This window comes from Pedobacter sp. SL55 (assembly GCF_026625705.1).
In the GTDB taxonomy this organism is placed as follows: Bacteria; Bacteroidota; Bacteroidia; order Sphingobacteriales; family Sphingobacteriaceae; genus Pedobacter.
In genome coordinates this window covers 1,266,664-1,497,349 of the sequence record NZ_CP113059.1, presented here as the reverse complement: position 1 = coordinate 1,497,349, position 230,686 = coordinate 1,266,664, and the positions used below count along the sequence as shown (strand labels likewise).

Annotated in this window: 207 protein-coding genes, 4 tRNA genes and 3 pseudogenes (2 of these 214 running past the window's edge); 92 read left to right on the top strand and 122 right to left on the bottom strand. The window is 38.3% G+C overall.

Features of this window, described 5'->3' with window-relative positions:
- From OVA16_RS06850 to OVA16_RS06795, 12 genes are all read right to left on the bottom strand, one after another.
- Positions 1-458 carry the 5' portion of a glycosyltransferase family 2 protein gene (locus tag OVA16_RS06850; RefSeq protein WP_267764414.1) on the bottom strand. It extends 457 nt beyond the left edge of the window, so the window shows 458 of its 915 coding nt (coding positions 1-458); its start codon is at positions 456-458; the stop codon falls past the left edge of the window.
- Positions 459-530: 72 nt separating this feature from the next.
- Positions 531-1,724, bottom strand: coding sequence for a glycosyltransferase (locus OVA16_RS06845; RefSeq protein ID WP_267764412.1), 1,194 nt, complete (start codon positions 1,722-1,724; stop codon positions 531-533).
- Positions 1,725-1,727: 3 nt separating this feature from the next.
- Complete coding sequence (locus OVA16_RS06840) at positions 1,728-3,029, bottom strand: glycosyltransferase (RefSeq protein WP_267764411.1); 1,302 nt, start codon at positions 3,027-3,029, stop codon at positions 1,728-1,730.
- Positions 3,013-4,467: an O-antigen ligase family protein gene (locus OVA16_RS06835; protein ID WP_267764409.1), complete on the bottom strand. Its 1,455-nt coding sequence runs from the start codon at positions 4,465-4,467 to the stop codon at positions 3,013-3,015. Before OVA16_RS06835 ends, OVA16_RS06840 begins: the two co-directional genes overlap by 17 nt.
- Positions 4,468-4,474: 7 nt before the next feature.
- Positions 4,475-5,893: a hypothetical protein gene (locus OVA16_RS06830; RefSeq protein WP_267764408.1), complete on the bottom strand. Its 1,419-nt coding sequence runs from the start codon at positions 5,891-5,893 to the stop codon at positions 4,475-4,477.
- On the bottom strand, positions 5,880-6,161 hold the full coding sequence (locus OVA16_RS06825; RefSeq protein WP_267764407.1) for a hypothetical protein: 282 nt from the start codon (positions 6,159-6,161) through the stop codon (positions 5,880-5,882). Before OVA16_RS06825 ends, OVA16_RS06830 begins: the two co-directional genes overlap by 14 nt.
- 5 nt (positions 6,162-6,166) lie before the next feature.
- Positions 6,167-6,634, bottom strand: a complete 468-nt coding sequence (locus tag OVA16_RS06820) for a hypothetical protein (RefSeq protein ID WP_267764406.1) — start codon at positions 6,632-6,634, stop codon at positions 6,167-6,169.
- Positions 6,635-6,640: 6 nt separating this feature from the next.
- Positions 6,641-7,267: a TolC family protein gene (locus OVA16_RS06815; RefSeq protein ID WP_267765354.1), complete on the bottom strand. Its 627-nt coding sequence runs from the start codon at positions 7,265-7,267 to the stop codon at positions 6,641-6,643.
- 140 nt (positions 7,268-7,407) lie between these two features.
- Positions 7,408-7,752, bottom strand: a complete 345-nt coding sequence (locus OVA16_RS06810) for a sugar transferase (RefSeq protein WP_267764405.1) — start codon at positions 7,750-7,752, stop codon at positions 7,408-7,410.
- A complete protein-coding gene (locus OVA16_RS06805) occupies positions 7,697-8,488 on the bottom strand; it encodes a sugar transferase (RefSeq protein WP_267764404.1) in 792 nt (263 codons plus the stop codon). The genes OVA16_RS06810 and OVA16_RS06805 overlap by 56 nt, the downstream gene beginning before the upstream one ends.
- A 2-nt stretch (positions 8,489-8,490) precedes the next feature.
- On the bottom strand, positions 8,491-8,886 hold the full coding sequence (locus OVA16_RS06800) for a response regulator (protein ID WP_267764402.1): 396 nt from the start codon (positions 8,884-8,886) through the stop codon (positions 8,491-8,493).
- Positions 8,887-8,975: 89 nt separating this feature from the next.
- Positions 8,976-9,452 carry an Lrp/AsnC ligand binding domain-containing protein gene (locus OVA16_RS06795; protein WP_138722316.1) on the bottom strand — a complete coding sequence of 159 codons (477 nt, stop codon included), beginning with the start codon at positions 9,450-9,452 and terminating at the stop codon, positions 8,976-8,978.
- 202 nt (positions 9,453-9,654) lie between these two features.
- On the opposite strand from OVA16_RS06795, the gene OVA16_RS06790 reads away from it, so the two are divergent.
- Both OVA16_RS06790 and OVA16_RS06785 read left to right on the top strand, forming a co-directional pair.
- Positions 9,655-9,764 (top strand) — tRNA-Asp (locus tag OVA16_RS06790).
- 75 nt (positions 9,765-9,839) lie between these two features.
- A tRNA-Asp gene (locus OVA16_RS06785) sits at positions 9,840-9,984 on the top strand.
- Between the two features lie 555 nt (positions 9,985-10,539).
- Here the strand turns inward: OVA16_RS06785 and OVA16_RS06780 are convergent.
- The 3 genes from OVA16_RS06780 to OVA16_RS06770 all read right to left on the bottom strand — a co-directional run bounded on the left by OVA16_RS06780 (position 10,540) and on the right by OVA16_RS06770 (position 15,318).
- Positions 10,540-11,844: an amidohydrolase family protein gene (locus OVA16_RS06780; RefSeq protein WP_267764400.1), complete on the bottom strand. Its 1,305-nt coding sequence runs from the start codon at positions 11,842-11,844 to the stop codon at positions 10,540-10,542.
- Positions 11,837-14,869, bottom strand: coding sequence for an amidohydrolase family protein (locus tag OVA16_RS06775; RefSeq protein WP_267764399.1), 3,033 nt, complete (start codon positions 14,867-14,869; stop codon positions 11,837-11,839). The genes OVA16_RS06780 and OVA16_RS06775 overlap by 8 nt, the downstream gene beginning before the upstream one ends.
- 194 nt (positions 14,870-15,063) lie before the next feature.
- Entirely contained in the window at positions 15,064-15,318 is a 255-nt protein-coding gene (locus OVA16_RS06770; protein ID WP_267764397.1) for a hypothetical protein, read from the bottom strand.
- Positions 15,319-15,378: 60 nt separating this feature from the next.
- Between OVA16_RS06770 and OVA16_RS06765 the strand changes: the two genes are divergently transcribed.
- The 5 genes from OVA16_RS06765 to trpC all read left to right on the top strand — a co-directional run bounded on the left by OVA16_RS06765 (position 15,379) and on the right by trpC (position 19,639).
- Positions 15,379-15,729 (top strand): hypothetical protein, encoded by a 351-nt coding sequence (locus OVA16_RS06765; protein ID WP_267764395.1) that lies wholly within the window; start codon positions 15,379-15,381, stop codon positions 15,727-15,729.
- 186 nt (positions 15,730-15,915) lie between these two features.
- A complete protein-coding gene (locus tag OVA16_RS06760) occupies positions 15,916-16,365 on the top strand; it encodes a cytochrome B (protein WP_267764393.1) in 450 nt (149 codons plus the stop codon).
- Between the two features lie 375 nt (positions 16,366-16,740).
- A complete protein-coding gene (locus tag OVA16_RS06755) occupies positions 16,741-18,144 on the top strand; it encodes an anthranilate synthase component I family protein (protein WP_267764392.1) in 1,404 nt (467 codons plus the stop codon).
- A gap of 30 nt (positions 18,145-18,174) precedes the next feature.
- Positions 18,175-18,759, top strand: coding sequence for an anthranilate synthase component II (locus tag OVA16_RS06750; RefSeq protein WP_267764390.1), 585 nt, complete (start codon positions 18,175-18,177; stop codon positions 18,757-18,759).
- Positions 18,760-18,832: 73 nt separating this feature from the next.
- Positions 18,833-19,639 (top strand): indole-3-glycerol phosphate synthase TrpC, encoded by an 807-nt coding sequence (gene trpC / locus OVA16_RS06745; protein WP_267764389.1) that lies wholly within the window; start codon positions 18,833-18,835, stop codon positions 19,637-19,639.
- Positions 19,640-19,712: 73 nt separating this feature from the next.
- Here the strand turns inward: trpC and OVA16_RS06740 are convergent, their stop codons facing one another.
- From OVA16_RS06740 to pyrH, 6 genes are all read right to left on the bottom strand, one after another.
- Positions 19,713-19,910: a hypothetical protein gene (locus OVA16_RS06740; protein ID WP_267764388.1), complete on the bottom strand. Its 198-nt coding sequence runs from the start codon at positions 19,908-19,910 to the stop codon at positions 19,713-19,715.
- A 19-nt stretch (positions 19,911-19,929) separates the two neighbouring features.
- On the bottom strand, positions 19,930-20,622 hold the full coding sequence (locus OVA16_RS06735) for a hypothetical protein (protein ID WP_267764387.1): 693 nt from the start codon (positions 20,620-20,622) through the stop codon (positions 19,930-19,932).
- 420 nt (positions 20,623-21,042) lie between these two features.
- Positions 21,043-21,936, bottom strand: coding sequence for an ABC transporter ATP-binding protein (locus OVA16_RS20025; protein ID WP_324288559.1), 894 nt, complete (start codon positions 21,934-21,936; stop codon positions 21,043-21,045).
- Positions 21,885-22,781 carry an ABC transporter ATP-binding protein gene (locus OVA16_RS20020; protein ID WP_324288558.1) on the bottom strand — a complete coding sequence of 299 codons (897 nt, stop codon included), beginning with the start codon at positions 22,779-22,781 and terminating at the stop codon, positions 21,885-21,887. The genes OVA16_RS20025 and OVA16_RS20020 overlap by 52 nt, the downstream gene beginning before the upstream one ends.
- 100 nt (positions 22,782-22,881) lie before the next feature.
- The gene (frr, locus tag OVA16_RS06725) at positions 22,882-23,445 is read right to left on the bottom strand and encodes a ribosome recycling factor (protein WP_267764385.1); all 564 of its coding nucleotides are present in this window, start codon (positions 23,443-23,445) and stop codon (positions 22,882-22,884) included.
- Between the two features lie 45 nt (positions 23,446-23,490).
- A complete protein-coding gene (pyrH, locus tag OVA16_RS06720; protein ID WP_267764384.1) occupies positions 23,491-24,198 on the bottom strand; it encodes a UMP kinase in 708 nt (235 codons plus the stop codon).
- A 286-nt stretch (positions 24,199-24,484) separates the two neighbouring features.
- Between pyrH and OVA16_RS06715 the strand changes: the two genes are divergently transcribed.
- The gene (locus OVA16_RS06715) at positions 24,485-29,113 is read left to right on the top strand and encodes an immunoglobulin domain-containing protein (protein WP_267764382.1); all 4,629 of its coding nucleotides are present in this window, start codon (positions 24,485-24,487) and stop codon (positions 29,111-29,113) included.
- A gap of 113 nt (positions 29,114-29,226) precedes the next feature.
- Here the strand turns inward: OVA16_RS06715 and nagA are convergent, their stop codons facing one another.
- The 3 genes from nagA to OVA16_RS06700 all read right to left on the bottom strand — a co-directional run bounded on the left by nagA (position 29,227) and on the right by OVA16_RS06700 (position 32,924).
- Positions 29,227-30,327, bottom strand: a complete 1,101-nt coding sequence (gene nagA / locus OVA16_RS06710; protein ID WP_267764380.1) for an N-acetylglucosamine-6-phosphate deacetylase — start codon at positions 30,325-30,327, stop codon at positions 29,227-29,229.
- A 60-nt stretch (positions 30,328-30,387) separates the two neighbouring features.
- Positions 30,388-32,097, bottom strand: a complete 1,710-nt coding sequence (locus OVA16_RS06705) for a M14 family metallopeptidase (RefSeq protein WP_267764379.1) — start codon at positions 32,095-32,097, stop codon at positions 30,388-30,390.
- Positions 32,098-32,213: 116 nt separating this feature from the next.
- A complete protein-coding gene (locus OVA16_RS06700) occupies positions 32,214-32,924 on the bottom strand; it encodes a hypothetical protein (protein ID WP_267764378.1) in 711 nt (236 codons plus the stop codon).
- Positions 32,925-32,998: 74 nt separating this feature from the next.
- On the opposite strand from OVA16_RS06700, the gene pepT reads away from it, so the two are divergent.
- Complete coding sequence (gene pepT, locus OVA16_RS06695; protein WP_267764377.1) at positions 32,999-34,252, top strand: peptidase T; 1,254 nt, start codon at positions 32,999-33,001, stop codon at positions 34,250-34,252.
- Positions 34,253-34,343: 91 nt separating this feature from the next.
- On the opposite strand, the gene OVA16_RS06690 is transcribed toward pepT, so the two are convergent.
- The 5 genes from OVA16_RS06690 to OVA16_RS06670 form a co-directional block, all read right to left on the bottom strand.
- Positions 34,344-35,024, bottom strand: a complete 681-nt coding sequence (locus OVA16_RS06690; RefSeq protein WP_267764376.1) for a class I SAM-dependent methyltransferase — start codon at positions 35,022-35,024, stop codon at positions 34,344-34,346.
- A 176-nt stretch (positions 35,025-35,200) separates the two neighbouring features.
- On the bottom strand, positions 35,201-35,407 hold the full coding sequence (locus OVA16_RS06685) for a YtxH domain-containing protein (protein ID WP_267764374.1): 207 nt from the start codon (positions 35,405-35,407) through the stop codon (positions 35,201-35,203).
- Between the two features lie 494 nt (positions 35,408-35,901).
- Positions 35,902-36,672: a succinate dehydrogenase/fumarate reductase iron-sulfur subunit gene (locus tag OVA16_RS06680; protein WP_267764372.1), complete on the bottom strand. Its 771-nt coding sequence runs from the start codon at positions 36,670-36,672 to the stop codon at positions 35,902-35,904.
- Positions 36,673-36,807: 135 nt separating this feature from the next.
- Positions 36,808-38,787 carry a fumarate reductase/succinate dehydrogenase flavoprotein subunit gene (locus OVA16_RS06675; protein WP_267764370.1) on the bottom strand — a complete coding sequence of 660 codons (1,980 nt, stop codon included), beginning with the start codon at positions 38,785-38,787 and terminating at the stop codon, positions 36,808-36,810.
- A 31-nt stretch (positions 38,788-38,818) separates the two neighbouring features.
- Positions 38,819-39,487: a succinate dehydrogenase cytochrome b subunit gene (locus tag OVA16_RS06670; RefSeq protein ID WP_267764369.1), complete on the bottom strand. Its 669-nt coding sequence runs from the start codon at positions 39,485-39,487 to the stop codon at positions 38,819-38,821.
- Between the two features lie 534 nt (positions 39,488-40,021).
- On the opposite strand from OVA16_RS06670, the gene OVA16_RS06665 reads away from it, so the two are divergent.
- The 6 genes from OVA16_RS06665 to OVA16_RS06640 all read left to right on the top strand — a co-directional run bounded on the left by OVA16_RS06665 (position 40,022) and on the right by OVA16_RS06640 (position 46,062).
- Positions 40,022-41,212, top strand: a complete 1,191-nt coding sequence (locus OVA16_RS06665; protein WP_324288557.1) for a DEAD/DEAH box helicase — start codon at positions 40,022-40,024, stop codon at positions 41,210-41,212.
- Between the two features lie 85 nt (positions 41,213-41,297).
- Positions 41,298-41,669 (top strand): GxxExxY protein, encoded by a 372-nt coding sequence (locus OVA16_RS06660; RefSeq protein ID WP_267764367.1) that lies wholly within the window; start codon positions 41,298-41,300, stop codon positions 41,667-41,669.
- A 74-nt stretch (positions 41,670-41,743) separates the two neighbouring features.
- Entirely contained in the window at positions 41,744-43,024 is a 1,281-nt protein-coding gene (locus OVA16_RS06655; RefSeq protein WP_267764366.1) for a replication-associated recombination protein A, read from the top strand.
- A gap of 1 nt (position 43,025) precedes the next feature.
- Positions 43,026-44,498, top strand: a complete 1,473-nt coding sequence (locus tag OVA16_RS06650) for a DUF5687 family protein (RefSeq protein WP_267764365.1) — start codon at positions 43,026-43,028, stop codon at positions 44,496-44,498.
- Positions 44,499-44,502: 4 nt separating this feature from the next.
- Positions 44,503-45,198 carry an ABC transporter ATP-binding protein gene (locus OVA16_RS06645; RefSeq protein WP_267764362.1) on the top strand — a complete coding sequence of 232 codons (696 nt, stop codon included), beginning with the start codon at positions 44,503-44,505 and terminating at the stop codon, positions 45,196-45,198.
- A gap of 183 nt (positions 45,199-45,381) precedes the next feature.
- Positions 45,382-46,062: an OmpA family protein gene (locus tag OVA16_RS06640; protein ID WP_267764361.1), complete on the top strand. Its 681-nt coding sequence runs from the start codon at positions 45,382-45,384 to the stop codon at positions 46,060-46,062.
- Between the two features lie 57 nt (positions 46,063-46,119).
- Here the strand turns inward: OVA16_RS06640 and OVA16_RS06635 are convergent, their stop codons facing one another.
- Positions 46,120-46,464, bottom strand: coding sequence for a hypothetical protein (locus tag OVA16_RS06635; protein ID WP_138722295.1), 345 nt, complete (start codon positions 46,462-46,464; stop codon positions 46,120-46,122).
- A gap of 48 nt (positions 46,465-46,512) precedes the next feature.
- Positions 46,513-47,817 (bottom strand): hypothetical protein, encoded by a 1,305-nt coding sequence (locus OVA16_RS06630; RefSeq protein WP_267764360.1) that lies wholly within the window; start codon positions 47,815-47,817, stop codon positions 46,513-46,515.
- Between the two features lie 118 nt (positions 47,818-47,935).
- On the opposite strand from OVA16_RS06630, the gene OVA16_RS06625 reads away from it, so the two are divergent.
- Complete coding sequence (locus OVA16_RS06625) at positions 47,936-48,952, top strand: Gfo/Idh/MocA family oxidoreductase (RefSeq protein WP_267764358.1); 1,017 nt, start codon at positions 47,936-47,938, stop codon at positions 48,950-48,952.
- A 78-nt stretch (positions 48,953-49,030) separates the two neighbouring features.
- Here the strand turns inward: OVA16_RS06625 and OVA16_RS06620 are convergent, their stop codons facing one another.
- Together OVA16_RS06620 and OVA16_RS06615 are read right to left on the bottom strand one after the other, a co-directional pair.
- Positions 49,031-49,693 carry a gluconate 2-dehydrogenase subunit 3 family protein gene (locus OVA16_RS06620; RefSeq protein ID WP_267764357.1) on the bottom strand — a complete coding sequence of 221 codons (663 nt, stop codon included), beginning with the start codon at positions 49,691-49,693 and terminating at the stop codon, positions 49,031-49,033.
- 3 nt (positions 49,694-49,696) lie between these two features.
- Complete coding sequence (locus OVA16_RS06615; protein ID WP_267764355.1) at positions 49,697-51,430, bottom strand: GMC oxidoreductase; 1,734 nt, start codon at positions 51,428-51,430, stop codon at positions 49,697-49,699.
- Positions 51,431-51,522: 92 nt separating this feature from the next.
- Here OVA16_RS06615 and OVA16_RS06610 point away from each other — a divergent pair, with 92 nt between their 5' ends.
- The 7 genes and pseudogenes from OVA16_RS06610 (at position 51,523) to OVA16_RS06580 (ending at position 56,070) form a co-directional block, all read left to right on the top strand.
- A complete protein-coding gene (locus OVA16_RS06610; protein ID WP_267764354.1) occupies positions 51,523-51,846 on the top strand; it encodes an ORF6N domain-containing protein in 324 nt (107 codons plus the stop codon).
- Between the two features lie 42 nt (positions 51,847-51,888).
- Positions 51,889-52,062 carry a hypothetical protein gene (locus OVA16_RS06605; RefSeq protein ID WP_267764352.1) on the top strand — a complete coding sequence of 58 codons (174 nt, stop codon included), beginning with the start codon at positions 51,889-51,891 and terminating at the stop codon, positions 52,060-52,062.
- 513 nt (positions 52,063-52,575) lie between these two features.
- Complete coding sequence (gene rplM / locus OVA16_RS06600) at positions 52,576-53,019, top strand: 50S ribosomal protein L13 (protein WP_097133214.1); 444 nt, start codon at positions 52,576-52,578, stop codon at positions 53,017-53,019.
- Between the two features lie 22 nt (positions 53,020-53,041).
- Positions 53,042-53,428, top strand: a complete 387-nt coding sequence (gene rpsI / locus OVA16_RS06595; protein WP_097133215.1) for a 30S ribosomal protein S9 — start codon at positions 53,042-53,044, stop codon at positions 53,426-53,428.
- Positions 53,429-53,449: 21 nt separating this feature from the next.
- Positions 53,450-54,274 (top strand): 30S ribosomal protein S2, encoded by an 825-nt coding sequence (rpsB, locus tag OVA16_RS06590; protein WP_267764349.1) that lies wholly within the window; start codon positions 53,450-53,452, stop codon positions 54,272-54,274.
- Positions 54,275-54,373: 99 nt separating this feature from the next.
- A pseudogene (gene tsf, locus OVA16_RS06585) lies at positions 54,374-55,218 on the top strand (translation elongation factor Ts).
- Between the two features lie 234 nt (positions 55,219-55,452).
- A complete protein-coding gene (locus OVA16_RS06580) occupies positions 55,453-56,070 on the top strand; it encodes a rhomboid family intramembrane serine protease (protein ID WP_420712342.1) in 618 nt (205 codons plus the stop codon).
- Here the strand turns inward: OVA16_RS06580 and OVA16_RS06575 are convergent.
- Positions 56,050-57,012: a hypothetical protein gene (locus OVA16_RS06575; protein ID WP_267764346.1), complete on the bottom strand. Its 963-nt coding sequence runs from the start codon at positions 57,010-57,012 to the stop codon at positions 56,050-56,052. The genes OVA16_RS06580 and OVA16_RS06575 overlap by 21 nt on opposite strands.
- A 274-nt stretch (positions 57,013-57,286) precedes the next feature.
- Positions 57,287-58,417: a hypothetical protein gene (locus OVA16_RS06570; protein ID WP_267764344.1), complete on the bottom strand. Its 1,131-nt coding sequence runs from the start codon at positions 58,415-58,417 to the stop codon at positions 57,287-57,289.
- 73 nt (positions 58,418-58,490) lie between these two features.
- Between OVA16_RS06570 and OVA16_RS06565 the strand changes: the two genes are divergently transcribed.
- The gene (locus OVA16_RS06565) at positions 58,491-59,522 is read left to right on the top strand and encodes a dipeptide epimerase (protein WP_267764343.1); all 1,032 of its coding nucleotides are present in this window, start codon (positions 58,491-58,493) and stop codon (positions 59,520-59,522) included.
- A 368-nt stretch (positions 59,523-59,890) separates the two neighbouring features.
- On the opposite strand, the gene OVA16_RS06560 is transcribed toward OVA16_RS06565, so the two are convergent.
- The 3 genes from OVA16_RS06560 to OVA16_RS06550 all read right to left on the bottom strand — a co-directional run bounded on the left by OVA16_RS06560 (position 59,891) and on the right by OVA16_RS06550 (position 62,728).
- Positions 59,891-61,594 (bottom strand): carboxypeptidase-like regulatory domain-containing protein, encoded by a 1,704-nt coding sequence (locus OVA16_RS06560; RefSeq protein WP_267764342.1) that lies wholly within the window; start codon positions 61,592-61,594, stop codon positions 59,891-59,893.
- 315 nt (positions 61,595-61,909) lie between these two features.
- On the bottom strand, positions 61,910-62,467 hold the full coding sequence (locus OVA16_RS06555) for a CPBP family intramembrane glutamic endopeptidase (RefSeq protein WP_267764341.1): 558 nt from the start codon (positions 62,465-62,467) through the stop codon (positions 61,910-61,912).
- A gap of 75 nt (positions 62,468-62,542) precedes the next feature.
- Entirely contained in the window at positions 62,543-62,728 is a 186-nt protein-coding gene (locus OVA16_RS06550) for a hypothetical protein (RefSeq protein ID WP_267764338.1), read from the bottom strand.
- Positions 62,729-63,128: 400 nt separating this feature from the next.
- Between OVA16_RS06550 and OVA16_RS06545 the strand changes: the two genes are divergently transcribed.
- Positions 63,129-63,443 carry a helix-turn-helix transcriptional regulator gene (locus OVA16_RS06545; RefSeq protein WP_267764336.1) on the top strand — a complete coding sequence of 105 codons (315 nt, stop codon included), beginning with the start codon at positions 63,129-63,131 and terminating at the stop codon, positions 63,441-63,443.
- A 45-nt stretch (positions 63,444-63,488) separates the two neighbouring features.
- Here the strand turns inward: OVA16_RS06545 and OVA16_RS06540 are convergent, their stop codons facing one another.
- Positions 63,489-63,689, bottom strand: coding sequence for a DUF6358 family protein (locus OVA16_RS06540; RefSeq protein WP_267764334.1), 201 nt, complete (start codon positions 63,687-63,689; stop codon positions 63,489-63,491).
- Between the two features lie 81 nt (positions 63,690-63,770).
- The gene (locus tag OVA16_RS06535; RefSeq protein WP_267764331.1) at positions 63,771-64,088 is read right to left on the bottom strand and encodes a rhodanese-like domain-containing protein; all 318 of its coding nucleotides are present in this window, start codon (positions 64,086-64,088) and stop codon (positions 63,771-63,773) included.
- Between the two features lie 337 nt (positions 64,089-64,425).
- On the opposite strand from OVA16_RS06535, the gene OVA16_RS06530 reads away from it, so the two are divergent.
- The 5 genes from OVA16_RS06530 (at position 64,426) to OVA16_RS06510 (ending at position 69,676) form a co-directional block, all read left to right on the top strand.
- Entirely contained in the window at positions 64,426-65,511 is a 1,086-nt protein-coding gene (locus OVA16_RS06530; RefSeq protein ID WP_267764329.1) for a DUF4407 domain-containing protein, read from the top strand.
- An 85-nt stretch (positions 65,512-65,596) separates the two neighbouring features.
- Entirely contained in the window at positions 65,597-66,244 is a 648-nt protein-coding gene (locus OVA16_RS06525; protein WP_267764327.1) for a DUF1579 domain-containing protein, read from the top strand.
- Positions 66,245-66,398: 154 nt separating this feature from the next.
- Positions 66,399-68,228: a M61 family metallopeptidase gene (locus tag OVA16_RS06520; protein WP_267764325.1), complete on the top strand. Its 1,830-nt coding sequence runs from the start codon at positions 66,399-66,401 to the stop codon at positions 68,226-68,228.
- A 136-nt stretch (positions 68,229-68,364) separates the two neighbouring features.
- Entirely contained in the window at positions 68,365-69,198 is an 834-nt protein-coding gene (locus tag OVA16_RS06515; RefSeq protein ID WP_267764324.1) for a M28 family peptidase, read from the top strand.
- Positions 69,185-69,676: a M28 family metallopeptidase gene (locus OVA16_RS06510; RefSeq protein WP_267764323.1), complete on the top strand. Its 492-nt coding sequence runs from the start codon at positions 69,185-69,187 to the stop codon at positions 69,674-69,676. The genes OVA16_RS06515 and OVA16_RS06510 overlap by 14 nt, the downstream gene beginning before the upstream one ends.
- Positions 69,677-69,762: 86 nt before the next feature.
- On the opposite strand, the gene OVA16_RS06505 is transcribed toward OVA16_RS06510, so the two are convergent.
- Together OVA16_RS06505 and OVA16_RS06500 are read right to left on the bottom strand one after the other, a co-directional pair.
- Positions 69,763-70,257, bottom strand: coding sequence for a GNAT family N-acetyltransferase (locus OVA16_RS06505; protein WP_267764322.1), 495 nt, complete (start codon positions 70,255-70,257; stop codon positions 69,763-69,765).
- Between the two features lie 124 nt (positions 70,258-70,381).
- A complete protein-coding gene (locus OVA16_RS06500) occupies positions 70,382-70,951 on the bottom strand; it encodes a thiamine pyrophosphokinase (RefSeq protein ID WP_267764321.1) in 570 nt (189 codons plus the stop codon).
- 153 nt (positions 70,952-71,104) lie between these two features.
- Between OVA16_RS06500 and OVA16_RS06495 the strand changes: the two genes are divergently transcribed.
- Entirely contained in the window at positions 71,105-71,605 is a 501-nt protein-coding gene (locus OVA16_RS06495; protein WP_267764319.1) for a DUF1579 family protein, read from the top strand.
- 63 nt (positions 71,606-71,668) lie between these two features.
- Here the strand turns inward: OVA16_RS06495 and OVA16_RS06490 are convergent, their stop codons facing one another.
- Complete coding sequence (locus OVA16_RS06490) at positions 71,669-72,604, bottom strand: SPFH domain-containing protein (protein ID WP_267764318.1); 936 nt, start codon at positions 72,602-72,604, stop codon at positions 71,669-71,671.
- Between the two features lie 124 nt (positions 72,605-72,728).
- Here OVA16_RS06490 and OVA16_RS06485 point away from each other — a divergent pair, with 124 nt between their 5' ends.
- A complete protein-coding gene (locus OVA16_RS06485) occupies positions 72,729-72,914 on the top strand; it encodes a hypothetical protein (protein ID WP_267764317.1) in 186 nt (61 codons plus the stop codon).
- Positions 72,915-73,204: 290 nt separating this feature from the next.
- Here the strand turns inward: OVA16_RS06485 and OVA16_RS06480 are convergent, their stop codons facing one another.
- Entirely contained in the window at positions 73,205-74,308 is a 1,104-nt protein-coding gene (locus OVA16_RS06480; protein WP_267764315.1) for a CapA family protein, read from the bottom strand.
- Positions 74,309-74,379: 71 nt separating this feature from the next.
- On the bottom strand, positions 74,380-74,931 hold the full coding sequence (locus OVA16_RS06475; protein ID WP_267764313.1) for a C40 family peptidase: 552 nt from the start codon (positions 74,929-74,931) through the stop codon (positions 74,380-74,382).
- 456 nt (positions 74,932-75,387) lie between these two features.
- Between OVA16_RS06475 and pdhA the strand changes: the two genes are divergently transcribed.
- Together pdhA and OVA16_RS06465 are read left to right on the top strand one after the other, a co-directional pair.
- Complete coding sequence (gene pdhA, locus OVA16_RS06470; RefSeq protein ID WP_267764312.1) at positions 75,388-76,383, top strand: pyruvate dehydrogenase (acetyl-transferring) E1 component subunit alpha; 996 nt, start codon at positions 75,388-75,390, stop codon at positions 76,381-76,383.
- A 34-nt stretch (positions 76,384-76,417) separates the two neighbouring features.
- Complete coding sequence (locus tag OVA16_RS06465) at positions 76,418-78,067, top strand: 2-oxo acid dehydrogenase subunit E2 (RefSeq protein WP_267764310.1); 1,650 nt, start codon at positions 76,418-76,420, stop codon at positions 78,065-78,067.
- Positions 78,068-78,466: 399 nt separating this feature from the next.
- Here OVA16_RS06465 and OVA16_RS06460 read toward each other — a convergent pair whose 3' ends face one another.
- The 3 genes from OVA16_RS06460 to OVA16_RS06450 all read right to left on the bottom strand — a co-directional run bounded on the left by OVA16_RS06460 (position 78,467) and on the right by OVA16_RS06450 (position 83,214).
- Positions 78,467-80,194 carry a sodium:solute symporter gene (locus tag OVA16_RS06460; RefSeq protein ID WP_267764308.1) on the bottom strand — a complete coding sequence of 576 codons (1,728 nt, stop codon included), beginning with the start codon at positions 80,192-80,194 and terminating at the stop codon, positions 78,467-78,469.
- Between the two features lie 263 nt (positions 80,195-80,457).
- A complete protein-coding gene (locus tag OVA16_RS06455; RefSeq protein ID WP_267764307.1) occupies positions 80,458-80,775 on the bottom strand; it encodes a GxxExxY protein in 318 nt (105 codons plus the stop codon).
- Between the two features lie 45 nt (positions 80,776-80,820).
- Positions 80,821-83,214 carry a PIG-L family deacetylase gene (locus tag OVA16_RS06450; RefSeq protein WP_267764306.1) on the bottom strand — a complete coding sequence of 798 codons (2,394 nt, stop codon included), beginning with the start codon at positions 83,212-83,214 and terminating at the stop codon, positions 80,821-80,823.
- Between the two features lie 178 nt (positions 83,215-83,392).
- Between OVA16_RS06450 and OVA16_RS06445 the strand changes: the two genes are divergently transcribed.
- Positions 83,393-83,992: a hypothetical protein gene (locus tag OVA16_RS06445; protein ID WP_267764305.1), complete on the top strand. Its 600-nt coding sequence runs from the start codon at positions 83,393-83,395 to the stop codon at positions 83,990-83,992.
- 284 nt (positions 83,993-84,276) lie between these two features.
- Positions 84,277-84,870, top strand: a complete 594-nt coding sequence (locus OVA16_RS06440; protein WP_267764304.1) for a transposase — start codon at positions 84,277-84,279, stop codon at positions 84,868-84,870.
- Between the two features lie 55 nt (positions 84,871-84,925).
- Here OVA16_RS06440 and OVA16_RS06435 read toward each other — a convergent pair whose 3' ends face one another.
- From OVA16_RS06435 to hutU, 3 genes are all read right to left on the bottom strand, one after another.
- A complete protein-coding gene (locus tag OVA16_RS06435) occupies positions 84,926-85,555 on the bottom strand; it encodes a hypothetical protein (protein WP_267764303.1) in 630 nt (209 codons plus the stop codon).
- A 57-nt stretch (positions 85,556-85,612) separates the two neighbouring features.
- Positions 85,613-86,914, bottom strand: a complete 1,302-nt coding sequence (locus OVA16_RS06430) for a voltage-gated chloride channel family protein (RefSeq protein WP_267764302.1) — start codon at positions 86,912-86,914, stop codon at positions 85,613-85,615.
- A 177-nt stretch (positions 86,915-87,091) separates the two neighbouring features.
- Entirely contained in the window at positions 87,092-88,732 is a 1,641-nt protein-coding gene (hutU, locus tag OVA16_RS06425) for a urocanate hydratase (protein ID WP_267764301.1), read from the bottom strand.
- Positions 88,733-88,934: 202 nt separating this feature from the next.
- Here hutU and OVA16_RS06420 point away from each other — a divergent pair, with 202 nt between their 5' ends.
- Both OVA16_RS06420 and OVA16_RS06415 read left to right on the top strand, forming a co-directional pair.
- Positions 88,935-89,264 carry a hypothetical protein gene (locus OVA16_RS06420; protein ID WP_267764300.1) on the top strand — a complete coding sequence of 110 codons (330 nt, stop codon included), beginning with the start codon at positions 88,935-88,937 and terminating at the stop codon, positions 89,262-89,264.
- A gap of 115 nt (positions 89,265-89,379) precedes the next feature.
- Complete coding sequence (locus OVA16_RS06415; protein ID WP_267764298.1) at positions 89,380-91,686, top strand: TonB-dependent receptor; 2,307 nt, start codon at positions 89,380-89,382, stop codon at positions 91,684-91,686.
- A gap of 272 nt (positions 91,687-91,958) precedes the next feature.
- Here OVA16_RS06415 and hutH read toward each other — a convergent pair whose 3' ends face one another.
- The 16 genes from hutH to OVA16_RS06335 form a co-directional block, all read right to left on the bottom strand.
- On the bottom strand, positions 91,959-93,449 hold the full coding sequence (hutH, locus tag OVA16_RS06410; protein WP_267764297.1) for a histidine ammonia-lyase: 1,491 nt from the start codon (positions 93,447-93,449) through the stop codon (positions 91,959-91,961).
- A gap of 153 nt (positions 93,450-93,602) precedes the next feature.
- Positions 93,603-94,463 (bottom strand): glucose-1-phosphate thymidylyltransferase RfbA, encoded by an 861-nt coding sequence (gene rfbA, locus OVA16_RS06405; RefSeq protein WP_267764296.1) that lies wholly within the window; start codon positions 94,461-94,463, stop codon positions 93,603-93,605.
- Positions 94,464-94,491: 28 nt separating this feature from the next.
- Positions 94,492-95,358 carry a dTDP-4-dehydrorhamnose reductase gene (gene rfbD / locus OVA16_RS06400; protein WP_267764295.1) on the bottom strand — a complete coding sequence of 289 codons (867 nt, stop codon included), beginning with the start codon at positions 95,356-95,358 and terminating at the stop codon, positions 94,492-94,494.
- A complete protein-coding gene (gene rfbB / locus OVA16_RS06395; RefSeq protein ID WP_267764294.1) occupies positions 95,359-96,411 on the bottom strand; it encodes a dTDP-glucose 4,6-dehydratase in 1,053 nt (350 codons plus the stop codon). It lies immediately after the preceding gene.
- 67 nt (positions 96,412-96,478) lie between these two features.
- A complete protein-coding gene (locus OVA16_RS06390; RefSeq protein WP_267764293.1) occupies positions 96,479-97,048 on the bottom strand; it encodes a DUF3109 family protein in 570 nt (189 codons plus the stop codon).
- A gap of 148 nt (positions 97,049-97,196) precedes the next feature.
- On the bottom strand, positions 97,197-97,970 hold the full coding sequence (locus OVA16_RS06385; RefSeq protein ID WP_267764292.1) for a DUF3108 domain-containing protein: 774 nt from the start codon (positions 97,968-97,970) through the stop codon (positions 97,197-97,199).
- 117 nt (positions 97,971-98,087) lie between these two features.
- A complete protein-coding gene (locus OVA16_RS06380) occupies positions 98,088-98,603 on the bottom strand; it encodes a DUF2480 family protein (protein WP_267764289.1) in 516 nt (171 codons plus the stop codon).
- A gap of 126 nt (positions 98,604-98,729) precedes the next feature.
- On the bottom strand, positions 98,730-100,829 hold the full coding sequence (locus OVA16_RS06375; protein ID WP_267764287.1) for a peptidylprolyl isomerase: 2,100 nt from the start codon (positions 100,827-100,829) through the stop codon (positions 98,730-98,732).
- A 130-nt stretch (positions 100,830-100,959) separates the two neighbouring features.
- Positions 100,960-101,610 (bottom strand): hypothetical protein, encoded by a 651-nt coding sequence (locus OVA16_RS06370; protein WP_267764285.1) that lies wholly within the window; start codon positions 101,608-101,610, stop codon positions 100,960-100,962.
- Between the two features lie 54 nt (positions 101,611-101,664).
- Positions 101,665-102,972, bottom strand: a complete 1,308-nt coding sequence (locus tag OVA16_RS06365) for a hypothetical protein (protein ID WP_267764282.1) — start codon at positions 102,970-102,972, stop codon at positions 101,665-101,667.
- Position 102,973: 1 nt separating this feature from the next.
- A complete protein-coding gene (locus OVA16_RS06360; RefSeq protein WP_267764281.1) occupies positions 102,974-103,711 on the bottom strand; it encodes a type III pantothenate kinase in 738 nt (245 codons plus the stop codon).
- Positions 103,712-104,124: 413 nt separating this feature from the next.
- Positions 104,125-104,544 carry a DUF6427 family protein gene (locus OVA16_RS06355; RefSeq protein ID WP_267764280.1) on the bottom strand — a complete coding sequence of 140 codons (420 nt, stop codon included), beginning with the start codon at positions 104,542-104,544 and terminating at the stop codon, positions 104,125-104,127.
- Positions 104,545-104,599: 55 nt separating this feature from the next.
- Positions 104,600-104,926 (bottom strand): hypothetical protein, encoded by a 327-nt coding sequence (locus OVA16_RS06350; protein ID WP_267764278.1) that lies wholly within the window; start codon positions 104,924-104,926, stop codon positions 104,600-104,602.
- Positions 104,927-105,013: 87 nt separating this feature from the next.
- Positions 105,014-106,000 carry a glycosyltransferase family protein gene (locus tag OVA16_RS06345; RefSeq protein ID WP_267764276.1) on the bottom strand — a complete coding sequence of 329 codons (987 nt, stop codon included), beginning with the start codon at positions 105,998-106,000 and terminating at the stop codon, positions 105,014-105,016.
- 98 nt (positions 106,001-106,098) lie between these two features.
- Entirely contained in the window at positions 106,099-106,950 is an 852-nt protein-coding gene (locus OVA16_RS06340; RefSeq protein ID WP_267764274.1) for a UDP-2,3-diacylglucosamine diphosphatase, read from the bottom strand.
- A 228-nt stretch (positions 106,951-107,178) separates the two neighbouring features.
- On the bottom strand, positions 107,179-107,319 hold the full coding sequence (locus OVA16_RS06335; protein WP_267764273.1) for a hypothetical protein: 141 nt from the start codon (positions 107,317-107,319) through the stop codon (positions 107,179-107,181).
- Positions 107,320-107,452: 133 nt separating this feature from the next.
- On the opposite strand from OVA16_RS06335, the gene OVA16_RS06330 reads away from it, so the two are divergent.
- Complete coding sequence (locus tag OVA16_RS06330; RefSeq protein ID WP_267764272.1) at positions 107,453-108,520, top strand: acyltransferase family protein; 1,068 nt, start codon at positions 107,453-107,455, stop codon at positions 108,518-108,520.
- Here OVA16_RS06330 and OVA16_RS06325 read toward each other — a convergent pair whose 3' ends face one another.
- From OVA16_RS06325 to OVA16_RS06300, 6 genes are all read right to left on the bottom strand, one after another.
- A complete protein-coding gene (locus tag OVA16_RS06325) occupies positions 108,521-108,769 on the bottom strand; it encodes a DUF4834 family protein (protein ID WP_138729915.1) in 249 nt (82 codons plus the stop codon).
- Between the two features lie 93 nt (positions 108,770-108,862).
- Positions 108,863-109,342 carry a TonB-dependent receptor plug domain-containing protein gene (locus tag OVA16_RS20225; protein WP_420712337.1) on the bottom strand — a complete coding sequence of 160 codons (480 nt, stop codon included), beginning with the start codon at positions 109,340-109,342 and terminating at the stop codon, positions 108,863-108,865.
- Positions 109,343-109,418: 76 nt separating this feature from the next.
- Positions 109,419-109,619: a YwbE family protein gene (locus tag OVA16_RS06315; protein ID WP_267764271.1), complete on the bottom strand. Its 201-nt coding sequence runs from the start codon at positions 109,617-109,619 to the stop codon at positions 109,419-109,421.
- Between the two features lie 83 nt (positions 109,620-109,702).
- On the bottom strand, positions 109,703-111,742 hold the full coding sequence (uvrB, locus tag OVA16_RS06310) for an excinuclease ABC subunit UvrB (protein ID WP_267764269.1): 2,040 nt from the start codon (positions 111,740-111,742) through the stop codon (positions 109,703-109,705).
- Between the two features lie 206 nt (positions 111,743-111,948).
- The gene (locus OVA16_RS06305; protein ID WP_267764268.1) at positions 111,949-114,318 is read right to left on the bottom strand and encodes a M1 family metallopeptidase; all 2,370 of its coding nucleotides are present in this window, start codon (positions 114,316-114,318) and stop codon (positions 111,949-111,951) included.
- A 10-nt stretch (positions 114,319-114,328) separates the two neighbouring features.
- Positions 114,329-114,913: a HupE/UreJ family protein gene (locus OVA16_RS06300; RefSeq protein ID WP_267764267.1), complete on the bottom strand. Its 585-nt coding sequence runs from the start codon at positions 114,911-114,913 to the stop codon at positions 114,329-114,331.
- A 77-nt stretch (positions 114,914-114,990) separates the two neighbouring features.
- Here OVA16_RS06300 and OVA16_RS06295 point away from each other — a divergent pair, with 77 nt between their 5' ends.
- Positions 114,991-115,506 (top strand): DUF6702 family protein, encoded by a 516-nt coding sequence (locus OVA16_RS06295; protein ID WP_267764265.1) that lies wholly within the window; start codon positions 114,991-114,993, stop codon positions 115,504-115,506.
- Between the two features lie 66 nt (positions 115,507-115,572).
- Here OVA16_RS06295 and OVA16_RS06290 read toward each other — a convergent pair whose 3' ends face one another.
- From OVA16_RS06290 to OVA16_RS06260, 7 genes are read right to left on the bottom strand one after another with little or no spacing between them, the layout of a single operon-like run.
- Positions 115,573-116,670, bottom strand: coding sequence for a glycoside hydrolase family 16 protein (locus tag OVA16_RS06290; RefSeq protein WP_267764263.1), 1,098 nt, complete (start codon positions 116,668-116,670; stop codon positions 115,573-115,575).
- A 54-nt stretch (positions 116,671-116,724) separates the two neighbouring features.
- The gene (locus OVA16_RS06285; RefSeq protein ID WP_267764261.1) at positions 116,725-117,732 is read right to left on the bottom strand and encodes a hypothetical protein; all 1,008 of its coding nucleotides are present in this window, start codon (positions 117,730-117,732) and stop codon (positions 116,725-116,727) included.
- Complete coding sequence (locus tag OVA16_RS06280; protein WP_267764259.1) at positions 117,692-118,027, bottom strand: hypothetical protein; 336 nt, start codon at positions 118,025-118,027, stop codon at positions 117,692-117,694. Before OVA16_RS06280 ends, OVA16_RS06285 begins: the two co-directional genes overlap by 41 nt.
- A gap of 56 nt (positions 118,028-118,083) precedes the next feature.
- Entirely contained in the window at positions 118,084-119,790 is a 1,707-nt protein-coding gene (locus OVA16_RS06275) for a RagB/SusD family nutrient uptake outer membrane protein (RefSeq protein ID WP_267764258.1), read from the bottom strand.
- Positions 119,791-119,805: 15 nt separating this feature from the next.
- Positions 119,806-121,671 (bottom strand): SusC/RagA family TonB-linked outer membrane protein, encoded by a 1,866-nt coding sequence (locus tag OVA16_RS06270; RefSeq protein ID WP_267764257.1) that lies wholly within the window; start codon positions 121,669-121,671, stop codon positions 119,806-119,808.
- A gap of 16 nt (positions 121,672-121,687) precedes the next feature.
- Positions 121,688-122,854, bottom strand: a complete 1,167-nt coding sequence (locus OVA16_RS06265; RefSeq protein WP_267764255.1) for a SusC/RagA family TonB-linked outer membrane protein — start codon at positions 122,852-122,854, stop codon at positions 121,688-121,690.
- A gap of 36 nt (positions 122,855-122,890) precedes the next feature.
- Positions 122,891-123,724 (bottom strand): PKD domain-containing protein, encoded by an 834-nt coding sequence (locus OVA16_RS06260; protein WP_267764253.1) that lies wholly within the window; start codon positions 123,722-123,724, stop codon positions 122,891-122,893.
- 174 nt (positions 123,725-123,898) lie between these two features.
- Here OVA16_RS06260 and OVA16_RS06255 point away from each other — a divergent pair, with 174 nt between their 5' ends.
- From OVA16_RS06255 to OVA16_RS06210, 10 genes are all read left to right on the top strand, one after another.
- Positions 123,899-126,775 (top strand): ligand-binding sensor domain-containing protein, encoded by a 2,877-nt coding sequence (locus OVA16_RS06255; protein ID WP_267764252.1) that lies wholly within the window; start codon positions 123,899-123,901, stop codon positions 126,773-126,775.
- Positions 126,776-127,111: 336 nt separating this feature from the next.
- Positions 127,112-128,425 (top strand): polysaccharide deacetylase family protein, encoded by a 1,314-nt coding sequence (locus OVA16_RS06250; RefSeq protein WP_267764250.1) that lies wholly within the window; start codon positions 127,112-127,114, stop codon positions 128,423-128,425.
- An 87-nt stretch (positions 128,426-128,512) separates the two neighbouring features.
- Positions 128,513-129,157: a uracil phosphoribosyltransferase gene (upp, locus tag OVA16_RS06245; RefSeq protein WP_267764248.1), complete on the top strand. Its 645-nt coding sequence runs from the start codon at positions 128,513-128,515 to the stop codon at positions 129,155-129,157.
- 5 nt (positions 129,158-129,162) lie between these two features.
- Positions 129,163-129,480: a low molecular weight protein tyrosine phosphatase family protein gene (locus OVA16_RS06240; RefSeq protein WP_267764246.1), complete on the top strand. Its 318-nt coding sequence runs from the start codon at positions 129,163-129,165 to the stop codon at positions 129,478-129,480.
- 40 nt (positions 129,481-129,520) lie between these two features.
- A complete protein-coding gene (locus tag OVA16_RS06235) occupies positions 129,521-130,210 on the top strand; it encodes a YjjG family noncanonical pyrimidine nucleotidase (protein WP_267764244.1) in 690 nt (229 codons plus the stop codon).
- A gap of 44 nt (positions 130,211-130,254) precedes the next feature.
- Positions 130,255-130,773, top strand: a complete 519-nt coding sequence (locus OVA16_RS06230; RefSeq protein WP_267764243.1) for a DinB family protein — start codon at positions 130,255-130,257, stop codon at positions 130,771-130,773.
- A gap of 36 nt (positions 130,774-130,809) precedes the next feature.
- The gene (locus OVA16_RS06225; protein WP_267764242.1) at positions 130,810-131,109 is read left to right on the top strand and encodes a hypothetical protein; all 300 of its coding nucleotides are present in this window, start codon (positions 130,810-130,812) and stop codon (positions 131,107-131,109) included.
- Positions 131,110-131,228: 119 nt separating this feature from the next.
- Positions 131,229-132,560, top strand: coding sequence for a flippase (locus tag OVA16_RS06220; RefSeq protein WP_267764240.1), 1,332 nt, complete (start codon positions 131,229-131,231; stop codon positions 132,558-132,560).
- A complete protein-coding gene (locus OVA16_RS06215) occupies positions 132,557-133,204 on the top strand; it encodes a class I SAM-dependent methyltransferase (protein WP_267764238.1) in 648 nt (215 codons plus the stop codon). Before OVA16_RS06220 ends, OVA16_RS06215 begins: the two co-directional genes overlap by 4 nt.
- Before the next feature lie 43 nt (positions 133,205-133,247).
- Positions 133,248-134,147: a glycosyltransferase gene (locus OVA16_RS06210; RefSeq protein ID WP_267764236.1), complete on the top strand. Its 900-nt coding sequence runs from the start codon at positions 133,248-133,250 to the stop codon at positions 134,145-134,147.
- Here OVA16_RS06210 and OVA16_RS06205 read toward each other — a convergent pair.
- The gene (locus tag OVA16_RS06205; RefSeq protein ID WP_267764234.1) at positions 134,144-134,893 is read right to left on the bottom strand and encodes a class I SAM-dependent methyltransferase; all 750 of its coding nucleotides are present in this window, start codon (positions 134,891-134,893) and stop codon (positions 134,144-134,146) included. The two genes, OVA16_RS06210 and OVA16_RS06205, sit on opposite strands and share 4 nt — an antisense overlap.
- Positions 134,894-134,997: 104 nt before the next feature.
- Here OVA16_RS06205 and OVA16_RS06200 point away from each other — a divergent pair, with 104 nt between their 5' ends.
- The 4 genes from OVA16_RS06200 to OVA16_RS06185 all read left to right on the top strand — a co-directional run bounded on the left by OVA16_RS06200 (position 134,998) and on the right by OVA16_RS06185 (position 138,216).
- Positions 134,998-136,272, top strand: a complete 1,275-nt coding sequence (locus OVA16_RS06200) for a glycosyltransferase (RefSeq protein ID WP_267764232.1) — start codon at positions 134,998-135,000, stop codon at positions 136,270-136,272.
- Positions 136,273-136,331: 59 nt separating this feature from the next.
- Positions 136,332-136,628, top strand: coding sequence for a GIY-YIG nuclease family protein (locus tag OVA16_RS06195; RefSeq protein ID WP_267764230.1), 297 nt, complete (start codon positions 136,332-136,334; stop codon positions 136,626-136,628).
- Positions 136,629-136,717: 89 nt separating this feature from the next.
- A complete protein-coding gene (locus tag OVA16_RS06190; protein ID WP_267764228.1) occupies positions 136,718-137,467 on the top strand; it encodes a glycosyltransferase family 2 protein in 750 nt (249 codons plus the stop codon).
- 188 nt (positions 137,468-137,655) lie between these two features.
- Positions 137,656-138,216 (top strand): type 1 glutamine amidotransferase domain-containing protein, encoded by a 561-nt coding sequence (locus OVA16_RS06185; RefSeq protein ID WP_267764226.1) that lies wholly within the window; start codon positions 137,656-137,658, stop codon positions 138,214-138,216.
- A 176-nt stretch (positions 138,217-138,392) separates the two neighbouring features.
- Here OVA16_RS06185 and OVA16_RS06180 read toward each other — a convergent pair whose 3' ends face one another.
- Entirely contained in the window at positions 138,393-139,436 is a 1,044-nt protein-coding gene (locus OVA16_RS06180) for a hypothetical protein (protein ID WP_267764224.1), read from the bottom strand.
- Positions 139,437-139,550: 114 nt separating this feature from the next.
- Entirely contained in the window at positions 139,551-141,257 is a 1,707-nt protein-coding gene (locus OVA16_RS06175; protein ID WP_267764222.1) for a glycoside hydrolase family 3 protein, read from the bottom strand.
- A 371-nt stretch (positions 141,258-141,628) separates the two neighbouring features.
- Here OVA16_RS06175 and OVA16_RS06170 point away from each other — a divergent pair, with 371 nt between their 5' ends.
- From OVA16_RS06170 to OVA16_RS06155, 4 genes are all read left to right on the top strand, one after another.
- Positions 141,629-142,252, top strand: a complete 624-nt coding sequence (locus tag OVA16_RS06170; RefSeq protein ID WP_267764220.1) for a porin family protein — start codon at positions 141,629-141,631, stop codon at positions 142,250-142,252.
- 138 nt (positions 142,253-142,390) lie between these two features.
- Positions 142,391-142,564: a hypothetical protein gene (locus tag OVA16_RS06165; RefSeq protein WP_267764219.1), complete on the top strand. Its 174-nt coding sequence runs from the start codon at positions 142,391-142,393 to the stop codon at positions 142,562-142,564.
- Positions 142,565-142,738: 174 nt separating this feature from the next.
- Positions 142,739-143,902 carry a PQQ-dependent sugar dehydrogenase gene (locus OVA16_RS06160; RefSeq protein ID WP_267764218.1) on the top strand — a complete coding sequence of 388 codons (1,164 nt, stop codon included), beginning with the start codon at positions 142,739-142,741 and terminating at the stop codon, positions 143,900-143,902.
- Positions 143,903-143,963: 61 nt separating this feature from the next.
- Positions 143,964-144,368: a c-type cytochrome gene (locus tag OVA16_RS06155; protein WP_267764217.1), complete on the top strand. Its 405-nt coding sequence runs from the start codon at positions 143,964-143,966 to the stop codon at positions 144,366-144,368.
- A gap of 119 nt (positions 144,369-144,487) precedes the next feature.
- Here OVA16_RS06155 and OVA16_RS06150 read toward each other — a convergent pair whose 3' ends face one another.
- From OVA16_RS06150 to OVA16_RS06100, 11 genes are all read right to left on the bottom strand, one after another.
- Positions 144,488-146,794 (bottom strand): S9 family peptidase, encoded by a 2,307-nt coding sequence (locus tag OVA16_RS06150; RefSeq protein WP_267764215.1) that lies wholly within the window; start codon positions 146,792-146,794, stop codon positions 144,488-144,490.
- Between the two features lie 202 nt (positions 146,795-146,996).
- On the bottom strand, positions 146,997-147,341 hold the full coding sequence (locus OVA16_RS06145) for a DUF86 domain-containing protein (protein WP_267764214.1): 345 nt from the start codon (positions 147,339-147,341) through the stop codon (positions 146,997-146,999).
- Positions 147,322-147,633, bottom strand: coding sequence for a nucleotidyltransferase family protein (locus tag OVA16_RS06140; protein ID WP_267764213.1), 312 nt, complete (start codon positions 147,631-147,633; stop codon positions 147,322-147,324). Before OVA16_RS06140 ends, OVA16_RS06145 begins: the two co-directional genes overlap by 20 nt.
- A gap of 206 nt (positions 147,634-147,839) precedes the next feature.
- Positions 147,840-147,926: transfer RNA gene (locus OVA16_RS06135), tRNA-Ser, on the bottom strand.
- A gap of 24 nt (positions 147,927-147,950) precedes the next feature.
- On the bottom strand, positions 147,951-149,645 hold the full coding sequence (locus OVA16_RS06130) for a S41 family peptidase (RefSeq protein ID WP_267764212.1): 1,695 nt from the start codon (positions 149,643-149,645) through the stop codon (positions 147,951-147,953).
- A 171-nt stretch (positions 149,646-149,816) separates the two neighbouring features.
- Entirely contained in the window at positions 149,817-150,032 is a 216-nt protein-coding gene (locus tag OVA16_RS06125; protein ID WP_267764211.1) for a hypothetical protein, read from the bottom strand.
- Positions 150,033-150,065: 33 nt separating this feature from the next.
- Positions 150,066-152,609 (bottom strand): gliding motility-associated C-terminal domain-containing protein, encoded by a 2,544-nt coding sequence (locus tag OVA16_RS06120; RefSeq protein WP_267764209.1) that lies wholly within the window; start codon positions 152,607-152,609, stop codon positions 150,066-150,068.
- A gap of 153 nt (positions 152,610-152,762) precedes the next feature.
- Positions 152,763-153,536 carry a hypothetical protein gene (locus tag OVA16_RS06115; RefSeq protein WP_267764208.1) on the bottom strand — a complete coding sequence of 258 codons (774 nt, stop codon included), beginning with the start codon at positions 153,534-153,536 and terminating at the stop codon, positions 152,763-152,765.
- A gap of 11 nt (positions 153,537-153,547) precedes the next feature.
- Positions 153,548-155,119, bottom strand: a complete 1,572-nt coding sequence (locus OVA16_RS06110) for a RagB/SusD family nutrient uptake outer membrane protein (RefSeq protein ID WP_267764206.1) — start codon at positions 155,117-155,119, stop codon at positions 153,548-153,550.
- A 19-nt stretch (positions 155,120-155,138) separates the two neighbouring features.
- Positions 155,139-157,523 (bottom strand): SusC/RagA family TonB-linked outer membrane protein, encoded by a 2,385-nt coding sequence (locus OVA16_RS06105; protein WP_324288549.1) that lies wholly within the window; start codon positions 157,521-157,523, stop codon positions 155,139-155,141.
- A gap of 91 nt (positions 157,524-157,614) precedes the next feature.
- Complete coding sequence (locus tag OVA16_RS06100) at positions 157,615-158,199, bottom strand: carboxypeptidase-like regulatory domain-containing protein (protein ID WP_267764205.1); 585 nt, start codon at positions 158,197-158,199, stop codon at positions 157,615-157,617.
- Between the two features lie 284 nt (positions 158,200-158,483).
- Here OVA16_RS06100 and OVA16_RS06095 point away from each other — a divergent pair, with 284 nt between their 5' ends.
- Entirely contained in the window at positions 158,484-159,230 is a 747-nt protein-coding gene (locus tag OVA16_RS06095; protein WP_267764204.1) for a DeoR/GlpR family DNA-binding transcription regulator, read from the top strand.
- A 68-nt stretch (positions 159,231-159,298) separates the two neighbouring features.
- Here OVA16_RS06095 and OVA16_RS06090 read toward each other — a convergent pair whose 3' ends face one another.
- On the bottom strand, positions 159,299-160,498 hold the full coding sequence (locus OVA16_RS06090; RefSeq protein ID WP_267764202.1) for an anhydro-N-acetylmuramic acid kinase: 1,200 nt from the start codon (positions 160,496-160,498) through the stop codon (positions 159,299-159,301).
- 252 nt (positions 160,499-160,750) lie between these two features.
- Between OVA16_RS06090 and nagB the strand changes: the two genes are divergently transcribed.
- The 5 genes from nagB (at position 160,751) to OVA16_RS06065 (ending at position 167,046) form a co-directional block, all read left to right on the top strand.
- Entirely contained in the window at positions 160,751-162,670 is a 1,920-nt protein-coding gene (nagB, locus tag OVA16_RS06085) for a glucosamine-6-phosphate deaminase (RefSeq protein ID WP_420712336.1), read from the top strand.
- Positions 162,671-162,840: 170 nt separating this feature from the next.
- Entirely contained in the window at positions 162,841-163,134 is a 294-nt protein-coding gene (locus OVA16_RS06080) for a DUF5009 domain-containing protein (protein ID WP_267764201.1), read from the top strand.
- 149 nt (positions 163,135-163,283) lie between these two features.
- A complete protein-coding gene (locus OVA16_RS06075) occupies positions 163,284-163,997 on the top strand; it encodes an acyltransferase family protein (protein WP_267764200.1) in 714 nt (237 codons plus the stop codon).
- 188 nt (positions 163,998-164,185) lie between these two features.
- Entirely contained in the window at positions 164,186-164,800 is a 615-nt protein-coding gene (locus tag OVA16_RS06070) for a M16 family metallopeptidase (RefSeq protein WP_267764199.1), read from the top strand.
- Positions 164,782-167,046 (top strand): M16 family metallopeptidase, encoded by a 2,265-nt coding sequence (locus OVA16_RS06065; protein ID WP_324288600.1) that lies wholly within the window; start codon positions 164,782-164,784, stop codon positions 167,044-167,046. Before OVA16_RS06070 ends, OVA16_RS06065 begins: the two co-directional genes overlap by 19 nt.
- A 55-nt stretch (positions 167,047-167,101) precedes the next feature.
- On the opposite strand, the pseudogene OVA16_RS20015 reads toward OVA16_RS06065, so the two are convergent.
- The 4 genes and pseudogenes from OVA16_RS20015 to OVA16_RS06040 all read right to left on the bottom strand — a co-directional run bounded on the left by OVA16_RS20015 (position 167,102) and on the right by OVA16_RS06040 (position 172,895).
- Positions 167,102-167,693, bottom strand: a pseudogene (locus OVA16_RS20015) (M28 family metallopeptidase).
- Positions 167,694-168,305: 612 nt separating this feature from the next.
- Entirely contained in the window at positions 168,306-169,496 is a 1,191-nt protein-coding gene (locus tag OVA16_RS06050) for a PepSY-associated TM helix domain-containing protein (protein ID WP_267764196.1), read from the bottom strand.
- Between the two features lie 69 nt (positions 169,497-169,565).
- Positions 169,566-171,971: a TonB-dependent receptor gene (locus tag OVA16_RS06045; RefSeq protein WP_267764193.1), complete on the bottom strand. Its 2,406-nt coding sequence runs from the start codon at positions 171,969-171,971 to the stop codon at positions 169,566-169,568.
- Positions 171,972-172,190: 219 nt separating this feature from the next.
- Positions 172,191-172,895 (bottom strand): DUF4397 domain-containing protein, encoded by a 705-nt coding sequence (locus OVA16_RS06040; RefSeq protein WP_267764192.1) that lies wholly within the window; start codon positions 172,893-172,895, stop codon positions 172,191-172,193.
- A gap of 1,159 nt (positions 172,896-174,054) precedes the next feature.
- Here OVA16_RS06040 and OVA16_RS06035 point away from each other — a divergent pair.
- The 18 genes from OVA16_RS06035 to OVA16_RS05950 all read left to right on the top strand — a co-directional run bounded on the left by OVA16_RS06035 (position 174,055) and on the right by OVA16_RS05950 (position 189,743).
- Positions 174,055-174,750, top strand: a complete 696-nt coding sequence (locus OVA16_RS06035) for a GNAT family N-acetyltransferase (protein ID WP_267764191.1) — start codon at positions 174,055-174,057, stop codon at positions 174,748-174,750.
- A gap of 64 nt (positions 174,751-174,814) precedes the next feature.
- Entirely contained in the window at positions 174,815-176,005 is a 1,191-nt protein-coding gene (argG, locus tag OVA16_RS06030) for an argininosuccinate synthase (protein ID WP_267764189.1), read from the top strand.
- A gap of 86 nt (positions 176,006-176,091) precedes the next feature.
- A complete protein-coding gene (locus OVA16_RS06025) occupies positions 176,092-176,553 on the top strand; it encodes a GNAT family N-acetyltransferase (protein ID WP_267764188.1) in 462 nt (153 codons plus the stop codon).
- 83 nt (positions 176,554-176,636) lie between these two features.
- A complete protein-coding gene (gene argC, locus OVA16_RS06020; RefSeq protein WP_267764187.1) occupies positions 176,637-177,635 on the top strand; it encodes an N-acetyl-gamma-glutamyl-phosphate reductase in 999 nt (332 codons plus the stop codon).
- A 35-nt stretch (positions 177,636-177,670) separates the two neighbouring features.
- On the top strand, positions 177,671-178,048 hold the full coding sequence (locus tag OVA16_RS06015) for a four helix bundle protein (RefSeq protein ID WP_267764186.1): 378 nt from the start codon (positions 177,671-177,673) through the stop codon (positions 178,046-178,048).
- A gap of 24 nt (positions 178,049-178,072) precedes the next feature.
- The gene (locus OVA16_RS06010) at positions 178,073-179,209 is read left to right on the top strand and encodes an aspartate aminotransferase family protein (protein WP_267764185.1); all 1,137 of its coding nucleotides are present in this window, start codon (positions 178,073-178,075) and stop codon (positions 179,207-179,209) included.
- 13 nt (positions 179,210-179,222) lie between these two features.
- Complete coding sequence (locus OVA16_RS06005; RefSeq protein ID WP_267764184.1) at positions 179,223-179,579, top strand: four helix bundle protein; 357 nt, start codon at positions 179,223-179,225, stop codon at positions 179,577-179,579.
- A gap of 43 nt (positions 179,580-179,622) precedes the next feature.
- The gene (locus tag OVA16_RS06000; RefSeq protein ID WP_267764182.1) at positions 179,623-180,672 is read left to right on the top strand and encodes an acetylornithine carbamoyltransferase; all 1,050 of its coding nucleotides are present in this window, start codon (positions 179,623-179,625) and stop codon (positions 180,670-180,672) included.
- A 65-nt stretch (positions 180,673-180,737) separates the two neighbouring features.
- Positions 180,738-181,028: a GIY-YIG nuclease family protein gene (locus tag OVA16_RS05995; protein WP_267764181.1), complete on the top strand. Its 291-nt coding sequence runs from the start codon at positions 180,738-180,740 to the stop codon at positions 181,026-181,028.
- 62 nt (positions 181,029-181,090) lie between these two features.
- Positions 181,091-181,435, top strand: coding sequence for a VOC family protein (locus tag OVA16_RS05990; protein WP_267764178.1), 345 nt, complete (start codon positions 181,091-181,093; stop codon positions 181,433-181,435).
- A gap of 64 nt (positions 181,436-181,499) precedes the next feature.
- Positions 181,500-182,288, top strand: a complete 789-nt coding sequence (gene argB / locus OVA16_RS05985) for an acetylglutamate kinase (RefSeq protein WP_267764177.1) — start codon at positions 181,500-181,502, stop codon at positions 182,286-182,288.
- Between the two features lie 410 nt (positions 182,289-182,698).
- Positions 182,699-183,505 carry a pyrroline-5-carboxylate reductase gene (gene proC / locus OVA16_RS05980; protein ID WP_267764176.1) on the top strand — a complete coding sequence of 269 codons (807 nt, stop codon included), beginning with the start codon at positions 182,699-182,701 and terminating at the stop codon, positions 183,503-183,505.
- A gap of 35 nt (positions 183,506-183,540) precedes the next feature.
- Positions 183,541-183,909 carry a four helix bundle protein gene (locus tag OVA16_RS05975; RefSeq protein WP_267764175.1) on the top strand — a complete coding sequence of 123 codons (369 nt, stop codon included), beginning with the start codon at positions 183,541-183,543 and terminating at the stop codon, positions 183,907-183,909.
- A gap of 19 nt (positions 183,910-183,928) precedes the next feature.
- A complete protein-coding gene (locus tag OVA16_RS05970) occupies positions 183,929-184,993 on the top strand; it encodes a M20 family metallo-hydrolase (RefSeq protein WP_267764174.1) in 1,065 nt (354 codons plus the stop codon).
- 88 nt (positions 184,994-185,081) lie between these two features.
- On the top strand, positions 185,082-185,666 hold the full coding sequence (locus OVA16_RS05965; protein WP_267764172.1) for a GNAT family N-acetyltransferase: 585 nt from the start codon (positions 185,082-185,084) through the stop codon (positions 185,664-185,666).
- A 125-nt stretch (positions 185,667-185,791) separates the two neighbouring features.
- On the top strand, positions 185,792-187,123 hold the full coding sequence (gene argH, locus OVA16_RS05960) for an argininosuccinate lyase (protein WP_267764171.1): 1,332 nt from the start codon (positions 185,792-185,794) through the stop codon (positions 187,121-187,123).
- 58 nt (positions 187,124-187,181) lie between these two features.
- On the top strand, positions 187,182-187,967 hold the full coding sequence (locus OVA16_RS05955; RefSeq protein WP_267764169.1) for an endonuclease/exonuclease/phosphatase family protein: 786 nt from the start codon (positions 187,182-187,184) through the stop codon (positions 187,965-187,967).
- Between the two features lie 387 nt (positions 187,968-188,354).
- Positions 188,355-189,743 carry a Gfo/Idh/MocA family protein gene (locus OVA16_RS05950; RefSeq protein WP_267764167.1) on the top strand — a complete coding sequence of 463 codons (1,389 nt, stop codon included), beginning with the start codon at positions 188,355-188,357 and terminating at the stop codon, positions 189,741-189,743.
- 269 nt (positions 189,744-190,012) lie between these two features.
- On the opposite strand, the gene OVA16_RS05945 is transcribed toward OVA16_RS05950, so the two are convergent.
- Positions 190,013-190,924 (bottom strand): hypothetical protein, encoded by a 912-nt coding sequence (locus OVA16_RS05945; protein ID WP_267764166.1) that lies wholly within the window; start codon positions 190,922-190,924, stop codon positions 190,013-190,015.
- A 148-nt stretch (positions 190,925-191,072) separates the two neighbouring features.
- On the opposite strand from OVA16_RS05945, the gene OVA16_RS05940 reads away from it, so the two are divergent.
- Positions 191,073-192,629: a glycoside hydrolase family 10 protein gene (locus OVA16_RS05940; protein WP_267764165.1), complete on the top strand. Its 1,557-nt coding sequence runs from the start codon at positions 191,073-191,075 to the stop codon at positions 192,627-192,629.
- 146 nt (positions 192,630-192,775) lie between these two features.
- Here the strand turns inward: OVA16_RS05940 and OVA16_RS05935 are convergent, their stop codons facing one another.
- Positions 192,776-193,303: a hypothetical protein gene (locus OVA16_RS05935; RefSeq protein WP_267764164.1), complete on the bottom strand. Its 528-nt coding sequence runs from the start codon at positions 193,301-193,303 to the stop codon at positions 192,776-192,778.
- A gap of 117 nt (positions 193,304-193,420) precedes the next feature.
- Positions 193,421-193,492: transfer RNA gene (locus OVA16_RS05930), tRNA-Arg, on the bottom strand.
- 146 nt (positions 193,493-193,638) lie between these two features.
- Between OVA16_RS05930 and OVA16_RS05925 the strand changes: the two genes are divergently transcribed.
- A complete protein-coding gene (locus OVA16_RS05925; protein WP_267764163.1) occupies positions 193,639-193,917 on the top strand; it encodes a hypothetical protein in 279 nt (92 codons plus the stop codon).
- Here OVA16_RS05925 and OVA16_RS05920 read toward each other — a convergent pair.
- On the bottom strand, positions 193,903-195,192 hold the full coding sequence (locus OVA16_RS05920) for a mechanosensitive ion channel family protein (RefSeq protein ID WP_267764161.1): 1,290 nt from the start codon (positions 195,190-195,192) through the stop codon (positions 193,903-193,905). The genes OVA16_RS05925 and OVA16_RS05920 overlap by 15 nt on opposite strands.
- Positions 195,193-195,396: 204 nt before the next feature.
- On the opposite strand from OVA16_RS05920, the gene OVA16_RS05915 reads away from it, so the two are divergent.
- A complete protein-coding gene (locus OVA16_RS05915) occupies positions 195,397-195,801 on the top strand; it encodes an endonuclease domain-containing protein (RefSeq protein WP_138728204.1) in 405 nt (134 codons plus the stop codon).
- Positions 195,802-195,951: 150 nt separating this feature from the next.
- Here the strand turns inward: OVA16_RS05915 and metG are convergent, their stop codons facing one another.
- Positions 195,952-198,060: a methionine--tRNA ligase gene (metG, locus tag OVA16_RS05910; protein WP_267764159.1), complete on the bottom strand. Its 2,109-nt coding sequence runs from the start codon at positions 198,058-198,060 to the stop codon at positions 195,952-195,954.
- Between the two features lie 43 nt (positions 198,061-198,103).
- Here metG and OVA16_RS20010 point away from each other — a divergent pair, with 43 nt between their 5' ends.
- The 5 genes from OVA16_RS20010 (at position 198,104) to OVA16_RS05890 (ending at position 200,242) form a co-directional block, all read left to right on the top strand.
- Positions 198,104-198,535 carry an LD-carboxypeptidase gene (locus OVA16_RS20010; protein WP_324288545.1) on the top strand — a complete coding sequence of 144 codons (432 nt, stop codon included), beginning with the start codon at positions 198,104-198,106 and terminating at the stop codon, positions 198,533-198,535.
- A gap of 92 nt (positions 198,536-198,627) precedes the next feature.
- Positions 198,628-199,005, top strand: a complete 378-nt coding sequence (locus OVA16_RS20005) for a hypothetical protein (RefSeq protein WP_324288543.1) — start codon at positions 198,628-198,630, stop codon at positions 199,003-199,005.
- A 62-nt stretch (positions 199,006-199,067) separates the two neighbouring features.
- Positions 199,068-199,358 (top strand): nucleotidyltransferase family protein, encoded by a 291-nt coding sequence (locus OVA16_RS05900; protein WP_267764157.1) that lies wholly within the window; start codon positions 199,068-199,070, stop codon positions 199,356-199,358.
- Entirely contained in the window at positions 199,351-199,701 is a 351-nt protein-coding gene (locus OVA16_RS05895; protein WP_267764156.1) for a DUF86 domain-containing protein, read from the top strand. The genes OVA16_RS05900 and OVA16_RS05895 overlap by 8 nt, the downstream gene beginning before the upstream one ends.
- A gap of 133 nt (positions 199,702-199,834) precedes the next feature.
- Positions 199,835-200,242: a DoxX family protein gene (locus OVA16_RS05890; RefSeq protein ID WP_267764155.1), complete on the top strand. Its 408-nt coding sequence runs from the start codon at positions 199,835-199,837 to the stop codon at positions 200,240-200,242.
- 81 nt (positions 200,243-200,323) lie between these two features.
- On the opposite strand, the gene OVA16_RS05885 is transcribed toward OVA16_RS05890, so the two are convergent.
- From OVA16_RS05885 to OVA16_RS05840, 10 genes and pseudogenes are all read right to left on the bottom strand, one after another.
- Positions 200,324-201,007 (bottom strand): hypothetical protein, encoded by a 684-nt coding sequence (locus OVA16_RS05885; protein ID WP_267764153.1) that lies wholly within the window; start codon positions 201,005-201,007, stop codon positions 200,324-200,326.
- Positions 201,008-201,197: 190 nt separating this feature from the next.
- A complete protein-coding gene (locus tag OVA16_RS05880) occupies positions 201,198-201,752 on the bottom strand; it encodes a DUF4843 domain-containing protein (protein WP_267764152.1) in 555 nt (184 codons plus the stop codon).
- A gap of 12 nt (positions 201,753-201,764) precedes the next feature.
- The gene (locus tag OVA16_RS05875) at positions 201,765-203,255 is read right to left on the bottom strand and encodes a RagB/SusD family nutrient uptake outer membrane protein (protein ID WP_267764150.1); all 1,491 of its coding nucleotides are present in this window, start codon (positions 203,253-203,255) and stop codon (positions 201,765-201,767) included.
- 10 nt (positions 203,256-203,265) lie between these two features.
- Entirely contained in the window at positions 203,266-206,295 is a 3,030-nt protein-coding gene (locus OVA16_RS05870; RefSeq protein ID WP_267764149.1) for a SusC/RagA family TonB-linked outer membrane protein, read from the bottom strand.
- 697 nt (positions 206,296-206,992) lie between these two features.
- Positions 206,993-207,893: pseudogene (locus tag OVA16_RS05865) on the bottom strand (IS1595 family transposase).
- A gap of 429 nt (positions 207,894-208,322) precedes the next feature.
- Entirely contained in the window at positions 208,323-209,732 is a 1,410-nt protein-coding gene (locus OVA16_RS05860; protein ID WP_267764148.1) for a RagB/SusD family nutrient uptake outer membrane protein, read from the bottom strand.
- Positions 209,733-209,748: 16 nt separating this feature from the next.
- On the bottom strand, positions 209,749-212,835 hold the full coding sequence (locus OVA16_RS05855; protein WP_267764147.1) for a SusC/RagA family TonB-linked outer membrane protein: 3,087 nt from the start codon (positions 212,833-212,835) through the stop codon (positions 209,749-209,751).
- Between the two features lie 305 nt (positions 212,836-213,140).
- Positions 213,141-214,643, bottom strand: a complete 1,503-nt coding sequence (locus OVA16_RS05850) for a RagB/SusD family nutrient uptake outer membrane protein (protein ID WP_267764145.1) — start codon at positions 214,641-214,643, stop codon at positions 213,141-213,143.
- 29 nt (positions 214,644-214,672) lie between these two features.
- Positions 214,673-217,615 carry a SusC/RagA family TonB-linked outer membrane protein gene (locus OVA16_RS05845; protein WP_267764144.1) on the bottom strand — a complete coding sequence of 981 codons (2,943 nt, stop codon included), beginning with the start codon at positions 217,613-217,615 and terminating at the stop codon, positions 214,673-214,675.
- Positions 217,616-217,769: 154 nt separating this feature from the next.
- The gene (locus OVA16_RS05840; protein WP_267764142.1) at positions 217,770-220,253 is read right to left on the bottom strand and encodes a M14 family metallopeptidase; all 2,484 of its coding nucleotides are present in this window, start codon (positions 220,251-220,253) and stop codon (positions 217,770-217,772) included.
- A gap of 175 nt (positions 220,254-220,428) precedes the next feature.
- Between OVA16_RS05840 and OVA16_RS05835 the strand changes: the two genes are divergently transcribed.
- Positions 220,429-221,730, top strand: coding sequence for a UDP-N-acetylmuramoyl-tripeptide--D-alanyl-D-alanine ligase (locus tag OVA16_RS05835; RefSeq protein WP_267764140.1), 1,302 nt, complete (start codon positions 220,429-220,431; stop codon positions 221,728-221,730).
- Positions 221,731-221,895: 165 nt separating this feature from the next.
- Here the strand turns inward: OVA16_RS05835 and OVA16_RS05830 are convergent, their stop codons facing one another.
- The 8 genes from OVA16_RS05830 to OVA16_RS05795 all read right to left on the bottom strand — a co-directional run bounded on the left by OVA16_RS05830 (position 221,896) and on the right by OVA16_RS05795 (position 229,219).
- A complete protein-coding gene (locus tag OVA16_RS05830; RefSeq protein WP_267764139.1) occupies positions 221,896-223,086 on the bottom strand; it encodes a thioredoxin family protein in 1,191 nt (396 codons plus the stop codon).
- Positions 223,087-223,247: 161 nt separating this feature from the next.
- Complete coding sequence (locus tag OVA16_RS05825) at positions 223,248-223,871, bottom strand: gliding motility lipoprotein GldH (RefSeq protein WP_267764137.1); 624 nt, start codon at positions 223,869-223,871, stop codon at positions 223,248-223,250.
- Positions 223,864-225,429: a PSP1 domain-containing protein gene (locus OVA16_RS05820; RefSeq protein ID WP_267764136.1), complete on the bottom strand. Its 1,566-nt coding sequence runs from the start codon at positions 225,427-225,429 to the stop codon at positions 223,864-223,866. The genes OVA16_RS05825 and OVA16_RS05820 overlap by 8 nt, the downstream gene beginning before the upstream one ends.
- A 2-nt stretch (positions 225,430-225,431) precedes the next feature.
- Entirely contained in the window at positions 225,432-226,577 is a 1,146-nt protein-coding gene (locus OVA16_RS05815) for an ATP-binding protein (RefSeq protein WP_267764134.1), read from the bottom strand.
- Between the two features lie 130 nt (positions 226,578-226,707).
- Entirely contained in the window at positions 226,708-227,403 is a 696-nt protein-coding gene (locus OVA16_RS05810; protein ID WP_267764133.1) for a fibronectin type III domain-containing protein, read from the bottom strand.
- 212 nt (positions 227,404-227,615) lie between these two features.
- Positions 227,616-227,954 carry a hypothetical protein gene (locus tag OVA16_RS05805; RefSeq protein ID WP_267764131.1) on the bottom strand — a complete coding sequence of 113 codons (339 nt, stop codon included), beginning with the start codon at positions 227,952-227,954 and terminating at the stop codon, positions 227,616-227,618.
- 132 nt (positions 227,955-228,086) lie between these two features.
- A complete protein-coding gene (locus OVA16_RS05800) occupies positions 228,087-228,944 on the bottom strand; it encodes a DUF4932 domain-containing protein (protein ID WP_267764129.1) in 858 nt (285 codons plus the stop codon).
- A 41-nt stretch (positions 228,945-228,985) separates the two neighbouring features.
- On the bottom strand, positions 228,986-229,219 hold the full coding sequence (locus OVA16_RS05795; RefSeq protein ID WP_267764127.1) for a hypothetical protein: 234 nt from the start codon (positions 229,217-229,219) through the stop codon (positions 228,986-228,988).
- 397 nt (positions 229,220-229,616) lie between these two features.
- Here OVA16_RS05795 and aspS point away from each other — a divergent pair, with 397 nt between their 5' ends.
- Positions 229,617-230,686: the 5' portion of an aspartate--tRNA ligase gene (aspS, locus tag OVA16_RS05790; RefSeq protein WP_267764126.1), read on the top strand. 682 nt of this gene lie beyond the right edge of the window; only the first 1,070 of its 1,752 coding nucleotides appear in the window; its start codon is at positions 229,617-229,619; its stop codon lies off the right edge, out of view.

Genomic DNA, 230,686 nt, shown 5'->3' with positions numbered 1-230,686 from the left:
CCTGTGTTTTTTTCGAACTGGCCTATATAGGCATTACGTGCTAGCAAATAATTCATCGGCGTAAAACCCGCATATTGCACCACATCTTTTTCATCAAAATACAACAGCAGAGGCGATAAAAGCCCAATTTGATGATTTGCTTCCATTTCTGCAATCATCGTTTCTATACAACCCGCTGGAATTTCTGTATCGTTATTAAGAAGAAAGATGTAATCGCCTTTGGCTTGTTTAATGCCCAAATTATTACCACCTGCAAAACCTAAATTTTCTTTAGATAGGATGTATTTGATATTGCTAAAATACGGCTGGAAAATCAATTCCCTGTTTTTCTCGGCGCCGTTATCAACAATAATGATTTCAACTTCTGTTGGCGAATAAGATTTGGCCACAGATTTTAAAAAATCTATAGTAACCTCTGCCTGATGAAAATTGACGGTAATAATTGAAGTTAAATTCATGGTGTTATAAAATCAGCCACAGATGCACAGATAATTTAGGCAAATAAATATGTGTATCTGTGGCTATTTGAATCATTTCACAGTTTCAATCGCTTTATAAATCTCCTCCACATTCTTTTCCCAAGTATGTGTATGGGCAAAAGCAATACGTTTATTTGCTAAATCTGCGTTATTTTCAGTTAAAGCTTGTTCTGCCAATCTTACGTAATCTTCTTTAGTTTCTGCAATGTACACATAATTTTCAAAAACGCTCATAGCTTCGGTTTTAGTAGCTAAAGTTGGTTTGCCCATTGCCAGATATTCGTCTATTTTGCGAGGATAATTACCAATTGTTAACGGATTTAATGCTTGCGGATTTAAACAAATATCGAAACCTTTAATGTAAGCTGGCAAGGTTTCGGGCTTCTGAGGGCCCAAGAAATAAACATTCTTTAACTGATGAAGTTTGCTTGCTTTAAAATCGTCATCTTCTGGACCGACCAAAACAATACTCCAATTTGGCTTTTGCGCTGCCAAATGGATCAGAATATCCTCATCTAAACGGATGGAGAGCAAAGCACCAACATAACCTAAAATCGGTTTCGGAATTTTGGTTAAACTTTCGGGAACCACCACACCATCATCATTTTTAAAGATGGTTAAATCGCAACCTTGCCCCACATAAAAAGAATTGGGATTGTATTTTCTACAATAATTGGCCAAATACACCGAATTAGCCACACACAAATCGCTTTTTTTAATTAGCTCTGGTTCTAAGCTTTTACCATGTTTGCCCCAATAAGGCGTAGCCAAAAGATTGTCTCTAGAATAATAGATGCTGGTAGTTGGGCTTAGAAGTTCTTTTAAATGATAGCTTCTAAACATATCACTATCATTAAATAGAATGAAATCTTTAAAATCTAAACGTTGTATGGCTTTTTTGATTGATTTTGCAAACCTTTTATTATTGATTTTATTAAAGAAACGAAAGATTGCAGTTGGCATCCAATTGATGGACTCATTAAGCACATCAGGATAAAAGACCCATAAGTTTGGCTTAATTTCTTCTAAACCGTCTTCTTCACCCTTAATTACACGCATTCGCTTTTGTACGCCTTCAGTAGCTGCTTGTTGAAATTTAGTTCTACGATCTAGCGGAGCATTGATATACAGCACCCGATTAAGCTTACTAAACTCTAGAGCAATATCTTTACAGTTACTTCCAATTGGAGTATCCCAAGGCTGTTGACCAACTACAATGATAGCTCTGTTTTCGATAATAGCCATGTTTTACGATTTATCTTGAACCCGTTTATACGCACTTACACCCCTTACAAAACCAAGGATACCGAAAATAATTGCAGGAATGATAAGCATTTCTAAGGGCATAATTAAATATTTTTCTTTTTCTAAAGGTTTACTACTATGAGGCGTGGCCATGAAAGATTTTTTCGCTTTGCCAATACTCGCCAATGCGATTACCATACCCAACATTGCCCTCGGTATTTGAAACAAGGCCACATACAATCTTTTATCGGCGTAAAACCTCCTAGGTATAGCAATAACTAAGGTTAAACAAAGGCTGATGAATAAACTCATCCAAAACTCTTTTGTTGGCCCAAAGGGATTAAGAAACGACTGAACAGCTAATAAAAACAGCAAAGCAAGCAATAGCATTCTTGGTACTAGAAACGTCTGCAAAGTTTTGTTAAAAAATTCTACATTACCTTTAAATAACTGCACAAATCCTTCGAAAGCATATTTCTTTAAAAATTCTACTTGCGATGCAATCCATCTTGTTCTTTGCTTGGTAAAAACTTTGGCGTTTTCGATTTTTTCGTCATATACATAAACATCATCTAAGTAGGCTATGCTTACTTTATCCTTCGCAATCATGAAATCGAGCTGCTTGTCTTCACCTACGGTTTCGCCTATGTTGTTAAGCAAATTACGAAAATAGGCAAACTCAAAAGCCATGCCCGAGCCAATTAACGCTGGCGACAAACCCAACACCGCATGACTTTTACGGAACAAATGATTGTTCACTTCTTCATTACAGGCATCCAAGAAAGCAAACGAGCTATCCATATTTTTTGCCACTCGATGGGCTTGTACAACCCTTTTTCCTTCATCAAAAGAAGCATTAAGATAAGTTAAACAATCATCACTCATGATATTATCTACATCTAGCACTACCGCAATTTCAAAGCCTTCTCCATCCAGTTTATTCATGGCAAATTGCATCGCCTTCCCTTTGGTGCTTTTCTCAAAGTACACTTCAATTACCTTTGCCCCAAGTTCTTTTAACGTTACCAAAGTTCCTGGTTGTAAGCCATCGGCAATTACAACGATTTCGAAAGTGCCGTGGTATTGATGTTTTAATGCTGCTTTTACACTATCTATAATTACTACATTTTCTTGATAGGTTGGAAACAATACAGCTATCTTTCTGTAACGATTTGCTTCCTTTTTTGATTTACGCAATGGCAGTAAACCCACTAAACCGAAAAAAGCTAAGTAAGCAACATTGAGCATTAGGTAAACACCCAAAACCCAAAACAACATATCAATCATACTATAAATCACTTCCATCGGCTTCTAATTTTCTAGGTGTATCTAACCACGGCGCAATAAAAACAAATGACCAAGACATAAACATAATTACGGAAGAGGGTATCGCATTCATTACTTCGTTACCATAGCTACAAATAAAGCAACCCACCGTGCCCGAGGTAAGTGCAATCATTTTCGTCTTCAGTTTGGGATCTTTCAGTTGCCAAACAATACCGCTACACTTGCCAATAATGTAACAGTTAATGGCAAACCAAATGAGCAAGCCCACTATGCCGTACATTACCCATACTTTTACCCAATAACTATCAGGCTGGATGTTAGCGATCGGCTTATCGGCGTTGTAAGTAGTTCCGTTCATGCCGCTCATTCCTAAGCCTGCACCAAAGGGATGATCTTTCAACAAATAAGCTAACTTTTCTTGATTTACAATTCTTACGTTAAATGAGGCATCTTTAGGATCTAAGGCGCTACGTAAACGTCTGATCTGGAAAATTTCATCTCCTACTTTAGTGTATTTCAACATACCTAAACCTCCCAAGGCAAAGGCACCACCAATAATTAAAACCTTGAAATTTTTGCTTAAAAAAAGGGCATAGCCTAAGCCCGCAACTAAGGCGAATAATGCACCTCGTGTACCCGAAATACCCATTCCGTATAAGGTAATTAGTGCAATTACTCCAAAAACAATCCGCTTTGCGAAAGAGAATGGCCCCATAGCTAAAACCATTGCCATAACGGCCATAATTGCTTGCGAAGCACCAAATTGGCCAGCATCTGAATAGATAGAGAACACCCTTAATTTTCCGTCTAAGATGTGTGTAACCTTAGCTCCAGTATCTAGCCAAGCCTGCTCGCCACCAGACAACCCCACATATAATTGCTTTACGCCATACAACACCGCAATACACGAGAAAAAGAAGATAAAACCAATAAACCGATTTACATCTTCCATTCTATTAAAAAGCAAAAATACAATTGGTGCAATGAGCAACCAGCTTAATGCCGTAAAACGTAGTTCGTTGAACCAACCTGTAAAGCTGCCTCCGTAGGGGTTTAACACCTGCAAAACGCTAATACCAAACCAAATTAGCGATAGCATTACGTGCTCATTCTTTAGGGCTTTCCAGTTAAACTTGTTCATATTTACCAAAATACTGGCCCAAGTGAGCAGCAAAATGGCATCCATAGCTAAACCAACCGGAATATTTAAGAAAGTTTTAACTACAAAACCTAGCAAAAAGCAATAGGCAAAATACACGATAAACGCAACACGAGGATTGTTAAAAGCAGCAATTACAAATGCACCGCCACCCGCAGCAGCCAAAACCAACATTGGCCCCAAAAAACCATACTTAATTGTAGAGCCCGCTACCAAAACCGAAAGGCTTAAGGCTATTAAAAAAAACAGCAATGCTTTCTTATGATCGGCAATATTTAGCTGCAGATTCTTAAACATAAGCTATCTATTTGCGCTTAACGCCGTTGATTAGCCAGCCCATAAATTTATGATCGCTGTTTAATGCTCTAATTGCTTCTTTGTCCTTATCGCCTAAAGCATTGCCTGCCATAAAAGTAGCCAAATACTTCTCCGTAAACAAAATCCATTCTTTTACATCAGACACGCCGTTTACGGCATCTAAATACACAATAATTAAGTCAAATTCGTTCTTTAGGCTGTTGAAAATTTGGGTAATTCCTGCGTTATCCTTGTTTTCTAATAGAGAAACTCCTTCTAAATCTTTATTTAAAAAGGTAATGAGGTTATTTTTCTGTAGCGTTAAAGTGTCAAGTACGGTTTTCAGAGATTGGTTAGTGGGTATATTCCACTTTTTGATTTCTTCAGCAATTTCCGAATTTCCAATTAGCAAAATTTGCTTATCTAACCTCGCAAAACTGTACGCCAAGCTTACGGCAGAAAATATAGTGAACTTTTCTGGATGCAGCCTAGTTAGCCCCAATACTTTCTGGTTACCCACGGCCAATGATTTGCTGATTTCGAAACGCACTTCACGAAGTAAGTTCTTATAGGTAAGCATCTCAGGGTTATGCTCGGCATTTTTCCAAATCTCGTCAATATCTCTATGCCAGGGTTTAATATAATTAAGTTCTCCAATTACTTTCCCCTTGGTAGCTATAGCTAGCTGCTTCTTATTATTGATAGAATGATCTAACACGTGGATTATAAAAAGCACACAAAAACAAATGGCAAAACTAGCAATGGCACTCAAGGCCATAAAAATGAGCTTTTTAGACGGCTCGGCTGCAGTAGGCACTCCTTCTTGCTCTAAATGTAAACGCAAACCAATATTCTTATCAAGGTTGGTTTGGTTGTAACGATTTAATAAGTCCAAATATTCTTTGGTGGCCACATCAGCGTCGCGTTCAAATTTTTGCACACCAGCATCAAATGGCACCATGCCCGAAAACTTTGCATTCAGTTTTGCCAGCTCTCTGTCTATATCTTGTATGCTTCCTCTGGTTTTCTCTAGCTCTATACCTATCGATATTCGGTTTTGAACCAACGTTTGCTTGGCCACAATGGGGTCGGCAACGTACTGGTCGTTGGCACGTAACAATTGCGAAGTAAGTAGTTGTTGTAACGAGTCTACTTTTTTCTTGGCCGTAGGTTTAAAACCTCCATCTATGTAATCTTCGTTAGCCGCCTGTACTTTACTTCTAAGCGCTATTACCGCTTGGTTGTCTGCAGCAGTCTCGGCTCCTAAATATTTATCTAAAGCTGGGTTACTTAACTTATTATTTACGTTATTTAAGGCCGATTGTAAAGATTGCAGATCTATTAAAGCTTGAGACTTTTTATTTTCGTAATCTATAATTTGCTGGTAAACAATTTGAGATTGCTTATCTAAATTAAGTACTTTCATTTTTTATCTTATACTCCTTAAGCTGCTGGTTTTTATCGTTCATTACCGCCTCTTTCTTCTGCAAGATCGAATCTAACACCAAGATAGACTGGTTTTTGTTACTAATAAGATCGAAACTGTAGTTATTGATAAAGTCTTTGGAAAGGGTGTTTACCACAAATACAGACATGAAAGTATTGTCGGAGGTAAATTCTACCGTGATAAAATCACTATTATCCTCATGGCTAATGGCTATTCTCTTACTGATGGTAGCTGCATCATAACCCATAGATTTTACCAGATTATAGTACTTTTTACATCATCATAATTATCAAACGGAGTTAGCACTTGTTTCTTAGCAATGCGTTCTTCAAAACCCCTAATGGCAGCTTGTCGTTGCTCGGCAGTTAGGGCTATCAAATCATCACTTTGTCTTTGAAAAGATTTTGCAGGCTCTTTTAAATCATGTAATATCAACCTGTAAGAAAGAATGCTCATGTTTTTGGGCATGGTCATGATATCCATGATATTGGTAAACTGCTGATTGAGCTTAATCAAAATATCTGGCCCAGAGTAAGAAGGTATGTCTGGAGCTACCTGCCTAGAAGGATCTAGCAAACCTGTAGACAATTTTGCCTGCGATTTATACTGCTTAGGAAGATTTTTAACGAACAAAAAAGTAACAAAAAGCGTTATTGCAGGAATTACAATAATGAGCCATTTGTATTTAATGATAAGCCTTAAAAACTCCTTTATATTCATACCCTTTTATTTCACCTCTTCCAACGTTTTTCCAATAAGTGCCTCTAAAGAGCTTTTAGCCTTTAGCATATTCAGCTCGGCCAATAATTTTTCTGAGTTTGCAGTAGAAGTAAGCGCCTTAGCCTTAGTATATACATCTAAAGAAACTTCGGCTTTCTCATATTTGTACCTAAGCCCATCGCTAGCGGTTTTATTATCTATATAAGCCTGGTTTTTAACTTTTAGATCTATAAACCATTGCAAATATTCAAAATACTTTTGTTTTACATCAGTTTCTAGTAAAATATCATATTCTTTCGTTAAAAAAGACGCCGAATTGTATTCTTCTTTTGCCTGTTTAACTAACGAAGGTGTGCGAAAAAACAAGCCTAGATTTAGATAAACACCAAATTGGAAACCATTAATAGAGTACGGATTGCTAGCATCTACAATAGCAGCATTATCTGGCCTGTAGAAATAAGAAACATTAAGCGATTCTAAATATCCAGCCTTAGCTGCACCCATTTTAGCTTTAGCGCTTAGCTCGCTGGCCTTATACATTTTTCTTTTGGGATAATATTCTTTAGCCAAATCAATATATTTTTGCAGCAAAGGCGGATTAATTTGACTTGCAATATCATTTTGTGCATGCACCCGCACACCAACCACTAATAGAAGTAATAAGACAAAAAGGCCTTTTTTTTCATCTGGATATCATTCGTTTTCAATCGAGATGAAGCCATCAAATTTTCTTGCCAAAGCTGTGGTAATGATAGTTTCATAGATTTATGTTATTACACTTTCTCTTTTTGTAGAAGCACAGGTATGGTCATTAAAATAATTTTCAAATCTAACCAAACTGAGAATTTTTTATTGTAAAAGTTATCCAGTTTTTTACGCTCACGGTCAGACATATCACTTTTGCCTCTTTTAATAATTTGCCAAAGACCAGTAATGCCTGCTGGGCCTAAAAATCTCATAGACCATTCGTTGGTAGTAAGCTGCTCTGCTTCGTAAAGCGGCAAAGGTCTGTTTCCAACAATAGACATATCTCCTTTAATTACATTAAATAGTTGAGGAAGTTCATCGATACTTGAATTTCTTAAAAAAATTTCCCAACTTAGTAACTCTGGGGTCATCCTTCATCTTAAAGAAAGCAGAATCGCCATATTGGTTGGCTGTAGTGGCTTTCAATTTCTCTACCTCTTTATCGGCATTAACCCGCATCGATCTAAATTTATAAAAATCGAAGATCTTGTAACCAGTACCTACCCTTTTGCTGGTATAAAAAACCGGTCCCTTAGAATCTAATTTAATAAGTATAGCAATAACAAGCAGTACCGGACTTAAAAAAAAGAGTGCTGTTAAAGAGATAGCCAAATCTAGCAAACGCTTTAAAAAAGGCACTTTATATTGCTGTAATGGCGCTTCTGGCAAGTTTTTTAATTGCTCATTGAGTATTTTATAGGCTGATAAAAACTGAAGTCGCAGCTTTACATCGGCAAATGAAATAGTTGGAGAATAGCAATCTGCCACTCTAGCAGCAAAAGCTGTTTCGGTAACAGATGGGTCTTTCTCGGTAAGTAAAAAAACAACAACCAAGTTTCTACTCAACCAATTTTTCTTCAAGGTTTCTACCAAACCAAATGCCTCGCTTACAGCGCTTGGCTGCACCTCTAACAAAATGCTCACATCTAATTCGTAAACAGATAGTTTACTTACTATTTCATAGAGATTGGCAAAACTGCTGGCTTTTTTTAGACTTCCTCCCCCACTAAACTCGGCAATGATATCGGCATCGTACTGATTGGCATAATAAATAACATTAACCCTAGATTGTGGTATTCCAAATGAGGTATTTTCTTGCACGTTCATTCTTAGCTTAACAGTTTTTTGATCGTATCTTTTAACTTACTGGGGTTAAAAGGCTTGGGCACTAACAAATCAAAGTTATAAGGAAGTTTTTGCACCAAATCATCTAGTGAATATGCCGCCGACAACAGAATGATTGGAATATCACGATAGTAACCGCTGGTTTTTAGGCTTCTTACAAAATCAAGCCCATCTACATAAGGCATTTCTAAATCAGAAATAATCAAATCTGGCATGTGCCCCTCATCCATCCAACTGATGGCCTCTAGACCATTACTATGAATCACTAAGTTGTAATCTTTTTTTAAGATAAACTCTAAAAGCTTGAGCACTGTAATCTCGTCATCAACCAGCAAAATCAACTTCTTATCTCTACTTGTTCTAAAAATTGGAGACGGCATATTTTGGGTAAAACTTCATCAAAAAAACTAATAACAAACTAAGCTATTAATAAAAAATGAATTTTACTCCTTTTTGTGCTATAAATGATTTACATCAGTTCTATTTGCCTTTTAATACTTTCTTCTAAAGAGATTAAAGTCTCTGTACGTTGGATACCTTTTACAGCTTGAATTTCCTCATTTAACACGTGGCGCAAATGATCGGTATCTCTACAAGTAATTTTAGCAAACATACTATAGGCACCAGTAGTATAATGTAACTCTACCACTTCTTTAATTTTACTAAGTTGATCTACCGCATCTTTATATAAAGAACCTTTCTCTAAATAAATCCCTAAAAATGCTGTAATATCATATCCTGCTTTTCTTGGATCGATAATTAAATGCGAGCCTCTAATGATCCCCATGTCTGCCAGTTTTTTCATACGCACGTGCACCGTACCCCCAGAAACTATCAGTTCTTTTGCAATTTCTGTGTATGGCTTTGTAGCGTCGTGCATCAGTTGGGTAAGTATCTGGATGTCGAGGTTATCAATTTCTAAATTTTGAGTTTCTTTTTTCAACATAAATTACATTTTTGTTAACTATTTATAAATATAAATGAAAATATAATAAAAATAAAATTAATTAATTAAAAAATTTGCAATGTGTTTGATAAACACCCTATATTTGTTTCAAGCAAATGCCAGTAGGCAGCTTAAAGTTTTCGGTAAACAGTTTGCATTAGCTAATTACCTATTGGAAACTGAAAATTGAAAAGCTAAAAAATGTAGGGTGGTGAAATTGGCAGACACACCTCCTTGTCTCGGTGGTAGAGAATTTGGGAAATCCGGTAACGGTACAACCACTCTATGAAGGTTCGACTCCTTCCCCTACAGCAATTTGCAGTTAACAGTACAAAGTTCGCAGTCACCAGACTGAAAACTGAAAACTACCGACTGAAAATTAAACAATGTTGGGTGGTGAAATTGGCAGACACACCTCCTTGTCTCGGTGGTGGGGATCATGGGACAAACGCAGTTTATGGGTTGACCACAAATTAATTTTTGAACTGTAGCTAACTACCCCTTGAAGGTTCGACTCCTTCCCCAACAGCCATTTTTATAAATAATAAGTTAGTTAAGAAAGCGGTTCAGGATTGGATCGCTTTTTTTTATTTCTATTAATTTTTCAAAGATCAAACTTTGCGTTCTACTATTGCCGACAATGGGTTAAACATATCGTCATTGCGAGTTACAACCGCGAAGTAGCTACGAAGTAAACCAATCCTAAAGCAATTGTATTTCTTTATTAGAGATTGCTTCGCACCTCGCAATGACGTGAAGTCTAAATTAAACGCAGGTCAAATGTACGAAATAATCATTTATATATTTTTTTGATTAATTAACTATCAATATTTCAAAACATCCTCAACAGAAAAATGAATTTTATAAAAAAAGGCGGGTGTTATAACCCGCCTTTAAACGATGAACACCCCGGTCTTCGACCACCCCTCTGGAAGAGGGGAATTAGCATCCAACATTCCCCTCTTCCAGAGGGGTGCCCAACGGGCGGGGTGTTTATGATTGCTTAGATATAAAAAATCCTCCCGTTAGAATTAACTAAAAGGAGGATTTTGATTTATCTGTTGGCAAGGGCGCCAACATGCAAGAACTATTTAATCGTGTACTTATCGCTAAACTTCTTATCCAATTGCTTGTGTAAGTTATCTAGGTTGATATCTCTGCCCTGAATAAAAGCCTTTTCGATTTTATTGGTTTTCATATCCAAAGCATCACCATTAGAAATAAATAGTGTAGCATCCTTGCCTATTTCTAAACTTCCGGCAGTTTTATCAATACCTAAAATTTTAGCCGTATTTAAGGTAATAGTCTGTAACGCTTTTTCCTTATCTAAACCCCAAGTGGCTACTGTACCTGCCATAAAAGGCAAGTTGCGTTGTTGCCAAAAATCATTGATACTTACTGCCACAGTAACACCTGCATTATATAAAATTGCGGTATTTTTGTAAGGCATGTTTACATCATCATCTATATTACTTGGCAGCGAGTGTGGCTGGTTTACAATTACTGGTACATTGTTTTGCTTTAAGAAATCAGTAATTAGATAAGCCTCGCCGCCGCCAATTATTACCGGTGTGATATTGAACTTTTTAGCAAAATTAACTGCAGCAACGATATCTTTTTGCGTGTTAGCGCTGATGTAAAGCTTTTGTTCGCCTTTAAACAACTTAGCCATTGCTGCCATACGTGTATTGGTTTCGGCGGGCTTGGGGCCTTCGTTGTAGGCTTTTGCTTCAGCAAAGAAACTATTTAATTCGGCAATAGCAGCTTGTGTACGCTCGGCCATAGCTTCTGCAGAAAAACCCGGTCTACCACCAAATCCCCTAAAACGCGGAGCGGTAGGCCAATTCACGTGCATACCGTCATCTGTTTTTAACGCAGCATCTTCCCAGTTCCATGCATCTAATTGCACAACAGAAGAACTACCCGAAATAGCGCCGCCACTTGGTCTAATCTGCGCCATTAAAACGCCATTACTACGCAAAGTTGCCGGCACTTTAGAATCGGTATTGTAGGCCACTATAGAGCGAATATGTGGATTTAAGTTTCCAATTTCCTGAAAATCCAAGGTAGCCTTAATGGATTCATATTCTACCAATCCTAGGGTATTTACCGGAGCAATAAAACCTGGATAAACGTGCTTTCCATTAATATTGATCAAATCGGCATCGTTAGTAGCAAAACGTACAGTAGTGGCATCGCCTACACCGGTAATCTTGCCCTTTTCGAATACCACATATCCGTTTTCAATTACTTGGCCGTTACCAGTATGCACTGTACCGCCCAACAAAATAACTTTCTTAGCCTGTGCTTTGGCTGGAGAAATATTGGCCTGTCCAAATGCCGATGCACTTGCAGCCAGGGCTAAAAATAGGGTAAAAATTTTCTTATTCATGGTGGTGTCCTCCTTCTTCTGAATGAATTGCTTCGAAACCATTGGAGTAATCGCTCGCAGTTTCGCAATTATATAATGTAGAAGTATTACCCATTGGACGTTGAGTTCTTCCTCCCTTATTTTTACTATCTAACATTTTTTGAACTAATCTAGCTCTTTCAGCTTGCTGTTGCTTCAACTTTTGAGCATCTTTTTCAATATCCCAATACATTATGCCATCTACAAAAGTTTTTTCTGCTTTAGCGTAAATAGAAAGTGGGTTGGCTGACCAAACTACTACATCCGCATCTTTACCAGCTTTTAAGCTTCCCACTTTGTTATCGATGTGTAGCATTTTAGCTGGATTTAAGGTTACAAATTTGAACGCATCTTCTTCAGAAACGCCACCGTATAGCACCGCTTTACCAGCTTCCTGATTTAAACGACGAGCCATTTCTGCATCATCTGAGTTAAATGCGGTAGTGACACCTACGTTGTGCATAATTTTTCCGTTGTAAGGAATAGCCTCTGCCACTTCGAATTTATAAGCCCACCAATCTGAGAAAGTAGAAGCTGCAATACCATGCGCTTTCATTTTATCGGCCACTTTATAACCTTCTAAAATATGGGTAAAGGTGTTAATTTTAAAACCTAAACTATCAGCTACGTGGATTAACATATTAATTTCCGACTGTACATAAGAGTGGCAAGTAATGAAACGCTTGTTGTTCAGAATTTCTACCAAAGCATCTAATTCTAAATCTCTACGAACGTTGTTACCTTTTACTTTTAAAGCTGCCTCGTAGTCTTTTGCACGAGTAAAAGCATCAACAAATGTTTGCTCTACACCCATACGAGTTACAGGAAAACGCTGACCAGAACCAAAATTACTTTGTTTTACGTTCTCTCCTAAAGCGAATTTGATAAAACCATCAGCACCTGCAAATTTCAATTCTTCTGGCAATTTACCCCAACGTAATTTAATCAATTGAGATTGGCCACCAATTGGATTTGCTGAACCGTGTAGAATCTGCGAAGTAGTAACACCACCAGCCAACTGGCGATAAATGTTTACATCTTCAGAGTTGATGATATCGCCAATGCGAACTTCAGAAGAAACTGATTGCGCACCCTCGTTAATACCACCAGAACCAGCAATATGCGAGTGCTCATCGATAATACCAGTAGTTACATGTTTTCCTGTTGCATCAATTACTTTTGCAGAACCCGCAGCTAGGTTTTTACCTACGGCTTTGATTTTACCACCTTCTAAAAGCACGTCTGCATTTTGCAGAATACCTTCTTTTTCGTTAGTCCAAACTGTTGCGTTTTTAAGCAACACACTTTCTGCTGTAGGTTGTACTTCGTTACCAAACGATTGGAAAGGATAAATTAACGGGCCATTTGCTGCTAAAGCAGGTTTTGGTTCTTCTCTTTTTGGAGTTTCTTTTGCCGCTTCTTTAAAAGTTGCCGTCCATTTGCCTTCCGAGCCATCGCTTAAAGCAGATTCGCCTTTCATCGCAATTGGCGATTCAGAAGAAATATATCCAGTTAAACGAACATCGCCCTTAGGGTTTTTCTTTAAGTTGAAGCTTAAAGTAACCCAATCGCCATTGCGACCTAAAGTTGCGGTAGTTTTAACACTATCAGCGCCACTTCTTTCAATTGATGCCGCTGTTGGACCAGTAATTTTTAGTGTTAACGAACCAATGCCATCAACATTTAAATTATACACACCTTTTAAATCGCTTACATCCATTTTGTTAACGATGTAGCGTTTACCTTGCACCCAGTTTTCGTGGATGATATTGGTGCTTTTAAATAGATTATCTGAAGTAATCAAGAAATTAGCCAATTTACCTTTCTCTAAAGAACCCACTTTATCGCTAATGCCTAATAATTTCGCAGGAGTTTCTGTTACGGCCAATAAAGCTTGTTTTTCTGTCAAACCGCTTTCTATCGCGGTGCGGATATTTGCCCAGAACTCACGCGTATTATCTAAACCAAAGGCAGTTAAAGCAAAGTTAATTCCTGCTTTTTCTAAAACGCCTGGATTAGTTGCTGCCATTTCCCATGCTTTCATTTGCGCCAAAGTCACATTTCTAGCTTCTGCCGGGTCTTCTACATCGTAAGCTTTCGGATACGCAATAGGCACAATTAAACTAGCGCCGGTTGCTTTAACGGCATCAATGCGTTGATATTCATCGCCACCGGCTTTAATGATGTACTGCTTGCCAAATTCTTTACCAATTTTATCAGCTCGTAAGATATTTGCCCAACCGTCGGCCTCAAAAATTTGAGGTAGGTTTTGTTGCTTATTAAATTCATCCAACGAGATGTTGTACTCTTCTTTTTGGTTTTTGTACCAAGAGGCATCTAAATAGGTTTGGCGTAACAAAGCGATAGAACCCATTAATGAAGTTGGATAATCGTTGGTAGAGCTTCCTTTACTGAACGAATAGTTTGCCGCAGTTTGGTCTTTTAAGATCACTTTGTGCTCAAACTCATCGTTTAAAGTCACTGCTGCAGAGGTACCACGAGCAATACCATCACGATTAATCACATTTACACTGCCAAAGCCTGCTTTACGCAATTCATCGGCTTTTTTAGTGTCGATAGAAAAAATAGTTCTCACTTCTGTTTCTGGACGAATGGCTGCGTTCCAGTTGTAAGCTCCTTTTTTCTGCGAAGTGAAGATAGATTGGCGCTGACCGCCGAAACCACGTTGCGCAGCACTGGCATCAACAGGAGTGCCATAGCTTGTAAAGGCATCAATTAGTGAAGGGTAAATGTACTTTCCTTTCAAGTCGATTACCACATATCCTTTCGGGATTGAAGTACCCGTACCTACAGATTGGATAACCTGATTTTTGATGAGCAACACGCCGTTGCTAATAGTTTGGTTAGCATTTACCACAATAGTTGCATTGGTAAAGGCATATTGCCCACTCCGCACATCAAAAGACCCGTTTACCGGATAAGTTTGTTGCGCAAATGCAAATACAGTAGAAAACACCAACGCAAGCGCTAGTAAAATTTTCTTCATGTGAATTAGTTGTTTAGAATTATTGCTTAAAGCTATTGATAAAAAAAGTGCAATTATGAGATTAACTTATTTTTTACAAAAACCTTGGCGTTCTTTGCGAGACCTCAAAAACCTTTGCGGTTAATTTCAACGCAAAAACGGAAAATATTAAGTTTACTTCTCTCAAGGAACAATATCTAAATATATTTTCAGTATTATGAACTATATTTAATATTTTTATCATGCATGAAAAAGCTCTTAAATATTTTAAAATCAATTATTGGAATATCTTTATGGTTACTTTTGTTATTAGGTCCCATATCAATTGTTATCAATTTACAACCTTGGCTAGAAAATAAAATAGGCTTATTCCTTTCAATTTTGGTTTCCACTATTATTTTTATCCTTCCATATTCAATAATTCCAGCAATTAAATCTTCAGAATCTATCAAATCTGCTAGTTCAGACAAATAGAGATTAAATCCTAATAAATTTTTGCTTAGATTTTAGCATGTTACAACACTAGCTTCATGAAAAAACTACTATTCTACCTTGCAACCTGTATTGGTTTTACCTTAATGATTTTTGGAGCCTATGAAACCTATCTAGAGCTTTTGAAATTGGCAAAATATTCAAAGCTTAAAAGCATGGCTGCTCCAGTAACTACAGAGTATGGCTCAAGTATTAAAGTCTTTGAAAATAATATATGGAAGTCATTTTTACTCTGGGCTATAATATCTATCATCGGCTGGATTATAATTTTCTATAGTGATAAGTTCTTCTCTAGAAAAAGGTGGATTAACGATGAATATGCTCCAATGATCATAATTATATTGTTAGCTATACCAGCATATTATTTTTTCTCAGCTTTCAATAATTGATTATTTACTTCTTGGTTGATGGCATCAACAATCAAAGAACCATAAAATATAGCCGCAAAGAAAAATGATAGAAACGCAAAGAACGCAAAGCAATAAATTAAAACGATTATAAATTACCCCCTAAATTCAAGCTGGGTACAATCGCTCAATTAAATTCCTAAATTTGAAAATTAAATAAACAAAAACATGAATTTATACGATATCTTAAAAAGTGCGCACTCAGGATGGCGCTATTTGGTGTTAATTTTATTAATAATTGCCTTAATCCAAGCTTTAAGTGGTTGGTTTGGTAAAAAAGCTTATACCGAAGGCAACAGAAAGCTAAACGTATTTACTTTAATTAGTGCGCATATCCAATTCTTGCTAGGTATAGGATTGTATGTTTTAAGTCCGCTAACCAAAGGGCCAACTAGCGAAGCTTTATATCGTTACTGGAAAATGGAGCATATCGCAATTATGATCGCTGCGGTTGTTTTGATCACTATTGGTAATGCTAGGTCTAAAAAAGTGGCTGATGCCGCTGCAAAACATAAAGCTATTGCTATTTTCTTCGGTATTGCTTTAATTTTAATTATTGGCTCTATTGCCATGATGGTAAAGAACGACCCATCTAGAACCTTTTTTGGGGTTTCTTAATCATATTTGCCACAGATGCACAAATATTCGTTTATTGATTTCATAAAATTATCTGTGTATCTGTGGCTAAATCAATAAAATTTTACAAAATATTTTGATTATTTAACATTTTGTATAAATTTGCTTTACAATGATTAACAAAACAAACACTTGGCACTGGCGTAGTAATTCGAAAGAAAGTTTCGTCAATGACTTGTGCAAGATATAGTTTATCAATTTAAACCTAAACTTAAACCACATTTTAAACCCGACGGAACCACACGTCGGGTTTTTTGTTTTAGGTCGCTTCGTGATTGCGAGGAACGAAGTAATCTAAACGAATATTTAAAAGATTGCTTCGTCGTCCCTCCTCGCAATGACGACAACGTTAAGAAAATGACTATATACAATATCAATACCTACAGCAAAAAAAGACTGGCAGACACTACTACACCTGTTAGCATTTACCTGCGTTTACGCGATGTTTTTACCAACACTATATTATTAGAAAGTTCCGATTACCACAGCAGAGAAAATGCAACCAGTTATGTTTGTGCCGAGCCAGTTGCCGGAATTATTTTAAAAAATGGCGAACTAACCATTAATTATCCAGATGGGAAAACAGAAACAAAAACGGAATTTAACCTAGCTGAAGAAATTACTGGATTTAAGGAAAAGCTCAAACAAGTTTCTCCTCCAGATTCAAAGCATATTTCTAGCGGATTGTTTGGATACTTCACTTGGAACACGGTTCAGTATTTTGAAGACATTAAATTTTCGGCGGCTACGCCAGAAGAAGATCAAATTCCAGAAATGCAATACCATATTTACAGGTACATCATCGCTATCGATCACTTCAAAAATGAAATCACTTTGTTTAAAAATACTTTTAACGAAGATGAAAGCGATGATTTGAGCAAAATGGAATATATCATCCAGAACAAAAACTTCCCAGAATATGGTTTTAGTACCAATGGCGAAGAAAGCTCAAATTTGACGGATCAAGGTTTTATAGATGTGGTAGAAAAGCTGAAAAAGCACATTTACCGTGGCGATGTTTTCCAGATTGTGCCATCAAGAGCCTTTAAGCAAGGCTTTTTGGGCGATGAGTTTAACGTTTACCGTTGCTTGCGTTCCATCAATCCTTCGCCTTACTTGTTCTATTTTGATTACGGTAGTTTCAAACTTTTTGGTTCATCGCCCGAAGCACAAATTACCATTAAAAACGAAACTGCAAACATCTTTCCTATAGCTGGTACTTTTAAGCGCAGCGGAAACGATGAAGAAGATGCTAAAATTGCCAAAGCATTGGAAAATGACCCTAAAGAAAGTGCCGAACACGTAATGTTGGTGGATTTAGCCAGAAATGATTTAAGCCGCCATTGTAGGCAAGTAGAGGTGAAATCATTTAAAGAAGTGCAATATTATTCGCATTTAATACACTTGGTTTCTAAAGTGAGCGGACAACTGCAAGACCAAGGTAGCTCATTCAAAGTGGTTGCAGATACTTATCCCGCAGGAACTTTAAGCGGTGCACCGAAGTATAGAGCAATGCAACTGATTGACGAAAACGAGAACCTAGGCCGCAATTTTTACGCCGGCGCCATTGGCTATATGGGCTTTAATGATGATTTTAACCACGCCATCATGATTAGGACTTTTATGAGCAAAAACAACCATTTGCACTACAGAGCTGGCGCTGGTATAGTTGCAGATTCGGTTGCCGAAACAGAATTGAACGAAGTAAATAACAAAATTGAGGCTTTGCGCAAAGCGATAGAAATGGCGACTGAAATTTAGATTTTTGATTTACGAATTACGATTTTATAAATGAGCGATAATAAAAATGTAGTGTTAGTCATAGACAACTACGATAGTTTTACCTATAATTTGGTGCATTTAATTAACGAATTAAGCTACGAAACGGAAGTTTGGAGAAACGATAAATTTGAACTGGCAGATGTGGCCAAATACGATAAGATTTTGCTTTCTCCGGGGCCGGGCATACCTGAAGAAGCTGGGCTATTATTGGATGTAATTAAGACCTACGCACCAACCAAAAGTATCATGGGTGTTTGTTTGGGGCAACAAGCCATTGCCGAAGCTTTTGGCGGTAGTTTGCTGAATTTAGGTCGACCAATGCATGGTATTGCCACGCCGGTAACTAAAACTGTAGATGATGAATTACTTTTCAGAAATGTAGCAGCACCATTTGAAGTTGGCAGGTACCACAGTTGGGTGGTAGATCCGGCGAATTTGCCAGAAAGCTTAACGGTTACTTCGGTAGATGCAGACGGACAAATCATGTCGGTAAGGCACAAAGAATTAGATGTTTGTGGTGTACAGTTCCACCCAGAAAGTGTATTAACACCCGAGGGAAAACAGATGATGAAAAACTGGCTTGAAGGAAGTTAGAAGTCAAAATTAAAAAGTTAAAAATACGAAAAGCATAAACCGTAATCATACCGTCATTGCGAGGTACAAAGCAATGACGATCGAAAAAAACATGAGCCAAAATATTTTAGACAAAATCGTTCTACGTAAGAAAGAAGAAGTTGCGCTAGCAAAACAGCAAGTAAGTGTAAAGCAACTAGAAAACAATCCAACTTTTGGCAGAACACCCTATCGTTTTAAGGATTTTCTTTTAGCTGAGAATAGAACTGGAATTATTGCAGAGTTTAAAAAGCAATCGCCCTCTAAAGGTGTAATAAATGGCAATGCCGATGTAAAAGCAATTACGCAAGCCTACAATGCAGCTGGAGCTTCGGCGCTTTCGGTACTTACCGATACCGATTTCTTTGGCGGTAAAAAAGAAGATTTGCTACAAGCCCGCAGCGTAAATGACATTCCAATTTTGAGGAAAGACTTTATGATTGACGAATATCAAATCTTGGAAGCAAAAGCTTGGGGAGCGGATATTATTTTACTAATCGCCGCTATTTTAACACCGCAACAAATTGCTGACTATGGAAAACTAGCGCAAAGCTTAGGTTTAAATGTGCTATTGGAAGTACATGATTTAGCAGAGTTGGAGAGAAGCATTTGCCCGCACTTAGATGCTATTGGCGTAAACAACCGCAACTTGGGAGATTTTACGGTAAACATCCAAACTTCTTTTGATTTAGTAGACAAAATCCCGAATGAATTTTTAAAGATTTCGGAAAGTGCCATTAGCAACCCACAAACAATTAAAGACCTTAAGCAAGTAGGTTTCCAAGGTTTTTTAATTGGCGAAAACTTTATGAAAACTGACAACCCAGGCTTGGCCATGAAGGAGTTTGTGGCACAGCTGTAATTAGTTAGACTTACGAAGTTTTTTAAACTTCGTAAGTCTTTTTAGATGTCTTTTAACGTGTTAAAAATCAAACTTATTTTCTATCTATATTCCGTATTTGATTAATATTTGCCGGGGAGAAAACTAAGCTAAAAATAGATAAAACATATGGACCCAAACTTACACCTAGTAAGATTGTTCCGAACCCTTCATTAAAATGCAAAATTTTAAACGTAGCACCAACAATTCCTAGAATTGTAGCTAAAATCAAAATAAAATATTTTTTCTTCATGCTTTTAGATGTAAATGAATTAACACATTTTTGCTGCACAACTACAAGATGCCAATATAACAGCATGGACTCCCCAATGTATTAATCCTGCACAGCTCAACAAATCACTACAGAACTCATCTACCTCAGCTTTGTAACACGCAGAAATACTTTCACCAGGCTCTCTCTGACAAAACCCAGTTCCTCCGTGATTACCATAACAATCATCAAATTGAACTTGTCTATTGTCACTAGTTTTAACAACTTCTTCAACTTTCTTTATACCATTATCAAAATGTGCTTGAAAAACCTCGTTTTCTCTAGTTTGAATTTTAAAAAACCCTACTTCTTTCGATTCTAGTTTTCTTTCAACAACAAATTCGTTGTCTTCAACGTAATTACTACCTATTATCGAGAACTTTAAAACTAATGCTTTATCTTTTCCCTTAAATGGAATAGTAAAGACAGTTGCATTTTCTGCATTAAAAGTTGTCTTTCTAATATTGTTTAACAAAAGCTCACTTTGAAATTCCTTGTAATAAACGCTTTGCTTCTCTAACGCTTCAATTAAAGACAACCTTTCGTTTTCATTAATTTGTACATCGAAATTTTTCAATTGATACTTCTCGGCAATTTTAGCCTTTAAATTAGGGTTTAGACTTTCTTTCTCTATTTTTTCTTCCTCCCTAGATTTTTTACAAGAATAGATTACAATAGATGCTGACAGGACCAAAAAAAATACTAAGACTAGTTTAGAAATTGTTTTTGAATTGTTTTTGAATTGTTTTCATAATAAAATGCTTTTGTTTGTCGAATTTAAAAACAACATTTTCATCTTCAAAACTTTTTACCCTACATTTTTTATAGGGTATTTTTTTTGAGAGATAGTTAGAAAAAATATACAAAGCATATTGTTAAAAGAGCTAAAAAGCTAGCTTTCCAAGGTTTTTTAATTGGCGAAAACTTTATGAAAACCGAAGACCCCGGATTGGCAATGCAAGGTTTTGTTGGGGAGTTGTAAGACTTTCAATTTAGCAGAAAAAGCAGATTACAAATCTGCAGATAAGAAGTTCGACATTACAAATGTCGAACAGCGATATAATTAGTTAGACTTACGAAGTTTAAAAAACTTCGTAAGTCTTAGTAGAAAAATCTACCTCTCTCCTACTTGTTGCCTCCACATGGCGTAGTACAGGCCTTTTTCTTCTACCAAATCTTCGTGTTTGCCTTCTTCTATAATCTTGCCTTTCTCTAACACATAGATTTTATCTGCGTGGCGTATGGTTGACAAACGATGGGCAATTAAAATGGTAATTTGTTCACTCAATTTTGATACGTCTTTAATTGTAGCCGTAATTTCCTCCTCGGTAATCGAATCTAGCGATGAGGTAGCTTCATCAAACACCAAAATATCTGGATTACGCAACAATGCCCTAGCAATAGATAAACGCTGTTTTTCGCCGCCAGAAACTTTAACACCACCTTCTCCTATTACACTATCCAATCCTTTATCTGCTCTTGCCAACAAGGTATGGCACGCCGCCTGACGAAGCACTTTCAAACATTCTTCGTCGCTAGCATTTGGTTTAACAAACTGCAGATTTTCTCTAATGGTTCCCGAAAACAGTTGCGTATCTTGCGTTACAAATCCAATTTTTTCACGAAGCTGATCTAAATTAATATCCTTGCTCGAAATGTTGTTATAAAGCACATTACCTTCTACAGGTTGGTAAAGTCCCACCAACAACTTAACCAAAGTGGTTTTACCAGAACCAGACGGCCCTACAAAAGCAATAGTTTCGCCTTTACTTACACTAAAGTTGATATGATTTAAAGCATTGCTTTTGCCGGTAAGGTGTTTAAAACTAATATCGCTAAATGTAAGCTGTTCTACTTTAGCTAACGGTTTAGGATGAGCTGGCTTTTTGTCGATAGGTGTACTTAAAATAGATTTAAACCTGCCTAACGAAACCTCGGCTTCTCTCCAAGTTAAAATTACATTACCCAGTTCTTGCAGTGGGCCAAATAAGAAAAACGAATAAAACAAGAAAGAAAATGCTGTCCTGGCGAAATGGTATTTTCAAAAATCAGCATTAGTAAAACCACCACCATGGTGCTCCTTACCAAGTTTACGGTAGTGCCTTGCACAAAGCTCATGCTGCGTACATATTTTACTTTCCTAAGTTCTAAGCCTAAAATTTTATAGGTGGTTTTGTTGAGCCTTTCTATCTCTTGATTGGCCAGGCCCAAGCTTTTTACCAATTCTATATTTCTCAAAGACTCTGTGGTTGAGCCCGCCAAAGCTGTGGTTTCTGCCACAATAGATTTCTGTATGGTTTTGATTTTACGGCTCAAGAACCAGCTTACAAAAGCAATTACCGGAATAGAAGCAATATAGATTAGCGTAACCTTATAACTTACCGACAAAGAGTAAACAATCACGAAAACCATCCCAATTAAGCTCACAAACAAAATACTGATGAAGGAGGTGATAAATTTTTCGCAGTCTACCCTAACTTTTTGCAACACGCCTAAAGTTTCGCCACTGCGCTGGTCTTCAAAAACCTGATATGGTAGTTCTAAAGAATGTTTTAGCCCATCGGCATACATTTTTGCACCAACTTTCTGTACAATAATATTGGTAAAATAATCTTGAAAGTTCTTGGCAATACGAGACACCATTGCGGCACCAATAGCTAAACCTACCAAGCCTAGTACTCCCCAAATATATTCTGAACGGTTAAGTATGTCTTTCTTTTCTATAAAGCGATCTACAATTTGACCAGTAAAATAGGGATCCATTAAAGAGAAGCCAATATTTATAGCCGCCAAAAAAAGTGCAAGCACTACTACCCACTTATGAGCTTTTAGATACTCAATTAATAACTTCATTTTTGTTTTGTGATTTTGGAATGCAAAAATAGAAAAAGGGAATGTAGTAAAACCACATTCCCTTTTATATTACAATTTAACGATATTGCTAAACGCTTTCTTATACCGTCATGATATCTTTTTCTTTCAATTCGGCATGTTTATCTACCTTCAAAATATAAGCATCGGTAACTTTCTGTACTTCTGCCTCGCCTACCTTAATCTCATCATCTGATACGCTTTCGGCTTTCAATTTTTTGATTTTCTCGTTAGCATCTTTACGTATATTTCTAATGGCAATCTTACCTTTCTCAGCTTCTTCTTTTACTTTTTTCACTAGCTCTCTTCTGCGTTCTTCTGTTAAAGGTGGAACTACCAAACGGATAATTGAACCATCATTCTGCGGATTGATACCTATGTTAGCTTCCATAATAGCTCTTTCTATTGGCACTAACATATTCTTTTCCCAAGGTTGGATAATCAAAGTACGAGCATCTGGCGTATTAATTGCACCAACTTGCGCCAACGGAGTTGGGTTGCCATAGTAATCTACCATAATACCATCTAACATTCCTGCAGAAGCTTTTCCTGCTCTAATCTTAGTCAACTCAGATTCGCAATGAACAATAGCCTTATCCATTGTAGCCTGTGCGTCTGTTAACTGTTTCCTTATGAGGTCATTCATTGTGCTGTATGATTTTGTGCAAAAATATAAAATAATGCTTAAAAACTATCCCTGTACCAAAGTTCCAATCTCTTCGCCTTTGGCAATCTTCATGAAATTACCATTTTTATTCATATCAAACACGATGATAGGAAGTTGGTTTTCTTCGCAAAGTGTAAAGGCAGTCATGTCCATTACGTTTAAACCTTTATCGTAAACCTCTTTGAACGAGATGTGGTTGTACTTGGTTGCCGTAGGGTCTTTCTCCGGATCGGCAGTGTAAATGCCATCTACACGTGTGCCTTTTAAAACTACATCAGCATTAATTTCTATTGCCCTTAATGCCGCAGCAGAGTCGGTAGTAAAATATGGATTTCCAGTGCCTGCACCAAAAATTACCACACGTCCTTTTTCTAAGTGGCGTACCGCTCTTCTTCTTACAAAAGGCTCGCAAATTTGCTCCATCTTAATGGCCGAAAGCAATCGGGTTTTTAAACCAACTTTTTCTAGCGCATCTTGTAAAGCCATGCTGTTAATCACGGTGGCCAACATGCCCATATAATCGGCCTGTGCCCTGTCCATTCCAGATTTTTCGGCACTTAAACCTCTAAAAATGTTTCCTCCGCCTATTACAATTGCAATTTCTAGACCTTGGTCATGAACGGCTTTGATGTCTTCGGCATACTGTTTAACTCTTTCATTATCAATACCATATTGCTTTTCGCCCATTAGCGATTCGCCGCTCAACTTGAGGAGGATACGTTTGTACTTCATAAAAGACAAAATTATCAAGTTTTTTTAATTGGTAGTGCTTTAATGTCGTTTAATTTCATTTTAAATAAAAAACCTATCCAATAATGCTTAAACAGATTTAATCAACCCAATTTATTGTTAACTATTTTATAAAGTAAATCCCCAAATTGTAGAGATACATCTACACAAAAAAGCTATAAGTTTTAAAAAAAGAAAGTATCCATAGTATTTAATGGATTTAAATAACTGGCGCTATTTTGGTAATTAAAGCTTGATGTAGAAATATCTTCAAATAAATATTACTTTAATGACACTAATTATAAATTTTGAAAGTTTTCTAAAAAAAACAGTACTATCAGCAATATTGCTAGTATGGATCTTTCCAGTTTTAGCACAAGAGCAAACTATGTACTGGATTGGCGGAGCTGGTAATTGGGACGACCTAACCCATTGGTCTTTTCAATCGGGCACACAAGGCCCAACAAGTCCTTCATCTATACCCACATCTGAAACCAATGTGATTTTTGATGCGGCTTCAGGATTTAGCGGTTCGGCAGCAGCAAGTTCGCCGGGCACGTTGGTAAACTTAACTGCCAATGTTTTCATCAAATCATTAAATTTTGAGAGCAACCTTACGGCAAGCAACTCGCCTCGTATTATGGGGGCATTTGGAATTACTGTAAGCGGTAATGTGACCTTGCGGCCAACAGTTGCACTTGCATTTGGTAGTTCAGCAACCAACGGGCTTACTTTAGACCAACCTACAAGCACAACTGCCACATTACAACTTAATGGCTCAACGTTCGGCCTAGCCGTTACCAAACAAGGGATGGGCACGCTAAATATAGAAGGTAATTATATAAACAGCTATTTTTCTCATTTCAATAACGGCACTACTAATTATAACGGTACCGTTTTTCAAAGTGGCGCTTTTTTAATGCAAAATAGCGCAGTGCTCAACATGCCTAACTTAGTTACATTAAACCTTACCGCATATTTGGGCCAAAGCATTAATGGAACCGCTACATTAAATGTGCCCTTATTGCAAACCGTAAATACCAAAGAGTTTACGTTAAATTCAACAACGCCTTTAAGTTTTCCTAGCTTAGTAACCTTTAATGCCGAGGGAGTTGTAGGTAATGGCAATCCGGCAGCAACATTAACACTCAACAATAGTGCAATACTCACGGCTTTTAATTGGTCGTACATTGGCAATTTAAATGCTGGTAATGCTGAGTTTCACATAACGGGCAACGAGTTTAGAACTAAAGATGGTACCACAGTAAACAAGGTTTTTATTGACAATACCAATCAGAATTCAACTCCAGCGATAGCTGGATGGGGCTCTACAATTAATGAGTTGTATTTCACTGTAAGTGGCGGTTATTTCCTTACTAACACTAATGTAGGCAAATTAACCTTAGCGCCTTCAGCCAATTATTTATTACAATTTAATACAGAGTTAGCTATTACGCAGCAGCTGATTGACCGTACGCCAGACTGTACTGGCTTTTATCAGATGTATTGTTATCAAGCAGGCTACACCGCCAAACTGAATAACCAAACAGGCGCCCCGATTAACTTAACCAATGCTAGGATAAGCTCAATTAATGTACTTACTCAAACCGTAAATGTAACTGGTGTTGATAACGGAGGAAATAGTGGACTAATCAACTTTATTCAACCTGCAGCAAAAGATATCTACTGGGTTGGTACCGCGGGCGACAACCAGTGGAATACGCAATTGAACTGGGCATCGAGCTCGGGAGGTGCGGGAGGTTATTGTATCCCTTCACAATACGACAATGTGTTTTTCGATGCTAACTCGATAGTAACTGGAACTACAGTGAACATTACAGGCGTACCAGCATACTTTCACAATATTACCATTGCCAATAGCTTTCCAAAAGCCAGCTTCACTTTAGGTTCTGCAAACAATCTAGGTATCAACTGCTATGGTTCATGGTATATGAAAAGCGGCGTTACAGTTAACGATGTAGCTTACTTCTACTCGCCAACCTTGGGAGAAACAATCACCTCTAATAATTCCATTTTCAGTAAAAACATTCATTTTAGAGGAGCAGGCGGATGGACACTACAAGACAAATTAACTACTGGCGCCAACTTGTATTTCAATAGCGGAACCTTGAATACCAATAGCAAGGAAGTTTACATCGGAGATAACTTCTTGCCCGACTATTACACCTATCCGGTTTCGCCCAACAATAGACACTTAATTTTTGGAAGCTCGCTTATATATGCATTATATGAGTGGTCTTATCCTTCGGGCGGCACACTCAATGCTGGTACATCTCACATAACTATGAGGAATGCAAACGGATGGTTCAATGCCGGAAACGATTATACTTATTACGATGTAACGATTAATCCGGCTGGTAATGCCCAAGCGATAGGTTATGATTTTACAGGTGTAAACGTAAACTACCACAACATCAATATCTACTCAAGACTTGCACGCTTTGTAAACCCCAACAACACTGTAAATAGGCTATATGCTATGCCAACTATTGGTAGGTTAGACCTCTACTTCTCAGGCAATTTAACCGCTAATGTTATCGAAGTAAAAGCCAACGCAGTAGTTAGAGCCGATAATGGCGTTAGGCTTACGGTTAATCAAAACTTTATTTCAAATACAGCCGATTGCATGGGGCTAATGGAAATGCATGTAAACAATAAAACTGTTGGTCAAAGTTTCATTTTTAAAGCGCTAAACAATATTAGTATTCCGAACGTTTGGATGACTGGCGTAAATGCAGATAATACTACAGGAGTTACATACAATGCCACCGGAGTACAAGGACCAGATGTAACTAATTGGATTTTTACACCAACAGCAACCAAAGAACTTTATTGGATAGGTATAGCTGACAACAACTGGAATAACGGCTTAAACTGGACTACTAATAGCAATGGAACGCCGTCTCCAGGTGGTTGCGTACCCACCCGTTACGATAACGTACATTTCAATAGTTTCTCTACTGGTAATCTACCTATAAACATTATCGACATCCCTGCTAATTTCAACAATTTAATTGCACACGCAGATGCTCCTAACGGAATTACGATCGTCAATGATATCAACACCATGGCCAATGCTTATGGAAACACCATACAATTAGGCAGTAATATGTATATCAATAGGCTAAATCTATTGGGAGATGTAAATGATGGACAATTAACCACCAACCAAATAGCCAAGTTCGACTACCTCACTGTTAACAGTCCGAATGCAAATTGGGTATTTAATGGCAACATGAGATTTCGCGAAAAGTTTATACAAACGGGGGGCACAGTTACCGCCAATGCCACTTTATGGGATGGAGATGGCATTGCACAGGCAGAATACGAATTGAATGGCGTAGCGACTACCTTAAATGTAAACACAATAAATGCAAAAGGAATATGGTTGCGCAAAGGCGACTTTAAGGCAATAAACGTTGTAATGAATTTAACTCAAGACTTTATTTCCAACGACCCTTCTGATTATCGCTCTGTTGATATTCGCAATAGCGTAATTACACTCAGAGATTGGGCACATTATAATTTATCTACCGCAACTTTGCTGGCTACGGGCTCTACCATTAATGTGCTAGGAAATTTTACAGGTAAAACAAATGACGTTTACGGGAAAATCGTAGTTCCTATTGTTGCACATGCAGGTACGTCTAATTTTATACAAGGTGGTATTGTAGCTAATGAACTCAACTTAAGCCAATCCAGAACAATAAACAACAACAACACCTTTAACACTTTAATTTTAAAACCAATCGGCCTTACACTTAACCTGCAAACGGGCTCCACACAAACTATCACCGATGATCTTATTATAAATGGATCGCCTTGCGCCTTTAACTCTTTGCGTGTTGGAGGAGAAACAGGAGTTACGCAAACGACACAGGCAACCATCAATTACGGAAATGCAAGTGGCAATAACAAGTATGATTTTGTGAGGATAGGTGGTATTATTGCATCTAATGCTCCTCTACTTTTATATGCTAACAGCACGCAACTTGGCAACAACCAAAATGTAAGTGCCATTCCTGGGCAAACACCAGGTTTGATTGGATTATCGGATAGTTTTTCTTGCGCCACTATAGATGATAGCGTCCCAAATAGTTACCAATTAACTGCTGACTTTTCTGGTGGACCAACAAGCAGCTACACATGGTATAAGCAAAATAGCTCGGGCATATTTGTGAATTTAAATGTACCATCCAATACGACCACTATTGATGTTAGAAACTTTGGTTACGATGGCACTTACAAAGCCGAGATTATTTACGACCCAACCTTACCCGTTGGCCAGCAGTGCATCCGTGAAGATCAAATTACCGTTTCATACCGACCAAAAAATGTAGTGATTAGCAGTGCTCCAAATGCCTACCGTTACTGCAGTACAGATAACAGAACCGTTGGAAGCTTACCTGTAGATGCAACCACAAATGATGAAATGACTCTACGAGGAGCTACGTTAAGATGGTTTGCCACCGCAACAGGCGGTACACCATTAAATGCTGGAGACTTGGTAGCTACTGGCAATTATTACGCAGAACTGATTGTTGCCACTACTGGTTGTGTGAGCCCAGTAAGAACATTAGCTCAAGTAGTAATCGAACAACCAGTAGTGGCAAATGCAGGTGCTGATCAGCAAAAGTCTGGTAATTATCCAATAAGTTTTACAATGGCGGCAAATTATCCAGCGAGTGCTACTGGAGAATGGATAGTGATATCTGGAGACGTTACTATTACTAACGTTGGTGCGTACAACACCAATATTTTACTCAACTCAGGAAACAAAGCCGAGCTACAATGGAAAATAACAAATACTTGTGGTGTAAGCACCGACAATATTTTATTGAGTAAAATGCAACATGCATTCGTCAATCCTAGTTTAAGATCTAGAGGAGGAAATTAAGCTTAACCAAGGAGAGTTTTGGGTATTTGTTTATCAATAATTTACGTCTCAAACATATCATAAATGGCCGTCATTTATTTTGTGCCTGTAAAGTAAATGGCGACCTATTTATGTTAACTAAGTTTAATTTCTTCGCCTTTGTAAAATACCTGTTCTATTTGCATTTTTTCATTTAGCACTACAAAATTTGCTTGCGTGCCAACACTTAGCTGGCCTAGTTCTTTTTCTTTTTTAATCAGCTTTGCTGGATAATAGGTAGCCATGTTAATTGCATCTGACAAGGAAATATCACAATGCTCCACGCAGTTTTTTACCGATTGCAGCATGGTCATTGCCGAGCCTGATAAGGTTCCATCTGGCATTACAAACTTGCCATCTATAGCAACGTGTTGGTATGGCCCCGAGCTGCATTCGGTTACGGCATCTGTAATGAGAAAAAGTCGGTCTTTCATTACTTTTGCGGCCAAGTTTACCACTTCAAAATCTACGTGCAACCCGTCAGCAATGATACTTGCCATAGCCTTTGGATGGTTAAAAACCGCCGTTGGAATGCCTGGAGCACGATGTTGCAAAGGCGACATGGCATTGAACAAATGCGTGGTGGTTTGGATGCCTTGGTTGTAAGCTTTTGTAGCTTGCTGAAACGTAGCACTACTATGCCCTAATGATACCACCACCTCATTATCTAACAGATACTGAATTACATCATCATCTTGTAGTTCAGGCGCCAAGGTCATCATCTTGATGGTACCATCGCCAAAATCTAACAATGATTTAATTTCATCTAAGCTCGCTTTACGGATATATTCCTTAACGTGTGCTCCTCTTTTTTCGGGGTTGATAAAAGGCCCTTCCAAATGCAGCCCCAAGCAATTTCTGGCGCCCTTTCTATACTCCTTAATTACAGCAATGCATTGATTAAAAACTTCTGGCGTATTGGTGGCCAAACAAATCAAAAAACCAGTTGTGCCTTGTTGTAACAACTGATCTTCAATTATCCGAATGCTATCTAAACTTGGCTCGGCAGAAAACAGCTTCCCTGCGGCGCCGTAAATCTGTAGGTCAATAAATCCAGGAAGAATATAGCCGCTTTGTGGTTTTACATTTGCTGAATTTGATTTAATTTCTTTAATCAACCCATTTTCGAACAAAATATCTTGTTGAAATTTTAATCCCGTTGGGAGATATGGGTTTTGATTTTGTAACAATTGCATTTACAAGTTTAGCAAAAAAAGCACTAGCCAATAACACGTCGGCAATAACACAGCTATTTTTTATTTTAGAGCAAGCTTGGTATCTTTTACCAACCTTCCAATGGGATAGCGCATAAAAGTTGGTTCAAAATATTCAGAATTTTTATAAACAAACTCCAATTGGGCAAAGGCATTTTCGGCTAAGGCCGGATTTTTTGCCTTTTCTTCTTCTAGCTTTTGCTTTAAGGCTGGATTTTTCTTTAGCAAATCTGCCGCGGTGTCTTCAAAAATGTACGAAGAAAAATGCTCCTTTTGCCCTAGAATAGAATCGAAGAAATTCCAATTGAAGAACGAATCAGGCGCTTGCGGCTCTAAGGTTTCTACAATGTACCTGTTTGTTTTTTGATTAACGTAAACCACATAATCGCCCGCATAGCAATTGACGGTTTGCTGCTTAGCTTCTAATTTAACGGCAGAATGTAAATAATGTCCTTCAAAAGGCTTTTGGGCAGTTTGCATACCCGTAATGTAGTACATTTCGAGCGGCAGCTTTACATCTTCTTTTAGCTCGTTTATTTGTACATTATTGAGTTTTAGAAGTTGTACAACTTTTGTCCAGGCTTTCGGAATAAGGTAGGCAATGGGCTTTTCAACCGTTAAAAGAGGCTCAAAACTATTCCATTGTTTAATGGTTTTGGTATAAGGCTCGTTGCGGTCGTAATACAGCCTTTGTAAACCACTTACTTCGCTGGGCTTGTACTTTGCGGCATAACCTTTAAATTCAATTTCGTCAAATTTATCTCTGTTCAGTTTCCAATCTAAGATAAAAGTCTTTTGCTTTGCAATAGCATTATCTGCTTTTTTCTTATTCTCACCTATTATTTTTGCGTCTCTTTCTACAACATCTATATAGGTTTGCAGCAATTTATAGGTAGATTCTACACGTTTATCATAAGGTTTCAACATGTGCGTTTCGGGCATAAAGCCGATGGTGTTGTGCAGCGCCGCATAACCAGTGCTATACCTTGGACTTTCCATAAAACCGCTAATACCGTTGTCAGGAGTTTCTTTTACTGAATTTACGTATGGGATTAATTCAAACCCTTTGGCCTTCATTTCAGCATATAGGTAGGGCAACATGGTTTGGGTAAGGTAGCCTGTCAAAGTTGGGTTCAGCTTATCTTTTTGCGTAGGTATCAAAGTCATCGTGTACTGATAATCTGCTCCATTACTGGTATGGGTATCTACAAAAATTTCGGGCTGCCAAGCGTTAAAAATCTGCTGAAAACTATAAGAGTTTTGTGAGTCGGTTTTAATAAAATCACGATTCAAATCGTAGTTTTTACTGTTTCCCCTAAAGCCATAAGCCAATGGCCCATTTTGGTTCGCTCTAGAAGTAGCCGTACGGTTAAAAGCACCATCAATATTATAAATGGGGATAATACAAATGACCACATTATTGGGCAACTGCTTGTTTTTGAGCAGATCCCTTGCCAACATCATCGAAGCATCAATGCCTTCTGGCTCTCCTGAATGAATGCCATTGTTAATCAAAAGTGTTGCTTTATCGGCTTGTTTAATTTTAGCAGGATCAAAAATACCATCGCTGCTAAGCACCAATAAATGTAGCGGTTTGCCAAAATCCGTTTGTCCGTAGGTCAACAGTTTTGCTTGTTTGGGAAAAGTCTTAGCCAAAAGTTGATAATAAGCGATAGCCTCATTATAGGTAGCTGTAGCCACCTTATCGCTTTTTTCGTAAGGTGTTAGCTGGGCAAAACTGATAGTGCTCATAAAAACAAAAAGTAAAGAAAAGTATATCCTCATTTTTTAAAATGATTGAGATATAAAAATAATCTTTGTTTTTTTAGAAGAGACAATCTGTATCCAAAATTTTGGAAAAGCGATAACTACCTAATTGTTTTGTTAGTTAAACCTTTAGGCCCAAAGTTATATTTAAAGCCAACAGACAAGAAATTATAAATGTCTGCTGCGTTATTTTTAAACGTTGTTTTCGGATCATTATAACCATCTAAGCCTTCGCCAGAAACGATGTTGGTTTGATAATTGATATTTAAGCCATACCTGATATCGCCCCATCCATCTGGAAAGTAGAAATCTATCCCTATATTTACCGGAATTACAATGCCAGAGCTCTTATCATCTCCTGGGAAGCGATACAAACTACCCGATTCGTTTAATTTTTCTCTAACAATAGCGTTCATATTATTTTTAATATACCCCACTCCCATGCCAAGATAAAAGCCTTTGGTATAATTTAAAAAATCACTATAGTAAAAATCGGTAAACTCGCCAGCCCTAAACTTGGCATTTAACATCACAGCTTGATAAGCATTTGTAAACTCTCTTTTATGAGGATCGGTATCTCGGTTGCCCCCTTTTAATAGCCCCATCTGAACCTCTAAACCACCAGTAATAAAAGGAGTAAAATTATAATCGAAGTTAGCATAAGTAGCATAAGCGAAACTACCTTTTTCAACATCTGTGAAGGTGTAAGTACCACCTGTTCCCGCACCTACACTTAGTTTATAAAAGTTTGATTGACCAAATGCTGTAACCGTAAATAATACCAGTAATAAAGCTAAGTAACGTTTTTTCAAGTTGTTATAAATTAAGTGCTTGCTATACAAAAGTATAATCTTTATTCAAAAAAATAAATAATATCTTTGAATTTATGCAAGAAATTAAATTAAACGGTGTTTCTGTATCCGAAAGGTTCATGAAATATGTAAAAATAGATACACAATCTGACGCATCTTCTACCACTACTCCTTCTACATCTAAACAAAAAAATTTAGGAAAAATTTTAGTGGATGAACTTTTAGCAATTGGCATAAGCGATGCTCATTTAGACGAAAATGGCTACGTATATGCAACAATTAATGCAACTACTGACAAAAAAGTGCCTGTAATTTGCTTTTGTTCGCACATGGATACCTCGCCCGACAGCAGTGGAGAAAATGTAAAACCGATTGTTCATAAGAATTACCAAGGGCAAGATTTGGTTTTGCCAGACGATAACAACATTGTGTTAAAACTTTCGGAACACAGGGATTTAAAAAACCAGATAGGCAGTGATATTATCACTGCAAGTGGTACAACTTTATTGGGTGCCGACAATAAAGCAGGTGTTGCCGAAATTATGGAGGCAGCTACTTACCTCATGCAAAACCCGCAAATTAAACATGGTACCATCAAAATTTTATTTACCCCCGACGAAGAGATTGGCCGTGGTGTAGATAAAGTAGACTTGAAAAAGTTAGGAGCCGATTTTGCCTACACCATAGACGGCGAAACTTTGGGCTCTATAGAAGACGAAACTTTCTCGGCAGATGGTGCTAAACTGGTAATTAATGGCGTAAGTGCACACCCAGGTTTTGCTAAAGGCAAAATGGAAAGCGCTATTAAAATTTTGGCAGATGTGATTAGTGCTTTACCGAAAGACAGGTTAAGTGCAGAAAGCACTTCGCAAAAGGAAGGTTTTATTCACCCCGTGGGGATGAGTGGTACCTCCGAACAAGCAGAAGCTAGTTTTATTCTTCGTGATTTTGATAATGATTTACTGAAAGCTCACGGCGAAACTTTAGAAAACATCGTGAAGGAAGTGATGAAAGCCTATCCAAAATCTACCTATACTTTAACGATTAAGGAGCAATACCGTAATATGAAAGAGGTATTAGACAAATACCCTCAAATTATGGCAAACGGTATCGAGGCTTTAAAAAGAACGGGTCTTAACCCCATTACTCGGAGCATTAGAGGCGGTACAGATGGTTCTCGTTTATCATTCATGGGCTTACCTTGTCCAAACATTTTTACCGGCGGACATGCTTTTCATGGTAAGCAAGAATGGGTTGCGGTGCAAGATATGGTAAAAGCGGTAGAGACCATTGTGCATTTAACGCAAGTTTGGGAAGAAAGAAGTTAATTTACGAATGACGATTTTAGATTTACGATTTACCTAGCTTTAATTGTGCACCATGCTTTTCAATCGTACTTCGTAAATCTAAAATCGTAACCTATAAGGTTAGCTGCGCCAAATACTGGTCGTTATCATCCACAAAAACAATCTTACAGTTCCAGCCATGCTTTTTACATAAACGTTGTAGTGTTGCTGGATCTATATAAAGCCAGTTAAACCAACTCCCTTTCTGTTTTTTGTACTCGTAGCAGAAACTGATCTCGCCGAAATATTGGTTAGTTGGCATCGGCATATCCTCATATAAATAAGAAATATCAGAACTATCGAAAAGTAATTGCCCTTTTGGATTGATCATCTGGTTAGCTCGTTCCAAAAAATCTTCGAAACCTTGTAAAGTTCCAGTAAGACCAATTCCGTTCATCATAAACAGTAAAGTATCATACTTGTCTTTTACTTTATAGAAATCTTGTAATTGGGGACTTTTTACGCCACGTTCTTGCATGATTTGAACGGCGATCGGAGAAATATCTATAGCGGTTACGTCAATTTTCTTTTGGTCAAGTAGTAGTGCGTGGCTACCTACACCTGCACCTACATCTAAAACTTTACCTTTGCAAAGGCCAAGCGCTTTCAATTCTATCTCGGGCATATCATCTTCGCCACGAAAGAAAACTTCAATAGGCATTTCTTCGGGTTCATCGTAGGAATTATGCAGCCACAATATATCGGCTTTGCCGGTTTGATGAAAATCTAAAAGGGCGTTTCCGTAAATATCCATGTGTCAAAGATACGGAAACACCCTATTTAAATAGCGTGTCGTCTGTTAAAACTGATGCTGAAATAAATTCAGCATGACGAACTGCATATATCGTTACCCTGAATTTATTTTACAGCGTAGCTTTCTGTTTCGCTACAGGTCAGGATCGGTTTTATTTGTTTGTTAGCATAAAGCGATTACGCCTTAATCCTATCAGCTTGAGCTTTTACAGCATCTGCCACGCCTGCTAATTTATCTTTCGATTTGTCGAAAAGGTCGCAAAACCAATCCCCAACTTTATCTTTTAAATCGCTGTTCTTATCTGATGAAATTACCATCGCTACTACGGCGCCTAAAGCTATCCCTGCTAAAACACCACCCAATATCTTTGTTTGCTTTGTCATAATTAATATGTTTTATTGATTTAAAAACGATATATTAAAAAGATTGTTTTAAGGTTTTTGTTAAAAGTGACTTGCTTGCACTTCCAATCATAGTCCGTCATTGCCAGCTCGACTGGCAATCGTAATGCAATAAGATGTTGAAAAAACTTTATCTCGCTTTAAGATTAGCTTCGCTGAGCACTCTGTGGTTCCAGCCCAATGTCATTAAGTTAGGCAATATATAACCGTACTGTCGTCATTTCGACCGCAGCAAAGCGAGTGGAGAAACCTTTCAGCTTTATCATTTTAAAAGATTTCTCCACAAGGTCGAAATGACGACCGCCTTAACTTAATGACATTGGGTTCCCGCCTACGCGAGAATGACGGATTGCATAGACTAACACTGCAAAAACCAAAATCCCCAAGCCTAATTAAAAACTTGGGGATTTACGTTATAAAACTTTGTCAAACTTAATAGACCAGGCAAATAAGTTTGACAAAGGTATTTCGCATACTTATACTTCCTCTTCGCTAATAAACTTTGCAGAAAGATAATCTCTGTTCATACGAGCTATGTTCTCTAGCGAAATGCCTTTTGGACACTCAGCTTCACAAGCACCAGTATTGGTACAGTTACCGAAACCTTCTTCATCCATTTGGGCTACCATGCTTTGTACCCTGCGGTAACGCTCTGGCTGCCCTTGTGGCAATAAAGCCAACTGCGATACTTTTGCTGAAACGAAAAGCATTGCCGAAGCATTTTTACAAGTAGCTACACAAGCACCACAACCAATACAAGCAGCAGCTTCGAAAGCCGCATCTGCTTTAGCTTTTGGAATAGGCAATGCGTTTGCATCTTGTGCGTTACCTGTGTTTACCGATACGAAACCACCAGAAGCAATAATACGGTCAAAAGCAGAACGGTCTACCGCTAAATCTTTAATTACCGGGAATGCTTTTGCTCTCCAAGGTTCAACCACAATGGTATCGCCATCTTTGAACGAACGCATGTGCAACTGGCAAGTAGTTACCAAATCTTTTGGCCCATGTGGCTGCCCGTTAATAAACATAGAACACATCCCGCAGATACCTTCTCTACAGTCGTGGTCAAAAACCACGGGCTCCTCGCCTTTAGTAATTAATTGTTCGTTTAAAACGTCAAACATCTCTAAGAAAGACATGTCTGGAGAAATATCAGAAAGCTTGTAATCAACTAGTTTACCTGCTGAGTTTTTATTTTTTTGACGCCAAACTTTTAGCGTTAAATTCATGTTTCCTGTACTCATTTTCTTAAGTATTGAGTATTGCGTATTGCGTATTGAGATTTTAATCTTTCTAAACTTTACACTATACTATTAATAACTTTATAACAGTAGTTTGAGTTATCGTATGTCTCAATACGCATATCTCAATACGCTGTACTATTTATAATTCCTTTGTGCAACCTTAATGTTTTCGTAGTTCAATTCTTCTTTATGTAGTTCGAATTGACTTTCGCCTTTATATTCCCAAGCAGCTACGTATGCGAAGTTTTCGTCATCACGTTTTGCTTCGCCTTCTTCAGTTTGGTGTTCCTCTCTAAAGTGTCCGCCACAGCTTTCTTCCCTGTTAAGTGCATCGATACACATCAACTCACCTAATTCAATAAAATCGGCAACGCGGTGTGCTTTTTCTAACTCAGGATTGAACTCATCTGCCGAGCCTGGTACTTTCACATCAGACCAAAACTCTTTACGCAAAGCTTGAATATCCTTAATTGCTTTCTCTAACCCTTCTTTGTTACGAGCCATACCACAATATTCCCACATAATGTGGCCTAATCTTTTGTGGAAATGATCTACAGATTTAGTTCCGTTAATGCTTAAGAACTTATCAATCGTAGCTTTTACATTATTTTCTGCCTCCACAAATGCTGGGTGGTCTGTAGGAATTGGCTTAGTTGCAATCTCTTTGGATAAGTAAGAACCGATAGTGTAAGGCAATACGAAATAGCCATCTGCCAAACCTTGCATCAAAGCAGATGCACCTAAACGGTTAGCACCGTGGTCTGAGAAGTTAGCCTCACCAGTACAGTACAAACCTGGGATAGTGGTCATCAAATCATAATCAACCCAAACACCACCCATGGTATAGTGTACCGCTGGGTAAATACGCATTGGAGTTTCATAAGGATTTTCACCTGTGATTTGCGCATACATGTCGAATAAGTTACCGTATTTCTCTTTGATTACGGCAGTTCCTAAACGCATGCAGGTTTCCTTATCAGGATTATGGTTACCTTGCTTGCTAGCCTCAATTCTGCCGTAACGCTCGGTATTTGCTTTAAAATCTAGATAAACTGCTAATTTAGAAGCGCCTACACCGTAACCAGCATCGCAACGCTCTTTAGCTGCACGAGAAGCCACGTCACGTGGTACCAAGTTACCAAAAGCAGGGTAACGACGCTCTAAATAGTAATCTCTTTCATCTTCTGGGATATCCGAAGGTTTGCGAGGATCATCTTTCTTTTTAGGCACCCAAATACGACCATCGTTACGTAACGACTCCGACATCAAGGTCAATTTCGATTGGTGATCTCCAGAAACTGGGATACACGTAGGGTGGATTTGTGTATAGCAAGGGTTGGCAAAGAAAGCACCTTTTTTGTGCACTTTCCAAGCTGCCGTAACGTTACTTCCCATCGCGTTGGTAGATAAGTAGAATACGTTTCCGTAACCACCAGTACCTAAAACCACTGCATGACCGAAGTGACGCTCTAACTCGCCAGTAATTAAGTTACGGGCAATAATACCACGAGCTTTACCATCAATCACAACCACATCAAGCATTTCGTGACGGGTGTACATTTGTACTTTACCCATACCTACTTGGCGCTCTAAAGCAGAGTAAGCACCTAACAATAACTGCTGGCCAGTTTGTCCGGCGGCATAAAAAGTACGCTGTACTTGTGTACCACCAAAAGAACGGTTGTCTAACAAGCCACCATATTCACGAGCCAAAGGCACACCTTGAGCCACACATTGGTCAATAATGTTTGCACTTACCTCCGCTAAACGGTGTACGTTAGCTTCACGTGCTCTGTAGTCGCCACCTTTAATTGTGTCGTAAAACAAACGATAAGTGCTATCGCCATCATTTTGATAGTTTTTTGCGGCATTAATACCACCTTGAGCAGCAATAGAGTGCGCTCTACGAGGCGAATCTTGGAAGCAAAAACATTTTACTTTGTAGCCCATTTCTGCCAAGGTAGCCGCTGCAGATGCACCCGCTAAGCCAGAACCTACTACAATAATTTCAAGACTTCTCTTGTTCGCTGGGTTAACCAACGGAATAGAAGATTTATATTTTGTCCACTTTTGGGTCAATTCGCCCGCAGGGATATTTGAATTTAATTTCGACATTTACTTAATCCTTTTAATTAAACGTTTCGGTTTAGCTAATCCAACCCAAATAGATGGCGATTGGCATTAATGCAAAAATGATAGGCACAATGATTGAGAACCATACGCCTACTGTTTTTACCACTGGCGTCCATTTTTTATGGTTCCAGCCCATCGTTTGAAAAGACGATTGAAATCCATGCAATAAGTGATAGCCTAAAGAAATTACACCTAGCACATACACTACTACCACCAAAGGATCTTGAAAAATCATCACAATGTTTTGGAAGGTATTATGCTCCTGATGCGTATAAACAGCTACCTTAGTTGGCCACCAGAAGTGATAAAGGTGCATTACTAAAAACATTAAAATTAATGTTCCCAGTAAACCCATGCTACGCGAATACCAAGTGCTGTTAGCCTGAGGCTTATTATAGGCATACTTTTCTGGTCTTGCCGCATTGTTTTGTGCAGTTAACATTACCGCCTGTACAATGTGAAGGATAATGCCAGCAAAAAGACCCACTTCGAGAATGCGAACTACAATGTTATGGCTCATGAAATCTGCTGCCACATTGAAGGTTTTACCTCCGTCATTTAAAAAAATCAGCGCATTTATAGATACGTGAATAACAAGAAACGAAATCAAAAACAGACCCGTTAGTCCCATTACAAACTTTCTACCTATAGACGACGTAAAAGCTTTACTTAAACTACTCATTAGATTGTTTATTTATATTACTAGTATGCAAAGCTATCTAAAATATGAAAACATACCTTTAACAAAACTTACAAAAAAACTACAAATTAACAATTTAGAAACATTCTAAGTAAACTACGCTTTTGGCAACGTTTGCGCTTGTAGGTTAAGTAGTTAAATTTGAAAATGAGAGTGGGTGTTTTATGGCAATGGCTGTCCTGCTGTACGCTTTTATCTTTTTGCACTTTTCGTCATTGCGAGGAACGAAGCAATCTCAAGCAAAAAGTATAATCGCTGCCATCAGGTTTAATTAACACAAAACCGTACAATAAAACTTAGCGTTCTTTGCGGTTCTCTTTTTTTCTTCGCGTTAAAATTAAACGCAAAGCTTTTTGAAGTTTTCGCAAAGTGCCGCAAAGAATAGTTACTGCACAAACTTTGTCAATCTTAACATGAATTTTGCAGATAAAGATTGATAAAGTTCGTCTTAACTACATATCAATTTGTTTTTCCCTCTATTTAACAATACTTTTATCCTATTATTAAAAACAACAATTGGATTTTAAAGAATTTGGATTTAATGCGGAGCTTTTAGAAGGCCTGCTAGCAATGGGCTTCAAGAATGCTACGCCAATACAGCAACAGGCGCTCCCAATTATTACTGCCGGGAAAGATTTAATTGCCTGTGCACAAACCGGTACGGGGAAAACGGGCGCTTTTTTACTGCCCATTATGAATATGCTTACGCAAAAGCACGAGCGTCATAATAATGTGCTAATCTTAACACCAACTCGCGAACTTGCACAGCAGATAGATTTACAGGTAGAGGCACTATCGTACTTTACCAACATCAGCTCGCTAACTGTTTTTGGTGGTGGCGATGGCGTGGCTTACGAACAACAAAAGCGGTCGATGCGTGAAGGCGTAGACATCATCATCGCAACTCCAGGCAGGTTAATTTCTCACCTGGCTTCTGGCGTGTTGAAAATGGATAAACTAGAACATTTGGTTTTAGACGAAGCTGACCGAATGTTGGACATGGGTTTCTACGATGACATTATGAAAATTGTAGGCTATCTGCCAAAGAAACGACAAACGGTAATGTTTTCGGCAACCATGCCACCAAAAATTAGAAAACTAGCGGCTACTTTATTGAACGAACCCGAACAAATTAGCCTTGCTATTTCAAAACCAGCCGAAGGAATTAACCAACAAGTCTACCTCATTCATGATGAGCAAAAAGTTCCTTTGCTTACGGAAATGTTAAAGTCGGCTACTTATAATCGCATCATCGTATTTGCCGGTCGTAAAGAAAAGGTTAAGGAACTAGGAAAAGTATTCAAAAAGTTGGGCTTAAAAGCAGCAGCGTTTCACAGTGATTTAGAGCAAAAAGAACGCGAAGCCATTATGCTCGATTTTAAAAACGACAAGCTGAACGTATTAATTGGCACCGATGTTTTAAGTAGAGGAATTGATGTAACCGGAATTGATTTGGTAATCAACTATGATGCGCCACAAGACCCTGAAGATTACATCCATAGAATTGGGCGTACCGCAAGGGCTGCTACTACTGGCACCGCAATTACTTTAGTTAATGGAAAGGACAAACGTCGTTTAGCCAATATCGAAAAGTTAATTGAACGCCAAATTGAGCGTATGCCTTTACCAGAACATTTAGGCGAAGCTCCAAAGGATGAACCAGTAGGAGAAAAAGAAGCCTTTCAAGAAGAAGAAGAAGTTTTTTAAGAAGAAGCCTAAGGCAGTTTAGCCACAGATGCACAGATAATTTTTTCGATAAGTTATTTGCTTAAAACAAAATAAAGATTTGCCTATGGATTTTATTTTGAAAGAAGAAACTTATGAGATTATTGGACTTTGTATGGAAGTACATAATAATCTTGGTGCAGGTTTTTTAGAGATTGTATACAAAGATGCACTTGAGTATGAATTTCAAATTAGAAATATCCCTTATCAAAGAGAGAAAGAATACGCAGTAAATTATAAGGGAATTATTTTGCCACATAAGTTCTTCGCCGACTTTGTTGTTTTTAATACAGTTGTATTAGAAATTAAATGTGCTAGTTGCATCGTAGATGAACATGCAGCGCAAGCCATTAATTATTTAAAAGTTTCTAAAAATAAGATAGCGCTAGTTGTTAACTTTGGAGAAGCTCGTTTGAATTACAAGAGATTGATATTGTAAACTGCTACAGATAAAATCTTTTGATATGCTGTAATTAAAAAACCTATCTGTGCATCTGTGGCAAAGAAAAAACTATGCAAAACCTTCCACCATTAGCCGAAAGATTACGCCCGCAAAACTTAGACGACTATGTTGGGCAGAAACATTTGGTGGGCGAGGGTGCAGTATTGCGCAAAGCCATCGAAAGCGGTCGCATTCCATCCATGATATTTTGGGGGCCTCCAGGTGTTGGAAAAACAACTTTGGCTACCATCATTTCCCAAAACCTAGACCGACCATTTTTTGCTTTAAGTGCCATTAACTCTGGTGTAAAAGATGTACGTGAAGTCATCGATAAAGCTGCTGCTTTAAAAGGTGGTTTCATGGGGATGCCTGTGCTGTTTATCGATGAGATCCATCGTTTCAGCAAATCTCAGCAAGACAGTTTGCTGGGTGCCGTAGAACGCGGTTTGGTAACTTTAATTGGTGCCACTACAGAAAACCCCAGCTTCGAAGTCATATCAGCTTTGCTTTCTCGTTGCCAAGTTTATATCCTTCAAAACCTAACGGAAGAAGAATTGGTAGGCTTGTTAAATACAGCCATTGCGAAAGACGAAATCCTTTCGAAGAAGAAAATCAAGATTAAAGAGCACGAAGCTTTGATCCGTTTAAGTGGTGGCGATGCTAGAAAATTGCTCAACGTTTTAGAAATTGCCATTAATGGTATTGGTGGCGATAAAATTGAACTGACAAACGAAAATGTTCTAGCTCATGCACAGCAAAATTTAGCACTTTACGACAAAGCCGGCGAACAGCATTACGACATCATTTCGGCATTCATCAAATCTATCCGCGGTAGCGACCCAAACGCCGCCGTTTATTGGTTGGCCAGAATGATTGAAGGAGGAGAAGACCCTTTGTTTATTGCCCGTAGGCTGGTTATATTGGCTTCCGAAGATATTGGCAATGCCAACCCAAACGCACTATTGTTGGCGAACAATTGTTTTCAGGCGGTTAACGTAATTGGTTTCCCCGAAAGTAGGATTATTCTATCCCAATGTGTAACTTACATGGCTTCATCGGTAAAAAGTAACGCTTCGTATATGGCTATTAACCATGCACAGGCATTGGTAAAAGAAACCGGAGATTTACCCGTACCCATGCATTTGCGCAATGCGCCAACAAAGTTGATGAAAAACATAGGCTACGGTGCCGACTACAAATATTCTCACGCTTACGATGGCAATTTCGAGGCGCAAGAATACTTGCCAGAAAAGCTAAGTGGAACTAAATTATACGATCCCGGGAAAAATCCGGCAGAAGAAAAATTAAGAGAGAAACTGAAACAGAATTGGAAAGACAAATACAACTATTAATATGCTGAGTACTTTTTTATCCCATCAATGGAAGTCGTTTTGGCGCAGTAGAAATAAAGCCGGCAGCATTGCCGCTCAAATTGTACTGGGCTTTTTTATGCTTTACTTTTTAGTAGTGGCTATCGGTGTAGGTTTTTGGATGACCACCATTATCGAAAAATTTATGCCAGGCATTAATCCTACTGTGGTGTTTAACGGATTGATTTTATATTATTTCTTGCTCGATTTAGCCATTAGAATACAAATGCAGGATTTGCCAACGCTAAGCATTGTACCTTATCTGCATCTAAACATTTCCCGAAAAACGATAGTGAACTTTTTGAATTTGAAATCGCTGTTCTCGTTTTTCAACTTGCTACCTTTCTTTATTTTCTTCCCATTTATATTTATTAATGTAAGTGCAGCAAGTGGATTGGTAACTGTAATGGCTTATCTCCTTTCCATATTAGGCCTTATTGTTTTCAATAACTTTTTGGTGCTTTATATTAAACGCAGAGCCATTAACAATGTCCTGTTTTTTGCGGTGGGTATCTTGGTAATTTTAGGCTTGGCGGCTTCAGATTATTACGGCTTTATTTCTATTAGAGATTTCTCAAATTTCGTTTTTCAAAACGTAGCTAAGTACCCGCTTTTGGCATTGATATTTCCAGCAGCGGCATTTACGATTTTTTATATCAACGCTAAGTTTTTAACAGCCAATTTATACACCGAAGAACTAAGTACAAAAGACGATAAAAAAGTAAGTACCGATTATCCTTTTTTAAACCGTTTTGGCAGAGTTGGAGAACTAGCTGCATTAGAATTGAAACTGATTTTACGTCACAAACGTTCTCGAAGCTCGGTAATTATGGGTTTCTTGTTTCTTTGCTATGGCTTTTTCTTTTATCGAATGCCATTAATTGATAAAGATCAGTTTGGGCAAATGCTATTTGCGGCCATCTTTATGACGGGCATCAACATTTCTGTTTACGGTCAGTTCATGTTTGCTTGGCAAAGCGCTCATTTCGATGGTTTGTTGGTTAATAAAATCAATTACTCGGATTTCATTAAAGCCAAATTTCTACTTTTTACCATCAGCAGCACATTAATTACCGCACTTTCGGCATTTTACGGTTTCATGAGCTACAAGTTACTGTTGTTGCACTTGGCTGCCTACTTATATAACATTGGCGTGGGCACGGTAGTGGTGCTTTATTTTGCCAACTTTAATTATAAACGACTAGACATTACTGGCAGTGCAAGTTTTAACTGGCAGGGCGTTGGCGCCTCGCAATGGCTATTAGGTTTGCCACTTTTGTTGGTACCTTTAATTATTTACATCCCCTTTGGCATATTTGACAAACCCTATTGGGGATTAGCCATGCTAGCTTTATTGGGCTTAATTGGTTTGCTTTTACGTAATTATTGGGTAGGTGTAATTGTTAGAGAATTTGAAAAACAACGTTATAAAATAGCCGAAGGCTTTAGAGAATAAGACTATGATAGAAGTTAAGAACTTAATAAAAGGTTACGCTGGCCGTACCGTAGTAGATATAGAGCGTTTAACTATTAGAGCTGGCGAAACCGTTGGCCTAGTTGGAAATAACGGTGCCGGAAAAACTACTTTTTTCAGAATGCTGTTGGACTTGATTCGTCCAGATGGCGGAGAGATTTTATCAAAAGACACCAATGTAGCCAATAGCTCGCAATGGAAAGATTACACCGCCTCTTACCTAGATGAAGGTTTTCTAATAGACTATTTAACCCCCGAAGAGTATTTTACCTTTATTGGTAGTTTGCATGGTTTAAGTGTAGCCCACGTAAGCGATTATTTGCGCCAGTACGAGGAGTTTTTTAATGGAGAAATATTAAACAGAGGCAAGTACATTCGCGATTTTTCTAAAGGGAACCAAAACAAAGTGGGTATTGCAGCAGCGCTGATGCAAAAGCCAGAACTGCTGATTTTAGATGAGCCTTTTGCCAACTTAGACCCCACTACACAAATTAGGTTAAAAACATTGGTAAAAACGCTAAGTACCACACAAAGGCTAACTACTTTTATTTCTAGCCACGATTTAAACCATGTTACCGATGTTTGCAATAGAATTATCCTTTTAGAAAAAGGTAAAGTAATTAAGGATTTTTACACCGATGAAAATTCGCTAAAAGAGCTAGAGGCATACTTTTCTGAGTAATTGTATATAATTATGGTCAATTATTTGCTCAAATCGAGGAAATTAAATACTGGGTATACCAAATAGTACTGCCTTTGACCTAATTGTTTTATTCGTATTTAGAATATTTTGTGCAGTTATGTAAAATTGGCATTACCTTTGAATACACATTTATCAATATTATATAATAAACGAAATAAGAAAATGATGACTACAAAATTTAAGACAGCAACTGTCGCTATAGCTTTATCGGTAGGTGCAATGATTTTTCAGAGCTGCGATAGCTTAAACAATACTCAAAAAGGTGCAGGTATTGGTGCTGCTGCAGGCGGTGTAATTGGTGCCTTAATTGGTAAAAAAGCAGGTAATACTGCCGTTGGCGCTGTAATTGGTGCCGCAGTGGGTGGTACTGCTGGTGGTTTCATTGGTAAAAGAATGGATAAGCAAGCGGCTGAGATTAAGCAAGCTATCCCAGGTGCTGAGGTAATTCGCGAAGGCGAAGGTATCATTGTGAGATTTGATAGTGGTATCCTTTTCGATTTTAACAAAACTGAATTGAAAGATGCTGCTAAGACAAATATCCAATCTTTAGCTGCTTCTTTAAATCAATATCCAGGAACTGATGTAAAAGTTATTGGCCATACTGATAACGTAGGTACTGCTGCAGTAAACCAATCTGTTTCTGAAAAAAGAGCTGCTGCTGTTAAAACTTACGCAGTATCTCAAGGTGTACCGGCATCACGTTTAGTTACAGAAGGTAAAGGTTTTAACGAACCAATTGCTGATAACTCTACAGACGCTGGCCGTGCTGCAAACCGTAGAGTAGAGATTGTAATTGTAGCTAACGAGCAATTGAAAAAAGAAGCTGCTGAGAAAGCAGGGTAATCTCAAATTATCATAGAAAATGAAAAAGTCTCCCAATGTAAAATCGGGAGACTTTTTTTATTCGTAGATGTCTGCAAAATAACTGATGGCCAAAGATCTTAAAAGCATTTCTTGCTCGAGGCCTGCATAAGCCGGAATAGGCTTTACCAATTTCCAGTGTGGCCAACCATCTTGGTCTAACGCTTCCAGTTCGTAAAACCCCATTTCGCTTAACAAACGACAAGTAGCAATATGCATTAGCTCTTCCTTTTGTCTTTTGCTGAACTTTCCTGGCCCTTTACCTAACTCTTGTACGCCAATTAAAAACAATACCACTTTTAAATCAGGAGTTTCTGAATCAAAGTCTTTTGCTATTTTTTCTTGCAGCTCTTTCCATTTGATATTGATTTCTGCTGGAGTCATGCTGCAAATATAAGCTTATTGATTTTCACATCACTAAAAACTGGATTTTTACTTTGTTTTAAACTTAATTAGGTATTCTTCATCCTTTAGAGCGTAGCCATCTTTTGATTTAAAGGTTTTGTTAGTAATGATAAACTCATAGGCTTGCTGAGGTTTTAACACAAGCTCTAATACCAAAGTTTTCCCATCGTCTTCAAAACCTTTTACACTTTTAAGCGGGAAAGAAACACCACTATTTTTTGGAAGACTGATGGAATATCTATTTGGCACCATTGGTTTTGAAAAAACAATCTTTAAATCTTTTGCATTAGCATCTACGTTTTGATCTCCGTTACTAAATGGCGCTAAACTAACAATGGTAGGCTGTAGTTTTTCGTAAGCTTCTTTAATTGCTTTTTTGTCTAGCTTATCAGGATAAAAGCCAGATTTTTCTAAGAAAAGTTCCACAGCACTATCGCTACCAAAATCTAATTCAATGATATCCTTAATAGCTTGTTTTTTGTTTTTAGCCTGTTGATAATAAGCCTTGCAAATTTTGTAACCCGCATAGTAACCTAAATCCGCATCTTCTGGCCTTTGCCTTCCATTGTAAAGCCAATTTTCGAAACTATCAGAGAAAAGTTCCTTTTTAAAACGATCTTTGACGATGGCGGCATTAGCCGAACCATAGTTCATGTATTTGGTTTTAATTGGTTTTTGTAAAGCTAATTCGGCAATAAAATCACACGAACCTTCTCTTATAACTTGCCCCAATAAACTAGAGCCATTAGGATTTTGCTGGGTGTGGATATATTCATGGATATTTAAGTAGACAATGTTGTCTAACGATTGCTCTTTAAATACATTTTTAAACCAGTCGTTATCAAATTCAGAAACATCTGTATTGGCGTTTCCTGTTGCAATTTCGGCTCCCACAAGCACCAAATTATCTTTTACCGTTCCGCCAGAGCGTAATCCACCAATGGTAAAGTATATTTCTGCGGGTTTTAAATTAGGGTAAATTGCTTTTAATTTTTTAACTCCATTTTCTAATTCAGCTGTTTTATTTTTTATTGCCAGTGTGTTGGGTCTAATAGAGTTCCAAAATTTAGGAAGCTTGTTGATAAGTTCAACCCAAAGGGTATCGTTATATTGTCTGGCAACCATAAAAGCTTTCAGCCCTTTGCTGCCTTTATTGATGTATTGCGAATTGATGATTTCGATCTTTTTTGATAAATCATTCGTTTTTTGGATTGCATCATAAGCTGTCCAGAAGTTATCGATGTCTTCGGTATGTATCGTTGTTTGTTTTTGAGCGGAGAGGGTTTTGCCAAACACTAATAGAACTAATACGAGTAAAATTCTTTTCTTCATATTACAATAGACAAGAATTAAATAGAGAAAGTTGCATATTGAGTAAAATAAAAGTCATCAATTTATCGGGTGCTTGTTGTGCCTTTGATATCATTGTTAAATTTCTAGTTTTGCAGGTATGAGTTCGAAAATAAATGTGGGCTTAATGGCCTATGGCATGTCAGGAAAGGTGTTTCATGCGCCTTTTGTTCATTTAAACGATGGATTTAATTTTGTAGCAGTTACAGAGCGAAGCAAGAAACAAGCTGCTCAGGATTATCCAGATGTAATTAGTTACGATACCATCGACGAATTAATTGCTGATGAAAATATCGACCTCGTTATCATCAATACACCAAACTATACGCACTACGATTATGCAAAAAAATGTTTGTTGGCAGGCAAACATATCTTGGTAGATAAACCCTTTACAGCCACCGTTGCACAGGCTAAAGAGTTATTTGCCTTAGCAAAAGAAGTAGGTAAAAAAGCTTTGGTTTATCAAAACAGAAGATTTGATAGTGGTTTTAAAATCGCAAAAGAAATTATAGAAAGTGGTAAACTAGGGAAGTTGACCGAAGTTCACTTCCGTTTTGACAGGTATAGAAATGAAATTGGCCCGAAAGGCTTTAAAGAAGATCCAAGCTTCGAAGCAAGTGGATTGTCTTATGATTTAGGACCTCATTTAATTGATCAGGCTGTTGCTTTATTCGGTAAGCCAGATAGGTTTTACAAAGTGCTCGCCAATAACAGAGAAGGCAGCAAGGTAGATGATTATTTCTTTATCCATTTAGCCTATGCAAACCAGTTGAATGTGTACTTAACTGCTACTTTGTTGGCGGCAGATATTCCTCCCGCATTTGTAGTGAACGGCTCCTTAGGTGCTTTCTCTAAAAACCACGGCGATGTACAGGAAAGCCAGTTGTTAAAAGGAATGAAACCATCTGACGAAGGCTATGGAATTGAGGTAGCTGAAGATGCCGGAAAATTAACGTTAGTGAACGCGGATGGTGGAAGAGACATTACAACTCTTAAATCCCCGCAAGGTAACTACGGCGAAATTTTCGAATTGGTCTATCAAGCTATCATCAATGATCAACCTTATCCAATAACAGAAGAAGATATTATTGCTCAACTGGAGATTTTAGAAAGCTAAGGCTTTTCCATTTGATATTTCGTAAACAGTATGGTGGTCGTAAATGCTAAAAATGATTTGCGACCACCATATTTAACGTTAGCTGTCAAAATTTACGCATTCTTTCAGCTGCTTTTCGGTGTAAGCCAATTTATATTGCTTTAATACATCATCTGGCACACCATTCCATTGGTTTGGTGCATTACCAGCATAACCAATATCAGCTACGCCAATTTCTGAAGTGTAAAAACCAGAAGCTACTAAATTGCGCAAGCGATTAAAAAAAGCCACACCTTGGCTCATTTCTTTTGGTGCCTTATTTGGGTAGGCAATTAAATCTACCAACTCAATTTGCTGCTTATCGCTGCATTCTCTAAAAGGTTTGCCAAAGCGATTTAAGCATTGCATATCAACCCAACGCAAACCACCCCGCATTGGAATTTGATGTTGTGGCATATCCTTCACAATAAACTCAATAAAATCTGGAACTTTCGCATCAGAAGCGCTTCCACTAATTTCATCTTTAGGGATGATAATATCCGATAGGATGGTAATGGTAGCCATTTCTTCCTTGCTGAAAAAGTTAGGCTGCGCTAATAGTTCTTTTTCTCTGGCAATTTCTTCTTTGGCACGGTCGTAGGTAAATTCCGGATCGCCAGCGGCCACTTCCTTTTTCTCTTCGCCAGGTTTACAGCCACTGACTAAGGCTGTGGCAGAAATGGCGCCAACGCCTAACATTTTTAAGGTTTCTCTTCTGTTCATGGCTTATAAGTTTTGTTTTTTCATTTCAGAAATGATGTATTCACTCGCTCTCATTGAAAGCGCTAAAATAGTCCACGTAATATTTTTATCTGCTTGCGAAGTGAAGGCTGCACCGTCTACCACAAACAAGTTTTTACAGTCGTGTGCTTGGTTGTATTTATTTAAAGCAGATGTTTTAGGATTGCTACCCATACGAGCGGTGCCTGCCTCATGAATGATTTTTCCTGGAGATTCTAAACCGTAGTTGTTCTCTTTATTGTAATCGCCGCCCCAAGTTACAATAGCGCCCATATTGTGCATCATTTCGTCGAAAGTCTCTTTCATGTGCTTGGCTTGTAAAATTTCATGGTCGCTCCATTTTACATCGAATTTTAAAACAGGAATACCAAATTTATCAACTACGTTAGGATCGATTTCACAGCGGTTATCGTACAATGGAATTGCCTCGCCACGGCCAGCCATGCCCACGCTTGCGCCGTAGAAATAACGATAATCTTCTTTTAAAGATTTACCATAACCACCTGCTTCTTTTTGTTGCCCGCGAACTGCAAATTTACCGTTCATGCCTTCTATGCCACCGCCAAATCCATAAGCAGGTTGGCTCATTCCTCCCCAATATTCAATATGGTAACCACGAGGGAAATCTAGCTTTTTATTGTCTAACCACCATGGCGAGTAAATGTGCATACCACCTACACCATCTTCGTTATAACGCTTTCTATCAAATAACTGAGGAAGTACGCCGCCCATTGCTGCTCCGGTAGAATCGTGCAGGTAACGACCAACCACATCACTGCTATTTGCCAAGCCGTTTGGATGACGTTTAGATTTCGAATTCAATAACAAACGAGAAGATTCGCAAGCACTAGCCGCTAAAATTACTGTACGCCCAGTTACTTGATACTCCATCATATCATCTTTGTTGATATAAGAAACACCTGTAGCTAAACCTTCTGCGTTAGTCAACACTTCTCTCGCCATGGCATTAGGGATTACATCTACGTTGCCCGTTTCTATAGCGGGATAAATCAACACATTGGTGGATGAAAAATCGGCCTTCGCCATGCTACAGTTTCTGTTGCATTGTCCGCAGAAAAAGCAAACACCTCTATCGTCATTCAATTTTTGAGTAAGGATAGATAACCTAGAAGGAATTACCTTTACGCCAGAAACTGCTGCGCCTTTTTGGATGAAAAGCTCGTGCAAACGTGGTTTTGGAGGTTTCAAGAAAAAACCATCGGGATGGTCTTCCAACCCTTCGTTGGTGCCGAAAATACCAATCAGCTTATCTACTCTGTCGTAAAAAGGTTTGATATCGTCATAACCGATTGGCCAGTTCTCGCCTAAACCGTCAATGTCTTTTCGCTTAAAATCTTTAGGGCCGAAACGTAAGGAAATGCGCCCCCAGTGGTTTGTTCTACCGCCCAACATGCGGGCACGCCACCAGTCCCATTCGGTTCCTGGAGCTTTAGTGTAGGGTTCTCCCTCTACATCCCAGCCGTAGTAACAGGCGTCAAAATCGCCAAATGGGCGAAATTTGGTGCTTGCACCTCTACGTGGCGATTCCCAAGGATTTTTTAGCTGTGTAATGTTCTTTTGCGGATCGTACATGGCTCCAGCTTCTAAAAGACATACTTTTAGTCCGGCTTTGGCAAGCGTATAAGCTGCCATACCACCACCAGCTCCCGAACCTACAATTATCGCATCATAATGTTTGCTTTGTTTTTTGATTTGCATCTAGGCTTATAAATTAGTTAGGTATGCACAAGTTATGGATTTTTGTTTGAAGAGCAAACTAGCTTACGGATATTCGTTATATTTGGTTACCTATGAAAGCAAAACAACTATTCACCTCCATATCTGATGATATTGTGGTAAACAAAATTTACGAGATACAAAACCAAAAAGTAATGCTAGATAGTGATTTGGCAGAACTTTATGGTGTGGAAACCAAAGTTTTAAATCAAGCAATCAAGAGAAATATTGAGCGATTTCCTGATGATTTTATGTTTCAACTAACTGAAACGGAATGGCAATCTTTGAGGTCACAATTTGTGACCTCAAAGATTGGTAGAGGAGGAAGAACTTATTTGCCGAATGTTTTCACTGAACACGGCGTGTTAATGCTATCTAGTGTTTTAAACAGCCAATAAGCTATACAAGTTAACATACAGATTGTACGAATTTTTACAAGGTTGAGAAACTTGTTGAGCGAACATACGGAACTCAAGCTAGAAATTGCAGACATTAAAAAGCACCTCCAAAACCACGATAAAAACATAGAGCTTGTTTTTAGTTATTTAGATAAGTTAATTGATAAGGAAAACCAGCCGAGAAAACGAATTGGTTTTAAACCTGATGATTTGTAGATTTAGAACCCCATTCTTCCAGAATATTTAATCCGAACAGCATAAAATAAGTTAGAAAGGATTACAAATTTGGAGTGGCATAGGTGGCATAAATTTGCAATAAGCTGGCAATTTGAGCGGTATTAGCTTTGACAAACCTCTATCCAACTTGCTAGAGGTTTGTCAAAGCTTGTTAATAGCACAAGTTTCGCCTTTCTAAACCCGATTGAAGTGCAAATACTTTTGCTTGAGATTGCTTCGTTCCTTGCAATGACGAGCATGGCAAAAGATTGCAACGGAAAGCGGGACTTTCGGAACCGAAGAACTATTGTTATTGCTTTACCCCTAAATCCCTCAGATATAAAATCGGAGCAAGCCCTGAAGGGGACTTTGCAATACACGCAACAAAAGCCACTTTAAGCGCTGGGGTATTTTTTTCTTCCAACCATTTGGTAATTAAATAAATCTCCGTATCTTTGCAGTCCCTAAAAAACTGGGGAATTATATATTTTTTAACAAATTAAATAAAAGCAAGTGAATACGTTAAGTTACAAAACTGTCTCTGCGAATGCTAAAACCGTTAATAAACAATGGGTTGTAGTTGATGCTGAAGGAGAGATTTTGGGGCGCTTGTCTTCTAAAATCGCGATGATTATTAGAGGTAAAAACAAGCCAGAGTACACCCCACACGTAGACTGCGGTGATAACGTGATTGTTATTAATGCAGACAAAATTAAGTTAACTGGAAACAAGTTAACTGACAAGACTTATGTTCGTTACACTGGATATCCAGGTGGTCAACGTTTCATTTCTCCGAAAGAGTTATTGGAAAAACACCCTAGACGTGTTGTAGAGAAAGCGGTGCGTGGTATGTTACCTAAAACCAAATTAGGCAAAAAATTATACACTAATTTATTTGTTTATGCTGGTGCTGAGCATCCTCACGCTGCGCAATCGCCAAAAACCATTAAACTTTAATTAAAAGTAAAAGAGAAAAGAAATGTCAACAACAAATACTTCTGGTAGAAGAAAAACAGCAGTTGCTCGTATCTATTTAAAAGAGGGTAACGGCACTATTACCGTAAACGGTAAAGATCATAAAGAATATTTCCCAACCCTACCTTTACAATACATTGTTAACCAATCATTCGAAGTTTCTGAATTGACTGGCAGATATGATGTAAACGTAAACGTAGCTGGTGGTGGTGTTAAAGGACAAGCTGAGGCTGTTCGTTTAGCGATTGCGAAAGCTATTGTTGAGTTAGATGCTGATAAGAAATCTGCATTGCGTGCTAAAGGGTTAGTAACCCGCGATATGCGTATGGTTGAGCGTAAGAAACCAGGACGCAAGAAAGCTCGTAAGAAATTCCAATTCAGTAAACGTTAATCTTTTAAGGAGAACAAAACAATGGCAAGAACAACATATCAAGACTTATTGGATGCAGGTGTACACTTTGGCCACCTTACCCGTAAATGGAATCCAAAAATGGCTCCTTACATCTTCATGGAGCGTAATGGTATCCACATTATAGATTTAAATAAAACTTTAGCTAAAACTGAAGAGGCTGCTTCGGCGATTAAACAAATCGTTAAATCTGGTCGTAAGATCTTATTTGTAGCTACTAAGAAACAAGCTAAAGAAATCGTAGCAGAGCAAGCTAAAAAAGTAAACATGCCTTTCGTAACCGAGCGTTGGTTAGGTGGTATGTTAACTAACTTCGCTACTGTACGTAAGTCAATCAAAAAGATGGCTAACATCGATAAGATGACTAAAGACGGTACTTACTCAATTCTTTCTAAGAAAGAGCGTTTGATGATCCAACGTGAGCGTATCAAATTAGAAAGCCTTTTAGGCGGTATCGCTGATTTGAACCGTTTACCTGCGGCTATCTTCTTAATCGACGTGAAGAAAGAGCACATCGCAGTTGCAGAAGCTTTGAAATTAAACATTCCTACTTTTGCAATGGTTGATACCAACTCTGATCCTTCAAACATCGATTTCCCTATTCCAGCGAATGATGATGCTACAAAATCAATTTCATTGATTACTGACATCGTTGTTAAAGCTATCGAAGAAGGTTTAGATGAGCGCAAGCGTGAGAAAGACGAAGAAGCTGAAAAAGAAGCTGTAGCTGTTAAAGCTGCTGCTGATGCTCCTGAGGCTCCGGCTAAAAAAGCTAAAAAAGAAACTGCTGAAGCAGAAGCTTCATCAGAAGATAACACAGAAGCTTAATTGAGTTACGAGTTACGAGTTTTGAGTTATGGGATAAGTCTCGTAACCCATAACTCGTAACTTTTAACATTTATAAAACATTCAAAATATTTAAAAGAGATGTCTACAGTACAAATTTCTGCGGCAGATGTAAATAAATTACGTCAACAAACAGGTGCCGGCATGATGGATTGCAAAAAAGCGTTAATTGAAGCAAACGGCGATTTCGAAGCTGCAGTTGATTTATTGCGTAAAAAAGGTCAAAAGGTATCGGCTGCTCGTTCTGGCAACGCTACTTCTGAAGGTTTGGTATCAATCGCTGTTTCAGCTGATGGTACAAATGGTAAATTAGTTGCTTTAGCTTGCGAAACTGAGCCAGTTTCTAAAGTTGAAGATTTCCGTAACTTAGCTCAAGCTGTTTTAGCTGCTGCTGTTGCTAACAATCCTGCTACTGCAGAAGAATTATCAGCAATCACTTTAGAAGATGGACGTACAGTTGCTGAAACTATTACTGAATTAACTGGTAAAATCGGCGAGAAAATCATCATCCAAGAATATGCAAATATTTCTGGGGAGAAAGTTGTTTCTTACATCCACTCTAATGGTAAAATGGGTGTTTTAGTAGTATTTGAAGGTGCTAATGGCGCTGATATTACTGAAGCGGGTAAAGATGTTGCAATGCAAATTGCTGCAATGAGCCCAATTGCTGTTGATAAAGATGGTGTTGATCCAGCTACTATTGAGCGTGAAATTGAGATCGCTAAAGATGTGATCCGCCAAGAAGGCAAACCAGAAGAAATGGTTGAAAAAATTGCTGCTGGTAAATTGAACAAATTCTACAAAGACAGCATTTATTAAACCAAGAGTTTGTTAAAGATGGTTCTATGGACGTTCGTAAATTTTTAGACAACACTGTTAAAGGTTTAACCGTTACTTCTTTCAAACGTGTACAATTAGGCGCTTAATTTTTAAGCACATTGATATAGGGAAAGTCTCGACATTATGTCGGGACTTTTTGTTTTAAAGCCCTAGATAGAAAGCACAAGAAATTTACATCGATGTTAAAATTTGCCAACTCAAATTGGCAATTATTAAATTATATAACCCTAAGGTTCTGAATAATATTATCTGTAGTTTTGACAACATTGTTGCTAAAGTTTAATATAGCAATAAAAAACATTTTAATTCACAACCAGATGATGTTACTAGAATACTGGAATGCTGCCCCGGTAGCCTCAATTATTTTCATTTTTACGTTAATTACCAGCATTTATGCCTTTAACCATACAGATTTGTTCGGCAAGTTTATGCTGCATCCTTACAGTGTAGCAAAAGGTAATAAACTCTACACATTTATTACAAGTGGGCTAATACATGCCGATTGGATGCACTTATTTTTTAACATGTTTACCTTTTTCTTTTTTGCCTTTAAGTTAGAAACCATGATTGGCCATTGGCAATTTGGACTGCTTTATATTGTATCTCTGATATTGAGCGATATTCCAACCGCAATTAGGCATAAAGACGACTATAGATATAGCAGTTTAGGTGCCTCTGGGGCAATAAGCGCAGTTTTGTTTAGCTACATTTTATTCCAACCATTAAGCATGATTGGCGTGATGTTTATACCAATGCCCGCTATCGTTTTTGGCGTACTTTATCTAGTTTATTGCGTATACATGTCAAGAAACTCTAGAGATAGCATTAACCACGATGCTCATTTTTTCGGCGCAATAACAGGACTGATATTGACCGTGATATTGGTTAAAGGTATTGTACCTCATTTTATCGGCCAACTATCCAGCATCTGGCAATAGAGGCTGCTCAAAAAAGCTTAGCGGCGCTTTAGGATCTTTGATGATTTCGAAAAGCGTTAAGCCATAAGGTTTCCAGAAATTCTCTAACACCTGCCCATAAGTTTTGTGCTGCCACTCATCAAACAATGGCTTGTTCTGTATGCCACGCAAAGGCATTGGGTCTATGTAGGCTACGCCGTTGGCCTCAATTACATTATATTCTGGCAAACGATTAAACAAGTACGCAGAGTAAAAAAAACGGGCTGCCAATTCTTCAAATTGTTGGTCGGTTAGTGGCTTATCCTTAATAAAATCTAACAGCGGTTGATGATATCTTTTGTTCGTTCCGTTGTCTTGTAGGCAGGCTACGATACCAAAATCTTTAAATTTTAGTGAGAAAATGAGTGTGTTAATTTCGTCTCTAAAACTAAAACCTGTTTCCGCATTTTCTAACGGGACAACCACAATAGACCAAGGTTTAAAATCTTCGAACTCGATCTCCCTAAAAATGCCCTGCAACATTAAATGTAGGTTGCCAAACTTATGCATTAAGCCTTGCGACATGTTCATACCATCGCCACTTAATTGATTTAACCGAATGGCACCTTGCATTTCGATGTAAAGGAAACTGTACATCAATTTGCCAATCCATTGAAAAAGCTCAATTTCTGGCAACGCCGAAACACCTTTATAGCCTAGCCCAAAAGCAGCTTCAATTTTTTGCTCTAAGGGCAAAATAGCTCCGGCATAAACCTCGGCACTAGCCGGAACCATTAAGCTTTTGTAATTTCTAATACTTTCGTCTAGTAATTTGATCTGTTCATCGCCAGTTAAACCAGCCATGCTTAACAGCCAATCTGGCAAAACACGCACCTCCAAAGGCGACGTTGCGGTACCGCTCAAAAAACACTTATCGTTCCTAAAATCGAAAGCTTTGAAAGGATTATAAAGACTATGGTTCATGGCTGCAATATTAATGATTATTACAATAGGAGGAATTGTTTTATTGTCATTTGTTGGGGTAAAATATCTTTCGCCCTTACGCTAGCGGCTGCTCAGAGGAATTTTATAATGTCACAAGCGTTGGCAAAATAACGCTAGTTAACGCGGATATGCTTACGTTCGAAAGTGCGGCGACGTGTGAAGCGAAAATATCATAGCAAAAAGCAGGGTTATCGCTATCGTAGCAACAATCCTGCTTTTTCTAATTTGGAATTTGGCGATTGCTTATTTTTTATCAATACCTACTATAAAACGAGTTAATTTGATCTACCAGCTGCGTATAAATTGGCTTAGTAAACTCAACAAATAAGTTTGCAGGAGGCGGTGGCAACATTTCACGCTTTCTGGTAAGCGCATATTGTTGTTTATCCAAAGCACGCTCATCGCCTTTAAAAGAAGCCCAACTATCTACCCAAACATAAGTACCTGCCAATTTTTGGTTGCGTAGCACTTTATTGGTATTTAAATCAACCATGGTATAGTTTAATAAGCCAGAAGAAGATACCTGTTTCTCAAATATGCTATAAGTTGCCGTTACGGTTCCGTAAATTTTGCCCCTGCGGCTCTCTCCTATTTCAACACTATCTCTTTTCAGTTTCTCTACCCGTTCTTTTACATAGGTTTGGCCAACTACAAAATCGTCGAAATGTAGCTCTAGCAATTGGTCGGCCCTAATTTTTTGCTTGTTTGCTTCGGCCTCCGAATAAAAGCGTACAAAAGTATTTCCACGATAGTTAGCCAAATAATTATTAACCTGTTGCTGAAAATAATCGTTGCTTAGTTTGTACATATTACTGTTAATGATAGCAGGTTGCACTACCACTTTTAACACCGCAGCCCAATAAGCATCTTCTATTTTATCTTTAATTCCTTTTAAGGATGGATATAAACTTTCTGCTTTTAAAAAGTGGTTGTAAGCCGTTTTTGCACTCTGGCGGTTGTTTTCTCTCAGGGCTCGCTCGCCTAAAAGATAACGGGCTTCTGCAGCTTGGTATTTCGCATCTTCAGCAGCCTTCACATATTTAGGCGGATTAGGAACTAAATTTAGGCAACTTGGGCAGCTATTTACCTCATCGCTAAGCTGATTTATACGCTGGTAATTGTACAAAATAGTTTCCCATTTTAATGCATCGGCAGATACTTTTGCTTCGTCTATTTTTCTCAAATGGGTTTTAATGGCCAAATCAAAAGCTTGGGGCAAAACATCCATTGCTTCTTTATTTTGTGGCGAACTTCTTAAACGGTCTACCGCTTTGGAAACGGCTGCATCGTAATCTCCTTTTTGCAAAGCATTTTTGCCGGTGGTACATCCAACAAATAATATGGATAAGTAAATAAAATACCGTAATCTTGAAGTCGTTTTCATGGCCGCCGCGTTTTTAAAATTTTCACAAATATAATATAGGCTATGTTGCTTTTTATACATTAGACGAATTAGAATGAAAATTAGTTGCAAGCAATTTGATTTAGAATTAAAACATGCCTTTTCGATTGCCAAATTTACCCGTACCAGCACGCCATTATTGCTTTTAAAAATAGATTATGAAGGCAAAACCGGCTACGGCGAAGCCAGCATGGTGCCTTACATGGGCGAAAGTTACGAGACTGCCCATGCTTTTTTGAAGAAAGTAGATTGGAGCCGTTTTCAATTCCCCTTTGATTTTAGTTCGATTATGGCATATCTGGATAGCTTAGCTGCTGGCAACCCCGCCATTAAAGCTGCTATTGATATTGCCCTGAACGACTTAAACGGACAACTGCAAAACAAACCTTGCTACGAAATTTTTTGCGCCGACCCAGCTAAAATGCCCGTAACCTCTTTTACCGTTGGCATTGATACACCAGCAGTTTTGCGTGAAAAACTAGAAGACGCCAAAGATTTTAAAGTAGTAAAGGTAAAACTGGGGAGAGATAATGATCAAGAGATTATCGAAACCATTCGTAGCATTACCAATGTGCCTTTATACGTAGATGCCAACCAGGGCTGGAACGATAGAATTAAAGCCATTGATTTAATTTATTGGCTACATGAGCAAGGTGTGGTTTTAATTGAGCAACCTATGGATAAAAACGATTTGGATGGCAATGCTTGGTTAACCGAACGCAGTCCTATACCCCTATTGGCAGATGAAGCGATGCAGCGTTTAAAAGATTTAGATGGCTTGAAAGGTGCTTACCACGGCATTAACATTAAATTGATGAAAAGCACAGGCATGTACGAAGGCCACCAAACCATTTTAAAAGCTCGTGAGTTGGGCATGAAAGTTTTAATTGGTTGTATGAGCGAAACTTCTATTGCTACCTTAGCGGGTGCACATTTAGCTCCGCTTTGCGATTGGGCCGATTTAGATGGGCCATTTTTAACCATTAACAATCCTTTTGAGCAACCAACCTTTGTAAACGGCAAATATGTGTTAAATAATTTGCCGGGCTTGGGGCTGAAGGGTGTTAACGAAGGTTTGTTCGGGTAGGACTATCTTCCAGTTGCTGCGTCATTAAAACCGCGTATTACATCATCAATATTGTACGCTAACGATAGTAGAACTAGCACTACCAGGGCAACAAGGCCAATTTTAAAATATCTGTTTTTCATAGGTTTTGCTTTTGCAAGGTAGATTTTGCAAAAAGCCCTCAAATATACGCCGTTGCATATTTGGTTTCCAACAAAACTACCCTATAAAAATGTAGGGTAGTTTTGTGGATATCATCTTTTGATTTGGGAACCTCAATGTTTATAGCATTTTTGCAGCTGGCAGTTATCATTAGGATGGAAAGGATATAGGAAAGGGTGAGCAGAAGTGCAAATCTCTGCATTAGACATCAACCACCACAAAACCACTTATTTTTTAAAAACAATACCCAAACCAAATGCGCTAACTCTTGGGTTTAGCGTTAAAACACTTAAATCTGTAGTTTTTAGCTTTGGAATGCGACTATACGTCAAGAAAAAAGCTTTAGTACGCGAAAGTTCATAAGAGGCACGCATGCCTAAATTAATAGAATGATAGCTCTTCTCCAATTTCTTATAACTCACAAAAATGGCTTGATAGCCAAACTGAGGTGTAAGTACAATTGGTCTTCCGTTCTCGTTTAACGTTACTTCGCGAGATAAGTTAAGGGCAAAACTTCCTGTTCCAATTTCATTTCTACGCAATACACTCGAAGTAATCTCGTACCCTAAAAACCAATTTCCATAAACTCTATAATATGAACTCATTCCTAGGCCATATCCAACTGATGTAGGAACTTGAATTGATGAACTACTGACATTTATAGGCAGCTTATTCAACCCATAAGAAAACCTATTGTTGTCGCCTCTGATGTAATCATACACTTTTCTACCGAACGATTTTTTGTAGTTAACACTAGCAGCAAGATTGTTTTTCTTTATGGTGTCTAACTTTTCAGCAGGAACTCGCTGCAACTTACCCGCTAACTCAGCCCCATCAAATATATCACTGTATTTTGCACATTCTTTCATATTGCCCTTCTCTATCAACAAAACATCATCCATTTTTTGAACTCTATCTTTATAGGCAATTCTCTCTGCGGTATTGGTATCAAGGTCGGTTCTTATAAAGTCAGTAACCGAGTGTGGCTCTTCATTTTTATAGGCTGCTATATTTTTAGAATGCACTTCGGCTAGATACCATTTATTCCCAATTTTTTCGTATGCCACCCGTTGATTTATCTCTTTACGAGCTATAAAAGGGCCAATGCGGGGAATATCGTAATAAGCTAAATTAGCCGCTACAAAAGCATAAGATGCGGTGTCTATGTACAAAGTTACTTCTAACCTCTTGTACTTTTGTGTGGTGTCTTTCAACATGCTATTAATTACAAAAACCTTATGGTTATTATACATTTGCTTGCCCACCAAACGATAATCAAGCTTACGTTTTTTCAACAGTTTTTTAAGCACATCTTTATTATGAGCAATATCTGCAAATTCAATTAAATTATAATTTCCTACGCTTCTTATATATTTTAGCGTTTTATCGTACACCGTATCTAACTGATTAGACAAAACCGTTACCGTAGTTTTTTCTTGGCTAGTATAGGGCGGAATGTAGGCTTTCACAATGGCGTCTGATTTAAAGTATTGGGAGTTGTTTCTCCACTTTTGTATTCTCTGAATACCTTTAATTACGGTGGGCTTATCAGGATAATTTTCGGGGATTTTTTTGATTGCCTTTTTAATGATATCATCGTCGGGTGCAATGAGCACTTCTCTTAACTCAGTGCTTTTTTCTGTGAGTGTTACTTGGTAAATATGGTTGGGTTGATAGATCAAATTGAGGTTCAAATATCCAACATGACTAAAACTTATTCCTCTTTCGGTGGCAGTTTTTAAGGGCACTGCCATCTCAAAATAGCCATTTCTATCGGTACGTGTAGCTTGCTCGCCCACTTTTACAGTTACTCCAGATAGTTTGCTATTATTTTTACTGTCTAACACGTTGCCTTTCACTAAAGTTTGCTGTGCCAAGGCTGCGTTTGCGTAAATGAGCAAGAGGGCAATAACTAGGCAGGTAAATCTCATCGGTAATGTTTTTATAGGTAACCTAAGATAAAAAAGTTATTGTTTTTTTTATCTATTTGTAATGTAGAACCTCCTATCGAAAAATTTTTAATTCCATTTCACTTGACTGGCTCAAGCGTCCGCTTGGGCCAAATTCAATACAAATCTAATTAGAAAAGCACAAGCAAATGCTTGCGCTAGAAAACAAGCTTAGCCTAGATGGGGGAGTTACGAACTACCAAGGGCAGACTGTCGGGTTATTAAGAGCAATATCAAGCTACATTTAGTTCACTTTATCTAATTTCTAATAGCCAAGTTCTTGCTTATTTTTAAAATTTACATAGATGAAAAAATGCAAATTATTTGTGCCAGCACGCACCAGACAGAGCCTTCAAATCCGAAATCGCCGCCATTAAATACATCATTTTGCTTACGACTTTGCAAAATTAAACTAAACACCTCTCTTCCGCTCACGTTGAAACCAAAAACAGTGCCTTGAAAAAAATTCCAACCAAAATGAAAGGCAATGGAAAACCATAAACTTCGAGTAAGAAGGTAAGGCAATCCAAGCAATACGCCCGCTAGAAATAAGTTAACGAAAGACAACCAATTCATATTCGAATTAGCTAGGTGAAATGCCGCAAAAACAATTGAGGATACTGTCAATGCCAGCCATTTGTTTAAAGAAGTTAATAGGTTTCCTAGCAAGTAACCTCTTGTAAAAAGTTCTTCGGTAAGCGACACTAGTATGAATGTAGCAGCACTTAACAATAAATCTCCAATTTCGATTTCTTTGTTTATTTGCCAATTAATTTGTTGAGAAGCAGATAAAGATGAAAAACCAAACAGAAACACTACTAAAGGCATGCAAAGCCCCAATAATACTTCTTTCAAAAAAGAGCTACCAATTTTAAGTCCGATGATATCGAAACTTGTTTGTTCTATATACTTTGTAAAACACCATACTGCTTAAAAACTACCAACCGTTGTAAAAAGCAAGATTACGAAATGTTGAAAGGTGGTAGTTTTAGGTATGCCGCCAGTAATATCAACGCCCAGCAGATAAAACGCAATTGCTTGGGCTATCCCAATAATTATTAGATATGGGGCAATCATGAGTAAAGTAGTTACCCAATTGCCTTTTTTATTTTTCATAGCAGAAAGTATGGTTTTGGTTATAGTATTCTGAACATGCTTAATTTATTACCTTTCTAGTTTAAGTGTTCTGAAACACCACTTCAATCTTTTTTGAAAACCAAGGCCTCCAGACCTAATATAGCTTATCATGATTGCTTTTAGTTCTCTTCTACATTTATTACCAGACGAAGTCTTTAGTTTCTTCTTTAGATTTAAGTGACCGCAAGCGAATACTTCAATAGGTAAGGGTTTTTCATAGGTTATGCTTTTGCAAGGTAGATTTTACCAAAAGCCCTCAAATATATTTAGCTCTATTTCACATTTCCAAAAAAACTACCCTACAAAAAATGTAGGGTAAAAATTTAGAAGTAGATTTTAAGATTTGCTACCTTGCAGGTATCTACCCTATATCTACACTATGAAAATAGCTTCAGGAAAAGTAATTAAGGCCATAAGGCTACATTTAAGCTACACGCAGAAATTTGTGGCTAACCATCTTAACATTACCATAACCACACTGGCAAACATCGAAAACGGGCGGGTTAGCTTAGATATTGAGAAGCTTTACCATTTAAGTTTGCTTTACAGAATGCCAGCAAGAGACATCTTAGAATTGATCATTGAAATTCATGAGAAAGGAAATGAAGAGGGTTTAGTCAGCGCCATTAGGCAACTGAGATACATCACAGAATATGATCTCAAATTTGTTGAAGAGCTACACACTACGCTTTAAAACTATTTTAATAGAAAAGCCATCAAATTTGATGGCTTTTCTATCTTATTTCTTCTGTGGCCCTTGCTTAAAATCGTTTTTCAGTTCTTTTATCAATTTTATCTTAAAGAACAAAAAAGCACCCAAAACGGCTACCAAAAAAACGGAAATCAGCGGACTTTTATTTTCATAAGCCCAAAATGCGCCGATGATACAAAGAATCATTGCCAAATTATAAAAGGCATTTAAGAATATCTTTTTCTTCATGATTGAGATGATTGAGTTTTGAATTAGAGAATGACTGAATGACATCGTTAGCAAGTCACTCATCCAAAATTCAATCCTTTATTAATAAACTGGCATGTTTGGGTCAAAAGCTTCTTGCCAAGCCAATATGCCCCCCTTTAAGTTATATAAGTTATCAAAACCGTGCACTTGCTCTAATTGCATAATGGCAGCAGCACTACGTTTACCGCTACGGCACTGTACAATTACGGGCTTATCTCTATCAATTTGATCAGCCTCAATTAAAATACCACCCAAAGGGATATTTAAACCATCTAGGTTAGAGGTTTCATATTCAAAAGTCTCCCTAACATCAATCAGTTGAAAAGGCTCGTTGTTATCTATTTTCTGTTTTAAGTCTTGTACAGTAACTTCTTTCATTTGTTTTTCTGTTTTTATTTAAAAGGTCATGAAACTATCCTGATAATTTAGATGGTTTCATTGCTTCGTGTTTTTATCAAAGATACGAATTACGGCATTAAATAACTGCGGTCAAATTCTTCACGGTATTTTTACTTTTTAATGTGAGAAATTTGGTTAGTCCAACCATTCATTAAAATTGTCACAGATGTACAAATCCGCTTCATACCAATGTTAACTTCATAATACATCTGTGTATCTATAGCTAAAATGTACAACTCTTCTACTAATTTCTTTTACAACTGTAACATTTGGGTTTGCCAGTCGTTTAACTATAGATATTTTTAATTTGGTTAAAATGAACCGCATTTCTCGCTTCCTCTGGTTTTGTTCTGGTGCCCACCTAGCTACACTAGAAAAACACCCTACAGACCACAACAAATACTTTGGTATTGGTGCTACCATATTTTTTACAGGACTTTTTGCCGCCCTTTCTGGTGGCTATGCCATGTATTTTGTTTTTAAAGGTGGAGATTTTGCTTGGCTGTTCTCTATCTTTTTCGGACTGATTTGGGGCTTGGCCATCTTTAACATGGACCGCTACATTGTGGGCAGCTTAGATAAAAATGCGAGCTCGCGGAAGCAACTGCTCCAGGCAACGCCTCGTATTTTACTTGCCATCATGATTGGCATCGTCATTTCTCGCCCGCTAGAGCTAAGGATTTTTGACAAGGAAATTAAGGAGAAATTAAAAGTAAGCTACCTCAATGGCCAGCGTTCAAAAATTGATACTTTAAATAAAGCATTCGATAAAAAATACACTATTGAACTGGGGAAACTGAAAGATTTAAAAGCCCAAAGAGATTCTTTAGCCGCTGCAATTAAAAGTGATAGACAAAAACTGAACTACGAGATTTTTGGAAATAAAACTACTGAAACATCTGGCGTAATGGGATATGGGCCTTATGCCAAACGGAAAGAAGCAGAGCTGAAACAACGAGAGCAGAACCTGGATACACTTACTACGGATATTAGGCAAATGGAAAAATTTGTAGACGGCCGTAAAGCTTTTGATGGCTTAATGACCGAAAAACTTTACACCTCCAAACAGCTAGATAGTTTAAGCAATGTGGCTGGTTTTGCAGATAGAAATTGGGCTTTAGGGCAGCTAAGTTTTAATGCCGATGGTTCTAAAGATATCAATACTGCCATGGCGGTAACTTTTATTGGCTTGCTGTTTATCTTCTTTGAATGTTTGCCGGTTTTTGTGAAGCTGATGAGCGCCAGGGGATCTTACGATCATGCGGTAGAAAATGAAGAAGCGGTACAAAAACACTTATCAGACAAAGACCGCGATATGGAAATTGCTGTAGCAGACCAAATTCAAGACACTAGGGTTGAGATTAGGGCTAAACAAAGGATTGATGAGTTGAGGAACTTATAAAAAACTATCTTTAATATTTGCTGCCAAAAAAATAAAGATTTTCGTACCTTGTTTATCCACAAAACATTAAACTTACCCAAAAGCAATGAAAAATTTACTTTTAGCCACAGGTGTAACACTCTTATTTGCAACAGCTTGTCAAAGCGAAAAAAAAGGCAGCAGCACAACAGACAGCCTATCGGTAGATACCAATACCATAGTTAAAGATACCACCAAGGCACCTGTAGACTCGGCCGCAATGATGAAAGCTTGGGAAACCTACATGACCCCAGGCAACGAACACCAAATGCTAAGTAAATCGGCAGGTAACTGGGACGTAGACATTACCTTTTATAATGCAGACGGTTCTATCATGTCTAGCAGCCCGGGCATTAAAGCCGAAACCAAAATGATACTTGGCGGGCGCTACCAGCACTCTACTTACAAGGGCAATATGGATGGAATGCCTTTTGAAGGAATGAACACCCTAGCTTATGATAATGCTAGAAAAGTTTATATCAGTACATGGATTGATAACATGGGAACCGGACTAATGTATGCAGAAGGCAACTTTGTAGAAAGCAAAAAACAAATGACCTTTAAAGGTACCTCTACCGAACCTACCTCTGGAAAACAAATTCCATTTAGAGAGGTTTTTACCATGATTGACGATAACAACCAATTAATGGAAATGTATGATACAAAAGAAGGTAAGGAAACAAAAACAATGTCCATTAAATTGACAAGAAAATAATACTGGTTGCTTAAAAAACAGTAAGCCTATCAAATTATTGATGGGCTTTTTTGTGTGTAATACCCTAACTACATCAAATTAAACGGTAATAAAATGCTCACAAATCAGAATATTAATCGCCGAAATCTTAACTTCAAATCCTAAACTTAGGCAAATGAAGAATTATCTATTAATCGTGTTCCTTTTTGGCGCTACTACCATTGCAAAATCTCAGCAGGAAATCAGCTACACGGTAAGTTTCCCCAATGCGGTACACCACGAGGCCGAAGTAAGCATGACCATTCCTAACGTACCTGCAAATGCGCCACTAAAAGTAAGATTTGCTCGTTCTTCGCCGGGCAGATACGCCACACACGAGTTTGGCAAGAACATTTATAACCTAAAGGCTTTTGATACCAACGGCAAACCTTTGAAACTAAAACAGCCCGCCGGCGATGTCTATGAAATCACTAAAGCCAATGGCAAAATAAAAGTTACCTACACCGTTTTTGGTAATTGGATTGATGGCACTTATGCTGGTTTTGATGAGACCCATGCACACATGAACATACCTGCGGTTTTTGCTTTTCCCATAGGTATGGATAAAAAGCCCAGAACAGTAAAATTCAACTTTACAGGCAAAGCAGATTGGAAAGTTGCTACCCAGTTAAAGGCACTGGGCAATGGCGTTTATTACGCAAAAGATTTCCAGTATTTTATGGATAGCCCGATAGAAATATCAAACTACAAGAAGGCAAGTTTTGAGGTTAAAAACACCAATGGAAAAACCCAAACTATTCATTTAATAGCACATTCTGAAGATGATGAAATGACTGTTTTTAATTACGCCAATATGCTTAAAAAAGTAGTTGATGAACAGAAAGCCATTTTCGGAGAGCTGCCAACTTTCGATGATGGTAATTACTACTTCTTACATTGCGTACATCCAAGTTATGCTGGCGATGGTATGGAGCATAGAAATTCTACCGTAATTGTACAGCGAACACCAAAAATTGGGGGTTACGAAAACAATTTATTGGGCACTTTCTCCCACGAGTTTTTCCATGCCTGGAATGTAGAACGTTTACGCCCTAGAACCTTAGAGCCTTTTAACTTTACACAAGCTAACATTAGCGACGAGCTATGGTTGGCAGAGGGCTTTACACAATATTATGGAAACCTAGCGCTAAAAAGAGCAGGATTTAGGAATTTGGAAGACATTTCGAGGGTTTTCGGCGGCTTGGTAAATTCGGTAATTAATTCGCCAGGAGCCAAGAACTTTACACCCGTACAAGCGAGCAGATATGCCGTATTTGCCGATGCTGGTGTAGCCGTAGACCAAACCAACCAAAGAAATATCTTTACCTCATATTACACTTATGGTGCAGCAGTAGGCTTAGCGCTAGATTTACGCTTAAGAACAGATTTTAAGCTTATTTTAGACGATTACATGAAAGCCCTTTGGAAAGCCTATGGCAAAACTGAAATTGCTTACACCATTCCAGATTTAGAAAAAACCTTAGCATCCTTAACTAAAAAACCAGTTTTTGCTAAACAATTTTTTAACAGTTATGTGTATGCAACTAAAAAGGAAGATTATGCATCTTTGTTATTGAAAGCCGGATTGGTTTTACAGAAGAGTAGTGCTGGCAAAGCCTATACGGGCATTGGTCGTTTAGAGGTTAACCAGGGCAAAGTAACGATGCCTGCCACCTTAGTTGGGTCGCCGGCTTACATTGCTGGTTTAGACATTGAAGATGTAATTTTAAAAGCTGATGGTAGTGATATTAAAACCGCTAAAGATTTCGAAGCCGTTACAGAAAAACACCAACCAGGGGAAACAATTGAAGTGGTTTATAGTAGAAAAGGGGTAGAAAAAACAACGAAACTAACCTTCATAGAAAATCCGTCTCTAGAAGTATTGCCAATTGAAAATACTGGCGGAACTTTAACAGCAGAAATGAAAGTTTTTAGAGAAAAATGGTTAGAAAGTGCGGTGAAATAAGTGGTCACGAACCAGTAGACAGGGATCAGTCAAGTTAAAAATGAAAATTCAAAAATAAAAAATATTTGAGGCCATAAATCTCAATACGCAATACTTATATCTAATTACTAACATCTAATTACTAAATACTATAAAGATGAAAAAAACCATATTCGCGATGGGATTAGCGGTTGCCTCGCTAACGGCAAGTGCACAAAACATTGACAAGATCATTACCAAAGATTACGTAGACCATTTAATTAAAACCTTGGCAAGTGACGACATGCAAGGTCGCCGTACATTTACACCAGGAATTGATAAAGCTGCAACCTTTATCGAAAAAGAATTTGCTGCCATTGGTTTAAAGCCTTTAGATGGGCAAACAGGCTTTCGCCAAACGTTTCATAAATATCTGCTAAAGCCATCATCTGCCAAAGTAACTATTGACGGGCAAGAAGTAGCCGCCGAAAACATCTTGGTGTATGGCAACAAAGTAGAAAATCTTTCGTTTGACCAAACCAATAGCGACGGTTGGATTAAACTTGACCCTGAAAAAGACTTTATGAGCCAGTTTAGAACGGTAGCTCGCAGTGGCAAAAAGCAATTAATTTTAGTTGATGTGAAATTTGTAGATGCTTTTAACCGCTTAAAGGGAATGTTGGGCAGAGAAACAACAGTAGACGAAACTGATTTAAAAAGTGACAAAGCAGCTGCAGCAGTTTTTGTTTTAGATAAAGAAAATGTAGCTAATGGCTTTAAAGTAGAGCTCAAAAACAGCATCACTAAAATGCCTTTATTTAATGTGGCTGGTGTAATTCCGGGTAAATCTAAAGCAAAAGAACTGGTAGTTTTTTCTGGACATTATGATCACATGGGCATTGTAAAACCTGTTGAAGGCGACAGTATTATGAATGGTGCCGATGATGATGCTTCGGGAACATCGGCAGTTATTGCCCTAGCCAAAATACTACAAAAAATTGAACAAAAATGAGCGTACATTAATTTTCGTTGCGTTTACCGCAGAAGAAATAGGAGGCTTTGGCTCGCAGTATTTTTCGAAACAGCTAAACCCAGATGATGTAGTTGCCATGTTTAATATCGAAATGATTGGCAAAGACAGTAAGTTTGGTAAAAACACCGCCTTTATTACTGGTTATGATAAATCTGATTTCGGAAGCATTTTACAGAAAAATTTAGCGGGTACTGAATTTACTTTCCACCCAGATCCGTATATAAAAGAAAACCTTTTCTACAGAAGTGACAATGCAACTTTAGCAGCTTTAGGTGTACCGGCGCACACCATTAGTACCGATCAAATTGATATCGATAAACTATACCACACCGTGAAAGATGAATATAGTTCATTGGATGTCGAAAATATTTTATCAACCATTAAAGCTATTGCTAAAAGTGCGGTAAGTATCATTAGCGGTGCTGATACCCCCAGCAGAATACCGAAGTTGAAATAAAGCCTCCCCCAGCCCCTCCAAAGGAGGGGAGTTGCAAAATGCATAAAACTTGCCCGTGTTATTCTCCGTTTAGGGAAATGTGAGGACTATAGTTCCTTCTCCATTACATAATCATTCATAAAGAAACCGTTGCCAATATCAAGGTCAACGGTTTCTTTTATTTTAAAGCTGGCTTTTTGATAAAAATCTAACGCTTTGTTAGCTCGGTTAACGTTTAATTGCAAGAACTTTCCGCCCTGCGCTTTAACGCTATTTACCACCTCATTCATCAATAATTTGCCTACGCCTTTGCCATGCATTTTAGGCAGTACATAAAGCTTGTGCAGTTTAAAAATCTTGTTTTCAGTATCTATTAGCGAAAAGCCAGCGAAGCCAACATCCTCCTTTAGTTCCGAAGCCATTAAAAAAGTGTGCCCCTGCTGTAGTTGGCTCAATAGCTCTCCTCGGTTGTACATTTTTTCCAACATAAAACTAATCTGCGCTGCCGAAATGATATCGCTATATGCCGTTGGCCAAGTTTGTTCGGCCAAACTTCTAATTATAGGTAAATCTTCTTCTTTGGCCTTTCTTAAGTAAATCATTTTTTTTTCAGGGGTCAGGTATTAGGGATTAGGTATCAGTTTAGGTTAAAAGTAGAAAGATAAAAATAAAAAGTTTTGACTAATAGCTTTGTCTAAATACTAACTACTAATAGCTAAATACTTATTACAACAACTCCCCAATAAACAAATAAGGCGCTTGAAAGCGAAAAGCCACCAAACCATCTTCTACTACCAAAAATTTACCTTCTTCTTCTTGCTGCATTAAATTATCAGCCTCAAAATAAGCGATGATATCAATTAAGAAAATACTGCCGGCTGGTTTCCAAATGCTAAAGCCGCTTTTAATGGCAAAATGCTTGCTGGTTTCTGTAAATAAAACAAGGTTGATATCTGGCAAATAGCAAGTTAAATCATCAAAACTACTGATTTTACTAATTACGTTTACTGCCGGATACTTCTCCTTAACCAAAAACTCTATGGCGTCTTCAATTCCGTTTTTTTGTTGCGGAATAATCCGAATGTGCTCTTGTAATTCTGCTCCAGCATCTAAATTTCCTACTATAACATCAACCTTTAAGCCTAAAGAAACAACCTTTTCATACTCATTTGCCAGTACAATTAACGTTGGGCTCCACTCTAACAACTGGCCTAAGTATTCTTCGTTAAAATTTCCCAACTCGTGAATGTACAAAGCGGGTTCTTGTTTTTCTTTTACAATGTGATGTGACGACATGGGTTCTAAGTTAAAGGTAAAAAGCGAAAAGACCAAAGCCGAAAAACTAAAGCGAAAAACCATAGTTAACCGATTAACCAGTTTCAACAATTAACCAAAACATTTCAACCTTCCAACATTTCAACTTTCAAACATAAACAGTATCTTAGAATTATGAGCAAAACTAAATTCGAAATATCTAAGGAAAGCGGCCCACATTTGAGGTTGCTAAGTTTGGTGGGCAATTGGGATGGCCGCACCCGCACTTGGTTCGAGAAAGATGTACTAGCAGATGAATCGCCAACTACCAGCAAAATTATTAGCCTGTTAAATAAAAGGTTTATACGATACGAATACCGTGGCATTATTAATGGAAAAACTCACGAAGGCCTGATGGTTTGGGGCTTCGATTTGGGCAATAGCAAGTGTGTTTGCACTTGGGTTGATAGTTTCCACATGGGCACGGGCATTATGTACTCCGAAGGCGTAGAAACCCGAAATGGCTTTTCTGTAACCGGACAGTACGATAACCTAGAATGGCCAGAACCTTGGGGTTGGCGCACCGAACTCGAAATCTTGAACTCAGACCAGTTTATTTTACGTGCCTACAATATCTCGCCAACTGGCGAAGAAACCAAAGCCGTAGAAACGATAAACTTGAGGATAGACCTGTAGTTAGTTGGCAGTTCTCAGTTCTCAGTTAACCGATTAACCAGTTTAAACAATTAACCAAATCAACTATTTCTTATCTGCTTGCTGTTTTTGCCCCATTTGCATAGCCATCATCTGCTTCATGGTGTTGTTCATGCCTTCGGTGCTGCCATCTAAGAAAATCACATTGCCTTCGCTATACTCTGCAAATTGTTTAATGGCTTCTGTCCACATCGTGAATAAAATTACTGATGTATCTAGGTTGGCTTGTTGCATTTCGTGAGCAGCGTTGGTCATACCTTTTGCTACTTCTTCTCTAAATAAAGCAATACCTTGCCCGCGTAATTGCGCAGCTTCACGCTCTGCTGTCGCGGCAATTTTAATGGCATTACCATCGGCTTCCGCACCTTTAGTTTTGGTAATTAACAAAGCCTGACCTTCGTTTTCTGCAGCAGCTTTTAAGTTATTAGAAGCCACTACCCTGCTCATAGAGCGCATAATTTCTTCATCAAAAGTAATGTCATTCAACTGCAAATCTTGCAAATGATATCCCCAGCTTTCTAAAACCTGATCTATCTGATGTTTTACGTGTTCTACAATTTCATTACGTTGCGCCAATACATTTGCTTGCTTTTGCGTAGCTACATAAGCACGGATAGACCCCTCGATGGTGCGAATTAAAGCTTGCATCAAGTTATTTGAATCCACAAATTTAAAGGCCACATTTTTAATGGTTTCTTCATCGTGATTGAGTACAGAATAGAGCAGCATCGCCTTAAAATATACGTTTGCCTGATCTTGAGTTACCGCTTGAAAAGAAAGCTCTACCGAACGATTTTGAATGGAAATTCTAGAATGGATAACTTCAATTAATGGGATTTTTAAACTTAATCCTGGTCGCAACAATCGTCGGTATTTACCAAAAATAGTAATTACTGCAATTGTACCTTGTTTAACAGTTACGAAAGAACTGAAGAGAATGATGAGCGCAAATACCAATACGCCATAACCTAAATATTCCATATCATTTGAATTTGATACCCAATGATACTAAAAAATAATCACTAAGTGCCATCATTAAACCATTCTTGGTTAAAGAAAAACAAAAAAAGCGAAATCGCTGTTATAGGAGAATTAATCGATAATTATGAACGTAAAACGGACTTTTGGAACCATCTTAACCATACTAGGCATTGTAGGATTAATCTATGCTGGTTGGGGTTTTGTAAATCATAGCGTGGGCAACAGAGAACTCATTGTAGTAGGAATAATTGGATTGATATTTTTCATGTCGGGAATTGGACTGGTAAAGAATACGAAAGATGTAGCTTAATGTTTTTTTCGTTGCTTTCTAATCACTAAATAAAAAATGACTACTAAACCAATGGCCAAGCCAAAGTAAACCCCATCTTTAAATTCTTCGAACTTTATAGTTAATAAGCACAGTATCATTTTTGATTTCTCCTACTTTTAATGATTAAATATTGGCTTAATGCAACAAAACACCCGGCAAAAACAATAATACCTAATGAAATAGTGTTTCCTTTATTTTGGTAGATATAGAAAATCCCTACAAGCGCTAATGCTATGGCACAAATGCCAATGATATAATGTATAGTTAGTTTATTCATTAGTCAACGATATTCTATTGTTCTCAAATTTTAATCCGTGTCCTTTAAAATCCATATCTGTTAGTGATTTAATTTTATGGAATGCAGCCTGAGTTTTATCTACAGTTAAACGGTTCACTTTATCTTGCTTTACCGAAACTACATCAGCATAAAGAAAATCCCCTTTGGAATTTAATTTCAGTTGCAGTAAAGGTGCAATGCCTTTTGGGCCTTTTAAGCTAAACATGCCATAAGTACAAAAGTTGCCCAAACTATAAGCAATAAACTTGTTCTTGTATACTTCAACTGCCCTAGTCACGTGGGGTCCGTGTCCCAAAACTACATCTGCTCCGGCATCTATTACGCCGTGAGCAAAAGCATAAACGTTACCCCGATTTTCTCTGAAAAAGATTTCCGTTTTACGAGTGACGTGTTCGAACCTTGCTCCTTCGCCACCGCCATGAAAAGAAACAATCACAATGTCGGCCTGTTCTTTCAACCTCTTAACCAACATTTTTGCACTGTCAATTTTCCGGATGTCTACCGTATTTTCATTTGGTGCAAAAGCTACAAAAGCATATTTCACGCTATCGATGGTAAACAAATCAAAAGGCTTATCCAACTGACCGGCATAGTTGATTTGCAACGAGTCTAAAATCTTGGCTGTGTTTTTTCTCCCTCTGGTATTAAAATCTCCAACGTGGTTATTGGCCACACTCAACACATTAAAACCAGCTGTTTTAAAAATACCAGCGTAACGATCTGGCATTCTAAAAGCGTAACAGCTGTTAGGGTTAATGCCATTACATTTAGAAGAATTTCCTGAGTTTAGGAAACATCCTTCTAGGTTACCGAAAACTACATCGCCTTTTAAGAAAGTGTCTACTGCCTTAAAACTGTTTATCGCATCGTCTGGCGGCAAATTTAACTTGCTAGGAAAAGCAGAGCCCAACATGATATCGCCCACGGCAACAATGCTAATGGTATCTTTTAATTTCTTTACATTAACGGTATCAGTTTTTACTGCCTGTTTGGTTTCCGCTGGCTTATTCTGGCAGCTCAACATCAAATAAGTAATTGCTACACAAACAAGTAACACAAAAATTTTCTTCATCATATTACAAAAAAAATCCTCCCCAAAATGGGAAGGATAAACCTAATATCGTAAATCTAAAATCGTAATTCAGATTATTCTACAATTGCTCCGTCTCCAGGCTCTAAAATACGGCCGCCCTTATAAAAATAACGACTGTAGTAAGGCTCGTTCAAGTTGCTAATTACTACCCCTCTTGAGCTTGATGCATGAGCGAAACGATTTTCGCCTAAGTAAATACCTACATGAGAAATGCTACGGCTCTTAATTTTAAAGAAAACCAAATCACCTTCTTTCAATTCGTCTTTAGACAAGGGATTTACCATGCTAAAAATATCACGAGAATTACGAAGAATACTGGTATTGAAAACCTTATCATAAATGGCTTTGGTAAAAGCAGAACAATCAATGCCTTTTTTTGTGTTGCCACCAAAGCGGTAAGGAGTGCCAATCCATTCGTAAATAAACTTATATAATTTTAGGTTTGAAGTTGCATCTACGGCAACACCCATTACTTGCGAGAAATATTGCGAAGCTAAATTGTCTGGATCTTCTACTTTAGCAGCTTCTTTGGTTTTAGTTTGGGCAAACGTCGCCGAAAAAGACGCGAGAACAATTAAGGTAGAAAACAAAAACTTTTTAATCATGTTATACTATTAAGTTTGGGTAAAACAACAACTTACACTTAACGTAAACCAACAAGGGCTTATTGTTACGGCGTCAAAATTAAAGCTTCATATTGTTTTATCCAAACATAAAATGTTAAAAAACAAGAGTTATTAACATTTTACGCATCACAGCCAATGTAAACACACATTTTCTTTACGTTTTTTTTTACTTCTGTACCTTTTCTCCCAACAAAATTAAAAATTAGGCTAAACCCCAACTATACCAAATAAAATTTCTGTTTTGAAAGCCTTTGAGTTTTAGCCAATAATCTCAAAACGAATAGTGTAAAATTTACCATTTTAAAGAATGGTATAAAAAGCAGTACTACAATGGATTTAATTAATAACTAATGTTGTTTTTACATTAGTAGATATACAAAAATCCAAGAAAATAAATTAGATTTGCTCTCGTAAATAAAAATTTATCATCAAAACATGAGTGCAGTAGAAATTAATAAAGATACCTATTTGAAGTGGTTTGAGTCGATGTTGCTGATGCGCAAGTTCGAAGAGAAAACTGGTCAACTTTATGGTCAACAAAAAATCAGAGGTTTTTGCCATTTATATATCGGTCAAGAGGCCGTAGTTGCGGGAGCTATCTCTGCAATGCAAAAAGGCGATTCGATGCTTACTTCATATAGAGATCACGCTCATGGTTTAGCTTTAGGTATGAGTGCTAATAGCATCATGGCCGAAATGTACGGTAAAGTAACTGGCTGTTCTAAAGGCAAAGGTGGTTCAATGCACATTTTCAGTAAAGAACACAATTTCTACGGAGGTCACGGTATTGTTGGTGGTCAAATGCCACTAGGTGCTGGTATCGCTTTCGCAGAAAAATATAAAGGTACAAACAACGTAAACATCTGCTACATGGGCGATGGCGCTGTTCGTCAGGGAGCTTTAAACGAGTCGTTTAACATGGCGATGTTGTGGAAGCTTCCAGTAGTTTTTGTTTGTGAGAACAATGGTTATGCCATGGGTACTTCGGTAGAGCGTACTACTAACATGATGGACATCTACAAAATTGGTTTAGGTTTTGATATGCCATGTGCACCAGTTGATGGGATGGATCCGGTAGCAGTTCACAACGCAATGGATGAAGCGATCCAACGTGCTCGTGCTGGCGAAGGCCCAACTTTCTTAGAAATGAGAACTTACCGTTACAGAGGTCACTCAATGTCAGATCCTGCAAAGTATCGTACCAAAGAAGAATTGGAAGAGTACAAAGCAAAAGATCCAATTGAGCAAGTAAGAGAGGTTATCCTTAAAGAAAAATATGCTGATGAGGCTTGGATTACCGAAATCGAAGAAAAAGTAAAAGGTATTGTTGATGAGTCGGTAAAATTTGCGGAGGAATCTCCTTGGCCACAACCAGAAGAGTTGTTCGAAGATATTTACGTAGACAAGAACTATCCTTTCCAAGAAGTTTAATTTTTAAGAAAAGCATTCAAATAAAGATATAGCAATGGCTGAAGTAATTAGCATGCCTAAAATGAGCGACACCATGACCGAAGGGGTTTTGGCAAAGTGGCACAAAAAAGTAGGCGATAAAATTAAAAGTGGCGATGTTTTAGCAGAAGTTGAAACAGATAAAGCAACCATGGACATGGAGTCTTATTGGGATGGCACTTTATTATATATTGGTGTAGAAGAAGGTCAAGCAGTTCCAATTGATGCCCTAATGGCAATTGTTGGAAAAGAAGGCGAAGACTATAAAGAACTATTAGAAGCTGCTAAAGGTGGCGCTGCAAAAGCAGAAGAACCTAAAGTTGAAGAGAAAAAAGAAGAAGCGGCTCCAGCGCAAGGTGGTGGTTTAAGCGAAGCGGAACTTTCTGCAAAAGGAATTACAGTAATTCGTATGCCTTTGTTAAGCGATACCATGACTGAAGGCGTAATTGCTGAATGGCATAAAAAAGTAGGCGATAAAGTAAAAGACGACGATATCTTGGCTGACGTAGAAACTGATAAAGCGACTATGGAAGTAATGGGTTACGCAACTGGAACTTTATTACACGTTGGTATACAAAAAGGCGAAGCTGCTAAAGTAAATGGCATTATCGCTATCGTTGGGCCAGAAGGAACCGACGTAAGTGCTATTTTAGCTGGTGGCGATGCTCCTGCTGCTCCGAAATCGGAAAGCAAAGAAGAGCCTAAAGCAGAAAGCAAAACTGAAGCACCAAAAGAAGAAGAAAAAGCGCAAGTTGCTGCTAGCTCAAACGGTGGTCGTATCATTGCGTCGCCTTTGGCTAAGAAAATTGCAAAAGATAAAGGAATTGATTTAGCACAAGTTGCTGGTAGTGCAGAAGGTGGTCGTATAATTAAAAAAGATATCGAAAACTTTAAACCTTCGGCTGCTGCTGCTAAAGCTGATGCTCCTGCTGCTTCATCTGAAAAAGCTGCGGCGGCTCCAGTAATCCCAACTTATGTTGGCGAAGAAAAATATACCGAGAAACCTGTTTCGCAAATGCGTAAAGTAATTGCCAAACGTTTGGGCGAAAGTTTATTTACAGCTCCACATTTCTACTTAACCATTAGTATTGATATGGACAATGCCATGGCTGCTCGTACGCAAATCAACACTGTTGCGCCTGTAAAAGTATCTTTCAACGATATCGTGATTAAAGCGGTTGCTGTAGCCTTGAAAAAACACCCAGCTGTTAATTCATCATGGGGTGGCGATAAAATCCGTTTCAACGAACACACTAACATTGGTGTAGCTATGGCTGTTGAAGATGGTTTATTGGTTCCTGTAGTGCGTTTTGCTGATGGCAAATCTTTATCTCACATTTCTGCTGAGGTTAAGGAATACGGTGCTAAAGCAAAAGCTAAAAAACTACAACCGTCAGATTGGGAAGGTTCAACATTTACCGTATCTAACTTAGGTATGTTCGGTATCGATGAGTTTACTTCCATCATCAACTCTCCAGACGGAGCAATTTTATCTGTAGGTGCTATCCAAGCGGTTCCTGTAGTTAAAAATGGCGCTGTGGTACCTGGAAATGTAATGAAATTAACTCTAGGTTGCGATCACCGTGTAGTAGACGGCGCAACTGGTGCAGCTTTCTTGCAAACATTAAAGCAATTGTTAGAAGCACCTGTTACGTTACTAGCATAAATAGTTAACAATTCTCAGTCTACAGTTTTAGACTAAAAAATAAAGTCAAAGCTACCTCAAAAGGGTAGCTTTTTTATTAGAAAAGCAAATTATTTCCGTCACTATCGTTAGTCCCGCTTTTTGTTCCAATCTTTTGCCATGGCCGTTACTGCGAGGCACGAAGCAATCTCATGCAAAAGGATTTTCACGACAATCGGGTTTAATGAACGAAAGACTTTGCTACTTATATTAGCGCTACCGTCATTGCGAGGCACGAAGTAATCCCTAAGCTAAGTTATAAAACACCTTATCCTACCAAAATGACGAACAACTTTGCGTTCTTCGCGACATTCTTCTTTTTCTTTGCGTTAAAATAATCGCAAAGATTTTAAGTTTTCGCAAAGTACCGCAAAGACAAAATCAAGAAACAATTATTAAGTTCGTTGTTGGAGCAGGTCTCAAAGTATCTTCTTTAAATAACTTCTGTATCAGATAAGCAATAATCACTACAGCTAAACAGCCAATTACGTTGAGCCATAAATAGGCTACAACTTCCGCAAAACCTAAAGCACAAACAATAGCTTCTGCCAAAATAGCCGCATAAAACACCGCTTTACTACCGACCTTCTTCAAATAAAAAGCTACTAGAAAGACACCTAAAATCGTTCCATAAATAAACGAACCTAAAATGTTTACAGCTTCTATCAAGTTTCCAATTTTACTGGTAAACAACGCCATTATAATGCAAACCACGCCCCATAAAATGGTTGCCCACCTAGATGCATTTACATAAGCACCATCACTCCCAGTTTTGTTAAAAATACGCTTATAAATATCCACCACGGTGGTAGAAGCCAAAGAGTTCAAAGCACTTGCTGTAGAACCCATCGATGCCAAGAAAATAATCGCAATCAATAATCCTATCAAGCCTTTGGGTAGATATTCCGTTACAAAGCTTAAAAAGATGTAATTGGTATCATTTGTAGAAGCATTGGCATCATTCTTTTTCATCAAGGTAGTTAACTCCTCTCTGATTGCTTTGCCATCTTCGTCGTATTGTTTAACTATGGTACGTTGTTGGTTTATTAAAGTTACATCGTCTTTGGCTAAAGCCGCATCCAACTTTTCTACCTCTAGCTTCTTCTTTTCAAAAAGCTGATCGTATTTAGTTTGGATTTGAGCCAGCTCTGCCTTATGTTCGCTTTTTTCGAGTTTGCTCAGCTCGTAACTATTGAAAAAAAGCGGCGCTTTATTGTACTGATAGAAGGTAAAAACCAGTACACCAATCAGCAATATCAAAAACTGCATTGGGATTTTAACTAAACCATTCATCAATAAACCCAATCGGCTTTGTCCTACAGAAGAGCCTGTCAAATACCTTCCCACCTGACTTTGATCGGTACCAAAATACGATAATTGCAAAAAGAAACCACCGATAATACCACTCCAAACATTGTAAGGGTTGGTCCAGCTAAAATCAAAATCTATCGCGTTAGTTCTGCCCATTTTCCCAGCAATGCTGATGGCTTTTCCAAAACCTACGCTTTCTGGCAAGAGATGAACTACCATCACTCCAGCAGCAAATAAGCCACAAAAGATGATGGTCATTTGTAGCAATTGCGTATAAGATACGGCTTTGGTTCCACCGAAAACGGTATAAAAAATTACTAAACCACCCATAAACAAGGTGGTGTAAGTAACGTTGATATTTAAGATAGTAGAAAGGATAATTGCGGGTGCATAAATGGTAATTCCCGTAGATAAACCACGTTGAATTAAGAATAGAAATGCGGTTAGCGCACGAGTTTTAAAATCAAACCTCTGCTCTAAATATTCGTAAGCCGTGTACACCTTCAACCTGTGGAAAATAGGCACAAAGGTAACGCACAACACAATCATCGCCAATGGCAAACCAAAGTAAAACTGCACAAAACTCATCCCTGAAGAATAAGCCAAACCTGGTGCAGAAAGGAAAGTAATGGCACTGGCTTGCGTAGCCATTACCGAAAGGCAAACCGTGTACCAAGGCATACTTTGTCCGCCCAATAAATAGGCATCCATGCTCTTAGTCCCGCGACTTTTATAAACGCCGTAGCCTACAATTCCCAAAAGGGTTGATATTAAAACCGCCCAATCTATATTGCTCATTGGTAGTATTTAGTAAAGGCGTAAAACAAAGCGATTAATACCACCAACCAAAAGATCAGGAGGTAGTAAAACTGTTTCCAGGTTTTTACGAAAGGTGGTAACTCGTTCATTACTATAATTTGTTTGATTTTTATGATTAATTATGAAACTGTATTAACATAAAGAACCGCATTAATTTAGATTTTTTATGATTTTCTATATTTCTCATTATTTAGACGCTTAAAATTCAAGCTTCTTTCGCCAAAGTTGATTAGCAAACCTATCTATAGATTGTAGGCTTCTAAATAATTAATTGCTTGTGCAAAATGTACGTCCTCTATTACTGTTCTTGCCTTAAGCTCGACAGAAATCACGCCTTCAACCAAAAAATCAACTCTACGTGTACCAATATGTTGTTCTCTGTAGAAAATAGGCATTTCAAATTCACGATTAAATTTGAGGTTTTCCAGTCGCATCTCAATTTCTAACGCTCGTTGGTAAATCACTTCTTGAAATCCGTTACCAAGCGTACTGTGCACATTCATTGCAAACCGTATAATTTTTGCAGTTAGCTTTGAATATTTGTACTGTTCATTAATCATAGGAAATCAATTAATCAGAAAAATCAAAGTGGCTTTGCCAACAAATTAGCAAACAAACGATATGCACCTGGCACACCCTGCCGGCAACTGCCTAAAGAACGATAAAGAAGTATAAACAAATTTCCCTCTACCGTAATTTGCAATGAGCAATGAACCATCGTTAGCCACCTCGCCTGTATCATTCATCCTTAAAATAGTTTCATATTTCGAATCTATATCATCTGCAAAGTACAAACCTCGTTCTTGTATCCAGCCGTCAAAATCTTTTTCAGTAATTTGATTTGGCTGATTTAATGCCGCATGATTAGGTTTGATGAAAGTAACTTTTGCATCTTCTTCGGTTACTCTTTTGTTTACTAACCTAAAAGGATAAGGTCCAAAATCAGCTGATTTTAAGCCATTGTTAACATTGTACTGTTCCAACAAAACACCGCCATTTTTAACGTAATCCATCAGTTTTGCATGTACATTTTTTCCTTCTTCGTTTACATTGAAAAAACGTACACCAATCACAATTGCATCGTAGCTTGATAGGTTACTTAACAACACTTGCGATGCATTCAAATGCGTTAATTCGTAACCAACTTGCTGCAATGCACTGCTTACCAAATCTCCCGCACCATCAATGTAAGCTACACGTTTGCCCGCTATTTTCAAATCGGCAACTTCTAGTTTAGCAGTAGCATTTGGAAACAAATTGATATCGGGGATGTGGTCGTAGCGAATAGTTTTAAGTCCTCTGCTTTCTATTTCGTCAGCAATTTTCACTTGCAAATTTAGCACAGCCGATGTTGAGTTTGCAGCTGGTGTAATTGTAAAGACAGCCAATTGTGCATTTCCTTTTTGCGCAAAGTTGAAGCTAATTTTATCTGGACTGCTTTTCCATCCGGCAGGTAAAACAGGGATTAAATCTCCAACTACATTTTTGGTAAAGCTTTTTAAATTTACTTCTATCGTCTTTGGCTGACCGTTTACGAAAAGATAAGCTTGGTCGCTTAAGGTTGCCGTTACTTTTGGCGCAATTACCAAAGGTTGATATTGCTCGCCTTTAATTGGATCGGTGGATTTGAAGAAAATGGGTAAACTTACTTCTATTTTTTCTCCATCAATAGCAAACTGAACTTTAGCAGTTAAGCCATTTGGATTTTCGGGGTAGCCAATTTCCTTTTGTTCATCGATCACGTAATAACCAATAGGATGTTCCTTCTTGAGATAGTATGGCTGAGTGATATCCGATTTTTCTGCTTTTACACTATACTTCATCGATGAAAGACGATTGTCTTGCAAAACCATATTTCTGCCGTTTAACTGACCGCTAATTTTTATCGGAGCCGAAGTTCTGTAGATGGCACTTATGGTTACTGGAATGCTATCGCCCACCGCATAATTCGCATCTGGCACAACTGCTTCTGCCCATAAGCCAGCGCAGGCCAAAATGATTTCATCTAATAGCTGATGATTAAATTGCTGCTCGTTTACAGTTATTTTTTTGAGTTTTAGCAAATCTGATAGCGATGCTGATGGCTGATTAATTTTGTATTGCTGCTGAATTTCCTTTAATAAAGCCAAAATCTGTTTGTTTTCAACGGAGATATTGATGCCATCGAATAAAGAAACTTTTGCTGCCTCACCTGCCGTATGGCTAAAATATTCGAAAGCTTCCCCTCTTTGCAACGCAGAACCGAAACCTTGGCTTTTATGATTGGTGCGACTGATTGCCGCAATCTCTCCGTAGTTTTTACCCAACAAAGGATTAAAGGTTCCTACATCCATTTTCAATTGATCGGGAGCAGTAGTATTATTTCCGCCAAAATTATAGGTGTTCCACAAGATGCGTTTTGCTTTCCAAACCGTTACTCCATTTTTTAATTGTTCAGGGAATTGCTTTGGATCTGCCGCAGCTATAAAAGCTTCTCTTGCAATAATTGCTGATGCAGCATGATGACCATGCCCCGCTCTGGTATCTTCCGGAAAACGAGTAATGATCACATCTGGTCTGAATTTTCGGATAATCCAAACCGCATCCGCTAAAATCTGTTGTTTACCCCAAATTTTAAAAGTTTCTGCCGAAGTTTTAGAAAAACCAAAATCGTTCGCTCTACTGAAAAACTGTTCAGCACCGTCAACTTTTCTAGCCGCTAAAAGTTCTTGCGTTCTAATTTGACCCAGCAGTTCTGCTTGTTCATTTCCAATTAGGTTTTGTCCGCCATCACCTCTGGTTAATGATAAATATGCGGTTCTTACTTTGGCCTCTTTAGCTAAGTAAGCCAATAATCTGGTATTTTCATCATCTGGATGAGCGGCAATATAAAGTACGCTACCTTTTACCGAAAGACTAGCGATACCTTGAGCAATTTCTGCACTATTTAACTGTTGCATTTGCGCTTTTACAAAGCATGGCAGTAACATAGCGGCAAGAAAAAATGTCTTGATGTTCATTGTGTATTGGTTGTATGGCTAAAATAGTTAATTTTTGTAAAAGCATTCGGAAATGGAACGCTGTTTGCATAACTGAAACTATAATTTTACAAGCCACAGATACACAGATAAACATTGATAATAAAACTTTTAAAAATTGAAAAATCTGTGCATCTGTGGCATAAATAACACACACAAAATGAAAAATTTATTTTTAGCATGCTTCATTATCCTAGGGTTAGGATCATGCGGTATCAACAAGCAAGCACAACAAATAAAGGCATTAGGAAAATGCGATTATCGTCTAACAGATGCCACAAATATTACCATTGCAGGTGCCGACGTTAAAAAAATTATTCAAAGTGGAAACGCATCTGCTGTAAATATTCCGGGCTTAGCTCTAGGTTTATTAAGGAAAGATATTCCGCTTAGAGCAAAGCTGAATTTAGAAATTACCAACCCAACAAACGCTTTAGCCGCCATCAATAATTTCGATTACATTGTACTAATTAACCGACAAGAAGTTTTTAATGGTTCGGTTGACCAAAGCGTGAATGTTGGTGCTGGACAGACTACGTTGGTTCCTGTTCAGGTAAATGCCAACATCTATCAATTTTTAACCGATAACAAAATGGTTGATGACATCGGTGCTTTTATCAGCGGTGCTACCAATGGTTCGGAGAAAAAAGGTTTGGTTACCTTAAAAATCCGTCCATCAATTAAAGTTGGTGGCGGCCTAGTAAAATACCCTGGCTACATTACCATAGATAAGGAAGTGAGCAGCAAGATTTTGCTTTAATAACAAATTACCATTGATAGAGTTGGTATCAAAAATGAAGATATGATTTGCTAACGAGATCATATTTTGAAGTTTGTTAAGCCAAGCTTTACTAGGTATCTCAAAGTACCTTTTATCTTAATTTTAACCGTTTCATGTTTCTAGGCTTCCCCAAAAAAGCAGAAACGTGCTGCAGCATTAATACTGGCAAATTTAATCCTTCAAAAATTTATGGACTTCTATTTTTGATTCATTGTCTTTTTGTTTTTGTGTTATCTTTAATACGCATCAAAAACCTATTGACGATGACGGAGAAATTTCAGAATAAATACCGAATTCCATCTGCAAGAGCCTCTTGGTGGGACTATGGAGCTAATGCAGCCTATTTTATTACCATTTGTACCGATCAACGAAAGCATTACTTCGGAAAGATAATTAATGGTGAAATGCATTTATCTGCTCTTGGCAAAATTGCCCAACAATGCTGGAATGAAATACCTCAACATTTTCCTTTCGTGATATTGGATGAATTTGTGGTGATGCCTAATCATATTCATGGGATTATCATTATTGATAAAATGGATATTGATACGCTGGGTGTACAGACGCAAAATTTTGCGTCTCCTGATGACATGGAATCAAAAGAGACACAAGATTTTGTGTCTCTACCAGACGGTGCAAAAAATACATTTGGCCCACAATCTCAAAACTTACCATCAATTATTCGGGGATTTAAAATTGGCGTAACCAAATTGGCCCGTACACAAAATCCTAATTTTGCATGGCAACCTCGTTATCACGACCATATCATCCGCGACCAAAAGGCCTACGAAAACATTTCAAATTATATCAGAAATAATCCGTCTAATTGGGAAAAAGATAAATTCCATCTTTTATAAAAAATTAACCAAACAAAACCCATAAAAAAGCCCCGAACAAAATTCGGGGCTTCCACTATATCTTCTCTCCTTTTTCGAGTTTCTCTTTTCTATGCTCTTGTGATAGATAATGCAACAAGGTATTTAAAACCACCGCATTCCAATCGTTATGCAAACTCACATTGATATTCTTTTTCTTATCGTACATATCTTGCACATGCAAAATGCCTTTGTCTAAGAAATATTTGGTTTGGCTCCAAGGCAAAATGGCTGTTTTGGTCTTACCTAAAAACCATGTTTTGTACGACACTTCAAATCCTTGATAATCGAATTTGGCTGCACCAACTTCCAATTTCTCCTTTTCGTTTAACTTATCGATAAACTCGCTTACCAATTGCTTCTTTACGTACTGCCACAAGCCCGACATGATGTAATAATAAGTATGGTCTTCTTCTAGCAAGTCTCCAACTTTACTACTTTCAAACTGTATTCCCACCGATTTACCATCTTTGCTTTTTACATCTATCGTGTATTTCTTTTTAATAGGCTTTTTTACTGGACCTATTAAAGATACGCCATATTTAACTGCGGCTACGTCACCGCATGCAATACGTGTTTGGTTTACCTCAATAGCTTCGGCCGTAATTTTTACTTTTTGTTTTGATGAAGGAATGACGATATCGACGTCGAAATTGTGGTGTTGCATGGGTTCGAATATACAGATATTTTAGGAATACCAACATACCAATTAACGAGGATTTTTTTAAATTTCATCGATACGTTTACCAGTATAAAACAAGTACCTTCTGTGCTTGGGCTCGCCAATAACCTGTTGGCCGTAAATACCAGTATGTCCAGACAATATGTATGAAACCACACAAGCAATACCGGCGTAGATACCACATTGTGCACCAAACAATTCTATAGCCATGAGTGTACAGGCAATGGGCGTATTGGTGGCACCCGCAAACACAGCCACAAAACCTATTCCAGCGGCTAAGGCTACAGGCAGCGGAAGGAAGAAAGCGAGGGCACTGCCTAATGTAGCACCAATAAAAAATAGTGGCGTTACCTCTCCGCCTTTAAAACCTGCCGACAACGTTAGTATCGTTAGTGCCATTTTTATCGCAAAACTGTACATCGGCATTTCATGCTCAAAGGCTTCGACAATAGTAGGTACGCCCAAACCAATATATTTTGTGGTACCCGATAAATAAATAATTGCAACTAAAATTACACCACCAATTACGGGGCGCAGTGGCGGATACTTTATTCTTTTAAATATGGAGCTACTTAAGTGCATGCCTTTACTAAAAGCAGCTGCGCACAAACCAAAAGCAACACCTGCAATAACGGTATATGCGAGGTTCGCAAATGACATCTCAGGTACAACATCAATATGGTAATGCGTATGCGGCGTGCCCCAAAGTTTAGTAACCACATCGGCGATAACGGCTGCGGCAAAAGCTGGAAAAATAGCGTCGTATTTTAATTTTCCAATCAAGAAAAACTCCATGGCAAATATGGCTCCCGCCAAAGGAGTACCAAAAACCGAACCGAAACCAGCCGCAATGGCCGCAATAATTAATATTCTTCGCTCTTCTTTGGTTAGTTTAAATGGCTTGCTAAATTGATCTGCAATAGCACCCGCCATTTGTAGCGCCGTACCTTCCCTACCAGCCGAGCCACCAAACAAATGTGTAATGATGGTACCCACGTATACAAAGGGCATCATCTTAAACGGAATGGTTTGCTTCGGCTCATGAATGGCATCAATTAACAAATTATTGCCTGCGGCTACTTCTTTACCATAATAATGATAAAGCAAACCAATACCCAAACCTGCTATAGGCAGCAAAGCGATGATCCATAAATTGGCTTCACGATAATTAGTTACCCAATTTAAAGACTGTAAAAACCCAGCCGATGCGGTGCCGATGAGCCCACCAATAACGATTGTTATCAAAATCCATTTGAGCAGATATGGCAGGACACCGTATTTTCTAAAAAAGGCAGAGAAATGAATTTTACTTGTTTTACTGATTGTTTTAAGATGTTTAGGCATAATTTTCCTGATTAAATGTGAATCATTTATTAACCAGGCGCCATCAGCTTTTTAGGGCGGTTCAAATAGGAAGACACCATTTCCTTAATGCAAATTAAGCAATAATTAGCCACAGATGCACAGATAAAATTCAATATTTAATGAAGATAAAAACATTTTTGCATCTGTGGTAAAAAATTACAGCCCCAACCGATGTTTACGTAATGTGTCTTTTGCAATATCATAGCCTGCATCAGCATGGCGAATTACTCCCATCGCAGGGTCGTTGTGCAGCACACGTTTCAACCTTCTAGCGGCATCTTCTGTTCCATCGGCCACAATTACCATTCCAGCGTGGATAGAATAACCAATGCCCACACCACCACCGTGATGTAACGATACCCAACTTGCACCACCAGCGGTGTTAATTAAAGCATTTAAAATTGGCCAGTCAGCCACGGCATCCGAGCCATCTAACATGGCCTCGGTTTCTCTGTTTGGCGAAGCTACAGAACCAGTATCCAGATGATCTCGACCAATTACGATTGGTGCTTTTACCTTACCATCGGCAACTAACTTATTAAATGCCAAGCCTGCTTTCTCTCGTTCGCCCTGCCCTAACCAACAAATTCTAGCAGGCAGGCCTTGAAAAGCAATTCGTTCTTGCGCCATGGTAACCCAGCGTTTCAAGCTTTCGTTTTCTGGGAATAATTCTAAAATTACTTTATCGGTTTCGTAGATGTCTTGAGGGTCGCCACTTAACGCTGCCCAACGGAAAGGCCCTTTACCTTCGCAAAACAACGGACGTACATAAGCGGGCACAAAACCAGGAAAATCAAAAGCATTTTTCACACCAACTTCCAAGGCTCTGCCACGTAAATTATTACCATAATCAAAGGTAATTGCTCCTCGTTTTTGTAGCTCCAACATTTGTTCTACGTGTTTCGCCATCGTGGCATAACTCCGTTCAGTATATTCTTCAGGGTTTTTCTCACGTAAATCCGTAGCTTCAGCCACCGTTAATCCTTCCGGGAAATATCCAATTAAAGGGTCATGCGCTGAGGTTTGGTCGGTTAAAGTATCTGGTGTAATGTTCCTGTCAATCAATCGCTGTAAAAGTTCTACTGCATTACAAACTACACCAATCGACAATGCTTTTTGTTCTTTTGCATATTGTAGTGCTTTATCAATCGCTTCATCAATATCGTAAGCAATTTCATCGATATACCTGGTTTCTAAACGTTTTTGAATGCGCCATTCTTCCACATCTGCCGCTAGGCAAACACCTTCATTCATGGTAATGGCCAAAGGTTGTGCACCGCCCATCCCACCTAAGCCGGCAGTTACGTTTAGCTTTCCTTTCAAATTTCCATCGAAATGTTTTTTAGCCAAAGCGGCATAGGTTTCGTAAGTTCCCTGCACAATTCCTTGCGAACCAATATAAATCCACGAACCAGCAGTCATTTGTCCATACATCATTAAGCCTTTATCTTCCAACTCGTCGAAATGTTGTTGTGTAGCCCATTTTGGCACCAATTGCGAATTGGATATCAACACTCTTGGCGCATCTTTATGCGTGGGCAAAATCCCGACTGGCTTTCCAGATTGTATAAGTAAAGTTTCATCATCCTCCAAGTTTTTCAATGCTTTGATGATGAGTTCCAGCGCCTCTTTATTTCTAGCGGCTTTCCCTCTTCCCCCATATACTATTAAATCTTCGGGTCTTTCGGCAACCGCTGGATCCAGATTGTTCAACAACATTCTCAGCGCTGCTTCTTGCACCCAACCTTTACAATTTAAGGTTGCGCCATGCGGTGTTTGACTTTCTCTCAGGTTCATATATTTTGGTTATGCTTTTTGATTTAAACCACATTAGAACCCTAAGACTTAAATGGACTAAGGTGTCTAAGGTGGTTCATCTAATTAACGAATTAGTCATAGAAATCTAAAATCGTAATTCTAAAATCTAAAATACCTCCATTGTTACAGTTTCAAATCTAAGGAATAATTATTATTTGATTAATTTTGCATTCTAATGCGAGTGAAGAAACGTCATTTCTTAAAACAATTTTCTGCGGTAGTAATCTTAGCGATATTTTCGTTAGCCATTACGCCTTGGGGAGCCTTGCATCATCATGAGAGCGAAACCATCGTTCACGAAAAAAACTGTACGCATACTGTACACGTAAAAACATCTGCCGAAACTTGTTTGATTTGTAAAGCGCATTTTGAGAAGAACTTTACAGCAGATTTTCAAAATTACCTGATTTACTTGAAAAGTAATCCCGTTAAGCCAGTTTACCCATTGGTTGGTAACTCATTTACCGAGGTTATTGCTAGTTGCCTACGTGGGCCGCCGAGCTTTTCATAAACAACCTACCTATTTTTTGCTTACCTGCCACTAATGGCGATGATTAAGCATTTCCAAATTATCCTATTATTTACTCCTCAATGGTTTAAATCCGTTGAGCTATATTTTTTCGTTTATGAAAAGGTTACAAATTTTAGTAACTGTTTTTGGCCTATTGCTATCTTTAAATACGTTTGCTAATTCATTAGTTAGCATTAAAGGAAAAGTAGTTGACGCCAATACACAAGCACCTTTAGCCGGTGCTACCTTATATATTTCTGATTTAAAAGCCAGTACCAGCACCAATGCCAATGGCGAATTTACTTTCAATAACATCCCATCAAAGGGGAAATTTTTATTGGAAGTTCGTTATTTAGGTTACAAAACTTCATCGAAGCTAATTGACTTGGCTGCACAGCAAGACATCAGCTTTGCTTTAGAGCCCTCTGTAATTGAAAGTGCAGAGGTAGTGATTACCGGAACTCCTTTTAGTGCCAACAACAAGACCAACAGTTTGGCAGTAGTATCGGTTAGCCGTGATAAATTGGCACAATCTGCTGCCACCAATCTGGTAGATGCGATTGCCAAAGTGCCCGGAGTTTCGCAAGTAACTACTGGTGGTGCAATATCTAAACCCACCATTAGAGGTTTAGGTTACAACCGTGTACTAACCATGGTTGATGGCGCAAGAGAAGAAGGCCAGCAATGGGGCGACGAACATGGAGTGCAAGTAGATCAATTTTCTGCTGCTCGTATCGAGGTACTGAAAGGCCCAGCGAGTTTACTTTACGGTTCTGATGCTTTGGGTGGTGTCATTAACATTATTGATGATTTAGTACCTGCTGAAGGAACTTACAACGGTAACTTCACGACCAACTACAACACCAACGGCGGCTTAACTGCGTCCTCATTAATGATGCAAGGTAACACCAATGGCTTTGTTTACCGCGGGCGTGTGTCTTACAAAAATGCTTATGGTTTTGGGTATAAAAATCAAATCGTACCAAACGCAGGCTTTAACGAAATCAATACCAGTGCCATGTTGGGCTTAAACAAAACTTGGGGTTATACGCATTTGAGTTTATCTCGCTTTGCCACCAACATTGGCTTGGTAGAAGATGGGCCAAATGAAGATGGAAATTTCTTGGACGAAGACGGAAATGTAATTAGTAAAAGTGAAGCGAAATCACGTTCATTAAATTTGCCTTTCCAAAACATTAACCACTATCGTGCAGCCTTAAATAGTAACGTATTACTTGGCGGCGGACAGTTAAAATCTACCTTTGCTTTTCAGCGTAACATTAGAAAGGAGTTTGAAGAAACTAAAGACGAGCCAGGTTTAAACTTGGGTTTGAACTCTTACACTTACGATGTGAAATATTCTTTTGCCAACAATGGCGTATGGGAGCCAACCATTGGTTTACAGGGTATGTACCAAACCAACAGAAATAGCGGCGAAGAGTTTTTAGTACCAGATTATAACAGCAATAACGTTGGTGCTTTTGCCTATTTGAAACGTAATTTCGAAAACGGAGCAATCAATGCTGGTGTACGTTACGATTACAAAAAAATTGATGGTAAAGATTTGTTCGAAGATCATGGCGATCATCAAGATCAGGTATTTAGTGCTTTCGATAATAGCTTTTCAAATTTCACAGGTTCTTTGGGTTTTGCTTTTGATATTGCTAAAAACTTAAACCTAAAAGGAAATATTGGTTCTGGATTTAGAGCACCAAACATTGCAGAACTAGGCGCCAACGGCAAACACGAAGGTACTTTTAGGTACGAAATTGGTAACAGCAGCCTCAAACAAGAAACGAGTTTACAGTTCGATTTAGGTTTGACTTATCAGGCAGAAAACATCACTTTAGGCTTAAATGCTTACAGCAATAAAATCTATAATTACATTTACCTGAGCAATTTAAATGGCGAGACCATTGTGGCTACAGACCATGATGGCAACACAGAAACCCTGCCTGTTTATCGCTTTTTACAAACAGATGCCAGTTTGATTGGCGGCGAGGCATCGGTAGATTTTCACTTGGTAAAAGCGCTGCATTTTGAAAACACTTTTGCTTACGTAAAAGGTACCAACAACGCAACCAATTCTCCTTTGCCTTTTATCCCTGCAGCAAGCTTAAATAACGAAATTCGTTTTGAGCCAAGCATCAAAGGATTAAATGATAGTTTTATTAAGGTAGGTTTAACTAATGTTTTTAAACAAGATAGAATTGATGCCTTTGAAACAGAAACTGATGGCTACACGCTGTTTGATGCCGGAATTGGAACTTCATTTAAAACCAAAAAAGGAAAATTAAACGTTTGGGTAACCGGACAAAACCTAACTAATAAACTTTACTATAACCATTTAAGTCGTTATAAATTGGCCAAAATTTACAACCCTGGCCGTAATGTAAGTTTTGGAATTAGCGTGCCGTTGTAAAAAAAGCCCCTCCAACCTGTCCAAAGGGGAGGCTTTATACCCAAGACGCAGACTTACGAAGTTTTGAAAACTTCGTAAGTCTCATTTCTATTGCCGTCATTTCGAACGTAGAGCTAAATCTAGCACATCGCAACTATTTGTTAGATTTTACTTCGTAGAGCTATGGTTCTCCTCCTTCGGTCGTCGAAAGCACAAGATTGGGCTTAACTTTTCTAAATCAATAATCTTATGATTTATATTATTCTACTCGTTATTGTTATTTGCCAAGCCTGTTAATTACAAGCTTCGCTACGAATAAATTGAACAGCCGATTGTATATCTTTCGCCAACAACCTATCCGCCTCGTTAAAGCTCACCACCGCTCTAAAATCGCTCAACAGTTTTTCGATTTTTAATGATGATTTGAGTGGCCTTCTCAATTCCAAAGCTTGTGTTGCCGTAATTAACTCGATGGCTAAAATGCGCTCCAAGTTTTCTACCACACGTAAACATTTGGTGGCTGCGTTGGCACCCATACTCACATGATCTTCCTGTCCGTTGCTACTTACAATGCTATCTACTGAAGCTGGTGTACACAATTGCTTATTCTCACTGGCAATAGAAGCCGCAGTATATTGTGTAATCATCAAACCCGAGTTTAAACCTGCGTTTTTTACCAAAAATGGTGGTAAACCTCGTGTTCCCGAAATCAATTGAAAGGTTCTTCGTTCCGAGATAGAACCAATTTCGGCCAATGCCATACACAGAAAGTCCAAGGTTAAGGCCAATGGTTGGCCATGGAAATTACCAGCAGAAATGATCAAATCTTCATCTGGAAATACGTTTGGATTATCGGTTACCGAGTTGATCTCTGTTTCGAAAACCGACTGGATATACCGAACACTATCTTTACTAGCGCCATGCACCTGCGGCACGCAACGGAACGAATAAGGGTCTTGCGTTTGTTTACCTAATTGTGTAATTAACTCACTTCCCTCCAGCCATTGCTTAATATTCTCTGCGGTTGCCAACTGCCCTTGGTGCGGACGGATGACATGGCTAAGATTTAAAAATGGGTCAATCCTGCAATCAAAAGCATCAATGGCGGTAGCGGCAATGGCATCGGCCCATGCCAACAAATGCTGCGCTTTTAACAAGCAGTGTACGCCATAAGCACTCATAAATTGCGTGCCATTAATAAGCGCTAAACCTTCCTTACTTTGTAAAGTTAGTGGCGGCCAACCTAATTGTTCGTATAATTGAGCGGTGCTGATTTTTTGGTCTTTATACCACACTTCTCCCTCCCCAATTAATGGAAGTGCCAAATGCGCTAAAGGAGCCAAATCTCCAGACGCACCTAAGGAACCTTGGGTATAAACTACTGGCAAAATATCGTGATTATAGAAATCTACCAATCGTTGTATGGTAGTTAAAGCAATGGCAGAGTGTCCATAACTTAACGATTGAATTTTTAACAATAGCATCAATTTTACAACTGGCTTTGGCACTTCATTACCTGTTCCACAAGCGTGGGATAACAGCAAATTATGTTGAAGTTGGGTAAGTTGATCTGCTGCTACCTTTACATGTTGCAGGTAACCAAAACCCGTATTAATTCCATAAATCGGTTCTTCGGTTTTGCTCATTTTATCATCTAAATACTTTCTGCATTTAATGATTTTTTCTTTGGCAATAGCCGATAAAGCAATATTTTGCGACGATTGAATAATTTCTTGAATAGCAGAAATCGTTAGCCTATCAACGCCAATTTCGTACACGGTCATATCAGTTTCATTTGGTGGCTCAAATGTATAAATAATGACAAACTTTAAATATGTTAATACAAAATAAAAGCCGCCAGTTTAAAGACAAGGTATCTTCAAACTGGCGGCTTCAAAATTATCTAGTGTAATTAGCAATTGGCCAATGAGGCCATCCTACTTCACAATCTTCAACAGATATTCGCCATAACCACTTTTTACTAATGGCTTAGCAATTTCTCTCAGTTGATCTGCGGTAATGTATCCCATACGATAAGCAATTTCTTCGATACATCCAATTTTTAAACCTTGTCTTTCTTCTATAATTTGAACAAATTGGCCGGCTTGCATTAACGAAGCAAAAGTTCCGGTATCTAACCAAGCTGTACCTCTACTTAAAACACCTACTTTCAATCGGCCGCTTTCTAGGTAAACTTTATTTACGTCGGTAATTTCGTACTCGCCACGGGGCGATGGTTTTATGTTTTTTGCAATTTCTACCACATCGTTATCATAGAAATATAAACCTGGTACTGCATAATCAGATTTAGGCTGTGCAGGCTTTTCTTCAATAGAAATTGCCTTATTGTCTTTATCGAACTCTACCACACCATATCTTTCCGGATCTGATACTTGATAAGCAAACACCACTCCACCATCCGGATTGGCACTGTTTTGCAGCAATTTAGCCATACCATCACCATGAAAGATGTTATCGCCTAAAACTAAGGCCACTTTATCTTTACCAATAAACTCCTCGCCTATTACAAAAGCTTGCGCCAAACCGTTCGGTTCAGGTTGTACTGCATAACTAAATTTACATCCCAATGTACTCCCATCGCCCAACAACTTCTCAAAATTTGGCAAATCATGCGGAGTGGAGATAATTAAGATTTCATTGATCCCTGCCAACATCAAAGTAGACAATGGGTAATAAATCATAGGCTTATCGTAAACAGGCATCATCTGCTTGCTTGTAGCCAAAGTTAATGGATGCAATCTCGTGCCGCTTCCGCCAGCTAATATTATTCCTTTCATGATTGAATTGGATTTTTTTGTTGTTTGGTTATTGGTTGTTTAGTCGAAGTTGCTCTATACATTCCTTCAAGCTGTCCATCCAATAAGGTACGATTATGTTATAATCTCTCTTAATCTTTGTTTTATCCATCACAGAGAAGTGCGGACGTGTCGCTTTTGTTGGATAAGCACTTGTAGGAATTGGGTTTACATTAACCTGCGTACCACTCAAATCAAAAATTGCTTTAGCAAAATCGTACCAAGAGGTTACGCCTTCGTTACTGAAATGGTAAACCCCGTATTTTTTTTCAGGATTTTGTATGATATCGAAAATGGTATTGGCTAAATCGATAGCATAAGTTGGCGTACCTACCTGATCTGCAATGATGTTTAATTCATCACGATCAGCACCCAATTTCAACATGGTTTTCACAAAGTTATTTGCAAACTCAGAATACAACCAACTGGTACGAAGAATGATATGCTGATCTAGTTCTTCGGCGATAGCCAGTTCCCCGTCCAACTTTGTTGCGCCATACACACTAATTGGTTTAGCCACGTCGTCCTCATTCAATAGCTTGATGTCATTGCCTTCGAATACGAAATCGGTAGAGATGTGTACTAGCGTAGCTTGATGTTCCTTACATAGTTCCGCCAAATTCTTAGCACCAGTTTCGTTTACCGCCTTCGCAATGTCAGCTTCGTCTTCTGCCTTATCTACGGCGGTATAAGCTGCGCAGTTAATTACGTAAGCGGGTTTTTCTTGATTAAAAAGCGATGAAAGATCGGCTACATTTAAAATATTTGCAGCGCCCTCATCAGGAAATACCACTTCTGTAATGCTTCGCTGAGCTACAATTTTTTTGATGGACTGACCCAACTGACCGCCAGCACCTATTACCAGTACTTTAGCCATTTATTTATGATTGTATTGCTTTTCGTAATATGATTGATAATTGCCCGAGGTTACATTACTTAACCATTCTTCGTTAGACAAATACCATTCTACGGTTTTTTCTAAGCCTTCTTCGAATTGCAAGCTAGGCACCCAGTCCAGTTTTTCTTGAAGTTTGGTAGAATCGATAGCGTAACGTAAATCGTGACCAGCTCTATCGGTAACAAAGGTAATTAGTTTTGCTGATTCTCCTTCTTCACGACCCAATTTTTGATCCATGATTTTACACAACAAGTGAATCAAATCAATATTCTTCCACTCGTTATGCCCTCCAATATTATAGGTTTCACCAGTTTTAGCTTCGTGAAATATGACATCAATTGCTCTTGCATGATCTTCTACCCAAAGCCAATCTCTCACATTTTCGCCTTTACCATAAACAGGCACAGGCTTATTGTTTTTAATGTTATTGATAGCTAAAGGAATTAACTTTTCTGGAAAATGATGCGATCCGTAATTGTTAGAACAGTTAGAAATCACGCAGTCTAAACCATAAGTATCATGATACGCTCTTACAAAATGATCTGAACTTGCTTTAGAAGCCGAATAAGGACTATGCGGATCGTAAGCCGTAGTTTCGGTAAACATTCCTGTTTCTCCCAAAGCGCCATAAACTTCATCAGCATTTACGTGGTAAAATCTCTTTTTATCGTAATCGCCTTTCCAGTATTCTCTGGCTGCGTTTAAAAGATTTACCGTACCAATTACGTTGGTCATTACAAATGCAGTTGGGTCGGTAATAGAACGGTCTACATGGCTTTCGGCAGCCAAGTGAATTACTGCATCAAAATTGCTTTCTTTAAACAACTCGTTAATTGCTGCTGCATCTGTAATATCGATTTTAACAAAGCTGTAATTTGGCTTGTCTTCGACATCTTTCAAATTAGCCAGATTACCAGCATAAGTTAGTTTATCAAGGTTTACAATTTGATAATTTGGGTAGTTATTTACAAACCTACGTACTACATGCGAACCAATAAAACCCGCACCTCCTGTAATTAATATTTTCTTCAAAGCGATATTTATCTTGTTGGTTGCAAAAATATAAGAAACTATCTATTAAAGAGATGCTTTTGATTATTTATTCAGCATTTGCAGCAATATTATCTTCTAGCTCGGTATACCACTCGGCACCATACTTTCTAATCAAGGGATCTTTTAAGAATTTGTAAACAGGTACTTTCAGTTCTCGACCAAAAGAACAAGCGTCTTTACAGATATGCCATCTATCGTAATTCAACACTTCAAATTCAGGGTATTTTGTAATTCTAATAGGGTATAAGTGACAAGAAATAGGCTTTTTCCAATCTACAATTCCTTCTTCGTAAGCTTTTTCTATAGCACATTTGGTAATGCCGTTTTCGAAGGTTACATAAGCGCATTCTTTATGCCCGTCTACACAAGGCGTAGTTAAATCTCCATCTACATCTAATACAGAAGTTCCATATTCTTCGATGGCTGCAATGCCTTTTGGGGCTAACAAATGTTTAATTTTTGGATAGATTTCTTCCAGAATTGCTTTTTCAGATTGTTCAAGAGGTGCACCCGAATCTCCTTCTACACAACAAATTCCTTTACACTTGCTTAAATTACATACAAAATCTTCGTTAATTAGATCTTCATGCAATAAGGTACTTTGAACTTCTATCATTTTATGGTTAATTGTTTAAACTGCGTACCCCGATAGCTATCGGGAGGTTAACTGTTACTTCATTCAAAATCATCAGCAAAAAGTTCTGCTTAGCCATTTTGCACTACAGCTAAGCGATTAAAACCATTAACCGATTAACCAAAAACAATTAACCCTTTCCTATCGGGTATTTCAAGCCTTCGGCCGATTTGATTTCTAACGTTACCGAACCAACCAAAATTTCCACCTGTGCTTTTACCGGAACTCGGTTACCGTCGTCGGTAATCCAAAGGTACAACTTACTATCCTTTTTAAAAATACGTCCAGGCTTAATAGATGGACTAAATTTTAGACAACTGATATTTCCTAGCTTTGTTTTAATGGTTTCTTTACCTACATATTTTATTTCCAACGCAGAGATTTCATCGCTCAAGAAATAGTTTAGCTTAAAGGTATCGTTAAGCTTAATCTTAGACATATCTAAACTACGGGCAAAATAATAGGCAGAAACCAAATCGAAAGTTTGTGTGGTAGGTGTGGCAAATGTGCCTTTGTTGGCTATTACTTTTTTGCCATCTTGGTAAAACCTTGCTTTATCTTGCCTACGATATTTGGCTTCTCTTACATCTTCTTGATAAAAATAAGGGGTTAGTTCTGTCTTATCGATATACGAATCGTAATGATCTCTAATTTTATAGAACACGTCGAAAGTGCCCGATGTACGTGCATCTACCACCAATTTGTAGGTTGGCTTGCCATCAAATTTCATATCAGAAGCTTCTACTTTTATCGTAGCTTCTGCCGCAGTGATAAAACCGTATTTCAATTTATAGCTTAAAACCTCTCCTTCTTTAAAAGCAGCCTCTTTTTTTACCGGAAGCTCTTGGGCAAACCCAAAATTAGTTATTGCCACCAAGGCTAATATTAACGACAATTTTCTCATACGGTTACTAAAACAAAAAGCAATCCAAACTTTTGTAAACAGGTTTAGTTATTTAGATCACTAGAAGTTAAATATACATACATCTTCATCAATAGTGTCGTTATCTCGTTCTCTTCGTTAATCCTTGCGCTTGTAAATGGGAACTGTAGAACAAGGCTCGCCGTACATGATACTTTTAACCACCGGGGTAAGCAAAGCTGTAATTTCTACATAGGCAGAAACTGGAATTTGAGGATTTGCGCAACCCTTAACCACCACTCTCTGACCGGCATAATCTTCTAAATTTACTTTCGTCAGTGCTTTAGAGAACAATATGGTATCTAACAAATCTAAATTACCAAATACAATATCGTTTGCGTAAGGTTTCATTTTGTTGGCCAGCAACATATAAGCCCAAGTAGGCACAATAGCATCCGCAGAACAAATTATTGCCACGTTCTTGCCTTGATATTGTTGCCAGTTGTGTTCTTTTACAAACTCACGAAAATCTTTCTCTCGCAACATTAATCCGTGAAAAAGATTGTCTTTTATATCATACAGCACACGTTCGCCTTTATCCAGATAGTCTTCTAGGTTAAAGGTAATCAATCCGCTGGCCGCTACTTTATTTACGATGTTTTCTTGAATATCCATTTTACAAAAGTCAAAAGTGTAAAGTCAAAAGTTTAAAGTGGCAAAGGAGCCGAAAACTAATTCCCTTAAAATAAAAAAACCGTCCCGATGGAAAATCGAGACGGTTACAAAATTAAGTAAATAAGCTTAATAGAATTTCACTCTATTGTCTTTTATATCGCTTTTTTCTTGCAATGCTTGGAAAGCACTACCCAATGCACGTTGGCTAATGTTCATTAGCATGCTTTCTTTTTGTTTAAATGTATTTGCCAAAGGAGCAGGGTTTGTAAAACCGTCTACAACGTAAACATATACACCTCTCTCGCCGGTAATAGCTTTAGATAATTTACCAACTTGAGAACCAAACACAGCGCCTACCACTTTATTTTCTTGTGATAAACCTGGAATAATTGGATTTGCAAATACCATATTTTGAACCGGAATGGCTGTTTTGCCAACTTTAGAGGCTACCGCATTGATATTTGAAGCACCTGACAATGCTTTGTCAAATTTCTCGGTTAACATTTTAGCTTTTTTAGCATTTAAAACCTGAGGCTCGATTTGTTTCTTCACATCTTCTAAAGAAAGCTGACCTTTAGGCTTAATGCTAGTTACCTGAGCAACTACATAAGCGTTATCCATGTTGTAAACTTGAGCTAAAACCTCGCCTTTATCTGCCTCGTAAGCATCTCTAATTAACTGGCGTGGATTGTCTAAACCTGGAGCATAACCTTGTGTAGCCGTAATTCTATCAGCTAATCCAACGGTGTAACCTTGCTTTTGAGCTAAAGCACTAAAGTTATCAGATTTAACTTCACTTAAGAAAGCATTTGCTTTTTTGTAAGCTACATCTCTTGTTTTTTGGCTAGGTGCTAAAGTTTTTTCAATGTAAGCTAACTTCACTACTTTAGAAGAACCTACTTGTTTTTCGATTTTGATAACGTGGATGCCGAATTGAGATTTAACCACTTTGATATCGCCAGTTCGGCCATCAAAAGCTGCATTCTCAAACTCAGGAACCATTGCACCACGAGCGAAAGTACCTAAATCGCCACCTTGGTCTTTAGAACCATCAACACTATATTTTTTCGCTAAGTCAGCAAAGCTACTTCCGCCTTGCGCTAATGCTTTTAACGAATCTGCTAACTTAACTGCTTTTGCATCGCCACCAACTTGTGCTGGATTAATTAAGATATGGCTAGCTTTTACCGAGTCTGGAGAGAAACGGCTATCAACCACTTTAACTAATTTATAAGAGTTACCTGAGAATTTAGGTCCGTAGAAACTGCCTACTGGATAATTAAAGATTACTGAATCTACTGCTGGATCTAACTTGCCTTTAGAAAGGTAAGTATAAGGCACTTTCACATCCGAATTGTTAGCTGCAAATAAAGAATCGTTAGGCGTAGTTTTGAAATCTGCCGCCAACTTCTCTACTTGAGTTTTTACAATTGCGCTATCAGCAGCAGTTGGCTGAATGCTGAAAGATACATATTGCAAATCTCTTGTTTCTTGAGGATTATCGAAACGTTTTTTGTTTTCTTCGTAGTAAGCTTTATAGTCTGCATCTTCTAGCTTAACGTTAGCATCTAAGATAGAGCTATAGTCAAGGTTTACATATTTAAAGTTTACCAGTTTGTTACGATTGATATACTCGTCGTTTGCTTCAAGGCTAGAAACGTAAACAGAGTTACTAATCAATTTGGTATATTTTTGTTGTAAAGCCTGTTTTTCGATTTCACTTTCTAACAACAACCATTGCTGAGCCAATTGAGGGTTTTGATTTCTTGATTTTAAAGAAGAAATTACCGCTGCTCTATCGAACTCGCCAGTTTGTGGGTTGCCAAAATATTGGGTAATTAATGGGCTTGGATTTTTACCTTGGATTAAATCGAAAAGCTCATCTGCAGATACGGTTAAACCAACGCGTTCAAATTCTTTACCTAAAACCACGGTAGCAATTTCTGATTGCCAAGCTTGGTCTACCGCCATTGCTTGCATTTGTGCGTTCATTACGCCACCATATTGTTGCTTAAACTGAGCAGAAGTTTGCTCTACTTTAGCATTAAATTGATCGTATTTAATAGCTTCGCCATCAATAGAACCTACCTCGGTTCTTGAACTTGCACCAAATATTGCTGTACCTTGTTGCAATAGTGGTTCTAAAACAAATAACGCCAATACTACTGCGATACCTCCTACCAAGAAATAGCCCATTTTGGTACGCATGAAAGTCATTAAACCCATATTATTCTTTATATTAATTTTATTTTAAGAGGGCGCAAGATACAAATTTGAAACAAATTAGGAAATATTAAATTTCAATTGTTTTTTGAGTTGAAAACTAGCAAGATACAGTAGCCAAATATAGCGCAAACTATGGTAGTTTACCGTTCTCTACATTAGCCTGCCCTGATGGCATGGTAATACTGTAGGTGCTAAAATCTTGCGGAGCCGAAAAACTTGTACCATTAAGAATATTGCCATCTTTTGTGGTTACCGTACCTGCCGGAGAAGTGTACAAGCGCTTATTTTCGTCCCAAGTAAGTTCTTCGGTTGTAAAAGTCATGTTATCGGTAACTACTACCACGTTTTTCCGGAAAATGGTTATTCGCTCGGTTTCATTGTTTATGGCATAATCTGATGTGATGCTACCTTTGGTTTTTAGAAAATCATCTAAAAAATAGATTTTTACCCCTTTTGGCATTTCGCTGTAAATAGCGCCAGTAGATGGCTTAACCTTATCTAAAATTGGGGCATAACCTTTTGCCTTTACTTTAGCAGAATCGCTGTAAATTACCTCCACACCATAAGTACGGTCTTTGCTTAGGGTAACTTTTTTAGCATCAATGGCTGATACTTTTTTTAAATCATCGCCCTCGCAAGAAGAGAGTAAAAAGGCAAAAGTAAAAAGTAAAAAGCAAAAAACAGGCAGCTTAAAACGGTAAGGGCGAGCAAAATTCGAAGTTCGATCAAGACTAACCGTTGACCATCGATTATTGACCTTTAACCATTGAACTTTAATCATCGATTTAAAATACAAAGTACTATTACCTAAATCCTAATCATTGGTAACTAAAACTTAATCGAACTTAAATCTTTGGAACCACTTATCGTTTAACATGAAACCTAAATGGAAAGTAACATAACGCTCTTGAATTAACCCGTTGGTTATTTTACCTCTTCTGCCAACCTCAGCAGAAACGTTCATTTTATAAAACGATGATCTTGCATAAGAAGACAGTGGCAAACCCAAGCCCACAGTAACCGCCATTTGTTTGATATCTTCGTTATTCATTTGGATGTAGGTTTTATCGTAAGTTAAGCCTAAACGGTAATCTACCCTTTTAAAATAACCATTAATAGCGGTTATATCTGGCGTAAATTGCCCGCCAACAGAAACACCATAGGTATTTTGCAGGTTTTGATTTACGTTATCGATAGTCATTTGAGACCATTTGCCCATACGGTAATCTGCGCCTATTAACCACTTGTTTTCTTTTTGTAAAGTAAAACCAAAGTTATGCATTAAAGGAAGCTTAAGGTTTGTTTTTCCGTTTGCTATAAAATCTAAAGTATCTAATGCAGATTGTGCGTTGCCCTGAGAGTCTTTGTTATAAATAGTAGTGTATTGGCTTCTTTCTGAGTTTAACTTAGAACTAGCAGAACCCGAGTAGCCAAGCACTAAAGAAGTTTTGTTGCCTAAACGGAAATCGTACTGCAAGCCATAACTAAAATTCATGCCGTAAATACTGTTCTTTACCTGATCTGCAGAGTTTACTGCACCTACCTCTGCTATTTCGGTTGCTCTATTTTGAATTAAGTTACCAAAAAGGTATTCGGCGTTAGCACCTACCCTAAAATGATCGCCAAACTGAATGCCATAACCAATGTAAGCCTTAGATAAGCCTCCTTCGCCATTGTATAAATAATCTACCGTTTTTGCGCTCGTGCCAGTGCCTATGGTAGTGGTGTTTTTAAAATCGTAACCAAGTTCTGAGTATGGTAAAATACCAATACTTACCGCCGATTTTTGGGTTACCGGAAAGGCCATGGCCACGTGGCTTAACGACGAATTGAAGCTTGTTTCGCTCAAATTACTCGTTCTTAACTCGGTAGAACTGCCAGACATACCAATATCTAAAGTTGTTAAATATATACCCGCATAAGACGCAGGATTTTGCATATTGATATTATTGATACCACTAGATCTAAAAACACCTGCAGCAATACCTCCCATACCTCTTTGTTGCGGCAATACAGAACTTCTTAGGTTACCTAAGCCAAATTTAGAATATGGAGACTGTACTGTTGTTTGTGCATAAGCACCTATAGAAAGCGTTAGCAAAGAAAGCGTTGCAATATATACGCACTTAATTTTATTGTTCATTTTATAATGTAATAACTTCATTCAAGCCTTTTAAAACCAAATATGGTTCGTGAGTAATCTGGGCGGCAAATATGCTATTTTTTAATTGCTTAGTCAAAAAAACCGAGTCGCCCCCGGTTATTACCACCTTTAAATTTTTATTTTTTTTATGCTCTAGTGCAATAAACCCTTCTATTTCGTTAAGCGCTCCTTGCAAAACGCCTCGTTTAATTGCCTTATTTGTATTGGTTCCTTCTTCAATTTCTGTTTGCGTTTTATCCCAGGCTACCAAAGGCAAACGCCCGGTGTAATGGTTTAATGCCTTAAAACGCATATTTAACCCTAAACTTATACTTCCGCCAAAGTATTCGTTGTTTGCCGTAAGCACATCATAAGTGATACAGGTTCCGGCATCAATCATCAAGGTATTTTGACCTTGATATAAACAATGTGCCGCCACTACCTTTGCCCATCTATCTAAGCCCAAAGTTTCAGGACTTTCGTAGTGGTTTTTAATTTTACCCGTTATTTTAGTATTAAAACGAGTATAATTGGTGTGTGCTTTTAGCCATGTTTCTAGGTTTTCTATTGTATTGCTTACACTAGAAACCGTCGAATTTTCTATCTGATATTCGGTAATGAGCTGTAAGAGATTTTGCTCTTCAACCCTTTCTAGTTGCTGGAAATAAATGAGTTTTTTTTGCTCAAAGATTGCTAGTTTACTATAGGTATTGCCGATATCTATGACCAGATTATGCATTAAATATTTACGTTACCCAACAACAAATTACGAATAGGAAGAAACATCTATCAGTTTCATGCCACAAAGCTATTAATCTTTGGCAAGTTTCGAGGTATCAATTTGTTAAAAAAGGTTAAAGAGCCCTAAATAGTCTGAAGTCGGAAAGTCCGAGGTCCGAAGCCATAAGGCTTATCGTAGTATAGGGCAAAAGGATTGTGAAATTTATCTTCGGAAATTGCCCTGTCAGCTTCGAACTTTCTAAACGAACAGAAAATGCTGGATACAGATAACCAAAATGGCGAAGAGCGTTTCGTAAAACCAACGCTTTTTTGCATTAGAGAAATAATATGCCAACAAAACAGCACCCGCAGGCACGCAAAGCAAGAAATGCGCTACTGTAACTCCTCTTTTTGTATAGAAACTAAATATGCTTACCAAAAACATAAAAAACAACATCTGAAAAGCCTTACGATACTGATGAAGCTCCTAAAGAAGTTTTCACGCAGTTGCAAAGCAGCCAATATCATGATGATAACTACTGGGATAAGCACCAGATAATCATTGTAATTGATTTGCAGGTTATGCGGAAATTTGTTGGTTAACGGCTGCCAAATATCAATAAAGCGGTGGATATTATCATTCCAGTAATAAAACACAGCTACAAACATAAAAATGGTTAAAAAACCGATGAAGCCAGCAATCCACTCACGCCAGTTAAAGGCTCGATACATTAACAAACTTAGCCACAACATTAACAACATGAGAATGAAGGGGAAGTAAATTAGTGTACCTATGGCAATGATCATCCCCACATCGAACATGATACTCATTGCGCTATTGGTTTTAGACAACTTTAAGAACTTATCTATGATAATGATGATGAGAAAATTGCAAATTAAAGCAGGACTAAGCTAAAAACTGAAGAAACAAACTAGTTCCGGTAATGTAAAGCAGAGCTGGCAAGTAGCTAGGCTTAGCCAACAAACCATGATTGTTTATAATTCTATTGAAAATAAGGGCCTGCAACAAGGTAATTAACGCGGCAAGAAACACATTTGCTTCAGAAGAAAGGGCATCTTTAGGGATGTTAATGAACAGTTTGGTGTAGGGCTCTAAGATTTCGAAACTTAGCTCTGCGGGCAAATTTAAGAAGATAGCAATCCGCATAAAGATGAGGTATGCCACCAACAGCAATAAATTAAGAGGATGTAAGCTTCTAAACTGATTAACCATTCTAAGTAAAAAGTGAGAAGTAAAAAGTGAAAAGAATTTTTAATCCGCTAAACTTTTTATTTGCTACTAGCCACAAAGTAAAGAAATTTATCTGGCAAAAGTATTTACCGTGTGCGCAATAATTGCAGCTGTTTCATCCGGAAAATTAAACTGATGCTCTTGCGGCTTAGCCACAAAATCTTTTAGAATAGGTACCCAATTGTGGTTGCTGCCCCAAATTACAGGCAACCCAAACTGTTTTAAAGCATAGGCATTACACTGCTGCTCATATTGAAAACGCATGGGCGCCACCAATAACTTTTTGCCCAAATGTAAGGCTTCTGCCGGGCCTTCGAAACCGCCCCCCGTAAAAACACCTTCGCAACTTGCCATGCTTTGGTTAAACTTTTCGTTATGAATTGGCTCTACAAAAACATTCCCATCAGTATATGCTATTTTAGTGTGTTTAGAGAAAACTTCCCAACGTACATGAGAAATTTGTTTCAACACATTTACCAAAGCTTTATCATCAATTGCGGGCAAATAAACCGTGTAATGGCCCAAATTTGTGGGAGTTAATTGCCTAATTTCGCTTCTAATTACGGGCTTGTAAATAAAATCGTCGTATCTATCAAAATGGAAGCCGATGTGATGTGTAGTGGGCGCATACCTGCTTAAAATTAGCTTACCCCAATCGATGGTTTTAGGGCGAGGAACTTTTTTGGATTTAAACGCTGCCTGATGACTAAGCGAAACACTTTCTATTCCTTGTAACCTGCAGGCCCAAGCAGAAATAGGTTCAAAATCGTTTAAAATGAGGTTGTAATCGCTTAGTGGAATGGCTTTCATGTCTTTCCTAAACTGAGGAAGGTTCATGTTTTTCCAGGTTTTGTAATGGTCTACACCACCTTTTTTCCCAAAAACAAAACTAAAACCATGAAAATTATACTTAATTTCTTGACTGAGCTTTACATCTACCTGCGTACCGGAAATCAGCAAATCTACTTCGCCATGTTGTTGTAAAAGCGGAACTATTTCCCTTGCTCTGCTCACGTGTCCATTTCCCGTTCCCTGTATGGCATAAAGTATCTTCATTTGGCTCCTAATATCTATATTTTTCGGCAGTATTTATAGTTTTAATTGATTTGACGCTTTTAGCATTTCATTTTGGCAAAACATGATGATTTTAGTTCTTAGGCAATTTCTAACTTAATTTTCTGCAGCAAAATGTTCACGTCTAGCTTTCCGTGTAAATCTTCGCCATCAGAGAGTTCGCCCTGCTCAACTTCATCTTTCACAAAGTTTTGCGCTTCGTATTTAAAAATTTCCCAATTACCTTGGTTATATTCTAAGGCAGTTAAATTTTCTACCCAATCGCCACTATTCAAATATATTACCTCTCCATTATTTGCAAAAATGTTTCTTTTTTCTGGTTGATGGATGTGCCCACAGACTACGTATTGATAACCATTTTCTATCGCCAATTCTGCAGCGGTTTCCTCGAAACTATTGATAAATTTTACGGCATCCTTAAACTTGGCTTTAATTTTTTTGGAGAAACTCATTTTTTCTCTACCAAGTAACTTTAAGCACCAGTTTACCATACTGTTGAGTAAAATTAAACTGTCGTAACCCACGGCACCCAGCTTGGCCAGCCACTTAGAATGTTGCATGGTTACATCAAAAATATCGCCATGAAAAAACCAGGCTTTCTTGCCATCTAATTCTAAAATAAGCTTGTTTTGCAAGTGAAAAGAACCCAGCTGCATATCAGCAAACTTGCGCAAAAGTTCATCGTGGTTGCCCGTTAGGTAGTAAACATTTACGCCTTCGGCAACAAATTTCATGAGTTTACGCAATATTTTCATGTGCGTTTCTGGCCAATAGCGCTTGCTAAACTGCCAAATATCTATGATATCTCCGTTTAGGATTAATGTTTTTGGTTTGATACTTTTGAGGTATTTCAACAATTCTTTGGCATGGCAGCCATAAGTGCCCAAATGCACATCAGAAATTACTACAATTTCTACATTTCGCTTCTCCATAAGTAAATTTTAGAGATAAAAAAGACAGGCCTTCCTGGCAGAAAGCTCCAATTTTTGCCTTCAGATTTATTAATCCTCCTCTTCGCCAACGGTTAATTCATAAGGACTAAAGAAAAACGCTACAAAAACAAGCAAGCATACAATTACAAACAGTTCAAGCATAGTATGAATAATATCTTTCACAAAAGTCTCCAACACTAATTAACTGATTGTTAAGGCATCGTTATTTTATTTTTTCTTGAAAAGCGGGTGCTGTAGTTCTTTTGAAAGGATAATCCTTCTTTCCGCTACAATCTTTTTTAAAATTTCTGTCATGCTGAGGCACGAAGCATCTGTTTCATCGCCTGCAGATGCTTCGTACCTCAGCATCACAGCATATGTCCGGATGATGCAACAAAAAAGTAAGCTTTCGCTTCAATAAGGTTTATGTAACAACGTACGTACACAAAAGCCTTGCCTAAGCCAGCCAAAATGTTTATTCTTGAAACTTAGCAAAACCCAAATGAGCAATCTTTCTTCTCCTTCAGTACTTAAATCTAAAACACATTTCGAAATTTTAGATGGTTTGCGTGGTATAGCTGCTCTTGGTGTGGTTATATTTCACTTTATCGAAATGTACACCCCACATCCAGACGATTTGATTGCCCACGCTTATTTAGCGGTAGATTTTTTCTTCTGTCTTTCGGGATTTGTGGTTGCCTATGCTTACGATGACAGGTTACCGCAAATGGGCCTAAAGAAATTTTTCAAGCAAAGGTTAATTCGATTACACCCACTGGTTGTTTTAGGTACAGTATTAGGCTTACTTGGATTTATTTTCGATCCTTTTGGCAACCAGTGGGAAGCCTATAGCGGTTGGAAAATCGTGCTGCTTTTTTTAGCCTCAGTTTTGATGATTCCTTATCCAGTTATGGCAGAAAGGGCTTTAAATAACTTCGGATTAAATGCGCCAGCTTGGACACTTTTTTGGGAATACGTAGCCAACATTGTTTATGCATTGGTATTGCACCGCTTGAAACGAATTTGGCTTTTACTATTGGCCATTATAGCAGCTGGTGGCATTTTTTACGTAACCATTACGGCTGGCAACATTAGTGGCGGCTGGGCAGGAAATAATTTTTGGCATGGTGGCGCAAGGGTGGCATTCTCCTTTTTAGCGGGTATGTGTATATTCCGTTATCAGTTTATTATTAAAAATCGTTTGGGTTTCCCATTAATGGCACTATTATTGGCATTAGCCTTCTTTGTGCCTTTTAGAGATAGTTGGAACTGGCTCGTAGAACCGCTAATTATTGTGTGCTATTTCCCTTTATTGGTTTCGTTGGGTGCTGGCACCATTTTAAGCCCTTCGCATCAAAGCATTTGTAGATTTTCAGGACAGATCTCTTACCCACTTTACATTACACATTATTTTGTATTATGGGCTTTTGGCAATTATTACGCACAAGCCCAACCCAGCCACCAAACATTGGCTTGGGTAATTCCTTTATTAATTACCTTACAAATTATAATTGCCTATTTGGCTATGAAATTTTACGATTTACCGATTAGAAAATGGCTTTCGAGATAATTACTTCACTTCTTCGTAATCTACAAATTCGCCTAAATTATCGGCGTTGCCCTTTCTCTTCTCTTTTTTAGGCATGTGATCTATAGAAATTGTACCCTCTGGCCTAACCGGACGTTGCTGCTGGCCCGTGGCCTGTTGTTGCATTTTGCTAAAGGCATTTTTAATTACCATAGGAAATATGATCCTCATTAGTAACCTAATTACCCATAAAACAATAATTGCTATTATTAAAAACTTAATTATACCCATTTTTATACTGTTACTACAAATATAGACTTTGTGCTTAGTCTTTTGTTTCAAATAACGATTTTCATTGCAATTTCATTACAATTCAATCTCTGGTTACTTATTAGGTACGATGTTAAGGTATGGAATATCTATAATTCCACTAGAACGTTGAAGCATGATAATTTCTTTTATCCAACTACTTGCCGACACAAACGTTGTCTTGCTGTTTATCGCGTCCTTGTCTACATACACGGCATAATCTCGATACTGCTTTTTTACTTTAAACTTTTTTATCAATTTACTGTAAGGCAAAAGCTTAACTTTAGGTTTTAGCGTTATCAACACTACACCATTGGCACCTCTAATTCCATAAATAGCAGTACTAGCAGCGTCTTTCAATATATCTATTTTTTCAACATCGTTTGGATTTAACAATGCAAAAAACGCTTTGCCACCTTCAACAACCAAACCGTTAACCACATATAATGGACCAGAGTTATAAACCGTAGCCTTTGAAGGGATCATCCCTCGGTGTGTTTCTTGTGCAAATGCGCAACTGCTAATCAGGGCAAATAAAAGTATCAGTCGTATCATTTTTTAAGTTTCTAGAGAGATGATAATTTTTACCTATTTCCATAGATTCAAAAACGATGCAATTTAAAATCGATTGTTATTCTTCTGTAACAATTTCGCAAACACGACCTATTTGCCCATCATCTAAACGCACCTTAATTCCTCTAGAATGAAAAGCTGAGGAGGTTAATAATTTTTCAACCACACCGTAGGTTACATTTCCATTTCGTTGGTCTTTTTTGAGGATGATGCCCACTTCCAACCCTGGATAAATATCTTTTCTGTTTTGTCCTTGCATAAATTTGTTGTTTAGTTTTTTGGATTTTTTGTTCGTTAGGGTTAATTCCAAATACGTATAACTTACAACCTAAAACTTATTACTTACTTCCCAAACCTTTCTTCAAACACTTTCTCTAAAGCAAACATTTCGTCGCGTAGTCGGGCTGCTAACAAGAAATCCATTTCTTTGGCTGCTTTTTGCATTTCCTTACGAGATTTATCTAATGCTTTTTGCAGTTCTGGTTTGGTCATGTACTGCACTACTGGATCTGCCGCTACACTTACCTCATCCACTTCTACGTAAGCTTTTGCTCTGGCTTTTTGTTTTTCTGAAACTTCCAACACAGAAGTCTGCTCCATAATCTCTTCCTTCGATTTACCTACAGTTTTTGGCGTAATGCCATGCTCCAAGTTGTAGGCGATCTGCTTTTCCCTACGTCGGTTGGTTTCGCTAATGGTACGCTCCATCGATTCGGTAATGTCATCCGCATACATAATTACACGGCCTCTATCGTTACGGGCAGCACGGCCAATGGTTTGGATCAACGCTCTATCCGAACGTAAGAACCCTTCTTTATCAGCATCTAAAATGGCTACAAAACTTACCTCTGGCAAATCCAGACCTTCACGCAGCAAATTAATTCCAATTAATACATCAAACTCGCCCAAACGCAAGCCACGTAAAATCTCTACACGCTCTAAGGTTTTTACCTCAGAGTGGATGTACCGACACTTGATGTTCAATCGATCCATGTATTTAGTCAGCTCTTCGGCCATACGCTTGGTTAGCGTAGTTACCAACACACGGTCGCCTTGTTTAATGGTTTTATCAATCTCGTCCAACAAATCGTCTACTTGGTTTATCGCAGGGCGGATTTCGATTAACGGATCTAACAAACCTGTTGGTCTAATTACCTGCTCAATTACCACGCCCTCAGATTTTTGCAGTTCGTAATCTGCCGGAGTAGCACTCACATAAATAGTTTGCGGCGCTAAACGCTCAAACTCTTCAAAGTTCAGCGGTCGGTTATCTAATGCTGATGGTAAGCGGAAACCATATTCTACCAATGATAACTTTCTAGACCTATCGCCACCGTACATGGCCCTAATTTGCGGAACGGTTACATGGCTTTCGTCAATTACCATGAGGTAATCATCTGGAAAATAATCTAACAAACAGAAAGGGCGCATACCAGGCGTACGGCCATCGAAAAAACGAGAATAATTCTCAATTCCAGAGCAATAGCCCAACTCTTTCATCATTTCGATATCGAAGTTAACCCGTTCTTCTAAACGTTTGGCTTCCAACACTAAACCATCGCCCAAAAGCTGCGTTTTACGAGCTTCCAATTCCTCTTGTATGCCCCAAATAGATTGGTTAAACCTGTCTTTTGGCGTAACAAAAAGGTTGGCGGGGTAAATGGCAATATCCTCTAATTTCTCTAAAGTTTTTCCCGTAATTGGATCAATAGCTGATAGTTCTTCAATGTCATCCCCAAAAAATGAAATACGATAAGCGTAATCCATATAGGCTGGATAAATATCTACGGTATCGCCTTTTACTCGAAAAGTACCACGCTTAAAATCGTTGATGGTACGTGCATATAAAATTTCCACCAGATGGTGTAAAAAAGCATTTCTACTCACTCTTGTTCCAACGCCAAAACGATAAACCGACTTCGAAAAATCTTCGGGATTTCCCATACCATAAATACAGGAAATTGAAGAAACGATAATCACATCTCTACGTCCAGAAATTAGCGATGAAGTAGAACGCAGGCGTAATTTCTCTATCTCTTCGTTAATTTGTAAATCTTTCTCGATGTAGGTATTGGTGGTGGGCATGTAAGCCTCCGGCTGGTAATAATCGTAGTAAGAAACAAAGTAGTTTACCGCATTTTCGGGAAAAAACTGTTTCATCTCGCCATATAGCTGCGCCGCCAAGGTTTTATTGTGACTAAGAATTAGTGTTGGCTTTTGCGTTTGCTCAATTACGTTGGCAATGGTAAAGGTTTTTCCAGAACCAGTAACTCCTAAAAGGGTTTGATAATGTTCGGCAGCATTTACCCCTTCTACCAATTGCTTGATTGCCCCGGGCTGGTCGCCGGTAGGTTTATATTCTGAGATGAGTTTGAACTTCATTACTACAAAGATACGGTTTAGGATTGTACGTTATTATAAATCTCTCGTGATTGCGAGGCACGAAGCAATCTCTTTGAGGAAGATATATAGCTTTAAGGTTGCTTCGTGCCTCGCAATGACGAGTAATAAACAGCTGTCCCGATAAAATGTTATGAAAAAAAGAAAGTCCCGCAAATGCAGGACTTCAGTTATTTATCCGAGAATTATTATTTACTTTTTTTAATTTCCAACTGCATTGGATTTATGCCCTCCGATTGACCTCTGCCCGCAGCAGCTTGAGCCGCCTTAAACAATTGAAATTTAGAAGGAGCAGCTTCTGCCGCTCCCCAAGTATTATTACTTTCGTCAATATCGGCAGTTTCGCAAAGCGGGTCAATTTTTATAGCTGCAACCTCTTTATCCAAAGCATAAAACTTGGATGTTTTAATTTCGTTTAAGCGCCAAATTTGAGCAGGTATTTTATCTACCGTTTTTGTTCCGTCTTTAAACGTGAACTCTACTATAATTGGCATTACCAAGCCTCCCTTGTTACTAAAGTTAAGCTCGTAAAAATGCTTATTGCCGTACTTGGTTTTCTCTTCATTGGTAAACTCTTCAAAAGGCAATCTTATTTCTTTTGTTCTAACTTTACTACTGTCAATTTGTACCAAACCTCTGGCGTATTTCCAATAGAAATCTCTCGCTTCTAAATCTTGATCTGTATAAAATTTGATGTTTTTATCTGCCCTATTTCTTTGCTTGCTAATGTCATCATCAGTTAAAATAGGTTTGTCTACCGTTTGTTTTTGTTTTATGGTTTTTGCAGGCTTAGGAAAATCAGCTTTGGCATGTTTTACCTCGTCTAAAGAAATATCGCAAGCATCGGTACTGTAAAACCAACCTCTCCAAAACCAGTCTAAATCTTCGCCGCTGGCATCTTCCATGGTTCTAAAAAAATCTGCTGGTGTTGGATGCTTAAACGCCCATCTTTTTGAGTATTCTTTAAAAGCATAATCGAAAAGTTCGCGGCCCATAATGGTTTCACGCAAAATATTTAAGCCTGTAGCAGGTTTGGCATAAGCATTAGGCCCAAACTGTACAATATTTTCTGAGTTAGACATGATGGGCTCTAACTGATCTTTTGGCAATTTCATGTAAGGCACAATGGCATAAGCTGGGCCACGTTTGCTCGGGAATTTATCATCCCAAGAAGATTCGGTTAAAAACTGCGTAAAAGTGTTCAAACCTTCGTCCATCCAGCTCCATTGGCGCTCATCACTGTTAATGATCATCGGGAAAAAGTTGTGCCCCACTTCGTGGATCACTACGCCAATCATTCCATTTTTTACGGTTTCGCTATAAGTGCCGTCTTCGTTAGTTCTTCCATAATTGAAACAAATCATGGGGTATTCCATTCCATTGGCAGCTTCGATGCTTTGAGCTACCGGATATGGATAAGGAATGGTAAAATCAGAATAAGTTTTGATACTGTGCGCCACTACCCTTGTAGAATATCTACTATAAAGATTGTAAGCTTCTTTTCCGTAGAAACTCATGCAAAGCACATCTTTGTCGGCCACTTTTTGGTTCATGGCGTCCCAAATATACTTACGTGATGAGGTCCAGGCAAAATCTCTCACATCTTTAGCGTGGAAGATCCAAGTTTTTTTAGCAGTCGATTTTTTGCTTTCCGCAGCTTTGGCCTCAGCCAAGGTTACAATTTCTACGGGAGCTTTAGCTGTTTTTACGCTATTGAAACGAGATAATTGTATTGGCGTAAGCACTTGAGCATAATTTTGGCATTCGCCAGTAGAACCCACCAAGTGATCTGCCGGAACGGTCATTTGCACTTTAAAATCGCCAAAGGTTAAGGCAAACTCGCCACGACCGGTAAATTGGTGGTTTTGCCATCCTTGAAAATCGCTATAAACACATAAACGTGGATACCATTGCGCCATCGTAAATAAATAGTTTCCATCGGCTGGAAAAAATTCGTAACCGCCTCTGCCGCCTTTGGCAATGCGATCTACAATTTTGTAATTCCAATCTATATTGAAAACGAATTTATCGCCAGATTTTAAAACCGGTGTTTCAATTCGCATCATGGTTTTGTTGATGGTGTATTTTAAATTCTTTCCTTGCGCATCGGTAATTTTCAAAATGTTGAACCCAAAGCCGTTATCAGCAGCATTAAGCGTAAAATTTTCTACTTGTTTATCTGTTGCATTAGCAGGCATTTTAGTTGCGCTCTGATAATTCGCATTTTTTAGGTTATTGTGCTGGTTTTCGTCGAGCTGTATCCAAATGTAAGTTAAAGGATCTGGCGAATTATTGTAGTAAGTAATGGTTTCGCTGCCTTTTAAAGTCTGTGTGTTTTCATCTAATTCGCATTTGATATCGTAATCGGCACGTTGTTGCCAATACTTTACTCCAGGCGCACCGCTTGCGGTACGTTGCTCATTTGGCGTAGGTAAAATGGTGCCCAATTGCTCAAACTTATTGCCGTGGTTGCTCCCCGGATTATTTTGGATATTTTGTGCCATTGCCGCCGAAGCAAATAACATAGCACTTAAACAAAAACCGTAAAATCTTTTCATTTGATATTTATTAAAAAGGTATGCGCTGTAACGCCATTTGTAAAGCTAAGGCAAAAACCGCAGAAGATAAAAATATAACCCAATCTCTTTGCCTAACTTTAAAGAAATATAGGATTATACTAGAAATCAACAATGTTAGTGCTACAAAAACAATTTGGCCTATTTCTAGCCCTAGGTTAAAGCCAAACAAACCCCAACCTATATATTGGTCTTTTGCCAACATCATACGGACCGAATTTGCAAAGCCCATACCATGAATTAGACCAAAAAACAGCGCTAGAAAATAATTGACTTGTACGCTTTTGTTCCTTTTGCCGTTCTTAAACAAGTTAACCAAAGCGGTAATAAAAATGGTGCAGGGAATTAAAAACTCTACCCACTTGCTATCAAAGCGGATGATATCTAAAGCACTTAGCGCCAAAGTAGCCGAGTGGCCGATGGTAAAAGCGGTAACCAATATCAGTATTTGCTTAATTTGTTTGGTGGTATAAATGGCTACCAATGCCAATATAAAAAGTTGATGATCTAATGCGTCTAAACTTACAATATGCGACCAACCTAAATCAAAATAAAACAAGAAATCGGAGAACGACATAGTAAAGTTAAATTTTAGCGTGTGAATTATTACCTAAGTTAGGTTCTTTCTCTTACTTTTAAAGTCTATTTCGCAAAATGAACCCGATATCTTCAAAATTGTTACTTTTTTTAATCATTCCTTTAGTTTTTATCTCTAAGGAAACAAAAAAAAGACACCCTTTTCACGTAAGCACCACTGAAATTACACACAATGCAAAAAACAAATCTTTAGAAATTACCTGTAGAATTTTTACTGATGACTTTGAAAATGTTTTGAGCAAACAATTTAAGACCAAAACTGATTTGTACGCAAAAAACAGAGAGAAAGAAATGAGCGCATTGATTAAAAGTTATATCGAAACCAATTTAAAATTTGTAGTTGATGGCAAGGCTGTTAAATACAACTATTTAGGTTTTGAAAATGATCATGAAGCTACCAATGTTTATCTCGAAGTTAGTAAAGTGGCTGTATTTAAAACACTAGCGGCACATAATGGCGTATTATATGATTTGTTTGACGACCAAATGAACATTCTCCATGTTGAAAAAAGCGGCAAAAGAAAAAGCACGAAAGCAAGTTTTCCTGAAAAGAAAATGAGTGTTGCTTTTTAAAAACAAAGCCCCAAGTTACCTCGGGGCTCATTCAAATAATCACTTAACTAAGTGATGATGATAGCTCTATTGAAACACCCTCACATAATCTACAATATATTTTTGCGGAAAAACAGTATTTGCATTAGGTGCACCTGGCCAATTGCCTCCAACGGCTAGGTTTAACAAAAGAAAATATGGACGCCTAAACTCGTCTTTATTAGCACCCGTAGTATCGAAACTATAATATTCTACATTATCTAAATACCACTTAATGGAGTTGGCTGTCCAAACAATGGAAAACACGTGAAATTTATCGTAAAAATCTCCAGTTTGTAACGTAGTAGAACCACCAATATACTTATGTCCGCCATCTTCGTAGTGTACCGTACCGTGTAAAGTATTGTCTTTTCCGGGACCACCGCCTACCATTTCCATGATATCAATTTCTCCAGAAAACGGCCATGGCGTAGTACGGATGTTTGCACCTAAAGCCCAAAATGCTGGCCAAATCCCTTGTCCTTTTGGCAATTTTGCCCTCATTTCGATACGACCATACAAGAAATCTTTTTTCGCTTCGGTTGTTAATCTTGATGATGTATACTCTTTACCACCGAAAGATTCCTTTTTAGCAGTGATGGTTAAGTAGCCATTGTGCACTCTCGTATTTTCTTTGCGATAGTATTGCAATTCCCAATTGCCCCAGCCCTCTGTTCCGTTTCCTTCTTCGAAATTCCAAAATTTAGTATCCAGTTCAGTACCATTAAATTCATCTTGCCAAACTAAGGTAAGGCCCGGGTAAGTTTCTGGCGAGATATAACCGGTATTATCTATTACTTCGTTCTTATCTACAATAATTTGTTGGGTTAACTCAACCGATTTATCACTTGAAGAATAAGCAATAACCTTTACCGTATAGGTGCCACTTTCTGCGTAAATGGTAAAAGCTTTACCGTCGGTAGATCTGATACTTTCGTTGGTACCCTGACCAAAAGAATATAGATAACGACTTGCATTAGTTGCGGTTGCTACAAAATCTACCCTACCTGAGCCATCATTACTTACTGTGGCTACCAACTGTAAATTAGTTGGCTCTACGGCATTCAGTTGCTTTTTACAGCTTAAGTTAAAAATCAGCAAAGTAACCATCAGTAGCCAATTTCTAAAGGAGGTCTGTATTTTCATTTCTTAGGGTTTTAAATTTTTAATCTGTATCGTTAAATCAAGGTTAGCTAATCTTTATTTAACGTAAAACGGGATATTTGCAGTAGCCACTTTATTTTTCCCATCGGCAACATAAACAAATAAACGATAAGCCCCCGAAGTTTTAGGTGCTGCAAAGCTTACTTTTCCTTTACCTGTTTCTTTAAAATTTATTGCTACTGTTTCGGGCTTATCTTCATGATCGCCACCTTCGCCAACTTTCGTAGCTTCTAGTAATAACTCCCAACGGTAGTTTAAGATATCGTTGTTTGGATCAAAAGCATCCACCACTGCGGTGTATGTTGCTCCAGATTTAATATAAACACTTTGATTCGACCGCTTGTTATCTAAGGTAAAACCATAAAGATGAGGTGCTCTATTTTTTGGAAACGCACCGCTCCACAGGTACTGCATCACATCTACTACTTCACTTTCTTCGCCTTTGGCAGTAAAAAGACCGTACCAAGTTGGCGTTCTTTCTTGCTTTTGTCCCCATAAAAAAACGTAAGAACCCAAGCAAACATCTTTATCTTTCTCTACCGCATATTTGTATCTGCTAAGGTAAACAGCTGCTTTTTCGCTACTAGTTTCTTCTACGGGTGCTTTCCAAACAGTTTCCAAGCCTTCCCAATGCCCAGTTGGCCCCCACTCGGTTACCATATAAGGACCAGTCCAACCTGCGCTTTTAACTTTACTCGGAAGTATTGCCAAATCGGCATAAACGTTAATAGACAAAAAATCTAAGGCCTGCGCCGAAGCTTTGATATGATCTACTTCTTTTTTGTTGATACCTGCAAGTACGGTAGTAGCCGGATGGTTAGGATCTATTTCGTGAATCATCTTTGCAATATCGTTAACTGCCTGCCACACTTTTGGGTTAGCGTAAGAAAGGTTCAACTCGTTGCCAATTCCCCAACTCAGCAAAGCTGGATGATCTTTGTACTTCATGACTTCTGCCTTTACACTCTCGAACTGTTTTTTTACCGCAGCGGCATCATCATAATTAAAACCATGGCGTTCTGCTGTAACGGGCAATCCCATCATCACCGTAAGTCCGTTTTTTTGCGCCGAGTTCTAATATGCTCTTTGCATTATTGGTACTCCATGTACGTATAGAGTTGCCTCCATAAGCAGCCAAGCGAGAAAAATATGAAGTGCCTCCTGCTCCCTTAATAAAGTATGGTTTGCCGCCACGTATCAATTCAAAACCCTTTTCTGTCTTTCTTACTTCTACTTTAATGGGATCTATTTTCGAACCAATTATTTTTTTCGACGCGATTGCGGCAGTTGAGAACGTAAAAAAAGCAGCTACTAAGCCATAAATTATCTTTTGCATCATTAATATGTCTTTGTATAAAAATGTCTTCCCACTAATATAGCGGGAAGACAAAAATTTTAAGGATTTGGCGTTAGTTTTCTATTTCTTTCCATTTCTATTTGAGGAATAGGAAATAGGTTGTAACTTTCTTTATAAACTCTGTTCTCTAGCACCACTTTGCTAAAGGTTAAAGATCCATTTGTATTTTTAACGATGTTCATTCTGTAAACTGGTTGGTTAAAATAAGTCATACCTGTTTTCCAGCGGCGAACATCGTAAACACGGTGCTCTTCGAAACAAAGCTCTACCCTACGCTCGTTGCGTATTTTTTCACGCAAAGTTATTTGAGTAAAATTTCTAGTCAATGGTGGCAAGCCCCCTCTACTACGTACCTTATCTAAAGCATCGTAAACAGAAGCATCTGGGCCACTAAATTCATTTTTAGCCTCAGCGTAGTTCAACAATACTTCTGCATAGCGCATAAAAATCCAGTCATTATCGCCACCTTGGTAAACGGCATCGGCAGTCATATTTTTTTCATCAATAAACTTACGTAAACCATAGCCGGTTTTGGTTCTATCTCCATTGGTACGGCCATTGGCATTGCCATCAGGAAAAACACTAAGATCTGCACTTTGAAAGGTTTCTACTGTAATACCTTTAAAAGCCGAACCATTCATCAGCATTGCTTTATCTAAACGGTTATCGCGGTTAGCATAAGGATTTTGCGGATCATAACCAGAACCCGCTTCGTCTGGGCGTAAACCAGTAGTTTTCATCTCGAAAGCATCTACTAGGTTTTGTGTAGCGTGGAAAGCTCCCCAACCGCCCCAACCAGTTGGCGTAAAGCTCATGTGTAGCATCCAAGCACTTTGGTGAGTACGGTTAGGACGACCAAACTTTTTAGCAAAAATCACTTCTTTATTACCTGCCTTTGTCATAAACAATTGGTAGTAATCTGGGAAAAGATCATAAGTAGCAGGGGCAAGCGCCATAACTGCTTGGGCTGCTTTCGCTGCATCGTCCCAACGGCTTGCCGTATTGCTTGGATTATTTAAAGCACTAGCGTGATACAGCAAAACCCTAGCTTTTAACGCCAATGCAGCACCTTTTGTAGCTCTTCCCAACTCTGCATCAGGGTAAGAAGGCAATAATACCGCAGCGGCTTCATCACACTCTTTGATGATAAAGGCTACACATTCATCGTAGGTGTTTCTTGGCACTTCTAAATCGTCATTTACGTTTTGCTCTGTAGTAATTAACGGCACACCCCCAAAAGACTTCACTAATTCTGCATAAGCAAAAGCTCTCAAAAACTTAGTTTCTGCCTTTAACCTGTCTCTTAAAGCCGTATTGGTTGTTGGCACACCGTCTATGCGTGCAATTAACGTGTTGGCTTTTCTAATTAGCGTGTAGTTTGCTGCCCAAAGCTGTGTACCCATCGAAAAGTTAGCATTCAGATCTCCGGCTTGCACCCTGTTCATTGGTAAATCGTTATGGCCTTCAATGTCGTCGGTCATCATATCTAAATTGGCAAAACCGGCCGCCCAACCTTCTGTATAACCAAAATCTCGACGCTCGAAGCCACTTAATAGTGTACCATAGATATCATTCACAAATTGATTGGTAAGCGTGATGTCCTGAAAAACAGCGGCATCAGAAACGAAATCTATTGGTTTAATATCTAACAAATCTTTTTTGCAGGAGAAAGTTGCCAGCGTAATTACCATTACGCCAACCAACCATTTATGTCTTTTAATCATTTCTTTTCTTTTAATATTCATGTCAACGATTGGTTATTAAAACTGTAAGTTAACCCCAAATGTGTAAGTCTTTTGTTGAGGATAATACCTACCGATACCATTGGTGTTTTCTGGATCTAGGTTGATCAAGTCTGTAATGGTAAATAAGTTTTGTCCTTGCGCATAAATCCTTAAGTTGTTGGCTCCAATTTTAGATAACAGCTTAGATTTTAGCGTATAGGCAAACTCCACGTTTTTTAAACGCAAGTAACTTGAGTTTTGTACCCAGAAACTACTTACCAAATAGTTATTACCATTGGTATTTAGGGTTAAGCGAGGTAGTGGCGCATCTGGTCGAGCTGGTGTCCATCTATCTAACCATTCTGCATTTACGCGACCACCATTATGGAAAGCCCATGCTGCATTTTGTGTAAACAATTGCTGCGATTGGGCTGCGCCTTGTAGCAAGAAGTTTAACTCGAAGCCCTTGTAATTAACACCACCATTAATACCATACAAAATTTGAGGTAATGTTCCGTTGCCTAAATAAGTAATATCATCATCGTTAATGATACCGTCTCCGTTGATATCTTGATATTTGATATCGCCTGGACCAGTTGTACTTAAATACGCAGTATGTTTTGGCGATGCTGCATAATCTGCCGCATCTTTAAAAATACCTATAGCTTTGTATCCGTAAATTCCACCATTTGGCCTTCCGGTAATACGTCTATATTCTGGAATATTCGATGCTTCAGCCGCTTCTACGATTTTATTTTTTGCATAGGTAAAGTTACCACTAACAAAGTACGAAAGGTTGTTAGACAATTGTTTATTATGAGTTAATATTACCTCTACACCTTTATTATCTACAATACCAAAGTTCTCGCTAGGTAAAGCTGCACCAAAGCTCAACGGAACAGATAATGCTCTGGTTGCCAAGATGTCTTTTCTTCTTTCTTTAAATACCGTAACATCTATACCTAACTGGTTTTTGAATAGCTTAGCCTCTATACCAGCATCCATTTTAACAGAAGTTTCCCAAGTTAGATTCTCATTTGCGATAGCACCTGGAGTTAATCCGGTAACAAATGCACCTCCAAAAGGATAAACGTTTGGCACTAGGTTATAACGGCTGTAGTATCCGAAACGACTTGGAATACGATCGCTACCCAATGTACCGTAAGATGCCTTTAACTTTAAGAAATCTACAAACTTTACGTTTTGCATAAAGCTTTCTCTTGTGAGCAACCAACCCGCAGAAAAAGCAGGGAAATATCCGGTTCTTTGGCTTGGAGCAAAGTTTTCAGACTCATCTCGTCTTAAACTTGCTTGAAAAAGGTATTTACCGTCGTAATCATAGTTGATACGGAATGCCGCACTTCTTAGCGCAGTTCTGTCTTCGCCATCGCTCAATACCTCATTTAATGCAGGGCCAAAGTTTAAAATCTGTAGTGCCGAACTTTCGTAAGAATTTCTGGCCGCATAAATTCCAGTACCTTGATTTTGTTTTTGTAAAATGAGGGCTAAGGCCGAAATGCCGTGCTTGCCAAATCTTCTATCGTAATTGATATGGCCTTGCAACTCGGTGCTTTGCCCTTCGCCGTATCCTTTAGATAGAGATGATTTCGACTCTGAATTAACGGTATAAGTACCATCGGTATTTCTCACGTAAAGTGGCACCCATTGGTTCCAAGTTTTGTTTTGGTTAAAATTTCTATCGAATGCTAAAACTCCTTTAATGGATAATCCTTCTACCCCCGGAATTTGTTGTACCACCTGAAAATTACTTAAAAAGTAGCTTGCACTGTTTCTGTTGTATCCGCTTTCTTCGCTAATTAGCGCTAAAGGATTTGGATATACGCCTGGTGCGGCTAACAAGCCATTAGAAAACCTTGCCGGTTGTACTGGCGGATTACGCATAGTGTGCTCGAAGATGTTATCTACACTTGCCGCATGGAGATAGTTTATTTTCTAACCTTCCAGATAAATCAACCGAAATTTTGGTAGTAGAAGTAGCCTGAATATCTATGTTGCTTCTTACGTTATACCTGTTGTAATTTAAAGAGCTGTACAAACCGTCTTCGTTTAAATAACCGAAAGAGGTAAAGTATTTGATTTTCTCGCTACCACCAGATAAAGATAGGTTGTGCTGCATTCTAGGTGCAGTACCGCCAAGCACTAAATCCATCCAATCGGTATTAGGGTTGGCGTCTGGATCAGTACCATTTCTAAAAGCTTCTAAACGCTCTAAAGAAAATTCTGGTGTTGCCAACGGGTTATCGTTTAATTTAGCTTCGTTATACAAGGTTGCGTACTCGTAAGAACCTAGCGCATTTGGTAAACGTGTAACTTGCGAAAAACCATAGTTAAACGAATAATTGGCACTTAACTGCCCTGCCTTACCACGTTTTGTGGTTACCAAAACCACGCCGTTTGCACCTTTAACGCCAAAAATTGCGGCAGAAGAAGCATCTTTCAAAATACTTACACTTTCGATCTCGTTAGGATCCATTTGTCCAAAATCACGGGCCGAGCGCACAATACCATCAACTACAAAAAGAGGTTCCATGCTGCCGCCTCCAAAAGTAGAATTACCTCTAATATAGATTTGCGTACCATCGGCTCCAGGCTCTCCAGAAGGTTGCTTGGTAATTACACCTGGGGTACGGCCAGCCAAGGCGTTACTTAAATCGCCAACTGGGGTTTGCACCAACTGCTTGTTGTTTACGGTGGCAACAGAACCTGTTACGTTGCTTCTTTTTTGTGTACCAAAGCCCACCACAACAACATCATTTAGGGTGTTGGCCGCATCGTCCAATACAATGTTTATCGTTTCCGATTTGGTAACGATGATTTCTTGGGTAGTCATCCCGATAAACGAAAACACCACTGTAGTACCTGCTTTAGGTACGGTAATAGCATATTTACCATCTGTTGTGGTAGAAACACCGGTTGTTGTTCCTTTTATGATAACCGAAACGCCAGGTATTTCTTGCCCAGTTTTATCTTTTACTACACCAGAAACTGTGATGCTCTGCGCAAATGCCTCGGGCAATGCTACCGAACAAAACAGCAATACGATTAATAGTCGAATTTTTTTCATATTTATATTTGGCTTTTATTAAGTAATCTAGTTCTTTTATTTTTTCACAAAACGCATGGTATGTACTGGTTCGTTGATTTTTCCAGAACGTAAAACCATCTCGGTATCAGTAATAGAAATAATTCTGTAATTGTTAGAAGCCACATCGGTTACTCCAATAAACCTATTTGGAGGCGTGTTAGGAATAGTGATGGTTGCAATACCCGCACCCTCTACCGCTGTACTAAATGTAAAGGCAGATTCATAAGACCTATCAGTACCACAATTGTAGTTAGGATCTACATTACCTCCATTAAAGGTTGCGCCGTTTGCTCTGTAAGTTAATTTAAAAGCATTGTTGGCGAAAGAGAACGTATAGTCATCATCAATTTGACAATCAGCTAAACTACCTCCCTGAAAATATTCAGAAGGATTGCCCTCGGTACCCACAATGATTGGTGCCGCACCTACAGCATCTAATTTCCAAGAATGCGCAGTAAGTTTTTGATAGGTTGCGTTATTTAAGGTTGGTGTAAAGTCATCCTGATCTACTACAACTGCTTGTGTGGCTATATCATACCCACCTTCGCCATAGGCATATAATTTTACGTTATAGGTTCCCTTAGAAATAAAGTAAGCTTCTATTGATGCCCCTCCAGTTTTTAATCCTTCGTTTAAACCAAAATCCCATTGGTAACGATAGGCATCTTGAGATGTACTTTCTAAAAGATAAGTGTTTACTTTACCCTGTACCTTAGTAACTTTAAAAGAAGCCTTGGCGGCTGTCCCTAATTTACTTGCATAGTCTTCTTCTTTGCAGCCAGAGGCCAAGAGCAAAAAGAAGGCTACCAGCGGAAGACAATATTGCCTTACTAACAACTTGTAGTTCATACGATTTAAAATTTTGGTTAATGATTTTGTTGTAAATTTATTCGCAAAAACACACTGTATCCAAATTTTACACCCCTACAAAACTACATCAAAACCGCTTAAAATAATACAATAAGGCAGTTTACCCCTACAACATTTGATTAAGACAAGTTTTTGCCTATTTTTATTTCAGTAATGAAAAGCCAAATATTTTCCATACTGCTAATATCCCTAAACATTTTGGGTTTTGCCCAAAATCCTATAGGTATGCCCGATATTGTAAACTACGATAACAACGCTTATAGTGCTGGCACACACAATTGGGATATCCAGCAAGATCGCAACGGCGTAATGTACTTTGCTAATGATGAAGGCTTGCTCACTTTTGATGGTAGCCGTTGGAAGATATATCCTTTACCAAACAAAACCATTGTAAGATCTATCAAAATAGGTTTCGATCATAAAATATATGCAGGTGGCCAAGGAGATTTTGGTTTTTTCTCTCCAAACGAAAACGGCAAGCTGATATTTACCAGCTTGAAGGACAAAATACCGAGCCAACATCGTTCATTTGCAGATATATGGAATGTGCAAAGTGTAGGAAAAGCGATTTTTTTTCGTGCAGAAAACAATATTTTTAAGTGGCAAAATGAAAAAATAACAGTCTTAGAAACCAAAACAAAGTGGCTTTACATGGGCATGGCCAGCAACACTATCATTGCTCACGAAAAAGACAGAGGTCTTTTAAAACTTTCTGGAAACAACTGGCTGCCGCTTTTAACTGGAACCATTCCGTACGATTTCATGATAAGTTCCATTTCTCAATTTGGAAAAGATTCTATTTTGGTTAGCTCGTTTGCCCATGGTTTGCATACCATACAAAATGGCCAAATTACACCACTAAAAGTGGCTAACTATATCCGCAACATTAGCAGCGCCATTAAGGTAAATCACAACGCCATTGCTGTTGCTACCCAAAATAACGGCTGCTTTTTAATGGATACAAGTGGAAAACTAATATACCATTTAGCTAAAAACTCTGGACTACAAAATAATGCCGTAATAAGTTCCTTTAAAGACAACAACAATAACATTTGGTTGGGTTTGGCAGATGGAATTAGCTTTATTGCCAACAACAATGCCATCAAGCATATCAATCCAGCAATATTTGACAATGCCGCCGGACACACTTCAATAATTTACAACAATAAACTGGTTGTAGGTTTATCCAATGGTATTTATAGCCTTCCTTTGGCGGGCGAAAAGGATATCAGTGCTACTCAGAATAACTTTACAGCGGTACCTAACACCGACGGGCAAGCCTGGGGAATGAATATCGTTAACGGAAAGCTTTTACTTGGAAGACACGAAGGGGCTTTTGAACTGAGCGAAAAAGGAGTGCAACCCGTATCTACTGCCCAAGGCTATTGGAATTTCTTGGCTTACAATCAGCAAAAAGACAGTTCTCCGTTGGTTTTAGCTGGCAACTACAATGGCGTTTCTGTTTTTAATTACGAAAACAATAAATTTAACGTAGTTGGCAATATTAATAATTTTAATGAATCTGCCAGGTTTTTACTAGCTGATGATAAAAATAACATTTGGGTTTCTCATCCATACAAAGGTGTCTATAAAATTGCATTAGCCGATTTGCAAACCAAAAACATAAAGCTTTATACCGATAAAAAAGGTTTGCCATCTACCTTTAACAACCACATTTATCAAGTAAAAAACAAAATTGTGGTAGGTACCGAAAAAGGCGTTTACGAATATAATGTAGCCAAAGATCGTTTTGAAATTTCGAGTTATTTTGAGCCTGTTTTTGGGAAGAAGTACATCAGATACCTGAAAGAAGATGCAAAGGGCAATATTTGGTTTATCGAAGAAAAGAAGCTTGGTGTGGCACAATACCATGGAAAAACTTACAAATTACTTTACATACCCGAACTAAACGGTAAAACTCTAGGTGGTTTTGAGCATATTCAATGCGTTGACAAAAACAACGTTTTTATTGGTGCACAAAAAGGATTTTACCACCTTAATTACGAAAAATATCTAGCTAACGAAGGCAAACAGCAGGTACGTATCAGTTTGGTTAAGGCTTTCGGAAAATCTGATATTGGATTGTTTAGTGGTTACTTTGGCGAGGTAAATGAAAACATAGCGCAGAAAGAAATCCCTACAATTAAACATGGCTGGAACTCCTTCCACTTCGAATATTCTTCAACCACTAATCAGAACAAAGAGAACACTTTCTATAGTTGTTACCTAAAAGGATTTGATGAGAGGTGGTCGGCATTAGATAAAAAAACAGAAAAAGACTATACTAATTTACCGTCGGGCAATTACACTTTCATGGTAAAAACCCAAGACAACCTAGGCAACGAATCGCCTGTGGCAACTTACCAGTTTACCATTTTGCCCCCATGGTACCAAAGCATTGTAGCTTATTTAGTGTATGGATTAATTTTCTTGGGAATTATCTATTTGGTGTACAAAAGACAACAGCGAAAAATCAGTAACCAACGTATCGCTTTCCAAAAAGAGCAAGAGCATACCAAATATATGCACCAATTGGAGATGGATAAATCTGAGAAAGAAATCATTAAGCTTAAAAACGAAAAATTAGAGCTAGAAATTGAGACCAAAAACGCTGAACTGGCATCTAACACCATGCACTTGGTGCAAAAAGCAGATATGATGTCTAAAATCAAGAATGAGCTCTTCAAACTCAAAAAGGAATTAAAAGACGATACACAAGCTGCCGATTTCAACAAAATTATCAGGCTACTTAGCGCCGAAGAAAAATCTGACGAAAGCTGGGAACAATTTTCGGTTCATTTTGATAAGGTTCACGTAGATTTTATTAAGCATTTGAAAGATAAGTTTCCAACTATTACAAGCAACGAACTTCGCTTATCAGCTTATCTAAAAATGAATTTATCTACCAAAGAAATAGCTACGCTTATGAAAATATCGCCAAGGGGTGTAGAAATTGGAAGGTATAGGCTAAGGAAGAAATTGAATATCCCTAGTCATGTGAACTTATTTGAGTTTTTTAATGCGGTGTAAGCTTTTGTTTGTATCCCACTACTTGTGGCTGGCGATAACATGAACCATACGTGTTTGGGAGATATTCGCATTTCTGTTAAAGTTCTAAAACCGTTGAAAAGGTTTGTATTTAGCTGAACATATAGCCCACGATTTAAATCGTGGGCTATAATGAAATACGCATTGTATAATGGTTTCCACTACCTGTTGTTGGTGATAATACCAACTATAGGAAAACCTTCCGAACACCACTGGTAATAACACCAACCGCGGGGAAAAGATAGAAAACTCTTGAAATCCTCAGAATTTCCTCAAACCTTTTCGCTTTAAAACGCTTTATTCATTAACTTAGTGAATATGCAACTGCTCGTTTATAGTCCTCAGGTTACGCCACGTACCAAATACATCTTCAACTTTATTTTTAGGGAAGTATTGCATTGCGATTTTGATTTTACCAGTGTAGCCAATCAATTTTCGGCATACCAGGGACCGAAGTTTAGCTATGCAGAAAATCCGCTAGGAGGCGAACTCTTTTTTAAAACAGCCGGTTTATTGGCAAAAAACAATATCGAGAAACAGCATATCGCTATTACCGATTTTGGCGACGAGCGTGTTCCTTTTGCTGTTGAAAATAGTGCATTGCCTTTCGATATTTTTGCGGCTTCTTTTTACTTCATTAGTAGGTACGAAGAATATTTACCTTTTACCGCAGATGATCATTTGAGGTTGCCTGCAGAAGCAAGTTTACAATTTGAACTCGGTTTGCTAAAAACTCCAGTAATTGACCAATGGAGCATGATCTTAAAAAATCTGCTGCTCAGCAAACTCACTAATCTGCATTTTGGAAGTAGAAAATTTGAGTTTATTCCTACTATTGACGTAGACAGAGCGTATCATTTTAAATCTAGCGGTATCTTAAAAAACACGGCTCGCTTTATCAGGGCTATAGCCAAAGGCGATACCGAGCGATTGAGTAATATTGTTAACACAGGTTTGCAAAAAAAGAAAGACCCTTTTGATACTTACCAATTTTTACATCAAATACATGAAAAGTATGGCTTAGCGCCCATCTTCTTCTTCCTGCTTTCTCATAAAGGAGATAAAAAACACGATGTGAACATCCACCCAAATGATGAACTATTGCAGCAACTGATTAAAGACACGGCAAAAACTGCAAAAATTGGTATACACCCCTCTTACGCATCCAATTACCACACCACAAAGCTGAAGGAGGAAAAAGAACTACTTGATGCTTTGTTAGAGAAAAACGTAGATATATCCAGACAACATTACCTCAAACTTCATTTGCCTAAAACCTATCTACAACTAATAAAAGCAGGGATTAATCACGATTATACCATGGGTTATGCCTCGCAAGTTGGTTTTAGAGCAGGTACTTGCACACCTTTCTTTTGGTACGATTTACAGCTCGAAAAACAATCACATTTAAAAGTACATCCCTTTGCGGTAATGGATGCTACTTTGTTAAACTACTTAAAATTAACGCCCACCCAAGCCATAAACCTCATTAACGAGCTTATTGAAAGCGTGAAGATGGTTAACGGTAGCTTCTACAGCCTGTGGCATAACGAAAGTTTATCGGAAACCGGAAATTGGAAGGGTTGGAAAGCCGTTTATGAAAAGATGTTAGCCTCCTCAGTTTTCAGTTAACAGTTGGCAGCAACTTTTTCAGTTCTATTTTGCAAGAAAACAATTGTATTCCTATAGCTATCGGAACTAAAATCGTAAATTTAGAACATGATATACGACCTAAGCAAGCACAACTCTATCGCCAGAACTTTCATTGCCGAATTAAGGGACGAGCAAATTCAGAAAGACGCCATGCGCTTTAGAACGAATTTGGAACGTTTGGGCGCTTTCTTCGCTTACGAGATTAGCAAAACGCTAAAATATAAGGAAGTAGAAACTCAAACACCACTAGGCATTGCCACAAGTTCGGTTTTAGAGCAGCAACCTGTGCTGGCTACTATTTTAAGAGCTGGCCTGCCCATGCACCAAGGCTTGATAAGTGTGTTCGACCAAGCTGAATCTGCTTTTATAACCGCTTACCGCAAAACCAAAAAAAATGGGGATTTTGTAATACAAATGGAACATATTTCGGCTCCAGATCTAGAAGGGAAAACGGTTATTTTGGCCGACCCGATGTTGGCAACCGGCTTAAGCATTGTACTTTGCGCAAAGGAACTCATCAACACCTATCAAATCGAAAAGCTACATATTGTTGCTGCCATTGCTAGTACCGAAGGTGTAAAACATGTGCGTGCCAATTTGCCAAAGGCAGATTTATGGTTAGGCGCCATTGATGATGAAATGACAAGCAAAAGTTACATTGTACCGGGCCTAGGCGATGCTGGAGATTTGGCTTATGGCGTAAAACAGTAACTGAAATGAATATACTTTTTGTATGCAGTAGAAATGAATGGCGAAGCCCCACAGCTGAAACTATTTATAAAAATCACGATTTTATAAATGCAAAATCTGCTGGTACATCCCCCTCCGCGAGAATCAAAATTAACCAAAAGCATATTGACTGGGCAGATTTAATTTTTGTGATGGAGAAAAAACATCGTCAACTTATTGAACAAAGATTTGGGGAGAATTTAGAGAGGCAAAAAATTATAGTTCTAAATGTTCCGGATGAATACCAATATATGGATGAAGAATTGATAGAAGAACTTCAAACTAAAGTATCGGCTTATTTATAATTTGTAACTTTACCGTTTTAGAACATTTCAACTTTATAATTTGATCAAACACATTTTCTTCGACCTTGACCATACCATTTGGGATTTTGACCGTAACGCTCAAGAAACCTTAATGGAACTGTACGAAATTTACCAACTTAAAGAATTAGGGCTAACATCTGCGGAGAATTTCATAGCAACTTATACCGTCAACAATCATCAACTTTGGGCACAATATCATTTGGGTAAAATCACTAAAGAAGCTTTAAGAGAAGAGCGTTTCCGCAAAACCTTTATTGATTTAGGCTTACACCCAGCCTTAATTCCGGCTAATTTTGAAACGGACTACGTAGCCATGGGTCCAACCAAAACCAACTTGTTTGAAAGCGCAGAAAAAATGCTGACCTACCTAAAAGACAAATACCAGCTACATATCATCTCCAATGGATTTAAGGAAGCTGTAGTTACCAAGATGAGGGTTTCTAACCTTAATCCTTATTTTAAAAACGTGGTAATTTCTGAAGATGTTGGTGTAAACAAGCCAGACAAAGCCATTTTTGAACACGCCTTAAATTTGGCTCAGGCACAAAAGCAAGAAAGCATTATGATTGGCGACAGCTTAGAAGCGGATGTTTATGGTGCACAAAACTTCGGAATGCGAGCCATTTTCTTCAATCCATTAAAAGCTAACAAGCCAGACGATGTAAGAGAGCAAATCCATCATTTAGAAGAGCTGTTAAATCATTTTTAATAGTATTTTAAACGATTTTGCCAAAATAGACGTTACTTTCGCTTATGGGTATCGATAAAATATATCAATCTATTTTAAAAACCGCAGCAGCTTACCGGCAGAAATTAAATGGTTTTGGCGCCGCCAATTTCCAATTAGAACCGCCAATTGGGGGTTGGAGCTACAGTGAGGTTTATTCACACATTTTCGATTCGAACTTGCTTTCGGTAATGGCCATGAACAATTGCATTAAAGGCGATGGAAAACAAAAGCCAACCCATTTTTTGGTAAAAGTGATTTTGTTTTTCGGTATGCTGCCTCCCGGAAAAAAATACAAAGTACCAACAAAAATAGCAGATAGGGTAAAAAAAATAACCGTTTCGGCTGCACAACAATTCATTACCGACTTTGAATTGCAACTGGCACAAGCTTATCCAAAAATTAAAAGTGCAAACACAAAAATCAAGACCAAACACCCCGTACTGGGCTATCTTAATGCCAAGCAATGGCTACGCTTTATAGAAATACACCTTAACCACCATTACAAACAATTAATCCGTATCGAAAATAGTTTTAAAGCTTAGCGCAAATTATACCGATATTGGCCAAAATATTTGATCATGAAAAGACTTTTCTACGCACTTGCCATTATCAGTTTATCGGCTTGTAACAGCAAAAATAATAATACAACGGCAGCTCAGAACGCTACACCAAATCAATTGCCGGCTACACAAACTGTACCCACAGCAACTACAGAGCAACAAAATAACACCAGTGGTTTGCTAACCAACCCAGCTCACGGACAACCAGGCCATGATTGTGCTTTGCCAGTTGGTGCGCCATTTAAGCAAAATTTAAGCAATGCCGTACCAGCGCAAACAGCAACTGCACCTACACCACAACCTGCTACAGCACAATAGGTGGCTCAACAGCCATCAACCGGCCAAAAACTAAATCCGGCACACGGGCAGCCCGGCCATGATTGCGCTAAACCTGTTGGGGCCCCGTTAACCTAATCACATCTCCACTACCCGCATAAATGAAACTGCCCCACATTAAAGGTTTTGACCAAGATGCCCTGCAAAAGTATTTGAAAAATACAGGCTGGCTAATACTTGCTCGTGTGGGTAGTTTGCTCATTAAAGTGGTAGTAGGTTTTGCTATTGCCAATTATCTCGGCAAAGACCAAAACGGCTTATTAAACTATCCGCAAGCTTTTGTAGCTTTTTTTATTGCCGCTGCGGCATTAGGTTTAGATGGTTTTACCACTAGAGAGCTGCTCAAACATCCCGAAAAACGGGATGAACTTTTAGGCACTTCTTTACGGTTGAAACTGATTGGAGGTTTAGGAGCAATGCCACTCATTTACCTCGGCTATTTAATTAATCAGAGTTTCTTTACGCCTACACAAACTCCATTAAGCTATATTTTAATTATCGGCTTAAGCGGTATAACCCAGGCTTTCTATATTACCGATAGCTATTTTCAATCTACGGTACAGGCTAAGTATGTTACGTTTGTTCAAGTATTTGGCAATCTCGTTTCGGCTTTGGTTAAATTACTCCTGATTTTAAATCATGCCGAACTGATTTGGTTTGTCTGGGCCATATTTTTTGATACGGTTATTTTAGCTTTTGGTTATCTTCATTTTTATCAAAAAAAAGCAGATCGCTTGTTCAAATGGAGATATGATAAGACTGTTGCAAAACATTTACTCTCTAATTCTTGGCCTCTAGCTTTTTCTGCCATACTCGTTTCGTTATATATGAAAATAGACCAACTCATGGTAGACAACTACTTAGGGTCTGGCGAATTAGGCATTTATTCTACCGTTGTGCAATTGAGCGAAAGTTGGTATTTTATTCCTGTGGCTATTGTTACTTCGGTATTTCCAGCCATTATGAATGCCAAACGAGATGACCCACAGCGTTACCAAAAAAGACTACAAAACATGTACGATTTAATGGTTTGGATGAGTTTGAGTATCGCCATAGTTACTACTTTTATATCGCCTTTGGCCTACAGAATAATCTACAAAGAAGAGTTCTGGAGTGGTGCACACGTACTCTCGGTACACGTTTGGGCTGGTATTTTTGTGTTTCTGGGCTCTGCCAGTGGCCAATACCTTATAGCCGAAGGTTATACAAAAATCTCATTAATTAGAACTGCGGTGGGTGCCATTGTAAATATCTCACTAAACATTTACCTCATCCCCAAATATGGCATTATGGGAGCAGCCATTGCTACGCTAGCCGCCTATTTTGTGGCTACTTTCTTGATCCTTATTATCCCAAAAACGCATAAACAAGGATTGATGATGTTAAAATCATTATTTTTGGTCACACTTTTTCAAAAATTCATTAAACGTTGAGCAAACTTAAAGCACTAGCAACCTTACTGGCAAAACCTAAACGTTTGGCTGCGCTATTATCTTATGGTCATAAAGGCTATTTATCTACCATTGGCTGGTTTACCGCATTTGATAACCATCAGGCTGTAGATGCAAACAACCAACCTATTCCTTGGGTAACTTATTCTTTCATCGATTTTATTAAAGATAGGCTACATAAAGACTTAAGTGTTTTTGAGTATGGATCTGGAAACTCTACCCTTTTTTATGCTAAAAACGTGAGAAGAGTAGTTTCTGTAGAACACGATGAAGCTTGGTACAAAAAAATAGTGAACCAAAAAGCACCAAACGCAGAAATGATTTTTACCAAACTAGAAACCAACGGCGAGTACAGCCAAAAGGCGAAGTTGTTAAATGAAAAGTTTGATGTGATTATTGTGGATGGAAGAGACCGCGTAAATTGCTGCAAACATAGTGTTAATGCCCTTTCTGAAAAAGGAGTTTTAGTATTAGACGACTCGGAGCGTGCAAGCTATGAAGAAGCTAGAGTTTTCCTAAAAAACCTAGGCTTTAAAGAGCTTTCGTTTTCGGGGATTTCGCCAGGTTTATTCTACAACAAAGCAACGTCAGTTTTTTACAAGAGCGAAAACTGTTTAGCTATCTAAAAGTTTATCTGTAGGCAAAACTTTAAACCGAACATTACCATTCATGCAAAACCTAGCTCCAATAGCTTTATTTGTTTATAACCGCCCGCAGCACACCGAGCGTACTATTAAATTTTTACAGCAGAATTTGCTTGCCGCAGATAGTAGGCTTTATATATTTTCTGATGGCCCAAAAACGCAGGCAGACGAAGAAAAAGTAAACGAAGTAAGGAGTTTTATCAAAACAGTTGAAGGTTTTAAATCGGTAAAAGTGATAGCAAGCAAAACCAACAAAGGTTTGGCAAATTCGGTTATTGAAGGCGTTACGCAACTGAACCAAAACTATGGGCAGGTTATTGTATTTGAGGATGATTTGGTTTCTTCGCCACACACTTTAACCTATTTTAACGAAGCATTAAACCGCTATCGCGATGAAGAAAAAGTGATGCACATTGGTGCTTATATGTACCATTTAAAAGAAGAAAATTTACCAGAAAGTTTCTTTTACAGAGCCGCCACCAGTTGGGGATGGGCCACTTGGCAAAGGGCTTGGCAACATTTCGAACCCAATATCGATACTTTATTGGCACAATTCGATCGCAAAAAAATAAATGCATTTTCGATAGAAGGCACTATGAATTTTTGGAAGCAGATGCGAGATTTCAAAAATGGCAGGAACAACTCTTGGGCTATTCGTTGGTATGCTTCTATCTTCCTTAAAGGTGGACTAACATTAAATCCTTCGCAGTCTTTGGTCAACAATATTGGGCACGATGGTACGGGTGTGCATTCTGGCATCAACGATATTTACAATGTCATCATCAACCCGAAGCCGATTACAAAATTTCCTAACGAAATAGTAGAAGACAAAAATGCTTATACTGCAATAAAAAGCTTTTTAGCGAACAGAAAAGGTAATTTGTGGGCTAGACTTAAGCGTTATTTAAACCAACGCTTTAATTAAAGCTTCTTAGCCTCAATAACAATGTAAGGCGATAGCTGCTTGCAATCAAACGGGAAGATTTTAGTAAAAACCTTTCCTACCAACCAAGTTGCTTTCTTAAATAACCTTACTGCTACAGACTTCTCTTTTTCGTTTTCTAACCAAATGCTAAACTTACCAAAATAACCAGCTTGTTTAACCTCTAAGCCTGCTTTTTCTACAATGCTCTTCAGCAAAGCTGGATCCATACAATCGATATTGTGCTTATCATAGTTCTCTTTATCAAAACTCTTTTGGAACCAACCATTCAACGCCTTAAAATTGGGTAGCGTGATGAATAAAGTCCCGTCAGGTTTTAGAAATTGGATGTGCCTGTTAATGATATCTGCAGTATCATTAAAATGCTCGATTAAACCGCAGCTTAATACCAAATCATACTGTTTTTCTGGCGTGTAATTAAATAAATCTGTTTCTATGATGTGGATATCATCTTTAGCTAAGCCATTAGTTTGTAGTAACTGATGTGTAATTGGCTCATGTACGAAATAATCTAACAACGTCACATCCAGCTTCAAATACTTTTTTAAAAAAACAGCATAATAGCCCGGAAATCCGCCTAATTCTATTGCCGTTTGCACGCTGTTTTTGGCAATAATATCTGCCAGTTGGCGATGAAATAAATAATTCTCTGGAATTACCACCGAAAGATCGGTTTTACTTTCCCAGTATTTTACCCAGAAATCTCTATCGGTTAGTAAGTTCGCCATTGACTTGGTTTCCATTTGTATTTAAGCGGCTAAATTGCTAATATGCCAACAATAAAACAATTTAACGCTACAACATTTTTATAATAAATGTATTTTTGATTGATTTGAAAGTAGTACACCTAAATACTTATGATGGTAACGGCGGCGCTGGAAGAGCTTGCTTACGTTTAAGCGATGCGCTGAATAGCATTGGCATCGACTCTAAAGTGCTGGTTTATTACCAATTTGGTAAAAATTCGAGCATCCACAACCTAAGCAAAAGCCCAATTGCCAAAGCCAAAGCTGTGTTTAATATCCTATCAGAACGATATTTGGCCAAAGCTTTTTCAAAATCAGACGTTAAAACTCCATTTTCTTTACAATGGTTCGGCAAAAGTTTGCTCAAAAACAAATTGGTTCAAGAAGCAGATTTAATCCACATCCATTGGGTTAACCACGGTTTTTTAAGCCCGAAGTTTTTAGCAGAACTTGATGAACTAGAAAAACCCATTGTATGGACTTTCCACGACAGCAATGCCTTTACCGGCGGTTGCCATGTGCGTTACAGCTGCGAGAACTTTCACAGGCAGTGCGGTAATTGTCCGTTGTTAAAAATGAGCGGCCCAAAAGATATTTCGCACCAAACCTGGAAACGCAAACAAAAAGCATATTCAGAAGTTAATTTTCATGTGGTGGCACCAAGCAATTGGATGGCACAATCGGTAAAAGAAAGTAGTTTATTAGGTTTAAGACATACCTCTGTCATCCCAAACACCATAGAGGTAGATGTTTTTAAGCCCTACGTAAAAGCCGAGGCAAAGAAAATATTGAAGATAGCTCCAGAAAAGTTTGTGCTAATGAGCGGTTTTATGCCATCTAAAAACGACAAACACAAAGGAACACAGTATTTAATTGATGCTTTATTTGAACTATCTCGCCGACCAGAAATTCCGAACGAACAAATAGAATTGGTAATTTTTGGAAATAAGGATGAAGCTAACGTCCCAAAATTTCCTTTTAAAACCACCTTTTTGGGCACCATTAACAAAGACGAACATTTGGCCAAATGCTACGCTGCCGCCGATGCTTTCATCACGCCGTCTTTGGAGGATAACTTACCGAATACCGTAATGGAAAGTTTGGCCTGTGCTACGCCTGTAATTGCATTTACTACGGGCGGCATTCCGGATATGGTAAAGCATTTGCAAAATGGCTATTTAGCTCGCTACCAAGATGCTTCAGATTTAGCTGATGGTATAGAATGGTTGTTTTTGCACGAACAGCGAGAAGAAATACAAAAAGAAGCCAGAAGAACGGTTTTAAGTACCTTCGCCCCATCGGTAATTGCCGAGCAACATGCCGCTTTGTATTTAAAGTTGTTAGATGATATGCCGAAATAACGACTTTCGTCACTGCGAGGCACGAAGCAGTCTCCAACCTAAAAGCACAAAAACGAAAAATGCAAAGAGGCGGATTAGTCTACATTCTAACCAATAAATCTAATAAGGTGCTATATGTTGGTGTAACGTCTGATATTGCACATAGAATTTGGCAACATAAAAACCATATTTATCCAAATAGTTTTACGGCAAAATATAACTGCGAAAAATTAGTTTATTATTGTTTTTATCCAACAATAGAAGAAGCAATTTTTGAAGAAAAAAGAATTAAAGGAGGAAGCAGATTAGCTAAAATAACTTTGATAAAAGGCATTAATCCGCATTGGAAAGATTTGTATGATGAAATCAATTTCTAACTCGGAGATTGCTTCGTGCCTCGCAATGACGACATAATTTTCGCCACTACTAAGCAAAAAATTTCCCTACTAATCCTTAAACTTGCAATATGCTTCCCAAACTATCTGTAATTACCATCGTTTACAACAACGCCGCAGCTATTGAACGCACCATGCTTTCGGTATTGAACCAAAGCTATAAAAACATCGAATATGTGGTAATAGACGGCGCTTCTACAGATGGCACTTTACAAATCATCAAGAAATACGAAAACCGTTTAGCAAAGCTGATTTCTGAAAAAGACAAAGGCATTTACGATGCCATGAACAAAGGTTTGACACAAGCCACTGGCGATTACGTCTTGTTTATGAACTCTGGAGATGAAATTTATGACTTGGATACCGTTGAAAAAGTTTTTGCCACAGCACCAAATGCAGATATTTACTACGGCGAAACCGAAATGTACGATGAAAACTGGAATAGTTTAGGGCAACGCAGACACCAAGCACCAGAAACCTTTACTTGGCGCAGCTTTAAATATGGCATGAGCATCAGCCATCAGGCAATTTACATGAAACGCAGCTTAACAGAGCCTTATGATTTACGTTACAAATACAGCGCAGATATAGATTGGATCATCAAGATTGCCAAAAAAGCATCTAACATTGTAAATACCCACTTGTATGTTGCCAAATATTTGGTTGGTGGCATGAGCAAGCAAAAACATCGCGAAAGCCTAAAAGAACGTTTTAAAATTTTTAGCCATTACTATGGTTTTGTGGCTAACGTGATTAATCACGTGGTAATTGCTTTTAACTTAGGTTTCTATTTTTTAAAGCATAGAAGAACGAATGATTAAAGTCTACCTGTCATTGAGAGGCACAGTATGTACCGATTTATCGGCAAAGCAATCCTAAAACCAAGATCAATAAATTCGCTTTAAGATTATTTCCTCCTCGCAATCACGAGAGCAATTCCAACTTCCCAAAACAAATTCTTGCAAATGCTTGTATTAAATAAGATTGTTTTATTAAATACATAAAGAAAATGGGAAAGTTAAGCAATAAAAACATCGCCATTCTATCAGAAAATGGCTTCGAAGAATCAGAATTATTTGAACCACTTAATAGGTTAAAAGAAGAAGGTGCCAACGTGCAAATCATCTCTTCAAAAAAAGGAAGCATCAAGGGAATGAAAGATCACGAGTGGAGCAAGGAAATATCCGTAGATAACACGTTAGATCAAGTAAGCGCCGATGATTTTCATGGTCTTTTACTTCCTGGAGGAGTAATCAATCCAGATGCTTTAAGAGGAAATGAAAATGCAGTGGCATTTGTTAAAGATTTCTTCCAACAAGGCAAGCCTGTAGCGGCCATTTGCCATGGACCGCAAACACTAATTGATGCCGAAGTGGTATCAGGAAGGACTTTGACATCTTACAGCTCAATTAAGAAAGATTTAATTAACGCGGGTGCCAATTGGGTAGACCAAGAAGTGGTAGTAGACCAAGGTTTAGTAACTAGCCGCAATCCGCAAGATATACCAGCATTTAACGATAAAATGGTAGAAGAGTTTGCCGAAGGTGTGCACGAAGAACAGCACGCTTAATGCTGTCACTAATAAAGGTGTATAAAACTGATGCTGAAATAAATTTACTGCGTAGCTTTCCGCTTCGCTACAGGTCAGCATGACGGAAAATAAGCGGTTCGTCATGCTGAATTCATTTCAGCATCGGCTTAAAAGTCAACAGCTAATAGTCAAACCCAATTCATAAGGTTTCTTAATCACAACTTTACCTGCCTAATGATATTTTTCAAGTTCAGCTCGATGATATCAGTCATATTCTTACATTCTTTATAAGCTGGTTCTTGGTAATACTCTGCCATGCTTCGCTTTAATTTCATGATATTTTCGGGTGTAGTTAACTGCTCTTTACAAGACACATCACGCAAATCTGCCAGTCGGTGGCGTTCGCTACGCACCCGATGAACCAAAGAAGAAAGTTCTTCTTGCTTATACTGCTGTACCGTTTTTTCGGTAAGATGCTCCATACATAACTTTACCAGCGGAAAGTTCTCCTTAAAAAACTGGGGCATGTACACTTTAATATTTCCTTCGTAAAACTGCTGATCAAAATCTATAGCTCGTATACGGAACTGGATATCATCAAAATCGGGCGTAATTTGCACTACAAAATTATACGAACGCATATCGCCAAGCAAAGTAACCAAACAACGTTCGTTAAACTTCACAAATTCTTTGGCAATACGGGTGGGGTTAAAATCGTCTTGGTAAATTTTTCCTTTGTTAAATACATCGCCTGGTATGCCTACAATATGTTCTTCAATCATGGTATCTCCATCAACCAAATAATTCACTTGGTTGGGCGATAAAATTTCTTCCAATTCTAGGCCATAAATTCTGGATGAGTCTGCCTTTTTCACATAGAAATAATCGTAAACATCGTTTAAACGGTTCACAATTCTTATCCTAAAAGGGTGCGTGTTACCAAAAGTGCAATAGTCTATCCTATCAATATACTTATGCTCTACAATACGCAAATTACCCGATGCTTTTAGCTTCGCATAAATCACTTTTAAGCCATTGTGCAGTTCTTCAATTTGGCTTTGCGCATAAATTGGGCTTTCCCAAAGCGTGTCTTTGCCATCCTTATCCATAATAGGAAAACTTTCGGTAAAGGCTTTCAAGTCTTCATACTTGATAGGAAGGCGGGCATCACGTTGGTACGTACGCAAATACTTATGCAAGTTTTCGCTAACTGGAAAAATGGGTTTCTTACGAGAAATTTTTACGTCTTTACGTTCCATGGGCAAACTTTGTATAATGACAATTTAATACAATTGAACGGAAAACTTGTAAACTTTAACAAAAACAAAGCCCCGAAAAATTTTCGAGGCTTTGCATATAGAAATATTCAGCTGTTACAAGCCATCGCCGTACTTAAAGAAACCATTTACCGTAACCGGGAGTTTTCCAGTTGGCATTAATTTTTTAGTAAATACCGCCGCCGCAGCTTTTTGCATAAAATCTTCTTTTTGGTAGGCTACTACAATAGATCTAGCCATTTCTATTCCTGGCAGGTTGGCCAAGTTGTAAGGATTGGCAAAGAAAGCCACCATTGCATTTCTGGCTGATAAAGTTGTGATTAAATCTTTCACATCTTTACCCAAAGGGATGTTATTTCCCGGACGCGTTCTCGTATCCACAATGGCCATCACAATTTGATCATCATCTTGAATTTGTTTCATTATACCTGCAATAGTAGCTGCGTTGGCATTTCTATCTACATTAAATGCAATCGAATTTTTGTAAGTCCCAACTATTTCGTTTTGAAAAGTAGTTGCCTGTGTAGTACCAACATTAATAATTACTGTTCTTTTCTTTGGTGTCAAGCTCGAAATGCCATCACGACTTTTGAGCAAAGTTACACTGGCATCGGCAAGCTGCTGTACCAATGCTTGGCTTTCTGGGCGGTTAATGTCTTCTACCACATTGTTCTCATCAATTTGCGGTTTTACGTTTAAACCTGCCCAATATTTTGCGATAAGCACCTTTTTTACGCTTTCATCAATGCGCTCCATGCTAATGCGCTCATCTTTAATGGCCTGTTTTATTTTCTTTACTGCTTCTTTGGTATTGTGCGCCAACTCTAAAATATCATTACCAGCTATTATACCCATTACTTCCGCTTCGCCATCTTTATAGTATTTGGTTACGCCTTTCATGTCCATTGCATCAGAAATAATCAAACCTTTAAAACCCAGTTCGTTTTTCAACAAATCAGTAACAATAGGTTTCGATAAAGTAGACGGCAAGTTAGGTGTAGCATCTAAAGAGGGGATATTCATGTGCGCAATCATTACTCCTGCTGCCCCCTTTTTAATCAGTTCTTTAAACGGATAAAGTTCTAAGGTATCTAAACGCTCTTTGGTAAATTTAAGCTGTGGCAAATCATAATGCGAATCTACATCGGTATCGCCATGGCCAGGAAAATGTTTAATGCTTACCAGCAAACCACCTTCTTGCATGCCTTTTAAATAAACGGCACTTTTTTCGGCTACGTTATATTTGTTTTCGCCAAAAGAGCGGAAATTAATTACCGGATTTTTTGCATTGTTATTTACATCTACATCTGGCGCCAAATTCATCTGTATGCCTAAGCGTTTAAAGTCTTTAGCTACCTCTAAGCCCATTTTGTACAACAATTCTTTATTTTGTACTGCTCCTAAAGCCATTTGGTAAGGATAAGAAATGGTACTATCTAAGCGCATACCCAAGCCCCATTCGCCATCAATAGAAATGATAAGTGGGATTTTAGATTTGCTTTGGTATTTATTGGTTAAAACGGCTTGCCTAACAGGTCCGCCTTGAAAAAATACTACGCCACCTAATTTTTCTCTCTTTATTACCTTACCTACCGAATCTTGATAGGCTTTACTTAAATTGGTATGTGCCCTCACAAAAAACAGTTGTGCAATTTTATGCTTGGTACTTAGTTTATTAAAAACAGAGTCTACCCAGTGGGGTTGTTGCTTTAGTAAATCTAGATAAGATGCTTGTTGTGCACTAGCCTTTCCTACAGTTAAAAAGGATATTAAGCCAAATGCGTAAAGAATTTTTTTGTTCATTTTTGTGCTAAAAATTTTGATTGTTGATTTTTGCAATTGCTGGTTACTGCGGAAAATCTTTTAAAGATGCGGAATCAATTTGTTGTTGCCAATTATTTAGATTACAATTTTCGAAAGCCGTGTAAAAAATACACATCAGTTAATTTTTGAAGCAACAGTGTATTAAATTTGATACACTAAATTTCAAAAAACCTTAAACGAACAAATGTTATTTTATTTTTCTTAAAACGCTAAAAAACTGCACTTTACACACTCCAAAAAGGCGTAACAGTTAATTTCATCATTCCTGTATTTTTTTAATTGGCACATTTATTTGAGAGAGATTATCCAGATTGAGATAGCTCATTCGATTAACATAAATAATTAAAAAAATGAAAAAAATACTTATCCTAGCATTAGGTTTGTTTGCTACAGGCCTTACCGCAAACGCTCAGTCAACAGATAATTTAATCAAATTTGGTGTTAAAGGTGGTGCCAGTTTTTCTAACATCATTAAAGACGATGGCAACAACGACTTTAAAACAGATTACCTAGTAGGCTTTAACGCTGGTGTAACCTTAGATATTAAGCTATTAGAAAATTTAGCTTTTACTCCAGAGCTTTTGTACTCTACCAAAGGTTATAAAGCAGAAACTTTGGGTGGCTCTTTTAAACAAACCACACACTTTATTGATGTGCCAATTTTAGCAACTATTAAGCTAGCGCCAGGTTTTAATTTAGTAGCTGGCCCGCAAGTATCTTTCTTAATGTCTACTAAAAACAAATTCGAGAATGGTATTATCGCTTCAGAGCAAGAAATTATCGAAGACGAATCTGATCGTTTTAAAAAGAGCATTCTTGCTGGTGTTATTGGTACTAGGATAGATTTAAGTGATAAAGTTGGAATTTTCGGCCGCTATGCACTAGACTTCCAAAAAACAAATGAAAACGGCGAACGTAATACGCCAGAATTTAAAAACCAAGTATTCCAAGTAGGTTTAGGTTTAAAATTCTAACCGCCAGTCGGTTTCAACATAGATCGAAACCCTCGGTAAGTACGTACTTATCGAGGGTTTTTCTTTTTATCAAAAACCAAAATGAGGTTAATTTGGTTATGTTATAAATCCTTTTTTAATCACTTAAATTTTAAAACGATGAAAAATACAGATCTTCCAAAAAATAACGGCTCCATGCATAAAGACACTATTGCCGACAGGGCACATCATGACGTAAGACAAGAAAAAAAGATGAACGGCATTACCAATGCTGGCGGTCAACGATCCGATCAGACATCAAATAAAGACAATGAACGCAAGCGTGGCCAGTAAAAACAAGAAAGCATGAAATTTAATTCATGCTTTTTTTTGTAAAGCTCTTCTTACATCTAACTATAGCCTAATTTAATATCTTTAAGAAAAATTACCATAAGAAATAGCCTACCTAAAATTCAAATGAGAATGATAAGGCTAATGTAACACACTTGAAAAAATATCTTTCAATATATGAAACTTCAATTTAAGCAACCTGTAAAACTACTTTTGATGGTAGCGGTTGTTGCCACATCTGGCCTGTTAATGAGCCACTGCAATATTTCCTCTAGCAATGGGGAGCTTATCGAAAAAAATCTAAAATCAGAAACCGTAGTTACTGGTTTAAATATGCCATGGTCTATGGCTTTTTTGCCAGATGGCCGAGCTTTAGTAACGGAAAGGGCTGGGAAATTACGTATCATCAATGGAGGAGTGTTAGATCCGCAAGAGGTTTCGGGTATTCCAAAAGTATATTACCGGGGCCAAGGCGGTTTGTTAGATGTGGCGCTACATCCAAACTATAAAGAAAATGGATGGATTTACATCAGCTATTCTTCTCCTAAAAAAGAAGGCGAAGCTGGCGATGATAACGGCGCAAACACGGCTTTAATGCGTGCAAAATTGGAGGGACATCAATTAACGAACATTGAGCATTTGTATAAAGCAAGTCCGAATGTAAGAGGCGGCGTTCACTTTGGTGGCAAAATCTTGTTTGATAGTAAAGGTTATGTTTTTCTATCGTTAGGAGAACGCGGACAAAAAGAAAACTCCCAAAATTTGAGCAAAGCGCAAGGCAAAATGGTGCGTTTGCACGAGGATGGGAAAATCCCTACCGACAATCCGTTTGTGAAAACTAAAGATGCTTTACCAGAAATTTGGAGCTACGGACACAGAAACCCGCAAGGTTTGGTAATGCACCCAAGCAATGGCACCATTTGGGCGCATGAGCATGGCCCACAAGGTGGCGATGAGCTAAACATTGTTGAAAAAGGCAAAAACTATGGTTGGCCTTTAATTACTTACGGAATTGATTATGACAACTCTATCATCTCTGATAAAACCGAAGCCCCTGGCATGGAACAACCAGTAATTTATTGGAAACCTTCTATTGCGCCTTGCGGAATGACTTTCATAAACAGCCCTAAGTTTAAAGAATGGAATGGCGACTTGCTGGTAGGCTCGTTGAAGTTCCAAAACTTGGAGCATTTGGTAATAAAGGGCAATAAAGTAGTGAAGAAAGAGATCATCTTCGATAAAATTGGCAGAGTGAGAGATGTAAAACAAGGGCCAGATGGCAATATCTATGTAGTGATAGAAAATGCTGGTTCTATCGTAAAAATTAGCCCTAAAGCATAATCTTATAAGTAAATCGTCATGCTGAATTTATTTCAGCATCAATTTGGTAAGAGTAAATTAAATGAAAATCATTACAATAATAACCTGCGGAGCAATTTACGGTTTAACTTTCTTTTCTAATTCGCAAGAGGAGTTAGCTAAAAGTATGGCCAGAGGCAAAGAACTTTATAAAGAAAGCTGTATTACTTGCCACTTGGCAAATGGGGAAGGTGTAAAGGGCACTTTTCCTCCTTTAGCAAAAGCTGATTTTTTAACCAAGTACCCAGAAAAATCTATTCGTGCCGTTAAGTTTGGGATGAGTGGAGCTATCAAAGTAAATGGTGTTGACTATAACAATGCCATGCCCCCATCTGGCTTTGCCGATGATGAAATTGCAGATGTAATGAACTACATTAGAAATTCGTTTGGCAATAAAAATACACAACTAGTTACCGAAAAAATGGTAGCGGCAGTGAAAGAGAAATGATTTAATTAAAGACTTACGAAGTTTAACTTTTATCTTATATTATTTTCAAGGTAAAGTTGAGGGCTACCGATAATTCGGCACAAGTTGCGCCGTTTTAAAACTTCGTAAGTCTACCATAGTTATTTCTGCACTTGATTTGCCCCTCGCAAATTATATTCTTTCGGCGTTGCTACACCTTGTAAATGTTTCACAAAGTAATCCCAGCGGCGGCGCATCATGTAGGGGTTGTATGCACCAAAACCATGTCCGCTATGCGGAAAAAGCACTAAATCGTAATCTTTGTTAGCTTTGTTTAAAGCATCAATTACCAAGTACACATTATACGGAGGCACATTATTATCCATCATTCCGTGCGCCAGCATTAGTTTTCCTTTTAGGTTTTTAGCATAATTTTGATTGGCCTGCGCCTCATAATCTGAATTTTCTAGCAAACCATTGTAACGCTCGCCCCAATCATCCTCGTAATTTCTATTGTCGTGGTTACCAGCTTGCGATACGCCAACCTTAAAGAAATCTGGATAACGGAACAGCGCAGCAGCCGTAGCAAAACCACCACCCGAGTGCCCCCAAATCCCAACTTTATCTAAATCTATCGGATATTTCTCTGCCAGCTGCTTAATTGCCGTAATTTGATCTGGCAAAGTATTTTCGCCCATGTTGCCATAATTCATATCGTGGTAACTTTTTGATCGCATGGGGTTGCTGGTTCCTTCTATTAAAACCACAATAAAGCCCAGTTCTGCCAATGCTTGGTGGTCGGCCCTAGCTGCCGAGAACGACCAACTGCCCACACTTCCGCCCTGCGGCCCTGGATAAATATAATCTACTACTGGATATTTTTTGCCTGCTTCCATTTTAGTTGGTGTAAAAACCAAGCCATAGATATCCGTTTTACCATCGGCAGCAATTAACTTCACTACATCTGGCGCTTTCCATCCTTTTTCTTGCAACCTAGTAATATCTGTGCGGCCCAATTCTTCAATCTTTTTACCTTTTATATCTCTTAAAACAGTAACGCCGGGAACGTTGGGCTGTGAGTAGGTATCTATGATGTAATTAAAACCAGGAGAGAAAGATACTTGGTGGTTGCCTTGATCTGGAGTTAGTAAAGTGAGGCCTTTACCATCAAAACCAATTTTATACAAATAAGAAAAATATGGATTACCTTGCTCCCTACCGTAGCCAGTAAAATAAAGCAGCCTATTTTTTTCATCTACTTTTAGCAATCGGCCTACCAACCAATTTCCTTTGGTAATTTGATTTTTTACTTTTCCGGTTTTGGCATCGTATAAATACAGATGGCCCCAATTGTCACGCTCGGAGTACCATAAAATTTCGTTAGTTTTAGGCAAGTAACACCAATTAATTGCGTTTACTCCCGATTCGAAATGCGTTTTCACGGTTTCCGTAAAAACCTCTCTAACGGCGCCTGTAGTAGCATTGGCAATTTGTAATTTAGCAATTTTATGATCGCGGGAGGTCGATAAAAATGCAAACTCGCTGCCATCAGCATTCCAATCTACATCTGCCAACTGGGGGCCTTCGGTAATGTCGTCGCTTAACGAACTCCTATGCTCATCCAAAGGTATTTGCAGGCTTACTACTTTCGCATTTTCTACATCAATAACCACCCTGCGCAGTTTGGCAATCTCTTTATCGCCAGGCAACGGATATTTCCAAGCTTTTAACGTTGGCGAACCTACGTTGGTAGTAACCAAATACATATCCTTTAAATGACGTTGATCTTGTTGGTAGGTAACGAGCTTTTTAGAATCTAGCGACCACTTTACAATAGCCCTATCGCTCGTTTTCCAGCCTGCATTATCGGTTGCGTAACCATAATCTTTTACCCCATCAAAAGTGAGTTGGGTTTCTTTTTTAGAGGCGATGTCTTTTACCCATAAGTTCCAATCTTTAATAAAAACGGCTTTTTTGCCATCGGGCGATATGGTCTCTGGCGTAGCAACCATTCTTCCACGCATTTGTGCAGCGCTATTTGCTTTGTTCTCGGTTAAAGCATTGTTATTGATATTGTAAACCCACGATTGTTCTTCTGCGACAAATTTGATTGTGGCTGCATCTGTATCATAAGCTAGGCTTTGAAATGGCAATTTGCTTGCTTGGTAGGTTTTTCCTGTTGCTTTACTTAATGCCACAGCCAATTGCTGATGATCAAAAAGCGGCTTCTTCGTTTTTTTAACCGGATCTACCCACAAAAACTGACTTCCATTATTAGTTTTGCTCAAATACCAAAACTGTTCTCCAACCCAAACTGGCCTACTGGCTCCTTCGGTTACTAAAGGTTCAATGTTATAGCCTAAAAATTGTTCGGCTCTGGCATAATCTTGTTCGGTTAGCGGTTTATTTTGCGCTTTCAAAGTAAAAACAGTTAAAATAGTAGCAATGGTTAATATAGGTTTTTTCATTTTCGAAATAGAAATAATGAACTAAAATAAGATGCTTTTGCAATTTACAAATAATATGACCGTTAATTATTGAAATATTACAGGTTACGGCGATATTGAAAATACATACCGCAAAATCTATAGCACTTTTTTAAACAACTAGAAAAGTTATAAAAATAAGAAGCGCATGGCGGGATTAAATAAAGATGAAAAAACATCAAGCTTATTCTTGCTCTTTAGCTATCAGAAGCGCTATAGATTCCTTCAACACTGGTATATCCGACTTTAACACGTCCCATACAATATCATAATCAATACCAAAGTAATGATGTATAATCCTGTTTCTAAGATCACTCATTTCTCTCCAAGGGATAAATGAATATTTTGATTTTAAATCTGGATGTAGTTTTGAACTTGCCTCTCCAATAATTTCCAAACTTCTGCAAATAGCTTTTGATAATCTTTCATTTTCTATAAAATCATCATAACTATTTCCCTCATATTCTCGGAAGAGATAATTGCATTCATCTAAAATATGAAGGAGGAAATCAATTTGCGATAGATGCATATTCTACCGTTTTTAAAATATGAGGGCCTATATATGGACTTAAAGATTGTGTTGTGATTAATTCTACTTTGCGGTTAAAAATTTCTTCCAAATAGTAATTTAGGGCTAAGAAGTTTCTAAAAGTCTTAAACTCTTTTTTTATTTCAACCAACAAATCAATATCGCTTTCTTGAGTAGCTTCATCCCTAACAAATGAGCCAAAAAGACCAATTTGCTCTACGCCGAATGCAGCAAGCGCACTACTTCTAGCCGTTAGCTCTTGTAAAATTTGTTCTTTTTTAAGTAACTCCATATACAAATTTAATAAAAAACATACGTTCTAAAAATGAGTATTTCTCTATAATATGGAAACGAATTGTAATTTGGGGCTATTAGAAGCAGTACTTAATACCATCGTTACTTAGCCAGACCAACAGAATAATTCATATTTGTAGGTTATCCCGGAAGAATGATATGTTTTTAATGAAAAAACATATCATTCTTCCGAAACTGGTTCTGCGGAGAGGGAGGGATTCGAACCCTCGATACCCTTGCGAGTATACAAACTTTCCAGGCTTGCTCATTCGACCACTCTGACACCTCTCCGTTGGGAGCGCAAAAGTAATATTATTAATGATCAGTTTCGCTAATTTTTAAAGTTGGGCTACCAATAGTTTTATAGGTACCTTCTCCTTTTAAAATAGCTAGCATTTGGCCTTGGTCATTGAACAATAATTTAGCTTTGGCTAATTCTTTATCATATTGAAAAGACTGCTCTATCCTTCCCTTTTCATGAAAATAACGACTGATGATTTGTGTTTCTAAAGCCCGCTTAATTTCGGCTTTATGTGTAGTCAAGTCGTTTTTCTTGGCCAAGGTCATTTTTGCTTTTAAAGCTTCTAGATCTGCCTTAACCGTGGCTGCCTTGTTCTCTTTCTCGGCCTCTTTATTCAGTTCGTTTAACAAGCGCTCTGAACGTGAGGTGTAGCTATAAACTTTATTATTTAACGATGCGATGAACTGCGAATAATCGGCATCGGTTATTTGAAAGTCTTTAGCAGAGGCTAATGTTTTATTGGCTTTTTTAAACGAGTTTGCATAATCAAAAAATAGGTTTTTTGTGAGCAGGGAAATGGTAATTGGGCTATATTTAGTTGGAGCTACCTCCACATCCGGGAAAACACCATTGCCATCATACACAGTTCTTCCTGCTTTGGTTGTATAGGCTTTCAAGGTACTATCTGCAAATTTCTCTGCTGTGCCATCTTGTTTTTTGTGTGCATAATCTAAAGCTTGGATACATCGCCCAGATGGCGTATAATATTTAGCTACCGTTACCTTTACCAAACTGTTGTAAGGCAAATTAAAGGTTTGCTGCACCAAGCCTTTGCCGTAACTACGCTGGCCTACCACCACACCGCGTTCTAAATCTTGTATAGCGCCCGCCACAATCTCTGATGCCGAAGCCGAAGCGCCATTAATGAGCACCACTAAAGGCAAGGTTGGCGCAATGGCATTTACGGTGGTTTTATAGGTAATGCTTTTTTCTGGGTTACGGCCTTTTTGGGTAACCACCAAAACATTTCTATCTACAAAAAGGTTCACAATTTTAACGGCCTCTTGTAAAATACCACCGCCATTGTTTCTTAAATCTAAAACTAATCCTTTGGGCTTTTGCTTATTGATTTGTTCTAAAGCTTCTTTCACTTCTTGTCCAGAATTTTCTAAGAACTTATCTAAACGGATATAACCAATTTGGTCGTTAAGCATACCCGAATAAGATACGTTAGGCTGTTTAATCTCTTCTCTTACAATGGTTTTACTGATCGTATTTCCATCTCTAAGTAAGATTAAATCTACAGGAGTACCTTTTGGCCCACGCAATAACTGGCTAATTTGAGACCTTTCTTTTCCTTCTATCGCAATGCCGTTAATTTTGACAATTTGATCGCCCGGGCGGATGTCATTTTTTTGGGAGGGATGCCCATCACTAACTTCGTCGACGAATAGCTTACCATCAATCGTTAACGTTCCAGCACCGATACCGCCATATTGGGTACTGATGTACTTCATTTTATAATCCTCAATTTCCGACTCGGGAACATACTCTGTATAAGGATCTAAACTGCCCAACATGGCGTCTATACCATGTTTCATTAAGTCAGCAGGGTTGGTTTCTTCTACGTAATTAATGTTGATTTCTTTGTACAGCGAGGCAAATACGTCGAGGTTTTTAGAAACCTGAAACAAATCTTCCTTAAAGGCTAAGGTTAGGGAGGTAACGGCTAAGATTGCGCCTAAAAGCGCTAGTTTTACTTTCTTCATTTTAGCTAAATTTAAAATAGCTACGCATTACAATGGCTCTAAAAGCAACTGTAAAAACTATAGAAAGTAAATTTACTAAAAACCATTTTGATTTTTAAACAACAGTATTTATTCTGTTGTAACTAGAGCTAAAATATTTGGATGTAAAGACGGTTAGGGAGCGTGTAAAAACTACAACCTGTTTCCCTCTGGATCTGCCAAAGCTTTGCGGATAGTAAATTCGATATAGGCATGGTCTCTATTTACCAATTTGGCCAACTGTTGTACCAACTGATCTTCTTGCCCGGGTGTAAAGGAAATTTCTACCGCTGCTAATTCACGGTATTTTCTTAAAAACTTAGTTTTTACTTTTTGCCAGGTTGCTGGAGTTAGGATAAAATTTGCCATTGGATAAAAAGGTTTTGGGCAAAGATAGGAGTTTTATCTAATTATAGTTAAACTGCCTGTTAAAACACCACATTCTGTGTTCAAGTTTATTTTATAATAATACACTCCAACGGGCAATTCTTTTCCGTTAAATGTACCATCAAATGGACGGCTGTAACCTCTACTAGTAAAAATAGTGGCGCCACTCCGATTGAAAATATTGAATTCGGCCTCCGGATAGTTTTCGATTCCTTTGATCTCCCATACATCATTGATAGAATCTCCATTAGGCGTAAATGTATTCGGTATTTTCACAATAGTTTCTTCTAATTGTGTAAAATCGATGATGTTGCTTTGTACTATACACCCGTATCTGTCTGTAACTTTTAGCAAGTATTTTCCTATTTGGATATTTTTGAGATTTAGTGTAGTGGCAACAATATTCTGATTTTGATCTACCCAAGCAAAACTATAAGGTGCACTTTGTCCATCTACTTGAATACCGCTTGTTGATACTAATTTACCATCACAATTAATGTATTGTTTCAAGTTTTGCAGGTTAACCATAGGGCTTCGAATTTCAGCTATGGCATATTCTTTAATCAAATAGCTACATCCAAAATTACTATACCCCATTAATCTATAACGTCCTGCTGCTAGTCCTGAGATAGTTTCAGAATTACCCACTTCTACATTACTTTCGTTAAACCATTTTACATAATCTGGCCTTGCACCTTGAAAAGCATTTATGCTGATACTGCCATTATCTTGAGAACAAGTCGCATCTTTAACATTCTCTGCCGCTACCTTGTAATCAAACTCAAAATTAGCAACTACATAGTTAGGAGAAGAAATATTGCAAGTACCTAATTGAGCTGTAAAATAATATGTTCCAGCGGGCACATTTGTCAAATCATCGCCCCTACCCACCTCTACTCCAGCTTCATTGTACCAGATACGAGGAACATTATTTGGCGTAACTATTCTGGTTATTGCACCATTGGACTGATTACAATATGCCTTTACAATCTCCTTATTGTTTTCCAATATTCCTGTACCAGAAGAAGTAATGGTAAACGCATTAGACGTAGCGTAGCAAGAGTTGTTCTGCTTAGCTGTGAGCCTATAAGTACCTGGCCCAACACCTTCTAAATCTTTTGCTGTGCCAACTATCAAGCCATTTGCATCTCTCCATTCAAATATAGATGCATCATAAGTCATAATCCCTCTTATACTTCCTTTAGGCTGGTTGCAAATTACGTCTGTCTTTATGGCATTTGCCTGATCCATTAAAGGTTTAGAGAAAGGCGCAGTAGCTCCGTCTTGGTTTGTGCCCATACTTGTAATAGACCTTGTAAGATCAATGGCCCCATTGTAACTCCAATTCCCCAATCCATCCGTTAATATAGTAGCAATCCACTCCTTTCCTTCGCAATTTACACAAGCATCGGTGTAAAAAAGCTCAATCTTTGAATTGGGGAGATAAGTGCCGTTAATACTTGTTGAGGTAATATTAGAGATAGCAGAGATTGCCACAAATTTTCCATTTGGTAAATTGACAAATTCGATTGGCCTTGTATTACAATAAAAACTGTTTTTAAGAATAGACACGGGATAGGAACGTTCTATAAAAATACCAACTTCATTGTGAGATATAACATTTCCATCGCTTATACTGCCGACGCCACAATTATACAATTCAATTCCATACTTTCTATTTTTACTTAATAAATCGCCGCCAATAACATTGGCATTCAGGTAATAGTTATTTTTTAAATTATCTAGCTTTACCCCAACATTTTGCGCCACTATATAATTATGTGTCATTATGAAATCAACAAATTCACCATTCGCAAAAAGTCCTACAGCATCAGCTGGAGAGGGAATAACCTCTGATTTAATGATATTGTAACCGATAGTATTATTCGAAAATCTAACCCTATTTCTCATTGAACCAAGCGACACACCATTTTCATTGGAGCTAATTATATTACCTTCCTCTTCTTGTATTCCCCCTATTATAGAATTGCTTAGATAGCTCAAATCAATACCAACATAATTTGGTGTAGCTATCATTCCAGTAGGGTCCAAGCCAATAATGTTTGACGAAATCTTTATGTCCTCTATGGAATTCAAGAACGTAGGAGATATAATCGAAGTATAATTATTGCCAAAGCCATTTCTCTTTCTTGGCCCTCCTATAGTTATTTTTGAGCAATTCTCCAAAAAGATTGCTGCCGTTCTATCATCCGCAGGTATGCCCAGCGGTGAGACAAAATTACTGAAGTAAAACCCAAATATTTTAATGTTATTGACGCCAGAAACTTTCAACCCATTTATATAATCAACTGATATTCTAGTTAATAAAACCTTAATCGAGGAACTTCCGAGGAGATTTGTTGGTTGCGTGGTAGCGTCTATAACAAGATTAGACGAAAGTGAAGGCAACTCCTGAGTTAATGAAATGGTTACGTCTGATGAACTGAGACCAGGGAGATTAAAATAAATATAATCAGTAGTCGATGTTCCATTAATATTAGCATCATGAATTGCTTGCCTTAGCGTTCCAATTCCCGAGTCTTCTTTGCTTGTTACCATGAAAATAGAAGCCTTTACATCTGCCTTAAAGGAAAAAGAAGAACTAAAACAAAAAAGAACCTCATATTCTCTATACTTATTACATTACAAATGGTAATATAACAAAAAAACCGCATCTCTTTAGACGCGGTTTTTTTGTTATATTTTACTATTTTACCTATTCCTTGTAAGATCTAACGCAAGTGTGCTAGTGGTAGTAGTACTACCACGTGCTGCAATAGTATAAACAAGCCCTTTAGAAAAAGAAACTGCTGCACGAGTAATAGTTATATTTGCTGGAGTGTTTACACTAACAGCAGTTAGATTATACACACCATTTGGCACCTTTACAAAAGCAGAACCCGCTTTGTAAGCAGTAGCCGCAGCAATATTGATTACTTCGGCTGTAGTTGTATTGACGGCAACCAAATTAAAGCCATTGGCCGCATTTGAAATTGTATTTACTAACCTAACATAGGAAACCGCGGTATCTATAGAAGGAAAGTTATCTTCAAGAATGAATGATGAAGTTGTTTTCGCTGTTGCATCATATATACCGCTTGTATAAAAGGAATAGTATTTTCCTGCAACAACGTTTGTTGGCAAAACAGTTGTTTCAATGTTTGCGTTTGTAGTAGCTGTCGACGAAACCTTAGCTTTAAATACCACGTCCCCTACCGTTGTCAAGTTTAGATAACTATTTGTAGTAGGAAATACTCCATAAGCAGATATTCCAGCGGCCGCTTCAATACCTGTAGTTGATCCGATAGCTGTCATTTTCTTATCATTTGCATATATATTAACTGTGGGTCCACTAACGGCAAAATTATATGCTCTAATAAATGCTCCAGCAGGAGTATAATCTATTTGCTGTACTGCATTCTTTTCGCAAGAAAGTATAAACAGCGAAACAATAATAGCAGTAATTATATTAAATCTCTTTTTCATTTCAATTAAGTTTAAGGTTGTGTAATCCACAATGGTACGGTGTGATAATCTGTAGCCAACCCGCCTATTTTATCCAGTTCCTCTCTATTCCAAACGTATTCAGAGTTGTATCTAGTTCTAATTCTTTGAACAGGATTCCCATTATTATCACCATAAAGCTCAATTGGAATGCCAAAACCCATAAAAACCTGTTTAGAACTTGCTGGATCAACATCTGTATAGTGATATCTTCTCAAATCCATCCAAGTCTCATAATGCCCCCAACCCCATTGTGCAATATATTTTTGCGACATGATATGCGATAACGTAAGGTTATTTGGATCAGATGGAACAATTGCTGTATTACTTATAAAAGAAGTTTTTTCAGCCGATGTAATCTGGCTTGGTAACTGAGCATTATCACTATTTCGAGCGTTAACAAAATCTATATGGGAAGATATAGCATTTCTGTACGCATTTAAAGCTGTAAATTTATCCCCTTTTTTATATGCTGCTTCAGCTTTTATGAATTGCAACTGCGAATAAGTCATACCAGGAAATCTAGATTTATCATCGAAAATATACATTGTAGGAACGCCCGATGATATATTTGATGGATAATTCCAAATATTATTCGGTCTTTGTGTTGCGGTTAAAGCCCCATAATTAATCACATTTACGTCTAAGCCGCGATATTGACCATCAGGAGATATGGCAAGCATACGTGTCATTCTAGGATCAATTACACCTCCAAACTGTGTGCCATTCATTAATTCAACAATGAATTTTGTTTGTCTGTAATTTTGAAAGTTTTGACGACGCGGCCCCATAAAATTCGAATCATCATTACCTGTATTTGAATAAGTGATTAGCGCATCATCAGCGTTACTTGCAAATGATTTATCAACAGCATCGATAACAGCATCTTCATCATAGTCTGCTTTATTTGAATAGTGATTGAGATTCATTGCTAATAGCCCATACGCAAATTTCAACCATTTTGTGCGGTCTCCATTGTATATTTTATCACCAACTGCCAAAAAAGCACTGCTTACTGCTCCATCTGTTCTTTGGAGATTTGTAATCGCAAGGTTCAACAATCTGCGACTTTCTTCATATGCAAACTGTTGGGTATCATATTTGAATTGCGTCTTATTTGGCAAAAAAGCTTCTTTAATCGTTATCTCTCCATGAATACTCGTCAATGTTTGCCAGCCCCAAGCTTTTAAAATGTAACCAACGCCCAGCAAATCCCAGCGTTGCTCTGCTTCTGCTTTGTTCATCATATCTACAAGGTTTTGTCCTAAAACCCAATATACGTCCCTATATGTCTGTGCTCCATTATCACTTCCAGGATCATATCCCATTCTATCCCAAGTGCTTTTTGACGTCGCTGGTAAATACCAATTTTGAGTATAACGACCAATGAACCTTCCTTCGTAAGGTGCATCTGTTATCATCCAGTGTAACATTGGGGCCAAATAAAGATTTGCCGTTACTTCTTGAGGCGCATTCGGATTTTCGTTAACATCCAGCCATTTTTTACATCCACTACTCATCCATAGTAGACAAGCAGCTAAACATGATATATATATCTTTTTCATTTTAAATATTCCTCCTAAGTTATAATCCTATTCTAACGCCAAAATTAAAACCCATAGGTATAGGAAAATTACCATAATCTATACCTACTCCTCCAGATCCACCAACAGCTGCGCTATTACCATTAACCACAGGATCCATTCCCGAATAATTAGTTATCAAAAATAAATCTGTTCCCGTCAAGAAGACGCTAGCAGACTTTACTAGTTTTTGCTTTTTCAGTAATGTACTTGGCAAACGATAATTTAAGGTAACATCCTTTAGGCGTACCCAATTAATATCTTTCTCAATAAACAGCTCTTCACTGATTCCTGTATAATATCCAGTTTGGTATCTTGGCACTACAACAAGATTGTTTACAGTGGGATTAGCAGAGTTCTCTAGCCCATCTCTAATTACACCATTTATAACCCTAGGCTCATTTCTATCTAAAGTCCTCATTGTTAAACCTCTGGAGGTTAGGAAATGATCAGTAGCATTTAGGATATCTCCACCTTTTCTCACATCTAGTAAAAATGATAATGAAAAGTTTTTATAAGTAAAAGTATTTGTTATACCCATTGACCAGTCTGGTTGCCTATCATAACCCCCGTCTATAAATACAGTTGAACGCAAAGGCAATCCAGTAGTCGGATCAACCAACAATTGTCCTTGATTATTTCTTAGATAAAAGAATCCCGTTAGTGACCTAGTAGATTTGCCCGGAGAATTTCCATTCCTTACGTTTCCATATAACCAGGTATCCGAAACATAAGACTCTGGCAATGAATTTGGCAAAGCAAGTACCGTACCTTTTGCTTTTTCGAAATTTGTTAAAATATCCCAGCTGAAATCTTTGTTCTTTACTGGAGTTCCTCTCAAAGTAATCTCAACTCCTTTATTTTCCGTCGACCCTCCGTTTAAATTGAACAAAATAAATCCAGTTGAATAACTACCTCTAATATCATTAATAATTTGATCAGTCGTTTTCTTATTGTAGTATGTTACATCTACACCCAAACGATCTTTAAGAAAAGCGAGCTCTAGCCCAAATTCATAAGACTTAGCAAACTCAGGTTTCAAGTCTAAATTTGGACCAGTAAAACCATAGCCATAACCACCACCAACAGTAGCTTTATACTCTAATGAAGGCCTATAAGCATAAGGTCTTGCATCTTTTCCCACTTCAGCATAGGCAGCTCTTAATCTTCCAGACGTAAATATATTCTGTAATCCTTTAAAGGCAGGCACATCGGTAAACACAAAACTAGCTGAAACTGAAGGATACCAGAAAGAATACCTATCGATAGGTATAGTTGAAGTTCTATCATTTCGAATAGTTCCTGTTACATAAAGATAATCACGATAGTTTAAAGTAGCCCTACTAAAGAAACTTACTAATCTTCTTCTACTTAAGGTGTTTCTCGCATTTCTGATACTGGTATTGTTAACTGAAACAAAATTAGGATCTAAAAATCCCTCGCCATATAATGCATCTATATTAGACCTTAAGTCTTGAAACGATTGACCTACAGCTCCGTCTATAGAAAGATCTCCTGTAATTTTTTGCTTTTTAACCGTAAAGATATTCTGCATATTAACATTACGAGTAACGTCATTTGCTACATCTAATATTCCTTTATATGAAAAACCAGCTGTACTTTCAGGATGCCTTAATATAAGGTTTTGACTAGTATAATTATCCACACCTATTCTTGTTTCCAAGCTACCCCACTTAACAGGAGTAAAGGTTAAGCCCAAGTTTGTTAAAAGTCTATTAACTTTTGAATTTATTCTATTTTTCTCGACATTAAAATAAGGATTGTCTATTTCGGAACCAAGACCTAAAGAAGTTACTTGTCTTCTTGTACCAGCAGGTGTTAAGTAATTTTTAGCATCATCAGTCTGAGGCCAAACCAACAATCCGATTAGAGGACCTCCAGCTCCCTTTCTAGCCTGGTCATTGTTAGAATATGTGTAGCTAAGTGAAAGATCTGCCTTTAGCCAGTCGTTGATGGTAGCCCTAGTAGCACCAGTAACGTTAATCCTGTCATATAATGAATTGGGGATAACGCCGTTCTGATTCGTATATGATGTTGAAAATCTATAGCTTATTCTATCTGTACCTCCACTCATTGACAGATTATGCTTCTGAGTCAACGCCGTCTGAAAAAAACCATCTACATTATCATAGAATTTAGTACCAGGAAGATATTCATCTCCAAAATATAAAAATGAAGTAGTACCTACAGCACTAGGCTCATATACTTTTTGTATCTCTGGCTTGCCCCTAGGCGCATCTATCCTAAAACTATTGCTATAGTCTATTGCACCAGTCCCAGGCTTGCCTCTTTTTGTCGTAATTACGATTGCTCCATTTGCAGCATCTATACCGTAAAGAGCAGCAGCCTCTGGACCTTTTAACACGACTAAGCTTTCAATATCTTCAGGATTTATATCTGATGACCTATTTGTAAAATCGGCATTTCTATTTGCTTGCGAAGTATTTGAACTAATTTCAGAAAAAAAGCCGAAGTTTACTCAATGTTTTGTTATCAATCGGCAATCCATCTACAATCATTAAAGGCTGGTTACTTCCACTAATAGAACTCACTCCCCTAATTGTTATTGAGGAAGAGGCTCCAGGAACACCAGAAGAGCTTGTTACCTCAACCCCTGCAACTCGTCCTTGTAATGCATTTACAAAATTTTCCCTTTGTGTTTGAGCTATATCTTCGCCTTTAACTTCTTGTTGCGAAGTTCCTAAAGAGCGCTTTACTACCTTTTGCCCTAAAGCCGTAACAACCACCTCATTAAGGGATTTGCTATCCGGGCTTAAGGTAATGTTAATCGTTGTCGAAGTCCCCACAGCTTGCTCCTTGGTCACCATCCCTAAATAAGCGAACTGCAATACGTCTCCCGCATTTGCTTTAATGGTATAAATACCACTATTGTTTGCCTGTGTTGCCACCGAGGTCCCTTTCACTTTAACTGTTGCACCTGGTATTGGCTGCCCATCTTCCGAAGAAGTGACTTTACCCGTAACAGTAACCTGTTGCGCCATTACCTGAACTGCTAAAAGAAAAGCTCCCAAGAACAGCATGAGTAATTTTTTTCATAAACTCTTGTTGGTTAATAGTAATTAATTTGTTTCGTTGATTTTCAGCTTAATAAAAACGCATATTCACGCATTCTCATTAAAACCTAAGTAAATATCACAAATGTTTTTCGTTAAAAAAAGAAATTTTAACAAAATTTTAACAAAAAAGAATTATTTCCAGACCAAACACCGCAAAAATCCGCACACTAAAAACACTTAAAAATCATTCTTTACTCATAAAAAATATTTTTTCACTACCTTAGGTCTCGAACAATATTCTTCATTAAATGCTTAAAAAAGAACGCCACAATATGATTATGCGCCAAATTAACTTGCACAACAGGGTGCTAAGTTCTGATTTGGTAGAATTATTAAATGTATCAGAAGATACCATTAGAAGAGATTTACAAGAATTAGCTGATGACAATTTGCTAAATAAAGTACACGGAGGGGCGCTTTCCAAATCTTACCAATCGTCTTTTGACGATAGCAAAGTATACGCAAAAGATGCCAAGATCAGTATAGCTAAAAAAACTGCTTCCTTAATTAAAGATGGCATGGTAGTGTTAACTGGCGGAGGGACCACAGTAATTGAATTAGCCAAACAACTACCTCAACATTTACATGCTACGTTTATTACCATTAGCCCATTAGTTGCTGTAGAACTAGCTAAATACGAAAAAATTGAAGTTATTCTAATAGGTGGGCTATTCTCTAAAAACTCGCAAATTAGTTATGGTGGCCACGTAATTAGCCAACTGGCAGATATTAGAGCAGATTTATGCTTAATGGGAACTAGCGCATTGCATCCTACTGATGGCGTAACAGACACCGATTGGGAAATTAATCAATTGAAAAAAGCAATGATTGCCTCTTCTAAAAAAACTGCGGTATTATGTATCTCTGAAAAATTAGGCACTACTTTAAGACTAAAAGTAGCGGGATTAGAGAACATCAACTATTTAGTTACCGAACTCAACGACGGCGACGAGGCCTTGGCTGCATACCATACCAATGGCTTGCAGATCATCTAGATCAAATATATTATTAGTAAAAAGCAACGAAAGCGAACCAGTGGTTCGCTTTTTTTCAGTCTTATGATTTAATGAGGCAAACTAACCTTACCCATACAAACAGAGGGCACACCCTCTCTCTCGCCAAAGTAAATTTGGCTTCCACAAATGGTTTCATTAGCTAATAAAGCGAATAAAACAGCTTCCTTCGCATCGGGGTTAATCTCTAAATCTGAAGTAGTTTTAAAGCTTACCTGGGGCAAAGCCGATTTTAAAAGCGACAATAATAAGGGGTTGTGCATACCGCCGCCACTCAAATACAATACCGGTTGAGTTAATTGGTGCAATGCCCGCTGTATCGATTCTACGATGCCCTGTGCCGAGAAATGACACAGCGTGGCCATTACATCCTCTTTGGATAAACCATCCGTACCAGAAACTTTTTGCGCATTTGCTAAGTAATCGAGGCTGAAAAGTTCTGGACCGGTAGTTTTAGGAAAATCCGCAGCAAAAAAATCGTTGGTCAATAACTGCTGTAAAAGTTTTTCATTCACTTTCCCCGATTGACTAATGGCGGCATCTTTATCGTAGTACAAACCTTCAAAATGCTTTTGAACATACTGATCCATCAAAGTATTGCCTGGCCCAACATCGGTTGAAAAAACTTTAGCTGCATCTAAATTGCCGGGCAAATAAGTGTAATTGGCAATGCCGCCAATATTCAACATGATCCTATCTTCGCCCTGCTTAGAAAAAATGAGGTAATCGCCATATACGGCTAAAGGGGCACCTTCGCCACCTGCAGCAATGTGCTTTTGCCTAAAATCACTTAGTGTAATGATACCTGTATTTACCGCAATATGATCGCCATCGCCAATTTGCAAAGTACCATTTGGCAGCTCGTCCCGTTGGTGTAATGATTTTGGTGCATGGTAAATGGTTTGTCCATGGCTGGCAATAAAATCAATATCCTCGTTTCGGTAGCCCCACTCAGCAATGGCTTCATTAATCAGCTTTGCGTGAGTAAGCGCTATTTGCTCGTTCATTAAGCAAACCATTTCTAAGTCAACTTCGCGTTTAGAAAAAATCGATTTTACCTGTTTCCTAAAAGTATCGGTATAATCTGCCGTTTTAAATTTCAACAGCTTTATTTTCGTATCAGCTCCGCTACCGCTAAAAGAACTTAAGGCAATATCCAAGCCGTCCATAGAGGTTCCAGACATCAATCCAATGATCAGCTTTTCTGTCTTCTTAGATTTATGGTATAGGTTTTCGATTTGATTTTTCATTACGAATTTTTTGACTGTGAAAGGTACAAGTTGTTTCGATAAATGCCATTTACTTTTTACATTTTACCGAATACCAAACTAAAACAAGTCGCAAAAAAAGTTTTTTAATTTTTTTAAAAAGTAAAAACGCCCTGAAAGACAATTAAAACCACTTTTTAGGCCAAAATAAGCTTTACGCAAAAATTGTCCTATTTTTTTTCTGTTTAATCTATACTATATTTACTGCTCCGTTCAATAAAAAACCAAAGATTAATGGCAAGATTAAATCTATTAGAAGAAACGAGGTTCGAAAAGCTCCCAGTAAGTATTTTTAAAAATCCGAAAGAAGCTTCTCTGAGTGTAGCGAACCGTATCGCTTCACTAATCAAAGAAAAACAACAACAAGGTAAAAATGCAGTGCTAGGTTTAGCTACAGGAGCTACACCAGTTGCGGTTTACAAAGAGTTGGTAAGGCAACACAAAGAAGAAGGATTAAGCTTCAAAAATGTAATTACCTTCAACTTGGATGAATACTATCCGATGCAGCCCAACTCTGTACAGAGCTATGTTTACTTTATGAACGAAAATCTTTTCGATCATATTGACATAGACAAAAACAATGTGCACATTCCAGATGGCACCTTAAGTCTTGAAGAAATTCCAGCTTTCTGTTTAAATTATGAAAAGAAAATAGAAAGTGTTGGCGGACTGGATATTCAGATTTTAGGTATTGGCCGTACGGGTCACATTGGTTTTAACGAGCCAGGTTCGGCACCAAACTCTGGAACTCGTTTGGTAACCCTAGATGATTTAACCCGTAGAGATGCGGCTCGTGATTTTGGTGGTAAATCTAACGTACCAACCAAAGCCATTACCATGGGTATTGGTACTATTTTTAAAGCTAAAGAGATTATCTTAATGGCTTGGAATAGGAAAAAAGCTTCGATCATTAAAAAAGCGGTTGAGGGCGAAATTTCGAGTGAAGTTCCCGCTACTTATCTACAACTTTCTGAAAATGTAGAGTTTATTCTAGATCAAGACGCAGCCTTAGACTTAACCAGATTTAACACACCTTGGTTAGCAAGAGATTGCGACTGGACGCCAGAACTTACTCGTAAAGCGGTAATTTGGTTGGCACAGCACCTTAAAAAACCTATCCTTAAATTAACCGAAGACGATTATAACAACAACGGCATGGCTCAATTAGCTACAGAGCAAGGCCCGGTTTATGATATTAATATCGATATCTTCAACAAATTACAACATACCATTACCGGATGGCCAGGTGGCAAGCCAAATGCCGATGACAGCCAACGCCCTGAAAGAGCAAACCCAGCGAAGAAAAGAGCAATTGTATTTTCTCCGCACCCAGATGACGATGTAATTTCTATGGGTGGTACTTTCATTCGTCTGGCCGATCAAGGACACGAAGTACACGTTGCCTACCAAACATCTGGCAACACTGCCGTTTGGGACGATGACGTACTCCGTTTCGTAGAGTTTAACATCGATTTCTCAGAAAAAATGGGAATTGACCAAACTAACATGAGAAAAACTTACGAAGAAATGCGTGAGTTTATGGCTAACAAACGCCCTAATCAAATCGACTCAGAAGAAATTAAGTTGGTAAAAGGATTGATTAGAAAAGGCGAAGCTATCGCTGGAGCTCGTTTTTCAGGCTTACCTGATGAAAACATCCACTTTATGGCGCTTCCGTTCTACGAAACTGGCAAAGTGAAGAAAAACCCAGTTTCGGAAGTAGATGTGGAATTAACAATGGAATTACTACAAAAAGTGAAACCACACCAGGTGTTTGCTGCTGGAGATTTTGAAGATCCGCATGGCACGCACATTGTTTGCTTCAACATCATTGTAGAGGCATTAAGACGCCTAAAAGGTACGGAAGCTTGGGTAGAAGATTGCTGGTTATGGATGTACCGTGGCGCTTGGCACGAGTTTGAACCACACGAAATTGAAATGGCAGTTCCACTAAGTCCTAAAGAAGTAGAACGCAAGAAACTGGCTATTTTCAAGCACCAATCGCAAAAAGATATTCCTGTTTTCCCTGGCGATGACCCGAGAGAATTTTGGCAACGAGCAGAAGACAGAAATCGCGAAACGGCCAAAACTTACGATGAGTTAGGTTTAGCTGATTACGAAGCGATGGAAGCTTTTATGAGATACCATTATTAGGCCTTATTAATCGTCATTCCCGCGTAGGCGGGAATCCTAAAGCGATATAATTTACCGCATTACGACCCCAAAATAAATTTGGGATGACGAACTAGGTAAGGAACTAAAATTTATCTTCTATCTTTAGCGTAACAAACTAATAGATAGAAGATATTTTTATTTTACACACCATGCAAACCAAACCAAATCGCTCTCAACGCCTCCTTTCACTAGATTTTTTTAGGGGTTTAACCGTAGCCGCCATGATATTGGTAAACAATCCAGGAAGCTGGGGGCACATTTACCCACCTTTAGCACACGCCGAATGGAATGGCTGTACCCCAACCGACCTTGTTTTTCCTTTCTTTTTGTTTATTGTTGGCGTATCTATTGCCTACGCTATGGGCAGTAAGCGAGAAGATAATGCGGCACACGGAAAAACGATTTTAAAAGCCTCAAAAAGAGCATTTACCCTTTTTTTCTAGGGTTTATTTTAGCCTTTTTTCCAAGGAATTTTAGTGATTTCGATTTTATTGAAGCTCTGAAAACAGTAAGGATACCTGGCGTACTGCAAAGAATTTCGGTAGTATTCTTAATTTCATCTATCCTATTTTTAAAGCTGAGCGATAAAAGGTTGTTCCAAACCATTGTGGTTTTACTTTTTGGCTATTGGGCTTTAATGAATTTTGTTCCTGTACCAGGTTTTGGTCCTGCCAACTTAGAAAAAGGAACCGATTTAGGGGCTTGGTTAGATAGAACCATCTTAACAGAAGCACATTTATGGAAAGCTGCTAAAACTTGGGACCCTGAAGGGATTTTAAGCACCCTGCCAGCTATTGGCACCTGCTTAATTGGTGTGTTGGTTGGCACTTATCTTAAAAAGAAAACCATAGAACCAGCTACTAAAATAGCCTGGCTGTTTTCGGCTGGTACATTAATGTTTATGGGTGGCCTACTTTGGGACCTCCAATTTCCTATTAACAAGGCATTATGGACCAGTTCTTATGTGCTTTACACGGGTGGCTTGGCAACCGTTATTTTAGCTTTATCTTATTGGCTGATAGATGTGAACCAGTACAATCGTTTTACCAAACCTTTTGTAGTTTATGGGGTAAACGCCATTACTGTTTTCTTTTTATCAGGCTTGATGCCGCGTTTGCTAAACATGATTAAGATTGATTTTGAAGGAGAAAAAGTAGGTGCGCTAAGCTACGTGAACAAAGCCTTATTTGCCAATAACTTTGCCAACCCGCTAAATGCTTCTTTGGCTTATGCCGTTGCCTTTGTGCTGTTTTGGTATGTGATACTTTGGGTAATGTACAAAAGGAATATCATTATTAAGGTGTAATTAGGATTAAGGAGCAAAGATTAAAGAGCAAAGATTAAAGAACTAAAGCTGTAGCAAGCACATTTACGCTCCTATACTACCCTAAACCTTGTTCTCAAATCTCAATGCTCAATACTCAAATCTATTTGTAACTTTAAACAAAGAATACAATCTAAAAACAAACATTTACCTCTAACTAAATTTATAAAATGAAGAAAAATTTGCATTTACTTGCTGTTGGAGCTCTTTCTATCGTGTTGGCACAACCAGCAATGGCGCAGAAAAAAGCTCCAGTTAAAGCTACAACGGTTAAAACGACTGCTAAACCTAGCGCAAGCCAAGCATTACCAACAGACCCTAATGTTAAAATTGGTAAACTACCTAACGGCTTGGTGTACTACATCCGCAAAAATGTGGAGCCTAAAAACAGGGCCGAACTTTATTTAGGAAACAAAATTGGTTCTTTAATGGAAAATGAAGAACAATTAGGATTAGCGCACTTTACAGAGCACATGGCTTTTAACGGCACCAAAGACTTTCCTAAAAACGAAATCATTAGTTACTTGCAAAAAGCGGGCGTACGTTTTGGGGCAGACCTAAATGCTTATACCGGCTTTAACCAAACGGTATACCAATTGCCAATTCCTACAGATAGTGCCGAAGTTTTTAAAACAGGCTTCAAGATTTTAGCTAACTGGGCAGGCAAAGTAAGCATGGATGGCGCAGAAATTGACAACGAACGTGGTGTAATTATTGAGGAAGACCGTCAACGTGGTAAAAATGCACAGCAACGAATAAGCAAGCAATTGCTGCCTTTTTACTAGGCGATTCGCGTTATGCTAAACGCATTCCGATTGGGGATGTAGATTTATTACAGAAATTTACACACGATAAAATCCGTAACTTTTACAAAGACTGGTACCGCCCTAACCTACAAACGGTTATTGCCGTTGGCGATTTTGATGTAAACGAAGTAGAGAAACTAATTATCGCTAATTTCTCTGAGTTGAAAAACCCGGCCAATGAAAAACCAAGAACTTATTACAGCATTCCAGACAATGCACAGCCTTTGGTTAAAATTGCTACCGACCCAGAGCAACCTTACAACGTAGCCCAGCTAATTTACAAGCAAAAACAAGGGCCTGTAAAAACCGAAGCCGATTATAAGCTACAAATGGTGCAAAACATGGTAAACAATATGTTGGCAGCCCGTATTGCAGAAATTATGCAGAAAGGCAATGCGCCATTTTTATTTGCCCAAAGTGGTTATGGCCCGTACCAAGGCGGTATGATTTGGGATATGAACGCCCTACAAACCGTAGCAGTAGCCAAAACAGGTGCCGAGCTCGAAAAAGCTTTGGTAGCGGCTGTAGCAGAAAACGAGCGTATGGCTAAATTTGGCTTCACCGCTGGCGAGCTAGAAACCGTAAAGAAAAAAATGGAGGCTAGCAACGAAAAGCAGTTCAAAGAAAAAGACAAAACCAAATCTAGTGCTTATGTACAACAGTATTTAAACAACTTCTTAATTGGCTCGGCAATTCCATCTGAGGAGTACAGCTATGAGCTAAACAAAAAGTTGTTACAAAGCATTTCTTTAGCTGATGTAAATGCCGCTGCTAAAGCCATGGTAACCAAAAACAACCAAATTTTAGTAGTACAAGCACCAGAAAAAGAAAAAGCAAACCTGCCTAGCGAGGCTGCATTCTTAGCTGCGCTAAAAAATGCGGGCAATGGCGTAACTCCGTATGTAGACAATACCGTAAACAAACCGCTGATAGCACAGGCTCCAAAAGCAGGAACCATTGTAAGCGAAACCAAAAACGATAAAGTGGGTATTACCACACTAACCTTGAGCAACGGCGTTAAAGTAGTGTTAAAACCTACCGATTTTAAAAATGACCAAGTGATATTTACTTCATTTGCAAAAGGTGGAGCTTCTTTAGCTAGTAATGATGATTTTATCTCTGCCGAAAATGCGAACTTGATTGCACAAAGTGGTGTTGGAGATTACAATCCAACGCAATTATCTAAATGCTTAGCTGGCAAAAATGCTGCGGTAGGTGCTTATATAGACGATTTGTATCAGGGTTTTTCTGGAAATGCTTCTCCTAAAGACTTAGAAACAGCATTCCAATTGATTTATGCCCGTGCTACAAATCCACGCAAAGACGCTGATATTTTCAACAAAAACGTGAGCGATTTTAAAGTAATTACCGCTAATAAAGGCAGTAACCCAAGCAGCGTTTTTGCAGATACTGTACAAGCGGTAATGGCCAATTACCACAAACGTGGGATGCCAACTACACTAGCTGATATCGACAAAATCAACATCGATAAAGCTTATGCTTTCTATAAAGATCGTTTTGCTGATGCAAGCGGACAAACCTTTGTTTTCGTAGGTAATTTTGATGTAGAAAAAATCAAACCTTTAATTACAACCTATTTGGCAAGCTTGCCTTCGTTAAATAAAAACGAAAATTATGTAGACAATGGAGTTAATCCTCCAAAAGGCAAAGTAAGCAAAACCGTTAAAAAAGGTTTAGAAGACAAAGTTTCTGTACAGTTGGTTTTCCACGACGATTATACGTATAATGCAGAAAACAACGTAATGTTAGATGCATTAAAAGCTGCATTGGATATCAAAATTACCGAGCGTTTGCGTGAGAAAGAAAGTGGTGTTTATAGCCCGGGCGTTTCTTTAAGTGTACAAAAAAATCCAACGGCTCACTATTATTTTACCATTTCTTTTAACTGTGCTAAAGCTAATGCCGAGAAGCTAATTAATGCTGCCTTGGAAGAAGTGAACACCTTTAAAAACAATGGCGTAACTGCAGAAGACCTACAGAAATTCAAATCTGAAGAGTTAAGACAACAAGAACTAAGTCTTCGCGAAAATGGTTACTGGTTAGGTTATTTAACTAACCGCCTAAAATACAACGACAACGTAGAGCAAGTGTTAGACAATACTTCACGCATTAACGGCGTAACTGTTGATGCTACAAAAACCGCAGCTAAAAAATACTTAAACGGCGACAACTACATCCGTTTGGTTTTATTACCAGAAAATTAGTGGTTTAACCTGCTATTAAAAAGGGGATGTTTTGTTAAAACATCCCCTTTTTTTGCTACTTAGTTAGCTCAAAATTAAATGCTACAAAAAGTTTAAATAAATTTTGATATGCTGTTAAAGGGAGTGTGGCCGCCATATCATACACATCATGGTAGGCACTTATTCCACCTTGTGTATATAAGAAAAACGCTGGCACACCTTTTTCTGTAAAATAATAGTGATCGCTATTGGCTGCCTTACCTCTTGAGTTTATTTTAGAAATTAATTTCTGTTGGTTGTTAATTTTATTAAGCAGCGCAAATTCATCTGGATAAACGGTGGCGTTAACTACTGTCGCACCAGCATCGCCATTTCCCAATAAATCTAAATTCCACAAAAAGCGAATGTTTTTAAGTGGAAATAAAGGATGTTCTGTAAAGTATTTTCGAACCTAACAAGCCAATTTCTTCGGCGGCGAAAGCGATAAAGACAACGCTGTACTTTGGTGGGTTTTTAGCGTAATACTTTGCCAAATCAAGCAGCATGGCCACACCACTTGCATTGTCGTTAGCTCCCGGAAAGTAGGTTTTATTTCCCATGCCACCTAAATGATCGTAGTGTGCTGTAAATACAATTACCGAATCTGGTTTGGTAGTTCCTTTAACCATAGCCATAACGTTAGCTGCGGTAAAATTTGTAACAAATTCATTTTCAATATGAACATCAATCTTTTTTAGAATGGGAACATCCGTTCTTTTAGCCACCTCGATAACCGTATAATCTAGCACTTTTTGCGAAGCAGACCACGTTAGCTTAGGTGCCAAGCCTACCACAACACCACCATTTTTATTAGCGTAGGTAACACTATCTTTACGGGTTAAACTATCACTGGTGTTAACGCCTTTGCTAGCTTGGTGTACAATAAAATCTTTTCCCGGCCTTAATTTTTTGCCATTTATTTTCAATTCCATTTTTGAAGGAAAAGTGTTTGCAGAGAAATTGAAATATTGCTTAAAACCAGCTTCGGTTAAAGGAGATAAGCCAAAGCTCTTCATTTTATTCTCAATAAAATTAGCCGCTTTAGCCATGCCGTTTTTAGTGTAGCCCCTACCCCAATATTTTTTAGAGGTTAAGGTTTTGATGGCTTTTTTGGCATCAACCAAATCTTGTGCCGCTACATTAAAACTTGCAGAAATGAAAAATATAAATAAGATAGAAAAACGGTACATACTAAAAATGCTTTGTGCCACAAGATATAAAATTGTGGCCAAAAAGCACTTTTACTGAAATTGTGGTTGTATTGCAGTTGCTGGCGAAATCTTCGCTCTTTTTTTCTTCTTACGTCCTATCCAAATAATTACCCCAGTTACGGGCATACTTGCCGCAATTAAGCTGGCAATAAAAGCAATGATTTTTCCGGGTAAGCCCGCAATTGCACCAACGTGGATATCGTAATTCATCCTGATGATCTTATCGGCTACGGTAGCGTTGGCAAATTTGCCGAATTGATGTTTTACCTCAATTTCTTTCAAGGTATGCTGGTCGAAATAACGGTAATCTGCTTTCCAGTAGGTGTTTGGGTCTGGATTTTTGGCAATTTCTACAGCGCCTTTCTCATCTTCGGGTACGTGTACATCCAAACTTCCTTTAAACTTAGGATCTTCCTTCAAAAACTTAGCCCAAAGTAGATCGGCCGCAGCCGCATTTGTACTTAACTTGGTAAGGGATGTAGTGTCTGAGTAGGTTTCCTCCCATTCGGTCATGGTTTTACCCCCAGAGCTTACCCAGTACACAGACTTAGCAAACCATTGAAAGCCCATTACCATGCCTGTTAGACCAATGAAGATAGCAATAAAGGTAATGTAAAAGCCTAAAACATTATGCAAATCGTAATTTAACCTACGCCATTTAGATTTCAATTTTACGGTAAAACGTTGCTTTCTGGCGGCTTTGCTTTTTGGCCACCATAAAACCAACCCAGAAATGAGTAAAAAAACAAACATCATGGTTGCCGTGGTTAAAATAGGCTGGCCAATTTCTGGCGGTAGCCATAGGTAATAATGCCCCATAATGATGATCCTAAAAAAATCTTCATCCATGTTCTTTACTTTTAGAACTTTGCCCGTGTATTGGTTTACGAAAACAATGTAGTAGTAATCGGCTACCAAATCGTAATAAACCACTTGCGTAGTACGGCCAGGCTGGTAAGTTACGCTATGCGCATGTTTGTTGGGTAGGGCCTTATCTGCAATTGCTTTGAGTTGCGTTGGTGCCAAAAGTGGTTTGTTTTGGGTTTCGGTAAACCGATAAGTTTGTACGGCATCCTCTATCTCCCGTTGGAAAGCTAAAATGCATCCCGTTAGGCCCAAAAACAATACAAATAAGCCTGATATTAGACCTAGCCATAAATGCAGCTGACCTATCCAATATTTGAATGTGCTTTTCTTTTTTATCGGTTTTTTAAACCCCATCTCTATTCTTTTTAACGGCAAAAACCAATTGGCGTTATAGGCCAATTGGTTTAAAAATTAGTTGTTTAATTAAAATTTATAAGCTATGCTTAAACGGTAGTTTCTAGGTGCTTCGGCTTGCCAAGAGTACACGCCTAAATCGTAATTTGGGGCGTTCCAGTAACCGGTATAATAAGCGCCAGTAAATAGATATTTGTCTAACACGTTAAATACATTGGCGTTAATTCTTAAGCTTTTGTTTTCCCAGAACAAGCCACCATCTACTTTAAAATAGTTAGGCAAGTTGCGTTCTTCGTTGGTGCCGCTAAAGGTGCCCATGGCACGGCCCGCTAAATGCGTAAAACCAGCGTTAATACCCGTGCCTTTCAATGCGCCACTTTGTAACGTATAACTTAACCAAGCATTAGAAGTGTGCTTAGAAAAGCCGGGAACTGCGTCGCCAACTACCATCCAAGTTACGCTAGGGTTTACTTCTGTTACTTTTCCGTCGGTGTAGGCGTAGTTGGCAATTAATTTTAAGCCCGATGTAATTTCGCCTCGTAAATCAAATTCAAAACCTTGGGCTCTTTTTTCGCCAATTACAATGCTAAAGTTTTCGTTAGGTGTACTAAAAGGATCTGGACCCAATTCATTTTGCTTCACAATTCGGTAAACAGAAAGGGTGGTGTTCCACCTGCCATCTAGCCAATCTTTTTTGATGCCCGCCTCGTAATTGGTTCCCGTAAGCGGTGGGTTTTCATCTCCATTACGTAAAATACCTGTTTGCGGTAAAAAAGACTGGTCGTACACGGCATAAACTGAAGTATTTTTATCTACAGAATAGCTTAAACCAACTCTAGGAGTTACTTTTTTAGCTGTTTCTGGCTTGCCACTGTAAGCAGATTGGTTAATGTAAGTGTATCTACCAGCTAAAGTTAATCTCAATTTATTTTCAAAGAAACCTAGCTCATCTTGTAGGTAAGCACTCAGGTATTTTTGGTCGATGTTGTTTGCTGCACCTCTAACTTGTAAAGGCTGGCTTCTATCAAAATTAGGATAGCCATTTGCCGGAAAACCGTAATTTGGATTATTTACGTTAAAAGGAGCAGAGGCAAGATCTAAATCGTGAGATTGGCCCCAATCTGCAATATATGCTTTCTTTCCACCATCAAATCCCGCTAAAATTCGGTGCACAATGCCTCCAGTTTTCATTTGCCCGTTGATAAAAAATTGGGCTAATTTCATGGAACTTTCGGCATCCCAAATACCTACATTTCTAATAACAGTGTTATCGGTATTTACAGCCGACGGCCACGAGCTATAGCCAGTTTGCAGGTATTTAGAATAGGCTACTTGTGCAGTTGCTTTCCAAGTATCGCTAAAATTATGTTGTACGTTTACAAAAGCACTATGGTCGTTAATTCTAGTATCTGGTACGCCCGGCTGAGTTAAAGTAAAATCTCTCGGTAAGGTGGCATATCCGTTAGGACTAAATACATAGTATGAACCTACTTCAGTCATTTTTGCGTTTTGCAAAGCATACTCGGCAGTAATTTTTGTGTTGCGGGTTAATTGATAGCTTAACGATGGAGCAAAAGTATAGCGGTCGTTTTTCTCGTAAGGTCTAAAAGAACCCTTAGTTTGTGCGGCGGCATTTAGCCTGAACAAGAGCTTTCCATCACCAGTAATTTTATGATCGAAATCAACAGCTGTTCTATACAAATCGTAGCTGCCAACAGTAAAGGAAACCTCTCCTTTGTTAATACCTGTAGGTTTTTTGGTTACTACATTGTATAGGCCGCTTGGGTCGCCGTTGCTTAGCATAAAGCCAGCCGGACCTTTTACAAACTCAATGTGATCTACAAAGCTCATGTCTTCGGTTAGTGGACCCCAATACGAATTTACAAAGTTGAAGCCATTACGCATGGCTTGCACTTGCGAACCACGCATTTTAATATTGGTGTACAAATCTCCCCAGTGCTCAGACCTTGCAGCACCACTAACGTTTCTAATCAAACCATCGCTCATGCTAATAATTTGCTGATCTTTGATAAGTTGTTCGCTAACCGTTTGTATGTTTTGTGGTGCTTCTAACAATGGTTCGTTTAACCTAAGCGAAGCCGATGGCAAACTTACTTTGTACTTATTTTTCTTACCCGCAATGGTTACTTCTTTCAAAGCTTCATTGTTTTCGGTTAAGCTAAAGTTAACCGTAGCGGTTTCGCCTACCTTAATACTGATGTTTTTTTCCTGCGATTTAATGCCTACCGCACTTACACGTATGGTATAATCGCCTGACTTTACTTTATTCAATGAAAAGTTTCCATTATCATCGGTAAGGGTATTGTGGTTGTTGTTTTTTAAACCAACGCTAATGTATCCGGCAGGCTGGCCGTCGGCGGTGGTAATTTTTCCTTTGATAGTTCCTGTTTGCGCAAAAGCTGATAGGCTAAAAACGCAGAGTAACATTGCTGTAAGTTGTAAACGTAAACTCATTATTATTATTTGGATTAATTCTAAAGACGCAAATTAACAACAGAAATTACTGACATCCAAATTATTTTTAATTATTCTAAATAAGAATTGAGAAAAGTAGTGAAAAAAGAAATCCCAAACAAAAAATTGCTTGGGATTGAGTAATTAGCAAAAAGTTTTGCTAATTGTATAAAGTGATTTAAAAAAGCAACGTTAACAGTGTAGCCTTACGCTATTAATTTATTGATGCTGAATAATTTGCCCATTAAAAGCCCTTTCATTTGTACCTGGAGTGATTTTTCCGCCAGCAATAATGGTGTAAAAAGTTCCGTTTACTAGGGTTCTATCAACCGTAGCTTTAACATTACCAGAAGTGGTTTCTTTAATCTCAAAAGTTTTTGCTCCTGCATCTACCGCTGTAAAACCACTGTTAGTTTTGTAAGCTTTGTTAGAAGTAAGGTTGCTTGTTGCATCTTTAATACGTAAATCTAAAGCCGGGGCATCTGGCGATAGGTTAATGAAACGCACATGAGCTTTATCAGTTGCCGCACCTGCAAATTCATCAGCCACCAAAAGGCCATCGAAACTACCCGTAGTACCAGTTAAGTATAAAGTAGAAAAAGCATTGTTCGCAATATTAATACCTGTTTTAGTATAAATCGAAGCCGTTTCGGAAGCAACGGTAAACTTGGTTTCATAGCTTCCAGCAGTAAGCTGAACATATTTTACACCGCCAGCGTAAGGCAATGCTGCGCTATTTAACTTGGAACTATTAAGGTAAACATCATAGGTTGTAGAACTCGGCGAAGCGTTGTATACACTTAAAGAACCATATTCTGTTACTTGGTTTTCTCCTTTACCACATGCCGAAAGTAAGGTAACGGTTGCTATCGCAACTAATGCATATAATGTTTTAAAAGAAATTTTTGTACGAGTTGTATTCATGTTTTAGCGTAAAATCAGTGTGAATTTAAGTTTCAAATATACAAATATTGGTTTTATAGGCTTTAGTATGATGTTAAACTTTGTTAAATAAGCAGAAGCCTTTTCCCGATACTTATTTCCCTATACGTTGGGTTGCTCCTATTTGCTACAAGTTTTTGAATTTATAACCATAAAACTTAATTGAATTTAGATGTGACGCCTTATTGGAAATGATTGTTGCTGTCTGTTGCTTATCCAGTTTTCTTTCTAATATAATCTTTTGTTTCTTGTGCCGACATTTAGAACGTAGAGAGAAGTTTCAAAGTTAAGAACTCCTATACAACAGATTTCTCCTCGTACCTCGTTCGAAATGATGCTCTAAAAGTATTTTTGCTGTTCGACATTTTGTTATATCGAACAGCAGATTGCAGAATTTTAAACTGTTCTAAATAATTCGGATTTAAGACGCTACGATAACGCTCCGGAATTATAAAGCACATCAGCTTTAAACTTTGTCAATCTTAACTAGCCAACTTTTATATTAAGATTGACAAAGTTACTGCACATCTTTACGTTCTAACAGCCAGTCCCTAGATTTAGGGAACCGAAAAAGGTAAAAACAACGATAATAAAAATAGGCTTATGCAAAGGTTGCAAAGTAGTTTTATTGTATAGAACTTAGTTAATTAAACCCGATAGCAGCGAACACGCAGCCGAGGCACGAGGCAAGTAAAGCGTATAGCGGGGCTAAAGTAAATAGTAGCACTGGCTTAGCTTTTCAAAATAAACTTAGCAGACTTAAAGTCTTTAATCTTTGCTCTTTTGTCCATGCTCCATTATTAGGTTAAGAAATGATAAACAAAATGTAAAAAAATGCGAATTGTATTGCACAACTCAATTTTTATTTAAACCTTTGCGCCACAATCAATTCTACAGAGTTGATTCGATTAAAAAATGAGTAAACAAATTGTACATAAATTATCTGTTTTAGATGCCAAAACCATGGCACCTAACGGCTATTTTATTGAACGTTTACACCCCATATTTCATATCACTACAAGTCGGCAACTCTTTACGCCGCGGATTTAAGTCTTACCCTAGGGAACTTAAACCCATGAGGAATTGATCCTCAATAAAAACCCAATTAACAAGAATACCATATTTTTTCGTTAAAGAATTAATGAATAATAACGATTTTATAGTGCAAGTCGCACTTCCTGAACATCGTGTTTTTGCAGAAGAAATAGTTGAAGAGATGGCCGAGTCTGCGAAAGCTAGAGGTACGGGTATCGCTAAACGTTCGCCAGAATATGTTGCGGGCAAAATGCAAGAGGGCAAATCTGTCATTGCTTTTCATAAGGATGGCTCGTGGGCAGGCTTTTGCTACATCGAAACCTGGAGCCACGGTCAGTTTGTGGCTAACTCGGGTCTAATTGTAAGTCCTAAATACCGTAAAGAAGGATTGGCAAAAGCCATTAAGGAAGAAATTTTCGCCTTGTCACGTAAACTTTATCCTAAAGCAAAAATATTTGGCCTAACTACAGGTTTGGCGGTAATGAAAATCAACTCTGATTTGGGTTACGAACCTGTGACCTACTCGGAACTTACGCAAGATGAAGAATTTTGGAAAGGCTGCCAAAGCTGTGTAAACTTCGATATCTTGAAGATGAAAGAACGCAAGAATTGCATGTGTACGGCAATGTTGTACGATCCGAAAGAGAAAAAACACGAAGCTGCCAAAGAGTTTGCGGAAGAGCTGCAGAAAAAACCGAAGCTTTACGAACGTTTTATGCGGATTAAACAGCGTTTAATTGAGAAAAAAGGTGGCAGCGATTTAAAATCACTGTTGTTGTTTTTGGCGTTCATTAATAAATAGAAAATTATAAATCATCCTATACAACTCCCCTTTAGGGGTTGGGGGTTAATAAAATAAATACAAGATGAAGAAAAAAGTTGTTTTAGCATTTAGCGGAGGTTTAGACACCTCATTCTGCTGCATTCATTTAACTAAAGACAGAGATTTAGAAGTACACTCGGTAGTGGTAAACACTGGTGGTTTTTCTGATGAAGAGCTAAAGGAAATTGAAGCACGGGCTTATGCTTTAGGGGTAACCTCGCACGCTGCCGTAGATGAAACCGAAAACTATTACAACGATAGCATCAAGTATTTGATTTATGGCAACGTGTTGAAAAATGCTACTTATCCATTATCGGTAAGTGCAGAGCGTGTTTGCCAAGCTACAGCTATTGCTAATTACGTAAAAAAAATTGGTGCAGATTACGTAGCTCACGGTAGTACAGGTGCGGGTAACGACCAAGTGCGTTTTGATATGATTTTCAATATCCTAATTCCTAACGTGGAAATCATTACGCCAATTAGAGATTTGAAATTATCACGCGAAGCGGAAATTGAGTATTTAGCCAAACACGGTGTGGTTTACACTGCCGAAAAAGCAAAATATTCGATCAACAAAGGTTTGTGGGGTACTTCGGTAGGTGGTGCAGAAACATTGACATCTAACAAAACTTTACCAGAAAGTGCTTGGCCAACGCAGGTAACTGAAACCGAAGCTAGGCAAGTAGAATTAACTTTCGAAAAAGGAGAATTGGTGGCTGTAGATGGCGAGAAATTAGAGCCTGTAAGAGCCATCCAAAAGTTACAAGCTATTGCAGCTCCTTTTGGTGTAGGTCGTGATGTTCACGTGGGTGATACCATTATTGGCATTAAAGGTCGTGTGGGTTTTGAGGCGGCAGGGCCGATGGTGATCATCAAAGCGCACCACGCTTTAGAGAAACACACCTTAACCAAATGGCAGTTGAGCTGGAAAGAAAACTTATCATCATTTTATGGAAACTGGTTGCACGAAGGTCAATTCCACGATCCAATTATGAGAGACATGGAAGCTTTCTTAACTTCTACACAAAGTACCGTTAACGGTAAAGTATTTGTTGAGTTGTTGCCTTATCGTTTCCACATTGTGGGTATAGAAAGTGCTAACGATTTAATGAGCAACAAATTTGGTAGCTACGGCGAAATGAACAATGCTTGGAGCGGCGAAGATGTAAAAGGTTTCTCTAAAATTTTCGGTAACCAAGTAATGATTTGGCATAAAGTTAATTCAGAAGCGTAGCTTCTGGAGGTGTAAGGCTTGAGGTAAAAGGCGTAAGGTTGATACGCCGCAAACACCTAAGCCTTAGATATTAAAGCCCTAAAAGTATGAGTAAAATAGAAATTAAACGTATTGATGAAAAAGAAGCTAATCTAGTGGTTGGCTTGTTTAATCAGTACAGGATATTTTACGGTAAGTTCTCTGATTTAGGAATGGCGAAAGCATTCATCGACGCTCGTTTGGAGAATAACGAATCGGTAATTTTTGTAGCACTTGATGGGGACAAGCCAGTTGGATTTACACAGCTTTATCCAAAATATTCGTCCGCTAGATTAACCAAAAATTGGATATTGAACGATTTGTTTGTTGATCCAGACTACCGTAAACAGGGAATTGGTGAAGCACTCATCAAAACTGTAATCGATTTTGCCAAAGGGCAAGGTTCTACTTTTGTTCAGCTAGAAACAGCCGTTGATAATTTTACAGCGCAAAGCCTTTACGAACAAATTGGTTTTGTAAAACAAGGACCAGACGAAGAATTTTTACTTTATAAAATTGAAATAAAATAGCGTCATTGCGAGGCACGAAGCAATCTTAAAACGATAAATGAGATTGCTTCGTGCCTCGCAATGACAACAATGAACCTAAAAATATGATAAAAGCAGGAATTATTGGAGGAGCAGGTTACACTGGTGGCGAGATGCTACGTATCTTGGTAAACCACCCACAAGTAGAAATTGCTTTTGTAAATAGCAGCAGTAACGCTGGAAATCTGATTTCGGATGTGCATACTGATTTATTTGGCGATACTGACTTACGTTTTACTGACCAAATTTCGCAAGACATCGACGTTTTGTTTTTATGTGTTGGCCATGGTGATGCGAAGAAGTTTTTGGAAGCTAATCCTATTGATGAGCGCATTAAAATCATTGATTTGTCTCAAGACTTCAGGTTAAATCGTAATTCGTCAATCGAAAATCGTCAATTCGTTTACGGTCTTCCAGAATTAAATAAAGATAAAATCCAATCTGCACGAAATATTGCTAATCCAGGCTGTTTTGCTACTTGCATTCAGTTAGGTTTGTTGCCATTGGCTTCAAAAGGTTTGTTGCAAAGCGAAGTACATATTAACGCAACTACAGGTTCTACTGGTGCCGGACAAAGCTTGAGCAAAACTTCGCACTTCAGCTGGAGAAACAACAATCTTTCCATTTACAAAGCTTTTGAACACCAACACTTGAATGAAATTGGCGAGAGTTTAGTGCAAGCGAATGGAGCTCCCCTCCCTTTGGGAGGGACTGGGGGCGGGCTTCTTACTTTCATCCCACAACGTGGCGATTTTACCAGAGGGATTTTGGCTGCGATGTATATTGAAAGCGATTTGACGGAAGAACAAGCTTACGAGCTTTACGAAAATTATTATGCTGGTCATTCATTTACTCACGTAAGCCGGAAAAACATCGATTTAAAGCAAGTGGTAAACACAAACAAATGCCTTGTACATTTAGAAAAGCACGGCAATAAATTGTTTATCATTAGCATTATAGATAACCTTTTAAAAGGCGCCAGCGGCCAAGCAGTTCAGAATATGAACTTGATGTTTGGTCTGGAAGAAACAGCGGGTTTGAAGTTGAAAGCAGCGAATTTTTAGAAAGGTAAAAGGCGTAGGGTATAAGGCATAAGGTTATGAGGGACTACAAAAAACTCGATGTTTGGAAAAAGGCACATGAGCTAAACATGTTCATCAAAAAGAGTATTGCTACTCAATTTCCAAAAGAAGAACGATTTGAATTGATATCTCAGTTAACTAGAGCTTCATTATCCATACCCTTAAATATTGTAGAAGGATGCGGAAGATTTACAGATAAAGATTTTGCACATTTTCTCAATATTGCTCTGGGTTCTACTAATGAAATAGATTACTGCTGCTTGTGTGCATCAGAGTTAAAGTATATTAGTGAAGAAGATTACCTAAAAGTGAACCAATCAATTAACGAAGTTAGAGCAATGCTAATTTCTTTTTTAAAATTTTTAAGAAGTGGAGGGGAAAACCTTAAACCCTAACACCTTAAACCTTATACCTCAATTATGAACTTATACGACGTATATCCATTAAACGACATAGAAATCACGGAAGCACAAGGCAGCAATGTTTGGGATGCTAACGGGCAAAAATATTTAGACCTTTATGGTGGTCATGCGGTAATTAGCATTGGCCATACCAACCCACATTATGTGCAACGTTTAACCGAGCAATTAAACAAAGTTGGATTTTATTCTAACTCTATCAAAATTCCTTTGCAAGCGCAATTGGCGGAGAAACTAGGGCAGGTTTCTGGTAAAACCGATTACCAATTGTTCTTATTGAACTCTGGTGCCGAAGCGAACGAAAATGCGCTAAAGCTAGCGTCATTCTACAACGGAAGAAAGAAAATCATTGCTTTTAAAGGAGCTTTCCATGGCCGTACTTCTTTAGCCGTCGCCGCTACAGACAATCCAAAAATTGTAGCGCCGGTAAATGAAACAGAGAACATCACATTCTTGCCTTTTAACGATGAGCAAGCATTGGCTGATGAATTTGCAAAACACGGAAACGAAATTGCTGCGGTAATCATCGAAGGCATCCAAGGTGTTGGGGGCATCAAAGAAGCATCAAAAAGTTTCTTGCAGAAAATTCGTTCACTTTGTGACGAGCATAATGCAGTTTACATCGCCGATAGCGTACAATGTGGTTACGGCCGTACAGGTCAGTTTTATTCGCATGATTGGGCTGGCGTAGAAGCGGATATTTATACCATGGCCAAAGGAATGGGCAACGGATTTCCTATCGCAGGGATTTCTATCGCTCCGAAATTTAAACCTTGGCACGGGCAATTGGGTACTACTTTTGGTGGTAATCATTTGGCTTGTGCCGCAGCATTAGCAGTTTTAGAGGTTATCGAGAAAGATAACTTGATGAAAAATGCTGAGGAAGTTGGAACGTACTTGATTGAAGAGCTAAAGAAATTTGAGCAAGTAAAAGAAGTACGTGGCAGAGGCTTAATGATCGGCATCGAATTACCAGAAGAATTAGCTCACGTGAAAAAGGATTTGTTATTCAAGCATTTCATCTTTACTGGAGAAGCTAAGCCTAACGTAATTCGTTTATTGCCAGCTTTGAATTTGACAAAGGCACATGCAGATGAGTTTTTGGAGGCGTTGAAAAAGGTTTTAAGTTCTACGTAATACGTTTTAAGTAATGCAGAACTACAAAGAATTAAAAGTTTGGGAAAAACCACACCAACTTGTTCTGGAAATCTATAGATTAACTGCAAAATTTCCTAAAGAAGAAATATTTGGGGTAACTAGTCAGATAAGAAGGGCCGCGGCTTCAATTCCAGCAAATATTGCTGAAGGTTGTGGTAAGAAATCTCAATTGGATTTTGCCAACTTTCTAAATATTTCATTAGGCTCTGCAAACGAAACGGATTACTTTCTACTTTTATGTAGAGATTTAAATTACATCTCCGAAACTGAGTTTTTAGAATTGGAGAATACAATAAACGCCATTAAGGCGATGCTCATTAATTTGATTACCAAAGTTAGAAGTAAGTAGTGCACAATCACGTATTACATATAACTTAAAACTTATAACTTAAATGAAATTATTCTCTTCCGTACATGATGTGCAAGACATCAAACAATTAGTAGCAAGTGCTTTGGCACTCAAGGCTAGTCCGTACGCACATAGCGATTTGGGCAAAAATAAAACCCTCGGATTGGTATTTATGAACCCGAGTTTGCGTACCCGTTTAAGCACGCAAAAAGCTGCCTTAAATTTAGGGATGAATGTGATGGTAATGAACATGGATAAGGAAGGCTGGGCTTTGGAAACGCAAGACGGTGTGATCATGAACGGCACCACTGTTGAGCATATCCGCGAAGCTGCTGCTGTAATGGGCGAATATTGCGATATTTTAGGTTTGCGTTCTTTCCCAAAACTGCAAAACAGAGAAGAAGATTATAACGAACAGTTTTTCAATAAGTTTGTGAAATTTTGTGGCGTGCCTGTGGTAAGCTTAGAAAGCGCTACCAGACATCCTTTACAAAGTTTGGCAGATTTGGTTACCATTACAGAAACGTGGAAGCCCATCCCCAACCCTTCCCAAAGGGAAGGGAGTAGCAACTCGCTTAAACTTGCTGAAGCGCAAACTCCTCTCTCTTTTGGGGAGGCTGGAAGGGGGCTTCCAAAAGTAGTTTTAGCTTGGGCACCACACATTAAACCTTTGCCACAAGCAGTGCCAAATTCTTTTGCCGAGTGGATGTGCAAAGCGCAAGCAGAAGAAATGTTAGATTTTACCATTGCGCAACCAGAAGGTTTTGAACTGGAAGAAGGTTTTACTCCTGGCGCTAAAATTTCTCATAACTTAGATGAAGCTATCGCCGATGCTGATTATGTTTATGTGAAAAACTGGAGTAGCTACAAAGAGTACGGCAAGTTGTTAGATTTTCCAGAGGGATGGATGATGGATAACGAAAAGCTAAAATTAACCAACAATGCAAAAGTAATGCACTGTTTACCTGTTCGCCGTGATTTAGAATTATCTTCTGAGATATTAGATGGACCAAACTCATTGGTAATCCACGAAGCAGGGAATAGATTATGGTCTGCACAGGCGGTGTTGAAAGCAATGTTGGAAAACTTGTAAATTATCCCCGTCATTGCGAGGAACGAAGCAATCTTACAACTATGGGTCAGTAAATTTATCTTTTTATGCAAAGAGGTGGTTGTGTTTACATTATGACAAACGATTTTAACAATGTGTACTATACCGGAGTAACCTCCAATTTGAGAGATAGAATTTGGCAACATAAAAACAGTGTTTATCCAACAAGTTTTACCTCAAGATATAAGTGTTATAAACTCGTTTACTTCCAATTTTTCCCTAATATTGAGGAAGCTATAGATGAAGAAAAAAGAATAAGAGGAAGTAGAGAACAAAAAATAGAATTAGTGAAAAGTCTAAATCCATATTGGTTAGATTTATTTGAGACATTAGATTAATGTAGGTTGATCTAGCAATCGCTTTAAGATTGCTTCGTGCCTCGCAATGACGTGAAACAACCATGCAAAAACTAAAACACGAACAGATACAATACATCGAATTCTTATCGGCAGATGTCAACCGAGCTAAGGATTTCTACAGCAAATGCTTTGACTGGAAGTTTACAGATTATGGCCCAGACTATACATCATTTGAAGGTGAGTACGTTGATGGCGGATTTACCACAGGCAAACCCGTTAACGGAACTATTTTGGTAGTGCTTTACTCTTCAAACCTTGAAGAAACTAGAGAAAGAGTATTGGCTGCTGGCGGAATTATTGTTCAAGATATATTTAGCTTTCCAGGCGGTAGACGTTTCCAATTTACCGACCCTGATGGCTATGAATTAGCAGTTTGGTCAGAATAAGGTAGATACAGTTGAATTTGCTATTTTCAACAATAATACAATAGAGCAATTTAACAATTGACATATGCAAAAACTAACCATCATCAAAATAGGCGGAAACGTTATTGACAACTCCGAAAACCTACATCATTTCTTGCAAGATTTTACCTCCCTCGATGGACCAAAAATTTTAATTCATGGTGGTGGAAAAATAGCGACAGAAACCAGTGCGGCTATGGGCATTGAAGCGAAAATGATTGACGGAAGGAGGATTACCGATATTGATACTTTGCGTGTGGTTACAATGGTGTATGCAGGGTTAATCAACAAAAATATGGTGGCCCAATTACAGGCTAAAGGCAATAACGCCATTGGTTTAACCGGTGCAGACGGCAACATCATTAAAGCAAAGAAAAGACCTGTTAAGGAAATTGACTATGGTTTTGTCGGCGATTTAGATGAAAATTCTGTGTCTTCAACCATGTTGGATAGCTTGTTAAAAGCAGGTTTAACTCCTGTTTTATGTGCCATCACCCACGATGGAGAAACTCAATTGCTGAATACCAATGCGGATACTATTGCATCAGCAGTGGCGGTGGCTATGTCGAGCGTTTATGAAACACATTTAGTATATTGCTTTGAGAAAAAAGGTGTGCTGAAAGATGTAAACGATGATGCAAGCGTAGTGAGAGAAATTCGCTCTGCTGATTTTGAACCTTTAAAAGCGGATGGTACAATAGCTGGCGGTATGATACCAAAATTGCAAAACGCTTTTGAGGCAATTAACAAAGGCGTAACTTCGGTTTTTATTGGCAAAGCCGATGAGTTGGCGGAGATAGCGAAAGGAAATTTTGGGACGAAATTAAGCCCCTAAATCCTCCCGAATGGTCGGGACAGGCTCTAAAGGGGACTTGCACTAGAGCTTGGGCATTTTGCAAATTCCCCTCTTTTAGAGGGGTGCCCAAAGGGCGGGGTGTTTGATTGTAAAAGACACAAAAGTGAGTTTTCTAAACCTGATAGCAGCGGCAATACTTTTTTTAGCGAAAACCTTCGTTATCTGTCATGCTGAGCCTGTCGAAGCATTGTGAGCGATGAAATGTGCTTCGAAAGGCTCAGCATGACAAGAAGTTTAAAAAAGATTGTAGCGAATAGCCCCGATAAATACGGGACAGGCAGGACGAACGATAAAAAGAACTACTGCCACTGCTTTTCAAATACTTCAACTACGCTCAGTAAGACATTATAAAATATCAATCGGAGTAATCATTAAATCCGTGTAATCAAATGAATAAAAAAATAACCATAATCGGTAGCGGAAATATCGGCCTGTCTTTAGCCAAAGGACTGGTTAACAAAACTTATTGCAAGGCAGAAGACATTACTTTAACCCGTAGAAACATCAAATTGATGACGGAAGAAGTAGCGGCTGGTTTTAAGGTAAGCGATGATAATTTAACCGCAATTGAAGGTGTGGACGTCGTAGTTTTAGCGGTACTTCCACAGCAACTAAAGAAAGTTCTAACGCAATTGGCTCCTGCCGTAAATCCAGAAAAACAGCTGTTCGTTTCAGTAATTTCGGGCGTAAGCTGTGCCGATGTACGCAAAGAACTAGGCGAAAATGTGCAGGTAATTAGGGCTATGCCAAACACGGCAATTTCCATTGGCCAAAGCATGACTTGCGTAGCTACGGATAATGCTTCGGAAGAGAATTTGAATGAAGTGGTAACTTTGTTCGAAACTGTGGGTGCAGTAGTTACCATCCAAGAAGATTTAATGACATCGGCAACTGCTTTATGTGCTTGTGGTATTGCGTTCTTTTTGCGTAGCATTAGGGCTGCATCGCAAGGTGGGGTGGAGATTGGTTTCCATGCACACGATGCTTTGAAAATGGCGGTGCAAACTGCAAAGGGAGCTGCAGATTTATTGTTGCTGAACGAAACGCACCCAGAAACTGAAATAGATAAGGTAACTTCGCCGAAAGGTTGTACCATTGCAGGCTTAAATGAAATGGAACATAACGGTTTCAGTTCATCGCTTATTAAAGGCATTAAACTTTCGGCTAAAAAAGCTGGTGGACTTTATAACGAGTAAGTGGATTTACGAAGTACGATTTTAGATTTACGATTATGAACAGCGAAACGTTAAAACAGCGTACAAAAGCATATTCTATTTCAATTGCTAAGCTAATTTTGCGTTTGTCGTATAACGTGATAAATAAAAACTACTCAAATCAGTTAGTAAGATGTTCTAGTTCAGTTGGAGCAAACTATAGGGCTGCATGTAGAGCAAAATCAACTGCAGATTTCATAAATAAATTAAAGATAGTTGAAGAAGAGTTAGATGAAACGATGTTCTTTCTAGAATTGTTGGAAGAATTCAATCCTAATGAGAAAGAATTTATTCGAAGTAATTGGGAAGAGGGAAATGAATTGTTATCGATAATAGTGGCATCAATAGTTACTATTCGCAGAAACGAACAAAATCGTAAATCGTAATTCTAACATCGTAAATAGAATGATTGATAAACTAATTAAAGAAATTACTGAATTGTTGCGTGATTTGATCCGCATACAGTCTTTTAGTAAGGAAGAAGATAGAACGGCGAACTTGATTGCGCAGTTTTTGGGTGAACACGGTATCAAAACTAACCGTAAACTGAATAACGTTTGGGCTTATAACAAGCATTTTGATGCGGCTAAGCCGACCATTTTATTGAATTCACATCACGATACGGTGAAACCAAATTCGGGCTACACACGTGATCCCTATGATGCTGCTATTGAAGATGGTAAATTGTATGGTTTGGGTAGTAATGATGCAGGCGGCTGTCTGGTATCGTTAATTGCTACTTTCCTATATTTTTACGAGCACGAAAATTTAAAATATAACTTCTGTTTGGCGGCAACTGCCGAAGAAGAAATCTCTGGTAATAATGGTTTAGAACTGGTAATCCCAGATTTGGGCGAACTGGAATTTGCCATTGTTGGCGAACCAACTGAAATGCATTTGGCCATTGCCGAAAAAGGCTTATTGGTAATTGACTGCACCGCTCACGGAAAGGCTGGCCATGCCGCCCGTGAAGAAGGCGAAAACGCGATTTACAAAGCGTTACCAGATATCGAATGGTTCCGCACTTATCAGTTCCCAAAGGTTTCCGAGGTTTTTGGTCCGGTAAAAATGACGGTAACGATTATCAATGCCGGTTCGCAACATAACGTGGTGCCCGCAAATTGTACTTTCACGGTTGATGTTCGCGTAACCGATGCCTATACCAACGAGGAAGTGGTAGAAATCATCAAACAACATGTGAGCTGCGAAGTAAAACCTCGTTCGGTAAGGTTAAAACCATCGTCAATTGATAAAAATCACCCAATTGTGGTTTCTGGCATTGCTTTAGGAAAAACCACTTACGGCTCACCAACTACTTCTGATCAAGCCTTATTATCAATTCCATCGTTAAAATGCGGCCCTGGTTTTTCTGGTCGCTCGCACATGGCCGATGAGTTTTTATATGTTAGGGAAGTTGCCGAAGGCGTAGAAGGTTATATTGCAATGTTAAAACCAGTGGTGGGATTGTAGAATTTAGATTGACGAATTACGATTTGACTTTTCATAAAGCTTTTCTCTCCCTTTGGGAGAGATGCCGACAGGCAAAGGGGGAAATTAAATGACTGAACACAACCTGTCGCCGACTCTACAAAACCAACAAGTAATCCTTCGCCCTTTACAGCAAAGCGATGAAGATTTACTTTGGCCAATTGCGCAAGAAAAGGAACTTTGGGTTTATGGCTTGAAAGATTTAAGCATTAGAGAAAACCTAAATCAATACATCCAATCGGCTATAAAAGATAGAAATGATGGTAATTGTGCGGTTTGGGTAATTATAGATCCCGTTTCTGGAAAAGTAGCTGGATGTACTCGTTTAGCAGAAATCAGTTGGAAGGATGAACGCGGTCAAATTGGATGGACTTGGATTGGCAAAGCATATCAAGGATCTGGTTTAAACAAAGCCATGAAATACGAAATCTTAAAGTATGGTTTTGAAATTTTGGGTTTAAATAGAATTGAGCTCAAAGCTGATGAACGAAATGTACAATCACGCAAAGCGATATTAAAATTGGGTGCAACCGAAGAAGGTACGTTAAGACAGCACATGAAAATAGCAGATGGTTTTATTCGCAATACGGTATTTTATAGCATCCTGAAAAGCGAATGGCCAGAAATAAAACTTAAATTAGCGGCAAATTTATAGAGAGCGCTTATTCTTATCGTCATGCTGAATTTATTTCAGCATCAGCTAAACAGACCCTGAAATAAATTCAGGGTGACGGACAGGAGAGCAAATCGTAAGTCGTAATTCTAAAATCGTAAATTGAAATGAAGATTTGGCAGAAAAATATTGATGTAAACCAATTTGTAGAAAACTTCACGGTAGGTAAAGACCGTGAGCTAGATTTGCAAATGGCAAAGTTTGATGTGTTGGGCTCTTTAGCACACACGCAAATGCTAGAATCCATCAACTTATTAACCGCCGAAGAGCTTAAAGAAGTTCAAGCTGCGCTAAAAGATATCTACAAAGAAATTGAAGAAGGCAACTTTGTGATTGAAGATAGTGTAGAAGATGTACACTCGCAGGTAGAATGGTTGCTAACGCAACGCATTGGCGAAGCTGGCAAGAAAATCCATAGCGGTCGTTCACGTAATGATCAAGTGCTGGTAGATTTAAAACTATATTTCCGCAGTTGTATTGAAGAAATGGTGGGCAACACCGAAGCTTTGTTCAATCAGCTCATCAAACTAAGCGAAGAACATAAAAGCAAGTTGTTGCCAGGCTATACGCACTTACAAATTGCCATGCCATCGTCTTTTGGTTTGTGGTTCGGCGCCTATGCCGAAAGCCTGGCCGATGATATGGAGCTGATGCTTGCCGCTTGGAAAATTACCAATAAAAATCCACTGGGTTCTGCTGCGGGTTATGGCTCGTCATTTCCGCTAAACAGAACATTAACCACACAGCTTTTAGGTTTCGAAAGCTTAAATTATAACGTGGTTTATGCACAAATGGGTCGCGGTAAAACCGAAAGAATTTTGGCGCAGGCCATGTCATCGGTTGCCGCAACTTTAGCCAAAATGGCCATGGATGTTTGCTTGTTCATCAACCAAAACTTCGGGTTCATCAGTTTCCCATCAGAATTAACTACCGGCAGTAGCATTATGCCACACAAAAAAAATCCGGATGTTTTTGAGCTGATCCGTTCTCGTTGTAATAAAATTCAGGCTTTGCCTAATGAAATAGCCATGATGACCACTAATTTGCCATCAGGCTACCATAGAGATTTGCAACTACTTAAAGAAAATCTCTTTCCGGCATTTATTTCATTGAACGAATGTTTGGAAATTACCACTTTCATGTTGCAGCACATCAGCATTAAAGACGATATCTTGAAAGACAAAAAATACGATTACCTATTTAGTGTAGAAGTAGTAAATGAGTTGGCTTTAAACGGAATGCCTTTTAGAGATGCTTACAAAGTAGTTGGCGAGCAAATTGAAACGGGAACTTTTAAGCCCATGTACGAAGTGAAACATACACACGAAGGCACTATTGGTAATTTAATGAATGCTGAAATTACTGCCGCAATGCAACAAACTTTAAGTCAGTTTAGCTTTGAAAAAGTGAATAAGGCAATTGATGATTTAGTTCGCTAATTCGTCATTGCGAGGCACGAAGCAATCTTAAAGCGATAAGTTTTTAACACCAAATGATATGAAAATTTCTGTAGTTACGCTCCTATTCTTAACCTTACTGAACGCCAACTTATTTGCCCAAAAAGCAGATACTTTAACCATTGTATGCTACAATATCCATCACGGTAATCCACCGGCAAAACCCGATGTAATAGACTTAGATGCCATTGCCAATGTAATTGCCCTGCAAAAGCCAGATTTGGTAGCCTTGCAAGAGGTTGATGTAAATATCAATAGGTCTGGCAAAGTAGACCAAGCTGCTTACTTAGCTAAAAAGCTAAATATGTACCATTATTTTGCCAAAGCAATAGATCATGATGGCGGCGATTATGGCGTTGCCGTGTTATCAAAATTCCCCATTTTAGAAACAAATACACTAAAATTTTCGAGAATAGAAGGCCGCAAGGCGGAAGACAGGGTTTTAGCTACGGTAACTGTAAAAATAAACAGCGGTAAAACCATTAAATTCTCCTCAACTCACTTAGACCACGTTAGAAACGAAAAGCTAAGGTTAATTCAAGTTGCGGAAATTATTAAGCAAGCGGAAAAAGAAACATTTCCTTTTATAGTTGCCGGCGATTTTAATGCCAAGCCAGGCTCTGCAACCATTAAACTGTTAGACGAAACTTTCAGCAGAACTTGCTATGATTGCGGTTTTACCATCCCAGTAGTAAAGCCAAAAGAAACCATCGATTTTATTACCTATAAAAAGAACGAAAAAATGGAGGTAATTAAGCATGAGGTAATCCAAGAGCACCAAGCTTCAGATCATTTACCAATTGCTGCGAAAATTTTGGTTAGATAAGGTTTTTTGAGAAGGAGTTTCGGTAATTTATTGGTCGCTGTAGTGCTGCTGTACGTTTCAATCTTTTTGCGTGCTCTTTCCGTTACATTTCGAACGCAGATAGAATTGAAAATCAACGAAGTTAAACTTAAAAACGAATAGTTTTAGCGTTGCTTTCTTTCAGTTCTCCTCGTGCCTCGTCGAAATTGTCGGAACAAAAAATATTTCCACTTCCATCAGGCTTATTTAACAAAACCAGTTCATATCGCCGGGTGGCAACCTTTTAAAATCAACTTAATTTGTTTTCTTTTTGTTAAAAATCGAAACAAAATAAAAGCAATTTAGAATAATTCAAAGCGAATTGAAACGTATATTTGGTTATATAAAGCAATCTATAACCAAAATATCATGAACCGTAGAAATTTACTCAAGACACTTTCTTTTGCAGCGGGCGCCTCGTTAATTAGCACAGAGGTGTTGGCTAAAGTTGGCGAACGTTCGTTTTTATACAACATTCCAGATAACCCAGCACATCAACCACTAGCTAAACCAGTAACCGCAATTACCATTGGCGCTGGCAATAGAGGCATGGTTTACGGAGGTTATGCCGCAAAATTTACTGATCAGATTAAAATTGTTGGCGTTGCCGAACCTATTGAATTTAGAAATGATAGGTATGCGAAAATCCACAATATCTCTAAAGAGAACAGATTTAATAGCTGGGAAGACGTTTTTAAACGCCCAAAGTTTGCCGATGCGGTAATTATTTCTACTCCCGATGCATTGCACTACGAGCCTTGTATGAAAGCGCTGGCCATGGGTTATGATATCCTTTTAGAAAAACCTATTGCGCCAACCGAAAAAGAATGTAGAGATATTTTAAACTTGGCCAAGAAAAACAATCGAATTGTGGCCGTTTGCCATGTGTTGCGTTATGCGCCATATTTTGTAAAAATGAAAGAATTAATTGCTAAAGGTGCCATTGGCGAAGTAATTAGTGTGCAACATTTTGAGCCGATAGAGCATACACACATGGCCCATTCTTATGTGAGGGGAAACTGGCACAATTCTAAAGCAACTACACCTATTATTCTGGCCAAATCTTGCCACGATTTGGATATCATCAAATGGGTAATTAACAAGCAAAGCCAAAAAATATCGGCCATGGGCGATTTGAAATGGTTTAAAGCTACCAATGCACCAGCGGGAAGCACGGCACGCTGTACCGATGGATGTAAAGTAGAGCGAGAATGCCCTTATTCGGCCATTAAAGAATATGTAGATTTGAATAAGCGTACTTCTGTTTTTGATGTTCCGGCAGGTACAAAAGACAAAAAAGCATTTATTGCCGAGAAATTAAAAACTACCAACTACGGCCGCTGTGTATACCGCATGGAAAACGACCAGCCAGATCATTATGTAACTAATATTCAGTTTGCAGATAGCGTAACGGCAAGTTTCTCTATGGAAGCATTTACTTCTTACCATGGCCGTAGAACCAGAGTTATGGGCTCGATGGGCGATTTAGTAGGCGATATGACCGAGTTGGTACACAATGATTTTAGAACCACAAAAGAAACCAAGTTTATACCTAAGGCAGAAGATGTAGAAGAATATAAAAACAGTGGTCACGGTGGTGGCGATTGGCTTTTGGTTCGAGATTTTGTGCAAGCTGTAGCACAGCAAAACCCCGCTTTGCTTACTTCTACCATTGATGATTCGATAGAAAGTCATTTAATGGGCTTTATGGCCGAAGAAAGCCGCAAGAAAAGTAAGGTAATGGATATTAAGATGTAGTGACCGAAGGCTGTATCAAAATAGGAAAAACATAATTTTAAAAGAATTAAACTTAGCTTATCGTCATTCCCGCGAAGGCGGGAATCGTAAAGCGGCTTAAATTAAAATAAATTTTGCTTTACCCTACCCAGTAGAGCTAGGCATGACAATTTTCAAAATATAATTTCGCTAGCAAATTCATATCCTCATTTTTGATAACAGCCTTGTGCCATAAAAAAAATCCAGCTAGGCAGCCTAACTGGATTTTTTTATATTGTAGCTTTTTAACGCTACCTAAGCGCTATTTCCGATTTCCCCATCAAGAATCCATCGGCATACAAGAAAATGCCGTAAGTACCTTTAATGAAAGTCCTAGGGTTAACCCAATCTATTTGATAAGACGTACCATCGTTATTGTAAGAAATCTCTATGGCTCTGCTGTATTGCATTTGCTGGCCGTCTGCTTCAAACATATTATTCTCATCTGCAATTAAATTTCCTGCCGGGTCAATTACCCTCAAAAAGATTTTGTGGTAAGTTTTTTCTGCTAAATCATTAGGTGCAATACTAAAGTTAACGGTAAATTTATTGGTAGCGCTAGCTTTAGTTACCAACGAAATTTTGCCATTATCTTTTACCCTAAATGCACTCACGCTAATATTTGCAGCTTTTAAAGATGAACCTACTTTTACCTTTCTGCTAAGCGCTCTATTCTCTTTAAGCAGATTTTCCTTTTGCGCATTGTAATCGTTAATATTTGTCTTTAGGCTGTCTCGTTCTGTTTTAAGCGACGAATTTTCCTGCTCTAAGATGGCAATTTGATTGTTGTAGCTTTTTACGAAATCTTTAAGCGTATTGATCTGTTTGTGGGCTTCATCTAGCTCTTGTTGGGTAAGTTCGCCTTTTTTGAGTGCTAGTTTAAGTTCTGCAATTTTTTCTCTTGCTAGTTTTTGTTCCTCAATTAGTCTATCATTTAAAGTAACATTTAGCAGATTAACCCTATCAAGTTCTACTTCTATTTTCTCTACTTCTAATTTTAAACGATCTTTTTCTGTGTTGATGGTAACAAATCTGCTGCTTTGCTGTTTGTCTTTGAAATATAGGTAACCATTGATGCCCAATAACGCTATAATCACAATAATAAGGAAATAGACTTTATTCCGATCTACCTTATTATCTATCGATTTTTCTTGTGTCTGCATTGTTTTTTTATGTTTCCAAAGTATTTTTAAGGCGTTAATCGGACTGCTAACTTAACAAAAAAACAAAAAAGTATAAAAATAATGTCACTTTTGTATGCTAAAGCTAAAAAGTAACGTTAACAAACTAGCTATTATCAAATCAATTAAGATGCCCTATTCCCAATTAAAGTACACCTTTTCTTTCGCTCTTTTGCTCAATGTATTTTTTGCTTCCAATTTAAACGCTCAACAGGAGGTAAAAATTGCGCCGAAGCGAGAGTTTCGTGGCGTTTGGGTGGCTAGCGTAACCAATATAGATTGGCCCTCTAGGCAGGGTTTAACTGCAGACCAGCAAAAGCAAGAGCTTATTGCTATTTTAGAGCAGCATAAAAAAACTGGGCTAAATGCAATTATCTTACAAATTAGGCCTACTGCCGATGCCCTTTATGCAAAATCTAGGGAACCTTGGAGCCACTGGTTAATGGGGAAGCAAGGTTTGGCTCCAGCAGCCGGCTATGATCCTTTAGCATTTGCCATTAGAGAATGCCACGAGCGGGGCATGGAGCTTCACGCTTGGTTTAACCCTTACAGAGCCACCATGTCTGCCAATGCGGTAACACACCCAGACCATATTACCAATAAAAGGCCAGAGTTGTTTTATCGCTACGGTGGCCAAATTCTTTTTGATCCGGGTATTCCCGAAAATAGAGCATACATTACCCAGGTTATACTTGATGTAGTAAAAGGTTACGATATAGATGGGGTACATTTTGATGATTACTTTTACCCCTACCGTATAGCGGGGCAAACCATTAAAGACAGTGCAACTTTTGAAAAATACGCCAATGGCTTTACCAAAATTGACGATTGGAGAAGAAACAACGTAGATTTATTAGTAAAGATGGTAAACGATAGCGTGCATCATTACAAAAAGCATGTGAAGTTTGGCATTAGCCCTTTCGGGATTTGGAGAAACTTTAGGGAAGATACCCTTGGCTCTAAAACCAATGGCCTATCTAACTACGGAGAGCTTTACGCCGATTCTAGAAAATGGGTTAAAGAAGGATGGGTAGATTACATCAATCCGCAAATTTATTTCTCTTTTTCTCGTGCTGCGGCGCCGTTTCAAGTGTTGTTAGATTGGTGGGATAAAAACACCTACGGCAGGCATTTATATATTGGACAGGCAGCCTATCTTATCCACAATGGTAAAACAAAACGAGAAGCCGCATGGGCAAAACCTAACGAAATTCCCAACCAAATTAGGGCCGTTAGAGCGAGTAACCGAGTGCAGGGAAGCATTTATTTTAGCTCTAAATCGCTATCAACGGTTGCCAAAGGTTTAACAGATTCATTAAGAAATGATTTCTACAAATATCCGGCACTACCTCCCCTAATGCCTTGGATAGATGACATAGCGCCAAATGAACCACAGAATTTAACGGCCGAAGCCACTGCAGACGGAGTGCAGCTAAAGTGGACAAAGCCGCTGAAAGCCAAAGATGGCGAAACGGTTTCGGGCTACGTGGTGTATAGGTTTGCTGAAGGCGAAAAGATTGATATACTGGATGCCAAAAATATAGTAAAGATTGTTTTTTTAGACTATCCTTTTTTCTTAGACACCAATGTTGAAAAAGGAAAACGCTACAGCTATCTCGTTACTGCTTTAGATAGAATTAAGAATGAAAGCGAGGCTAGCGGACCAATTGGCGTAGAGGCGAAGTAGATGAGCTTGTAAACCAAAAAGACTTACGAAGTTTAACTTTAGCTTATATTTTGATTAAAGTTAAGTTGCGGGCTACCGATAAATCGGTACAGGTTATCCCCATTTTGAAACTTCGTAAGTCTAGATAGATTAAATTTTGATTGTGTTTAATAGCTGTAGCTAACGCCCTTCTTAATAGACTGTACTTGCCCAAAACCTCCTCCAGTGGCACTTTTGCGATCAATATCTTTATCTGATGTCATTAAAACAAAAGGACATTTATTGGCGGCCGCTTCTTTTTTTAGCTTTTCTAACGATTTTCTATCGCTACCACCTGCCGTTCTGTAGTTAATAAAAGACGTTTTACCTTTAATCTCGGCTACTCTTTTTAATCCAGATACTTCTTCTAAGTTTTCAATAATAAATGCTTTTTCCCAGTCGGCCTCGCCATTTACTTCTACTTTAGGTGTAATTTCTTGTTCTCTACCGCTTTTACCATAGGTAATGTTGGCCACAGCAAATTTTCCAAAGGTTTGTTCTGCATCCTCACCGTCGTAAGTGTAAATAACCGTGTGCTCGGTAACTTTAATTACCTTTCCACTAATGGTTTTACCATTGTGTAATAAAATTTTGTCTGATTGCGCATTTACCACAAAAGGAATTGCCAATAAGATTGCAAGAATTAATTTCTTCATTTTGATTTCGTTTTAGATTTTGGAGCGAAAATATCGTATAACTTCTACTTTATCAAGCAATTGTTTGCAAAAAAACAAAAAAGCACCAACCATTTTACTGATTGATGCTTTAAAAAGTAGCCCAGAGCAGAATCGAACTGCTATCTAATGTTTAGGAAACATCTATTCTATCCGTTGAACTACCGGGCCAACTATGGGCGCAAATATATAAAATTATGTTGTTTCAAATAGCGTTTAATGTATATTCGATAATGAAACCATCATGATTTTTTAAACACACAGTAAGATGAATAAAATCTGATAGCTTCATTACCATTAAACACTTATATTCGGATATGAAAAAAGCTTTTGGCGTTCTCTTGATTTTATTGGCTGCATTTTTCAGTTTAATGTTGCTCGCATTATTTATCAATATACTATTTAATAGTGATACCAAAATTGCAGATGGCAATACAGCGCACCATATTGGTTACCGTATCGGAACATTTATAGGTTTTGGACTTTTTGTTACTATAAACTTTGCGCTTTATTTCATCGGTATCAAATTATTAAAAAACAAGAAAAAAGAGCTAAAGCCCATTCCTGATGAAGACTTCCCTTCACAGCTTAGATAAATTTAACATCTCTAACTGCTTCACATCTCCTGCTCCCTCTGCTTCGTAAATCTGCAAACCAAAGTAAGGTGCAGCCGCTATCAGATGGTCAAAAATATCGGCCATAATGTGTTCATACTCTGCCCAAACAATGGTATTGGCAAACACATAAATTTCAAGAGGCAAACCCTGTGCCGTAGGAGCCAACTGCCGCACCATAATATTCATTCGCTTATTGGTACCCGAATGGTTAGAAATGTAACTGTCTATGTATTTACGAAACAGGCCGGCATTGGTTAAGTTTCTACCGTTAATCAGCAAGCTTTTATCTGCATTTACACGGTTGTTATGTTTTTCAATATCCTTTTGCCTATGCTGGATATAAGAACTGATCACCTGTATTTTTTCAAATTCGGCCAATTCTGCCTCTTTTAAGAAACGGATACTCGACTGCTTGATATTGATGGCTCGTTTAATTCTTCGCCCACCAGACTGCCGCATGCCTCGCCAATTCTGAAAAGAATCAGAAATAAGCGCATAGGTAGGAATAGTGGTAATGGTTTTATCAAAATTTTGCACTTTTACTGTAGTGAGGTTAATCTCTAAAATATCTCCATCGGCACCGTATTTAGGCATGGTAATCCAATCGCCAATACGTACAATATCGTTGGTGGTAACCTGAATGCTAGCTACAAAACCCATAATGGTATCCTTAAACATTAGCAACAGCACAGCTGATATCGCCCCCATGGCGGTAAAAAAAGCTATCGGCGATTTGCCCGTGAGGTTAGAGAATAACACCACTGTACCGAATAAGTATAGTAAAATGCGAATTACCTGCAGGTAGCTATCAATTGGCTTGCCTTTAAAGCCAGGTTTTTCTTTGAGTAGGTCGGCACCTGCTTTAATCGCAGACATGATTACCCATACCACCACCATTACCAAATAGATATCGCAAAGCCCTAAAAGTAATTTGTTTAGCTGAGGATAATCATGAAAGGCGATTGGTATGGTAAGATAAAGCACCACCAACGGCGCAATGAGCGACACATAATGAGGCGCTTTGTGCACCAATAATGTCTCGAATATCTTGACATCCGTTTTTCGGATGGTTTGAATAAAAATTAACCTGAGTATGCGCCAAACCACGTAATAAACAATGTAGGTAGCGGTAACAGCCAATATTAATAAGAATAATGCATTAAATATTGCAGCGGCATTAGCCGATAAACCTAGACTTTTAAACAAATGTAAACTGGCACGGCTGAAATCTCGCAAGTAATTGTTTAACTCCATCGTGCCAATATAAGAGTTTTGAGGGGAAGTAGCGAACGTCTTTCCCAAATCCATTCATCGGGCGTCAGTTCTGCCCCAAAGGTTCGAAATAATATTGAAATGGTAGTAAGGTCTGCGACTATGCTAAATTCCCCTCTCTTAGAGGGGTGCCCAAAGGGCGGGGTGTTTCAAATATAAAATCATAACTTTAAGTAAAGCTGCTTTATGGACATCAGTATAAATGATTACCTTATCAAATCATCACCCAAACCAAATCTTCCCTATAATCCAAAATTAAAAGAGAGAGCAAAAGCCTTACGTTACGCAGAAAATCTCCCCGAAGTGTTATTTTGGATGCAGGTTAGTAAGAAACGTTTTCATGGCTTAGACTTCGATAGGCAACGTATAATAGGAAATTATATCGTTGATTTCTATGTCAAACAGTTGGGCTTAGTTATTGAAATAGATGGAAAAAGTCATGACTTTAGTGGTAGCTATGATGAACAGCGAGAAAAATACCTTACTTCTCTAGGACTAAAAGTTTATCGCATTACTGTCAATGATATATTAAAGCGTATGGTTTTTGTATTGACTGGACTCGAAAATTACATTGTTCAAAATTATAAATGAATGTTTTACTCTGGATATAATTTTCTGAAGTACGTAGGCTTGATATAAACACCCGCCCTTCGGGCACCCCTCTAAAAAGAGGGGAATTATTAACAAAACAGCCCGTTGCAATTAACAACGGGCTGTTTTGTTATATCATAATTAGTTAACTTACCTCACTACCCCACCATTAGTACTAGCCTGCGTTGGACTAACAAAGCTCAATTTCCCTTGCGCATCTTCGGCCATTAAAATCATGCCTTGCGAAACAATACCTTTGATTTCTCTTGGAGCCAAGTTAGCCAACAAACTTACCTGCTGACCAATAATTTCTTCTGGTTTGTAATACTCGGCAATACCCGAAACAACTATACGCTGATCTAAACCTGTATCTAAAGTGAGCTTTAGCAGTTTTTTAGTTTTTTCTACTTTTTCGGCGGCCACAATGGTAGCTACTCGGATATCCATAGCACCAAATTGCTCGAAAGTTACGTTCTCTTTAGCTGGCACAACGGTAGCATTTGCTGCTTCGTTTTGTGCTTTGCTATTGTTCAGCTTGTCAATTTGCGCCTGCACTTCTGCATCTTCAATTTTGCTGAACAACAAAATTGGTTCATTAATCTGATGACCGCGTTTCAACAAACTTACCGAACCGGCTTCTTCCCAAGCATGACCTCCATAGTTCAACATCTTCTGCAATTTATCGGCAGTAAATGGCAAAAACGGCTCAATCAAAATCTCCAAATTAGCAGCAATTTGCAAAGCTATATTCAAGATAGTTCTTACTCTATCTTCATCCGTTTTAATCAATTTCCAAGGCTCGGTATCTGCCAAGTATTTGTTACCCAATCTAGCTACGTTCATCACCTCTGTTAAAGCCTCCCTAAAGCGATAGTTTTCAATAGAAGCACTGATCTTAGCTGGATATGCTTTCAGTTCTTCAATTACCGCATTATCGATATCGGTTAGCTCCATGCAAGTTGGCACTTTACCATCGAAATATTTGTGGGTAAGTACGGTTACACGGTTCACGAAATTGCCGAAAATTGCCACCAACTCATTGTTATTTCTTGCCTGAAAATCTTTCCAAGTAAAATCGTTGTCCTTAGTTTCTGGAGCGGTAGCCGTTAACACGTAACGCAAAATATCTTGTTTCTCTGGGAACTCTACCAAATATTCGTTTAACCAAACTGCCCAGTTTTTAGAGGTCGATATTTTTTGACCTTCTAAGTTTAGGAATTCGTTAGCAGGCACATTATCCGCCAGCGTAAACTCGCCATGCGCCATTAACATGGCAGGGAAAATGATACAATGGAAAACAATGTTATCCTTACCGATGAAGTGCACTAATTTGGCATCTTCACTTTTCCAATACTCCTCGTATTCAAATTTGCTTACACTTTTTTGGTCGATGTAATATTCCTCGGCCTTAGGATTCCAAACATCCAGTTTAGCATAATTAGCCAATTCCTTAGTAGCAGAAATGTAGCCGATTGGCGCATCGAACCACACGTACAATACTTTGCCATCCGCACCTTTTACGGGCACTTTTACCCCCCAGTCCAAATCTCTAGTCATCGCCCTTGGCTGTAAACCCGCGTTTAACCAACTTTGGCACTGTCCGTACACATTTGGTCGCCATTCTTTATGGCTTTCGATGTAAGTTCTTAATTTATCTTCGTACTTATCCAACGGTAAAAACCAGTTCTTGGTTTCACGCATCACTGGTGGCTCTCCAGACAAAGTCGATTTTGGATTGATTAAATCCGTGGCGTTTAAGGTACTGCCACAGCTTTCGCATTGGTCGCCATAAGCATTTTCGTTGCCACACTTAGGGCAAGTACCGGTAATGTAACGATCTGCTAAGAAAGATTGCGCTTTCTCGTCGTAATATTGTTCGGTAACTTCTTCCGTAAAAACGCCATCCTCATATAGCTTCTCAAAAAAATCTGATGCTGTTTGGTGGTGTGTTAACGACGAAGTACGGTGGTAGATATCAAAAGAAATCCCGAACTCTTTAAAAGAATCGCCAATGATTTTATGGTATTTATCTACCACTTCCTGTGGAGTAATGCCTTCTCTTTTCGCTTTAAGCGTGATAGGCACCCCGTTTTCATCAGAACCGCAAATGAATTTTACGTCTCTTTTGTTAGAGCGGAGGTAACGCACATAAATATCGGCAGGTAAATAAACGCCCGCTAAATGACCAATATGCACCGGACCATTGGTGTAAGGCAAAGCTGCCGTTACGGTATATCTTTTAAATTTACTGTTATCCAAAACTATTTATTTATTTATCTTGGCAAAGATATTGTTTTTAAAGATGATTAAACAGCCACCATACCTAAAAAAGGGCGATAAGATTGCAATTGTATGTCCAGCCAAGAAATTGCCTAAACCTATTGATGTAGGAATTGAGATTTTACAAAGCTGGGGATTGGAAGTAATTTTAGGAGACACCGTTACCGCAGAGCACCATCAATTTTCTGGTACAGATGAGCTCAGAGCCAAAGATATCCAGCAGTTTTTAGACGATCCATCAATTAAGGCAATCATTGCTGGCCGTGGTGGTTACGGTACGATCCGCATTATCGATGAGTTAGATTTTACTGCATTTAACGAAAACCCCAAATGGTTAGTGGGCTTTAGCGATATCACGATTTTGCTTTCTCACGTTTTTGCGGCATTAAATACACAAAGCATCCACGGACAAATGCCATACACCTTCGAAGAAAGCTTACTCCCGATGCTTTAGAAAGCCTCAGAAAAGCTTTATTTGGAGAGAACGACACTTATACCTACACAAGCGAAATTGAATGCAGAGATGGAAACGCAGAAGGGATTTTAGTGGGTGGCAATTTAACCTTGCTCTTAGCTGTAGAAGGCTCGGTTTCTGAAATGAATTTTGAGGATAAGGTTTTATTTATTGAGGATGTTGGCGAACACGAATATGCTGTAGATAGAATGATACGAACCTTAAAGCGCAAAGGCAAATTAGCGAAGTTGAAAGGTTTGGTAGTTGGCGCTTTCAACGAAGTTGGCGAAGAAAGTATTTACTTTGGCCAAACACCTGAAGAAGTAATTTGGGAGCAGGTTAAAGATTACAGTTATCCGGTTTGCTTCGGTTTCCCCTCGGGCCACATCGCCGATAATAGAGCAATGGTTTTGGGCAAAACTGTATCTTTGAACATTGCAAATAATAACGTTGAACTAAATTATTTGTAATTTTATAACTTTACGCATCCAGCATAAAATCTGTCCATCATAAAAACCAGTATTTTGAAATTATGAAGACACTGCAAGAGATAAAAGATATTTTAAACCAGCATAGGAAAAATCTATTTAGCGAATACCCACTAAAGTCGATAGCTATTTTTGGTTCATATTCTCGTGCTGAGCAAAACCAAAGCAGCGATTTAGATATTCTCGTCGAATTTTCAGACCCTATTGGTATAAGATTCATCGATCTAGCCGACGATTTAGAGGCGCTTATTGGAATGAAGGTTGACATAGTCTCAAAGAAAGGCGTTAAGGCAAAATATTTAGAATCAATTGTTAAAGATTTAATATATGTCTAAGAGAGATACGCTGCTTTTATTGGAAGATATGCTGCAATATGCTCAGAAAATAAAACTATACACTAAAGGATTTGATTACGATTCGTTCTTAGCAGATAACAAAACTGTTGATGCGGTAGTGAGGAACTTTGAGATTATCGGCGAGGCTGCAAACCGGATAGATGAAGATTTTAGAAATAATAATCCAGAAATTGAATGGAAGAGGATAAGAGGCTTTCGCAATCGAATTGTTCATGATTATTTTGGGATTGATTATGCAATTGTCTGGAATATCATAGAATCCTACATCAATGAACTCATAGACTGGCTTGAAAATCTAATCGATGATAACCAAGCCAAATAATCTGATAACTTTAACACACCTATTTAATAAATAATGGCAAGAGTTTCATTCCGCAAAAAACTCGAATAAATTGATTTATTTTTATACGTTACTTAAAACTGTAATAGACACATAAAACATCTAGCATACAACTATGGCAATCTTCGACACACTAGGCAAATATCGTAATACTGGTTTATTAATTTTAAGAGTTGGTTTAGGCGCCATGATGATGGTGCACGGACTTCCCAAAATTATGGGTGGGCCCGATATGTGGACTGGCCTTGGCGGCAGCATGAAAGTGATCGGCATCAGCTTTTTGCCTACTTTTTGGGGCTTAATGGCAGCGCTAGCCGAAGGTATGGGAGGTTTTCTACTTTTGTTGGGCTTGTTCTTCCGCCCGGTAAACATGCTGTTAGCATTTACCATGCTGATAGCAGCTTTAGTTCACCTTGGCAAAGGCGAAGGCATTATGGGCGCTTCTCATGCCATTGAGGTTGGCATCGTATTTTTTAGTTTGATATTTATTGGGCCGGGGAAGTATAGTGTGGATGGGAAGTAAGCGTGTAAAACGTTAAAGCATTGATACAATCATTAGCCCCAAAACTTTATAATATACTTGTATTTTTAATGTAAGCAGTTGTTACTTCGTGTTTAAAATAGCAATTAATTTTATAAAAGATTTCTCTAAATCAGAAGGATCTAAGTTTTGAGTATTAATATATTCCTTGTAACTAGGCAGAACGGATATAATTGACTTTCTATTCAATTTAACCTCTTTTTGCTTACCCTCTACAAGTAAAAAATAGCTTACATTTTCGGCAATTATTGTTTCGACAACAGACGAATTATAATCTTTACGATCGACAATTTTCTTTCTAGTCTTCTTCAGTAATTGTATTTTGCCATCTTCTAACAACTCAAAATATCCATCCTTTTCATTTTCCTTTAACAAAAATGTTCGTTTCCTTTCTGGAGCGAATAAGACAAAAGCTACTGCTTTAGGAAAGAATTCGAATACTTTATTATCCTGCTGAAATAACAATTTGTTCTCTACGGCATCATATTTTACAGCTTTTGACTTTACCAAACTACCATTGGCCAGTCTTACTTCTCCATTAAGCCACTGATCAACTAAATAAGGAGAGCCCGTAACGTTCTCGTATTTCAAATCAGTTAAAGGTTTACCTGTAACAGGATCAAGAACAATTTGATTTTGTGCATTAGTATTTACATGAGTTAATACCTGAATACATACAAGTAACGTAAAGAAATAGTGTGATTTAATCATAAATTTTTCAAAAAATATTTGCCCCTCTATTCCCACTCGCTTGTAAACCAAATTAGAGGTTTTAAAAACAGGTGAATTTAACTAATGAATGTAACTCATTTCATTTAAGCTAATGCGCTTTAAAAGATCCAAAGTTTACAGACAAAGTTAAATTTCGGATTTAAAATTAAAAAACGGAAGGTTTTTACGCTTCCGTTTTTTAATGTAAGAACTATAATTGTTTGATTTAGTTTTGAGCTATAGATAAACCAATGGTCTTGAAATTTTCGCTTACTTTAACTGCTTCAGTTTCTTGCAGCTCCAAAATCAAGATAACGGGAGTTGCGGACGCAACTCCTGGATTTAAAATTTGAACAGAAACTTCGCCAAAAGAAGAGTTAGCTGGAATTGTAACTGAAGTTCCAGTGGTATAATGTACATTAGCAACCGCGGTAGTTCCTGATGCCACCACTCTGTAGTTAAGCGTTATAGGCTCGTTTCTTTGAGGACCTACTAAATTTACCCTAAAATTTACCGTGCCAGATGATCTTGTTAACAATGGGTCTGCAGGAGCCGCCGGGCTCAGGGTTGTTGCAGCTACTGCTGCAGTTCTAGTTGCCCTGCCATAACCTGGAACCCTAGTCAATAATGGATAAACCTGACCAGAAGCTTTAGCGTTGTAAGTCGCAGCATCAAATTCTATAACAGTATTTTCAAAAGTGATAAGTTCATTTTTAATGCATGAACTCAACAACAACACCGTTAAGCCCAAAAATATGGTGCATAATTTTATATTCTTCATTTTCATAATATTTTAATAGCCAAGATTCTGTTTAAGATTTGTATTACCATCAATATCAGACTGCGGAATACCTGGTAGAATTACGTTATCGGTAAAACTAACTGTAGTAGAGGTAACAGGTTTAAAAATATCTAACCCCAATCTTTTTAAATCGAAAAATCTCAATCCTTCGAAAGCAAACTCTAACCTTCTTTGCAATAATACTTCTGTAATTGTTGCGGGTTGCAGTAAAGCGGCTGACGCACTTAGACCTCTATTGGTTCTTATAGTATTGATATCTGCTAGAGCCGCTGGTAAGTTTGGCGTTGGTAAAGAAGCGTAAGCTTCAGCTCTATTTAAGTACATCTCTGCAACCCTAATTACAGGAACATTGTCTAAGTTTGGAAATCCATTTTTTCCAATAAATTTAGTGCACTCAATAAATGGACTTCCTCTAAACGTATTACCCAATTCAAACAATTGATTTCTTACATCACTAGATCGAGCAGTAATAGCAGCAGAAGACGTTCCGTTACCTGTATTTGTAATACCCAAAGCGGTTAATAAGGTTGACGTTGGCACTAAATCTCCAAAACCGCCTTGTCTGCTTCTATCTCCTCTAGCTACCAATGTGGTAAAGGCCGTTTGTAGCGATTCGTTTACACCGATATTTTCGTTGTTAGCAGCAAATGCTACTTCAAATAAAGATTCTGGATGTATAACACTTGACCAACCTGCAACATAAGTACCGGTAGTTGATAGCCTTGTACCCCGTGTCAAGATTACTTCTGAGGACATATCAATACACTTTTGATAATCTTTAATATACAATGCTACCCTAGAATAAACAGCTCTAGCCGCCTCTTTTGTGGCTCTATTAGGATTATTTGCCAACACAGGCAAATCTACGATTGCATCATCTAAATCTTTATAAATCTGTGCATAAACAGCAGTTTGGCTGTCTCTAGCTGGCTTAGAAGCTAATGCTTCATCTCCAGTTTTAATTGGGGTTAACAAGATTGGAACTCCACCAAAGTCCTTGCTAGCAACGGTAGCGCCAGGTATGTAGGCATAGGCTTTTACCAATTCGAAATGATAGAAAGCCCTTAAAAATTTAAGCTCGGCAATCCATCCTTTTTTTGTTTCTTCAGTTACTCCGCTACCGTTAAAAAGAGGAATTGCCTCTAATATCGTATTTACTCTATTTATAGCGTTGTAGCAGGTAGCCCAGTGCGAATAATGACTGCCTAGTTGATTACGTGCTTCATTTACTAGCCTACCTGATTTGTTGGTCGACCGTCCATTATCTGACAAAGCGTCCCCTAACGTGATCATCCTATTACCATATAAATTTGTCGATTTTAATGGTACATAAGCGCCAGTTATAGCAGAACGAATATTGTCTACAGAATTTAGTGCTGTAGAAGAATCTATTGATTGTCGCGGATCGAAATCCAAAGTATCTTTACAAGATGCAATGAATACGGCAACACATATTGCCGATATTTTTATTAATTTTTTCATTTTTGATTAATTAAAAACCTGCTATTAAACCAAAGGTTAAATTTTTACTCTGTGGAATTATTCCAGTCGAAGTACCAAAATACTCTGGATCATAACCAGGATAATCATCATAAGTAAACAAGTTTTGACCTTGAGCATAAATTCTGAACGAATCTATTTTCAACTTACTGAGAATGTTTTTAGGTACGGTGTATCCCAATTGAATATTTTTCACACGAATCATATCCGTTTTATAGTAAAATCTTGTAGAAGTAGTAGTGTGAGATGCTCCCTGAGATTCTGCACCACCATTGATTGGACGAGGCACATCTGTAATTTGGCCAGGAGTTGTCCATCTTCTATCAAACAAGTTTTTATCAGTATTGTGGTTAGCTGTACCCATTCTGTAATAGAACTGTAGCTGCCCATCTAGTTGTGTTCTACCATACTGATATTGTAATAGGAAAGAAAAATCAAACCCTTTATATCTGAATTCGTTTGTTAACCCACCAGTTAAATTTGGAACAGTATTACCTATCAATCTTCTATCAGCTGCTGTTGGATTGTAAGTGATATTATCGTTGATATCATACCACATTGGTCTACCTGTTGCGGGATTCACGCCAGCATATTTTTGCGACCATACATCACCACGTTGTGCGCCAACTCTAATTGCAATATCACTTGGTAAAACTTGAAGACCGTCATACAATTTTTTAATCTCACTTTTAAAGTACGAGAAATTGAAATTGGTAGTCCACGTAAAATCATCTTTTGTTCTGATATTAACAGTATTTATCTCCGCTTCAAAGCCATTAATTTGTATAGATCCAGCGTTTTTTGTAATTGAAGAAAATCCAGTTGTGTTTAATAGCGGTTGGCTCAACAGTAAATCAGTGCTTAACAACCTGTAAACACCAATACTACCGCCAATTCTCTTTTTAAACATTGAAAAATCAACTCCTAAATCAATTGTAGATTTCTTTTCCCATCTCAAATCAATGTTTGATAATGCTGTTGGAGTGATAGCAGGGGCTCCACCATATACACCACCACCGCCATATAGGCCTCTTGAAGAAAAGTTACCAATATCGTCGTTACCAACTACTCCGTAACTTGCTCTTAACCTTAATTCGTTTAACCAACTAGTATTTTTCAAAAACTCCTCTTGTGCCATATCCCATGATCCAGACACGCCACCAAAAAAGCCATACTGATTATTTTCGCCGAATTTGGAAGAACCATCGTATCTTAAATTAGCTGATAAACTATATTTTCTTTTGTAATCATATCTTAAAGCCGAAAATAAACCAGCCCTTCTAAAGCCAGTAAAAAACCCACCAACAGAAACTGGGTTTGCTGCAGAGTTTAAATTTCTAAATTCTGGCGAAGGATAACCGTCAGCTTGAGCACTAAACCCTTCGTTAACATCCGATCTGAATTCGGCTCCTACAAAACCGCTCAAACTGTGATCGCCCAAGTTTGGAATAACAAAACTTAAAGTTTGATTGGTTAAAAAATTGACTCTGTCTTCGAAAGCATTGTAACCTAAACCTTGTCTATTATAGGCGTCATTTGTTCTCGGATCACGGTATTGATAATCTTTAACAGCCCTATAATCTAGAGAATAGAAGGATTTAAACGAGATATTTTTCCCAAATTTATAAATCGCTGCGATTGAACCAACCACTTGATTAGTAGTAGTTTGTGCAGAATTAAAATCATTTATAGCTACAATATTTTGATTTAAATTACCGGCGAATATTTGACCAGATCCTGGCAAACCGAAATAAGTCCCATCGGCATTATATACAGGGTTAATTGGTAGCACTTGACTTGCCGAATATGCCGGATTACCAAATGAAGAACCATCTGTAGCGAATGGAGCTTGTTGAGAAAAAGAACTTAAATTTATACGTGCATCGAAAGTTAACTTATCTGAAGCCTTGTGCTCAAGATTCGTTCTCAACACCCCCCTTTTAAAATCTACTTTGCTTATAAAGGTATTAGATTTATTATATGAACTAGACATATAAAACTTAGTTTTCTCATTACCACCACTGGCTGATAGTTCATAATTTTGGACTATACCAGTTCGAGAAGCTTCCCTTTGCCAGTCTGTAGAAGGCAGGTTTGCAATTTCCTGATCAGTTAAAGCAGTATTTAAACTTACCCCTCCTAAAACACTGTTTCTAACCGCAGCGTCCGAAAGGGTGGAGTTACCATTTCTTACAGCCTCTGTTCTAAGTTGTAAAAATTCTTGAGAGTTGGTTACGTCAAAGAACTTAATAGCATTAACAACTCCAGAGTACACATTGGCCGTAAACTTTGTTTTGCCGGCAGCGCCTCTTTTAGTGGTAACCAATACAACTCCATTTGCCGCTTGAGCCCCATAAATTGATGCTGTTGCCGCATCTCTTAAAACTTCAATAGACTCAATATCATTGGTATTTATACCTGCTAACGGATTAGCTTGAGTTATTGATGTACTCGACTCCATGTTCATTTGTACACCATCAATAATGTATAGCGGCTGCGTACCAGCGGTGAACGACGCAACACCCCTAATTTGCACATTAATGGCTCCGCCAGGTATACCATTGTTACTTTGCACAACTACGCCTGGTGTTCGTCCTTGCAATGCTTGGTCTAACGATTTGATAGCCTGATTTTCAAATTGACTTCCCGAAACCTTAGAAACAGCTCCGCCGAGCGCACGTTTGGCTAGGGTTCCGTAGCCAGACACAACAATTTCTGACAACTGCTGTTGATCAGCTTCCATGGCAATGTCAAAATTACTACCACTAATTGCGATAGTTTTAGATAAAAACCCCAGAGATGAAAACTCTAGATTTGTAGCACTTACAGGAACCGTTAAGGTAAACTTTCCATTTGAAGCAGTTGATGTACCAACGTTTGTGCCTTTCACTTTCACACTCACTCCTGGTAACGGCAGTCCGTCATCTTTAGACGTAACTGTACCAGTAATTGTTCTATTTTGCGCCATAGCATTACTAGCCACGAATAGCAAAATGAACAAACTTTGTAGAAGTTTTTTCATAAATTAAAAAAATTTGGGTTAGTTAATAAATAGTTTATTTGGTAAATATATGCACATTTTGTCTGCAACAAAATTTTTACTTAACATTTTTTTTTGAAAAAAATCAATGTAATTACTTTATCGTAGCAAGATAATTCAGCAAATCTTAGCGGTTGTAAAAACTCTTAAAGTAAAATCAGATTTTAAGATTAAAACCTAAATATTTATTGCGCTTCATTTGTTATCATAATGCAGCAATGAAAGATTAAAAATAAAGTACTAAAAAACACTCTTTAATTTATTGCTTAAAATATATTATAAAGTTAAAATAAGCCAGCCTGAAATAGATCGGTTTCATTTCGTCCTATATTTCAATCTTAATATAAGAGCTTTGTAAACTGAAGAATTGTGCCTTGTACCAAGAATGGCTAGTGGACTACAAAAACATACTTGATTTCTAAAATGTGCACTGGTAAGAAGATACTGAAAGAAATTAGCATTTAATTTCTATACCTTTTGGAACTTATTGCATTTGCTAAATTTAAGATGCTGCATTCATTATTCTTTGAATAAATTAATGCTTTTTTAGACCTTATTTCAAGGCACATCTTGGCAAAGGCGAGGAAAGTATGATCCGCTTCAAATGTTATTGAGGCTGACACTGTTTTTCTCGTTTGGATTTTTTAAATCTAGTAAAATATAAACCGAATATCCATAATTACTCATATCCTGTTATATTAGCGATAACGAGCCTATCAAACAGTTTATCTTCAAAATATCTTCTGTTGAGTTTATATACAAACTCGTTTACGTAAAGCTGCAGGTATTTTCTTTTAATCTTGTGGTAGTTTCCCAGTAAATTTCTCTTGGCGTTGCTGATAGTAATATGCACACACTTTAAGGTCTCTTTGGTGGTTTGCTTGTCAGACTTTTCGGTAATATGTAGTTCTACAAAATCAGCAATATCGACGTAGGAAGTGCGCTCGTCTGTAAAGACAATGCTTTGTTCGTCTATTGATTTCTGGATAGTTTCATTGATCTCTTCCTTGGTGTGGGTATTGGGCACCTTTGCCTTGAAATACCTGCAGTGTGACGGCCTCTTTCCAGTCCCAACATCCTCCAGAACAGTAGATTCTGACATGATGGCCACATTTTGTTTGCCTACCGCTCCGCGTCCCCTAATGCCCTTTTCCCGCTCGATCTATGATGACTGGACGGTAAAGTATCCTTCATCAAACTCAACCATGCCCTCTAAAGTATAGCGCTCGTCCCTATTGCCCATTGCCTTTCTGAGCTTGTCGACCTCGCCCAAACCGGTTCATAGCGTTTAAGCCCCAGCTGTTTCTGTATCTTTTTGGCCGAAAATCCTTTCTTGGTGGCACTCAATAAAAACATCGTTTTATACCAGATCATAAAGGATAAATTGGAATTTTGCATGATGGTGCCGCTGCGCAAAGATGTTCTATGTCTAAATTTTTACACTCATAACTCCAGATGCTTTTATGCCAATAATGTGATGTTGAACCGCATTTGCAAACAACACCAACTTTATCTCGTTGTTCCTTAAAATGAGTGCGACAAGATTGTTCACTATCAAAATGAGCCGTAAAACTGAATATTTGATCAGCATATAAGTTGTATTTAACATCCAAAGTATGTTTTGATCCTTCCTGAAGCAAAACAACAGCCTTTTGCCAATCGGTATTAAATAAATCAGTTCCTATGACATCTACAGACCTCAACTCTTCAGCTGGACTTGAGAAAACAAATAATATCACTACTGAAATAAAATACTTTTTCATTAAAAAAGGTCAGATTTAATATCCCGCCTTCTTTAATGAATTAATGGTTATTCGTAACAATCATTCTCTAAATAATATTTCCAGAAGTTTACATGTTCCCCTGATAGGCCCGTCTTGGCAATCTGAAAATTAGCCGATACCACACAAAGCGTAGCGCAAAATCTAGCTTAATAGAAATGTATATTAAAAAGATATTTCCCTCAAATTATTTTGTAATTAGAGGGAAATATGCTAAAAATATTGATATTAGTATAAAGGATTATTAACCAAGTTGGTATTGGCAAAAGTCTCACTTTGAGGCAGAGGAAGTGTATACCTGAAGTTAGTTGGCAACAGAGTAATCGCTTCTGGCGCATTATTCAAGTCAGATGCAATTCTAGAGACTGGAAGATTTTTTCTCTTCAAGTCAAAAAACCTATGACCTTCGTATGCAAGCTCAACAAATCTTTCGGCCAACACTGCATCAACCAATGCTGCACTAGTTGTAATAACGAGTGGTGTGTACGCTGAGATTCTTTTTGACCTCAATGTATTTAAATCAGCAAGACCTAATGCTATACTAGCAGGTGTGTTTTTCTCTGCATTAGCTTCCGCTCTGATTAAATACATCTCTGAAGTTCTGTAATACTTAATATCTTGTATTCCAATTTGACCTGAAGCACCAGGGTACTTGTTAACCAACTGTGGTTCAGGCTTAGTATTATCAATTTTTACTAGTACACCGTATCTAACATCCGTAGCTGCGTTAATACTCGATAATAGTTTGTTTGAAACGGCAAAAAACACATCTCCATTGGACGCTCTTTGCCATAACTCTCCTGGTCTAGTAGTCGAAACGTTTCTACGCAATTTGAAAACGACTTCGGTGTTAACAGCATCTCGAAAAATACTTGGATAAGCGGATGCCTCTGCAAGGGGCAATGCATTTATAACTTCAGTAGAAAAACCAATCGCATTATCCCAATCTTTCTCATACAATGCAATTCTAGCTTGCGTCGCAGAAACAGTCAACCTAGAAATCGAATAAATGTCTGGTTGCGATGCAGGCAACAAACTCTTTGCAGTAACCAAATCCGCTTTTAAAGACGTTAGCACCTCTGAAACTGTACTTCTTGCAGGGTATGTAGCTCTGTCGGGTAATACAACATCATTAACAAGAGGAACGGCTACATCACTTGGATTATATCCTCTAGAATACATTCTTACCAAATCGAAATGAGCCAAGGCCCTTATGGTCAACAATTCACCTCTAATAACTTCTTTTCTAGCTACTTCCGATGGAGTATTTGCGATAACTCTAGGAATAGCGGCTAAAACTTTATTGGCTCTATCGATGGCTCTATAGCTGTTTACCCAATTTGCCGTTAAGTCAGCGCCTAAAGTTGAAGCATCATGCTGCCATTTAAATGCACCTTGGCCCTGTCCTGTATTTTGCGCAGACAGCCTTGACTCATCAGCCATCAAAGTATTTGTGTAAATAATATTTTCAGCATTTAATGCCGAATAAGCTCCCAATAGACCTTGATTCAAATCGGTAACCGTCTGAAATGCGGTCGACTCAACAATAATGTCAGTAGGTCTAAGATCCAGCTTTTTCCCACAGCTTCCTAAGAGTAGAACTATAGAAGCCATTGTTAGTAAATATTTGTATTTCATTGTTTTGCTTTTAAAATTAAAAACTAATATCTAATCCAAACGTAAATGTTCGAGCCGCTGGATATTCAAAGCTTGCTAAGTTATTATTATCCTCAGGATCGAAACCTCTCCATTTTGTCCAAGTATACAAATTCTGACCTTGTGCAAACACTCTCGCATTTCGTACGTATTTAACTTTAGAAAGTAGCGTTTTAGGTAAATTATAACCAATAACAGCATTTCTAAACCTTAAGAATGATGCGTTCTCTATGTCATCAGAATTGAATTGTCTTTGCACTCCATATCTAGGATATCTAGCCACGTCTCCAGGAGCTTTCCATGAGTCAGTTAACATAGACGACAGCTGGCCGAATTGGCTCTGACCACTGTTGGTAAGAAAGAAAACCTCATTATTAAACCTATAAAGGTCATTAACAAAGCTGAAGAAAGCTGATACCTCAAAGCCTTTGTATCTTAGAGTAGAACTAAAACCACCGCTCATCGGAGCTCTGAATGAACCAAACTCCGCTACACTTTGACTTGCACTATAAAGAGTGGTGGTGGTTCCATCTCTGTTAACCCACAACTGATCTCCATTCGCTGGATTAACTCCACCGTTTCTAACAACATAGTGCGAACCCAATGGCAGCCCTACTCTAATGATTGAAGTACCTGATTCAAATTCGTTAACGCCACCTAAGTCTAACACTTCATTTCTATTGTAAGCGAAATTTGCGTCAACAGTCCAAACTAATTGGCGGCTTCTGTTCGAAATAATATCGTAAGATAAGGCTACTTCAATACCTTTATTCTGTACCGTACCTGCATTCTTTGTTAGGCTAGCGAACCCTGTGGTAGATGAAAGGCCTTCCGAAACAAATACATTTTTAGTACGTCTGTCGTAAACGTCTACGTTACCTCTGATTCTGTTGTTATATAATTCGAAATCTAACCCTAAGTTAGCAGTATATGTAAATTCCCAATCATAGTTTGGATCAGCTGGACGAGTAGGTGCAATTGCAGGAGTACCAGCGTAAGTAATTGCGCCATAAGTTGGTAGATATCCAAAATCAGCAGCAATTCCTTCAGCATTCGCAGCAACACCATAACTAGCTCTAAATTTTAACAAGTTTACAAAGGTTAGATCTTTCATAAACTCTTCCCTTGTCATATTCCAGTTACCTCCAAAAGAGTAAAAATTCCTATATCTATTTTGTTCAGGAAGCAAAGATGAACCATCTCTCCTGAAGCTCGCATCTAAAGTATATTTACCATCATAAGTATAATTTGCAAGCGCAATTAGAGAGTAAATGGCTCTCTTATTAATTTGTCCTCCTGTAACTGGAATAAAATTATTTGTTGCTGTACCCGCACTAACTCCAACAGGAGTATTAGGTAATTTTGGGTTTATGCCATAACCAGTATACTGAAATCTCTTGAAACCGTCGTAGATATATTCAAACAAGGCTTGACCACCCACAGCGTGTTTTTGTTCAAAAGTTTTTGCAAACTCTAACCCTGACGTGTTAATAAACTTATAATTACGTTGAAGAACCTCACTATAAGAACCTTGGTTACCTGTAGCTACTGCTGTACCTGGTAAAGACGCAGGATTAACGAATCCAGTATTGTTGGTTTCTCTATAGTCAATACCAGTTGTTGACTTAGCAGACAAATAATCGGTAATCTTGAAACGACCAGTAAGACCTAATGTTCCTTTGATTTGATTGAAATTATTCAATGTATTAAAAATCCTGTCATAAGCAATTGAACCTACCCTAGAATCGAATAAAGGATTTCCGAACATCCCTATATTGGTTAGTCCTAATGGATTTGCCGTTGGGCTTGTCAATCCAATTCTACCATCATATATAAAAGGATTCTCATAAGGTCTCCCTAAGTAAACAGCGGCAAATGGATTAGCTAGAGCTACCGCACCTTCAGACTCGATTCCCTGAGATCTAGAAAAACCAAGAGCTGTTTGAACTCCCAATGTAAATCGTCCAGACGTATGATCTATATTACCTCTAAAGTTATATCTTTCCAAGTTAGACCTGATCGCAATACCATCTTGGTTATAATAGGATCCCGAAGTGAAAAATCTTGTCTTATCACTACCGCCGCTTATGTTAATCTCATGTTGCTGAGTGCTACCCGTTCTAAAAAACAAATCCGTCCAATCAGTATTAATTTTAGAAAGACTGTCCAATTGAAAATCTCTTCTAGCCTGAACAGCAGGTGTTTGAGAAGCATAGCTAGGATTGTTGCGGCTTAATGTCCATCCTGGAAAACTTGTGTTTACTCCTCTCGAACCCAACTCAAATTCGTACTGAAGCCTTTGAGCTGTCGTCATCATCTCAAAATTTGGAGATGTTCTATTTGAAAAGCCGAACTGGTTTCTGTAGGTTACTACTGTCTGGCCAGATACCCCTTTTTTAGAAGTTATTACGATTACTCCATTAGCTCCTCTAGATCCGTAAGCAGCTGTAGCACTTGCGTCTTTAAGCACTGTTACCGATTCGAAATCGTTAGCATTCATAGTTGAGAACACTCCTGATTCTATAGGCACACCATCAAGAATATAAATTGGACCGTTACCTCCGTTTATTGAACCTTGACCCCTTATTACAACCGCAGTAGCATTAGAACCTGGCTGACCAGAACCAGCCAAAGCCTGAAGACCTGGGGCTCTACCCTGCAACATTTGATCAAAAGAGCCCATTGGCACTTGCTCAAGTGATTTCGAACTTACAGAAGAAGCCGCTCCAGAAAATCTCTCTTTTGACGTGGTTGTGTAACCTGTAACAATAACTTCTGTCAGCGCATTTGCATCAGCCGAAAGAGAGGCATCAACAAAAGTTGCAGAACCTATAGTTATTGTCTGCGCTGCGAAACCAATAGAGGTAAATTCCAAAGCAGTAGCACTCGATGGAACAGATAGAGAGAACTTACCGTTGGCTGCCGTGGACGTACCAACATTAGTCCCTTTTACTTTTACACTCACTCCTGGTAAAGGCAGTCCGTCTTCCTTGGAAGTAACTGTACCAGTAATTGTCCTATTTTGCGCCATAGCCGTGGTAGCCACGAATAGCAAAATGAACAAACTTTGTAGAAGTTTTTTCATAAACTTTTTAAAAATTTAGGTTAGTTAATAATTAATTAGTGCTAAATATAGATACATTTAATACGTAACACAAATTTTATTTAACATTTTTTAACAAACATTCTTGAAGGTAAACTTCAAAATACTATCTAAAAAACTTAATTTATCAATTTTTACAAGTGTGTTAAGAACTTTTTAACATAGTGTCGCCTTTATCTAAAACCTTCATTCAACACTAGTATACATTGTAGATCTTCTGATATATTTTAAAAACAAAAGGGAGCAATTTTCATCGCTCCCTTTTGTTTTAATTTATATTTCACATGTTATCTCCAACTTGGATTTTGCTGCAAATTATTATTAGCATTAGCCAATGTTTGAGTAATTGGAAAGGACCACTCTCTAGCTGTTGGCGCCAATGAACAGTTAGTTATTGGAGATAAACTTGGCACCCCACAGGTACTCCCTCTTTGGAGCGTTCTTGTAGTCCTTTTTAAATCGAAGAACCTGTGTCCTTCTCCTACAAACTCTCTTCTTCTCTCATTAGCAATAGCATCTGTTAATGCAGACCCTACCAAAACTTCTGGAACGTAACCAGCAATTCTAGCGGTACGCACAGCATTTAAATCAGCAATAGCTAATGCTTCTTGCGCTGGTGAACTTTTGGCATAAGCCTCTGCTCTGATCAAGTATAACTCTGCCGTCTTCATTGCTATAAAATTTGCATTGGCATTAGACAAAGCGGATTTACCTCTATACTTAATTAATGCCAAAGCCTGCGGATTTGAGGCCAATTGCCTAACATTAGCAAAGTATGCTGCATACCTGATATCTGTTGATCTAATTAAACCTGTTGTACCAGCAACTGTAGCAATCTCTAAAGCTGGTCTAAAATAACTTTGCGTCTGAGTAGCGAAATATACCAAATTCGTCGGGCCTCCTTGGTTTGCATCGAATTGCACATTCCAAATAATTTCTCCCGCAGCAGTCTGATTGTACATTCCGCTGAAAGCAGTCTGCGTGTTCACCAATGTCGGTGCTATCGCAATGCCCGCCGTAGCCGATGCTATTGCTTCTGGGTACATCTTAGCATATAGATAAACTCTCGCTTTTAACAAATGAACTGCTGCTAAAGATAGCCTTGGCTTCACTAAACCTGTGATGTAATAATTGGCATTATCAACATCGCCTAAAAATCCCTGTGCAGCATTTAAATCCGCTAAAAGCTCGTCATAGAATTGCTTGTTATTTAGGCGTGAGGGTTTTGCATTTACATCTACTTTAAATTCCTTCCCATAATTAAGCGCTAAAGTAGTGGTGCTATTGCGGTCATAGTCTTCAGCAAAATACTTAAACATATCAAAGTGAGCTAAAGCTCTAAGCGCCAAGGCCTGACCTTTGATCCTATTAACTTGTTTGGCATTTGCAGCTGTCGCGAACTTATCTATGTTTTGCAGCACGATGTTAGCACTTGAAACAACCTTGTAACCTGCGTTGTAAAATCTAGTAATTTGATCTTCATTAATCTGAAATACCAATTGAGACATTGGCCTAGAGTTGGCTAATGATTGGTTTGTTTCAAATAAATTATCACTCATTACATCTGGCATCAACGCCGACACACTTCCAGTCCCACTACCAGAGCCATAATAATCGGCAGCCCTTAATCCAGCATAAGCGCCATTAAGCACATGTTCAATTTGAACCATGTTCGATGGGTTATTTTCCGCATCAAGCGTAAAATCTGGTGTTAGCTCGATTAAATCTTTTTGGCAGCTACTCAACGATAATATACCTACCATTGCCAAAAGAGCTATTTTTTTATACATATATTTTATATTAAACATAACATCAAAGATTAAAAACCAATACTTAAACCAAAAGTTGCCTGAACAAGCGATGGATACTGCGCACCAGCTAAAACTGAGCCCGTAGCCTCTGGATCGAAACTTCTAAATTTGGTTGATGTCCATAAATTTTGTCCTTGAACGAACACTCTAGCGGATTTTATTTTCAAACTTGATAGTAACGTTGGACGAAAAGTGTATCCTAAAGTGACATTTCGCAGTCTCCAGAAACTAGCATCCTCTACGAATCTAGAAGTTTCTGCTTGAAAATCATTACCGCCTGAAGCATCAAATCTTGGCACATTGGTATTGGTATTAGTTGGTGTCCATTCATTTAACATTTCTGCAGCCAGATTGTCGTAGAAATAATCAGGCCTCGTTAAATTAACTAGATCTGCATTGTACATTACTCTATCCAAGAAAAAATTAAGCTGAGCACTCAAGTCAAAACCCTTATAGGCAAATCTAGTTGTAATACCACCAAACCATGGTGCATCAGATGTACCCAACTTCACCTTATCATTGGCGTCAAAATTTGGAGTGATCGTACCATCTAACTTTCTGTACAATGCGTTACCTGTCGCTGGATCAACACCTACATATGGAACTAAGAAAAGCGTATTTCTAGGACTTCCTTCAGATAAAATGGTCTCGCCTTCAATTCTATCATTTTCTGGTAGCGACAAAATTTTGTTTTGATTGTAAGAAATGTTTGCACCTAAATTCCAACTAAATTCAGTTGTTTTGATCACATCACCTCTAAGTGAAAATTCAACACCTCTATTTCTCAAGTCTCCAAAGTTGCCTGGTACAGTAGTAAAGCCCGAAACAGAAGGATCTACGGGAACATTATAGAACTGATTAATCGCTAACCTATTATAATATTCTAAAGTACCACTCAATCGATTTTTAAATACACCAAAATCTAAACCAACGTTGAAAGTTTTATTGGTTTCCCAAGTTAACAATTGATTTCCTGAAATAGTCGGAGTCCATGCAGTTACTCCAGCGTAAGCGGTCTTAGTCAACTGTGATAGCGGATATTCATTGATCGGTTGGTTTCCTGAAGTACCGTAACTAGCTCTTAGGTTTAATTGACTAATCCAAGAGATTTCTTTGACGAAATCCTCTCTATCGATAGCCCAAGTAGCACCGATAGACCCAAAATTAGCCCATCGTCTATCTAAACCGAAACGAGAAGAGCCATCTCTTCTAATTACCGCATTGATGTAATATTTACTATTATAGCCATAATTTAAAGAAGCAAATACTGACATTAAACCAGTTTGATTACCGTTACCATTTACCGTTGGGATGTAATTTTCATTCGCAGCTGAACCAGGAGTGATACCGGTCTCATTTGGAAAGCCGTTATCTAATCCGAAACCTGAGAAACCGAACGTTCTATAGTCATTTTTAACTACCTCAAAAAACACTCCTCCGTTAAGCTCGTGCTTATCGAAAGTATTTTTATAATTTAAAGAAGAGGTTCCGGTGTAACGGAAATTTCTGCTCATTGACCTAGTTAAGGCACCTTGTCTTGCAAAGCCGGTAGAAGTAATAGGGCTGATATAGGTATCGCCCTCGTTTTGAGTATAGTCTATACCCCAATTTGTTCTAGCATAAAGTCCCTCAACGGCAGGAATGTGATATTCTAAATATGCCGTACCAATTCCCTTCAGCTGTTTAGTGTTACGCTTATTTTCGAATAATTCCATTGCACCATTAGGCTGTCCAGATAATAAATTGCCTCTGAAGTTATTATAACTTCCATCAGGTAACCTATCTACTTCATAAGGGTTACTCCAACGTATCGCATTCAATGGCATATTCGTTACTGCATCACCTTCCAAAGTGTTGTTTCTATTAGAATAGCCTCCTTGCAAACCTAAGCCAAATCTAAAATTGTTTACAATGTTATCCATGTTTAATCTTGCAGTATATCGTTTTAAACCTGTTGTTCTAACAATACCATCCTGATCTAAAAATGATAGTGAGCCGTAAACCTTGCTTTTTTCACTACCCGCACTTGCAGAAATCTGATGTTGTTGAGTCGCACCTGTTTGAAACAAAGCGTCTTTCCAATCGAAATTAACAGCTCTTAAACTATCGGCTTGTTCATCAGTCCATTCATACGGGTTCCCATTTCTCAATTCATAATCAATTTTTTGCTGACTGTTCATTACGATCAGTCTATCTTCAGGCATTTTAGAACGCCCTATTTGCAAATCATAATTGATTTGCAACTGTCCAGCCTTACCTTTTTTGGTAGTGATTACAATTACACCATTTGCACCCCTTGATCCATAGATACCTGTAGATACTGCATCTTTTAAGACTTCAATGCTCTCAAAGTCGCCTTGATTGACAGATTGAAAATCTGCCGCAGAGATCTCTATTCCATCCATAATATACAAAGGCACATTATTACCAGAAATAGATCCATTACCTCTAATACGAACAACAGCATTTTGCCCAGGCTGCCCTCCGTTTGCTGTAACACTTACACCCGATGCAGAACCTTGCAACGCCTGATCGAAAGAGCCAAAAGTCTGTTTAGCCACTTCAGCAGTAGAAACTGTTGCTGTTGCGCCAGAGAACGCTTTTCTATTAATTGTAGTATACCCCGTGGTTACTACAACTTCGTTAAGCGACTTTGAGTCGGTATCAAGTGATACATTAACAGTGTTGCTAGTTCCTAATGCTATCGTTTGAGCAGTATAGCCAATTGAACTAATTTCTAACACCGTAGCGTTAGCAGGAACAGAAACTGCGAACTTACCATCTGCACCCGTTGACACACCTACATTTGTGCCTCTTACTTTTACACTTACCCCTGGTATTGGAAGTCCATCTTCTTTAGAGGTAACTGTACCAGTAATTGTTCTATTTTGCGCCATAGCTGTACTAGCAACGCATAGCAAAATGAACAAACTTCGTAGAAGTTTTTTCATAAAAATTTTAAAATTAGGTTAGTTAATAGTTAATTATGAGGCTAAATATAGACGAATTACTTATGTAACACAAATTTTATTTAACAATTTTTAACATTTAGCGAGTTTTAAACATTTTAAGAATTCAACATAGCTTATCCCAATTCTCGCCTCCCTAATCCAAAAACACCCCATTTACCAACACCTGCTTACCTCCTTCCCAAAACTGCCTAAAAATCAACCCTGTTGCGATATATAAAACTCGACCTTTACCAATTTCTTGAACACCATACAACATGCCCGAAGCAATTTTAGCCTTAACCTTAGCACCAGCAACGCCAGCAACGTAGCTATCTGGCTTTAGCAAACCGATGTTATATCCATTTTCAAAGGGCTCATAAATATTGGCATCAGTTTTTAGGGTGTAGTAGTATTTACCAATGCCATAGCTTAACGGATGTGTTTGATCTAAGTATACTTTATAGATGGCCCCAGGAATAGAATTGCTAAAATCATCGTGATCTCTGCTGCTGTAGGCTTGCGTATTACTCTTTGCATCGTTGTTTTTAGGTTCTTCTCTGCGTTTGATTTGAAACGGCTTCTTTCCTATAACCGCTGCAATGGCATCCTCTAATAAAATCAACTTACCGCCGGTACTTACCCAGATTGCCAATTGCTCGGCAAGTTTCTCGGCATAGTAACCATCTGGTACAATTAAAGTATTGATTTGATTGATATCCAGGTTTGCGGCAGTAGCTACATTGACTATAGATATTGGATAATTTAATTCTTGCTCAAAAAAATGCCAGATCTCGCCCAGCGACTGCGAAGAAGTTTCTTGACCGCCCAATACAGCTATTTTTGGTGTAGCTAATAACCTGTAGCTCGACGAGCCAAAATCTTTGCCTTTTTCTACATAGCCCGAGCCTAATACGCTAAAAACTACATTATTTTGTGTAAGTAATTGTTGTATAACCGATGTGAAGTTTTTGTTCTTCTTTTCGTTCTCGGCCCTGTACACCAGTAAGGTACCCGCTTTGTAGTTAACGCCGCCAATGGTAAAAGCTTGTTCGGCCATTCTCACTTTGATGTCTTTTTGCTGCAAAGCCACTAAAGTTTTTGCTTCTTCTATTGAACCCCAAGCCAACACCCAAGCATAAGGTTTTGCTACGCTTGGCAAAATTCTTTTTGGCTCTTCTATAAACGAATGGCCACCCAAAACATTTTCCTTTAAACCATAAGCATTTAAGCCATAAGCATAAGGCAATGCCCAAGCGGTAATGTCATAAGTATTAGAATCGGCAACAAAAGTTTGCGGTTCAAATAAAATGTTGGCGAGCACCCCATGTTTCTGCGCCACATTCACCACCATATCGTTTCGCTCCAGCTTAAAAGATTCAACTTTTTGCGTTTCGTAGTTATAACCATTTAAGCTCCTGTCGCCTTTTTCAGAGCCAAAGGCATAGCTGATTTTATTTTTCGTCAGCAGTTCGGCTAGTTTTCTCAATCTCGAAATATTTTGGGCTTTAATTACATAGCTTTTGTAAGCCGTAGCTGGTGTTAAACTTTGTTCAAAGAACTTCCTGAATTCGGTCACCAATTTTTCGGCATAGGCCGATGAAATTTCCAAGGTAGACATAGACGTAGCAAAGTGATGTGATATGCGATCTTTCAAGGTCAAGGTATCTCCATCTGCGGTGACCACGGCCAAGCCTGCTTTTATCCCGCCCTGTTCGTAAGTCATCCCTATAGCGCCATTATACAACGGATAGGTATCGCCATAAGATGGATAAAGTAAATCGAAACGTTCTTTGGTAAAGTATTGCCAACCATTTTCATCGAAATACTTTGCGTTATTTTTTCCTACGATGACCTGAAAATCCCTTTGCCAAGCGGTAACCGATTGATGTATCGGCTCTGCAGCTGGTGCGAAGTAATAGGGCTCGTTGTAACCCTGCTCATGAAAATCGACATGAACCTGTGGCAACCACTGGTGATATTGCCTTAATCTTTGCTCACTTTCTATTTGCGTTTGCCAAGCCCAATCGCGGTTCAGATCAAAATAGTAATGGTTACTTCTGCCACCCGGCCAAGGCTCATAATGTTCTCTAGCCGCTGGGTCTGGATTAGGCACCGTACCAACCACACTATTAAAATAATTTACGTACCGCTCTCTCCCATCGGGGTTTAAGCAAGGGTCGATAATTACTATCGTATTCTTTAACCATTGCTTAGTTTTTTCATCCTTCGCTGCTGCTAAAGTGTATAACACTTTCATCGCTGTCTCGGTAGAGTTGGCTTCGTTGCCGTGTACATTGTAGCTTAGCCAAACAATTACGGGTTGTTTAGCTAACTTTACCGATTTATCATTATTAGAGATAGCAATGTTGTTGGTTCTAATTTGCTCTAAACGTTGCATGTTAGAGGCATCAGAAATGATAGCCAACAGTAATTCTCTTCCTTCGTAGGTTTTGCCGTAAGATTGCAGCTTTACGTTTCCTGCCTTTGCGGCAACCTCTTTAAAATAATCGACTACCTTTTGATGCGCAGAAAAACGAGTACCCAATTCGTAACCTAAAAAGTTATCAGGGCTTTGTATTTGCGCAAATAAGGACGAGGCAAATAACCCCAACCATAAAACTAGTAAAGTTCTTTTCATACCTCGCTATTAAAAGCCATAGATGCACAGATTTGATTTCAATAAAAAAAGAGTACGATAACTCTGCGACAAAAAATATCCGTGCATCTGTGGCTACATCAATATTACTAAAAGAAAATTTGATTTCATTGAAGCATTCGTAATTTTACAAAGTACTATTTATACATTTGGCAACATGGTTAACATCGAACAGCTTTATCAACACTATTTAAAACATTCTGTAATTTGTACAGACACCCGTTCTATTAGCGAAGGTTGTTTGTTTTTTGCCTTAAAGGGCGATAAATTCGATGCCAACCAGTTTGCAGAGAAGGCGATAGCTGATGGTGCGGCATTTGCCATTGTAGATAATCCGACGTATGCCAAAGGCGATCAATTTATATTGGTGGATGATGTGTTGAGCACTTTACAAGAGCTAGCTAAGCATCATAGGAAGCAATTGAACATTCCAGTAGTTGGACTAACAGGAAGCAACGGCAAAACTACTACCAAAGAATTGATTAGGGCGGTACTAGCCGAACATTTTAAGGTTTTTGCTACCAAAGGCAACTTAAACAACCACATTGGCGTGCCTTTATCTATTTTAAGCATAGCTGATGATATAGAAATTGCCGTGATTGAAATGGGCGCTAACCACCAAAAGGAGATTGAACTCTTAAGCAACATTGCACAGCCTACCCACGGTTTGATTAGCAATGTTGGTATGGCACATTTAGAGGGCTTTGGCGGTTTCGAAGGAGTGAAAAAAGGCAAGGCAGAACTATATGCTTATCTGAGCCAAAACAATGGCTACGCTTTTGTAAATGCGACAAACAAAGATTTAACCGAAATGGTGAACAAGGCTGGTGTTAAAAATATAGTTCGCTATAATATTGCCGAGAAAGGCGCCGTACAAGGTGTATTGAAACACGGTGATCCGCTAATTGAGTTTAATTGGAGTTTTAATGGAGAAAGCCACGAAGCCAAAGCAAACCTCACGGGCACCTATAATTTCGAGAATATTTTAGCCGCCATTAGCATTGGTTGCTTCTTTAAATTGAGCCCTGCGGAGATTAATAAAGGCTTAGCCGATTACTTCCCTAACAACAACCGCTCTCAGTTGACTAAAACAGAAAAGAATACTGTCATCTGCGATTTTTATAATGCCAACCCTAGCAGTATGGCTGCCGCCATTACCAATTTAAACAGCCTCACTTCTACTCATAAGGTTGCTATTTTGGGAGACATGTTTGAGCTGGGCGATGAATCTGCTACACAACACGAACGCATCATAGCACTGGCAATTGAAAATAAAATTGACACGTTAATATTTATAGGCCATCACTTTTATAATGCCAAAGGCAATTTTAACACTAACTTTTTTGCTACACCAATAGAAGCTACTACGTTTATTGAAAGCCAAAACTGGAAAAACTCGCTTATTCTGTTGAAAGGAAGCAGAGGAATGGCATTGGAGCAGCTGCTGCCGCTTTTGTAAATTTTGAATGATTTTTTTTAATTGATGGAAAAGAAATTGCTATCTCTTTAAGATCCCAGACTAAATCTGGGATGACGAGATAGGAAAGCTAGTAAAAATACGATTAACCAACTTCAACAGTTAACCGATTAAACAAGTTTTAACTTTTGACTTTCTACTTTTAACTTAATTAGCACCCATATTCTGCAACGCCGCTCTCAGATCTTTTTTAATTTCCTCTGGAGTATTGGCATCCGCTAACATGGTATTTGCAATTCCTTTAAATTTATCGGTTTGTTTGGTTTTAATGTAGATAATTGCTTTCACAAAATCTTTTAAATAAGCTACTTCCTTTTCTTTTGCAGCAACCGGAATAGCATTAAACTTATCTAAATAAGTATCCAACTTGCCTTCCTCAAATAAGATGGGACCAAAAGCCATCATGGCATTACATATTTGCTGATAACCTGCTTTATCCGGGTTATCCAAAATCTCATTAAAAGCAGTTAACGCCTGGTCTGTTTCTTTGTTTTCTAAGAAATATTGGGTTTTAAAGTAGTTAAAAACGAAAAACGAACTTTTAGGAACATATTTATCCAATATACTTTTAACCGCTTCAAAGTCTATCTCTTCTGTAACCTGCACCTCTTCAGAAAGGGCAAACTGAATGGCTAAACTTACCAAACGTTCCTCAAAATCATCTTCGCTATACTTACCTACTTTAATGATTTTATTTTTGCTGGTAGAGAAATACGTTAAATCCTTTTCTTTGGGCAGTACAAACGCATAATTCATAATCAAGTCAACCAAATCCGAATCACCTAAAATATCGGGTTTTGCCGCTAAAAAATCTTTGCTGATATATCCAAAATCTTCATCTTGTAGTTCTACAGCTTGTTTTGCAAAATTTAAAAACTGTGCATTGTTTAGCTTCAAAGCATTCTTTTTTAGCGTATAATATTGTGCTTCTGGATTTTTTGCTTCCTTAGCCAAAGCCAAAAACTCATCTGCCGCAACAAAACCTATACCCTTGTGTAACATTACGCCATCTGGGCTGATAAAGATCAAATTTGGATAGGCAGAAACATAATACCTGTCGGCCAGCATTGCGCCTTCGCCCTTTTCCATATCGTATTTTACGTTAATGAAATTTGCATTATAAAAATCAGCGACTGCTTGATTGGTGTAGGTTTCTGCATCCATTTGCTTACATGGACCACACCAAGTTGCATAAGCATCTAAAAAGATGATCTTGTTTTCCTTTTTTGCTTTCTCCAGTACAGAAGTCCATGTAGGATTTTCTAAAAATTTGATTTCGGCAGCGTTTACCGAAAATGTAACCAATAGCAGACAAGCCGCCAATAATCTCTTTCTCATATACAATAATGACTAAATGTTAGAATTTTGAATGATTAAATTATCTTCCAAACTTCCAACAATATAACCTTGCAGCAATTTAATAATTTTAACCACAAAGACACGAAGAATGCAAAGCTTTTAATAGTACCACGACCAATTCGTAAATCTAAAATCGTAAATCACTTCACTTCAATACCCACATCGCTGATACCAACTAATGGGTTATCTCGCATATTTTGTTCTATCTCTATGCTGTATTTTCCGGTATCCGCAAAGCGATGGTTTTTAAGTAGTGGAAAAGAGTAAGTATACAAATCTCCCGACCCTTTACCTAACCAAGTGCCATCGGCTTTCGCTAGTTTAAACTGATAGCGGATCTTTTTTCTACTTTTCGCATCCTTTAAAGTTGCTAATACAAACAAATTTGAATACCGATATGCTGTATTAATACGCAATTTGAAATTAACTTGATAAGGCCTGGTTACATCCTTAATTTCAAAATCGGCCTTTGCAGCATTAGCGTACAACCATTGGTTATCTTCGATACTTTGATTGGTATCAACTATGGTGTTGAAATTGCAGGAAAAGAAAGTAAATAAAAAGCAGAAAATGGCAATAATATGCAATTTAGAGAAGATATTTGTTAAAAATCCTCCCCCTACCCCCTCCAAAGGGGGACAAGCATACTGCATAGTCCTTCTAACTTCTAAAGCTTTGCCTTCCTCTCCCTTAGCTTCCCGAAGCATCGGGATTTCGCACAGCTCAACCTTATTCCTAATCCCTAATCCCTTACTCCTATTCATTTGGCTTTGGTCCTTGGTCTTTATTTTTATCTCCTTGCTGCCTATTCCTATTGCGGTTTTTATTTCTATTTCTATTGTTACGCTTTTGCTCTGGGTTACCACCTTCGCCTTGCGCTTGAGGCGCTTCCGCCTTTGAACTAGGCTGGTTATTCGCCTTATCTTCTACAGGCTTTTGAGGTTGACGCTGGTTTTGTTGTGGCCGATTTTCCTTTTTCTGCTGGTTTCTTGGATTTTGCTCTTGCTGAGGCTTTTCCGAAGATTTAGCCTGTTGCTGCCTATTTTGGTTCTGGTGTCTATCTCTGTTTTTAGCTCCGGCTTGTCCGTTTCTATTCTCGCCGTTCTCTTTATCGCCACCTTGATTAGACTGAGGCCTATTTCTGTCACGTTCTCCACGCTCTCCTCGTTCTCTATTGTTGCGGTCTTTATTGCTACGGTTACGATTGTTCCTGTTGCGATTTTTCTCATCTAAGCGGGTTAAGCTGTCCTGACCAACCACATTTTCGTAGTCATGCGTTTTTTCTACCACAGCCGTAGTTTTCAATTCCACCGCTTCGTCTTTCAAGTTGCTTGGCTTTTCGCCGCGTTTGTTCATCGCCATGATTTCTTTCACACGGTCAACCTTTAACGGGATCCAATCTTCTTGATTAGCATAACTGAACCACATCAGTTTTTTGAAGATATCTGTTTTTTGATGACGGGCAACACCAACTTCGGTTTGTAGCGATTCGATACGATCTGGAATATCTTTCAGAGCATCTAAATAAGTATCCAACTCGTAGTTTAAGCAGCACTTTAACTTACCACATTGCCCGGCAAGTTTTAAGGTATTTAGCGAAAGGTTTTGGTAACGTGCCGCAGCCGTAGAAACCGTTTTAAAGTTAGTTAACCAAGTAGAGCAGCACAATTCGCGACCGCAAGAACCGATACCACCCAAACGGCCAGCTTCCTGGCGCATACCAACTTGGCGCATCTCGATTCGTATACGAAAAGCCTCGGCCATTTTTTTGATCAGTTCCCTAAAATCTACCCTACCCTCGGCGGTATAAAAGAAAGTTGCCTTTGTTCTATCGCCTTGGTAATCTACGTCGCTAATTTTCATAGAAAGCTTTAGATCTAAAGCCAACGTACGGGCTTTATGCATGGTTTCCCACTCTAAGCCTTTTGCTATTTTCCATTTTTCTACATCAGCTTCTGTGGCTTTTCTGTAAACCTTACGCGTAACCTGATCTATCGGCGTCTTCCTACGTTTCAATTGCGTGCGCACCAATTCGCCAGTTAGCGAAACGTGTCCAATATCGTAGCCGCCAGTAGCACCTTCAACGGCAATCAATTCGCCAATTTCCAAATAGATATCATCGTTATTCACAAAAAACTCTTTTCTGGAGCCTTTAAATTTAACTTCTATAATTGGAAAAGATCTATAATTTGATGGCATATCCAGGTTAGACAGCCAGTCGTGTACTTCCATTTTTTGGCAGCCTCCAGTAAGGCAAGAGCCATTACTTTTGCAGCCAGCGGGGGCACAACCACCTCCCGACGAGCAACTTCCACATCCCATAATTAACTGTATATATATTGAGTCCCTTTCGGGAGCGTTTTAAACTTTATAATTTTTACCAGTTGTAAAGATACATCTAAAAACAGAATTTTCGGATTCGCATTACGCTCGATATGGTAATGCGCCTTTTCTAATTCGTTAATTAAGGCTTCTACCATGGCCATATTTAATACCCCTGATAATTTTTTTGCTACTTCTAGGTGCTGAGGAGGCAGTTTTACCAATACCTCGGCTCCACTAATAATTAATCCACACTCACGCAAAAAGTTGATACCGTACTTGATATAATTTTTCTGATTTTCCCTGCCCCAGCTTGCCGCAGTTTCGGTAAAAGCCATCATATCTGGTACTCGGTTACCGTAAGCCATACGCAACCACTCTGCAAAATATCCCGCATTGTTATTCGCTTGGTCGGCCAGCAAAGCATTGGCTTCAATCAAATTTCCATCAGCCAAAAAGCTGTATTCTTCTGCTTGGTGGTCTGAGAGATTGGCTTTATCTATCAAATACTGTTTTACCACTTCATCTTGCAACTTAGGAATTTTTACAATCTGTGTACGAGATAAAATAGTGGATAAAATCTGTTCTTGGTTCTGTGCAATCAAGATAAACAGGGTTTTCGCAGGCGGTTCTTCAATAATTTTAAGTAGTGCATTTCCTTCCCTATCTAAATACTCTGGCAACCACATAATGAGCACTTTGGTATCGGCCTCGAAAGCTTTGTAGCTTAATTTTTTGATGATATCGTGCGCCTCGGCAATGTTGATGTTCGCCTGCTTGTTATCTGCACTTAATTTAGAGCGCCAAATATCTAAATCGAAGTAAGGATTTTCGAGCACCATGTTGCGCCATTCTTCCAGCACATCTGTCGCAATTTTCACATCTTTAGAAGCAAAAAATGGATAGGAGAAATGTAAATCTGGATGAATTAGGCGTTCGTATTTACGGCAAGAAGCACATTCGCCACAGCTATCTTCGGCTGTTCTGTCTTGGCAGTTAATGTACTGGGCGTATGCAATAGCCAAGGGCACTGCACCACTTCCGGCAGGCGAAAGAAAGAGTTGCGCATGGCTAACCCTGTTTTCGGCTACGGTTTGCAATAAGTGTTGCTTTACGTCTTCTTGTCCAATAATCTCTTTAAACTGCATTGGTGCAAAATAAGAAATAGATGTGAGTTTTGAGATATGAGATGTGAGATTTTGATGATGGTTAATAAGTGCTCAAAACATTTACCATTTACCCACAATGACTAATTATTGCCTAACAAACATCTAATTGCTACCTTTTTACCAGTACAGCTTCGCTATAATTTATGGTGCCGTTTAAATCTACCTGCGCAAGCCTTACATAAATTGCCTGCCCAGTTTTTAAGCCATTATTTAATTCGTCAGACAATTCGGATGTTTTAGCGCAACCTGCCATACCACCTATTACTAAAGCAACCATTAACAACCTAAGCCATTTGTTTCGGGTAGCCGGCAATAAAAATAAGCCCAATAAACCAAAACCAGCCAAGGCAATTTGCCCTAACGGAAAGCTGAAAGTATAACTTAGCTCGGTTGCAGCATTACCATTGGCTGCTTTTGAAGCTACTTTGGCTAAATCGGTCCAAGTGCGGCCATTAGCAGGAACCTGAACAAAAAAGTGGCTGTTGTTACTTTCGCTGCTGGTTTGCCAATTTACAAGTAAGTTGTTTCCCTTAACTTCGGCCTGTAAACTTTTAAGCTCTATTGGCAATACTTGAGGTGCTGTGGTAAAGCTTAAAGGGCTAACTGTCCAGTTGCCATAGCTGTCGCCATTGTAAGTGCGCATCCAAAGGTAGTACGTAGTAGATGGCTGTAAATTACTTAGATTAATGCTTGTTCCCGTAGCTACACTAGTTGCGGCAGTGTTATTGCTTGGAGCAGTGTTGCTGGTAGATAAATAGTATGGGTAGGCATTTGCAGCAGGCGTAAATTCCAAATCGTCAACCATTAAGCTTAAATTAGGATCTTGACGGTAACTAATGTTTATTTTCTTAACATTCTCCCAATTAAGGCTAACGTATTCGAAACCACCACCCCCGAAAGGGCCAGCACTAACGATTTTCGAATACAGCTCTACTCCAGTCTCACTAAAACCTTTAATGGTTTAGGTTTCGTTACTTGAAGAGAAAGTATAAAAATTTGCCCAAAAACCTTTAATGTTCAACGGAATATTACAAAAAAGGTGCTCCTGTCGGCAGAACCTCTAACATACCACGAACTAGCTCCTGTATGAGCACCCCCATTGTATTCTCTAATATCGTCATTATAATCGAAAAACCAATCGTAACCGCCGTTGCTCCAAACTTGTGTACCAAAAGGCTGCTCAAAACCTTCTGCTCTAACAGAAGTCGATAGCGTTGCTGTAGAAGCTACCCAACTAACGGTTGTTGTATTTGCTGTAATATTATTAGCAGTTAAAGCTGTAGGTGCTGTTTGCGCTAACGACTGTAAAAAAGAAAAGGCAAGAAGTGTAAAAACACAAGAAAGTTGTTTGATCATAATTTGATATTTCGATAAAATCTTACCGAAGATAGAAAAACCTTGGGGAATACTCTTATTTTGAGTAAAACAAAACAGCAAGCAATTGCTGCCACAAACTAATTTTCACTTAGTACACCAAGGATTAAGCTGCTACTGCACAGCACACCATTTGATCAATGCTGGATAAAGTTGATCTATTTTTTGCTTCTTACCTTTTGAACGCAGGTTTTTCAAGGTTGCAGTAAACTCATTCATCTTTGTAAAACCACGACTGATCATAATTTCAATCACTTCTTTTTCGATTTCGGCAATTAATTTAGGGTCACGTTTCCAATTTTCTTGGGCGTAAAGAATAAATACGGCGAAGGTCATGTACTCGTTAAAAACCTTTTCTCCGTTTGGATAATATTCCGTTCCGTAGGCTTTTTTATTTACCCACTTGTTGCGATCCTTTAATGCCGCTTCTATATCGGCTTTCAATTTTTTGCTGGGTATGTCAACATAATTGTGGTCAATTTCTGTAAACATTACCCTGGTATTAAACGCTTCCGAAGCTTTTCCACTCTTACCTTCTGGGTCTGAAACCGCCGGTAAAACCATTTCAATTAATTTAAAATCGCCTTCGGTATAACCTGTGGTGTAGTTTAGCCCGTTAATTAGCGGGGAGGTGTAGATTACATAACAATCATTTTTCGCTTCGAAATTTTTCTCCAGCCATTTCCATTGCTTTTCGAGGTTTACCTTACGCTTATAGTCATCATAAATTTGTCGGTATAGCGGCTGTTGGCTTTGGTAAAACTTCCTGAAGCCCGATTTTTTGGCAAAAGCCTCAATTTCTTTTTTATAGGTAGAAATTGGATTTTTATCGATTTTTACGTTGGCCGCTGCATTGGCGGTAAACAAATATACCTCACTTGGTTTTAAAGTATCAGCATCGAATTGATAGGTTTGCGAGTTACCCGTAAAGAAAATATAGTTAAGCGGCGTCACTTTCATCAGCGAATCCATTTTAAGGATAATGGGCTCGGTTTTAAATGGTTTAAATTGCTTTAAGATGTTTTGATAATGCACTCCCCTTTCTGCTCAAACATGTCATCGTTTTCGAGACCAGAATTGGTAATGGCCAGCATAGTGATGAGTAGTTCCTTTAACTCGTTTACTTCGATATGGAATTTACCCCTGTTTTGTTTGATAAATTCTTTAGTGAAATTTACTTTTTTGTGCTGTGCAACTGATGGTAATGCAAAAATAGCTAAGATTAGAACAGCGATAATTCTCTTCATAAATTGTTTGATTTCGTATGAATAATTAATGTCTGGTTCCCCAAAAATTGGATTGACAAGCAAGATCCGAATTGTTTTAAGGGTTGGCAAATATAGCTAGAATGTTTAAATGTAATTTTTGTAATTGCTACAAAGCAGGTTTTAGACCGACTTAGAGCTGACCTAGAAATATTGGCAAAAGGCGATGTTAACTAGACCGGATTGAAACGGAAACCCCGCATCCCGAGCTTGCCTCGGGAGAGGAGTTGCAGTGTAAAGCCGGACTAACGTTGATTGAAAAACAGGTATTGCTCTTCAAAAAAGGATTATTTAACTCCTTTAAAGGCTAAATCTAAAATCGTAAATCGTAAATCATAAATCAATTCGTACTTTTGCGGCTTATACATTTGAAATAAATATGTTAAGAACAACTACTTGCGGTGCGTTAAACCTCGAAAACTTGGGCGAAAACGTTACTTTGTGCGGCTGGATGCAGAACTCTAGAGATTTGGGCGGAATGACTTTTATCGACATCCGCGATCGTTATGGCATTACCCAATTGGTATTTAACATGAACGATAATGCCAATTTATGCCAGCAAGCCCGTGAACTTGGTAGAGAATTTGTGATTAAAGTGAGCGGAACTGTAGTTGAGCGTACCAATAAAAATAAAGAAATCCCAACTGGAGATATCGAAATAAAGGTTACTTCACTAGAGATTTTGAACGCAGCGAAATTGCCTCCGTTCTTAATTGCTGATGAAACTGATGGTGGCGACGATTTACGCATGAAATATCGTTACTTGGATTTACGTAGAAACCCCGTGCGTAACAACATGGTTTTGCGTCACAGAATGGCACAATCGGTACGTAGGTATTTAGATGGATTAGATTTTATTGAGGTAGAAACACCTGTTTTAATTAAATCTACGCCAGAAGGTGCTCGTGATTTTGTGGTACCTAGCCGGATGAATGCTGGCGAGTTTTACGCATTGCCACAATCGCCACAAACTTTTAAGCAATTGCTAATGGTTTCTGGTTTCGATAGGTATTTCCAAATTGTGAAATGCTTTAGGGATGAAGATTTACGTGCGGATAGACAGCCAGAGTTTACACAAATAGACTGCGAAATGTCGTTTGTAGAGCAAGAAGATATTTTGAACACTTTCGAGGGTTTGATTAGAACTTTGTTCAAAGAAATTAAAGGCATTGATTTGCCAGAAGTACCTCGTATGCAATACAGCGATGCCATGCGTTTATATGGTTCTGACAAGCCAGATACGCGTTTCGAAATGCTTTTTGTAGAGCTTAACGCTATCGTTAAAGGCAAAGATTTTGCAGTTTTCGATAACGCAGAATTGGTAGTGGGCATTAACGCTAAAGGTTGTGCACATTACACTCGTAAGCAGTTAGATGAATTAACAGATTTTGTGAAGAAACCTCAAATTGGTGCTACTGGTTTGATTTACATGCGCCACAACGAAGATGG

Bases quoted from the DNA above. Each gene is read 5' to 3' on its own strand.
- proC (WP_267764176.1), top strand. From the start codon at position 182,699: ATGAATAAAAAAATAACCATAATCGGTAGCGGAAATATCGGCCTGTCT.
- OVA16_RS20010 (WP_324288545.1), top strand. From the start codon at position 198,104: ATGATTAAACAGCCACCATACCTAAAAAAGGGCGATAAGATTGCAATT.
- OVA16_RS06540 (WP_267764334.1), bottom strand. From the start codon at position 63,689: ATGAAGAAAAAGATATTCTTAAATGCCTTTTATAATTTGGCAATGATT.
- OVA16_RS06345 (WP_267764276.1), bottom strand. From the start codon at position 106,000: ATGAAGATACTTTATGCCATACAGGGAACGGGAAATGGACACGTGAGC.
- OVA16_RS05995 (WP_267764181.1), top strand. From the start codon at position 180,738: ATGCAAAGAGGTGGTTGTGTTTACATTATGACAAACGATTTTAACAAT.
- OVA16_RS06495 (WP_267764319.1), top strand. From the start codon at position 71,105: ATGAGCAAAACTAAATTCGAAATATCTAAGGAAAGCGGCCCACATTTG.
- uvrB (WP_267764269.1), bottom strand. From the start codon at position 111,742: ATGAAGTTCAAACTCATCTCAGAATATAAACCTACCGGCGACCAGCCC.
- OVA16_RS06005 (WP_267764184.1), top strand. From the start codon at position 179,223: ATGCAGAACTACAAAGAATTAAAAGTTTGGGAAAAACCACACCAACTT.
- OVA16_RS06325 (WP_138729915.1), bottom strand. From the start codon at position 108,769: ATGGGTATAATTAAGTTTTTAATAATAGCAATTATTGTTTTATGGGTA.
- OVA16_RS05835 (WP_267764140.1), top strand. From the start codon at position 220,429: ATGGTTAACATCGAACAGCTTTATCAACACTATTTAAAACATTCTGTA.
- OVA16_RS05920 (WP_267764161.1), bottom strand. From the start codon at position 195,192: ATGGAGTTAAACAATTACTTGCGAGATTTCAGCCGTGCCAGTTTACAT.
- OVA16_RS06385 (WP_267764292.1), bottom strand. From the start codon at position 97,970: ATGAGAAAATTGTCGTTAATATTAGCCTTGGTGGCAATAACTAATTTT.
- OVA16_RS06765 (WP_267764395.1), top strand. From the start codon at position 15,379: ATGAAAAAACTACTATTCTACCTTGCAACCTGTATTGGTTTTACCTTA.
- OVA16_RS06275 (WP_267764258.1), bottom strand. From the start codon at position 119,790: ATGAATATTAAAAGAAAAGAAATGATTAAAAGACATAAATGGTTGGTT.
- OVA16_RS06545 (WP_267764336.1), top strand. From the start codon at position 63,129: ATGAAAATAGCTTCAGGAAAAGTAATTAAGGCCATAAGGCTACATTTA.
- pyrH (WP_267764384.1), bottom strand. From the start codon at position 24,198: ATGAAGTACAAACGTATCCTCCTCAAGTTGAGCGGCGAATCGCTAATG.
- OVA16_RS05990 (WP_267764178.1), top strand. From the start codon at position 181,091: ATGCAAAAACTAAAACACGAACAGATACAATACATCGAATTCTTATCG.
- OVA16_RS06610 (WP_267764354.1), top strand. From the start codon at position 51,523: ATGAAAGCAAAACAACTATTCACCTCCATATCTGATGATATTGTGGTA.
- OVA16_RS05800 (WP_267764129.1), bottom strand. From the start codon at position 228,944: ATGGATTCGCTGATGAAAGTGACGCCGCTTAACTATATTTTCTTTACG.
- OVA16_RS05890 (WP_267764155.1), top strand. From the start codon at position 199,835: ATGGCAATCTTCGACACACTAGGCAAATATCGTAATACTGGTTTATTA.
- OVA16_RS06350 (WP_267764278.1), bottom strand. From the start codon at position 104,926: ATGGTTAATCAGTTTAGAAGCTTACATCCTCTTAATTTATTGCTGTTG.
- OVA16_RS06255 (WP_267764252.1), top strand. From the start codon at position 123,899: ATGAAAAGCCAAATATTTTCCATACTGCTAATATCCCTAAACATTTTG.
- OVA16_RS06575 (WP_267764346.1), bottom strand. From the start codon at position 57,012: ATGAACCATAGTCTTTATAATCCTTTCAAAGCTTTCGATTTTAGGAAC.
- OVA16_RS05825 (WP_267764137.1), bottom strand. From the start codon at position 223,871: ATGAATAGGAGTAAGGGATTAGGGATTAGGAATAAGGTTGAGCTGTGC.
- OVA16_RS06460 (WP_267764308.1), bottom strand. From the start codon at position 80,194: ATGAGCAATATAGATTGGGCGGTTTTAATATCAACCCTTTTGGGAATT.
- OVA16_RS05895 (WP_267764156.1), top strand. From the start codon at position 199,351: ATGTCTAAGAGAGATACGCTGCTTTTATTGGAAGATATGCTGCAATAT.
- OVA16_RS06090 (WP_267764202.1), bottom strand. From the start codon at position 160,498: ATGAAAAATCAAATCGAAAACCTATACCATAAATCTAAGAAGACAGAA.
- OVA16_RS06775 (WP_267764399.1), bottom strand. From the start codon at position 14,869: ATGAAGAAAATTTTACTAGCGCTTGCGTTGGTGTTTTCTACTGTATTT.
- OVA16_RS06205 (WP_267764234.1), bottom strand. From the start codon at position 134,893: ATGGCGAACTTACTAACCGATAGAGATTTCTGGGTAAAATACTGGGAA.
- OVA16_RS05880 (WP_267764152.1), bottom strand. From the start codon at position 201,752: ATGAAGAATATAAAATTATGCACCATATTTTTGGGCTTAACGGTGTTG.
- OVA16_RS06520 (WP_267764325.1), top strand. From the start codon at position 66,399: ATGAAGAATTATCTATTAATCGTGTTCCTTTTTGGCGCTACTACCATT.
- OVA16_RS06330 (WP_267764272.1), top strand. From the start codon at position 107,453: ATGAGCAATCTTTCTTCTCCTTCAGTACTTAAATCTAAAACACATTTC.
- OVA16_RS06795 (WP_138722316.1), bottom strand. From the start codon at position 9,452: ATGTTGAAAAAAGAAACTCAAAATTTAGAAATTGATAACCTCGACATC.
- OVA16_RS05860 (WP_267764148.1), bottom strand. From the start codon at position 209,732: ATGAAATACAAATATTTACTAACAATGGCTTCTATAGTTCTACTCTTA.
- OVA16_RS06015 (WP_267764186.1), top strand. From the start codon at position 177,671: ATGAGGGACTACAAAAAACTCGATGTTTGGAAAAAGGCACATGAGCTA.
- OVA16_RS06570 (WP_267764344.1), bottom strand. From the start codon at position 58,417: ATGAAAACGACTTCAAGATTACGGTATTTTATTTACTTATCCATATTA.
- OVA16_RS06270 (WP_267764257.1), bottom strand. From the start codon at position 121,671: ATGCGTAATCCGCCAGTACAACCGGCAAGGTTTTCTAATGGCTTGTTA.
- OVA16_RS05945 (WP_267764166.1), bottom strand. From the start codon at position 190,924: ATGCAGACACAAGAAAAATCGATAGATAATAAGGTAGATCGGAATAAA.
- OVA16_RS05900 (WP_267764157.1), top strand. From the start codon at position 199,068: ATGAAGACACTGCAAGAGATAAAAGATATTTTAAACCAGCATAGGAAA.
- OVA16_RS05925 (WP_267764163.1), top strand. From the start codon at position 193,639: ATGAAAAAAGCTTTTGGCGTTCTCTTGATTTTATTGGCTGCATTTTTC.
- OVA16_RS05950 (WP_267764167.1), top strand. From the start codon at position 188,355: ATGAACCGTAGAAATTTACTCAAGACACTTTCTTTTGCAGCGGGCGCC.
- OVA16_RS06660 (WP_267764367.1), top strand. From the start codon at position 41,298: ATGGATTTTATTTTGAAAGAAGAAACTTATGAGATTATTGGACTTTGT.
- OVA16_RS06160 (WP_267764218.1), top strand. From the start codon at position 142,739: ATGAAACTTCAATTTAAGCAACCTGTAAAACTACTTTTGATGGTAGCG.
- OVA16_RS06435 (WP_267764303.1), bottom strand. From the start codon at position 85,555: ATGCAACACCACAATTTCGACGTCGATATCGTCATTCCTTCATCAAAA.
- hutH (WP_267764297.1), bottom strand. From the start codon at position 93,449: ATGACCGTGTACGAAATTGGCGTTGATAGGCTAACGATTTCTGCTATT.
- OVA16_RS06515 (WP_267764324.1), top strand. From the start codon at position 68,365: ATGAAAAAAACCATATTCGCGATGGGATTAGCGGTTGCCTCGCTAACG.
- OVA16_RS06670 (WP_267764369.1), bottom strand. From the start codon at position 39,487: ATGAGTAGTTTAAGTAAAGCTTTTACGTCGTCTATAGGTAGAAAGTTT.
- OVA16_RS06080 (WP_267764201.1), top strand. From the start codon at position 162,841: ATGCAAACCAAACCAAATCGCTCTCAACGCCTCCTTTCACTAGATTTT.
- OVA16_RS05915 (WP_138728204.1), top strand. From the start codon at position 195,397: ATGGACATCAGTATAAATGATTACCTTATCAAATCATCACCCAAACCA.
- hutU (WP_267764301.1), bottom strand. From the start codon at position 88,732: ATGAACCTGAGAGAAAGTCAAACACCGCATGGCGCAACCTTAAATTGT.
- OVA16_RS06655 (WP_267764366.1), top strand. From the start codon at position 41,744: ATGCAAAACCTTCCACCATTAGCCGAAAGATTACGCCCGCAAAACTTA.
- OVA16_RS06040 (WP_267764192.1), bottom strand. From the start codon at position 172,895: ATGAATACAACTCGTACAAAAATTTCTTTTAAAACATTATATGCATTA.
- OVA16_RS05970 (WP_267764174.1), top strand. From the start codon at position 183,929: ATGATTGATAAACTAATTAAAGAAATTACTGAATTGTTGCGTGATTTG.
- OVA16_RS05810 (WP_267764133.1), bottom strand. From the start codon at position 227,403: ATGGTTGACGATTTGGAATTTACGCCTGCTGCAAATGCCTACCCATAC.
- OVA16_RS06805 (WP_267764404.1), bottom strand. From the start codon at position 8,488: ATGAACGTGCAAGAAAATACCTCATTTGGAATACCACAATCTAGGGTT.
- OVA16_RS06450 (WP_267764306.1), bottom strand. From the start codon at position 83,214: ATGAACATCAAGACATTTTTTCTTGCCGCTATGTTACTGCCATGCTTT.
- OVA16_RS06465 (WP_267764310.1), top strand. From the start codon at position 76,418: ATGGCTGAAGTAATTAGCATGCCTAAAATGAGCGACACCATGACCGAA.
- OVA16_RS06840 (WP_267764411.1), bottom strand. From the start codon at position 3,029: ATGGAAGTGATTTATAGTATGATTGATATGTTGTTTTGGGTTTTGGGT.
- OVA16_RS05815 (WP_267764134.1), bottom strand. From the start codon at position 226,577: ATGCAGTTTAAAGAGATTATTGGACAAGAAGACGTAAAGCAACACTTA.
- OVA16_RS06210 (WP_267764236.1), top strand. From the start codon at position 133,248: ATGCAAAACCTAGCTCCAATAGCTTTATTTGTTTATAACCGCCCGCAG.
- OVA16_RS06120 (WP_267764209.1), bottom strand. From the start codon at position 152,609: ATGGTAACAAGCAAAGAAGACTCGGGAATTGGAACGCTAAGGCAAGCA.
- OVA16_RS06820 (WP_267764406.1), bottom strand. From the start codon at position 6,634: ATGAATATAAAGGAGTTTTTAAGGCTTATCATTAAATACAAATGGCTC.
- OVA16_RS06300 (WP_267764267.1), bottom strand. From the start codon at position 114,913: ATGTCGTTCTCCGATTTCTTGTTTTATTTTGATTTAGGTTGGTCGCAT.
- OVA16_RS05935 (WP_267764164.1), bottom strand. From the start codon at position 193,303: ATGAAGAAATTAATTCTTGCAATCTTATTGGCAATTCCTTTTGTGGTA.
- OVA16_RS06445 (WP_267764305.1), top strand. From the start codon at position 83,393: ATGAAAAATTTATTTTTAGCATGCTTCATTATCCTAGGGTTAGGATCA.
- OVA16_RS06390 (WP_267764293.1), bottom strand. From the start codon at position 97,048: ATGATAGAAGTTCAAAGTACCTTATTGCATGAAGATCTAATTAACGAA.
- OVA16_RS06315 (WP_267764271.1), bottom strand. From the start codon at position 109,619: ATGCAAGGACAAAACAGAAAAGATATTTATCCAGGGTTGGAAGTGGGC.
- OVA16_RS06165 (WP_267764219.1), top strand. From the start codon at position 142,391: ATGAAAAATACAGATCTTCCAAAAAATAACGGCTCCATGCATAAAGAC.
- OVA16_RS06635 (WP_138722295.1), bottom strand. From the start codon at position 46,464: ATGACTCCAGCAGAAATCAATATCAAATGGAAAGAGCTGCAAGAAAAA.
- OVA16_RS06630 (WP_267764360.1), bottom strand. From the start codon at position 47,817: ATGAAGAAAAGAATTTTACTCGTATTAGTTCTATTAGTGTTTGGCAAA.
- OVA16_RS06440 (WP_267764304.1), top strand. From the start codon at position 84,277: ATGACGGAGAAATTTCAGAATAAATACCGAATTCCATCTGCAAGAGCC.
- OVA16_RS06305 (WP_267764268.1), bottom strand. From the start codon at position 114,318: ATGAAAAGATTTTACGGTTTTTGTTTAAGTGCTATGTTATTTGCTTCG.
- OVA16_RS05965 (WP_267764172.1), top strand. From the start codon at position 185,082: ATGACTGAACACAACCTGTCGCCGACTCTACAAAACCAACAAGTAATC.
- OVA16_RS06295 (WP_267764265.1), top strand. From the start codon at position 114,991: ATGAACCCGATATCTTCAAAATTGTTACTTTTTTTAATCATTCCTTTA.
- OVA16_RS05875 (WP_267764150.1), bottom strand. From the start codon at position 203,255: ATGAAAAAATTAATAAAAATATCGGCAATATGTGTTGCCGTATTCATT.
- OVA16_RS06505 (WP_267764322.1), bottom strand. From the start codon at position 70,257: ATGATTTACTTAAGAAAGGCCAAAGAAGAAGATTTACCTATAATTAGA.
- OVA16_RS06650 (WP_267764365.1), top strand. From the start codon at position 43,026: ATGCTGAGTACTTTTTTATCCCATCAATGGAAGTCGTTTTGGCGCAGT.
- OVA16_RS06825 (WP_267764407.1), bottom strand. From the start codon at position 6,161: ATGGGTTATGATGCAGCTACCATCAGTAAGAGAATAGCCATTAGCCAT.
- rpsI (WP_097133215.1), top strand. From the start codon at position 53,042: ATGTCAACAACAAATACTTCTGGTAGAAGAAAAACAGCAGTTGCTCGT.
- OVA16_RS06830 (WP_267764408.1), bottom strand. From the start codon at position 5,893: ATGAAAGTACTTAATTTAGATAAGCAATCTCAAATTGTTTACCAGCAA.
- OVA16_RS06110 (WP_267764206.1), bottom strand. From the start codon at position 155,119: ATGAAAAAGATATATATATCATGTTTAGCTGCTTGTCTACTATGGATG.
- OVA16_RS06250 (WP_267764250.1), top strand. From the start codon at position 127,112: ATGCAACTGCTCGTTTATAGTCCTCAGGTTACGCCACGTACCAAATAC.
- OVA16_RS06035 (WP_267764191.1), top strand. From the start codon at position 174,055: ATGAATAATAACGATTTTATAGTGCAAGTCGCACTTCCTGAACATCGT.
- OVA16_RS06525 (WP_267764327.1), top strand. From the start codon at position 65,597: ATGAAAAATTTACTTTTAGCCACAGGTGTAACACTCTTATTTGCAACA.
- OVA16_RS06290 (WP_267764263.1), bottom strand. From the start codon at position 116,670: ATGAAAATACAGACCTCCTTTAGAAATTGGCTACTGATGGTTACTTTG.
- OVA16_RS05940 (WP_267764165.1), top strand. From the start codon at position 191,073: ATGCCCTATTCCCAATTAAAGTACACCTTTTCTTTCGCTCTTTTGCTC.
- OVA16_RS06490 (WP_267764318.1), bottom strand. From the start codon at position 72,604: ATGGAATATTTAGGTTATGGCGTATTGGTATTTGCGCTCATCATTCTC.
- OVA16_RS06685 (WP_267764374.1), bottom strand. From the start codon at position 35,407: ATGACAAAGCAAACAAAGATATTGGGTGGTGTTTTAGCAGGGATAGCT.
- argC (WP_267764187.1), top strand. From the start codon at position 176,637: ATGATAAAAGCAGGAATTATTGGAGGAGCAGGTTACACTGGTGGCGAG.
- OVA16_RS06415 (WP_267764298.1), top strand. From the start codon at position 89,380: ATGAAAAGGTTACAAATTTTAGTAACTGTTTTTGGCCTATTGCTATCT.
- OVA16_RS06780 (WP_267764400.1), bottom strand. From the start codon at position 11,844: ATGAATAAGAAAATTTTTACCCTATTTTTAGCCCTGGCTGCAAGTGCA.
- OVA16_RS06360 (WP_267764281.1), bottom strand. From the start codon at position 103,711: ATGCATAATCTGGTCATAGATATCGGCAATACCTATAGTAAACTAGCA.
- OVA16_RS05795 (WP_267764127.1), bottom strand. From the start codon at position 229,219: ATGAAGAGAATTATCGCTGTTCTAATCTTAGCTATTTTTGCATTACCA.
- OVA16_RS06340 (WP_267764274.1), bottom strand. From the start codon at position 106,950: ATGGAGAAGCGAAATGTAGAAATTGTAGTAATTTCTGATGTGCATTTG.
- pepT (WP_267764377.1), top strand. From the start codon at position 32,999: ATGCAAGAAATTAAATTAAACGGTGTTTCTGTATCCGAAAGGTTCATG.
- rfbD (WP_267764295.1), bottom strand. From the start codon at position 95,358: ATGGCTAAAGTACTGGTAATAGGTGCTGGCGGTCAGTTGGGTCAGTCC.
- OVA16_RS06740 (WP_267764388.1), bottom strand. From the start codon at position 19,910: ATGAAGAAAAAATATTTTATTTTGATTTTAGCTACAATTCTAGGAATT.
- OVA16_RS20020 (WP_324288558.1), bottom strand. From the start codon at position 22,781: ATGAAGTTATTAATTGAGTATCTAAAAGCTCATAAGTGGGTAGTAGTG.
- frr (WP_267764385.1), bottom strand. From the start codon at position 23,445: ATGAATGACCTCATAAGGAAACAGTTAACAGACGCACAGGCTACAATG.
- OVA16_RS06185 (WP_267764226.1), top strand. From the start codon at position 137,656: ATGGGAAAGTTAAGCAATAAAAACATCGCCATTCTATCAGAAAATGGC.
- OVA16_RS06615 (WP_267764355.1), bottom strand. From the start codon at position 51,430: ATGCAAATCAAAAAACAAAGCAAACATTATGATGCGATAATTGTAGGT.
- OVA16_RS06750 (WP_267764390.1), top strand. From the start codon at position 18,175: ATGAGCGATAATAAAAATGTAGTGTTAGTCATAGACAACTACGATAGT.
- OVA16_RS06690 (WP_267764376.1), bottom strand. From the start codon at position 35,024: ATGGATATTTACGGAAACGCCCTTTTAGATTTTCATCAAACCGGCAAA.
- OVA16_RS05830 (WP_267764139.1), bottom strand. From the start codon at position 223,086: ATGAGAAAGAGATTATTGGCGGCTTGTCTGCTATTGGTTACATTTTCG.
- OVA16_RS06565 (WP_267764343.1), top strand. From the start codon at position 58,491: ATGAAAATTAGTTGCAAGCAATTTGATTTAGAATTAAAACATGCCTTT.
- OVA16_RS06025 (WP_267764188.1), top strand. From the start codon at position 176,092: ATGAGTAAAATAGAAATTAAACGTATTGATGAAAAAGAAGCTAATCTA.
- OVA16_RS05820 (WP_267764136.1), bottom strand. From the start codon at position 225,429: ATGGGATGTGGAAGTTGCTCGTCGGGAGGTGGTTGTGCCCCCGCTGGC.
- OVA16_RS06125 (WP_267764211.1), bottom strand. From the start codon at position 150,032: ATGGCAAATTTTATCCTAACTCCAGCAACCTGGCAAAAAGTAAAAACT.
- OVA16_RS06430 (WP_267764302.1), bottom strand. From the start codon at position 86,914: ATGCCTAAACATCTTAAAACAATCAGTAAAACAAGTAAAATTCATTTC.
- OVA16_RS06220 (WP_267764240.1), top strand. From the start codon at position 131,229: ATGAAACTGCCCCACATTAAAGGTTTTGACCAAGATGCCCTGCAAAAG.
- OVA16_RS06225 (WP_267764242.1), top strand. From the start codon at position 130,810: ATGAAAAGACTTTTCTACGCACTTGCCATTATCAGTTTATCGGCTTGT.
- OVA16_RS06115 (WP_267764208.1), bottom strand. From the start codon at position 153,536: ATGAAAAAGAGATTTAATATAATTACTGCTATTATTGTTTCGCTGTTT.
- OVA16_RS05845 (WP_267764144.1), bottom strand. From the start codon at position 217,615: ATGAAAAAACTTCTACGAAGTTTGTTCATTTTGCTATGCGTTGCTAGT.
- OVA16_RS06045 (WP_267764193.1), bottom strand. From the start codon at position 171,971: ATGAGTTTACGTTTACAACTTACAGCAATGTTACTCTGCGTTTTTAGC.
- OVA16_RS06000 (WP_267764182.1), top strand. From the start codon at position 179,623: ATGAAATTATTCTCTTCCGTACATGATGTGCAAGACATCAAACAATTA.
- OVA16_RS06145 (WP_267764214.1), bottom strand. From the start codon at position 147,341: ATGCATCTATCGCAAATTGATTTCCTCCTTCATATTTTAGATGAATGC.
- OVA16_RS06560 (WP_267764342.1), bottom strand. From the start codon at position 61,594: ATGAGATTTACCTGCCTAGTTATTGCCCTCTTGCTCATTTACGCAAAC.
- OVA16_RS06240 (WP_267764246.1), top strand. From the start codon at position 129,163: ATGAATATACTTTTTGTATGCAGTAGAAATGAATGGCGAAGCCCCACA.
- OVA16_RS06535 (WP_267764331.1), bottom strand. From the start codon at position 64,088: ATGAAAGAAGTTACTGTACAAGACTTAAAACAGAAAATAGATAACAAC.
- OVA16_RS06175 (WP_267764222.1), bottom strand. From the start codon at position 141,257: ATGAACAAAAAAATTCTTTACGCATTTGGCTTAATATCCTTTTTAACT.
- OVA16_RS05805 (WP_267764131.1), bottom strand. From the start codon at position 227,954: ATGATCAAACAACTTTCTTGTGTTTTTACACTTCTTGCCTTTTCTTTT.
- OVA16_RS06100 (WP_267764205.1), bottom strand. From the start codon at position 158,199: ATGCTGTTCTTGGGAGCTTTTCTTTTAGCAGTTCAGGTAATGGCGCAA.
- OVA16_RS06365 (WP_267764282.1), bottom strand. From the start codon at position 102,972: ATGAACAATAAAATTAAGTGCGTATATATTGCAACGCTTTCTTTGCTA.
- OVA16_RS06140 (WP_267764213.1), bottom strand. From the start codon at position 147,633: ATGGAGTTACTTAAAAAAGAACAAATTTTACAAGAGCTAACGGCTAGA.
- argG (WP_267764189.1), top strand. From the start codon at position 174,815: ATGAAGAAAAAAGTTGTTTTAGCATTTAGCGGAGGTTTAGACACCTCA.
- argB (WP_267764177.1), top strand. From the start codon at position 181,500: ATGCAAAAACTAACCATCATCAAAATAGGCGGAAACGTTATTGACAAC.
- OVA16_RS06380 (WP_267764289.1), bottom strand. From the start codon at position 98,603: ATGGATATTCAAGAAAACATCGTAAATAAAGTAGCGGCCAGCGGATTG.
- rpsB (WP_267764349.1), top strand. From the start codon at position 53,450: ATGGCAAGAACAACATATCAAGACTTATTGGATGCAGGTGTACACTTT.
- OVA16_RS06335 (WP_267764273.1), bottom strand. From the start codon at position 107,319: ATGCTGAGGTACGAAGCATCTGCAGGCGATGAAACAGATGCTTCGTGC.
- OVA16_RS06050 (WP_267764196.1), bottom strand. From the start codon at position 169,496: ATGGGGTTTAAAAAACCGATAAAAAAGAAAAGCACATTCAAATATTGG.
- OVA16_RS06070 (WP_267764199.1), top strand. From the start codon at position 164,186: ATGAAGAAAAATTTGCATTTACTTGCTGTTGGAGCTCTTTCTATCGTG.
- OVA16_RS06705 (WP_267764379.1), bottom strand. From the start codon at position 32,097: ATGAGCACTATCAGTTTTGCCCAGCTAACACCTTACGAAAAAAGCGAT.
- OVA16_RS05975 (WP_267764175.1), top strand. From the start codon at position 183,541: ATGAACAGCGAAACGTTAAAACAGCGTACAAAAGCATATTCTATTTCA.
- OVA16_RS06645 (WP_267764362.1), top strand. From the start codon at position 44,503: ATGATAGAAGTTAAGAACTTAATAAAAGGTTACGCTGGCCGTACCGTA.
- OVA16_RS06620 (WP_267764357.1), bottom strand. From the start codon at position 49,693: ATGAACAGAAGAGAAACCTTAAAAATGTTAGGCGTTGGCGCCATTTCT.
- OVA16_RS06260 (WP_267764253.1), bottom strand. From the start codon at position 123,724: ATGAACTACAAGTTGTTAGTAAGGCAATATTGTCTTCCGCTGGTAGCC.
- OVA16_RS06755 (WP_267764392.1), top strand. From the start codon at position 16,741: ATGACTATATACAATATCAATACCTACAGCAAAAAAAGACTGGCAGAC.
- OVA16_RS05870 (WP_267764149.1), bottom strand. From the start codon at position 206,295: ATGAAAAAACTTCTACAAAGTTTGTTCATTTTGCTATTCGTGGCTAGT.
- OVA16_RS06130 (WP_267764212.1), bottom strand. From the start codon at position 149,645: ATGAAGAAAGTAAAACTAGCGCTTTTAGGCGCAATCTTAGCCGTTACC.
- OVA16_RS06230 (WP_267764243.1), top strand. From the start codon at position 130,255: ATGGGTATCGATAAAATATATCAATCTATTTTAAAAACCGCAGCAGCT.
- OVA16_RS06500 (WP_267764321.1), bottom strand. From the start codon at position 70,951: ATGTCGTCACATCACATTGTAAAAGAAAAACAAGAACCCGCTTTGTAC.
- OVA16_RS06280 (WP_267764259.1), bottom strand. From the start codon at position 118,027: ATGATGCAAAAGATAATTTATGGCTTAGTAGCTGCTTTTTTTACGTTC.
- argH (WP_267764171.1), top strand. From the start codon at position 185,792: ATGAAGATTTGGCAGAAAAATATTGATGTAAACCAATTTGTAGAAAAC.
- OVA16_RS06675 (WP_267764370.1), bottom strand. From the start codon at position 38,787: ATGTCGAAATTAAATTCAAATATCCCTGCGGGCGAATTGACCCAAAAG.
- OVA16_RS06150 (WP_267764215.1), bottom strand. From the start codon at position 146,794: ATGAAAAAACCTATATTAACCATTGCTACTATTTTAACTGTTTTTACT.
- OVA16_RS06195 (WP_267764230.1), top strand. From the start codon at position 136,332: ATGCAAAGAGGCGGATTAGTCTACATTCTAACCAATAAATCTAATAAG.
- rfbA (WP_267764296.1), bottom strand. From the start codon at position 94,463: ATGAAAGGAATAATATTAGCTGGCGGAAGCGGCACGAGATTGCATCCA.
- OVA16_RS06835 (WP_267764409.1), bottom strand. From the start codon at position 4,467: ATGTTTAAGAATCTGCAGCTAAATATTGCCGATCATAAGAAAGCATTG.
- OVA16_RS06375 (WP_267764287.1), bottom strand. From the start codon at position 100,829: ATGGGTTTAATGACTTTCATGCGTACCAAAATGGGCTATTTCTTGGTA.
- OVA16_RS06190 (WP_267764228.1), top strand. From the start codon at position 136,718: ATGCTTCCCAAACTATCTGTAATTACCATCGTTTACAACAACGCCGCA.
- OVA16_RS06265 (WP_267764255.1), bottom strand. From the start codon at position 122,854: ATGAAAAAAATTCGACTATTAATCGTATTGCTGTTTTGTTCGGTAGCA.
- OVA16_RS06680 (WP_267764372.1), bottom strand. From the start codon at position 36,672: ATGAGTACAGGAAACATGAATTTAACGCTAAAAGTTTGGCGTCAAAAA.
- OVA16_RS06800 (WP_267764402.1), bottom strand. From the start codon at position 8,886: ATGCCGTCTCCAATTTTTAGAACAAGTAGAGATAAGAAGTTGATTTTG.
- OVA16_RS20225 (WP_420712337.1), bottom strand. From the start codon at position 109,342: ATGATACGACTGATACTTTTATTTGCCCTGATTAGCAGTTGCGCATTT.
- pdhA (WP_267764312.1), top strand. From the start codon at position 75,388: ATGAGTGCAGTAGAAATTAATAAAGATACCTATTTGAAGTGGTTTGAG.
- OVA16_RS06530 (WP_267764329.1), top strand. From the start codon at position 64,426: ATGAACCGCATTTCTCGCTTCCTCTGGTTTTGTTCTGGTGCCCACCTA.
- OVA16_RS06475 (WP_267764313.1), bottom strand. From the start codon at position 74,931: ATGATTAAAAAGTTTTTGTTTTCTACCTTAATTGTTCTCGCGTCTTTT.
- OVA16_RS06810 (WP_267764405.1), bottom strand. From the start codon at position 7,752: ATGACCCCAGAGTTACTAAGTTGGGAAATTTTTTTAAGAAATTCAAGT.
- OVA16_RS06095 (WP_267764204.1), top strand. From the start codon at position 158,484: ATGCTTAAAAAAGAACGCCACAATATGATTATGCGCCAAATTAACTTG.
- OVA16_RS06485 (WP_267764317.1), top strand. From the start codon at position 72,729: ATGAACGTAAAACGGACTTTTGGAACCATCTTAACCATACTAGGCATT.
- OVA16_RS05855 (WP_267764147.1), bottom strand. From the start codon at position 212,835: ATGAAAAAACTTCTACAAAGTTTGTTCATTTTGCTATTCGTGGCTACC.
- OVA16_RS06180 (WP_267764224.1), bottom strand. From the start codon at position 139,436: ATGGAACGTAAAGACGTAAAAATTTCTCGTAAGAAACCCATTTTTCCA.
- OVA16_RS06715 (WP_267764382.1), top strand. From the start codon at position 24,485: ATGACACTAATTATAAATTTTGAAAGTTTTCTAAAAAAAACAGTACTA.
- OVA16_RS06580 (WP_420712342.1), top strand. From the start codon at position 55,453: ATGTTACTAGAATACTGGAATGCTGCCCCGGTAGCCTCAATTATTTTC.
- OVA16_RS06285 (WP_267764261.1), bottom strand. From the start codon at position 117,732: ATGATGGGATTGCCCGTTACAGCAGAACGCCATGGTTTTAATTATGAT.
- OVA16_RS06480 (WP_267764315.1), bottom strand. From the start codon at position 74,308: ATGATGAAGAAAATTTTTGTGTTACTTGTTTGTGTAGCAATTACTTAT.
- OVA16_RS06155 (WP_267764217.1), top strand. From the start codon at position 143,964: ATGAAAATCATTACAATAATAACCTGCGGAGCAATTTACGGTTTAACT.
- OVA16_RS06845 (WP_267764412.1), bottom strand. From the start codon at position 1,724: ATGGCTATTATCGAAAACAGAGCTATCATTGTAGTTGGTCAACAGCCT.
- OVA16_RS06010 (WP_267764185.1), top strand. From the start codon at position 178,073: ATGAACTTATACGACGTATATCCATTAAACGACATAGAAATCACGGAA.
- nagB (WP_420712336.1), top strand. From the start codon at position 160,751: ATGGCAAGATTAAATCTATTAGAAGAAACGAGGTTCGAAAAGCTCCCA.
- OVA16_RS06550 (WP_267764338.1), bottom strand. From the start codon at position 62,728: ATGAAAAATAAAAAAGGCAATTGGGTAACTACTTTACTCATGATTGCC.
- upp (WP_267764248.1), top strand. From the start codon at position 128,513: ATGATATACGACCTAAGCAAGCACAACTCTATCGCCAGAACTTTCATT.
- OVA16_RS06625 (WP_267764358.1), top strand. From the start codon at position 47,936: ATGAGTTCGAAAATAAATGTGGGCTTAATGGCCTATGGCATGTCAGGA.
- OVA16_RS06170 (WP_267764220.1), top strand. From the start codon at position 141,629: ATGAAAAAAATACTTATCCTAGCATTAGGTTTGTTTGCTACAGGCCTT.
- OVA16_RS05850 (WP_267764145.1), bottom strand. From the start codon at position 214,643: ATGTATAAAAAAATAGCTCTTTTGGCAATGGTAGGTATATTATCGTTG.
- OVA16_RS06640 (WP_267764361.1), top strand. From the start codon at position 45,382: ATGATGACTACAAAATTTAAGACAGCAACTGTCGCTATAGCTTTATCG.
- trpC (WP_267764389.1), top strand. From the start codon at position 18,833: ATGACGATCGAAAAAAACATGAGCCAAAATATTTTAGACAAAATCGTT.
- OVA16_RS06370 (WP_267764285.1), bottom strand. From the start codon at position 101,610: ATGATTAAAGTTCAATGGTTAAAGGTCAATAATCGATGGTCAACGGTT.
- OVA16_RS05840 (WP_267764142.1), bottom strand. From the start codon at position 220,253: ATGAAAAGAACTTTACTAGTTTTATGGTTGGGGTTATTTGCCTCGTCC.
- OVA16_RS06455 (WP_267764307.1), bottom strand. From the start codon at position 80,775: ATGATTAATGAACAGTACAAATATTCAAAGCTAACTGCAAAAATTATA.
- OVA16_RS06760 (WP_267764393.1), top strand. From the start codon at position 15,916: ATGAATTTATACGATATCTTAAAAAGTGCGCACTCAGGATGGCGCTAT.
- nagA (WP_267764380.1), bottom strand. From the start codon at position 30,327: ATGCAATTGTTACAAAATCAAAACCCATATCTCCCAACGGGATTAAAA.
- OVA16_RS05955 (WP_267764169.1), top strand. From the start codon at position 187,182: ATGAAAATTTCTGTAGTTACGCTCCTATTCTTAACCTTACTGAACGCC.